183 protein-coding genes, 5 pseudogenes and 1 other annotated feature (1 of these 189 only partly in view) are annotated in these 230,686 nt (G+C 36.0%); of the genes and pseudogenes, 154 read left to right on the top strand and 34 right to left on the bottom strand.

Annotation, left to right across the window (positions count from 1 at the left end):
* Positions 1 to 650 precede the first annotated feature (650 nt).
* From AC0L8O_RS17225 to AC0L8O_RS17100, 26 genes and pseudogenes are all read left to right on the top strand, one after another.
* Entirely contained in the window at positions 651 to 6,134 is a 5,484-nt protein-coding gene (locus AC0L8O_RS17225; RefSeq protein WP_473444044.1) for a GH32 C-terminal domain-containing protein, read from the top strand.
* Between the two features lie 374 nt (positions 6,135 to 6,508).
* Positions 6,509 to 7,492, top strand: a complete 984-nt coding sequence (locus AC0L8O_RS17220; RefSeq protein ID WP_473448981.1) for a LacI family DNA-binding transcriptional regulator — start codon at positions 6,509 to 6,511, stop codon at positions 7,490 to 7,492.
* Positions 7,493 to 7,961: 469 nt separating this feature from the next.
* Positions 7,962 to 8,900, top strand: a complete 939-nt coding sequence (locus AC0L8O_RS17215; protein WP_473444042.1) for an ABC transporter permease — start codon at positions 7,962 to 7,964, stop codon at positions 8,898 to 8,900.
* 15 nt (positions 8,901 to 8,915) lie between these two features.
* Positions 8,916 to 9,827 carry a carbohydrate ABC transporter permease gene (locus AC0L8O_RS17210; RefSeq protein ID WP_473444040.1) on the top strand — a complete coding sequence of 304 codons (912 nt, stop codon included), beginning with the start codon at positions 8,916 to 8,918 and terminating at the stop codon, positions 9,825 to 9,827.
* A 138-nt stretch (positions 9,828 to 9,965) separates the two neighbouring features.
* Positions 9,966 to 11,561 carry an ABC transporter substrate-binding protein gene (locus tag AC0L8O_RS17205; RefSeq protein ID WP_473448980.1) on the top strand — a complete coding sequence of 532 codons (1,596 nt, stop codon included), beginning with the start codon at positions 9,966 to 9,968 and terminating at the stop codon, positions 11,559 to 11,561.
* Positions 11,562 to 11,786: 225 nt separating this feature from the next.
* Positions 11,787 to 12,749, top strand: coding sequence for a PfkB family carbohydrate kinase (locus tag AC0L8O_RS17200; protein ID WP_473444039.1), 963 nt, complete (start codon positions 11,787 to 11,789; stop codon positions 12,747 to 12,749).
* 50 nt (positions 12,750 to 12,799) lie between these two features.
* Positions 12,800 to 14,299: a glycoside hydrolase family 32 protein gene (locus tag AC0L8O_RS17195; RefSeq protein ID WP_473444036.1), complete on the top strand. Its 1,500-nt coding sequence runs from the start codon at positions 12,800 to 12,802 to the stop codon at positions 14,297 to 14,299.
* 24 nt (positions 14,300 to 14,323) lie between these two features.
* The gene (locus AC0L8O_RS17190) at positions 14,324 to 14,932 is read left to right on the top strand and encodes a YesL family protein (protein ID WP_473444034.1); all 609 of its coding nucleotides are present in this window, start codon (positions 14,324 to 14,326) and stop codon (positions 14,930 to 14,932) included.
* Positions 14,933 to 15,700: 768 nt separating this feature from the next.
* Positions 15,701 to 17,035, top strand: a complete 1,335-nt coding sequence (locus AC0L8O_RS17185) for an ABC transporter substrate-binding protein (RefSeq protein ID WP_473448979.1) — start codon at positions 15,701 to 15,703, stop codon at positions 17,033 to 17,035.
* 102 nt (positions 17,036 to 17,137) lie between these two features.
* On the top strand, positions 17,138 to 18,028 hold the full coding sequence (locus AC0L8O_RS17180; RefSeq protein ID WP_473444032.1) for a carbohydrate ABC transporter permease: 891 nt from the start codon (positions 17,138 to 17,140) through the stop codon (positions 18,026 to 18,028).
* A 21-nt stretch (positions 18,029 to 18,049) separates the two neighbouring features.
* A complete protein-coding gene (locus AC0L8O_RS17175) occupies positions 18,050 to 18,937 on the top strand; it encodes a carbohydrate ABC transporter permease (RefSeq protein ID WP_473444030.1) in 888 nt (295 codons plus the stop codon).
* Positions 18,938 to 19,176: 239 nt separating this feature from the next.
* Positions 19,177 to 20,904, top strand: a complete 1,728-nt coding sequence (locus tag AC0L8O_RS17170; protein WP_473444028.1) for a sensor histidine kinase — start codon at positions 19,177 to 19,179, stop codon at positions 20,902 to 20,904.
* An 18-nt stretch (positions 20,905 to 20,922) separates the two neighbouring features.
* Complete coding sequence (locus AC0L8O_RS17165; RefSeq protein ID WP_473444026.1) at positions 20,923 to 22,461, top strand: response regulator; 1,539 nt, start codon at positions 20,923 to 20,925, stop codon at positions 22,459 to 22,461.
* Between the two features lie 445 nt (positions 22,462 to 22,906).
* The gene (locus AC0L8O_RS17160) at positions 22,907 to 24,010 is read left to right on the top strand and encodes a NosD domain-containing protein (RefSeq protein WP_473444025.1); all 1,104 of its coding nucleotides are present in this window, start codon (positions 22,907 to 22,909) and stop codon (positions 24,008 to 24,010) included.
* Positions 24,007 to 24,147, top strand: a complete 141-nt coding sequence (locus tag AC0L8O_RS17155; protein ID WP_473444023.1) for a hypothetical protein — start codon at positions 24,007 to 24,009, stop codon at positions 24,145 to 24,147. Before AC0L8O_RS17160 ends, AC0L8O_RS17155 begins: the two co-directional genes overlap by 4 nt.
* 188 nt (positions 24,148 to 24,335) lie before the next feature.
* Positions 24,336 to 24,521: a twin-arginine translocase TatA/TatE family subunit gene (locus AC0L8O_RS17150; RefSeq protein WP_473448978.1), complete on the top strand. Its 186-nt coding sequence runs from the start codon at positions 24,336 to 24,338 to the stop codon at positions 24,519 to 24,521.
* Between the two features lie 80 nt (positions 24,522 to 24,601).
* Entirely contained in the window at positions 24,602 to 25,333 is a 732-nt protein-coding gene (tatC, locus tag AC0L8O_RS17145) for a twin-arginine translocase subunit TatC (protein WP_473448976.1), read from the top strand.
* 468 nt (positions 25,334 to 25,801) lie between these two features.
* A complete protein-coding gene (gene bioW, locus AC0L8O_RS17140) occupies positions 25,802 to 26,596 on the top strand; it encodes a 6-carboxyhexanoate--CoA ligase (RefSeq protein ID WP_473444021.1) in 795 nt (264 codons plus the stop codon).
* Positions 26,568 to 27,908: an adenosylmethionine--8-amino-7-oxononanoate transaminase gene (gene bioA, locus AC0L8O_RS17135; protein WP_473444019.1), complete on the top strand. Its 1,341-nt coding sequence runs from the start codon at positions 26,568 to 26,570 to the stop codon at positions 27,906 to 27,908. Before bioW ends, bioA begins: the two co-directional genes overlap by 29 nt.
* On the top strand, positions 27,902 to 29,041 hold the full coding sequence (gene bioF, locus AC0L8O_RS17130) for an 8-amino-7-oxononanoate synthase (protein WP_473444017.1): 1,140 nt from the start codon (positions 27,902 to 27,904) through the stop codon (positions 29,039 to 29,041). Before bioA ends, bioF begins: the two co-directional genes overlap by 7 nt.
* Entirely contained in the window at positions 29,038 to 29,745 is a 708-nt protein-coding gene (gene bioD, locus AC0L8O_RS17125; protein ID WP_473444015.1) for a dethiobiotin synthase, read from the top strand. The genes bioF and bioD overlap by 4 nt, the downstream gene beginning before the upstream one ends.
* 48 nt (positions 29,746 to 29,793) lie before the next feature.
* The gene (locus tag AC0L8O_RS17120; RefSeq protein ID WP_473444013.1) at positions 29,794 to 31,011 is read left to right on the top strand and encodes a cytochrome P450; all 1,218 of its coding nucleotides are present in this window, start codon (positions 29,794 to 29,796) and stop codon (positions 31,009 to 31,011) included.
* A 522-nt stretch (positions 31,012 to 31,533) separates the two neighbouring features.
* Positions 31,534 to 31,896 (top strand): hypothetical protein, encoded by a 363-nt coding sequence (locus AC0L8O_RS17115; protein WP_473444011.1) that lies wholly within the window; start codon positions 31,534 to 31,536, stop codon positions 31,894 to 31,896.
* Positions 31,877 to 33,130 (top strand): spore germination protein, encoded by a 1,254-nt coding sequence (locus tag AC0L8O_RS17110; RefSeq protein ID WP_473444009.1) that lies wholly within the window; start codon positions 31,877 to 31,879, stop codon positions 33,128 to 33,130. Before AC0L8O_RS17115 ends, AC0L8O_RS17110 begins: the two co-directional genes overlap by 20 nt.
* A pseudogene (locus tag AC0L8O_RS17105) lies at positions 33,127 to 34,346 on the top strand (Ger(x)C family spore germination protein). Before AC0L8O_RS17110 ends, AC0L8O_RS17105 begins: the two are co-directional and overlap by 4 nt.
* A gap of 29 nt (positions 34,347 to 34,375) precedes the next feature.
* Positions 34,376 to 35,476 carry a GerAB/ArcD/ProY family transporter gene (locus tag AC0L8O_RS17100; protein WP_473444007.1) on the top strand — a complete coding sequence of 367 codons (1,101 nt, stop codon included), beginning with the start codon at positions 34,376 to 34,378 and terminating at the stop codon, positions 35,474 to 35,476.
* On the opposite strand, the gene AC0L8O_RS17095 is transcribed toward AC0L8O_RS17100, so the two are convergent.
* A complete protein-coding gene (locus AC0L8O_RS17095) occupies positions 35,473 to 35,700 on the bottom strand; it encodes a YczF family membrane protein (protein WP_473444005.1) in 228 nt (75 codons plus the stop codon). The genes AC0L8O_RS17100 and AC0L8O_RS17095 overlap by 4 nt on opposite strands.
* 152 nt (positions 35,701 to 35,852) lie before the next feature.
* Here AC0L8O_RS17095 and AC0L8O_RS17090 point away from each other — a divergent pair, with 152 nt between their 5' ends.
* The 10 genes and pseudogenes from AC0L8O_RS17090 to AC0L8O_RS17045 all read left to right on the top strand — a co-directional run bounded on the left by AC0L8O_RS17090 (position 35,853) and on the right by AC0L8O_RS17045 (position 44,749).
* Complete coding sequence (locus AC0L8O_RS17090; RefSeq protein ID WP_473444003.1) at positions 35,853 to 36,155, top strand: Dabb family protein; 303 nt, start codon at positions 35,853 to 35,855, stop codon at positions 36,153 to 36,155.
* Positions 36,156 to 36,556: 401 nt separating this feature from the next.
* Complete coding sequence (locus AC0L8O_RS17085) at positions 36,557 to 37,582, top strand: LacI family DNA-binding transcriptional regulator (protein WP_473444001.1); 1,026 nt, start codon at positions 36,557 to 36,559, stop codon at positions 37,580 to 37,582.
* Positions 37,583 to 37,909: 327 nt separating this feature from the next.
* Positions 37,910 to 39,229: an ABC transporter substrate-binding protein gene (locus AC0L8O_RS17080; RefSeq protein WP_473443999.1), complete on the top strand. Its 1,320-nt coding sequence runs from the start codon at positions 37,910 to 37,912 to the stop codon at positions 39,227 to 39,229.
* Positions 39,230 to 39,486: 257 nt separating this feature from the next.
* Positions 39,487 to 40,377 carry a carbohydrate ABC transporter permease gene (locus tag AC0L8O_RS17075; RefSeq protein ID WP_473448973.1) on the top strand — a complete coding sequence of 297 codons (891 nt, stop codon included), beginning with the start codon at positions 39,487 to 39,489 and terminating at the stop codon, positions 40,375 to 40,377.
* A 61-nt stretch (positions 40,378 to 40,438) separates the two neighbouring features.
* A complete protein-coding gene (locus AC0L8O_RS17070; RefSeq protein ID WP_473443997.1) occupies positions 40,439 to 41,317 on the top strand; it encodes a carbohydrate ABC transporter permease in 879 nt (292 codons plus the stop codon).
* A gap of 72 nt (positions 41,318 to 41,389) precedes the next feature.
* On the top strand, positions 41,390 to 41,863 hold the full coding sequence (locus AC0L8O_RS17065) for a VOC family protein (RefSeq protein WP_216772396.1): 474 nt from the start codon (positions 41,390 to 41,392) through the stop codon (positions 41,861 to 41,863).
* 11 nt (positions 41,864 to 41,874) lie between these two features.
* Positions 41,875 to 42,357: a VOC family protein gene (locus AC0L8O_RS17060; protein ID WP_473443994.1), complete on the top strand. Its 483-nt coding sequence runs from the start codon at positions 41,875 to 41,877 to the stop codon at positions 42,355 to 42,357.
* A gap of 14 nt (positions 42,358 to 42,371) precedes the next feature.
* A complete protein-coding gene (locus AC0L8O_RS17055; protein ID WP_473443992.1) occupies positions 42,372 to 43,073 on the top strand; it encodes an SDR family oxidoreductase in 702 nt (233 codons plus the stop codon).
* A 59-nt stretch (positions 43,074 to 43,132) separates the two neighbouring features.
* Entirely contained in the window at positions 43,133 to 43,780 is a 648-nt protein-coding gene (locus tag AC0L8O_RS17050; RefSeq protein WP_473443990.1) for a ThuA domain-containing protein, read from the top strand.
* Positions 43,781 to 43,910: 130 nt separating this feature from the next.
* Positions 43,911 to 44,749: pseudogene (locus AC0L8O_RS17045) on the top strand (aldo/keto reductase).
* A gap of 382 nt (positions 44,750 to 45,131) precedes the next feature.
* Here AC0L8O_RS17045 and AC0L8O_RS17040 read toward each other — a convergent pair.
* Together AC0L8O_RS17040 and AC0L8O_RS17035 are read right to left on the bottom strand one after the other, a co-directional pair.
* Positions 45,132 to 45,614: a hypothetical protein gene (locus AC0L8O_RS17040; RefSeq protein ID WP_473443988.1), complete on the bottom strand. Its 483-nt coding sequence runs from the start codon at positions 45,612 to 45,614 to the stop codon at positions 45,132 to 45,134.
* 93 nt (positions 45,615 to 45,707) lie between these two features.
* On the bottom strand, positions 45,708 to 46,439 hold the full coding sequence (locus AC0L8O_RS17035; protein WP_473443987.1) for a MurR/RpiR family transcriptional regulator: 732 nt from the start codon (positions 46,437 to 46,439) through the stop codon (positions 45,708 to 45,710).
* A 185-nt stretch (positions 46,440 to 46,624) separates the two neighbouring features.
* On the opposite strand from AC0L8O_RS17035, the gene AC0L8O_RS17030 reads away from it, so the two are divergent.
* Entirely contained in the window at positions 46,625 to 47,953 is a 1,329-nt protein-coding gene (locus AC0L8O_RS17030) for a 6-phospho-beta-glucosidase (protein ID WP_473443985.1), read from the top strand.
* Positions 47,954 to 48,103: 150 nt separating this feature from the next.
* Here AC0L8O_RS17030 and AC0L8O_RS17025 read toward each other — a convergent pair whose 3' ends face one another.
* Both AC0L8O_RS17025 and AC0L8O_RS17020 read right to left on the bottom strand, forming a co-directional pair.
* On the bottom strand, positions 48,104 to 49,297 hold the full coding sequence (locus AC0L8O_RS17025; RefSeq protein WP_473443984.1) for a sensor domain-containing diguanylate cyclase: 1,194 nt from the start codon (positions 49,295 to 49,297) through the stop codon (positions 48,104 to 48,106).
* Positions 49,298 to 49,299: 2 nt separating this feature from the next.
* On the bottom strand, positions 49,300 to 49,779 hold the full coding sequence (locus AC0L8O_RS17020) for a PAS domain S-box protein (RefSeq protein ID WP_473443982.1): 480 nt from the start codon (positions 49,777 to 49,779) through the stop codon (positions 49,300 to 49,302).
* A gap of 452 nt (positions 49,780 to 50,231) precedes the next feature.
* Between AC0L8O_RS17020 and AC0L8O_RS17015 the strand changes: the two genes are divergently transcribed.
* The 3 genes from AC0L8O_RS17015 (at position 50,232) to araA (ending at position 54,289) form a co-directional block, all read left to right on the top strand.
* Positions 50,232 to 51,830, top strand: coding sequence for a xylulokinase (locus AC0L8O_RS17015; RefSeq protein ID WP_473443980.1), 1,599 nt, complete (start codon positions 50,232 to 50,234; stop codon positions 51,828 to 51,830).
* Positions 51,831 to 52,054: 224 nt separating this feature from the next.
* A complete protein-coding gene (araD, locus tag AC0L8O_RS17010; RefSeq protein ID WP_026561033.1) occupies positions 52,055 to 52,747 on the top strand; it encodes an L-ribulose-5-phosphate 4-epimerase in 693 nt (230 codons plus the stop codon).
* A 54-nt stretch (positions 52,748 to 52,801) separates the two neighbouring features.
* Positions 52,802 to 54,289, top strand: a complete 1,488-nt coding sequence (gene araA, locus AC0L8O_RS17005; RefSeq protein ID WP_473443978.1) for an L-arabinose isomerase — start codon at positions 52,802 to 52,804, stop codon at positions 54,287 to 54,289.
* Between the two features lie 177 nt (positions 54,290 to 54,466).
* On the opposite strand, the gene AC0L8O_RS17000 is transcribed toward araA, so the two are convergent.
* From AC0L8O_RS17000 to AC0L8O_RS16990, 3 genes are all read right to left on the bottom strand, one after another.
* On the bottom strand, positions 54,467 to 56,023 hold the full coding sequence (locus tag AC0L8O_RS17000) for a response regulator transcription factor (RefSeq protein ID WP_473443976.1): 1,557 nt from the start codon (positions 56,021 to 56,023) through the stop codon (positions 54,467 to 54,469).
* A complete protein-coding gene (locus AC0L8O_RS16995; protein ID WP_473443974.1) occupies positions 56,020 to 57,762 on the bottom strand; it encodes a sensor histidine kinase in 1,743 nt (580 codons plus the stop codon). The genes AC0L8O_RS17000 and AC0L8O_RS16995 overlap by 4 nt, the downstream gene beginning before the upstream one ends.
* Before the next feature lie 73 nt (positions 57,763 to 57,835).
* Entirely contained in the window at positions 57,836 to 59,536 is a 1,701-nt protein-coding gene (locus AC0L8O_RS16990) for a methyl-accepting chemotaxis protein (protein ID WP_473443972.1), read from the bottom strand.
* A gap of 253 nt (positions 59,537 to 59,789) precedes the next feature.
* Between AC0L8O_RS16990 and AC0L8O_RS16985 the strand changes: the two genes are divergently transcribed.
* From AC0L8O_RS16985 to AC0L8O_RS16940, 10 genes are all read left to right on the top strand, one after another.
* Positions 59,790 to 60,812, top strand: a complete 1,023-nt coding sequence (locus tag AC0L8O_RS16985; protein ID WP_473443971.1) for an ABC transporter substrate-binding protein — start codon at positions 59,790 to 59,792, stop codon at positions 60,810 to 60,812.
* Positions 60,813 to 60,908: 96 nt separating this feature from the next.
* Positions 60,909 to 61,775, top strand: a complete 867-nt coding sequence (locus AC0L8O_RS16980; protein WP_473443969.1) for an ATP-binding cassette domain-containing protein — start codon at positions 60,909 to 60,911, stop codon at positions 61,773 to 61,775.
* Positions 61,736 to 62,077 carry an ATP-binding cassette domain-containing protein gene (locus tag AC0L8O_RS16975; RefSeq protein ID WP_473448971.1) on the top strand — a complete coding sequence of 114 codons (342 nt, stop codon included), beginning with the start codon at positions 61,736 to 61,738 and terminating at the stop codon, positions 62,075 to 62,077. Before AC0L8O_RS16980 ends, AC0L8O_RS16975 begins: the two co-directional genes overlap by 40 nt.
* Positions 62,050 to 62,424 carry an ATP-binding cassette domain-containing protein gene (locus tag AC0L8O_RS16970; RefSeq protein WP_473443967.1) on the top strand — a complete coding sequence of 125 codons (375 nt, stop codon included), beginning with the start codon at positions 62,050 to 62,052 and terminating at the stop codon, positions 62,422 to 62,424. The genes AC0L8O_RS16975 and AC0L8O_RS16970 overlap by 28 nt, the downstream gene beginning before the upstream one ends.
* Complete coding sequence (locus tag AC0L8O_RS16965) at positions 62,421 to 63,446, top strand: ABC transporter permease (protein ID WP_473443966.1); 1,026 nt, start codon at positions 62,421 to 62,423, stop codon at positions 63,444 to 63,446. The genes AC0L8O_RS16970 and AC0L8O_RS16965 overlap by 4 nt, the downstream gene beginning before the upstream one ends.
* Positions 63,443 to 64,438: a galactofuranose ABC transporter, permease protein YjfF gene (gene yjfF, locus AC0L8O_RS16960; protein ID WP_473443964.1), complete on the top strand. Its 996-nt coding sequence runs from the start codon at positions 63,443 to 63,445 to the stop codon at positions 64,436 to 64,438. Before AC0L8O_RS16965 ends, yjfF begins: the two co-directional genes overlap by 4 nt.
* 48 nt (positions 64,439 to 64,486) lie before the next feature.
* A complete protein-coding gene (locus AC0L8O_RS16955) occupies positions 64,487 to 70,591 on the top strand; it encodes an immunoglobulin-like domain-containing protein (protein WP_473443962.1) in 6,105 nt (2,034 codons plus the stop codon).
* 878 nt (positions 70,592 to 71,469) lie between these two features.
* Entirely contained in the window at positions 71,470 to 73,056 is a 1,587-nt protein-coding gene (locus tag AC0L8O_RS16950) for an extracellular solute-binding protein (protein WP_473443960.1), read from the top strand.
* A 149-nt stretch (positions 73,057 to 73,205) separates the two neighbouring features.
* Complete coding sequence (locus tag AC0L8O_RS16945) at positions 73,206 to 74,162, top strand: ABC transporter permease (RefSeq protein WP_473443958.1); 957 nt, start codon at positions 73,206 to 73,208, stop codon at positions 74,160 to 74,162.
* Positions 74,163 to 74,173: 11 nt separating this feature from the next.
* Positions 74,174 to 75,052, top strand: coding sequence for a carbohydrate ABC transporter permease (locus AC0L8O_RS16940; RefSeq protein WP_473443956.1), 879 nt, complete (start codon positions 74,174 to 74,176; stop codon positions 75,050 to 75,052).
* 57 nt (positions 75,053 to 75,109) lie between these two features.
* Here the strand turns inward: AC0L8O_RS16940 and AC0L8O_RS16935 are convergent, their stop codons facing one another.
* Positions 75,110 to 77,347 (bottom strand): alpha-galactosidase, encoded by a 2,238-nt coding sequence (locus AC0L8O_RS16935; protein WP_473443954.1) that lies wholly within the window; start codon positions 77,345 to 77,347, stop codon positions 75,110 to 75,112.
* A gap of 467 nt (positions 77,348 to 77,814) precedes the next feature.
* Here AC0L8O_RS16935 and AC0L8O_RS16930 point away from each other — a divergent pair, with 467 nt between their 5' ends.
* Positions 77,815 to 78,822: a LacI family DNA-binding transcriptional regulator gene (locus AC0L8O_RS16930; protein WP_473443952.1), complete on the top strand. Its 1,008-nt coding sequence runs from the start codon at positions 77,815 to 77,817 to the stop codon at positions 78,820 to 78,822.
* A gap of 235 nt (positions 78,823 to 79,057) precedes the next feature.
* Positions 79,058 to 81,523: a beta-mannosidase gene (locus AC0L8O_RS16925; protein WP_473443950.1), complete on the top strand. Its 2,466-nt coding sequence runs from the start codon at positions 79,058 to 79,060 to the stop codon at positions 81,521 to 81,523.
* 176 nt (positions 81,524 to 81,699) lie between these two features.
* Here the strand turns inward: AC0L8O_RS16925 and melA are convergent, their stop codons facing one another.
* Positions 81,700 to 83,028, bottom strand: coding sequence for an alpha-galactosidase (melA, locus tag AC0L8O_RS16920; protein WP_473443948.1), 1,329 nt, complete (start codon positions 83,026 to 83,028; stop codon positions 81,700 to 81,702).
* A gap of 177 nt (positions 83,029 to 83,205) precedes the next feature.
* Here melA and AC0L8O_RS16915 point away from each other — a divergent pair, with 177 nt between their 5' ends.
* From AC0L8O_RS16915 to AC0L8O_RS16845, 15 genes are all read left to right on the top strand, one after another.
* The gene (locus tag AC0L8O_RS16915) at positions 83,206 to 84,144 is read left to right on the top strand and encodes an AraC family transcriptional regulator (protein WP_473443946.1); all 939 of its coding nucleotides are present in this window, start codon (positions 83,206 to 83,208) and stop codon (positions 84,142 to 84,144) included.
* Positions 84,145 to 84,349: 205 nt separating this feature from the next.
* Positions 84,350 to 86,653, top strand: coding sequence for a helix-turn-helix domain-containing protein (locus tag AC0L8O_RS16910; RefSeq protein ID WP_473443944.1), 2,304 nt, complete (start codon positions 84,350 to 84,352; stop codon positions 86,651 to 86,653).
* Positions 86,654 to 87,227: 574 nt separating this feature from the next.
* A complete protein-coding gene (gene ltrA, locus AC0L8O_RS16905; protein ID WP_175638313.1) occupies positions 87,228 to 88,502 on the top strand; it encodes a group II intron reverse transcriptase/maturase in 1,275 nt (424 codons plus the stop codon).
* Between the two features lie 547 nt (positions 88,503 to 89,049).
* A complete protein-coding gene (locus AC0L8O_RS16900; protein ID WP_473443942.1) occupies positions 89,050 to 90,021 on the top strand; it encodes an ABC transporter permease in 972 nt (323 codons plus the stop codon).
* A 16-nt stretch (positions 90,022 to 90,037) separates the two neighbouring features.
* On the top strand, positions 90,038 to 90,934 hold the full coding sequence (locus tag AC0L8O_RS16895) for a carbohydrate ABC transporter permease (RefSeq protein ID WP_473443940.1): 897 nt from the start codon (positions 90,038 to 90,040) through the stop codon (positions 90,932 to 90,934).
* Positions 90,935 to 91,048: 114 nt separating this feature from the next.
* Positions 91,049 to 92,677, top strand: coding sequence for an ABC transporter substrate-binding protein (locus AC0L8O_RS16890; RefSeq protein ID WP_026559754.1), 1,629 nt, complete (start codon positions 91,049 to 91,051; stop codon positions 92,675 to 92,677).
* A gap of 191 nt (positions 92,678 to 92,868) precedes the next feature.
* Positions 92,869 to 93,798 carry an aldo/keto reductase gene (locus tag AC0L8O_RS16885; protein ID WP_473443938.1) on the top strand — a complete coding sequence of 310 codons (930 nt, stop codon included), beginning with the start codon at positions 92,869 to 92,871 and terminating at the stop codon, positions 93,796 to 93,798.
* Positions 93,799 to 93,831: 33 nt separating this feature from the next.
* Positions 93,832 to 94,848, top strand: a complete 1,017-nt coding sequence (locus tag AC0L8O_RS16880; RefSeq protein WP_026559756.1) for a zinc-binding alcohol dehydrogenase family protein — start codon at positions 93,832 to 93,834, stop codon at positions 94,846 to 94,848.
* 28 nt (positions 94,849 to 94,876) lie between these two features.
* Positions 94,877 to 95,707: an amidohydrolase family protein gene (locus AC0L8O_RS16875; RefSeq protein ID WP_473448970.1), complete on the top strand. Its 831-nt coding sequence runs from the start codon at positions 94,877 to 94,879 to the stop codon at positions 95,705 to 95,707.
* A gap of 29 nt (positions 95,708 to 95,736) precedes the next feature.
* Positions 95,737 to 98,034 carry a glycoside hydrolase family 95 protein gene (locus AC0L8O_RS16870; RefSeq protein ID WP_473448967.1) on the top strand — a complete coding sequence of 766 codons (2,298 nt, stop codon included), beginning with the start codon at positions 95,737 to 95,739 and terminating at the stop codon, positions 98,032 to 98,034.
* A 157-nt stretch (positions 98,035 to 98,191) separates the two neighbouring features.
* The gene (locus tag AC0L8O_RS16865) at positions 98,192 to 100,624 is read left to right on the top strand and encodes a glycoside hydrolase family 31 protein (RefSeq protein WP_034332122.1); all 2,433 of its coding nucleotides are present in this window, start codon (positions 98,192 to 98,194) and stop codon (positions 100,622 to 100,624) included.
* Positions 100,625 to 100,694: 70 nt separating this feature from the next.
* The gene (locus tag AC0L8O_RS16860; RefSeq protein ID WP_473443935.1) at positions 100,695 to 102,575 is read left to right on the top strand and encodes a beta-L-arabinofuranosidase domain-containing protein; all 1,881 of its coding nucleotides are present in this window, start codon (positions 100,695 to 100,697) and stop codon (positions 102,573 to 102,575) included.
* 104 nt (positions 102,576 to 102,679) lie between these two features.
* Positions 102,680 to 103,111: an L-fucose mutarotase gene (fucU, locus tag AC0L8O_RS16855; protein ID WP_026559759.1), complete on the top strand. Its 432-nt coding sequence runs from the start codon at positions 102,680 to 102,682 to the stop codon at positions 103,109 to 103,111.
* A gap of 30 nt (positions 103,112 to 103,141) precedes the next feature.
* Positions 103,142 to 103,828: an alpha-L-fucosidase gene (locus AC0L8O_RS16850; protein ID WP_473443933.1), complete on the top strand. Its 687-nt coding sequence runs from the start codon at positions 103,142 to 103,144 to the stop codon at positions 103,826 to 103,828.
* Entirely contained in the window at positions 103,807 to 104,619 is an 813-nt protein-coding gene (locus AC0L8O_RS16845; RefSeq protein ID WP_473443931.1) for an alpha-L-fucosidase, read from the top strand. The genes AC0L8O_RS16850 and AC0L8O_RS16845 overlap by 22 nt, the downstream gene beginning before the upstream one ends.
* Before the next feature lie 164 nt (positions 104,620 to 104,783).
* On the opposite strand, the gene AC0L8O_RS16840 is transcribed toward AC0L8O_RS16845, so the two are convergent.
* Positions 104,784 to 105,602 carry a helix-turn-helix domain-containing protein gene (locus tag AC0L8O_RS16840; RefSeq protein ID WP_051475460.1) on the bottom strand — a complete coding sequence of 273 codons (819 nt, stop codon included), beginning with the start codon at positions 105,600 to 105,602 and terminating at the stop codon, positions 104,784 to 104,786.
* A 181-nt stretch (positions 105,603 to 105,783) separates the two neighbouring features.
* Here AC0L8O_RS16840 and AC0L8O_RS16835 point away from each other — a divergent pair, with 181 nt between their 5' ends.
* From AC0L8O_RS16835 to AC0L8O_RS16825, 3 genes are read left to right on the top strand one after another with little or no spacing between them, the layout of a single operon-like run.
* Positions 105,784 to 106,176 (top strand): phytanoyl-CoA dioxygenase family protein, encoded by a 393-nt coding sequence (locus AC0L8O_RS16835; RefSeq protein WP_473443929.1) that lies wholly within the window; start codon positions 105,784 to 105,786, stop codon positions 106,174 to 106,176.
* The gene (locus tag AC0L8O_RS16830) at positions 106,173 to 106,604 is read left to right on the top strand and encodes a phytanoyl-CoA dioxygenase family protein (protein WP_473443927.1); all 432 of its coding nucleotides are present in this window, start codon (positions 106,173 to 106,175) and stop codon (positions 106,602 to 106,604) included. The genes AC0L8O_RS16835 and AC0L8O_RS16830 overlap by 4 nt, the downstream gene beginning before the upstream one ends.
* Before the next feature lie 46 nt (positions 106,605 to 106,650).
* Positions 106,651 to 107,505: a sugar phosphate isomerase/epimerase family protein gene (locus tag AC0L8O_RS16825; protein WP_473443925.1), complete on the top strand. Its 855-nt coding sequence runs from the start codon at positions 106,651 to 106,653 to the stop codon at positions 107,503 to 107,505.
* Positions 107,506 to 107,652: 147 nt separating this feature from the next.
* On the opposite strand, the gene AC0L8O_RS16820 is transcribed toward AC0L8O_RS16825, so the two are convergent.
* On the bottom strand, positions 107,653 to 108,417 hold the full coding sequence (locus AC0L8O_RS16820; RefSeq protein WP_026559762.1) for an IclR family transcriptional regulator: 765 nt from the start codon (positions 108,415 to 108,417) through the stop codon (positions 107,653 to 107,655).
* Positions 108,418 to 108,786: 369 nt separating this feature from the next.
* Between AC0L8O_RS16820 and AC0L8O_RS16815 the strand changes: the two genes are divergently transcribed.
* The 13 genes from AC0L8O_RS16815 to AC0L8O_RS16755 all read left to right on the top strand — a co-directional run bounded on the left by AC0L8O_RS16815 (position 108,787) and on the right by AC0L8O_RS16755 (position 128,097).
* Complete coding sequence (locus tag AC0L8O_RS16815) at positions 108,787 to 110,769, top strand: YjhG/YagF family D-xylonate dehydratase (RefSeq protein WP_026559763.1); 1,983 nt, start codon at positions 108,787 to 108,789, stop codon at positions 110,767 to 110,769.
* 137 nt (positions 110,770 to 110,906) lie between these two features.
* Positions 110,907 to 112,526 (top strand): glycoside hydrolase family 43 protein, encoded by a 1,620-nt coding sequence (locus AC0L8O_RS16810; protein ID WP_051475462.1) that lies wholly within the window; start codon positions 110,907 to 110,909, stop codon positions 112,524 to 112,526.
* A 425-nt stretch (positions 112,527 to 112,951) separates the two neighbouring features.
* Positions 112,952 to 113,593: a YesL family protein gene (locus tag AC0L8O_RS16805; protein ID WP_026559764.1), complete on the top strand. Its 642-nt coding sequence runs from the start codon at positions 112,952 to 112,954 to the stop codon at positions 113,591 to 113,593.
* An 89-nt stretch (positions 113,594 to 113,682) separates the two neighbouring features.
* Positions 113,683 to 115,230: a response regulator gene (locus tag AC0L8O_RS16800; RefSeq protein ID WP_034332126.1), complete on the top strand. Its 1,548-nt coding sequence runs from the start codon at positions 113,683 to 113,685 to the stop codon at positions 115,228 to 115,230.
* A gap of 26 nt (positions 115,231 to 115,256) precedes the next feature.
* The gene (locus AC0L8O_RS16795; protein WP_026559766.1) at positions 115,257 to 117,008 is read left to right on the top strand and encodes a sensor histidine kinase; all 1,752 of its coding nucleotides are present in this window, start codon (positions 115,257 to 115,259) and stop codon (positions 117,006 to 117,008) included.
* A 425-nt stretch (positions 117,009 to 117,433) separates the two neighbouring features.
* Positions 117,434 to 119,080: an extracellular solute-binding protein gene (locus tag AC0L8O_RS16790; protein ID WP_026559767.1), complete on the top strand. Its 1,647-nt coding sequence runs from the start codon at positions 117,434 to 117,436 to the stop codon at positions 119,078 to 119,080.
* Between the two features lie 93 nt (positions 119,081 to 119,173).
* Complete coding sequence (locus AC0L8O_RS16785) at positions 119,174 to 120,148, top strand: ABC transporter permease (protein ID WP_026559768.1); 975 nt, start codon at positions 119,174 to 119,176, stop codon at positions 120,146 to 120,148.
* Between the two features lie 14 nt (positions 120,149 to 120,162).
* Entirely contained in the window at positions 120,163 to 121,077 is a 915-nt protein-coding gene (locus tag AC0L8O_RS16780) for a carbohydrate ABC transporter permease (protein WP_026559769.1), read from the top strand.
* 61 nt (positions 121,078 to 121,138) lie between these two features.
* A complete protein-coding gene (locus tag AC0L8O_RS16775) occupies positions 121,139 to 122,149 on the top strand; it encodes an endo-1,4-beta-xylanase (RefSeq protein ID WP_026559770.1) in 1,011 nt (336 codons plus the stop codon).
* Between the two features lie 35 nt (positions 122,150 to 122,184).
* The gene (locus AC0L8O_RS16770) at positions 122,185 to 123,762 is read left to right on the top strand and encodes a glycoside hydrolase family 43 protein (RefSeq protein WP_232230115.1); all 1,578 of its coding nucleotides are present in this window, start codon (positions 122,185 to 122,187) and stop codon (positions 123,760 to 123,762) included.
* A 42-nt stretch (positions 123,763 to 123,804) separates the two neighbouring features.
* The gene (locus AC0L8O_RS16765; protein ID WP_473443919.1) at positions 123,805 to 125,388 is read left to right on the top strand and encodes a glycoside hydrolase family 43 protein; all 1,584 of its coding nucleotides are present in this window, start codon (positions 123,805 to 123,807) and stop codon (positions 125,386 to 125,388) included.
* Between the two features lie 58 nt (positions 125,389 to 125,446).
* On the top strand, positions 125,447 to 126,586 hold the full coding sequence (locus tag AC0L8O_RS16760) for a family 8 glycosyl hydrolase (RefSeq protein WP_473443917.1): 1,140 nt from the start codon (positions 125,447 to 125,449) through the stop codon (positions 126,584 to 126,586).
* A 419-nt stretch (positions 126,587 to 127,005) separates the two neighbouring features.
* Entirely contained in the window at positions 127,006 to 128,097 is a 1,092-nt protein-coding gene (locus AC0L8O_RS16755) for an NAD(P)-dependent alcohol dehydrogenase (RefSeq protein ID WP_026559773.1), read from the top strand.
* A gap of 265 nt (positions 128,098 to 128,362) precedes the next feature.
* Here the strand turns inward: AC0L8O_RS16755 and AC0L8O_RS16750 are convergent, their stop codons facing one another.
* The 3 genes from AC0L8O_RS16750 to AC0L8O_RS16740 all read right to left on the bottom strand — a co-directional run bounded on the left by AC0L8O_RS16750 (position 128,363) and on the right by AC0L8O_RS16740 (position 130,986).
* Positions 128,363 to 129,280, bottom strand: a complete 918-nt coding sequence (locus tag AC0L8O_RS16750; RefSeq protein ID WP_473443915.1) for an aldo/keto reductase — start codon at positions 129,278 to 129,280, stop codon at positions 128,363 to 128,365.
* 402 nt (positions 129,281 to 129,682) lie between these two features.
* On the bottom strand, positions 129,683 to 129,904 hold the full coding sequence (locus tag AC0L8O_RS16745) for a hypothetical protein (RefSeq protein ID WP_026559775.1): 222 nt from the start codon (positions 129,902 to 129,904) through the stop codon (positions 129,683 to 129,685).
* Positions 129,905 to 130,173: 269 nt separating this feature from the next.
* Positions 130,174 to 130,986 (bottom strand): magnesium transporter CorA family protein, encoded by an 813-nt coding sequence (locus AC0L8O_RS16740; protein ID WP_473443913.1) that lies wholly within the window; start codon positions 130,984 to 130,986, stop codon positions 130,174 to 130,176.
* 189 nt (positions 130,987 to 131,175) lie between these two features.
* Here AC0L8O_RS16740 and AC0L8O_RS16735 point away from each other — a divergent pair.
* A pseudogene (locus AC0L8O_RS16735) lies at positions 131,176 to 131,442 on the top strand (KGG domain-containing protein); the annotation flags it as partial.
* 107 nt (positions 131,443 to 131,549) lie between these two features.
* Here the strand turns inward: AC0L8O_RS16735 and AC0L8O_RS16730 are convergent.
* From AC0L8O_RS16730 to AC0L8O_RS16715, 4 genes are all read right to left on the bottom strand, one after another.
* The gene (locus tag AC0L8O_RS16730) at positions 131,550 to 132,008 is read right to left on the bottom strand and encodes a hypothetical protein (RefSeq protein ID WP_026559778.1); all 459 of its coding nucleotides are present in this window, start codon (positions 132,006 to 132,008) and stop codon (positions 131,550 to 131,552) included.
* Positions 132,009 to 132,360: 352 nt separating this feature from the next.
* Entirely contained in the window at positions 132,361 to 132,795 is a 435-nt protein-coding gene (locus AC0L8O_RS16725; RefSeq protein ID WP_473443911.1) for a hypothetical protein, read from the bottom strand.
* A 265-nt stretch (positions 132,796 to 133,060) separates the two neighbouring features.
* Positions 133,061 to 133,930, bottom strand: a complete 870-nt coding sequence (locus tag AC0L8O_RS16720; RefSeq protein WP_473443909.1) for a formate/nitrite transporter family protein — start codon at positions 133,928 to 133,930, stop codon at positions 133,061 to 133,063.
* An 88-nt stretch (positions 133,931 to 134,018) separates the two neighbouring features.
* The gene (locus AC0L8O_RS16715) at positions 134,019 to 134,507 is read right to left on the bottom strand and encodes a site-2 protease family protein (protein ID WP_026559780.1); all 489 of its coding nucleotides are present in this window, start codon (positions 134,505 to 134,507) and stop codon (positions 134,019 to 134,021) included.
* Between the two features lie 224 nt (positions 134,508 to 134,731).
* Between AC0L8O_RS16715 and AC0L8O_RS16710 the strand changes: the two genes are divergently transcribed.
* Both AC0L8O_RS16710 and AC0L8O_RS16705 read left to right on the top strand, forming a co-directional pair.
* Entirely contained in the window at positions 134,732 to 134,899 is a 168-nt protein-coding gene (locus AC0L8O_RS16710) for a hypothetical protein (protein ID WP_198025697.1), read from the top strand.
* Positions 134,900 to 135,241: 342 nt separating this feature from the next.
* Positions 135,242 to 135,556, top strand: coding sequence for a hypothetical protein (locus AC0L8O_RS16705; RefSeq protein WP_368658811.1), 315 nt, complete (start codon positions 135,242 to 135,244; stop codon positions 135,554 to 135,556).
* 43 nt (positions 135,557 to 135,599) lie between these two features.
* Here the strand turns inward: AC0L8O_RS16705 and AC0L8O_RS16700 are convergent, their stop codons facing one another.
* Positions 135,600 to 136,898 carry a Glu/Leu/Phe/Val family dehydrogenase gene (locus AC0L8O_RS16700; RefSeq protein WP_473448963.1) on the bottom strand — a complete coding sequence of 433 codons (1,299 nt, stop codon included), beginning with the start codon at positions 136,896 to 136,898 and terminating at the stop codon, positions 135,600 to 135,602.
* A 568-nt stretch (positions 136,899 to 137,466) separates the two neighbouring features.
* Between AC0L8O_RS16700 and AC0L8O_RS16695 the strand changes: the two genes are divergently transcribed.
* Positions 137,467 to 137,721, top strand: coding sequence for a GlsB/YeaQ/YmgE family stress response membrane protein (locus tag AC0L8O_RS16695; protein ID WP_026559782.1), 255 nt, complete (start codon positions 137,467 to 137,469; stop codon positions 137,719 to 137,721).
* 65 nt (positions 137,722 to 137,786) lie between these two features.
* Positions 137,787 to 138,554 carry a YqcI/YcgG family protein gene (locus tag AC0L8O_RS16690; protein ID WP_473443906.1) on the top strand — a complete coding sequence of 256 codons (768 nt, stop codon included), beginning with the start codon at positions 137,787 to 137,789 and terminating at the stop codon, positions 138,552 to 138,554.
* A gap of 96 nt (positions 138,555 to 138,650) precedes the next feature.
* Here AC0L8O_RS16690 and AC0L8O_RS16685 read toward each other — a convergent pair whose 3' ends face one another.
* The gene (locus AC0L8O_RS16685) at positions 138,651 to 138,854 is read right to left on the bottom strand and encodes a hypothetical protein (protein ID WP_026559784.1); all 204 of its coding nucleotides are present in this window, start codon (positions 138,852 to 138,854) and stop codon (positions 138,651 to 138,653) included.
* Between the two features lie 224 nt (positions 138,855 to 139,078).
* Here AC0L8O_RS16685 and AC0L8O_RS16680 point away from each other — a divergent pair, with 224 nt between their 5' ends.
* Together AC0L8O_RS16680 and AC0L8O_RS16675 are read left to right on the top strand one after the other, a co-directional pair.
* Positions 139,079 to 140,311, top strand: a complete 1,233-nt coding sequence (locus AC0L8O_RS16680; protein ID WP_473443904.1) for a glycoside hydrolase family 43 protein — start codon at positions 139,079 to 139,081, stop codon at positions 140,309 to 140,311.
* Between the two features lie 201 nt (positions 140,312 to 140,512).
* Complete coding sequence (locus AC0L8O_RS16675) at positions 140,513 to 141,373, top strand: EamA family transporter (RefSeq protein ID WP_473443902.1); 861 nt, start codon at positions 140,513 to 140,515, stop codon at positions 141,371 to 141,373.
* A 68-nt stretch (positions 141,374 to 141,441) separates the two neighbouring features.
* On the opposite strand, the gene AC0L8O_RS16670 is transcribed toward AC0L8O_RS16675, so the two are convergent.
* On the bottom strand, positions 141,442 to 142,314 hold the full coding sequence (locus AC0L8O_RS16670) for a YitT family protein (RefSeq protein WP_473443900.1): 873 nt from the start codon (positions 142,312 to 142,314) through the stop codon (positions 141,442 to 141,444).
* Between the two features lie 237 nt (positions 142,315 to 142,551).
* Between AC0L8O_RS16670 and AC0L8O_RS16665 the strand changes: the two genes are divergently transcribed.
* The 3 genes from AC0L8O_RS16665 (at position 142,552) to AC0L8O_RS16655 (ending at position 143,927) form a co-directional block, all read left to right on the top strand.
* The gene (locus AC0L8O_RS16665) at positions 142,552 to 142,884 is read left to right on the top strand and encodes a hypothetical protein (protein ID WP_473443898.1); all 333 of its coding nucleotides are present in this window, start codon (positions 142,552 to 142,554) and stop codon (positions 142,882 to 142,884) included.
* A 39-nt stretch (positions 142,885 to 142,923) separates the two neighbouring features.
* Complete coding sequence (locus tag AC0L8O_RS16660) at positions 142,924 to 143,076, top strand: hypothetical protein (RefSeq protein ID WP_473443896.1); 153 nt, start codon at positions 142,924 to 142,926, stop codon at positions 143,074 to 143,076.
* A gap of 296 nt (positions 143,077 to 143,372) precedes the next feature.
* Positions 143,373 to 143,927, top strand: coding sequence for a tyrosine-type recombinase/integrase (locus tag AC0L8O_RS16655; RefSeq protein ID WP_473443894.1), 555 nt, complete (start codon positions 143,373 to 143,375; stop codon positions 143,925 to 143,927).
* 100 nt (positions 143,928 to 144,027) lie between these two features.
* On the opposite strand, the gene AC0L8O_RS16650 is transcribed toward AC0L8O_RS16655, so the two are convergent.
* Positions 144,028 to 144,726 carry a universal stress protein gene (locus AC0L8O_RS16650; RefSeq protein ID WP_473443892.1) on the bottom strand — a complete coding sequence of 233 codons (699 nt, stop codon included), beginning with the start codon at positions 144,724 to 144,726 and terminating at the stop codon, positions 144,028 to 144,030.
* Between the two features lie 210 nt (positions 144,727 to 144,936).
* On the opposite strand from AC0L8O_RS16650, the gene AC0L8O_RS16645 reads away from it, so the two are divergent.
* The 7 genes from AC0L8O_RS16645 to AC0L8O_RS16615 are packed head-to-tail and all read left to right on the top strand — an operon-like array spanning position 144,937 to position 150,733.
* Complete coding sequence (locus AC0L8O_RS16645) at positions 144,937 to 147,339, top strand: Na+/H+ antiporter subunit A (RefSeq protein ID WP_473443890.1); 2,403 nt, start codon at positions 144,937 to 144,939, stop codon at positions 147,337 to 147,339.
* On the top strand, positions 147,339 to 147,773 hold the full coding sequence (locus tag AC0L8O_RS16640) for a Na(+)/H(+) antiporter subunit B (RefSeq protein WP_473443888.1): 435 nt from the start codon (positions 147,339 to 147,341) through the stop codon (positions 147,771 to 147,773). The genes AC0L8O_RS16645 and AC0L8O_RS16640 overlap by 1 nt, the downstream gene beginning before the upstream one ends.
* A 1-nt stretch (position 147,774) precedes the next feature.
* Positions 147,775 to 148,113, top strand: coding sequence for a Na(+)/H(+) antiporter subunit C (locus AC0L8O_RS16635; RefSeq protein ID WP_078435021.1), 339 nt, complete (start codon positions 147,775 to 147,777; stop codon positions 148,111 to 148,113).
* Entirely contained in the window at positions 148,106 to 149,596 is a 1,491-nt protein-coding gene (locus AC0L8O_RS16630; RefSeq protein WP_473443886.1) for a Na+/H+ antiporter subunit D, read from the top strand. Before AC0L8O_RS16635 ends, AC0L8O_RS16630 begins: the two co-directional genes overlap by 8 nt.
* A gap of 39 nt (positions 149,597 to 149,635) precedes the next feature.
* Entirely contained in the window at positions 149,636 to 150,115 is a 480-nt protein-coding gene (locus tag AC0L8O_RS16625) for a Na+/H+ antiporter subunit E (protein WP_473443884.1), read from the top strand.
* Positions 150,112 to 150,396 (top strand): Na(+)/H(+) antiporter subunit F1, encoded by a 285-nt coding sequence (locus tag AC0L8O_RS16620; RefSeq protein ID WP_026559796.1) that lies wholly within the window; start codon positions 150,112 to 150,114, stop codon positions 150,394 to 150,396. The genes AC0L8O_RS16625 and AC0L8O_RS16620 overlap by 4 nt, the downstream gene beginning before the upstream one ends.
* A complete protein-coding gene (locus AC0L8O_RS16615; protein ID WP_226527165.1) occupies positions 150,374 to 150,733 on the top strand; it encodes a Na+/H+ antiporter subunit G in 360 nt (119 codons plus the stop codon). Before AC0L8O_RS16620 ends, AC0L8O_RS16615 begins: the two co-directional genes overlap by 23 nt.
* An 80-nt stretch (positions 150,734 to 150,813) precedes the next feature.
* Here AC0L8O_RS16615 and AC0L8O_RS16610 read toward each other — a convergent pair whose 3' ends face one another.
* Positions 150,814 to 151,113 (bottom strand): MTH1187 family thiamine-binding protein, encoded by a 300-nt coding sequence (locus AC0L8O_RS16610; RefSeq protein WP_473443881.1) that lies wholly within the window; start codon positions 151,111 to 151,113, stop codon positions 150,814 to 150,816.
* 28 nt (positions 151,114 to 151,141) lie between these two features.
* Positions 151,142 to 151,573, bottom strand: a complete 432-nt coding sequence (locus tag AC0L8O_RS16605; RefSeq protein ID WP_473443880.1) for a CBS domain-containing protein — start codon at positions 151,571 to 151,573, stop codon at positions 151,142 to 151,144.
* A 272-nt stretch (positions 151,574 to 151,845) separates the two neighbouring features.
* On the opposite strand from AC0L8O_RS16605, the gene AC0L8O_RS16600 reads away from it, so the two are divergent.
* Both AC0L8O_RS16600 and AC0L8O_RS16595 read left to right on the top strand, forming a co-directional pair.
* Positions 151,846 to 153,507, top strand: a complete 1,662-nt coding sequence (locus tag AC0L8O_RS16600) for a mechanosensitive ion channel (protein ID WP_473443878.1) — start codon at positions 151,846 to 151,848, stop codon at positions 153,505 to 153,507.
* A 341-nt stretch (positions 153,508 to 153,848) separates the two neighbouring features.
* Positions 153,849 to 155,387, top strand: a complete 1,539-nt coding sequence (locus AC0L8O_RS16595) for a BCCT family transporter (protein ID WP_473443876.1) — start codon at positions 153,849 to 153,851, stop codon at positions 155,385 to 155,387.
* Positions 155,388 to 155,449: 62 nt separating this feature from the next.
* Here AC0L8O_RS16595 and map read toward each other — a convergent pair whose 3' ends face one another.
* Positions 155,450 to 156,193: a type I methionyl aminopeptidase gene (gene map, locus AC0L8O_RS16590; protein WP_473443874.1), complete on the bottom strand. Its 744-nt coding sequence runs from the start codon at positions 156,191 to 156,193 to the stop codon at positions 155,450 to 155,452.
* Between the two features lie 604 nt (positions 156,194 to 156,797).
* Here map and sdaAB point away from each other — a divergent pair.
* The 12 genes and pseudogenes from sdaAB to AC0L8O_RS16530 all read left to right on the top strand — a co-directional run bounded on the left by sdaAB (position 156,798) and on the right by AC0L8O_RS16530 (position 174,029).
* Entirely contained in the window at positions 156,798 to 157,463 is a 666-nt protein-coding gene (gene sdaAB / locus AC0L8O_RS16585; protein ID WP_026559814.1) for an L-serine ammonia-lyase, iron-sulfur-dependent subunit beta, read from the top strand.
* Between the two features lie 22 nt (positions 157,464 to 157,485).
* Entirely contained in the window at positions 157,486 to 158,352 is an 867-nt protein-coding gene (gene sdaAA / locus AC0L8O_RS16580) for an L-serine ammonia-lyase, iron-sulfur-dependent, subunit alpha (protein ID WP_473443872.1), read from the top strand.
* A 215-nt stretch (positions 158,353 to 158,567) separates the two neighbouring features.
* Positions 158,568 to 159,491 carry a 1,4-dihydroxy-2-naphthoate polyprenyltransferase gene (locus AC0L8O_RS16575; protein WP_473443870.1) on the top strand — a complete coding sequence of 308 codons (924 nt, stop codon included), beginning with the start codon at positions 158,568 to 158,570 and terminating at the stop codon, positions 159,489 to 159,491.
* Positions 159,492 to 159,675: 184 nt separating this feature from the next.
* Positions 159,676 to 160,749, top strand: coding sequence for a GntR family transcriptional regulator (locus AC0L8O_RS16570; RefSeq protein WP_473448961.1), 1,074 nt, complete (start codon positions 159,676 to 159,678; stop codon positions 160,747 to 160,749).
* A gap of 468 nt (positions 160,750 to 161,217) precedes the next feature.
* Positions 161,218 to 162,974: pseudogene (locus AC0L8O_RS16565) on the top strand (glycoside hydrolase family 2 protein).
* 26 nt (positions 162,975 to 163,000) lie between these two features.
* Positions 163,001 to 164,797, top strand: a complete 1,797-nt coding sequence (locus AC0L8O_RS16560) for a glycoside hydrolase family 2 protein (protein ID WP_473443868.1) — start codon at positions 163,001 to 163,003, stop codon at positions 164,795 to 164,797.
* A gap of 323 nt (positions 164,798 to 165,120) precedes the next feature.
* The gene (locus tag AC0L8O_RS16555; protein ID WP_264144658.1) at positions 165,121 to 166,377 is read left to right on the top strand and encodes an extracellular solute-binding protein; all 1,257 of its coding nucleotides are present in this window, start codon (positions 165,121 to 165,123) and stop codon (positions 166,375 to 166,377) included.
* 101 nt (positions 166,378 to 166,478) lie between these two features.
* Positions 166,479 to 167,411, top strand: a complete 933-nt coding sequence (locus AC0L8O_RS16550; protein ID WP_473448958.1) for a carbohydrate ABC transporter permease — start codon at positions 166,479 to 166,481, stop codon at positions 167,409 to 167,411.
* A gap of 3 nt (positions 167,412 to 167,414) precedes the next feature.
* A complete protein-coding gene (locus AC0L8O_RS16545; protein WP_473443866.1) occupies positions 167,415 to 168,260 on the top strand; it encodes a carbohydrate ABC transporter permease in 846 nt (281 codons plus the stop codon).
* A gap of 21 nt (positions 168,261 to 168,281) precedes the next feature.
* Positions 168,282 to 168,701, top strand: coding sequence for a hypothetical protein (locus AC0L8O_RS16540; protein WP_473443865.1), 420 nt, complete (start codon positions 168,282 to 168,284; stop codon positions 168,699 to 168,701).
* A gap of 142 nt (positions 168,702 to 168,843) precedes the next feature.
* A complete protein-coding gene (locus AC0L8O_RS16535; protein WP_473443863.1) occupies positions 168,844 to 172,947 on the top strand; it encodes a carbohydrate-binding protein in 4,104 nt (1,367 codons plus the stop codon).
* Between the two features lie 83 nt (positions 172,948 to 173,030).
* Positions 173,031 to 174,029 (top strand): glycoside hydrolase family 43 protein, encoded by a 999-nt coding sequence (locus AC0L8O_RS16530; RefSeq protein WP_473443861.1) that lies wholly within the window; start codon positions 173,031 to 173,033, stop codon positions 174,027 to 174,029.
* 73 nt (positions 174,030 to 174,102) lie between these two features.
* Here the strand turns inward: AC0L8O_RS16530 and AC0L8O_RS16525 are convergent, their stop codons facing one another.
* Both AC0L8O_RS16525 and AC0L8O_RS16520 read right to left on the bottom strand, forming a co-directional pair.
* On the bottom strand, positions 174,103 to 174,933 hold the full coding sequence (locus AC0L8O_RS16525; protein ID WP_473443859.1) for a MerR family transcriptional regulator: 831 nt from the start codon (positions 174,931 to 174,933) through the stop codon (positions 174,103 to 174,105).
* 16 nt (positions 174,934 to 174,949) lie between these two features.
* On the bottom strand, positions 174,950 to 176,143 hold the full coding sequence (locus AC0L8O_RS16520) for an MFS transporter (protein WP_473443857.1): 1,194 nt from the start codon (positions 176,141 to 176,143) through the stop codon (positions 174,950 to 174,952).
* Between the two features lie 420 nt (positions 176,144 to 176,563).
* Here AC0L8O_RS16520 and sda point away from each other — a divergent pair, with 420 nt between their 5' ends.
* Positions 176,564 to 176,701 (top strand): sporulation histidine kinase inhibitor Sda, encoded by a 138-nt coding sequence (sda, locus tag AC0L8O_RS16515; protein ID WP_473443855.1) that lies wholly within the window; start codon positions 176,564 to 176,566, stop codon positions 176,699 to 176,701.
* Between the two features lie 112 nt (positions 176,702 to 176,813).
* On the opposite strand, the gene AC0L8O_RS16510 is transcribed toward sda, so the two are convergent.
* Entirely contained in the window at positions 176,814 to 177,689 is an 876-nt protein-coding gene (locus AC0L8O_RS16510; protein WP_473443854.1) for a LysR family transcriptional regulator, read from the bottom strand.
* Positions 177,690 to 177,828: 139 nt separating this feature from the next.
* Here AC0L8O_RS16510 and AC0L8O_RS16505 point away from each other — a divergent pair, with 139 nt between their 5' ends.
* The 32 genes from AC0L8O_RS16505 (at position 177,829) to AC0L8O_RS16350 (ending at position 217,647) form a co-directional block, all read left to right on the top strand.
* Positions 177,829 to 178,959: an acetyl-CoA C-acetyltransferase gene (locus AC0L8O_RS16505; protein WP_473443852.1), complete on the top strand. Its 1,131-nt coding sequence runs from the start codon at positions 177,829 to 177,831 to the stop codon at positions 178,957 to 178,959.
* A 73-nt stretch (positions 178,960 to 179,032) separates the two neighbouring features.
* Entirely contained in the window at positions 179,033 to 179,722 is a 690-nt protein-coding gene (locus tag AC0L8O_RS16500; protein ID WP_473443850.1) for a CoA transferase subunit A, read from the top strand.
* Positions 179,723 to 179,740: 18 nt separating this feature from the next.
* A complete protein-coding gene (locus AC0L8O_RS16495; protein WP_473443848.1) occupies positions 179,741 to 180,400 on the top strand; it encodes a 3-oxoacid CoA-transferase subunit B in 660 nt (219 codons plus the stop codon).
* Positions 180,401 to 181,130: 730 nt separating this feature from the next.
* Positions 181,131 to 182,000 (top strand): ABC transporter permease, encoded by an 870-nt coding sequence (locus AC0L8O_RS16490; protein WP_372496259.1) that lies wholly within the window; start codon positions 181,131 to 181,133, stop codon positions 181,998 to 182,000.
* A gap of 57 nt (positions 182,001 to 182,057) precedes the next feature.
* Positions 182,058 to 182,918, top strand: coding sequence for a carbohydrate ABC transporter permease (locus AC0L8O_RS16485; RefSeq protein WP_368659509.1), 861 nt, complete (start codon positions 182,058 to 182,060; stop codon positions 182,916 to 182,918).
* A gap of 69 nt (positions 182,919 to 182,987) precedes the next feature.
* On the top strand, positions 182,988 to 184,565 hold the full coding sequence (locus tag AC0L8O_RS16480) for an extracellular solute-binding protein (RefSeq protein ID WP_473443846.1): 1,578 nt from the start codon (positions 182,988 to 182,990) through the stop codon (positions 184,563 to 184,565).
* 100 nt (positions 184,566 to 184,665) lie between these two features.
* Complete coding sequence (locus tag AC0L8O_RS16475; protein ID WP_473443844.1) at positions 184,666 to 186,414, top strand: glycoside hydrolase family 2 TIM barrel-domain containing protein; 1,749 nt, start codon at positions 184,666 to 184,668, stop codon at positions 186,412 to 186,414.
* The gene (locus tag AC0L8O_RS16470) at positions 186,402 to 187,034 is read left to right on the top strand and encodes a DUF4982 domain-containing protein (RefSeq protein WP_473443842.1); all 633 of its coding nucleotides are present in this window, start codon (positions 186,402 to 186,404) and stop codon (positions 187,032 to 187,034) included. The genes AC0L8O_RS16475 and AC0L8O_RS16470 overlap by 13 nt, the downstream gene beginning before the upstream one ends.
* A 28-nt stretch (positions 187,035 to 187,062) precedes the next feature.
* Positions 187,063 to 188,064, top strand: a complete 1,002-nt coding sequence (locus tag AC0L8O_RS16465; RefSeq protein ID WP_473443840.1) for a glycoside hydrolase family 43 protein — start codon at positions 187,063 to 187,065, stop codon at positions 188,062 to 188,064.
* Positions 188,065 to 188,119: 55 nt separating this feature from the next.
* Entirely contained in the window at positions 188,120 to 189,736 is a 1,617-nt protein-coding gene (locus AC0L8O_RS16460; protein WP_473443838.1) for a glycoside hydrolase, read from the top strand.
* Between the two features lie 177 nt (positions 189,737 to 189,913).
* Positions 189,914 to 190,693, top strand: coding sequence for an SDR family oxidoreductase (locus tag AC0L8O_RS16455; protein WP_473443836.1), 780 nt, complete (start codon positions 189,914 to 189,916; stop codon positions 190,691 to 190,693).
* Between the two features lie 478 nt (positions 190,694 to 191,171).
* The gene (lacZ, locus tag AC0L8O_RS16450; protein ID WP_473443834.1) at positions 191,172 to 194,231 is read left to right on the top strand and encodes a beta-galactosidase, LacZ type; all 3,060 of its coding nucleotides are present in this window, start codon (positions 191,172 to 191,174) and stop codon (positions 194,229 to 194,231) included.
* A 56-nt stretch (positions 194,232 to 194,287) separates the two neighbouring features.
* Positions 194,288 to 195,181, top strand: coding sequence for a family 43 glycosylhydrolase (locus AC0L8O_RS16445; RefSeq protein ID WP_473443832.1), 894 nt, complete (start codon positions 194,288 to 194,290; stop codon positions 195,179 to 195,181).
* A 100-nt stretch (positions 195,182 to 195,281) separates the two neighbouring features.
* Positions 195,282 to 196,316: a LacI family DNA-binding transcriptional regulator gene (locus tag AC0L8O_RS16440; RefSeq protein WP_473443830.1), complete on the top strand. Its 1,035-nt coding sequence runs from the start codon at positions 195,282 to 195,284 to the stop codon at positions 196,314 to 196,316.
* Between the two features lie 264 nt (positions 196,317 to 196,580).
* Positions 196,581 to 197,009, top strand: coding sequence for a DUF5392 family protein (locus AC0L8O_RS16435; protein WP_473443828.1), 429 nt, complete (start codon positions 196,581 to 196,583; stop codon positions 197,007 to 197,009).
* A 505-nt stretch (positions 197,010 to 197,514) separates the two neighbouring features.
* On the top strand, positions 197,515 to 198,354 hold the full coding sequence (locus AC0L8O_RS16430) for an AraC family transcriptional regulator (protein ID WP_473443826.1): 840 nt from the start codon (positions 197,515 to 197,517) through the stop codon (positions 198,352 to 198,354).
* Positions 198,355 to 198,368: 14 nt separating this feature from the next.
* Positions 198,369 to 199,121: a sugar phosphate isomerase/epimerase family protein gene (locus tag AC0L8O_RS16425; RefSeq protein ID WP_473443824.1), complete on the top strand. Its 753-nt coding sequence runs from the start codon at positions 198,369 to 198,371 to the stop codon at positions 199,119 to 199,121.
* Between the two features lie 25 nt (positions 199,122 to 199,146).
* Positions 199,147 to 200,310, top strand: coding sequence for a Gfo/Idh/MocA family protein (locus AC0L8O_RS16420; RefSeq protein WP_473443822.1), 1,164 nt, complete (start codon positions 199,147 to 199,149; stop codon positions 200,308 to 200,310).
* Positions 200,311 to 200,326: 16 nt separating this feature from the next.
* Positions 200,327 to 201,418, top strand: a complete 1,092-nt coding sequence (locus AC0L8O_RS16415) for a Gfo/Idh/MocA family protein (protein ID WP_473443820.1) — start codon at positions 200,327 to 200,329, stop codon at positions 201,416 to 201,418.
* A 121-nt stretch (positions 201,419 to 201,539) separates the two neighbouring features.
* On the top strand, positions 201,540 to 202,052 hold the full coding sequence (locus AC0L8O_RS16410) for a MarR family transcriptional regulator (protein ID WP_473448956.1): 513 nt from the start codon (positions 201,540 to 201,542) through the stop codon (positions 202,050 to 202,052).
* A 4-nt stretch (positions 202,053 to 202,056) separates the two neighbouring features.
* Positions 202,057 to 202,279: a binding site (T-box leader), on the top strand.
* A gap of 47 nt (positions 202,280 to 202,326) precedes the next feature.
* Positions 202,327 to 203,565, top strand: a complete 1,239-nt coding sequence (tyrS, locus tag AC0L8O_RS16405) for a tyrosine--tRNA ligase (RefSeq protein WP_473443818.1) — start codon at positions 202,327 to 202,329, stop codon at positions 203,563 to 203,565.
* Positions 203,566 to 204,221: 656 nt separating this feature from the next.
* Positions 204,222 to 205,403 (top strand): MFS transporter, encoded by a 1,182-nt coding sequence (locus AC0L8O_RS16400; RefSeq protein ID WP_473443816.1) that lies wholly within the window; start codon positions 204,222 to 204,224, stop codon positions 205,401 to 205,403.
* Between the two features lie 506 nt (positions 205,404 to 205,909).
* The gene (locus AC0L8O_RS16395) at positions 205,910 to 207,202 is read left to right on the top strand and encodes an ABC transporter substrate-binding protein (RefSeq protein WP_473443814.1); all 1,293 of its coding nucleotides are present in this window, start codon (positions 205,910 to 205,912) and stop codon (positions 207,200 to 207,202) included.
* A gap of 108 nt (positions 207,203 to 207,310) precedes the next feature.
* On the top strand, positions 207,311 to 208,261 hold the full coding sequence (locus AC0L8O_RS16390) for a carbohydrate ABC transporter permease (protein ID WP_473443813.1): 951 nt from the start codon (positions 207,311 to 207,313) through the stop codon (positions 208,259 to 208,261).
* Positions 208,262 to 208,275: 14 nt separating this feature from the next.
* Entirely contained in the window at positions 208,276 to 209,115 is an 840-nt protein-coding gene (locus AC0L8O_RS16385; protein WP_473443811.1) for a carbohydrate ABC transporter permease, read from the top strand.
* Between the two features lie 183 nt (positions 209,116 to 209,298).
* Entirely contained in the window at positions 209,299 to 209,985 is a 687-nt protein-coding gene (locus AC0L8O_RS16380) for an ABC transporter ATP-binding protein (protein ID WP_473443809.1), read from the top strand.
* On the top strand, positions 209,972 to 211,003 hold the full coding sequence (locus AC0L8O_RS16375; protein ID WP_473443807.1) for an efflux RND transporter periplasmic adaptor subunit: 1,032 nt from the start codon (positions 209,972 to 209,974) through the stop codon (positions 211,001 to 211,003). Before AC0L8O_RS16380 ends, AC0L8O_RS16375 begins: the two co-directional genes overlap by 14 nt.
* Positions 211,004 to 211,017: 14 nt before the next feature.
* Positions 211,018 to 213,852: an ABC transporter permease gene (locus AC0L8O_RS16370; RefSeq protein WP_473443805.1), complete on the top strand. Its 2,835-nt coding sequence runs from the start codon at positions 211,018 to 211,020 to the stop codon at positions 213,850 to 213,852.
* 1 nt (position 213,853) lies between these two features.
* Positions 213,854 to 214,726, top strand: coding sequence for an ABC transporter ATP-binding protein (locus AC0L8O_RS16365; RefSeq protein WP_473443803.1), 873 nt, complete (start codon positions 213,854 to 213,856; stop codon positions 214,724 to 214,726).
* 234 nt (positions 214,727 to 214,960) lie between these two features.
* Positions 214,961 to 215,557, top strand: a complete 597-nt coding sequence (locus tag AC0L8O_RS16360) for a YesL family protein (RefSeq protein ID WP_473443801.1) — start codon at positions 214,961 to 214,963, stop codon at positions 215,555 to 215,557.
* A 459-nt stretch (positions 215,558 to 216,016) separates the two neighbouring features.
* On the top strand, positions 216,017 to 217,303 hold the full coding sequence (locus tag AC0L8O_RS16355; protein ID WP_473448954.1) for a Gfo/Idh/MocA family oxidoreductase: 1,287 nt from the start codon (positions 216,017 to 216,019) through the stop codon (positions 217,301 to 217,303).
* A gap of 194 nt (positions 217,304 to 217,497) precedes the next feature.
* The gene (locus tag AC0L8O_RS16350) at positions 217,498 to 217,647 is read left to right on the top strand and encodes a hypothetical protein (RefSeq protein WP_198025700.1); all 150 of its coding nucleotides are present in this window, start codon (positions 217,498 to 217,500) and stop codon (positions 217,645 to 217,647) included.
* A 30-nt stretch (positions 217,648 to 217,677) separates the two neighbouring features.
* Here AC0L8O_RS16350 and AC0L8O_RS16345 read toward each other — a convergent pair whose 3' ends face one another.
* On the bottom strand, positions 217,678 to 217,914 hold the full coding sequence (locus tag AC0L8O_RS16345) for a CPBP family glutamic-type intramembrane protease (protein WP_473443799.1): 237 nt from the start codon (positions 217,912 to 217,914) through the stop codon (positions 217,678 to 217,680).
* The gene (locus AC0L8O_RS16340) at positions 217,911 to 218,159 is read right to left on the bottom strand and encodes a hypothetical protein (RefSeq protein ID WP_473443797.1); all 249 of its coding nucleotides are present in this window, start codon (positions 218,157 to 218,159) and stop codon (positions 217,911 to 217,913) included. Before AC0L8O_RS16340 ends, AC0L8O_RS16345 begins: the two co-directional genes overlap by 4 nt.
* Before the next feature lie 512 nt (positions 218,160 to 218,671).
* On the opposite strand from AC0L8O_RS16340, the pseudogene glpK reads away from it, so the two are divergent.
* Together glpK and AC0L8O_RS16330 are read left to right on the top strand one after the other, a co-directional pair.
* A pseudogene (gene glpK, locus AC0L8O_RS16335) lies at positions 218,672 to 220,160 on the top strand (glycerol kinase GlpK).
* 159 nt (positions 220,161 to 220,319) lie between these two features.
* Positions 220,320 to 221,999: a glycerol-3-phosphate dehydrogenase/oxidase gene (locus AC0L8O_RS16330; protein ID WP_473443795.1), complete on the top strand. Its 1,680-nt coding sequence runs from the start codon at positions 220,320 to 220,322 to the stop codon at positions 221,997 to 221,999.
* A 70-nt stretch (positions 222,000 to 222,069) separates the two neighbouring features.
* Here the strand turns inward: AC0L8O_RS16330 and AC0L8O_RS16325 are convergent, their stop codons facing one another.
* Both AC0L8O_RS16325 and AC0L8O_RS16320 read right to left on the bottom strand, forming a co-directional pair.
* Positions 222,070 to 222,606 carry a LacI family DNA-binding transcriptional regulator gene (locus AC0L8O_RS16325; RefSeq protein WP_473443793.1) on the bottom strand — a complete coding sequence of 179 codons (537 nt, stop codon included), beginning with the start codon at positions 222,604 to 222,606 and terminating at the stop codon, positions 222,070 to 222,072.
* Positions 222,607 to 222,652: 46 nt separating this feature from the next.
* Positions 222,653 to 223,069, bottom strand: a complete 417-nt coding sequence (locus tag AC0L8O_RS16320) for a LacI family DNA-binding transcriptional regulator (RefSeq protein ID WP_473443791.1) — start codon at positions 223,067 to 223,069, stop codon at positions 222,653 to 222,655.
* A gap of 375 nt (positions 223,070 to 223,444) precedes the next feature.
* On the opposite strand from AC0L8O_RS16320, the gene AC0L8O_RS16315 reads away from it, so the two are divergent.
* From AC0L8O_RS16315 to AC0L8O_RS16300, 4 genes are all read left to right on the top strand, one after another.
* Positions 223,445 to 224,476, top strand: coding sequence for a TRAP transporter substrate-binding protein (locus AC0L8O_RS16315; protein WP_473443789.1), 1,032 nt, complete (start codon positions 223,445 to 223,447; stop codon positions 224,474 to 224,476).
* Between the two features lie 93 nt (positions 224,477 to 224,569).
* Positions 224,570 to 225,049, top strand: coding sequence for a TRAP transporter small permease (locus tag AC0L8O_RS16310; RefSeq protein ID WP_251682243.1), 480 nt, complete (start codon positions 224,570 to 224,572; stop codon positions 225,047 to 225,049).
* A 48-nt stretch (positions 225,050 to 225,097) separates the two neighbouring features.
* The gene (locus AC0L8O_RS16305; protein WP_026559882.1) at positions 225,098 to 226,393 is read left to right on the top strand and encodes a TRAP transporter large permease; all 1,296 of its coding nucleotides are present in this window, start codon (positions 225,098 to 225,100) and stop codon (positions 226,391 to 226,393) included.
* Between the two features lie 71 nt (positions 226,394 to 226,464).
* Positions 226,465 to 228,864: a glycoside hydrolase family 31 protein gene (locus AC0L8O_RS16300; protein ID WP_473443787.1), complete on the top strand. Its 2,400-nt coding sequence runs from the start codon at positions 226,465 to 226,467 to the stop codon at positions 228,862 to 228,864.
* Between the two features lie 389 nt (positions 228,865 to 229,253).
* Here AC0L8O_RS16300 and AC0L8O_RS16295 read toward each other — a convergent pair whose 3' ends face one another.
* On the bottom strand, positions 229,254 to 229,457 hold the full coding sequence (locus AC0L8O_RS16295; protein WP_473443785.1) for a hypothetical protein: 204 nt from the start codon (positions 229,455 to 229,457) through the stop codon (positions 229,254 to 229,256).
* Between the two features lie 346 nt (positions 229,458 to 229,803).
* On the opposite strand from AC0L8O_RS16295, the gene gndA reads away from it, so the two are divergent.
* On the top strand, positions 229,804 to 230,686 hold the 5' portion of the coding sequence (gene gndA, locus AC0L8O_RS16290; protein ID WP_473443783.1) for an NADP-dependent phosphogluconate dehydrogenase. 530 nt of this gene lie beyond the right edge of the window; 883 of the gene's 1,413 nt are visible here — the first part of the coding sequence; it begins with the start codon at positions 229,804 to 229,806; its stop codon lies beyond the right edge, outside the window.

Below are 230,686 nucleotides of genomic sequence, written 5' to 3'. Positions count from 1 at the left end.
TTTTTGTAGTTTTGTCCAAAGTTTCAATTGCAAGTCGGACACTTGATTTATTTTGTTTGTCATTTGTTTTTCGGGGTGCTTCCGAGTGATGGAAGTGCCTCTACTTAAAGTGTTTCCTAAACAAGGGAATGTCTCTTTAGGAAGATTACAAAAAATGTCTTCTTTTTAAGTTTAAAAATCCCTTCAATATCTTCGTAACAACAAGCCAGCTTTACTTCTTTTAACGAAGTAAATGAATGATAGGAAAGTTGCAAGTTATATTATATGAGAAGATGAAATTTTCTAAATACTTATGTCAAGCGGTTGACCTACTAATAAGGATGACATATAATTCTCTTGTAAGGATACCCAAAGTGGTTTATTAAGAAAGATATTCAAAATGATAAGAATCAAAATATTGACTATTGTGGTATTCACATTTTTTTTGAATGGATATGTCAGCCGGTTGATATATAAAGGAATATTCCTACCTATAAGAAAGAGTAACATTAATGAATGTTATAAATTTCAGTTAAAGTAAACAAATGTAAAACGAGTATTTGTAAGCGATACCATAAAGGGGGTGGTGAGAAAAGTTTTATTTAAGATTTTTTCTTAGAGCTTTAATGATCAAGTATATGGAACGCAAATTTATAAGAAAGGGTGATAATGTGAATCAAAGAATTAATAAGTCTTTTATCCATGTATTTATTACTTTGATCCTAATGATTCAATTGTTCATCTCATCATTAGGAACGGTAAACGCCGCATCTCTTCCAGTGGTTAATGACGAGAGTTACCGTCCTGGTTATCATTTTACTCCTATGAAAAATTGGATGAATGATCCCAATGGAATGGTCTATTATAACGGTGAATATCACTTGTTTTATCAGCATAACCCTACTGATAAAGTGTGGGGACCTATGTATTGGGGCCATGCGATTAGCAAGGACTTAGTAAACTGGGAGCATTATCCTATTGCGATTTATCCTGATGAAAATGGGTTTGCTTGGTCAGGTAGCGCTGTTGTTGATGAGAATAACACATCAGGTTTAGGAACAGATGAAAATCCCCCGATGGTTGCTCTTTATACGAGTGAAAATGGTGGTGATAATCAACATGTAAGTGCTACATATAGTCTTGACAATGGTCGGACATGGACAACATATGAACAAAATCCAATTATAAAAATGCCAAATGAATTGAAAGCAAGTAATGATGGTTCAGGTGTTTTCAGAGATCCAAAGGTGTTTTGGCATGAGCAAAGTAACCAATGGATCTTTGTTATTACTAGTGGAAAAAGGGTGGATTTCTACTCATCTAGCAATCTTCTAGAGTGGAAAAAAGTAGGGGAATTCTCTGATCCTAAAGCAGCTGAGATTGGAAGTTGGGAATGTCCTGATTTATTTGAGTTGCCATTATATGATGGTAACGGAAATAAAATAGGCTCAAAATGGGTTTTAACTCTAAGTATTAACCCAACACCAACTGGTGGAACGGGAATGCACTATTATGTAGGTGACTTTAATGGCGGTACTTTTACTCCAGATAAAAAGATGGATGAATTATTGTGGGCAGATTATGGGGCTGATTTTTATGCTGGTGTAACATGGAGCGATACGGTTAACTCCCCTAATGATAGTCAAAAAGTTTGGTTGGGATGGATGAATAATCCAGCTCAATATGCAGGGGAAATTCCAACTTCGTCTTGGAGAGGAGCTATGTCAATACCACGAGAGCTTTCTTTAGTTGAGATGGATGGCGGGATACGATTGAAACAAGAACCAGTAGAAGAATTAAACCAGTTAAGAGATACTTCAAATATGGTGGAAATAAAAAATCAAAAAATCTCAGCTGATAATGTTTTAAAAGATCTTGAAGCTGAAATGTTTGAGATTGAGGCAGAATTCAACCTTACGGATGCCACTGCAACTGATTTAGGGTTTCTAGTTCGGAAAGGGGAAAGCGAAGAAACAAACATCTCGTACAATATCAAAGATAAAAAACTTACTGTAGATCGATCAAAATCAGGTGAAACAGATTTTGATGAAAACTTTCCTACCATACAACATACTGATTTAAATGTTTTGAACGGAATTTTAACGATTAAGTTATTAGTAGACCGCTCATCTGTTGAGGTATTTGCAGAGGAAGGAACGGCTGTTTTTACAAATCAAATTTTCCCAAATGATTCAAGTAGAAAGATAGAGTTATATTCAAAGGGTGGGGAAGTTACACTGAATTCATTGTCCTTTTACCCTTTAAAAGAGGCAACATTTACAAAAAATCAAGAAGATTTTGATAAGAATAGCCTCCCAAATACGATCGAAAACCCCAATTTTGAAACAGGAGATTTAACAGGCTGGACTGTTACTGGCTCAGCATTTAGATCACCTGTCACAGATGTAACTAATTTCTGGGGAGGGCCTTTTGAACATGAAGGCACGTTTCATGCATGGGGGTTTCAGGGAGCAACGACTGATGATAAGTCAGATTTAAGAGCTGGAATCATGAAATCATCCACCTTTATTCTGGATGGAAACGGACAGATTGATTTTTTAGTCGGTGGAGGACAGGACATTAATAACTTATATGTAGCACTTGTTAAGGCTTCTACTGGAGAAGAGTTAATGAAAGCAACTGGAGCTAATACAGAAAAATATCGCCGAGTGAAGTGGGATGCATCGGAATATCTTGGTGAAGCTCTTTATATCAAAGTTGTTGATCACCACTCTGGGGGATTTGGACATATTAACGTCGATGATTTTCATGTTTTAAATGAAGAAGTAATCATCGGAAATACCTTAAAAAACCCCGGTTTTGAAACAGGAGATTTAACAGGGTGGACTGCTACTGGAAATGCATTTGAAGGTACTGTTTCAAGTCAAGAAACATATTGGGACACAGCAGTTCCTTTTGAGCATCAAGGAAACTACCATCTATGGGGCTTTCAAGGAGTACCACCTGAAGAAGCTGATAGGAGAACCGGAACATTAACGTCAAACACTTTTAAATTAGCTGGCAATGGAGAAGTTTCTTTCCTCTTAGGTGGAGGAGATGAGATGGATGGGACGAAAAAGTATGATTTATATGTGGCACTGGTTCGTGCTTCTGATGGAAAAGAGTTATTTAAAGCAACTGGACCTGAATCAGAAACATACAAGCGTATGACGTGGGACGCAAAGGAATACTTGGGTGAAAATGTGTATATTAAAATAGTTGATCAACATACAGGAGGGTTTGGACATATTAATGTCGATGATTTTCAAGTGAGAAATGGAGGTATGATCCACCATTGGACGTTCAATCAAAGTGAAGGGAATACAGTAAAGGATGAAGTTTCAGGTAAGAATCAAAAAGTTGAATATGTTTTTTCAGATGCTAAATATAAACCTTCCTCTGATCCATTATGGAGAAAAGGTGTAGAAAAAAACGGGCTTCTTTTTGATGGATATTCTACCTATATTAAACAGGCGGCGCCCCAATCTATACAGCCTAGTGATGCGATGACAATCGAAGCCTGGGTTGCACCTCGTTCTTATGAATGGGGGGATCTTGGACAATTATCTGCTATTGTTAATCAGCAAAATAAAGCTCAAGGTGAAGGGTATATTTTAGGGATGGGGAGACATGGAAAATGGTCTTTTCAAGCTGGTTTAAATGGAGAATGGAAAGAGGTATGGGCGGAAGAAGATAAAGTACTGGAAAAAGATAAGTGGTCATATATTGTTGCAACTTTTGATCAGGAAGCAAAAAAAATGAAGATCTTTTTAAACGGGGAGTTAGCAGGTGAGGTTGCTACACCTAAAAATGCAACAATAACAGCCTCTGACAAGGATCTATTAATTGGAAAGCACAACACAGCTGCCATATTGGGACCATTTACTGCTAATATGTTTAACGGAATGATAGATGAGTTAAAAATCCACAACAAAGCGTTAACTGCCGAAGAAGTAAAAAACAACTATGATCAAATAATTGACAATCAAAAGAATCATCAATTACCAAGACCTGATTTATCTTTTGATCGAAGTGTATATGATGGAGATCGTTATCGACCTCAATACCATTTTCTTTCTCCAGGTCATTGGATGAATGAGCCACATGCACCTTTTGAGTATAATGGAAAATATCATATTTTCTATCAGCATAACCCGCAGGGACCATATTGGCACCAAATTCATTGGGGTCACGCAGTTAGTGAAGATATGGTTCATTGGGAGGATGCTCCTGTCGCTTTGGCTCCATCAGGGGTATCACCAGACGGAGTATGGTCAGGCTCTGCACACTTCGATAAAAATGGAGATCCTGCATTGTTTTTCACAGCTGGAGATGATAGTAAAACACCAAATCAAATGACTGGCCTGGCAACACCAACAGATGTAACGGATCCGATGTTAGAGGATTGGAAGATGCTGTCTAATCCTGTTACTATTCAAGCTCCTGATTTACCAGCGGAGGAAGGAAAGGTCATGTTCGGCCAATTCCGTGATCCGTTTGTATGGAAAGATGGAGATACATGGTATCAAATTGTTGGTTCTGGTATTGAAAATATTGGTGGAACCGCATTACTCTATACATCAAAGGATATGAAAAATTGGAAATACGAAGGACCATTCTTTGTAGGGGATTCAAAAGCATACCCTAAGACAGGCGATGTGTGGGAATTACCGGTACTGCTACCACTTGGAGAAGATGAAAATGGAGATCAAAAATATGCCTTTTTCATTAATCCTTGGTTTAAGAATTATAGTGAACATAATGTGAAGTATGTATTCCATTGGGTTGGTTCATGGGATAAAGAAAACAACAAATTTATTCCGGATCATGAGGAACCTAAGCTATTTGACTATGGTGTACATTTTACTGGTCCAAGTGGAATGATCGATGAAAGCGGGCGCTCTATATTATTTAGTATTGCACAAGATCGTAGAACAGAACAGCAGCACTATGACGCTGGATGGGCTCATAATGCAGGCTTACCTTTAGAATTGTCTTTATTAAAAAATGGAGAGCTTGGTATCGAACCGATTAAAGAATTAGAGAGCTTACGTGGAGAAAAGGTAATTAAAATGAAAAATAAATCCCTAAAAAAAGCGAATAAGTTACTAGCGGATGTCAAGGGTGATATGTTAGAAATAGTTCTTGAGATCAAAGGGAAATCAAATGAAAAGTATGGGATAAAGGTACGTCAATCGGATGATTCTTCTGAAGAAGTCAGCCTATATTTCGATGAAGCAACTGAAAAATTTGGAGTAGATGCAACAAAAATGAGTTTAGATCCTGATATTGAAAAAACAAGTAGTGAAGGTGACCTTACACTCGATGGAGAAAATCTAAAGCTTCATATCTACTTAGACAGATCGATGATTGAAGCCTATGCCAATGGGAAAAAGAGTATAACAACTAGAGCATATCCTACGAGAGCTGATTCTCTGGGCATTGAGCTATGGAGCGAAAGTGGAAAAGCGAAGGTTGTGTCTATGGAAGTATTTGAAATGGGTTCAGCCTATAGTAATAAAGTTGAACCGGCTTATTATGAGGAGGAAGCTCCAGAAGAAGAAATACCACATAGTGAGCTATTAAATCATGATTTTCAATCTGGTGACTTAACTGGCTGGACAGTTTTAGAAGGAAATGCCTTCACAGACGACCATGTTACGAATAAAAATGATTGGGGCTGGGGAGGTCCATTCGGACAGGCGACAACATCAATAGACCCGAGTCGATATCATCTATGGGGCTTTCATCCGGATCATGGAGGAGATGAGGCGACAGGTGTGATCAAATCTGAAAACTTTATTTTGGGGGGAGATGGTCAGATTGACTTTTTAACCTCTGGAGGAGCCGATGACAAGCTTTTATACATTGCACTTGTTGACGCAGAAACAAATGATATTTTAATGAAAGCTACTGGTCATAATGGTGAATCTTATCGTCGTGTCTTTTGGGATGCATCGGAATATATAGGGAAAGATTTATATATTCAAGTGGTTGATAAACACACAGGTGGATGGGGCCATATAAATCTAGATGACGTGAATGTTCCAGTTCATAAGGAAGTAGCGTCGGAAGAAGGAAGTACCAAACCAGATAAAGTACGAGAAAAACCTGGTTCAGGAGAGGATAAAAACCAAGGAAAGAAGAAGCATTAGAACAGACACCTAATGTCTACGAGAGGGATTCTGCAGAAGACAAAATGAAATGGATAAAGCATCCATTCAAATCCTCTCTTAACTGATAGGAGCAGTTTTTCTAGTTTGCGGTAGGGGATATTAATCAAAAAAATAATAGTAATGAACCCATACCTTTCTGATTACCAGAAAGGTATTTTTTTTCATGGACAATAATAAGAGGTTACTAAGTGGACGATTAAATTAAATGTGTTTTATATTTACAAGTTTCTATATGTAAAAAAATTGGTACCTTCTCATAAGTAATTATGGTAAGATTATGATCGATAATCTTGACATTCTTTAATAAATATTAGGATAATACTCTTATCGAATTTTGGAAGGGGGAAGAGATGGTGAAACCAAAAATTGAAGACGTTGCCAAGCTTGCTGGTGTTTCACCAACAACGGTTTCTAGAGTATTAAATAATCGTGGATACATTAGTGAAAAAACAAGGAAAAAAGTCCATGATTCGATGGAACAATTAAATTACTATCCTAATGAAATAGCTCGTTCACTGTTTATCAAGAAAACGTACTTAATAGGGTTGATATTTCCAAGTACTGGTAATCCGTTTTATGGACAGCTTATTTTTCATTTAGAAAATATTTGTTCTTCATTGGGGTATAAGGTATTACTCTGTAATAGTCAAAACCGTGAAGATAAGGAAAGAAACTATCTGAAAATGCTGCAAATGAATCAAGTTGATGGAATCATAGCTGGCGCTCACAATAGAGGAATTGAAGAATACGAAATACCAAAGTTGCCTGTAGTTGGTATCGATCGTTATTTATCAAGTAAAACCCCAGTGGTATCTAGTGACAACTATGAAGGGGGAAAACTAGCTACTCAATTATTAATTGATAAAGGATGTAAACAAATCATCCACATTAATGGACCGCAATATTTAGAGACTCCTGCTAATTTAAGAAGAAACGCATATGAAGATGTTATGAGAGCTAATAATCTAAAGCCTCTTACATATGAATTCCCTCTTAAATCAACAGATGAAATTGTCATAAATATTGTAAAACAAATATTAGATGACCATCCTCAAGTTGATGCTATCTTTGCAAGTGATGATTTGATCGCCTCTAAGGTCTTAAGAGAGGCTAGAAAAAGAAACATTACTATTCCACAAGATTTAAAAGTAATTGGATATGATGGTACCGAAACGACAAGAATGCTGCTGCCTGAATTAAGCACAGTTGAACAACCTATTAAGGAAATAGCTGAAAGGGCTGTAGAAATTATCATTAAACAGATTAATGGTGAAGAAGAAGATATTCAATTAGAAAACATTTTACCGGTCAAATTAATTGATAGTGAAACGACATAAAAAGAATAATCTTGATGGAGTGGAAAAATTTAATGAATTATATGTCATGCGGTTGACATACCGAGGCGGATGGCATATAATTCTTATTGTAAGGGGTTTCTAAAAGGTTTTAAATCTTTGGAAACTGTGAATTTAATAGATTTGAATGACAACCTTTTGAAGCTGAAAAAATTTTTTGAACAATATGTCATGCGGTTGACATACTGAGTGAGATTACTATTGATTTTCTCTGAAATGGTTAAAATACTATGCGGGAATTAAACGATTCAAATAATAACATGATAAAGAAGATTTTTTTGACCTGAAATGTCATGCGGTTGACATAAACGGATTTATCCATGTTATTAATAATGACTAGTTTTTGATAATAGCGATACCATTCTGAAGTCCGTAAGCTATCAAACTAGCTTGTATACTAGCTGAAATTTATTTCTGAAAGTGAGGAAAAGATATGCACACAGAGGTTAGGATGTCAACAAAAGTAGAACACCCTACACAAAGCATAAAAAAGGCAAAAGTAAAAAAACTATTAAACAATTACCAACTCTATTTATTTTTATTACCTGCATTAATTTATTTTATTATCTTTCACTACTTCCCAATGTATGGAGTCATTATAGCCTTCAAAAATTTCATAGCAACACAAGGCATTATGGGAAGTCCATGGGTAGGTTTTAAGCATTTTGAGAGGTTTTTTGAATCATTTCAATTCTGGAGTTTAATAAAGAATACACTTGGACTTAGTGTTTTACATTTAATCATTGGATTTCCGTTACCAATTATTCTTGCATTAATGATGAACCAAATAAGACATGAGAAATACAAACGTTTCGTTCAAACGGTGGTATATGCCCCACATTTTATTTCAGTCGTCGTATTAGCAGGTATGATTTATGTTTTTTTCTCAAACAATGGACTTATTAATAATTTCATCATGATGTTTGGTGGAGAATCTATTTCGTTTATGGCAAAGCCGGAGTGGTTTAAACCATTATATATCGGATCTGGAGTTTGGCAGGAAACAGGATGGGCAGCAATCATCTATCTAGCAGCTCTTGCAGGAGTTAGCCCTGAGCTTCATGAAGCAGCAGTAATGGATGGGGCGAGTAAGTGGCATCGAATTTTACATGTTGATATCCCAGCTATCATGCCTACTGCAGTCATATTGCTTATCTTATCGGTAGGAAATATTATGAATATTGGTTTTGAAAAGGCTTACCTGTTACAAACACCATTAAATCAGCCTTCAGCAGAAATTATTCCGACCTACGTTTATAAAATGGGTTTACAACAGGCTCAATATAGTTTTGCAGCAGCAGTAGGGTTATTCAATGCCGTTATTAATTTAGTATTATTGGTGGCCGTTAACAAATTTGCCAAGAAATTATCAGGTCAAGGTCTATGGTAACTAGGAGGGTGAAGAATGATGGGTTTACTTGCAATGAATAAGACAACTAGAAGATCTAAAGAAGATAAAATTTTTGATTTAATTAATATTTTCCTAGTCGCGATAATGGTTATATTAGTCGTCTATCCTCTTTACTTTATCGTGATTGCGTCGATTAGTAACCCCAATATGATCTATGAGGGGAAAGTATGGCTACTGCCAAAAGATATTACCTTTGAAGGGTATCAAAGAATCTTCAGTGATAGCAAGATTTGGTTAGGTTATAAAAATTCGATTATTTATACGTTTGTAGGAACTCTTGTAAATGTTTCATGTACATTGATGGCTGCTTACGCTCTATCACGTAGAGATTTATATGGAAGAAACCTAATTATGTTTTTATTCCTCTTTACGATGTTTTTCTCCGGGGGATTAATTCCGACTTATTTAGTTGTTAAGAATTTAGGATTACTGAATACGATGTGGGCATTAATTTTACCGAAGGCTGTTGCAGTATGGAATGTCATCGTTGCAAGAACCTTTTTCCAAACATCTATACCGAATGAGTTATTAGAGGCGGCAAAGATAGACGGCTGTTCGGATGCAAAATTCTTTTGGAAGATTGTCCTGCCACTTTCCAAACCAATTGTGGCAGTAATGGTGTTATTTTATGCGGTTGGACACTGGAACTCATACTTTGATGCATTAATTTATTTGAACAACGAGGACTTGTATCCTCTTCAATTGATTTTACGTAATATCTTAATTCAAAATGAAGCTTCCACTCAAATGATGAGTGACATTGATTCACTAGCTGCAAAACAAAGAGTCTCAGAACTTATTAAATATGGTGTGATTATTGTAGCTTCTATTCCACTTTTAGTCTTATACCCATTTGTACAGAAGTACTTTGTTAAGGGCGTTATGATTGGTGGAATTAAAGGTTGATAAATTTTGACATGTTGCTTTAAAGGAGGTGGGGATTCCGGTTTATACTCGCTAAAGCATTAGATTTAAAACATTGAGGGGGAAAACGTAATGATTAGATCAATAAAAAGAAAGATGGAAAGAAACAAGAAAAAGAAAATGTCTATAGTCCTAGCTCTTGGGTTAAGTGCATCGCTTGCCTTAACAGGTTGTTCAAGTAGTGAGTCAGGAAAAGAATCAAAGGAATCCGCGGTAGCATTTAATGAGTCAGGTCTGCCAATTGTAGAGGAAGAAGTGACATTAAATTTTGTTTCACCAAAACAACCTCTAGCACCTGATTATTCAGAAATGGTCATCTTTGACAGACTGCAAGAAGCGACGAACGTGAGTATAAAATGGAACAATATCCCTGGTGATGGATATCAAGAAAAGAAAAATTTATTACTGGCAAGTGGTGATCTACCAGATGCGTTTTATGCATCAGGCTTTACAGATCAAGATCTCATGCAGCATGGGCAAAGTGGTACGATTATCTCTTTAGAAGATTTGATTGATAAATATGCACCTAATTTAAAGAAATTATTTGAAGAAAGACCAGAACTTAAACAAATTGTGACTGCGCCGGATGGGCATATTTACTCTTTACCCCGCGCAGAAGAGATGGATCTGGTAGGGATGCCAAATATCATGTTTATTAATCAAACATGGTTAGACAAACTTGGTCTGGAAATGCCAACTACATTGGAAGAATATCATGATGTGCTAAAAGCCTTCAAAGAAAAAGATCCCAATGGGAATGGAAAACAAGATGAAATTGGTTTAACCTTCTGGTTTAACGGTTGGTGTGGTAACGAAGGAGATTTAATCGGGTTATTCGGTTTACCAGATGCTCCTTTTGAGGCTGATCACCGAATTGTTCGTGATGGAAAAGTCATTTATGCAGCAACACAACCTGAGTTTAAAGAGGCAATTGCATACTATCATCAATGGGTAAAAGAAGGACTAATTGATCCAGAGGTTGTTACTCAAGATACAGCCCAATTATTTGCAAAAGGTAAAACAGAAGATCCGACACTTGGTTCATTCATTTGGTGGGAAGATACAGAAGTAGTTGGGACAGACCGTGTGGATGATTATGCAATTTTACCACCTCTTAAAGGGAAAGACGGTGAAATTATTGTAGGACGTTCCAACTATTCTGAATATGGTAGAGATGCATTTGTTATTACATCTGCTAATAATAATCCGGAAATTACAATGCGTTGGGTTGACCGGTTATATGAGCCAAAAATGTCAGCACAAATTAACTGGGGACCAATCGGTGAAATCTATGAAGAGGATCAAAATGGTATGTTAGTCAACAAAGAATTACCTGAAGGTGTTGCAATGGGTGAATTGCGTCAAAAAGTTGCACCAGGTGGACCATTTGTTGTCTTAAAAGAACATTTTGGAACAGTAGTAGACATGGAGCCAAGAGCAAAAGAACGTTTAGATATTCTTGATAAATACTACAAACCACATATGGTTGAAGAAAACTATCCACAAATCTTCTTTAGTGCCGAAGAGCTTGAAAAAATTAATACAATTGAACCGGAAATCAAAGAATTTGTGAAACAGAAGGAAGCTCAATGGTTAATAGAAGGTGGAATAGAAGAAGAGTGGGATGAGTATATCGAGCAATTAGAAGCAATGGGATTAAATGAATTAATGGAAGTATACCAATCAGGGTTAGATCGTTTTAACAAAGAATTATAATGAATCCCACTCTTAACGGGCAGTAGAATCATATCACAAGCTTTGAGTTTACAAAAAGGGGAGGTGTGGAGGATAACTGCCCGTAAAGGTCCGATTGGTTCAACTAACCATCAGTGGGGGATGAAGAAAACCTCCACTGATGGAAGTCTTACCTTATCCTTTTTCGAAGGCCAGATGTTGTTTTTATCTGGCCTTTCTATTTAAAACGAGAAATAGGTGATAGATGTGAATAGAGTAACAGCTTTAGGAGAATTATTAATTGATTTTACACCATCCGGATATTCAGAGAAAGGGCATGTGTTATTTGAAACAAATCCTGGTGGAGCACCAGCAAATGTTTTGGTGGCACTCTCAAAATTTAATGTTCAAACATCGTTTATCGGTAAAGTTGGGAAAGACCAATTTGGCCATTTGCTAAAAAGTGGCTTAGAGCAATATAAAATTGATACAACAAATCTATTAGTTTCAGATCATGTAAATACAACGCTAGCTTTTGTTCATTTGGATCCTACAGGAGATCGTTCCTTTCATTTTTATCGCGAAAAAGGTGCAGATATTATGCTAACGGAAGAAGATATTAATGAAGAATTGATCCAATATTCACAAATCTTTCATTTTGGCTCATTATCGTTGACCCATGAACCTGCTGCAACTGCTACTTTTAAAGCATTAGAATATGCAAAAAAACATCATGTGATGATTTCATATGATCCAAACCTACGTATTCCTTTATGGGATTCACTAGACCGTGCAAAAGAAATGATTCTAAAAGGATTAAAATATGCTGATATTGTTAAGCTGTCCGAGGAAGAACTCGTCTTTTTGACTGGATATGAAGAGTTGGAAAAAGGTACGGAAATGATTCAAACTCAATACGGGTGTTCTGTTGTGTTTGTCACTTTAGGTTCAGAAGGCTGCTTTTATAGATCGAAGACTCATAGTGGAAAAACATCAGGATTTCATGTCGAAGTTGTGGATACAACTGGTGCGGGAGATGCCTTTGTAGGCGGTGCTTTATCTAAAATACTAGAGTTGAATAAACATGTAAACGTGTTAAACCAAACTGAATTAATTGAGATATCCACGTTTGCTAATGCAGTAGGTGCACTGGCGACAACTGAAAAAGGTGGGATTCCTAGTATGCCATCAAAAGAACAAGTAGAAAAAATGTTGCTTACTAAATGTTAATGATTATTAGATAAAATTTTTTGACGTTTGAGAAAGGAAGTACAAAATATATGAACAACACGGAGATTAAACAACAATATTACACAGAGAAATATCGACCGCAATTTCACTTTTCACCAGAAGCTCATTGGATGAATGATCCTAACGGGATGGTTTATTTTGAAGGTGAATATCATCTGTTTTATCAATATCACCCAAAGGGAACAACGTGGGGACCGATGCACTGGGGACATGCTATTAGCACAGATCTTGTCCATTGGGAACACTTGCCGATCGCATTAAAACCAGATGAGCATGGGATGATATTTTCTGGAAGTGCAGTCGTGGATTGGAATGATACAAGCGGCTTCTTTAATGGTCAGCCTGGTTTAGTGGCAATGTTTACACAGGCTGATACTTACCCAGACACTGAACGTCCGAGACAAAGGCAAAGTATCGCTTATAGTAATGACAATGGACGAACATGGGTGACATATGAAGAAAACCCTGTCATTTCAGATGAAAGCATTACGGATTTTAGAGACCCAAAAGTATTCTGGCATAAAGAAACAAATAAATGGGTGATGATATTAGCTTCAGGTCAGACTGTTAGACTATATACATCGAAAAATCTAAAAGATTGGGAGTTTGCAAGTGAATTTGGAGACGGTTATGGCTCACATGAAGGAGTATGGGAGTGCCCGGACTTGTTTGAATTACCTGTAGATGAGGATTCTAATCAGAAAAAGTGGGTCTTGTTTTTGAGTATCGGGGATGACCCAAGCTATGAAGAAGGATCAAGGACACAATATTTTATTGGTGAGTTTGATGGGGAAACATTTACAACTGACCATACACCGGAAACGACACTTTGGATTGACAAAGGAAGAGATAATTACGCTGGAGTAAGCTGGTCGGATATTCCCAATGAAGATGGAAGAAGAATTTATCTCGGCTGGATGAGTAACTGGCGATATGCAAATGTCACACCAACTAAAGAATGGCGAAGTGCGATGACGATTCCAAGAGTCCTTTCATTAAAAACAATGAAGGAAGGAGTTCGATTAGTTCAAGAGCCAGTTCAAGAATTACAAAACATTCGTGAAAACTCGATACACATAACGAATCAAACAATCGTGCCAAGCGAGAATATCATTTCTAATGTAAAAGGAAACACTCTTGAAATTATTGCAGAATTTGAGATCGGTACAGCTGTTGAATTTGGATTTAAAGTGTGTAAGTCAAATCAAGAGGAAACGGTCATCGGATATGACGTTATTCAACAACGATTGTTTATTGATCGCACGAATTCTGGAAAATCAGATTTTAATGAGTCCTTTGTTGGAAAACATGAGGGAGACTTAGCTCCTTATCATAACCAAAAAGTGAAGTTACACTTATTTGTAGATTGGTCATCTGTTGAAGTGTTTGGAAACAATGGAGAATTAGTGCTGACAGATTTAATATTTCCAGATCAGAATAGCAAGGATCTCGAACTGTATACAGTTGGTGGGGATGTAAAAGTAAAGACATTAGAGATTCATACGCTAAAATCCATTTGGGGAAAATAAACGAAAGATTATGGGGGATAAAGGATGAATGACTTGAATAATCGACTATTAAACACAATAAATACAATCGTGGATTACTTTCTATTAAATGTATTGTGGGTAATTGCCTCAATCCCCCTAGTTACCATTTTCCCAGCAACTGCAGCAATGTTTGGTGTTGTCCGTAAGAGACAGTTACAGAAAGAAACGAATGGGGTTTGTAAAAGTTTTTATTTGCAGTTTAAAGATCATTTTAAACAAAGTATTCTATTATCTATCGTTTGGGCTATCTTTGGAGCTTTCTTATATGTAGATTACAGGATTATCAGTCCAGAAAGCTCCATCTTTCAATTTATCCTATATATATTGCTAATCATTGGCCTTATTTTATTTGCTTCTATAACGATTTACCTTTTTCCAATCATGGTACATTTTGAGTTGAATTGGAAGAATGTCGTCAGAAATGCCTTTTTCTTTTCACTCAGCAACCCTATTTTAACGATTCTATTCATAATACTTATTGGAATTGGCGGCGCTCTATTGTATGCTTTTCCAGTTTCAATTTTTATAGTAGGGAGTTTTCTAGCATCTATTGTTTATAATTTATGTCAACATATGTTTAATCAAGTGATGGTTAAAAATGGTGCAAACTAAACTTATTAAATAAGGCTGTTTACGCATACTTGTTATTCTTGATGCAGGTAAAGGTTAAAAACTAGCCCGTTCCATTGCGCTACAGTCACTCCATGCGCCGGGGAGGAAGCTGAGCCTCCTCAGCTGCGCCTGCGGGGTCTCAGCCTTTCCTCACTTCCCGCAGGAGTCGAGTGTCTTCCGCTCCATTCCACTATAGAGTTAAAATAGTGTTTTAAAAGCCACAATCTTTGCGAAAACAGCCTTAAATTGCAGGTATGTCCTCTAGTGTTATGTGAAGTGTTTTTTTATAAAACGTGTTAAAAAGTTCTGAGGTCAAAAGCCACTCTTGAAATGAAGATAGACATCTTTTAATCAAAAGTGGCTTTTGCTTATTCTGGGTTAAACGGACACTTCATCCTTTCAAAACGCAAGTCTCAAGCCCTACGTTCAAATCAAAAAGTACACAAATTATAATTGATGTCTTGCAAACCTTTAAACAAAGTTCTAAATATTTATTACCTTTTCCAAAGATATTAGAATTTTCATATTTGACGTTAAATTCTAGAATATAAGTAGAGATAATCAGTGAGGTGATAAGAAAAAAGATGTTACAATAACTTTTCGGAATTAAATGTAAACGCATCCACAAAACACACTTTAAAATGGAGGTTATGCCACACAAACCACTTCAACAGCTTCCTAACGTAAAAGATCGCCTTCCAAAAAGATGGCTTGAACATGAGTTATGGGATAAATAATTCAATAAAGGGGGAAAAGGAAGTGTTCTTAATGAAGAGAAAAGGGTTTATTAGTGGGATCTTATCCGTTTTCATGCTTTCTATTTTATTGTACGGTTGCTCGGGTGAAGAGACATCCGTAGAGGAAGGAAAGAGTAAGGACAAATCACTTACTGTTCTTGTAGAAGGTGGCAGTCCTGCATTTACCGTAGCAAAAGAAACAGCTGAGGAATTTAAAGAAAAAACGGGCTACGAGGTAAAGATTGAGTCTGTTCCATATACAGGAGTATATGACAAATTAAAGGCAGAAGTTGCTTCACAGGCTGGTGCCTTTGATGTAGCTACGATTGATATCTTATGGTTCCCTGCTTTGGCCTCTGGTTTGCTGCCTCTTGATGATCTGATCACGGAAGAGGTTGAAGGAGATTTATTCCAAGGGTTAGTAGAAGGTGGTAGTTATCAAGATAACGTGTATGGACTACCCGTCTGGACAAATGCAAAAAATGTTATTTACCGTAAAGATTTATTTGAAGACAAGCAAAACAAAGCAGATTTTAAAAAACAATATGGGTATGAGCTGGCTCCTCCTAAAACATGGGAACAATACAAGGAAATCGCAAAATTCTTTACACGAGATACAGATCATGATGGACAAATCGATATATATGGAACAACCGTATTTGGTGCAAACAATGGTGATACCGTAGCTAGCTGGCTAGATCATGCTGCACAAGCTGGAACAGACTCGTTGGTTATTGATGAAAATAGAGAGATTATCGTGAATACAGAACCATATGTTGAATCGCTGCAGTTATTAACAGATATGTTGAACAAAGACAAATCTGTTCCACCCGGTGCTATGGAAATCTCCTCTGCAGAAACCGCTGAGCTGTTCTGGAGTGGAAAGTCAGCCATGATGATAGCTTGGGGGCACTTCTATGTTCCATCGAATGATCCAAAGCAATCAGATGTAGCAGGGAAAGTGGGGAGTGCTCCTATGATTGCTGGAGAAGCTGGGATTGGTGCAGTTCCGGGACCTTGGTATCAAGTAATCCCAAGCTCTTCGAAAAAGCAAGAAATTGCTAAAACGTATTTAGAGTTCATTTATGAAAAGAACTCATTATTTATGGATTCGCTTGGTGTAGCTGCCAGAAAATCTGTTTTTGAAGAATATAGTGCAAAAGAGGGCTATGAGCATTTAGAGTCTTTAATGACAACATTAAACGCAAAACAAACACAAAACCGACCTGAAATTAAGGAGTGGCAGCAAATCGAAAGTGAAGCCTTGATTCCTGCGGTAGCATATGCACTTTCAGGTGAAAAAACACCTCAAGAAGCACTTGATTGGGCAGCAGAAGTAATTAAAGGGATTATCCCACCACAATAAGGTGTAAAAATAAGAGATCTCTTTTGAACAATAGATTGATAGAGAGATCTCAATTTTAAGATTAAGATTCGCTTATGAGTTTACTTGAAAGGAGGCAGTTCAATGAAAGTAAGAAATGGTGCACTTTCAACGATGTTTTTTATGCCAGCTGCATTATTTATGCTTGTGTTTTTGGTTTTCCCGATTCTTCTCCTTCTCAGGGACAGCTTCTTTCATATCGATTTAATGGATCCTGCAGCGAGAGAATTTGTGGGTCTGGCTAATTATATAGACTCTCTTTCGTCAAAACGATTCTTAGCATCTTTATGGAATACTGTCATCTATATTGTGACCGCTGTTGGGGTCGAATTTTTAATCGGACTTACGTTAGCTTTACTTTTAAGTAATGCATTTAAAGGAAGTCAATTCCTCAGAACAATTTTGCTTACTCCATTAATGCTCGCACCGTTAGTTTCAGGTTTGATATGGAAATTTATGCTGAATGATCAGTTCGGGATTGTTAATTGGACACTTTACAAAATAGGGATCATCTCAGATCCTCATCAAATTCTATGGCTGTCTGATTCTCGGTTTTCTCTTTTATCAACAATTATTGCAGATATTTGGTTAACGACGCCCTTCATTATGCTTGTGCTATTAGCCGGGATACAAGGTATTTCTAAGAGCTTATATGAATCTGCAGATATTGATGGAGCAAATAAATGGCACAAGTTTCGATATATCACGATCCCTTGTTTAATTCCTGTCGCCTCGGTTGCGTTGTTAATTCGAATCATTGATGCTGCAAGAACCTTTGATATTGTATGGGTTTTAACACAAGGAGGACCTGGTTTTTCTTCAGAGTTATTAAGTACGTATATGTATAAGACTTTAACACGTTATGGTCAAGTTGGACATTCGAGTGCGATGGCGGTCATTTTTATTATCATCCTGTTAGTGTTAAGCTCCTTCTTTATAGCGAAAATATGGTCACCTCGAAAAAAGAATGCCTAGTGAAAGGAGAGGGGAATAGTTATGACGGAATTACCTATAAGTAAAACAGACTTAGCGAAGCGTACGCCTTTAAATCTTCTGAAATGGAAGAGAAAGATATGGCTTCTATTTGTAATCGCATTAACTTGCTTACTAGCGATGTTGTTTCTTGGCCCGTATGTGTATCTGCTTTTAACTTCATTAAAACCTTCAGCTGAAGCAGTTAGTGCACCACCTACATTATGGCCCTCAACATTCTCAATTGAAAACTACCGAAATATGTTCGATTACTTACCTGTCGGAAGATATTTTGCTAATAGTTTAGTCACAGCTGGGGTTAGCACAATTATTAGTGTGTTATTAGGTTCAATGGCAGCTTATGGCATTTCAAGGTTTACTTCTGTTACAGGAAAATATTTTTTGCTGTTTACTTTAGTGGTCAGAATGGTTCCAATGATAAGTATTGCGATTCCTATGTATATGATAGTAAAGGACATGGGTCTCATTGATACTCAATTGGCCTTAATTTTAGTTTATACAAGTGTGAATGTCCCTTTTGCGATTTGGCTTATGATCGGATTCTTTGATTCTGTTCCAAAAGAGTTTGATGAAGCAGCCCGTATCGATGGATGTGGCTGGCTTGGTGCATTTATACGGGTCATTCTTCCTGTTTCTTTACCAGGTTTAGCAACAACTGCGATTTTTACATTTATGTTAGCGTGGAATGATTTTTTGTTTTCCCTTTTAATGACGAGCACTCAAGCAAAAACGGCCACAGTTGGTATTTCAGAATTTTTGACTGCCTATAATCTTGATTTGGGTCCAATGACTGCTGCAGCTGTTTCGTTTAGTTTTCCGGTCATGATCTTTTCTTTATTCGTCCAACGTTATATTGTGAGTGGTATGACTTTAGGGGCTGTTAAGGAGTAAATCTTGTAAAATGATGGGCTGTTTATTAAATGAAAGTAAAAGGCATAAAGAACGAAGGTACAAATAAAAATGTGCTGAAAAATTAGGATTCTCAAGAAAAAAGAAGAGTAGAAGGTTATAAAAATTTAATCATATGAGTGTGCGAGGTTAGATATTTAAAAATATATCTAAATCCAGAGAAAAATGAAAACGTTATCTATTCTGTTGCTAACTTTTTATTAAATGGAGAATGAAGAACCATGTTAAAATTACTGAAATTAACCGACTCACCTATTAAACAAAAAATTATCCTTCTTGCATTATTCTCTACATTAATCCCATTGCTTGTTATTGGTCCTTTTACGTTTATTCTATTTAATAAAGCCATTGAAAACAAAGTCTCATCAACAATTACAAACTTTTTAACGATTGCCGATTGGAATATTGATACGTTTATTACGGAAATTGAAGATATATCGAATAGTATCTTTTTATCAAATGATATTCACGGATATTTAACCATGAACAAAGTTGGACCGAGACTTTTTAGACTTGAGACAGCATCCAGGAATACATTAAATAACATCACAGTTGTCAATAAGCCGTTTATTAACTCTATTTATATTGGAAATGAACATCATGGTTTATTAAAAGTTAATCGTGGTGAAAGCCTACAAAATGGTAATGCATATCAACTAATAAAGGAATCTAGTTTTTATAATAAACTATTAAATAGCCCTTGGAAGGGACAATGGTTTAATGGTCAACAAATGAGACTAGTTACAGCAGATGAACAACCGTTAATTTACGGAAGAATGATAAAAAATCTAGGCACAGAGGAATCAATGGGCGTTCTACTTATTAGCATTGATTCACAAATTTTTAATAAGATGTTTGATGAGGTAAAGACGAAAGGGAATATCCTCATTCTTGACGGTAATCACATCATATATTCAAGGAATTCAATGCAAATCTCTTCTATACAATTGGCGAATATTATTGATCGTTCCGAAAACCAAGGTACTATTATTAAGTATATAAATGGCACAAAAAATCTATTAAACTACCATACAAATGAGAAAACTGGATGGAAGGTCGTTAGTATTATTCCATATAACAGTGTTGTTCAAGAAGTAAATAAAATAAGGATCATCACGATTTCATTACTAGTTATTGGATTAATTATTTCCATTATTTTTGCATTCACATTATCAAAAAAAATAACGAAACAGCTAGGATTGCTGCGCTTGGTAACAGAAAAAATGGAAAAGAGAGAAATCATTTCAGGAGTCGATTTTAATAAAGAAGATGAAATAGGGAAGATTGGAGACCGTTTTGTTGAAATTTATAATCGAAATATTGACTTAACATTTAAACTATATGAATCAAAAATTAAAGAAAAAGAAGCTGAGCTTATGGCATTACAAAGCCATATCAACCCTCATTTTTTATACAATACGTTAAATACAATTTACTGGATGGCGATAAAAATAAGAGCAAAGCCGATTGCTAAGATTGCCATCAGTTTGTCGAAAATCTTTAAGTTAACATTAAATGATGGTAGCCATGTGACAACTGTTCAAAATGAAATAGATCAAGTGAAGAGTTATTTAGACATTCAAAACATTCGCTTCGATCATAAAATTACTTATCATATTGACGTTGAACCTTCCATACTTGAACGAAAAATGATAAAACTACTACTTCAGCCAATTATAGAAAATGCTGTCTATCACGGCTTAGAACAATTAGGCAAAGGAACAATCACGATTAAAGGCTATCAAGAAAGCTATTATCTACTCTTTGAAATCAGTGATAATGGCAAGGGATTTGACAGTAAAACATTTGATTATAACAAGGTGGGTTACGCATTAAAAAATATAAATGAAAGGTTGAAGCTTCAGTATGGTGAGGGATTTGGATTAGAAATCAATAGTGAAAGTGGAAAGGGTACAACTGTGTATCTAAAGGTAGGTCTCGAGGATTAAAAAAGGTAGGTGAAACAGATGTATAAGCTTCTAATAGTTGATGATGAGAAGATTGTGGTTGAAGGCTTAACATATGCAACTAATTGGAAGGATTATGAGATTGAAATTGTGGGATCCGCCTCAAATGGAAAAGAAGCCTTACAAAAAATTATTGATTTAAAACCAGATATTGTTTTGCAGGACATAAGAATTCCCGAAATGAATGGCTTAAATTTAATCAATGAAGTGAAAAAGCTTGAACTCGACACTGTCTTTATCATTATTAGTGGCTATCCTGAATTTAATTATGCAAAAAGGGCGATAGAGCTTGAAGCACTTGACTATCTAGTCAAACCGATTGAAGTGGATGAAATTATTGCTTCAATTGAAAAAGCCATTTGTAAAATAAAAAAGCTGAAGGAGGAAAAGCTCTACGATAAGCGACAAAAGCGATATGAAGAGGCATTGGTAGAGAAGCAATTTCTTGAAATTATGTTAGGCAATCAAAGCGTTATACCAGAAGTGACAAACGATTTTAAACAGTTTTGTTGTGTCATCTTTGAAAAAAGAAATGGTGAATTAAATGAACATCACTATGATGAGGAAATCAATTCTCTACGATTCACCATTGATCAAGCACTAACTGAAAAAGGAATAAAATGCTTCCTGTATCATATTGATCAATCCTTAGCTATTTTGATGTCTCTCTCTGATTCATATAGGATGACATCCTTTTTAGAAGATGTATTTCACGTTATACCAGAGCAAATGAAAGCCAATGTGTCAGTAGGAATAAGCCATTCATATTCCAATCTAGTAAACATCAATCAGTCATATAAAGAGGCGGAGGAGTCTGCCAAGATTGGTATCTATTCCAATCAACAGATCACGTATTACAGTGAAATAGAGACGTTAAATACAACAATTGATTCCAATATCATTTCAGAAATCGAACAATACTTTTCATTAAAACACTCAAATGATTTTTTTGAAATGGATAAACTGATTGATCAAGTAATTGATTATGCTAAACAAACAAGACTTCCACCTAAAAAATCTTTTTATTTATGTTCTAAACTAGTGAATCATTTGCTTGAGTATGTGGAGAAGGAATTTGAACTTAATCATATTATGGATGAACGATATGAGGTCTACGAACAATTAAACACACTCAATTCTTTAGATGAATTAAGTGAGTGGTTAAGAAGGTTAGTATATTCAATTAAATCTAAAGTAGATGCTCATAAAGTTTCTTATAATGAAAAACTTATCTTAGATATAAAAGATTACCTAAATGTTAACTATCGGGAGCCTATTGTTTTAGAAGACTTAGGTAAGCATTTTTATAAGAACCCTTCCTATTTATGTAGCTTATTCTCAAAGTCTGTTGGGAAAACAATCTTTGAATATATTACTTCAACAAGAATCAATCATGCAAAAAAACTGCTAAGAACATCTAGTTGTAAGGTGGCAGACGTAGCATTCCAGGTAGGATATGAAAATCAAAAATACTTTTACCAAGTGTTCAAAAAAATGTGGGAATTACACCAAGTCAGTATCGATCAAAGTACCTTGTGAAATGAGCTAAAATGGAAGCGAATTATACTTAGAGATGGAATATCAAGCTAATTGACTCTAAAATTCCATCCAAATCATATACACTATTAGGTTAAATTTTTGAAAAATCAAAATATTTAAGGGAAATCACTCATAATAGAACGTCTTGAGGGGGTGGTCATTGATGTTTTTGTAAGCGTTAACAATTTTAATCTTCACTATTTGTCTGGCTATGAAATCGTTTATATGAATTAAATTCCGGTAATGTTAAAAGTTTTATGAAAGTTAAATAAGTATCAAGAACTTACTACAATTTAAGTGGTGATCCAACGCAATCGCTCCGTAATGGTTTAACAGAAGGAAAGGGAGGTAACTTTTTTGCTGAAAAGGCCCTCTATCAAGTATTTTATAGCTTATTACTAAATAAAAGTTTTAAAAATACGTAAATTCCTTAGGGGGAAATAATATGGAAACAAATAAATCTATTAAACAATCCAATTTAATAAAACGACGGAGCTTTATATTAGGATTATTTGTTTGGGTATTAACATTTTTAGGAGGTTTTCCTTTTAAGTCAATAGCAAAGGCTTCCAACGAAACAAGCTATTCTCAAGCTATGGTACTTGACCCAGTAAATTATGGAGCACGGTTAAATGACCCCAATTTTGACAACGCACCAATTATTAATGATCTTATTAATGATATGCCTCCATCTGGAGGAGTGATTGAATTACCAGCAGGTGAAATGTGGATTCATTCTCCAATTAAAATTAATCGCTCTTATGTGACAATCAGAGGTGTTAATGCAGGCACACGTTCGAATATCGACCCCGAAGAACAAACAGGTCCAACTCATCCAGGCGGAGGAAGTAAACTTGTATTAGGTAATAACTGTCAAACAGCCATCATTTCTGAAAGACGTGTTGGGGCACCACGAGTATCTTCGATTCAACTTGAAAGCTTTTTGATTCAAGGTCGTGGAACAGATAAAGGTCAAATTGCTGTTAATATCGACCATGATAATGATGCAGTTCGAATTATTGGTGTTTCAACAATCAACGTAGATACTGGTTTACGATTTAATGGAGCTGACGCATGCACAGTAAGTGGATGTTGGATTTCAGAAGTACGTAATGGTCTTGTTTCGGTCGGAGCTTCTCAGCAATTATTGGTTGCCAATAACTACTTTGGAGCACAACCGTTAGGAAAAAGTGTATTTTTAGAAAATCCTAATTGGGCAAATATTGTAGGCAACAACATTTATCCTGATGGACATATTTGTTTAGAAGCTATAGGAGCCAATGATTGTACATTTACAGGGAATAATATCCAAAGCTATTACACTGGTGCTGTTGTTATAAAAGGGAATGGAAATTTATTTTCTGGAAAAGTGCAAGCGCTAAGAGATGGTGCAGGTAACTGGAAAAGTGATCCTATTGGGCGTGATGGTCTTTATGGACTGATTCATGTTAATGGAAATGATAATCATATCACTGCGTCAACGATCAATTCTGCTCAACCAGAAAATAACACTCGTATCCTAATTATGGGGGGAATGGAAACTGGGTGACTAATACCAAGATTTATGGTATTTCTTCAAATCGAAAAGTTGTAGTCAATGGTTCATGTGTGGATACACGTATAGTTCATTCTGCATCATCGTTAGAGGTAGATAAAGCTAGTTCAAATACAACGATCGTTTGGTAATTTATTGCCTTGCTATTACTCTATCTGGGATACGGCAACGATTCGTCCGAGTATTTCAACCGTAATGAAATTAATCAAAGATTAAAAAAATCGTTAAGAATATGGATTTAAACGACTTTTTGCTGAAGCTATTCTAAAAATGATGATAAGCTTCTATAAAATTATTAAAAAAAGTAGGAGGGGAAATGATGCTTCAAAATATTGGAGTACCAGGATTAATACTAATTTTAACCATCGCCCTTATTATTTTCGGACCTTCTAAGTTACCGGAGATAGGAAGAGCATTTGGTTCAACATTAAGAGAATTTAAAAAGTCTACCAAAGATCTTGTAACAGATGACTCAAATTCAGAAACATCTGATAAGAAAGAATAACTAACCAAATAATAATAGGAGATGTAGGTTCTGTCTTACATCTTCCTTTTCATGGAGTGATTAGGTTGGAAGATCAAAACATGCGGTTCGTTCAACACTTTGAGGAATTACGTAAACGCATTATGATCACTTTAGTTGCTTTTCTTCTGTCTTTAATTCTAGCATTTATATATGTCCAAGATATTTATCATGTGTTAGTTAAAGATTTGCCATTTAAGCTGGCTCTATTAGGTCCAAGTGATATCTTAGTCGTTTATTTAATGATTGCAAGCGTTGTTGCTATTGCAGCTATTATACCAGTTGCTGCGCACCAAGTTTGGTTGTATGTACGTCCAGCGTTAACACCCAAAGAACGCAGAGTTACCATTGCTTATATTCCAGGACTATTTATGCTATTCATATTAGGAATTAGTTTTGGTTACTTTATTCTATTTCCTCTTGTACTAAATTTTTTAATGTCGCTATCTAATGATATGTTTACTACTTTCTTTACAACGGAGAAATATTTCAAATTTTTGCTTCATATGACTTTGCCTTTTGGATTTCTGTTTGAACTTCCCGTTGTCATTATGTTTTTGACAAGTTTAGGAATTATCAATCCATACCGTTTGCAAAAAATTAGGAAATATGCTTACTTTCTGTTAATTTTTGTTTCAATTTCGATTACGCCTCCAGACTTTCTTTCAGATATCCTGGTGGTTATACCTTTATTATTATTATATGAAATTAGTATCAGCTTATCTAAATTAGTTTATAAAAGACAGCAAAGGACTAAAGAAGAAAATAATGAGGTATACAAAGAATCTGTTTAATATATATAAAAGCTGATTCCTTAAAATAAGGTGAGGAATTAGCTTTTAGATGTCTTTAAGTTTGCTTAACAGACTAAATTCGTGTGCCCCTCGAACAGCAACAAGAAAAACACAGCAAGCTGCTAAAAGAAAATGAATATCGAATAAAGTTACAATAGAAGATTTTACACGGAAAAATAGAGAACGGTGAATTTGAGTCCCTCAAAATTCACCGTTCTCATTTTTTAAAGCTAATTATATCCCCAATCTCTTTTTTGTCCAGGTTTCCATTCAATATAAAGTCGTACTTCCATTCAAAAAACAGCTAGATGTTTGATAAGTCCTTTTACCTAATGTTACACATCATATTGACAGAATGTATAATCAACTTTACTATTTTTATTGTTAACTAATAAATATATTTGGTTAACATATCGGTTTTTCTGCGGGACCACGCTGTTGAACAAATGAAAGAAAGAGGATGAAAAGATGCAAGAGAATAATTTTTATAGTGTAAGAATGAGGGCATCAAAGGGAGGATCGCATGAACATGGGGGAAAGCATATATCTGGCGGTGAGTTGCTTTCAATTAATAGCGATCTTCCAAATGCAGTGAATGTTTTGTTGCAAAAGGGGCTTACCCATTCAAGAGGAAAACCCGATTTTATGCAAATACAGTTTGAATTATTAAATGAGCAGATAAAACGATTAAAGCCGTTAAACGTTAAAACAAATGTAGTGGAAACAGTAGAAAATGGAAGAGAACTAGCTTGTTTCCTTTTGGAAAAGGCTGGTATCCCGAAAAAAATCATCGACAAAGCATTAGGGCAGCTAACGAATTGTTTCGGCTTCAGAGGGGCAATGGTAATCGATATTTATTCAGGTAAGCGAATTGATGAGAGAAATGCTAAAGGTGTACGTGTTTCAAGAATGGATTGGATGGATCATAACTTTAAAAAATGGGCTGCCCGCTATCAATTTCCGCAGGATACGAGATTAAAAGAGGCACTGGTACTTGCATCAAAGGTAAGTGAGCACCATGCTACTGTCGCGGAATTATGCTGGTCAGATGATCCTGATTATATAACAGGGTATGTTGCAAGTAAAAAAATGGGCTATCAACGAATCACAAAGTTAAAAGAATACGGTGATGAACAGGGCTGTCGAATATTTTTTGTTGATAAATTAGAAGATGTAAACTCCTACATAAATTATTTAGAAAAACAGCCGGTTTTTATTGAATGGGAGGAAGAGAATGACACAAAAATTGATAGAAAAAAGTAAAAAATATCTCTGGCTGCCTTTCACTCAAATGAAGGATTATGATGAGCACCCATTGATTATCGAGAGTGGAAATGGAATTAAAGTAAAAGACATTTATGGAAAGGAATATTATGATGGATTCTCTTCAGTTTGGCTTAATGTACATGGCCATCGTAAGAAAGAATTAGATGAAGCGATAAAGAAACAGCTTGAAAAAATTGCGCATTCCACATTATTAGGTATGACAAATGTTCCTGCAACAGAACTTGCTGAAAAGCTAATTGAACTAACTCCTGAGAAATTGACACGAGTTTTTTATTCAGATAGCGGTGCAGAAGCAATGGAAATTGCGCTGAAAATGGCTTTTCAATATTGGAAAAACATAGGGAAGCCTGAGAAGAAAAAATTTATCTCGATGCAAAATGGATATCATGGCGATACGATTGGTGCTGTAAGTATAGGTTCAATCTCACTTTTCCATGATGTATATGGTGCTTTAATGTTTGAGAGTTTGAAGGCACCTATTCCTTACGTATATCGCTCTGAAAGCGGCGATCCTTCACAGTGCCGCGATGAATGCTTACATACACTTGAACAGCTGCTGATTGAAAAGCATCAAGAAATAGCCGCGCTTTCCATTGAATCGATGGTACAGGGAGCAGCCGGGATGATCATCATGCCAAAAGGTTTTTTAGCCGGTGTTCGTAAACTTTGTACAAAATATGATGTTCTGATGATTGTGGATGAAGTTGCCACAGGCTTTGGCCGTACAGGGAAAATGTTTGCCTGTGAACATGAACATGTACAACCGGATTTAATGGCAGCTGGAAAGGGAATCACAGGTGGGTATTTGCCAATCGCGGTCACATTTACAACAGAGAAAATTTACAATGCATTTTATGATGACTATAAAAAGCTCAAAACCTTTTTTCATGGTCATTCCTATACGGGAAATCAGCTTGGCTGTGCAGTAGCACTGGAAAATTTACGTTTGTTTGAAGCGGAAAATATCGTTGAACAGGTATCAAAAAAATCAAAGGATCTCCATATTCTCCTTAAAGGGCTGGATTCACACCCTCATGTTGGAGAGATCAGACAGCTGGGGTTTATGTGTGGATTAGAACTTGTTCAATCTAAAGAAACAAAAAAACCTTTTCCTGCAGAAAAACGCATGGGATATCACGTTTCATTAAAAATGAGAGAGCTTGGCATGCTCACGAGACCACTAGGTGATGTGGTCGTATTTATGCCACCGCTTGCCAGTTCAAGCAGTGAGCTTGAAGCAATGGTCACGATTATGAAAAATGCAATAAATGAGATAACCACATGCTAAACGATGAGAGATGGTTAAATAAGCGGTTAGACAAAATGAAAGAGGCTGGATTGACTCGGCATTTACGAAAAATAAATAATCAAAGCGTCTTCTCTTCAAATGATTATTTAGGATTGGCGAAAGATACACGGTTGATTTCGGCAGCAAAAAGGACACTTGATGACTGGGGAGTTGGAAGTAGTGGATCAAGACTAACAACAGGTAATTGTGAGTGGCATGAAAAACTTGAACGACGTATTGCTGAATTCAAGCAAACGGAAGCAGCTCTTTTATTTTCAAGCGGTTATTTAGCTAATATCGGTGTTCTGTCATCACTGCCTGAAAAAGGGGACGTCCTTATAAGCGACCAATTAAATCATGCCAGTATTATTGATGGCTGCCGCCTATCAAAAGCTGACACCGTTATCTATAAACATGTCGATCTCGATAATCTTGAAGAAAAGTTGAAAGAAACAGCATCTTACAAGCGTCGATTTATTGTAACAGATGGAGTATTTAGTATGGACGGTCGTATTGCACCTTTGGATAAAATCATGGCACTTGCAAAAAGCTATCATGCTTGTGTGATTGTTGACGATGCTCATGGTACAGGGGTTTTAGGAGAAAACGGCAGGGGGACAAGCGAGTATTTCGGGGTAATGCCTGATGTGGTCATTGGAACATTAAGCAAAGCAATTGGATCAGAAGGAGGTTTTGTCGCCGGTTCTAAAACGTTAATTGACTTTCTTGTCAATCACGCCCGAACGTTTATTTTTCAAACCGCGATACCTCCTGCTAATTGTGCGGCTTCTTATACTGCTTTGGGAATCATTGAGCAAAGCAAAGAAAAGCGCCAACAGCTGAGATCGCATGTCTTACAAATGAAGAAAGAACTTAAAGAAATGGGCTTTTCAGTAAAGGGAGCTGATACACCCATTATCCCAGTTATTGTTGGCGATACACAAAAAACTGCGATATTTGCAGAAAAGCTGCAGGAAAAAGGAATATTTGCACCTGCTATCCGTCCACCCACTGTAGCAATTGGAGAAAGTCGTATTCGCTTAACAGTCACCACAGAACATTGCACGAATGAAATTAATTATTTGCTGGAGACATTTAATTTAGTAGGAAAAGAGTTGAATATGATTAAGTGAAGGGTTTCTTTGTTACAGGAACAGATACAGGAGTTGGAAAAACCGTTATAGCATGTGGAATAGCTGCTGCATTTATTGAGAGCGGGATGGATGTTGGTGTTTTTAAGCCATTATTAAGCGGGATCTCCCGTTCACATCCGCAAAGTGATACAAGTTTGCTGTTGCAAATGTCACAATCCTCTCTATCCCATAAGGAGATTACTCCATTTGAATTTGCTCAGCCGCTTGCCCCATCTGTTGCAGGAAGGCTTGAAGGAAAAACGGTAGGGCTTGAAGAGGTGGTAAATCATTGGGAAGGGATAAAAGGAAAACACGAATATTTCATCGTAGAAGGTGCTGGCGGTATTGCAGTTCCGCTAGGTGATCGTTTTTTAGTTAGTCATTTAATAAAGGCCTTGCAGCTGCCAATTGTGATAGTAGCACGACCGAATCTTGGGACGATCAACCATACGTTTCTTACAGTTCAATATGCAAAAAGCATGGGGATTGAGGTTGCTGGTATTGTAATTAATGGCCTCAGCGATCAATCAGATCTTGCGGAAAAAACAAACCCGAATGTGATAGCAGATGTATGCAATGTACCTATTCTAGGTATCACACCAAAATTAAATGAGATCACAAAGGAAGGCATACTAAAAATGGTACTGGAAAATATAGATATGTCATTACTTAGCAATTGGTTAAGACTGAAGCAACAGAGGTGAAATTTGATAGATACATAGAAAAAAGTGGAGAGGGTGCAGATAGAGAACATGTTAAATCAAAAGCAAGCGGAAGGTTTTGCCATTCCATTTTCCCTAACTTCTACTGAATTTTTAAGTAAACCCTATCCATTTTACGATAAGCTGCGTTCCGTACACCCAATATGCCGGGGGAGTTTATTTAAAAATCCGGGCTGGTATGTAACCGGATATGATGAGGTACTTATGATTCTTAAGGATTCCAGATTTAAAAATCGGATCCCCCTGCCTCAATCCACAAAAAAATATGAGCAGTTGAAAAACATACAGAATGATATGGTGCTTTTTAAGAATCAACCTGACCATATGCGGTTAAGAAGGTTGATTAGCAATGGGTTTACATCTAATGCTGTGGAGTATTTTCGACCTTATATAAGAGAAGCGGTTCTTGATTTACTTGATAGCATTAAAAAAAGGAAAAGAGTGGACCTTGTTTCAGAGTATGCTTTTCCATTGGCAAGCCTCATTATCGCCAAAATACTCGGAGTACCAGCAGAAGAACGAAATCAATTTAAAGAACTAGCTGCAAGCTTAATTCATACAGTTGATTTTACCCGTTCAAGAGAAGGGTTACGAACTGGAAATGATTCAATGATCAAGGCATCAGCCTATTTTAATAAGCTTATAGAAATGCGAGTGCTTAATCCAAAAGATGACCTCATCAGCCTATTAAGTAAGGAGACAACAGACGGGGGCAAGTTAACTAGCGAGGAACTACTTTCAACATGTATTTTACTTGTCATTGCCGGCCATGAAACGACAGTAAACCTTATTTGTAATTCCATTCTCACCTTATTACAACATCCTGAACAACTAATAAAGTTAAAGGAGGAACCCGAGCTTATTAAAGTGGCTGTTGAGGAATTTTTGCGTTATGAGAGCCCAACCCAGCTGACTGCACGAATGGCATCCGAAGATATTGAACTTGAGCAAACAACGATTAAGAAAGGGGAGCATGTCTATCTATTTTTAGGTGCTGCTAATCGTGATCCGAATAAATTCAATCATGCGCATCTGCTTGATATCACGCGCAACCCAAATCCTCATCTTGCTTTTGGCTATGGCCCTCACTTTTGTCTAGGTGCTTCATTAGCACGTATTGAAGCACATGTTGCCATTCAGGAACTTTTGCAACAACTGCCTAACTTCCGACTAGCTTTTAGTGATTGGCAATGGAGAAAATTAATTGGATTTAGGTCACTGAAAGAACTGTATGTTGTCTTTGATTAGTTTGTAACTTGCAGTCGTGCATAAGACATCATATATAGCTTTGATCTGACAAAAACCAGCTAATAACTGGTTATTATTAGCTGGTTTGTATTTACCCAGATTACCTTTAACTAACAATTCTAGGGCCTGAATCCCAATGCTTTATTATCGGGATTCAGGTCCAATTTGAATTGTTTAACCATATTTATTCCAATCCCATTTTGACAGGGGTTCGGGAGGCAAATCCCTCTCGGATCAAAAGAGTGAGAAGATTCATTTCCTTAATAGGTGAAAGATTGAAGCTATATTGTTCTCATATTGTACAGCAGTGGATTTAACAAGGTTCATAAAAAAAATTCTTTCACAGTGCATTTCAGCAAAACCTTTCCTTATTTGCTAATTCTAAAACTGTTTGGTTTTCCTTTTTGTCCAAATTTTTTTGACTTTTACCTTTAACTATTCAAGGAAAAAGATGCATGAATGATATAAAAATGGAAACTCTAAAAACTAATTACTGTAGTTGAAAAATTTGGAGTGTAATGAATGAATACATGGGGCCGTATGTTCAAGAAGAAAACACAAAATGTATTTAATGATGAAACAGATTCTTCCTCGATTGAATACGATCTCAGTCCTTCTTTAGAGGATAATATTGAAAAAGTTAGAGAAGCATTGGGTCATAGTGGTGATTTAATTCTAAGGGAATTTGAAATGGGCAAACCTCTCATCCATAAGGTAGCAACAATTTACTTGAATGGATTAACGGATAAAGACCTAATGGGAAATTTAGTGATTGAAAAGCTGATGGCTGACATTCATGTTGTTGAAAATAAAGAGGGGGATTGGGCCCCCGGATCTGATAGGTGCATATGTAAAAGATCATCTTTTGACAGCAACACATGTTGAAGTCGCAATCGATTTAAAAAAGCTTTTATCTCTACTTTTAAGTGGTCAAACAATCGTTCTTATTGATGGATGGAATCAGGCTTTTGCCTGTGCTTCACAAGGTGGAGAAATTAGGTCAATACAAGAGCCAACGACAGAAAGTTCAGTGCGAGGACCTAAAGAAAGTTTTACAGAGTCGTTAATTACAAATACCTCTTTGATTCGCCGTCGAATAAAAAGCCCAAATGTTTGGCTTGAAACAAGGAAACTTGGAAAGATCACACAAACTGATATAGGTGTTATGTATATAAACGGAATTGCAAATGAAAAACTTATTAATGAAGTAAGGGAACGTTTAGACAAGATCGATGTAGATGAGATTCAAGGTTCAAATACCATTGAGGAATGGATTGCTGATGATATCTTTACTCCTTGGCCAACCATCATGACTACTGAACGACCTGATGTTGTTTCGGGTAATTTGTTAGAGGGACGGATCGCTATTTTTGTAGATGGAACACCTATACCTTTAATTGTTCCGGCTACATGGAATCAATTTTTTCAAACAGCTGAAGATTATTATTTACGTTGGAATATTAGTGTTTTTTTGAGATTCATTCGGATTATTTCTTTTCTAATAACGCTTTTAGGACCATCTCTATTTATTGCATTTATTTCTTTTCATCCAGAACTAATTCCAACACCTCTACTTATTAATCTTGCTGCGCAGCGTCAGGCAATTCCATTTCCGGTCATTATTGAGGCGTTATTAATGGAATTTACATTTGAAGTATTGCGGGAAGCAGGGGTCCGGATGCCGCGACCTGTTGGTCAGGCGGTATCAATCGTAGGTGCATTAGTATTAGGGGAAGCGGCCGTTTCTGCGGGAATTGTTTCTAGTGCAATGGTAATTGTGGTAGCGGCAACAGCTATTGCAAGTTTTACAATTCCTCATTATTCAATGACAGATGCTGTTCGCTTGCTGCGCTTTATTATGATGATTTTGGCCAGTACGTATGGACTTTACGGTATTGGGTTAGGAGTCATATTATTGGTTAGTCATACAGTAAGCCTGCGATCATTTGGTATACCATATTTAGCTCCCTTTGCTCCCCTTGTTGTTGCGGACCAAAAAGATGCCATTTTACGGCTGCCAAAACCATTTATGAAAAAACGTCCCCGTCTCGTTAGTCAGAAGAAAACAAATAGAATAGATTCTAAAAAAGGTGAACCATTAGGTGAAGGAAATGAATGATCATGAAAAATTTTTTACTGCACAAGTCATATAAAATATTTCTATGTATTTTATCCATTCTCTTCATATCAGGATGTTGGGACAGTAATGAATTACAGGATTTTAGTATTATTTCAGGTATTGGGATTGATAAGGGAGGGGACGATCCTGAAAACAGATTTCGAACAACGGTACAAATTATTAATCCTAGTATCGTCTCAGGTGGACAACAAGCTGGTAGTGTACAATCTTCACCAGTTACTACATATTCAGAGACAGGCAGTACATTAAAGGAAGCCTTAAGAAAGATTTCAAATGAGGCACCTGCAGAACTTTTTTTCCTCATATTCAAATTATGTTAATTGGTGAGGAACTGGCAAAAGAGGGAATTGATGAGCTGTTTGATGTGGTTGAACGTGATCCGAAATTCCGGGTACTTTTTCCAGTGTTAATTGTAAAAGGCCACACAGCAGAGGATGCTTTAAAAGTCTCTACTTCATTAAGACCTATACCTTCAGCAAAAATTGAAGGGAGTTTACAATCCTCAAAAGAAATATGGGGAGAGTATCCAAGTACTCGTGCTGATCAGGCGATTATGAAATTAGGAGAAGGAAGTGCAGCCATTACAGGGATCGAGATTAATGGAGATGTAGAAAAGGGGAATCAAACAGCAAATATGCAGGAGATTTCCCAGAGTACGAAGTTAGAAATAAAAGGACTTGCAATAATCAGAGACGGTAAACTGGAAAAATGGCTGGAAGGAGACCCTGCCCGTGGTGTGGTGTGGGTTAATAATGAAATGGTAGAGACAGTGATGAACCTTGATTGCCCTGAAAAAAAAGATGCTATAGCAATTGATATTGGACGTGCAGAATCAATTATAAAGGCTAAAGTCAAAAAAGATAAACCAGTAATTACTATTAGAATAAATGCAGAAGGGTCTGTATCAGAAACGCACTGTTCGATGGAGCTTGATAAGGATGAGACTATTAAAGAGTTAGAAAAGCAGTTGAGAAATGAAATTGAAGAAGAGGTGCAGGCAGCAATAAAAACCCTACAAGAGGAAAAAAGTGATGTCTTCGGATTGGGGGAATATATCAATATTGAGGAAAAAAACTATTGGAAAAAAATAAAAGATAAATGGGAAGAGGAAATATTTCCGGAATCAAAAGTTAACATAGAAGTTCATGCAACAATTCGACGGACTGGAATGAAAGTAAAGTCGTATATTAAATAGATGAATGAACGAGAAAGGGGTTGCTGGAGATGGAAAAAGCCAAGGTTAACGGAATTCAACTATTTGCCATGATGTTTATGTTTAACCTAGGGACAGCAGTGGTCGTAAGTTATGGTATAGAAGCGAAAAAAGATGCTTGGCTTGCCATCCTTTTGGGAATGTCACTGGGAGTAGGATTATTTTTTATTTACTATCGGCTATTTTGTCATTATCCAAAACTACCTATTACTGGGTATGCAAGGAAAATACTAGGTAATTATTTAGGATGGATTGTCGGATTATTTTATGTCCTTTATTTTTTGCAAATTGCAACTCGACAGGTTCGTGACTTTAGTGAATTGCTTGTTTCATCCACCATGACTGAAACACCACTCTTAGCAATCCAAATCTCATTTGTTCTCGTCATTTGTTATGTTCTCTACCAAGGAGTTGAAGTGTTAGCAAGAACAGCGGAAGTATTTATTATCATTTTGTTTTTGTTAGGGATGGCCGGGAATTTCTTTATCCTTGTTTCTGGGGATTTTGAGTTGCATAATTTAAGGCCCTTTCTAGAGAATGGATGGAAGCCGATTCTATCAACTGCTGTTTTAGAATCAGTTCATTTTCCATTTGGGGAAATGGTTGTTTTTACTATGCTGCTCCCTTATCTAAATAAATCTGGTTCAGTTAAAAAAGTCTGGATGTCTGCCTTATTGTTAAGTGGACTTACTTTAAGTTGGACCGCAAGTTTAAATATCGCAGTTCTAGGTGTTGATGTCATGGAACGAACCACATTTCCAACACTAGCGACAATAGGAAAGGTCAATCTGCTTGAATTTATTCAAAGACTCGATGCGATTGTTGTGTTTACGATGTTAATTACTGTATTTTTTAAAGGATCGCTTTTTATGTACGGAGCAGTTATTGGAATTGTCGACTTATTTAAGTTGAAAAATCATCAGCAGATTTTGTTACCGGTAGGTGGAATCATTATCTTTTCTGCTATGACAATAGCGACTAACTTTTCCGGATATATGGCAGAAGGGAAAGAGGGGCTACGCCCGCTTGTTTTTCCAATAATTTTATATTTTCCAGCATTATTGTTAATAGTATCAATGATTCGCAATCATTTAAAACAAAAAATGAATTAAGCTTTTTGTTGATTTTTATTTTTCAGATACTGGAAGATTTGATTGCCAATAATAATGAAGACCAGAAATAATAACATGACATATTCCCCAGCTCCAATAATATTAAATGTTTTTAGTAGGGTAGTTAATGCTTCGAACAGCGTATCACCTCCTATAAGATCAATAGCAACATTTGTTAGAATTGTTAAGAAAAATACTAAGATCACTACACTAAATACCTTCAATACAATCCCTCCTATGTTTCATATTTTTCATATTATTTGTTACAGTTATAGTATTTATCCTGTTTAAGATGCTTGGCTTTACCCTGTTAATGAGCAATAATGTAAAGAAATGATGAAATTTTTAGCGAATTTACATCGAAAGGATGAGAAACATGTATGAACACATGGTATTTTTTAAATTTAATGATTTTTTAACACCAGAGAAAGAAGAGGAATTACTTGGAAGACTTAATCATTTTAAAGAAAAGATTCCTGGCATTAAAGAATTAACGGCAGGATTTAACGTTACAGAGGAAGTGGAAAATATAAAGGGGTTTACTTTAGGGCTGCGAGTGACTTTTGAAAATAAGGATGCTCTGGACAATTATGGGCCTCATCCAGTTCATCAAGAGTTTGTGGGATCATTAGAAGGAGTTATTGAAGACGTGGTTGTTGTTGACTATCCTATTGCGTAAAAAGAAGGGTTTTATACAGATGAGAGTCATATTGACTTGCCTGGTAAACCGTATTTTAAGGATAACTTGGTTTTTATCATAAATAGACAATGAATGAAGGAGGATGATTTAAGAATATTTTCAAGTTAAATTAGATGAGTCTTGTCTCTCTATAGACCTTTATTATATGTATTTTTCCTTTTCTAATGATATTAAAAATAAAGCTATAGCTTTTTCTGATTAATGAATGTAAAAAACATAAGGATAAAGAACCTGTTTTAGAAACCCTATTGAAAGCGTGTTTAGAGAATATTCAAAAAAATGAAATTATCGATTGACACGCCCATTACATGGGGGTAGAATAAAATCAATCAATAAACGCGTGTTCACGGAAGAGGGAAGAGACATTGAAGAGGAATAAAGTGAATAGCACACAAATTGCGAAACTTGCTGGTGTGTCTAGAAGCACAGTGAGTAGAGTAATTAATAATTACCCTAGTGTCCCACCGGAAACCAGGGAAAAGGTAATGAAAGTCATTAAAGAGTATAACTACTTTCCAGATATGTCCGCGCAAGTTCTTGCGGGTAAAAATATGAGAAATATAGGATTATTTATCATTGATAAGGGGAGTGTTTCAAAAGACCCAACAAGCAATATGCTTATTGCTAGTGTGATAGAAGCTGCGTCATCCCATGATTATTACGTAGTTACGAATATTATTCAAGACTGTAAATCTCCCAAAAATATCGAACGGGTGAAAACAGTTTTTTATCAAAATAGGATTGATGCTGGTATTTTTTTAGGTGCTGATAATCATGAACCATTCATCGAGGAACTGATTGCAGAAGGTTTTATCATAGGGATTTTCGATCAAGATTTACCTGGGCGTGATGAGCCGAATCGGATTGTTTATAGTTTTGACAATGAAGAGGGTGCCATGAAGGCAGTAGATTACTTAGTTAGTTTGAATCACAGGAAAATTGGAATTATGAATGGTAATTTAAGAAGACATTCAGGTTCTGCGAGATATGAGGGATATCTTAAAGCTATGAAAAAGCATGGTTTACCTATTAGAAAGGAATGGATTATTCAATCGGATTTTAGCAGAGTAAATGGCTATCAAGCAATGTATAACTATTTAAATACTAATCCTGAATTACCAACAGCCTTTTTTACTGCAAATGATAGTATCGCCTTTGGTGCCATTGAAGCTCTAACAGAAAAACAAATTCATGTTCCTTCTGACATTTCAATTGTTGGTACAGATGACCATGTGTTAAGTAAATTACATCATCCACCATTAACAACATTTAAAACAGATTTAAACAGAATGATGGAAGGCTTAACGCTTGATGTAATAAATACGATTGAACAAACGAATCAAAAGGGGATTAAAGTGACAATGGGTTCTGAGTTGATTGTAAGAGAATCATGTCTTTCTCTTTAATCTCTTTTCTTTTTATACTATCGAAAGATATAAGTTTTATGGATGATAGTATAAGAAAAACTGAGGCTTTCGCCAATTGGACTTGGCGACAAGCCAAGTTTTTCTAATTTTGAATGTTTAAAATGTATGCGTTTACCCGAAGTGTAGTTAAGACTTTTATATTTATTATAAATGAACTATAGCCGAAAATAAACACGCGTTCACAAAACGAACGTTTCATCACTTTAAAGGGGGTGTTCAGCAAAAAGAAGTTCACAAAAATAACAATGAGATCACTTTTTGCTTAATCTTGGGGAAATTTTTCATTTAATTTAGGGGGTAAAAAAAGTGAAGAAAATTGTCTCAATGAGTTTGGCTTCGTTCCTTGTTTTTGTTTTAATCTTATCAGGTTGTTCGAGTTCTGATTCCTCTTCATCATCAACATCTAATGGAAACTCCAAAGAATTTACATACTGGTATCCATGGGGTGGGGATTCTGAAAAATGGGATAAAGATAGAATTGCAGATTATGAAAAAGAGAAAGGAACAAAAGTAAATGCGGTATACGTTCCTGATGGTATTACAAATGGTAAACTTTTATCTGCAATTTCGGGTGGAAACCCGCCAGATCTAGTACTGGGGGATGGAAATGACTATCAGCTTGCTTATAGCTTGGCAGCACAGGGTGCTTTAGAACCTCTAGATGAATATTTAGAAGCCGCGGGATTTGATGAGAATAGTGTTCTTGATGGTTTTAAAGATGTAATGAAACTGCCTGATGGAAAAACGTATATTCTTCCGCAGGATTCCAATGTTAACTTGCTCTACTATAATGTCGATATGTTTGAAGCAGCTGGACTAGATCCGGAAAATCCTCCAAAGACGATTGAAGAACTAGATAAAGCTGCCGAAGCCTTAACGAAATTAAAGGATGATGGAAGCTTTGAAACGATAGGATTTATTCCTTGGATTGATGCTGGGGAGGATCCTTATACATGGCCATGGGCTTTTGGTGCAAATATGTATGACACAGAATCTAAAAAAGTGACATTGAATGAGCAACCTATGGTTGACGCATTTAAATGGATGGATACTTATGCTAAGAAGTATGACCCAGAAAAAATTAAGTCCTTTACTTCAGGATTTGGCGGAGCCTTTTCTCCAGATCACCCATTTATGACCGGAAAAGTAGCAATGACAGTGAGTGGAAACTGGTTTGCGAATGCACTAAAGATCTACTCTCCAGATACTAACTATAAAGTAGCGGCGATTCCTGCACCACCAGGTGGAAGAAAAGATTCAACTGTATTCGGAACTAACGTCTTTTTCATACCAAAAGGAGCTAAAAATCCACAAGCAGCTATTAACTTTGCATTATATGGAAACCAAGACAAAGTTTTAGCTGATAACATTAACATTTGGAGATCCATTTCCATCTGGAAAGAAAAATCAGATGCCATTGAGTGGGATAATGACCCAGTTTATGAAACCGTGTTAAAAGTTGCTGCTTCACCAGATTCAGGTCACCCTGCACTAACTTCAGTATCAAGTGAAATGGGTGATGAGTTAACAAGTATACGTGATGGTGTTATTTATAATCATGAAGATCCAGCAGAGCTTCTTCAAAAAGCCCAGGAGAAATTACAAGAAACACATGATAAAAAATAAAGTAATTGGGGGTTTTTCCCATCCCTCAATGATTAATAGCGAGACTTATCACGCTCATAGCGCCACGTCCTGTGGCTGAGCCTGACTTGGACGTCCTGTCCTTCGTCGGATCTTTACGGGCAGTGATAAGGCGTATCTTTATAGCTTTAAGGTATAGGTGTTACTGCCCGTTAAGAATGGGATAAAGAAGAGTATCCGGATTTTTCTAAAAGGAAAATCCGGGGTTTTTAAAAAAAGTAAGGAGGGAGATTTTGAAGATGACACTCCCAGCGGCAGAAGCAAAGGTTCATCCTAATCAAAGGCAAGCAACAACACTGACAAAGGTGAATAAAAGATTAAATAAGTTCGTTGTCTACGTCATTTTGATACTATTTTCTTTAGCTTTTATTGTGCCATTTCTTTGGCTCATATCGGGCTCATTAAAAAGCAGTACAGAACTATTTGCTGACCCACCAATTTGGATTCCGGAAGTTTTAAATTGGTCGAATTATAAAGAAGCTTTCTCCGCATTTCCATTCTTTTTATATTTAAAGAATACACTCATCATTGTCCTTTTTACATGTATTGGAGCAGTTCTTTCTAATTCTCTCATTGCCTATGGTTTTTCAAGAATTGATTGGAAATATCGTGATGGCATTTTCATCATTGTTTTAGCAACCTTGATGCTACCTTTTCAAGTGATCATGATACCTTTATTCCTTTTATTCAAAGATATTGGCTGGATTGGAACTTACTATCCTTTAATTGTTCCACACTTTTTCGGTAACGCTTTCTTTATTTTCTTATTAAGACAGTTTTTCAAAGGCATTCCGAAAGAATTATCGGAAGCAGCAAAAATGGATGGAGCAAATGAATTTATTGTTTTCTGGAAAGTTATTTTACCGTTATCTAAACCGATTTTAGCTACAGTCGTGATCTTTCAGTTTATAGAAGCATGGAGAGACTTTCTAGGGCCATTGATTTTCTTAAGTGACAATAGTCTATACACACTTTCGTTAGGTGTTCAGCAAATCATGTCACAAAATGATCCTAGATGGGGCTTACTGATGGCGATCGGTGTGGCGATGACACTACCAATCATTATCATATTCTTCTTCCTACAACGATATTTCATTGAAGGAATCACTTTTACTGGGTCAAAAGGGTAAAATCATTCCTTCACTCTATTAAAATAGGAGCAACTTTCTAAAAAACAGGGGTGCTAATTTTATGAACACACAAAGAAGAAATTTGAGAAATGGTCTGCTTTTCATTTCTCCGTGGATTATCGGTTTTCTCTTTTTTACAGCCTATCCCATGTTTAGTTCACTCTACTATTCTATGACAGAGTATAACTTAATTTCTGATCCAATCTTTGTAGGATTGGAAAACTATAAGCAGCTTCTCTTTAAAGATGATTTGTTTTTAACCGTCCTAGGAAACACCATGTATATGATCTTTGTCGGATTATCGATCACTACAGTTGTGACCATCTTTATTGCGATTCTATTAAATACAAAAAATATCAAAGGGATTTCTTTTTTTAGGGTTGTTTTCTTCATTCCAACACTAGTTCCATTTGTTGTTCTAGCTATTTTGTGGATTTGGGTATTACAACCTGATTCAGGTGTTGTCAACTCTCTTCTTGGCATTTTTGGAATCGAAGGACCTGGGTGGTTTTCAAGTCCAACATGGGCAAAACCAGGATTTATTATCATGTCGATTTGGATGTCTGGAAATATGATCTTAATCTATTTAGCGGCTTTAGGTGATATCCCGAAATCCTTGTATGAAGCTGCATCCATTGACGGAGCAAATGTTTTTCAAAAAGTTTTTCATATTACGCTACCAGGGTTACGACCAGCAATTCTTTTTAATTCCATTACAGGAATGATCGCGGTTTTTCAATCCTTTGCAGAAGCCTTTATCATCACCGATGGAGGACCGGACAATTCCACGTTGTTCTATTCTTTGTATCTCTATCGAAATGCGTTTCAGTACTTTAATATGGGATATGCTTCAGCACAAGCGTGGATTCTATTAATTATTGCTTTAATCATGACAATGACCTTTTTCAAACTATCGAAAAAATGGGGATTTGAAGATTAAATGAAAAAATAGGAATGACAATGGATTATCCATTGTAAATATATATGATGTTAAAAAAGGAGAGAAATAAAAATGTCAAATCAAACTCAATCTCAAAATGGTGTATTAGGTACAAAGGTAATCGCTCAAATTGGAATCTTAGTTCATGATATAGAAACGGTGTCACAAGCTTATGCTGATTTCTTTGGAGTAGAAAAACCACAGTGGAACTGGACTGACTCTGTCGATAAAGCTCAAACAGAATTCGAGGGAGCATCTTCTGAAGCTCGCTCAAAATTAGCATTTTTCGATATGGGTTCACTTCAATTAGAATTAATTGAGCCTGATCAACATCCTAGTACTTGGAGAAATCACCTAAATGAACATGGTGAAGGCCCGCATCATATTGCTTTTATTATCAATGGAATGAAAGAAAAAGTGTCGATCATGGAATCGAAAAATATGCCTTTAGTACAAAAAGGGGAATATACTGGTGGACGCTATGCGTATATGGATACATTCAAAGATTTAAAGATTATGCTAGAGCTTCTTGAAAATGATAAATAGGGGGAAGCGTCATGAATAAAATTGAAAACAATAATCTTATCAAAATAGGTTTAGTCGTTGAAGATATTCATGTTGCGGCGAAAAATTTTTCGGAATTATTTGGTGTAGAAGCGCCTGAGGTTATTCTTCCGCCAGAAGATTATACACCAGATCCAACAGGTGAGACTTACACGGTTTTCCGTGGAGAACATGTTCCTGCCCGAGTAAAAATAGCGAACCTTCAAATGGGACCTGTCACAATAGAGCTGTTAGAACCACTTGACGAGGAAAGTCCATATACAGAGTTTAAACAAAAGCATGGGCAAGGTGTACAGTTTATTACGTTTACTGTGAATGGGTTTGAAGAACATATTAACTTTGTTGAAGAAAAAGGAATTCCTTTAGTACATAAAGGAGAGTATGGAGTTGGTCGATATTGCTTTTTCGACGCAGTTCCTCAACTAGGAGTCATGTTAGGACTTCAAGAATTAGGACGTAAACCAGTCAAAAACTAGATAAGGAGGATTCTATGAATTTATTCATCACAGGTGCTAACCGAGGTCTTGGTCTTGCTTTAACGACTGAGGCAGTCAAAAGAGGACATACTGTTTTTGCAGGTATCAGAAACACAGTAAAACAAACAGATCAGTTAAAACAACTAAGCTCTCTTTTTCCTAATCAGATACACGTTTTATCATTAGATATTGCGGAAGAAGCAACCTGTCAAGCGGCATCGGAAATGTTAAAAGCAGAAAACATCGTGCTTGATGTAATCATAAATAATGCTGCTATTTTAGATGAGCGTTCAAAAACAATTGAAGAAATCAATATGGAAAAGGTGGAGCAATCCTTTAACATAAACCTTTTTGGACCGATGCGTGTGGTTAAACACTTTTTACCTCTACTGTCCAAAGGACCAGATGCATCTATCATTAATATCTCATCTGAGGCCGGAAGCTTCCAAAATGCATATGGCGGTGATTATCCTTACGCTCTTTCTAAAGCCGCGTTAAACATGTTTTCACAGCAGCTTAAGAAATATCTAGCTAAAGACGAAGTTTCAGTTTATGCAATTCATCCAGGATGGATCAAAACCGATATGGGTGGGGAGAAAGCTCCTGGAACACCTGGGGAATCAGCTCGTGGAATTTTGGATATTATCGAGAAAAAACAGAAAGTTGATAAAAACGCTTCATTTATAAACTTTAAGGGAGAACCAATGCCCCAATAAGAACCGGACCCTCAAACTTATTGTTTGGGGGTCAAAATTTAAAAGAAGGAGTGATAAATGTGAAAAGAATCGTTGTTGTTTTAGGTGATTACTATCATCCAAAGGAATGGATCAATGCATCCTTAGATCACGCTTTAGGTTTATTAAATGAAAACGAAAAAGTTGAATGTGTGGAAGTTCAAACAAATCAGTTAAGCGAAGAATTGGCGAAAAAACCAGATGCTGTCATTTTATTTAAAGAAGATCGTATCAATCCTACCGATGAAAAGGTTGATACGTGGATGAATGAGGAGATTGGGGAAGCAATTTTCCGGTATGTTGATCAAGGTGGTGGTTGGCTAGGCTGGCATTCTGGTCTTGCTTCATATGATATTAATAGTAGCTATACGAAACTATTAAAAGGTCATTTTGAATACCATCCTGTTCAACATTCACAAGTGAAATATACGAGTGTACAAGGAAACGATGTGTTTGGTCCAGTTTCATTTGACCTTTTAGATGAGCATTATTTTGTCAAAGTAAAGGAAGAGGAAACGAATGTCTTTTTGAAATCAGAGTCAGAGGATGGGCATTCGATTGCAGGATGGTATCATCATTATGGCAAAGGTAAGGTATGCTGTCTTACCCCGGCACATAATAAAGAAGGTCTGCTAAATGAGAATTTTACTCAACTTCTTGCGAGAACGATTGAATGGGTAAGTCGTTAAGTTGTTAGTAGATGGAGTTAAGAGGCTATTACATTTTAGATTGTTCTAATTATTTGAAAAATAGGAAGACCACCTATATACTAAGTTTATAGGATAAACAAACTCAAATTGATTAAAGGAGTGGTGACCCATGATCGATTCTTTAATAAGCACAACAACATTACATAATGGTGTTGAAATGCCATGGATTGGCTTAGGTGTTTTTAAGGTGCAAGATGGTGAGGAAGTTGTTCGTTCAGTAAAATCTGCTCTAGAGGCAGGATATCGAAGCATAGATACAGCAGCCATCTATAAAAATGAAGAGGGCGTAGGCAGAGCCATTGCTGAATCAAATGTTCCTAGGGAAGAGTTATTTATCACAACTAAACTATGGAACGCTGACCAAGGGTATGATACGACATTAAAGGCTTTTGATGAAAGTTTGGAAAAGTTAGGTTTAGATTATTTAGATCTATATTTAATTCACTGGCCGCTGCCATCCCGTGGGAAGTATGTAGACACATGGAAGGCACTTGAAAAGCTCTATAAAGATGGTCGAGTACGTGCCATTGGCGTCAGTAATTTTAAAATTCACCATCTAGAAGAAATCATCACAAATTGTGAAATTGTCCCAATGGTCAATCAAGTTGAATACCACCCAAGATTTAATCAAAGGGAACTTCACGAGTATTGCAAAAAAATAAAATTCAGCTTGAGGCCTGGTCTCCGTTAATGCAGGGTGGTCTACTTGAGGATCCCGTTTTAGTGGAAATCGCTGAGAAATATAATAAATCGACAGCTCAAGTTATTATTCGTTGGGATTTGCAAACAGAAGTCATCACTATTCCAAAGTCGACAAAACCGCATCGAATCGCTGAAAACGCAGATATATTTGACTTTGAACTTTCACAAGAAGACATGGAAAAAATCAACGACTTGAATCAGGATAAACGTATGTTTGCCGATCCAGATGAGTTTGAAAAGGTGTAGGAAAACTAGGCATTTAAATCAAGAAACAAACTTTTAGCACTCTTGTACTTTGTGATCAATTGTTGGTTATAAGGAAATATTCCTGATTATATAAGTCCAACTATTTTTAATAGAATATAAGAAGAAAAGGGTGGTTAAAAGCCATCCTTTTTTCATATTAAATAGTTTTGTCTTACGTTTTTTAATTAGAGACAGTATTTTAGTAGCTTCTACTCGACTAATAAAACAATCCAATAAAAAGTCGGTTCCTAATGTAAGGGAATCAATTTTTAAAAAGCTGGAATATTCTTTTATTTGTAAATATGTGTTTTTGATGACCTTAATTACGCAATAATAATATCCAATATTTATGTAGGCATTAAACTTCCAACACCGACATTGGTTATTCTTCATTTTTTATTATTTTTAAGTGAAGTGGTAAAAGGAAAGCAAAGGCAGAAATAAAAACTACGAAAGAAATTACCATACTCCATCCAGTGTACTTCATGTATCCAAAGTAGACCATTCCAACTTCAATCAAAAATGAAATAACCGAGAAAAGGATAGATAACTTCCATTTGTTTTCTTTTGTATAGTAATTTAAAAACAATATGGCAAGAGAAGTTGGTATAAATGTATACGAGAGTATATCTCCAATTCCACCTTTATTAGGATCACCTAAATCTATAAGATCCAATGCTCTGGCAATTGTGGCATCGCTAATCCAAGTAGCAAGGCCTACTATACCAAACGTAATATATATTTCTCTCCAAGAAATATTTTTCTTAGGAAGTAATAAAACTAATAATACTAATATAATACTTATTGTTACGGGAAACCAAAGACCTTCTGCTCCTAAGTCTAAATTATGTAGAAATTTATCCATTTGCAAGCTCCTCTTTGGTGCAACTTTGCTAATTATTGTTTCTTAGTAAAAGGGGTTTTATACCATGTGTCATATTCATATTATTATTCAGACTCAATCCAACTTCCTACTCTTCTCATACACCCTTCTAGCAAGTTCCTCTAAGATAAAAATAACTGGAATCTGAGTTGTAATATTCGCAGATTCAAAAAATTCTTCGGTCACATAATAAGACACATTTTTATCAGAAATTTTAGCGATTGTAGACTGTGCATTGTTTGTAACACTAAGAATTTTACTGTTCTTTTCTTTTAATTTATGAATATGAGATAGGGTAAACTCATTTTCTCCGGAGACGGACAATGCAATCGTCATGCTGTTATTCAAATTGGCATGAATAGGTGTATACCAATCTTTTAAATATGTAGAAAAAGTACCTAAGCTCGAGAAATATCTAGCACCATATTCAGCAAGTGTACCTGAACTGCCGATTCCGATAAAATATACATGACTAGCTTTAGAGATGGTGTCTGCAGCATCCTCCAGCTTAGCGATGAACTTCTCATTTTGAGTGCGCTCAAAAAACTCCCCCAACACATACTGACCGCTTTTGATCGAGATATCACTTTTTTCATCCATTGACAGCTTAAGTTTCACTTTAAATTCAGAAAAGCCTTCGCAATTTATTTTCCGGCAAAAACGCATGATTGTAGAGGTGGAAACATGAGCTTCATCAGCAAGATCTCGTATACGCATATATATCACTTTTTCTTTATTTTGCATAACGTATTTGTAAATCAGCATCTCAAGTTCATTGAAAGTGGCAATTTCCTCATTTGTAAACAAATGCATCTCTCCTTCATGTAAACTTTCTTTTGTCATTATACTTCATAAGAGAAACGCAGTGTTACTTTTAGGAAACAAATTCCTTTAGGAGAAAAACAAATCTAGCGCTTTCAAAACTATATCGTCTACTCTTTATCATCTCTATAATAGGTCTTGTAAATTCGTTATTTTAGGAGGAATGTTCCATGAGTAAAGGAATTAAGATCGCAACTATTGGCGGAGGTTCAAGTTACACTCCTGAATTAGTAGAAGGTTTTATTAAAAGATATGATGAGTTGCCTGTAAGGGAATTATGGTTGGTTGATATAGAAGCAGGGAAGGAAAAGTTAGAAATTGTAGGGAACCTTGCAAAACGAATGATTGAAAAGGCAGGTCTCCCGATCGAGGTTCATTTAACATTAGATAGAAAAGAGGCATTAAAAGGTGCCGACTTTGTAACAACTCAATTTCGTGTAGGATTACTGGATGCACGTGCGAAAGATGAAAGAATTCCTTTGAGTCATGGAGTGTTAGGTCAAGAGACAAATGGACCTGGTGGACTCTTTAAGGGATTGCGTACAATTCCGGTTATTTTGGACATTGTAAAAGATATGAAAGAACTATGTCCTGATGCTTGGTTGATCAATTTTACAAACCCTGCAGGCATGGTGACGGAAGCTGTTCTTCGCTATTCGGATCATAAAAAAATAGTAGGGTTATGTAATGTTCCGATCGGTATAGAGATGGGAGTAGCAAAGCTATTAGATGTTGACCATTCTCGTATCCGGATTGATTTTGCCGGTTTAAATCATATGGTATATGGATTGGATGTGTATTTGGACGGTGTAAGTGTGAAGGAGAAAGTAATCGAATTGTTATCAAATCCAGAGAACAGCAGCTTTGTTAAAAACATAGAAGGACAAGGATGGGAGCCGGAATTTATCCGTGCATTAAATGCCCTCACTTGTCCATATCACCTTTACTATTATAAGAGTGATGAAATGTTGGAAAAAGAGATGAAAAATTTTAAAGAAGGCACAACAAGAGCGGAAGTGGTGAAGAAATTAGAAGATGAATTGTTTGAGCTTTACAAAGATCCTAATTTATCCATCAAGCCACCTCAGTTGGAAGAACGCGGCGGAGCGTATTACAGTGATGCAGCTGTTCGGTTAATTTCTTCTATTTATAACGATAAACGTGATATTCAGCCTGTTAACACTATTAATAATGGAGCAATCGCCAGTATTCCTTATGGATCTGCAGTGGAAGTAAGCTGTGTCATCACGAAGGAAGGTCCAAAACCAATCATTAATGGAGATTTACCAGTAGCGGTTAGAGGGCTAGTACAACAAATTAAATCATTTGAACGTGTAGCAGCAGAGGCAGCAGTAACAGGAAACTATGATACAGCGATATTAGCGATGACAATAAATCCATTAGTACCATCTGATAAAGTGGGGAAACAGATTTTGGATGAAATGATGGAAGCACATAAGGATTATTTACCACAGTTTTTTGAAACAGTAGAAGTATAATGTAATTGTTTACTATATGTTTATATAGAATACACTTACATTTTTGGATATCATTTAATTCTTTATTAGACAGGCACTATCCCATGGAAAAGTGCCTGTCTTTTTATTTAAATCTCTGTAGAAAAAGGTTAAAAAGAATGATTAATATGATCAAGAAAGTATGGAATACCGATTCCTGCCATTTCTCTTTGCATCATACAATGCTTTATCTGCTGCAATGATTAGATCTTCAGGTTTGTTCGTTTGCTTAGGTATGATCGTTGAAATTCCTATGCTTAGTGTAAGGATATCTTTAACTTTTGATCCCTCATGGATAATATTTGCGCACCTTATTGCTTCTTGGATAGTGTTAGCCATTATGATTGCTTGATCAATTGTACAACCTGGAAGAAGGATAGCGAATTCTTCTCCACCGTAACGGGCTAATAAGTCATATAGATTTTTCGGTGTATTTTTTAGGATGCTTCCTACTTGTTTAAGACAGTTATCGCCGGCCTGGTGTCCATATAAATCATTAAACTGCTTAAAATAGTCAATATCTAGAAGCAGTAAAGATATTGATTCTGAATGATACATTCGATTATTCCACTCTCTATTTAATTCTTCATCAAAGCAACGACGGTTAGCAATTCCAGTCAGCCCGTCCAGTAGTGAAAGCTCTTTCAGAATTTGGTTGGCTTTTTGAAGTTTCCGCTCTGCTTCCTTTTCATTTGTAACGTCACGGAATATCCATAGATACCCATCAAAATGTGCATCTTCTATCAAAGGGATGGCATCCCGTTCAATTATTCGTCCATTTTTTAAATGAATTTCCTCTGAAAGACGGCTTTGACGTTTATTGATAATATCTTTCTTTTCAAGGTTATAAATTTGATCATTTGGAGCTATGTGATTTCCTTCATCCACATATGATTCAGGTGCCTTGTTGTTTTGAGGAAATAGCTTTAAGTAGGCATCATTAAACAGGGAAACATCCCCCTTTTCATTCTCAACCTTGACTCCATAGGGGAGAGAAGCAATGAGTGTTTTAAGTTTTATAGATGTCTGTCGTAATTCTTCCTCTGCCTTTTTCCTCACGGTAATATCCCGACTGACGGAAATCACCTGGATTTCATCACTGGGTCCTTTTATTGGTGTACATTTCATTTCTAAATCAAGCCAATGTCCATCCCTGTGTAAGCATCGATACTCGATCTCAATGCTTTCCCACGATTCAACCATCTTGTGAAAGGTGTGGAAGACTCTCTCCCAATCATCCTGATGAATATGCTTAATCGGATAACTGCCTATATATTCATCAAGTTCCAAGCCTAAAATTGATGTATGTGAAGGGGATGCGTACAAGATTAATCCGTCTTGAGCAAGTACGGCACAACCATGTCTGTCATTTTTTCAGAGATTAATTGATAATTTCGCATGTCTCTTTTATAAGTGTCGATATTGTTTTTTCGAGAAGTTAAACAGGTGATAGTTCCTGAAAAGGATTCTGCCTTCTTTTTCTCGTTTAGGTTAACCCTTAAAAATAAGTGAGCATCTTCTACTTGACCTAGCTTAGTGATTAACTTAAATTCTTTATGAACCCCATCGGTTTTTCCCGTGATTAAAGAGTAGAATTGCTCATTAATCATAGTTCGATCTTCCTCCATAACATATGTTAAAAAAGATGTCCCTACGGTTTCGTTAACTGTGTATGTCATTAAATTCGACCATTCATAATTTAATGAAACGAAGTTCTTTTCTAGATCCAAATGAAAAATAACAGCATTTTTTACTTCAATAAGTTCTTGATATTTTTTATTGTTCGTCTCAAATATCATTTTTTCCATGTCCTTTTTGAGACCCCCTACTAATAGAACATGCGGTTCCTACTTTTTAGTCATAATAAAGGTATTATATCATTTTGTCATTGGAACTCTAACTGGAACAATCTACCGGTATTTTGTGATGATTTTGTCATTTGATTACGGAAAGTAATCTATGTTAAATGCGCTTTCTATGAAAAATGTTTGGGAATTAATCTAAATATAATCCTGTGGTCCAACATGTAAGATACATTCAAATCATTGTTGATTGTACGTACCAATTATAGTATTATAAACTTATAATTTCATATATATACGCACAAGGTTTTGAGTTGTTGACAGTTAAACTTAGTAACTTGAAAACTTCTTTAGTAAAGAATAGAAATGACAATACGTTTTTTAACATTTATTAAGTGTTGTGTAAGCGGTTACTGCAGTTTGTTTATAAAAACGATAATGTATTGGAGGAATTTTGAATGAGTCTTAATGTGAAAAGCGCAATTCAAAGCGGTAAGACAGTACTTGGTATTGAACTTGGATCAACTCGAATTAAAGCAGTTTTAATCGGCGAAGATAATACACCAATCGCATCCGGAAGCCATGAATGGGAAAATAGTTATGTAAATAATCTGTGGACATATAGTATAGAGGAAGTTTGGAAGGGTGTTCAAGACAGCTTTCAAAAGATGGCTAATGATGTAAAGCAACAGTATGGCATCACTTTACAAACGGTTGGTGCTATTGGATTTAGTGCGATGATGCATGGGTATATGGCTTTTGACAAAAATGAAAAGCTTTTAGTCCCATTCCGTACATGGCGTAACAATATAACCGGAGATGCTTCGAAGGAATTAACAGAACTGTTTAACTATCAAATTCCTCAAAGATGGAGTATTGCTCACTTATATCAAGCGATTTTAAATCAGGAAGAACATATTGGTGATGTTTCCTTTTTGACAACATTAGCAGGTTTCGTTCACTGGAAGTTGACAGGACAGAAGGTGTTGGGTGTTGGTGAAGCTTCCGGTGTCTTTCCGATTGACCTACAAACAAAGAATTATAATCAAACCATGATCAATCAGTTCAATGAATTGGTTGCTCACAAGAAATTATCTTGGAAACTGGAAGACATTTTGCCTCATGTTTTAATAGCGGGGGAAAATGCTGGCGTATTAACAGAAGAAGGGGCCAAGCTTCTCGATGTTACTGGAGAACTGCAAGCAGGTATTCCGCTTTGTCCTCCTGAAGGTGATGCAGGAACAGGCATGGTTGCCACAAACAGTATAGCGAAACGTACTGGTAATGTTTCTGCCGGAACATCTGCTTTTGCCATGGTTGTACTCGAAAAAGATTTGTCCAAAGTACATCCTGAAATTGATCTTGTCACAACACCTACAGGTAATTTGGTAGCGATGGCTCACTCCAACAACTGTTCTTCGGACTTAAATGCATGGATCGGAATATTTGAAGAATTTTTAGGTGCAATGGGTATTGAAGGTGACAAGAACAAAATATATGAAACGTTATTTAAACAAGCCCTTCAAGGAGATCAGGATGGAGGTGGCCTATTATCATATGGTTATCTTTCAGGTGAGCATATGACTCATTTTGAAGAAGGCCGTCCATTGTTTGTTCGTTCTTCAGGAAGTCGTTTCAATCTAGCTAATTTCATGCGTGTGCAATTATTTACAGCATTCGGCGCGATGAAAATAGGTATGGATATTCTATTAAATGAAGAAAACGTAAAATTGGATGAAGTATTAGGTCATGGCGGACTATTCAAGACCGAAGGTGTTGGTCAAAGTGTCTTGGCAGCTGCTTTTAATGTTCCTGTGTCTGTTATGGAAACGGCAGGAGAGGGCGGTGCTTGGGGAATGGCCCTACTTGGATCTTATATGATAAACAAAAAGGAACAGGAATCTTTGGAAGAGTTTTTAAATGACAAAGTATTTGTTGATCAATCAGTGAAGACAGTGTCTCCAGATCCGAAAGATGTAGAAGGCTTTGAGCAATTTATGGAACGGTATAAAAACGGTCTTGTTATTGAAAGAGCAGCAGTTGAAAATCTTCGGTAAGTTATGAGTAAATTTGCCAACTCGACAGGAACAGTTTTTCTTGTCGAGTGCTTCCAAAAAAGGATTCGTTGTCTACACATGTTTTAAAGGATAGATTGAATTTATAATGCATCACTTATTTAAATTCTTGTTGATTGTACGTACAAATTACGATATGATTTAAATATGAGTTTAAGTTTATGCGTACAAGATGAAAAATGCTTGAAAGGAGTGCTAACCAGATCATGTTAGAAAGTTTGAAGAAGCAAGTGTTGGAAGCAAATTTAGCTTTACCGAAGTACGGGTTGGTAACGTTTACATGGGGAAATGTAAGCGGTTATGACCGAGAGGAAGGACTAGTCGTAATCAAGCCTAGCGGCGTTGCATATGACAAGTTGACAGTCGAAGATTTAGTTGTACTTGATTTAGAGGGGAATATTGTCGAAGGTAATTTAAACCCATCATCTGATACCCCAACACATCTGGTTCTTTACCGAAACTTTCCCGGAATTGGGGGAATTGTTCATACCCATTCCCCGTGGGCAACAAGCTGGGCTCAAGCGGGTAAACCTATTCATGCATTAGGGACAACGCAAGCGGATTATTTTTACGGTACTGTACCTTGCACGAGAAGAATGACAGAAGAAGAGATTCAAGGTGAGTACGAATTGGAAACAGGGAATGTGATTGTTGAAACATTTAAAGACATAGATCCATCACAGATTCCTAGTGTACTAGTTCATAGTCATGCCCCATTCAATTGGGGAAAAGACCCAAGTGAAGCAGTCCATAACGCTGTTGTCTTGGAAGAAGTGGCAAAAATGAATTTCCACACATACCAAATTAACCCGGAAATCCCGCCTATGGATCAGACATTATTAGATAAACACTACTTAAGAAAACACGGTGCAAATGCATATTACGGACAGAAAAAATAAGCTAACTAACTAAACAATAAATCTAACAATCTATATAAATTAGGAGGAATTCACATGTTAAAAACAAGACCTTATGAATTTTGGTTTGTTACAGGTAGTCAAAACTTATACGGAGAAGAACCATTACGCCAAGTGGCCAACAACTCGCAGGAAGTTGTAGACGGGTTAAATAAAGAAGGAGATCTTCCTTTTAATATCGTATTCAAGTCTGTTGTTAAGACAGCAGAGGAAATTAGAAATCTGGCATTTGAAGCAAATACAAATGAAAATTGTGCAGGGATTATTACATGGATGCACACATTCTCACCAGCTAAAATGTGGATCGCAGGACTAACGGCACTACAAAAACCATTACTTCACCTTCATACCCAACATAACCGTGATATTCCATGGAGCGATATTGACATGGACTTTATGAACTTGAACCAAGCAGCTCACGGTGACAGAGAGTACGGATTTATCGGAACTCGTATGGATGTGTCAAGAAAAGTAATTGTTGGACATTGGCAAAGCAAAGATGTTACATCAAAACTAGGTAGCTGGATGAAAACGGCTGTTGGAGTTACAGAAGGTCCAAATATTCGAGTTGCTCGCTTCGGAGATAATATGAGAAACGTTGCCGTAACAGACGGAGATAAAGTTGAAGCACAAATTAAGTTTGGCTGGACAGTAGACTATTACGGTATTGGTGATCTTGTTGAAGAAATGAAAAAAGTAACAGATGATCAGTTAGATGAACTTTATAAAGAGTATAGTGAATTATACGAGCTTCCAACAGAAGCGAGTGAGCCAGGAGCAGTTAGAGACTCAATTCTTGAGCAAGGACGTATTGAGTTAGGATTAAAAGCATTCTTGTCTAAAGGGAATTACAGCGCATTCACGACAAATTTTGAAGATTTACATGGCATGAAACAACTTCCGGGACTAGCTTCTCAACGTTTAATGGCAGAAGGATATGGATTTGCAGGTGAAGGTGACTGGAGAACAGCTGCATTATTACGATTAATGAAAATTATTTCCGGTAATAAAGGAACTTCCTTCATGGAAGATTATACGTACCACTTAGAGCCTGGCAACGAAATGATTCTTGGCTCACATATGCTTGAAATCTGTCCGACAGTCTCTGCGACAAAACCTAAAATTGTTGTAAATCCTTTAGGTATCGGTGGAAAAGAGGATCCAGCACGTCTAGTATTCGATGGTAAAGGTGGAGATGCAGTAAATGCTTCACTTATCGAATTAGGTGGAAGATATCGTCTAGTCATCAATGAAGTGAAAGCTGAACAACCTACTATTGAGACACCAAATTTACCGGTAGCAAAAGTATTGTGGAAGCCTCAGCCCTCTTTAAGTGAAGCAACAGAAGCTTGGATCTATGCTGGCGGAGCACATCATACAGTATTCTCTTTTGAAGTAACAACTGAACAATTATATGATTTTGCTGATATGGCAAAAATCGAAGTGGTTGTCATCGACAAAGATACAAATGTGAGACAATTCCGTAATGAATTAAAGTGGAATGAAGCTATTTGGAGAAGATAAGATCATGGAGCAGAGGTTTAAGGAAATTAGACCTCTGCTTTTCTTTTTATCTTATAAAAATGTTTAATTAATCAAAGGTAATTGGAAAGATATATTAACAATCCTTCAAATTTTGTGAGAAAAATAGAAATATTACGTACTACTCTAAATAAGGATCGGAATTGTTAATTCCAAAGCCTAAACCAAAAAATCCTGTCTTTGATGTTTAAATTGCTTTGTTGTTAATCCGGTTATTTTTTTGAAGGTCTTGCAAAAATAATGTGAATCACTATATCCAACTTGATCGGCAATTTCATAGGTTTTATTGTTTGTTGACTTTAATAGATTTTTTGCCATATCAATACGGGTGTTTGTCAAATATTCAATTAATGTTTTACCTGTTTCCTGACTAAACAAATGACTCAAATAGGAGGCACTTACATTTACGGCATCAGCAACTGTTTGTAACGATAATTGTGAGTCGGGAAAATTTTTATTAATATAATCCATAGCCATTTGAACAGATGATGAGTATTTGCTTGTTAAACAATCTCTGGTTGATAAAACGAGGTGCAGCATTTCCTCTATAAAGGCTAGAACCTCATTATAGTTCCTAATCCAGCTTGCTTTCACTTCTAATTGATTAATCTCCTGCATAACTTCAAGACGGTCCATTTCTCCTTCCTTTAAATAATGTGAAATCGTTATGGTGAAATCCATTAAAAAATAATACGTTGTAAAAGGTGAACGAATATTTCCCATTGACAGATAAGATGAATAGGTACGAGCAAAACTAGAAATATCGCATAGAAGTCCATATTTTAAAAAGTCAATTAAGTCTCTGCGGTTAAAATGTTGGAGCTCTTTCTTTGATTCAATATCTATTTCAGTTCCCTTAGAACTGTATTTATGAATAATACTTGAATAGCTTTTTTCTTCATCAGCTTCCGAAAACGAAACAGAAATCCCTTTGATACGACTTTCTACTCTTCCGATACCAAAGATTAATGGTTTCTTTGGATGTAGATCTTCATGAGCAAGGAGGAGACGTTTTCGAATTACTTCTGCTTCATATTCAAGTGCCTGTTTTGATTCGCCTTTCATAATATAAATCGTTTCCTTCAATTTTCTGCTGAATCGCAAACAATCATATTCCTCTTCGATCCAGTTAATAAAGTCTGATTCAATTGTACATTCAATAATAACAACATAATAATAGCTTGAGATTAGATTAATATTTAATTGTGTCGCCTCTTTTATAGCTCTTGAAGAGGTATATGAGCCTTCACAAATTTCATATAAAAATTTATTTCTAGTAGCAGATTTATTTTGAGAAATTTGATTTTCCAGGTCATTTATTCTTTTATTTTTCAGTTCCTCTTCATCTATTTTTGAAGAGACCTTTTTTAAAATAGTAAGTAAATCTAGAGAACTTACAGGTTTTAAGCAATACTCCGCAACTTGAATACGCATTGCTTCCCTAGCATATTCAAATTCATCATGACCACTTAGAATAATGATTTTTATTGAAGGCATTTTTTCACGAAGAATACGACTGAGTTCCAGTCCATCCATAAAAGGCATTTTAATGTCAGTAATGACAATATCAGGTTGGTGTTTTTCAATCAATGGAAGGGCCATTTCGCCATCTGAAGCATCGCCGCAATAGATAAACCCTTCTAGTTTCCAATCAATACTTTTCCCGATCCCCGCGCGGATAGCCATTTCATCATCTACTAAAAATACTTTTTTCATCTGTTTCTCCCTTCTGCAGGTATGATCAAACTGACACGTGTACCTGACCCATACCAGCTATTAATTGTAAGACCAAAAGGTTCTCCATAGTGTAAATGTATTCGTTGATGAACATTTACCATACCAAAGCCACCTTGTTCTTTTTCAAATGGGACACCTTGAGATAATTGAGATCGAATTTCTTCTAATTTGTCTTCTTTCATTCCAATACCATTATCTATTACATCAATTGAAATAGATCCTTCAGGTGTGAAATCACCTTTAATTCGTACAAACCCCTTGCCACGTTTATTTTTTATTCCATGATAAATTGCATTTTCAACAATAGGCTGAAGTGTTAATTTAATGATTTCGTATTCTAAAATATCTTCATTCAAGTGAAATGTTACATCTAAGATATCTTGGTATCTCATTTTTTGAATCGTAAGATAATTCCGGATGTGATTAATCTCATCTTCGAGAGGAATCACATCCTTTCCTTTACTTAAAGAAATTCTAAAAAAATGGGATAATGCCTTTGTAATTTCAATGACTTGACCCGTTTTTCTTGCTTCCGCCATCCATATAATGGTTTCAAGTGAATTATATAGAAAGTGAGGATTAATTTGGGCCTGCATCGTACGTAATTCTGCTTTTTTTAACTGTTTCTGCTCATTTACACTTTTTGTTAATAGGTCCTTTATTTTTATGAGCATACTATTAAAATTTTCACCTAGTTCTGAAATTTCATCTGTCCCTTTATTTTCAAATTTCACTTCCAAATCTCCCTGGGAAGCTTGTTTCATCTTTCTCTTTAATAAGCGAAGCGGAAGAATCAGTCTTGAAGTAATAAAGATATATAATCCAATTGTAAAAATTAAAATTGAGCCAACTGTTAAGACAATGAGACTCCTTATTTCAGTTGCTTCTTTCGTTATTTCTGTTAATGGTGTAGATCTAATAAATTTCCATCCGGTTAATTCAGATGTATCATAAACAAAAAATGTGGACCCTTTCGTAAAATAACCAGAGCTGTTTTCTTCTATTGATTTTCGATCTGAGAGTGGTGAAGTCTTTGCAAATTGTGGATACGAGAATAAAATAGTTCCAGACTCAGATTGAATTTGAACGGTGCTTGAGTTACTTAAGGAAGCATCGTGAAGGATATCCTTAAAAATAGAAGCTTTAATGACAATATCTATAAAACCAATAACTTCTTCGGACGAATCGGATACGATCGTACTTGTCATGGAAAGTGCTGGATTACTATTTTTATAGATCGGCTCAATCAACGTTTTCGTAGGTTCATCAAGTAGTGTCACAAATGGAGGTTTAGTGAGTGTTTGATGATCTAATTGGTGAACTCCTCGATCTTCGCTAACAGCTTTTCCATCAAGACCAATAATTTTAATATTCATGATACTATCACTATATTGATAACTTTCTCTGTAAAGCTTTATCATTCCTAAAATGCTTTTTGATTCCTCAGCTGTATTTTGTTTGTCTATTAGAAAATGGACAGTGCTGTCCTTTTTCCCAATTTCAGTAAATCTTTTGATGTCTTGAATCACCTCATCATATTCACTGCGTAATTGTGTTAGTTGGATTTGAGCTAATGAATATGACTTTTGTGAAAAAATATCGTACGATTTCATATATGAAATCATCCCAACAAGAATAAGAGGGATGACCGTTAAAAAAAGGAACATCAATAGAAGTTTTGCACGTAAACTTGATACGATCCATTTGATATATTTCATTTCTAATCAACCTGCCAGTAGTATGATAAGTAGAGTTGTATAATGTCGACAACATGCTATAAGTTTGCGGGTCTTATATTTTGAATTGCCTTATGTTATCTTTCATTTCTTGAATTCGTTCAACAAGTTTATAGGATGAATCAGAAACTTCCTCAAGAGTCGTTAGCTGTTCTTCTCCCATAGAAGCAATACCGGCTAATTCTGCATTTGTTATTTGAGAGCTTTGCTCAATGTCTGATATCATTTGACGAACAGAAAGCATTTGATCAAACGCCTCCTTCATGTCTTGCTTTATACTTTCAATTTCAACTTGCTGTTTATTTCTAATCGAAAGAATCGTTTTAAAGCCACTCTGTACTTCCTCAGTTATGATTTTACTGGCTTGAATATTTTTTAGTGTTTCAGAGTTTTGCTTTCTGATTGAAGATGATCGTCTTGAAATTTCGTTTGTTTTGTCATCAGTTTGCTGTGAAACTCTATCTGTTTCATCAGAAATTTTTTTTATTCGAGTAAATGTGTTTGATACATGTTGATTTTCTGAAAGATTTGGCATCTCATTTAGTAGAGAAAGGTACAGTAAATTAAATTCCTGGGAAACAAGTTTAATGAATCGAATATTTTCATTCACTTCTCCTGACAATCTCTGAAGTTCTTCTGATTCTGTATTCATGTAATCAATCATTTTACTCATATTTCCAAGTTGTTGATGAAATGTTATAAGTTCACTACTTATTTTATTTGTAATATGTAAGGTTTCATTTGATTGAAGGTTGATTTTATTTGATTTTCCTAGTATTTCGTTATATTTATAAAGCAGATGTTCAAATGTTGAGACTGAGTTTTGGATGAGTTGATCTTGTGTGTGAAGATTGGTTGATATTTTTTGTGTGGCTTCGGCAACTTCTTCTCCTGCCAGTCGGTTCTCCAGAATACTTTGGTGAATATCCTTTGAGGTTAACACGACTAAATCATTTGTTCTTCTCACACTTAAGATAATATCCTTTAAATTATGAAACATACGATTATACGAGCGGCATAGTTCTCCGATTTCATTTTTATAAGGATATGTTATTGCTCCTATTGTTAAATTTCCTTCAGCAATTTCATTTGTTTTTTGTCCTAAATGACGTATAGGCCTTACAAAGCTTCCGGATATATAGATTGCAAAGAATAATGAGATCATAATGACGGAAATAAATGCACAAATATAAATAGTGATATCTCGTTTTAGGTTAATGGATATGATATTTTGTGATTCCCCTTTTACCAAAAGGGTTTTTTGTAAGAGTGACTGAACCTTTTCATCAATGAGGTCTGTTAGAATTGTAATATATTCATAGGTGATATTTCGTGTATCTGCAGGTGCATTTTCTTGTATTTGTTCTCCGAGTTTATCAATATATTCAGTCGTAGTCGTTAATGTCTGGCGAACCTCTGAAATTTCCTTGGTAAATTGGCTATTCTTATCATCCTGTTCAATTTTATCTAAGTTATGGTACATATTGTTAAGGTGATCATATTGAGTACCATTTTCGAACAGTACTTTTCCGTATGCAATATCCCTTATCTCCTCATCCAGCATCTGCTTGAGTGAACCATTTATTGAATTTGTTAATTTAATGGTTTCCATCATCGCGTTATACTGCCGAACATATCCAAGGAAAAGATAGATTTGTACACAGTTAATTGTTGCAAGCAATAACAGAATGACCAAAAAAACAAAGATTATTCTTTTTCGTAATGAAAGATCAGATAATTTTGGATGCGCTTTCAATTAACTTCCTCCCCTTCTAGAAATATTCTACTATAGAAAGAGTTAAAAGTAGATGAAAAGATTTTACACATTTTTAAAAGAATTTACAATTTTATAAACAAAAGCAATTTGTAAACTAAATGATTTGCAATTTTTTCGAAAGTTATTCCATTCACTGCTAGTGTGTAAACGCTTTATAATAAGGTTATTCCAATAAAGGAATGTTGCTTGGTTATAAAACAATCTGAATGAGAAAGAAGAGGGGGAGAAGCAAATGATAAAAAAACGTTTAAAAAGAAAAACAGTATTTTTCCTCATGATGTCGCTCATGCTTTTACTAGCTGCATGTAGTTCATCAGGAACAGGGGGGAAAACAGAATCTGGTGGTGCTGGTTCAGGAGATTCTAAATCTAATGAAAAGTTAGTCATCGGTTTTTCGCAAGTAGGAGCTGAGAGTGAGTGGAGAACGGCTAATACAAAGTCTATGCAGGATGCCATAAAAGCCGCAGGTCATGAGTTAAAGTTTTCAGATGCTCAGCAAAAACAAGAAAATCAAATTAAAGCCATTCGTTCTTTTATCGCTCAAAAGGTAGATGCAATTGTCTTTTCACCGGTTGTTGAAACAGGATTTGAAACGGTATTACAGGAAGCAAAAGATGCAGGGATTCCCGTATTTCTCGCAGACCGTTCTGTAGATATTGAAGATGATTCACTTTGGGTAACATTCTTAGGCTCTGACTTTGTTGAAGAAGGAAGAAAAGCTGCAAACTGGCTAGTCGAAGAAACAAAGGATATGGACGGTGATGTGAATATTGTTGAGCTTCAAGGTACAGTAGGTTCAGCTCCAGCGATCGACCGTAAAGAAGGATTTGAAGAGGTAATGAAAGATCATCCAAATCTAAAAATCATCAAATCTCAAACAGGTGACTTCACACGTGCTAAAGGTAAAGAAGTTATGGAAGCGTTCTTAAAATCTGATGGGGAAAACATCGATGTTTTATATGCTCATAATGATGATATGGCCATCGGTGCGATTCAAGCAATTGAAGAGTATGGCTTGACGCCAGGCGAAGACATTAAAATCATCGGCGTGGATGCAGTAAGAGGAGCATTTGAGGCAATGGCAGCAGGCAAAATGAACGTCACAATTGAATGTAATCCATTGTTTGGACCGCAAATGGTCGATTTAATTGAAGCACATCTTGCTGGAGAAAAAATTGAAAAGCGTGTAGCTGTCGAGGAAAGCATGTATACAATGGATCAAGCAGAAGAGTTGTTACCAACACGTGAATATTAATTAAGAGAATAACAAACATATAGCCACTAGATTAGTAGTATATCTTGGTATTACTGACTAGTGGCTTTTAAAATAAACAGTTTGGGAGGGAAATGCGTGAAAAAGACTCCGGTCCTTATCATGGAAGGAATAACAAAGGAGTTTCCGGGAGTAAAAGCTTTATCTAATGTGCAGTTAACACTTTACCCAGGTGAGGTTCATGCACTTATGGGTGAGAATGGTGCAGGAAAATCGACTTTAATTAAAGTGTTAACAGGGGTGTATACGTTTGATAAAGGGACAATCACTCTGGAGGAAACTCCCATAAAAGTATCTAATCCACTTGAAGCACAAACCCTTGGGATCAGTACAGTTTACCAAGAAGTGAATTTATGTACGAATCTCTCTGTCGTAGAAAATATCTTTATTGGTCGGGAAATAATGAAAAGAGGTCGTCTTGATTGGAAGGAGATGAATAGGCAAGCAAAAGTGTTGTTGCAAACAAGATTAAACTTAGATATCGATGTAACAAAGCTGCTTTCTTCCTATTCGGTTGCGATTCAACAAATGATAGCAATTGCACGATCACTTTTAGTCTCTGCGAAGGTCCTGATTTTGGATGAACCAACATCAAGCCTTGATCAAAATGAAGTTAATCAATTATTTAATGTTATTCGGAAATTAAAACAAGAGGGTTTAGCTATTGTGTTTGTCAGTCACTTCCTTGACCAAATTTATGAAATAACAGATCGATTAACCGTTTTACGGAATGGCCAATGGATCGGTGAATATATGACAAATGAAATTGAGAGACTTGAATTAGTTTCAAAAATGATTGGAAAAGACCTAAACGAGCTTAAGAGCAATGATCAAGCAAGAGCCAATCATTCGAATGAAAAGAAAAAGCTCTTTTTGAAGGAAAAGAAGTATCGAAGAAAGGGAAAATTTCTCCTTTTGATATTGACATCCATGAAGGAGAAATAGTAGGTCTTGCTGGACTTCTTGGTTCAGGAAGAACAGAGTTGGCAAGGCTATTGTTTGGAGCAGATAAAGCAGATACAGGTGAATTTAAGATAAACGGAAGCAAAGCCAACCTTACATCCCCGAAACAAGCTATTTCAAAGGGAATCGCTTTTTGTTCTGAAAACCGCAAAACAGAAGGGATTATTGCAGACCTCACAATAAGAGAAAATATGATTCTCGCGATGCAAGGAATACAAGGTTGGTTTAGGTATATTCCCAAAAAAAGCAGATTGAAATGGCAGATGAATATATCAAATTACTGAACATCAATCCACCAAATCCCGAGCAGTTAATCAAAAATTTAAGCGGTGGGAACCAACAAAAAGTCCTGCTTGCTAGATGGCTAATTACGAATCCTAATCTATTAATCTTAGATGAGCCAACAAGAGGTATTGATGTAGGAGCTAAAGCAGAAATTCAAAAGCTTATGGTGTCACTTAGTAAAGAAGGGATGTCCATTTTATTTGTCTCATCTGAAATAGAAGAGGTATTACGAACTTGTCGAAAAATTGCGGTTCTACGAGATCATAAAAAAGTTTCAGAAATAGAAAATAATCAACAAATTACACAAAAAGATATTATGAAAGCAATGGCTGGAGGTGTGACATGATGAAATCAAAATTATTTTGGCCAATTGTCGTTTTACTCATCATCTTGTTCATCAATCTGTTCTTTGATAAAAGCTTCTTTTCAATTGAAGTGAGGAACGGCTATTTAACAGGTAGTTTAATAGATATTCTTAATAGAGGAGCACCACTGTTATTAGTTTCGATTGGCATGACTCTAGTTATTGCAACAAAAGGAGTTGATCTAGGGGTTGGTTCAGTTATTGCGATGGCTGGTGCAGTTGGTGCCATGACCGTAAGTGGGGCAAAGGGCGGTAGTTTACTCCCTTTATTTACTGCAATTGGATTGGTTATTGGAATCTCTATTTTAACGGGATTATGGAATGGTGTGCTTGTTTCGCGGATCGGTGTTCAACCAATTGTTGCCACATTAATACTGATGGTGGCTGGACGAGGTATAGCCCAATTAATTACTGATGGGCAAATCATGACAGTCTATTATGATCCATACACCTTTATCGGTGGCGGATATTGGCTTATGCTTCCTTTTTCCATTTTTATCGTAGCAGCAGTGCTGATTATTGCGTCTCTAATAACTAGAAAAACCGCTTTAGGATTATTTATTGAATCGGTTGGAACGAATCCTGAAGCTAGTAGGCTATCAGGTATTAATTCTAAAAATATCTTATTAATGGTTTATGTTTTTTCTGGACTTTGTGCAGGGATTGGTGGTCTAATTCTAAGCTCAAATGTAGCGAGTGCAGATGGTAATAATGCCGGGTTATGGTATGAGCTTGATGCCATATTAGCGGTCGTAATTGGTGGTACATCACTGAATGGCGGAAGATTTTACTTAATGGGGACAGTGATAGGTGCCCTTATCATTCAAAGTTTAACGACAACCATTTACTCAATTGGAATTGCACCAGAAATAAACCTTGTCGTAAAAGCAGTTGTTGTCTTAATTGTTTGCTTATTACAATCTCCTGAGTTTAGAAAAAAAGTATTCAGTGTTTTCTCAATGAAAAAGGCAAAAGTAAAAAGTGAGGGGGTGTCGGTATCATGACGAAAAGGTTACAAATCGATTCTAAACATCTCCCCTTAACAGCAACAATTCTGTTATTTATTATGATGTTTATATTCGGCTCGTTCAGATATACTGGATTTTTTTCTACACAAGTTTTTCTGAATTTGTTTATTGATAACGCATTCTTGATTGTTGTTGCAGTAGGGATGACATTCGTGATTTTATCAGGAGGAATTGATCTTTCAGTCGGTTCGATCATCGCGTTAACAAGCATGGTGGCAGCAAGCCTGACAATGAATGCTCAACTTTCTCCAGTTCTTGTGATTCCGATCAGTTTACTTGTTGGAACATTCCTTGGCTTCTGTATGGGCTGCCTGATACATTTCTTTAACTTACAGCCGTTTATCGTAACACTTGCAGGGATGTTCCTGGCAAGAGGCTTATGCTATCTCATTAGTGTTGAATCGATCACGATCAACCATGAATTTTTTAATTTTATGGCTAGTACCCGAATCTCAGTAGGTGGAGGAAATTTTATTTCCATTAGTGTCATCATCGCGATGTTAGTGGTGATTGCCGCTATTTTTGTTGCTCATTACTCGAAATTTGGGCGTAATGTGTATGCCTTAGGTGGAAGTGAGCAATCTGCCTTATTAATGGGATTACCTGTCGGGAAAACAAAAATTTTAATATATACAGTTAGTGGATTTTGCTCATCACTTGCCGGGTTAATTTTCACTTTCTATATGTTATCAGGTTATGGACTGCATGCAAATGGTTTAGAGCTTGATACAATTGCAGCTGTTGTTATTGGTGGTACCTTACTTACAGGGGGTGCCGGGTATGTAGCTGGCAGTGTTGTAGGTGTCCTTATTTTAGGAATTATTCAAACAGTTATTGTCTTTGAAGGAACTTTAAGTTCTTGGTGGACAAAAATTGCCATTGGAGCATTGTTATTATTATTTATCGTATTACAACGGGTGATCGTTGCCAGAAGCAAAGCGGGTCAAACAACAATATCCTCCCATTAAAAGGAACATTGTGATGCGATGGAGAAATAAATATCGAGGAGTGAAAAAATGAAAAACAGAAAAAAGCTCTCGATCTGTTTATTAACAATTATGATGTTTAATCTTCTTTCAGGATTAATACCGCAATCATTATTTGCAGAAGAGCAAAGCTCAGCAACTCCTGAACTGATTCTTCATTATGATATGAAATCGAGTAGTAAAAATGGTGATCAACTGACATTGAATGATGTATCAGGAAATGAAGTGGCATTTGACGGAGCATTTAAAAATCCGGAAAATGGACAATTGGTTAAAAATGATGAAGTTGGATATGTTTCCTTTAATGGGGGTAGTTCTACGTCAAAAAGCGGATATATTGAGATCCCAAAAAGTGAAGATGGTTCAGATTTATTAACAGGTTTACAAGAAGTCACGATTTCCACTCTTGTGAATTGGACGAATGACGGTGCTAATCGTTGGATTTTTGGATTAGGGGCAGTCACAGATAATGCTGAAAACGGCAATAAATATTTCTTTGTTACGCCAAGACATGGCTCAGGAGATGTAGCTGCAACAGGGGTTTCTAAAGCCGGATGGAGAAATGAATCACTTGTAAAGGCAACATCGACTATGAGAACAGGTGAATGGGAAGTCGCTACCGTCGTTTTCTCGGAAAAATCCGATACAATGACATTATTCGTAAATGGAAAAAAGGTAGCTTCAGGCTCAGCAGGTGGAAAGAAACTGGCAGAGGTTATCGATCCTTCAGCTAGCTTCTCAGGCTTTATTGGAAAATCTATCTTTAAAAATGATCCATTTTTTAAAGGGATGATAGGAGACTTTCGTGTATATAATAGTGCACTCTCTGATGCACAGGTAGCGGATTTATATACAGAAACATCAAGTAAAATTGATAAAATCAATCAACTAGTTATCAATGATGCAACAGAATCTATGGATATTATTGATTATATAGATAGTGGTGATCAAGTAGATAGAATAACAACTAATATCGCACTTCCGACAAAAGGCAAGCATGGGGTAGATGTTACTTGGAGCTCAAGTAACACTGAAGTCATTGCAAATAACGGGAAAGTTACTCGTCCTGGTAAAACAGAAACAGATGTAGAAGTGGAGTTAACAGCAACCATCTCCTATGAAGGAGCTGAAAATGTGAAAAAGTTTGTTGTAACCGTTTTAAAAGAGTATTCTGATGATCAAGTAGTAGACCTAGACGCAGCAAACTTAGCACTTACTAACACTGATAAAGTAAAAGGGAATTTAACTTTACCGGTATCAGGCCTAGAAGGAAGCACGATTACTTGGGAATCATCAAACCCGCAAATTGTGAAAGGCTCAGCTGAGGCAGCTGATCATAATAAAATGCTAGGCTGGGTAACAAGACCTGAGGTTGATTCAGAAGTGACATTAACAGCAACAATCTCTAAAGGGAACGCTAAAACAACAAAAGCTTTTAAACTTAATGTAATAAAAGACCCTGGAAACTTAACATATGATGCCTATTTCTTCTCATATTTCACTGGAGAATATGAAGGTGGAGAGGAAATTTCTTTCGCAACAGCAGAAGATCCATTAAAGTGGCGTTCATTAAATAATGGACAATCGATCATTCAATCAACGATGGGTGAAAAGGGGCTTAGAGATCCATTTGTCATTCGTTCTCCTGAGGGAGATAAATTTTATATGTTGGCAACTGACTTGAAAATGGGTGAAAGTACGAACTTTGACCAAGCCCAAATCACCGGAAGTCATTCCCTCATGATTTGGGAATCAGATGATCTTGTTAATTGGAGTGAACAGCGAATGGTAGAGGTGGCTCCTAAAACGGGTGGAAACACGTGGGCACCTGAAGCTATTTATGATGAGAAATCTGGTGAATACGTTGTATTCTGGGCTTCTTCAATGAAAAACGAAGAAACATATGGGAACTATCCAAATGGAAGACCAGCAGGACAGTACAATGTCATGTATTACGCAACAACAAGAGACTTTCATACATTCTCTGAACCCAAAGTATTTATTGATGAAGGTTTCCCTACGATTGACACCAGCTTTATCGAAAATGATGGGACATTTTATCGATTTACAAAATCTGAAGTCAATTACAGAGTGTATTATGAGAAAGCAACAGATCTTTTCAATGACAAAGATGGAATCAAAGAAAATGGATTCCAATATGATGTGATCCCTGGAACAAAAGATGGGAACAGAGGCCTAATCGGTCATCAAGGGAACAACGAAGGACAAACCATTTTTAAAGACATCCATGAAGATAAATGGTATATGTTCTTAGATTCTTGGCCATATCATGTTCGTTGGTCAACGGACTTGGAAGATGGTACACAATTTGTGGACAATTTGCTTCCTGATTCAGAATACGCTCTTCCACCTGGTCCGCGACATGGAACCGTTATTCCAATCACGAATGAGGAATACAATGCCCTACAAAATAAATACGGTATGCCTGGACCTGAGAAATCTGATGACCCGGTTGTACATTATACATTTGATAAAGAAGATATGGATGGAACAACCGCTAAAGATGTTTCCAATAATGGGTTTGATGCAAAATTAGTTGGTGGATCTAAGATTGATTCAACTGACACAGTTGGGAAATCTTCTGGAGCAGTAGAATTAGATGGAAGTACAGGATATGTTGAACTTCCGCAAAATGTCATTAAAGATCTTAATCTAGAAAGTATGACAATGTCTACTTGGGTAAAAGTTGAAGGTGATCAAGAGAATCAACGAATTTTTGACTTTTCTTCTAATACAGGAAGAGTTGCAAACCGTAATACAATGTATTTGAGTACACAAGGTGATACAGGTAACTTGGAATTTGCTATTGTCACTCCTTTCACCGAAAAGTTTGCCGATCAAAATTCCCTTTTAGGAAGCTCATATAAATATGCTGTGAGAGCGCCGATGCTTTCTGCTAGTTCATGGCATCATGTAGCGATGACAATTGAAGGATTTGATGCTGTTTTATATGTGGATGGTAAAGAAGTTTCACGAAGCACAACATATAATGTAGAGCCTAGAATGTTATTAGAAACAACAATGAACTACCTAGGTAAGTCAAGCAATAACAATCACAGTCTCTTTAATGGGAAGTTTGATGACTTTAAAATTTACAACAGAGCTCTTAACGCAGAAGAAATTACTAGTTTAGCAGATGAAGAGGTTTCAACACCACCTGAAGAGGAGCCAGAAGAAGCGAAGTTAATTCTTGACTACGATATGAGTAAAGTGGAAGACACGAAAGTATTAGATCAAACAGGTACTTTTAATGGTAAACTTATCAACCCTCAAAACGCTGAAGTGATTAAAGGGGAAGAAGCTGGGGTTATCAATTTTAAAGGCGGCTCTACAAGCTCTTATATTGAAATGCCCCAAGGTGTGTTAAATGGGTTAGAAAGTGTAACCATTTCATCTTTAGTGAATTGGGATGGGAAGAACGAAGCTGAATGGTTATTTGCTTTAGGTCAGGATAGCAATAAATATCTATTTGCAACACCAAAACGAAATTCAGGCGATCGTTCTGCTCGAGTCGGAATTGCAACAGCAAGCTGGAGTAATGAAGCGGCAGCAAATGCGACAACTGGTTCATTAACGTCACATGAATGGAAACTGGTTACAGCTGTTATGTCAGGCAAAGATAAGACGTTAAAATTGTATGTTGACGGTGTTGAAGTTGCATCAGGTTCAACAAATGGATACACTTTAGCACAGATCAATAATGCGAACGGAAGAAGTGGATTCATTGGTCGCTCATTCTATTCGTCTGATCCATATTTTGGAGGAATGATTGCAGACTTTGAAATCTATAACGAAGCCTTAACAGCTGCAGAAGTTAGTGAATTAAAAGAAAAAGCAGATGAAAAAATTGCTAAAATGGAGGGTTTACTTCTCCAAAATGCGATCAAACAATTAGATTACTCAACAATTATTAATAAGAATGAAAACAAAGACAACATTACATCAGATTTAGTATTCCCTAAAACAGGAGCAAATGGAACTTCGATTACTTGGGAATCAAAAAATCAAGAGATCATTACGAATGAAGGAAAAGTTTCCAGACCTTCATATGAAGATGGAGACAAAACAGTTAAGATTGTAGCGACGATTACAGATGGTATAAATGAGGCGACAAAAGAGTTATCTGTTACTGTAGTAAAGAAACCACACGATTCTGTCGCAGTACAAACAGACGCAGAAGCATTAAAGGTTCATAACATTCGTGATGTTCGCGGAAATCTTACATTACCGACATCTGGAGAGAATGGCTCAAAGATTACTTGGAAATCAAGTGATTCAAAGATGATTACAGCAACTGGAGAAGTAAAACGCCCGGCACATGGTGAAGGAAATAAAAATGTGAAATTAACGGCAACGATCACATTAAATAAGGAAACAATTACAAAAGCATTTTTAGCAAATGTGAAAGAAATGCCGCAAAAACAAGCCTATGAAGGTTACGTTTTTAGTTACTTTACAGGCGAAGGCTACACAAATGGTGAACAAATTTATTTCGCTTTAAGTGAAGGCAATAATCCACTTAAATGGAATGAGTTAAACAATGGAGCACCAGCCATCACATCTAAATTAGGAGAAAAGGGACTTAGAGATCCGTTTATCATTCGTTCTCCTGAAGGTGATAAATTCTATTTAATTGCAACAGATCTAAAAGTCAATGGAGATTGGAATTGGGACCGTGCTCAAAGATCAGGTAGTCGATCGATCATGGTTTGGGAATCGACAGATTTGATTAATTGGTCTGAGCAAAGAATGGTTGAAGTAGCACCACCAGAGGCAGGAAATACATGGGCACCTGAAATCTTTTACGATGATACAACAGGAGAGTACGTCGTTTTCTGGGCATCAAAACTCTATGATAATGCCGATCATAGTGGCTCAACTTATAATAAAATGATGTACAGTAAAACAAGAGATTTCCATACATTTACTGAACCTGAAGTGTATATTGATCTTGGTTATTCAGTTATTGATACAACAATGATCAAACACGATGATAAAATTTACCGATTATCAAAAGATGAAAGAGACAATACGTCATCTTCACCAAACGGTAAGTTTATCTTCCAAGAGGCAGGAAACTCAGTCCTTGATCCTAACTACGAGCTTATTAAAGAAGGAATTGGTAAAGGCTCAATCGGTCAAGGTGAAGGTCCAACGATCTTTAAATCAAATACAGAAGAAAAATGGTATATGTTTATTGATGAGTTCGGCGGTAGAGGATATGTTCCTTTTGAAACAACGGATCTGCAGTCCGGCGAATGGAAAGTATCTGATAACTACGATTTACCAGCACGCCCACGTCATGGAACAGTACTTCCAGTAACCAAAGCGGAACATGAAGCCTTACTAAAAACAGTTCCGGCAGTTAACGTTCCAAGTGCTGAACAACATCCAACAAGTGTAACACTTGATCAGGAAGCAGTCACGTTGTCAGAAGGTAAAACAGGAACACTGCATGCAACAGTTACACCTAATGATGCTGTCAATAAAGCGGTTGTATGGTCTAGTAATAATGAAGAAGTTGCAACCGTTGACGAAAATGGAAAAGTTACGGCTAAAAAAGAAGGGAAAGCAAAAATCACTGTAACAACAGTTGATGGTGGTTTAATGGCGGTGAGTGAAGTAACTGTCGAGAAGCCAAAGGATACAACACCACCAGTAATTGAATTTAACGGTTACCAAGAAACATATACCGTTGATTCAAATATTAAGATTACTTGTACCATCACCGATGATTTGTCTGGTATCGCTTCAAAAGAATGTGAAAATATTGAGGGACCAGCTTATGAATTTGAGCTAGGAATCAATAAATTTACGGCTACAGCGACAGACAAAGCAGGCAATACGGCAAAAGCAGAGATCGAATTTACAGTGACTGTTGATTTTGATAGTTTAGGTCGCTTAACAGAGGCGATGGTAACCAAAGAAGGAATAGCTGACGCCCTAGTGAAAAAGCTTCAATCTGCGAAAGCTTCAAAAGCAAAAGGCAATCAACAGGCAATGAATGGTCAACTTAACGCTTATCAAAATCAATTAAAGGCTCAAACAGGAAAATCAATTTCTATAGAAAATTCAAAGATATTGATTGATCTATTAAAGAAATTGAAAGGTTAATATACGAATAAAAAACTAGCTTCTTAGTCTCAGGACAGGAGGCTGGTTTTTATTTTTAGACTCTTTACGATAAGATTGTTGTATTTTTCTATGATCTTTAAACAAGCATTTGGATCTGTTTCTAAGATGATACCCGTGAAAAGGGGGACAAACCGTCTGATTACGCTACAAATCAATTTAAGTGGAGCTATTAGGTTTATTTATGATACTGGAGGTTTATTCGTAATCTTTCTTAAAAGAAAAAGATAAAAGAGGCTCAATGAGTTGGCTGGTAAGAGTAAAACTTATATTGAGTCTTTTTTATGTGAGGTTGGAATAAGTGTTTAAAAAAGTTCAAAAAAATTATCAGATGTAATATTTTGTTAACATATTAAGTTATCGATTATCATAAATAAACTTTGTGTAAAGTAATAGAACTTCTTAAAATATGTTTTCTTTAATTATTTTGTAAATATAATAAAATGTAAGGTTAATTTTAGAATATTCAAAATATTGATAAAAATTGTATTGACGTTATATATCAACGAACTTAAAATGAAGAAGTAATGAATAAGCACATGCTAAATTCTAAATTCAAAGGAGAAAGGAGAGAAAGATTTTAACTATTTTTATATAGTGTATTTCATAAAAAACAGAGTTTATTTATTTACTTAATAAAGTAAACGTACGTATTTTGGTTTGAAATTAATGTGTATGCTAGTTAATTACTTAATTAATAGAGGTATAGATTAAAAGGATTCAAATAAATTTCATATTAATTAATTAGGTATTTGTAAGCGTATACATAAGTGATCGTTTACTTGTTAAGAACTGAAACTTAGATTTGGGACTTAGGGTATGGGAATTTTACACATTTAACATTAAAGGGGGACAATCAATTGAAAAAAGGTTTGTTATCAGGTATAGCGATTTCTCTAACTCTTTCGTCATTATTAATGGCATGTTCGAATGAAGAAGCTAGTAAAGATACGAAAAAAAGCGACGGAACAGGAACATTAGATGTAAGTTTAGCTTTAATGGGTGGGCCTAAAACCCCGAATGCCTGGACTGAAACAGCTCTTGAGGAAGATCTTACGGGTCACCTGGGAAGAGAAGTAAATATAGAAAATATCTTTCTGCCTGGTTGGGAGGAAGCAAAGACAAAAATCAACCTGCTTATGAGTGATACGAGTCAAATGCCTGATGTAATGTGGCACTGGGATATGAATAAAGAATTCCAAAGTTGGGCAAAAGCTGGAGCTGTACAAGATCTAACGCCATATTTGCAGGAAAATGGAAAAAATATAATTAATTATTATTCGAAAGAAACAATGTTTTACCATTGGGATCCAAGTGGAAAGATCTTTAGAATTCCAGGGGATGTATCTGAGCCGGGGACAATGACAACAATTATTCGAAAAGATTGGTTAGAAAAACTAGGTCTTGAAGTTCCGACAACGGTTGATGAATATATCGAAGTATTAAAGGCGTTCACTCATGATGATCCAGATGGAAATGGTAAGGATGATACATATGGTATTTCGGGAGAGAATCTTTACCGTGCATTTGCACCATTCTTCCTTGCTTATGGTGTAGATCCTGATCAGTTTATGATTACAGAAGATGGTACGGTGAAATATGGTTCAACACTTCCGGAAGTAAGAGAAGTATTACAGATTTTACAGGACTTATATAAAGAGGGTGTTATTGACCCGCGTATGTTATCACCAATTGAGCAAGCAAAAGTAGACGAAATTATGGCTAACGGTAAGATCGGTTCAATTTATCGTTGGGTAGCATTTTTTAATCCTGACTTTAATCATCATATGTCATTTAAAGCAATCAATCCCGATGGTGAGTATATGCCGATTGAGCCGATTAAAGGACCAGATGGTTTTGCTTCAGATTTACCGGCAGATGAAATTGGCTGGTCTTTCCTATCCGTCACGGCTGCAGCTGAAGAGCCTGGTGAAGTGGTAAAGGTTATTGATCGTATTGCATCGCCTGAAACCTATAAGCTCGTAACGTATGGCAAGGAAGGTGAACACTATGAGATGAAGGATGGACAATATAAAAGTTTGGTGAACCCGGATGAAATGAATAAATTGGGTCTAGGAAACTACAATTGGTATGTTCAAAGAAAAGATGAAGCAAATATTCAAAATACACCAGAAGTTATTGAATTATTCAATAAGAGAGCCGAAACATCTATGCCGATTAGAGAAAAAACGGTCTTCTTTAAAGCGATCTCCCGTCCTGCCTGGACTGAGTATGGAACAGATATTAATACGTTGAGAGATGAAACATTCTGGGGCATTATATCCGGTAATTTAGAAATTAGTGCGTTTGATGAATTTGTTAAAAAGTATCCTGAACTTGGTGGTAACGAGGTAGATGAGGAGGCGAACACGCTTTACAAAGAGCAGGAGAAGGAATTTGAAGAATTCAGCAAATGGTATGACGAAAACATAGAGCCGTATAAATAAAGCTTTTGTTAAATCTCTTCGTTTTAAGAAGTTAACTGAATCTAGTAAAGTTCTCTGAAGGCTGGCTCAAAAATTGATTTGAGTCAGCTATCCATCTTGTTAGTTATCGAGAGTGGATGGTTGTAAGGGACAGGATCGGAGTGAAAAACGTGGAACTTCAAAAAGAACAACTATTGAGTACCGGGGTTAAAATAAAAACCAAAAGAAGTATTTGGAAAGACTTTAGTCGGGATCGGTATCTATATCTTCTGCTTCTTCCGGGGTTAATTTATTTATTTGTATTTAAGTATTTACCGATGTATGGGATTGTTATTGCGTTTAAGGATTATAACATTATAACAGGAATTATGAATAGCCCGTGGGTTGGATTAGAACAATTTGAAAGATTGTTTCGAACACCTGATTTTTCACAAATTTTCTTCAATACGTTAATTATAAGCGGATTAAAGCTTTTGGTAGGATTTCCTGCTCCGATTATTTTAGCGCTATTATTAAATGAATTAAGACATATGGCTTTTAAACGGTTCACACAATCTATTATTTATTTACCTCATTTTGTTTCCTGGGTTATTTTTGCCGGTATTATTATGACTTTCCTTAATCCTGTTGATGGATTATTTAATCATATTATTAAAGGCTTTGGCGGAGAACCGATTAGTTTCCTAACAAGCAAAGAGCATTTTCGTTCAATTTTGGTTATTTCAGACGTGTATAAAGAAATGGGATGGGGGACCATTATTTATTTAGCGGCCATGACAGGTGTTAATCCCGATCTGTATGAAGCATCCCGCATGGACGGTGCAAATAAATTTAAGCAGATGTGGCATGTTACCCTTCCATCGATTCGTCCAGTTATTTTAATTATGCTTATCCTAAGTCTCGGTAATATTCTTGAAGCAGGTTTCCTGCAAATTTATCTTCTATATAGTCCTCTCGTATATGATGTGGCTGATGTAATCGACACATATGTTTACCGAAGAGGTATTCAAGAAGCGAATTACAGTTTAGCTACTGCTGCAGGTTTGTTTAAATCACTTATTGCATTAGTGTTGATTGTGACAGCGAATAAAATTGTTAAAAAATCTGGTCAAGAAGGACTGTGGTAGGAGGAATATTAATGGTAGGAATAACAAAAGGAGAAAGGGTTTTCCTAATTTTTAATTATCTTTTTATGTCATTGCTCGTTATCATCATGATCTTTCCTTTTTGGTATTTAATTATGGGATCATTAAGTGATGCGAAGTTAGCGGCAGGAGGAGGGTTATTTTTATTACCTGAAGGATTCTCGCTTGATTCATACACAGCGATCTTGCAAAATAGTTCCTTTTTGAGTGGATTTAAGACAACGGTTATTACAACATTAGCAGGTACATTTTTAGGAACCTTTTTCACAGCGACAACAGCGTATGCCATTTCAAAAAAGAGATTACGAGGAGCCAAACTCTTTTCATTTTTGATTTTATTTACCATGTTATTCAACGGAGGTTTAATTCCTAATTACTTACTAATAAAAGAATTAGGGATGATGAACACGCTATGGGCTTTAATTTTACCTAATGCGATTAGTGCATTCAATATCTTTGTAATGACGAGCTTTTTTAGAGGTATTCCAGATACATTAGAAGAAGCCGCTAAAATAGATGGTGCAAATGATTTAACGATCTTTTTCCGAATTGTGTTACCTCTATCTAAACCGGTTTTAGCTACTATCGGTTTGTTCATTGCTGTGTTCTATTGGAATGAATTCTTTTCAACTGTTCTTTATATAACGGATAAAGAAAAATGGCAGCTGCAAGCAGTTCTGAGGGATTTAATCAGTAATACATCACAAGTACTTCAAAGCTCAGGGACAACGATCGGATTCCAGAAAAATATTTCGGAGTCTACAGTTCGTATGGCAGCAATCATTGTTTCAACAGTGCCAATTCTTATTGTTTATCCATTCTTACAAAAGCATTTTGCTAAAGGGGCTATGATTGGGTCTATTAAAGGGTGATAAGAAGGTAAAAAAAGTACGTGTTTCGACACGTACTTTTTTGTTTTTTTACCTATTCTATTGATTAGTAGCTTCCTTAATCACAAACAACTTAGAATAGTAATCATGCGGATGTTCCCGTGACCAGTACTCTGATGCACGATCTGTATAGTTCCCTGCTAAGATAATACCGATGTTCATTAATTCATCACCATAATGTGTGGTAGTACTATTATTTATCGTATATAACTTGTCAGGGTCCAAACCTTTTATTTTTATTCGGTTATAGGAATCATTTGGTTTGGCAAGGACTTTATAGTACCCAGCAATTGCCTCTTTTTGATCTTGCGACACAACTATCCATGATGTCTCATTAGAAGTGAATGGATTTGAGATTCTGTAGAACGTTCCATTGTGTATCAACTCTCTATATTCTTTGAAAAATGATACCTGTTGCTTTACTTTTTCTTTTTCATCGTCAGATAATTTCGTTACATCCAATTCATATCCGAACGTGCCGAAGTAAGCTACATTTGCTCTGGTGTCAATTGGTGTCATGCGGCCAACTTGGTGATTTGGAACGGCAGAAACATGGCTTCCGATTGAACTTAGTGGATATACCATAGATGCGCCATATTGGATTTTGAGTCGTTCCACTGCATCTGTGTCGTCACTTGTCCAGGTTTGAGGTGCGTAGTAAAGCATACCGGGATCAAAACGAGCACCGCCGCCAGCACAAGATTCAAATAAAATATGAGGATATTTGTTTATTAATCTTTCGTATAAATCATAGACCCCTAAGATGTAGCGATGAAATACTTCACCCTGTTGATCTTTTTCTAAAACATGTGAATAAGCCTCTGTGATAAATCGATTCATATCCCATTTTATATAGGAGATCTTTGATTTTCTAATGATGTTATCCATAAGTGAAAAGATATGATCGACAACTTCCTTTCGGGAGAAATCAAGGACAAATTGATTTCTTCCATGTGACGCACGACGATTCGGAGTTGAAAGGATCCAGTCAGGATGTTCTTCAAACAATTTTGTTCCCTTACTGACCATTTCCGGTTCAAACCAAAGACCAAATTTCATTCCTAAGTCTTCTATTTTTTCAGATAGTCCATGGATTCCGTTTGGAAGTTTTTCTTCATACTCAAACCAATCCCCTAATGAGCTGGTATCATCATCACGTTTCCCGAACCAACCATCATCCAGTACAAATAATTCAATTCCCAAATCATTTGCTGATTCAACAATAGATAAAATTTTGTCTTCATTAAAATTAAAATAAGTTGCTTCCCAGTTATTAATTAAAATTGGACGAGTTCTATCACGCCAATAGCCTCGTGCCAACCTTTTTCGGTAAAGGTGATGGAAAGTTTGACTCATCTCATTTAATCCGTTGTTTGAGTAAACCATTACACATTCTGGCGTTTGGAAGGATTCATTAGGGCTTAATTTCCACTTGAATTGGAAAGGGTTAATGCCCATCATAACACGTGTGACATTGTAGGTGTCGACCTCAACCTGTCCAAGGAAGTTTCCACTGTAAACCAAGCTAAATCCAAAAGCTTCGCCTGAATGTTCGGTTGCATCCAATCTTTTTAAAGCGAGAAATGGGTTATGTATATGACTGCTTGCTCCTCTTGCGCTGGAAATAGATTGGATACCTTTAGCTAGCTTCCTTGTCTCCATTTGTGTTTCTCTAGCCCAGGCGCCATAAAGGTGAATCATTTCGTATTGATCGTCCGGAAAATCTACACTGGCACTCATTGCTTGATCGAGAAAAATTGGGACAAATCCTTCATTTAAAAACTTTGCATTTCTTGTTACAACATTACGGTCTGCGTATATCGTGTAGCTTAAGATAAGTTTCGTTTTCAGCACGGTATCATATAACAAAATTTCAAGCGTTTCTGCTTCATTCTGTTCTTCAATATATGTGGCTGGTAATCCCTCTAATGCAGGTTTGCCTTTTATCACTTGGAAACTATCATACTGGAAGTTTGTAATATGGGCATTGGCCTGATCTGTAATAGAGTGTGCCGGGTAACGAAAGTCAGTAGTCCCATAGCTTGGATATTCTTGTTTAATATGTTCCAAAGAAGACGTATGGTCACCTTCGAACATGTTGCTTGACGGTCTAACTTCACGTTCAATGAGATGGTAAAAGCTATTTCGGTGTTTCACTCGGTTTCCGAAATATACATGTTCTAGTTGATGGCTTTTCTCTAAAACTCTAAAAATATAACTAACATTTTCGTTAAATAAGTGAAACTCTTTTGACTCGTTATTTACTTTAATTGGCATAAAAGGTCACCTCGTTTATTTAGCTACTCTTATAACTTAAGTTTATTAAGTTATAAGAAGGTTATCGTTAATTTATATTTATTGTATCACTTCCTTAATAGAAAAAAATATGTTTTTAAAAGAAAAACTTTGATATATAAGGATCATTAGGGCGTAATTGTTTATTTTGCTTCCACTTTATTAATAGAAAACGTATAAAAAGAAAACGGTATACACTTTTGGGTAATGGGGTTTATGCTAATTTTGTTAACTAAAAATTAGATTTAATATTAGGTAATAACCTTTTAGAACATTAGATGTATGTACCAATGTAAAGATTTGATTATGAAAAATCTGAAATTATTTGAAGTTGCTAGCAAATCATACTATTATTTACTTACATGTTATTCAATATTTACGTATATACAAATGTGTAATATGTAAGGATAATAAAAATAAAGAATATTTAATCGAAAGGGGGAAGATGAATGAAAAATAATGTGACAATGAGAGATATAGCTGACAAGCTTGGCGTAAGTAGTGTAACGGTATCGAAAGCGCTTAATGATAAAGAAGGTGTTGGTGAAGAGTTAAAACTAAAGATAAAGGCTCTTGCTGAACAGATGGGATATAGATATAATGCTATGGCAAAATCGATGAAGGAAGGTTTGTCGTATAACATTGGAGTTATTATTCCTGAACGATTTGCCGGAACTGGACAATCTTCATTTTATTTAAATGTATATAAAAGTATTACGAAAATTTTAGAGAACCAGGGGTATTACGGCATTTTGAATATTTTGAGTCATAGTGATGAAAAACAACTAAATCTTCCCAGAATTTATAACGAAAATAAGGTCGATGGTTTCATTATACTAGGGCAAATTAGTAAAGCTTATATTCAAAAAATACAGGAGATTGATATACCGAAAGTGTTCCTCGATTTCTATGATGAACATGCCGACATTGACTCGGTTACCACTGATAACTTTTATGCAGCATATGAGTTGACAAATTATCTTTTTCATAATGGCCATCAAGAGATTGCATATGTCGGAAATCTGTATTCAACTAGCAGTATCCAAGATCGCTTTTTAGGATATTATAAGTCCCTTCTTGAACATGGAAGACAGCTAAATCAAGAATATATTATTAATGACCGGGATGAAGAGGGTACATACATAGATATTAAATTACCAGAGACTCTGCCAACTGCGTTTGTATGTAATTGTGATCAAGTAGCCCACAACTTGGTTCAGAAACTTAATAAAGAAGGTCATAAAGTACCGGAAGACTGTTCTGTTGTAAGTTTTGATAATGATATATATGCTACAATTACTGACCCTGCCCTGACAACAGTTGAAGTTGATATTGAACAAATGGCTACTAACTCTGTGAATTTTGTTCTTGAGAAATTAAAAGACAAAAATAAAACATTTGGTCGTGTACTTGTAAAAGGGAAAATAATATATAGAAATTCTGTTAAGAAACTTTAAAAACAAGGTGTAATGTATACCTTGTTTTTCTTTTAAAGATAATTATCTAAAATTGAAGATATTCCCTAACAAAGTATATGTTAGGACGTTTAAGTTACAAATTATTAAGAAATGTTTCAAGGTAATTAAATTAATAATAATTGACAAGAAAGCGCTATCAAACTAAAATTAATTATAAGCTATACGGTAACTTAAAAATAAAGTTATAAAATATAAATAAAATGGGGTTGGGTAAATGGAAAAAGTCTGTTTGAATGGTGCATGGGAAATGAAGAGCACGGATGGAGCAACATGTTTGGAAGCATCAGTACCGGGATCTGTTATGAATGATCTTTTAATGCATGGTGAAATTGATGATCCTTTCTACCGGGATAATGAACGATTTGCCTATGATATTTCTTCTAAAGACTATGTATATATTCGTAAATTTTTTGTTGAAGATAATCTACTACACTACAAAAATCTTGTTTTGAGATTTGATGGACTGGATTCAATTTCGGAGATAAAACTTAATGGAAAAAGCATTGCAAAGACAAACAATATGCATCGTATATATGAGTTCGATGTTAAATCATTTTTAGTTGCTGGTAAAAATGTTTTGGAAGTGACTCTCTTCTCACCAATACAATACATCTCAGCTAAACAAAAGGAAGAAAAGCTATGGGGTGTGGTAGATGCAATAGAAGGCTATCCGCATATTCGTAAAGGACACAGTATGTTTGGCTGGGATTGGGGGCCGAAAATTCCAGATATGGGGATTTGGAGAGATGTGTCACTTCTAGCCTGGGATACGGGCCGTATAGATGATGTTTATGTCACTCAAAAACATGAAGAAAATGAAGTAGAAGTAAATGTGCGAGTTAAAGTGGAAACAAGTGATTCGGATGATCAAGTGAATCTTATGGTGAAGATGGCAAATCCTTCAGGTGGAGAAGAGACATTCTGTATTAAACATATCTTAAAGGAAGAAGTCATCACGTTCAATGTCATGGATCCGCAATTATGGTGGCCGAATAATTATGGTCAGCAACCATTATATAAAATAGAGGTTATAACGTCTAATGAAGCTGGTGTCATAGATCAAAAAGTACTTACTATCGGACTTCGGACAATAAAGGTTAAACATGAACCAGATCAATGGGGTAAATCTTTTGAATTTGAAGTGAATGGTTTATCCATTTTCGCAATGGGAGCAAATTATATACCTGAAGACAGCTTACTTGCACGTAATTCTATGGAACGTACAGAACAGCTTATTAATGATTGTGTGGAAGCGAATTTTAATATGATTCGTGTATGGGGAGGGGGAACTTATCCTGAGGATTATTTCTTTGACTTATGTGATCAAAAGGGAATAATTGTTTGGCAGGATTTCATGTTTGCATGTAGTGTGTATGATTTGAATGAAGAATTTCGAACAAATGTAGAACAAGAGGTCATCGATAATGTGAAGCGAATTAGGCACCATGCCAGTTTAGGTATTTGGTGTGGAAATAATGAAGTAGAGGAAGCATGGGTTTACTGGGGAGATATGCCTGCCGAGGATTATAAGCACAAAGCTGATTATATCAAATTATTCGAATTTATTATACCGGAGATGGTAAAAGAAATTGATCCGCAAACATTCTACTGGTCATCATCTCCCTCTTCAGGTGGCGGGTTTAATGAACCTAGAAATCCAAACGAAGGAGATATGCATTATTGGGAAGTATGGCATGGACTAAAACCTTTTTCAGAGTATGAAAAGTTTCATTTCCGTTTTTGCTCTGAATTTGGTTTTCAATCTTTTCCTTCTATGAAGACAATCAATACTTTTACAGAGCCGGAAGACCTTAATATTTTTTCTCATGTAATGGAAAATCATCAAAAAAACGGTGCTGCAAATGGGAAGATCTTATTTTATCTATCAGAAAATTTTCTATATCCAAAGGATTTTGATTCTTTACTGTATGCTTCACAGCTTCTACAGGCAGAGGCGATAAAGTACGGTGTTGAACATTGGCGGAGAAACCGCGGTCGTTGTATGGGATCTCTGTATTGGCAGTTAAACGACTGCTGGCCTGTTGCATCATGGTCAAGCTTGGATTATTTTGGACGATGGAAAGCCCTTCATTATTTCGCGAAGAACTTTTATGCTCCTGTATTAATGTCATTAAGAGAAGATGGCTCAGACGTTGAGATTCATTTGACGAATGATACATTAGCCTCAATTGATACAAGCATTGAATGGACATTACGAAAAAATACGTCTGAAATAATCACTCAAGGAACTGTTCAGTCGGTTGCTAAGAGTTTGTCGGTACAGGAATGTGAAAGACTACCATTGGGGGAATATGTATCAGAAGAAAATAAAAGATATACTTATCTGGAATGCAAATTATTTGTAAAAGGAGAACAAGTGGCAGTAAAAACCTTATTGTTCACGAAACCTAAACATTTTAGCTTCTTAAATCCTGAGCTAACATGTGAGGTAACTGAAACGACTGATACGTTTGAAGTTGAGATATCTTCTCAAGCATTTGCAAAGTATATAGAATTAGATTTACATAAAGCAGATTGTAAATTTAACGATAATTATTTTGATTTATCTGCAGGTGATGTAAGAACAATTACGGTTAAAAAAGAGAGTCTTAGTGAAAAACTTAGTCTAAACTCATTTAAAGATCAGGTAAAACTGAGAAGCGTTTATGACATTGCATAAGTAGGAAAGGGCCGCACATATATATTTTTAATCAAGGATCTTCTGAAGAAGTAAGACTTGGTTCGAGTTATCAAAATAGGAAGCTTCAATCCCTTGATAGAGAAAGAGATTGAAGCTTTTCTTGTTTTTAATCTGTTTTAGCTAGTCATGTGAAAACCACCATGATCTCAATAATATTAAAATGAATTACTATATTGTTTGCTGCTTTCAAATGTTGGAATCCAGTCACCATGTGCTTCAATTAACTCATCACACATTGCAACGATCTTATCGATGGATAATTCAGCAGCTGTATGTGGATCCAGCATTGCAGCTTGATAAATATGTTCTCTTTTCTTTGTAACGGCTGCTTCGATTGTTAAAAGTTGTGTATTAATATTGGTTCGGTTCAGTGCTGCCAATTGTTCTGGTAGATCTCCAACATAGCATGGATTAATACCACTGCGGTCAGCAACGCAAGGGACTTCGACAACAGCGTTTTCAGGTAAATTACTAATTAAACGGCCCTTATTTAAGACATTCCCACCAAATTTAAAGGGAATGTTTGTTTCGATCGCTTCAATGATGCGTGAACCATATTCATGTGAGCGAGTGTGAGTCAGTTGAGCGTTGTTGACTACTTCATCACGCATTTTATTCCAACCTTCAATTTGCGCAATGCAGCGTCTTGGGTATTCATCAAGAGGGATGTTGAATTTTTCAATTAATTCAGGCTCATTTTGTTTAATGAAATACGGATGATATTCTGCATTATGCTCGGAAGATTCTGTAACATAGTAGCCGAATTTATCCATTAACTCAAAGCGTACCATATCATGATGTTTGGTTTTTTGTTTTTCTTTTGCACGTCTTTTAATTTCAGGATATAAATCCTGACCATTACGTTTAATTTCAAGTAACCATGCCATATGGTTTATACCGGCAATTTTTTCTTCAATTCCTTCATGATCCATTTCTAATGATTTTAGCAGATGTTCACTACAAATTTGTACGCTATGGCATAGGCCAATTGTCTTCACATTTGTGAAACGGAGCATGGCTCCAGTTAAAGCTGCCATCGGGTTTGTATAATTTAAAAATAAGGCATCGGGACAAACTTCTTCGATATCCCTAGCGAAATCCATCATAACTGGAATAGTACGTAACGATCGGAAAATCCCACCTATTCCAACTGTATCTGCAATTGTTTGACGAAGACCATATTTTTTAGGAATTTCAAAATCAATGACAGTGCTTGGTTTGTATCCCCCTACTTGGATAGCATTAATGATATACTTAGCTCCCCGCAAGGCTTCTTTTCGATCAGAATACGCTTTTACTATGATATTCGCTTTTAAACTATGTTTTAAATTATTTAACATATTTTCTGAGTCTTTTAATCTCTGCTCGTCAATATCGAATAGTGCAAATTCAAAGCCTGATAATGCTGGAACAAACATACAATCACCTAGAACATTCTTTGCAAAAATTGTACTTCCTGCTCCTAGAAAGGTTATTTTAGACATTAAGAAATCCTCCTAAAAGATGAGGTAAGGAATGTCCCCTAGTAAAACCATGGCTAAAATTGCCTTAAATGAATAAGGGATCCTTACTTCAACTATTTATTATTTGTAGCTATAATAATGATAAAACGGTTACATACTTACCTCAATGGTAAGTTAGTGCGATTGGAGGGTAAAATATTGTCTATTTCATTCAAAGAAACTAAACCCAATTATGGGGTTTACGGATTTCGTTTTTACGACACACTTCCAAATGATGTTGCAAATTTAAGAGTAGTTGGTAAGGAAGAAATAAAGCAAGGTGATACCTATAATTGGCATGGGTTAAAACGAAAAGATATTGGCACATATGTGTTTCAATACACACTTTCCGGATTCGGAATGATTGAAATAAATGGAGGACGTTATTCGGTAAAACCAGGAGAAGCGTTTATTGTTGAGGTGCCCAGTAATCATCGCTACTATTTTCCTCAAGAAAGTGACAAATGGGAATTTATTTTTTTAACACTAGAGGGAAATGAAGCTTCTAAATGTTGGGGGAAAATTGTAGTGGAAAATGGTTCCATCTTAAAAGTTCCTCCTGATTCCAAATTAATTGAACTATTATTCGAAATCTATCAAAATACGAAAGAACAAAAAATGACAGATGCTTATTACGCCTCTTCAAAAGCCTATGAATTTATTATGGAAGTGTACCGTTATGCAAGAAATATTGAAGTAGTTGAGAATTTTTCCACTCAAATTACCAAGGCACTTTCATTTATCCAATCTAATTACCATGAACCAATTACTCTTGATGACATAGCAGATGCCGCAGGATATTCAAGATTTTACTTTATTAAACAATTTAAACGTAAACTCAAAATGCCACCTATGCAGTATCTAATGAAGATTCGAATACAAAAAGCAGTGGAGCTATTAAGATCAACAAACTCTAGTGTTTCTGATATTGCATGTAAGGTGGGTTTTTCAAATGCCAATTACTTCAACAAAGTATTTAGAAAAACAATCGGTGTTTCAGCTGGAGCTTTTCGGGAGAATAAGGATATTATCGGAATTGATCATTTAGTTATAGATAATGCTGCTCCTTGTAATTTGAAAACGGGGAATAACGAATAAAAGTGATAAATACGTAAGAGGATAAATAAAATTTTCTATTTATTCCGTCTTGATAAAGGAAAGAAATAGTCTTTAAATATTATTTTTATAAATAGAAAACGTGATAAGATGAGAGTGTTCTAGCTTTTACAGAGAAGTGGGAGGTTGATTACTCTTGTCTGCCTGTAAATGAAAGCGTTATCTTAGAGGAGAGGGGGCTTTGTTCTTGAAAACGAAAATACCAAAAATTTTTAGAAGATTCTTACTTTCATATGTTATTATTCTTTTATTTCCACTTATTACCGGATTCATATCGTACCAAGTATCAATTGATGTCGCAAAGACCAGTTCTATTGAGACGAGCAAAATAATTTTAAACAAAAGTAAGGATATTTTAGAGAGCAGGATCATGGAGATTGAAAGGTTTACAAGACAGATTGCTCTAGAGGATTTCAATCAACATTTAACGGCAAGAACAGAGCCTAATGCAATTGATATTTACAGCTTAAGAGAAACCTCACGTTTTGTTTCAAAATATACTCATTCGAACGATTTTTTAGAGGATTTTTATATCTATTTAAAAAATTATGACGCTGTATTAAAAGAGGGTGCCGTTTTTTTTAGAGTTGACCACTTCTATGAAACTTACCATTATAATGATCTCTCCTTCGCTCAATGGAAAAAAACGATTTTGCATGGGAATTATCAAGGAGAAATACTGCCACTTCGCTCATATACGAGTAACAATAAGGAGCTTTCTGTCATTACATATCTTCAATCTCTTCCTTTTAATAGTTTAAATCAACCATTAGGTACAGCAGTTTTGACTATTGACCAGCGGAAAATAAATATACTATTAGAAGGAATATCTAAGCAGTATGGAGGCTGGGCCTTTATCACTGATAAAGAAGGAAATCCTATTACAATAATGGGAATTAAGGAAAACCAGGCTAAGGAAATTGTTAAAAAGTATACAAAAGATACAGACTCAATTAACAAAGTAATAGAAAATGAAACAATGCTATTATCTATACAGTCTGATCTTAATGGATGGAATTATGTTGCAGGGATACCTAAAGAAGGATTAATGGAAAAAGCGGAGGCTATCAAACATATAACCATGGTTGTTACAGTAAGCACGCTGATTATTGGGATGTTGCTCTGTTTATTTCTTGCTTATCGTGATAGTTCACCAATTCATAACTTAATAGATGTGGTTAGAGAGCAAATTGGTCCGGATGCTACCAAACATAATAATGAGTTTGACTTTTTACACGGTAATATCTCGAATTTAATCTCTAATAATAAATTATTAAAAAGAGAAATAACGAACCATAAAGATATATTGAAGGATTCCTTTATAAAGAGTTTATTAAGCGGAGAATTTTACGATCAGGAAGGAATGATTGAAAGGGCGGCACAGTTAAATGTACTCTTTAGAGGAGAGTTTGGATATGTATGTATTTTAAGAATAAATGGTTATGGTGATATGGAGAATAAAGAAATTCATAATGAGTTAAGTGCATCCCGTTTCCTTATTAAACGAACGATTAAAGAGCTTGAGCCATCCATTGTTATGACGGATTTACATATAGATAAGATTGTAATGATTATAACTTGTCATAGTGAAAATAAAGTGAATGTCACTGATGAAATATTACATCTCTTACACGAACTGAGTTCATCGGTAGCTAATTCTTATCGTATCTCATTATCAGCCTATGTAGGGAAATCATTTCACAATTTTAAGGAAATAAATCGTTCTTATTACGAGGCGAAGCAGGCACTAGACTCCACCTTCTCTGAAATAAGTAAGAGTGAGATACTTTGGTATCAAGATATAGCTAGAGAAACAAGCATGTACTATTATCCAATGGATCTTGAACTTCGACTGATAAATGCGATGAAAACAGGGGAAGCATACGATATCAAACAAATCATGACACAAATATTTCAAGAGAATTTTAGTAATAGAGAGCTATCACCTAAGATTGTGGAGCAATTATTGGAAGAAATAAAATCTACGCTGATAAAGGGTTGTTACGCGGCTACTTCTCAAGGAGCCGGGGATTCGATCAAATTGGTGAACAGAGTTTTTCAAGTTCATCTAAACCTTGGACTAAATCATGTTTGGAAAGAATTTGAATTGATAGCTGATGAATACTGTAGCTTGGTTAATAAAAGGAAAAAGGAATCAAATGATCAGGCTATTAAGTTAATTATTGAGTTTTTAGAAGATCATTATCATGATCCAGACTTATCATTATATCGAATATCGGAAAAGGTAGGTTTTCCTGAAAAATTTGTTTCCCAGCTTTTCAAAGAAAAGCTTGGAGAATATGTATCAGATTATATTGGAAAAATTCGCATTAATAAGGCTTCTGAGTTACTCCTTGAGACTGATATGACAATCGAAGAGATATCAAGTGAAGTAGGCTATAATTCTGCCCATTCATTTCGAAGAGCCTTCAAGAGGGTCTTACATGTCACACCGAAAGCTTATAGACAAGCAGCTCTTGAAGCAAAATGAAAAGGGTTCAACACTACATTTAAATAAGTTTAAATTCACTTTGAACAAATAGATCACTTCTATTTGTTTTTTTGGTGTGCCAGGCATGGCAACTATCTAGGTGGTGAAAGTCCACTGTGGGGGTACACATCGACCAACCACTAAGGAAGCGCAAGGTACTTATCGTGAGATAAGGGCTGGAGGAAGCGTGGAATAAAATCTTGGCTCGACGAACAGAAATCTGATACTAAGGCTTTACAAAGGGATAAGACTCCCAAACAAGTTAAAGTCCAAAAGATGTGCGTAACTTTGTAAAGTAGATCAGGCGAGTAAAAGAGGAAAGATGGTTGTCTTACCCTGGGAGATCTTGCGGATGTACAAAGGGTACAGTCGAAAAAGGTTAGCCGCAAGAAGTCAGCAGAAGCCATAGTAGTGAAGTAATTTCATGAAGGGCTGAACAATTTATAGTGTTTCAACACCACGAATGCGTAAGTGACATACTCCGAATGTGTTAATGGTGAAAGTATGAGCGTACCTCAAAGGATAACCAAAATGGAGCTATCACTTACTACGTGAGAGGAAAGGAGAAACGAGTGTGGAACTTTTAGAACAAATTCTAAGTAATCAAAATATGAATGAAGCCTACTTGCGTGTATATAAAAACAAAGGTGCTAGTGGGGTCGATGGAATAACGGTCAATGAACTGAAACAATATCTGAGAGAGAACAAGGATGAGCTACGTCAGCGCATCAGAACAAGAAAGTACCAACCACAAGTTGCCTTAAGAGTGGAGATCCCAAAAGAAAATGGTAAGATGCGCAAATTGGGAATACCAACAGTAGTGGATAGGGTAGTTCAACAAGCCATTCATCAAGTTCTCAGTCCAATATTTGAAAAGCAATTCAGTGAATTCAGTTATGGCTTTAGACCAAAAAGAAGTTGTGAGATGGCAATTATTAAAAGCTTGGAATTTCTAAATGATGGATACGATTGGATTGTGGATATTGACCTTGAAAGATTTTTCGATACAGTTCATCACGATAAACTCATGCGGATCATCTCTAATACAATAGATGATGGAGATGTCATTTCCCTAATAAGGAAATATCTTGTCAGTGGAGTTATGGTGAATGGGAAATATGAAGAAACACCAGTTGGAACTCCGCAAGGAGGAAACCTAAGCCCACTGCTTAGTAATATTATGTTGAACGAACTTGATAAGGAGCTAGAAAGTAGAGGACTCCAATTCGTGAGATACGCTGATGATGCCCTAATCTTCGTGAAGAGTGAGAAAGCAGCGAATAGAGTGATGGAATCAATTGTGAGATTTATAGAAAATAAATTAGGGTTAATAGTCAACGGAGAAAAGAGTAAAATCTCCCGTCCAAAAGATTTGAAATTCTTAGGATTTGGATATTATTACGATTTTAAGAATGAGAAATACCAAGTAAAACCCCATTCAACGTCAATACAAAAATTTCAAAGGAAGCTTCGAAAATTAACAAAGCGAAATTGGAGTGTTTCGCTAGACTACCGAACCTTAAAACTAAAACAAGTCATACTTGGGTGGGTAAACTACTTTAGAATCTCGAATATGAAAAAAGCAATGACTGAGATAGATAAGAAGCTTCGCTCCAGAATTAGAGTCATCATATGGAAGCAATGGAAGGTATCGAAGAAACGAATCAAATCGCTTATCCAATTAGGAATCCCTGAGGGAGAGGCGAAGGGATTAACCTTCTGTCGAAGAGGTTATCGATACATCGGTTTATCGAAAGTTGTTCAAAGAGCAATCTCAAACAAAAGACTAAAGCAGAGGGGTCTTCCCTCTGCTTTAGATCATTATCTAAAAGTACACACTGTAATATAAATTGAACCGCCGTATACGGAACCGTACGTACGGTGGTGTGAGAGGGGCGAAAATAATTAGATTATTTTCCCTCTACTCGATTTTTTCTTCAAGGTTGGTGTTGTCTTGCACATTTAAAGGTGGACTAGATCACTGAAAAATTGAAAAAGAATAATCAGTGACGTATATGTGCTTTAAAACTTGATTTAATCGTATGAAATATGTAGTACACACTAGATGTACCGATAGAAATCATTTGTACCTTGACGTTTTTATGGATTATTTAAGCAATTTTTCAAGTAGTTTGTGTGATGTTACTTGATTTAGAAAAAAGGGATGTGAATGATTTATGAGAAGGTAAGAAAAGTCTATTATTTTGAAGTGTCATATAGCTTCGAGAGTTTTTTGAAGATGTTTTTTATGTATGCATTATGGTCAATTTATCCTTGATTGTCCTAGTGATATTCAATTGTACCTATGAAGTAGATCACGCTCATGTTACATTCGTATCAACTTAATAGTTCTCAACTATTGGTAGCGTTTACAAAATAGGATTGGAGTGGTTGAATTGAAAGTCGAGATAGCAAATAAGACTTCACCTAACTCGGATGCATTACAGGTTAAGTCAACAATTTTGGCTAAAGCCAAAAAGTCAATAAAGAGGCATTGGCAACTTTATCTACTTGTTATTCCACCAGTTTTATATTTTTTAATTTTCAAGTATATCCCAATGCTAAATTCAGTCATTGCCTTTAAAGATTATAGTGTAGTGAAAGGAATATGGGGAAGTGAATGGGTTGGATTTAAGCACTTTGAGATGTTTTTTAACAATCCACAATTTTGGGTGCTAATAAAAAATACGTTCTATCTTAGTTTATATTCGTTAGCAGTAGGGTTTCCTATTCCGATCATATTGGCTCTATGTTTAAATGAAATTAAAAATGGAGTATTTAAAAAGACAGTTCAATTAGTCACATATGCACCATATTTCATTTCAACTGTTATCATTGTTTCCATGTTAACATTAATGTTTTCTCCTAGGCTTGGAATTATAAACCAATTATTTACGCTATTAAATCTTGAATCAATAGATTTTCTTGGTATGCCTGGCATGTTTAGAGACATCTATGTTTGGTCGGATGTATGGCAGCATGCAGGTTATTCCGCCATTATTTATTTGGCAGCGCTCTCAGGTGTTGATCCATCCCAATATGAAGCTGCAAGGGTTGATGGAGCGACAAGACTTCAAAAAATCATCTATATTGATATACCGAGCATTATGCCTGTTGCAACGATTATTCTCATTCTCAGTGTGGGGAACATTATGGCACTAGGGTTTGAAAAAGTCTTTTTATTACAAAACCCTCTTAATTTATCAACATCTGAAGTTATTTCAACATATGTGTATAAAATTGGTTTATTAAATGCCAACTTTAGCTTTGCAACAGCCGTTGGTCTGTTCAATTCAGTGATTAATTTAATCTTACTTGTGGTTGTAAATGCAACTTCAAAGAAAATTTCTAAAAATGGTTTGTGGTAATAAAGGGGGGAAGATCATGTTTGGTCGTAAAAACAAAATAAAGGAATCTGTTGCTGATCGAATTTTTCTAACAGGAGTTTACCTTTTTCTATCCATTTTATTAGTGGTTGTTCTTTATCCACTTATTTATATTGTTAGTGCATCCATAAGCAGTCCTCAAGCCGTTTCATCTGGGAAGGTTTGGTTATGGCCGGTTGACCTGTCTTTTAAAGGATATGAAGTTTTATTTAGTAATGCCCAAATCTTAACCGGCTATATGAATTCACTATTTTATACGGTGTTTGGTACTTTAATTAGTGTGACATTGACGGTGTTGATCGCCTATCCTCTTTCGAGAAGGACATTCTTTGGTCGAAATTTTCTCATGTTTTTCATTGTATTCACAATGCTATTTTATGGCGGGTTGATTCCAACTTATCTTGTTGTGCAATCGTTAGGGATGGTTGATACAAGATGGGCGCTCTTGATTCCTAATGCAATTGCTGTTTGGCAGGTTATTATTGCACGGACATTTTTTCAAACGTCCATACCGGATGAATTAGTAGAAGCAAGTGAGATGGATGGATGTAGTGATTTACGTTTCCTTTGGTCTGTTGTTCTACCATTGGCCAAGCCCATTATAGCCGTTCTTGTTTTAATGTATGCAGTAGGCCAGTGGAACGCATACTTTGACGCCTTAATTTATTTAAAGAGTCCAGATCTACATCCTCTCCAGTTGGTACTTAGAAATATTATTATCTTGAATACAGGTACAGGTGGGATAGACGCATCTGAAATGATGGAAAGACAGCAGCTGGCTGATTTAATGAAATACTCCCTAATTGTTGCTGCGAGTTTACCTGTTATGCTCATTTATCCATTTGTTCAACGTCACTTTGTTAAAGGGATGATGATTGGCTCAGTTAAAGGCTAATGCATGTGAATTGTTCATGTTGAAAGGGGGGATGTGGAGTAAATATTGTATTAGAATTATGTTCAATTACTTATTTGATATTTCATTCAATTTAATGAAAAGGGGAAAGTTACAATGAAAAAGACGATGCTTTATTTTTTATCATTATTGCTTATTCTAAGTCTTTCTTTAGTTGGTTGTAGTTCAAATGAAAAAACAGAAGTGTCTCAGCAAGATGGTGGTCCTCTTAAGATTAAGGTTTTTGGACCACAAAATGCTGAAACAGATTTAGAAACAAACTCCTTCACTAAATTTGCTGAAGAGAAATTTAATATTGATTTAGAGTGGCAAGTAACTACTTATGATGCAACTTCTGCAAGTGAAGTAAGAAATATAGCACTAGCGAGTGGTGATTACCCTGAAGTCTTTTTCTTAGTTCCTTGGGTTGATCAATTTTCTCAAACAGACTTATTACGTTATGGAAAACAAGGTGTTGTACTGCCTTTAAATGATTTAATAGATAAGTATGCTCCAAATATAAAAGAGGTGATAGAAAATCACCCTTATTATGCATCAATGATAACAGCTCCTGACGGAAATATATATGGATTGCCGCATTTAAATGAGTGTTTTCATTGCTCATATGGAAACAAACTTTGGATCAATACGGACTGGCTTGAAACGTTAAAGTTAGATATGCCAACAACAACTGAAGAATTTAAAGATGTCTTAACAGCATTTAAAACTCAAGATCCAAACGGAAATGGAAAACAGGATGAAGTGCCAATGAGTGGTTCTCCAGCACTAATTGAATCGTCTATTATTCCATATTTAATGAATGGCTTTATTTATGATGATTCTAGATCAAGATTGCTTTTGGAAAATGGAAAAGTTGATTTAGCAGCAAATAAAGATGAATGGAAAGAAGGCTTAGCCTATATAAAATCCTTATATGAAGAGGGATTAATTGATAAGGGTGCCTTTTCACAGAATATTGAAGCACACCAAAAATTAGGGAATAATGCAGAAATTCAAATTGTTGGAGCATCAACAGCGATGCACCCTGGAATGTTTGTAACAGATGAAGAATATTCTAAAGATTACGATGCATTGGCTCCACTTAAAGGGCCAAATTCCGAATACTCGACTTATAACTTTCCTAGTTCTCCTGGAGGTGCCTTTGTTATAACAAATAAGGCGAGTGAAGAAGCACAGATTGCTGCTATTAAGCTAGTAGACTATATGTTTACAGAGGAAGGGCTAATTCGCAGTTTCTATGGTGAAAAGGATGTAAGCTGGAGGGAACCTAAAGAGGGAGAAGTAGCGATTGAGGAAAGTGCTGAACCTATCCTTGCACAAATTCAGCTTGAAGAAGGTGAAGAACCACGAAATGATAATTGGACATCAATGGTGCAATTTTATCATTCAAGAGAACATAGAGATGGGCTAGTCCAAGCAACTGATATTTATACATCTGAAGGGTATGAGCGCAGATTGCAGGAAGCAACACATTTATATGAAGGGAAAGAGCCTTCTGAGGTTTTCCCACATTGGGCCATTTGGATTGACCCGGCTGTAGCAGATGAAGCTGCGATGATTCAGACAAATATTGTGGATTATATTGAGCAGAATTCGCTTCAGTTTATAACAGGCACAAAAGATTTAGAGAAAGAATGGGATTCATATGTGAAAGGATTTGAACAATTAAATCTAAAACGTTACCTGGAAATTATGCAAGAAGCTTATGACACTTCCAGTTTATAGAAGTTCCGATTTATTTAACTGAACAATTGAATAAAAAGCCGATGAAGGTCTCTTCATCGGTTCTAATTTTTTATGATTATTTATAAAAAATATTTTGAGGTATACAAATAGAAGATATTCAATGATGTGTGATACATAGGTAAGTCCTTTGTATCAGTACAATGTGAAAATTAACTTTTTGGGAGGGTCATATGAAATATAGAAAACTTGGAAAGACAGGGCTGGACGTTCCTGTTCTTAGTTATGGTGCTTCGTCTTTAGGTTCTGTGTTTAGAAATATTGATGAGGATGAGGGAATAAAAACGGTTCATACAGCAGTAGAATTTGGAATGAATTTAATTGATGTTTCACCCTATTATGGGTTAACGAAGGCAGAAACTGTACTTGGAAAAGCATTGAAGGATATTCCGAGAGAGAAGTTCATTCTTTCTACAAAAGCAGGAAGATATGGAGAGCATGAGTTTGATTTTTCTAAGACTAGAATAATGACAAGTGTAGAAGAAAGCTTAAAAAGATTATCAACCGATTATGTAGATATTTTACTTTTGCATGACATCGAATTTGCTTCTTATGAACAGATCATAGAGGAGTCAATCCCTGCGCTTAAACAACTAAAAAAAGAAGGGAAAATTCGATTTTTTGGTGTTTCGGGTTTACCGTTAGCCATATTTGAAAAAGTACTTAACGAAACTGATCTTGATGTTATTCTTTCCTATTGTAATTATTCATTAAATGACAATTCTTTATTAGATATACTTCCTCTTTTAGAAAAAAATCAGGTCGGCTTGATGAATGCATCCCCACTATCCATGGGACTACTTAGCAATCGATCGGTACCGGAATGGCATCCGGCATCACAAGAAATAAAAGATGTATGTAGCAAAGCAGCTCAATTTTGTAAACAACATGGTATAGACATTTCAAAGCTTGCTATTCAATACTCGGTAGCCAATGAAAAAGTACCAACAACTTTAGTGAGTACAGCAAGTGTTGAAAATGTTAAAAAGAATATTGAATGGGCAAATAATCCAATTGATACAGAGTTTCTAAAAGAGGTTCAAGCTATTCTTGAACCGATCCATAATAAGACATGGTCTAGTGGAAGAAGTGAGGATTGGTAATCCTTATTACAGTCCATTCTGGGAGGAAATAAAATGAAAGCTATTGTTTGTGAAAATCCAAACGACCTAAAGATGATCGAAATGGCAAAGCCTACTTTAAAAAGAGGAGAGGCTTTGGTAGCTATTAAGCGGATTGGAATATGTGGCACTGATATTCATGCATATAAAGGAAATCAGCCATTTTTCACATATCCCCGAATTTTAGGTCATGAGTTGTCAGGGATTATTGAAGATGTTGAAAAAAATGATAGTGATTTAAAAAAGGGTGATCATGTTGCGGTTATCCCATATAGGCATTGCGGAAAATGTGTTGCATGTACAGCAGGGAAAACGAATTGCTGTACAGATTTAAATGTTATCGGTGTTCATATAGATGGAGGAATGTGTGAAACATTATCAGTACCGGTGTCACACTTGATAAAGATAGATGGAATTTCACTTGATGAAGCTGCAATGTTAGAGCCAATGTCGATCGGTGCCCATGCTGTCAGGCGATCATTTTTAAAAGAAGGTGACAATGTCTTAGTTATCGGCGCGGGTCCAATAGGTCTTGGAGTTATGGCTTTTGCTAAATATAGAGGAGCTCGTGTCATCGCAATGGATATAAATGAAGAACGGCTTGCTTTTTGCCAAAACTGGGCGAATGTCGATGAAACAGTATGCGTAACAAATGAACCACTCCAAAAAATCCAAGACATGACAAATGGGAATCTACCAAATATTGTATTTGATGCAACAGGAAACATCCAATCTATGAATCAGTCATTTCAATACTCAGCACATGGAGGAACAATCGTGTTTGTTGGATTGGCAAAGGGTGACATCATGTTTTATGACCCTGACTTTCATAAGAAAGAGCTAACATTAATGGGAAGTCGGAATGCAACAAAGGAAGATTTTCAAGAAGTAATCGAAGCTGTAAAATCATCAAGCATGATTTTGAAGGACTTAATTACACATCGTTGTTCATTTAATGAAATAGCGCAAGAATTCGAGCATTTGCTAGCTCCTGATGCAAAAGTAATAAAGGCAGTAATTGAGTATGAATAATCGGAATAAGTGAGGGATCTTTTGATTGATGAAAATTGACGCACATCACCATTTTTGGCGCTATAATAACAAGGAATTTGGCTGGATAGATGACGATATGTCTGAATTAAAAAGAGACTTTTTACCTGAAGATTTGAAGACACGTTTAACATCTATTCAATTTGATGGCACGATCGTTGTTCAAGCTAGACAAAGCTTAGAAGAGACAAGGTGGCTTTTAGAATTAGCTCAAAAATATGATTTTATCAAAGGTGTTGTAGGGTGGGTGGACCTATGTTCTCCTGATGTAACAAAACAAATTAAGCAATTTGCTAACAATCCGTATTTTAAAGGCGTTCGTCATGTGATCCATGATGAAGCTGATGATCAATTTATGCTGAGCGAAGAATTTCAACGAGGCATCAGTGTGCTTAAGGATTTTAGCTTAACATATGATCTTTTACTTTTTCCAAAGCATATTCCTTATGCTCTCCAACTTGTAGAAAAATTTCCGGAACAGTTATTTGTTTTAGATCATATCGGCAAACCAGATATAAAAAATAAAGAGATTTCATTTTGGAAAGAACATCTTACAAAACTTGCAGAATACAAAAATGTTTATGTGAAAGTATCTGGAATGGTGACAGAGGCAGATTGGAAGAATTGGAGAAAAGAGGATTTTAAAGCCTATCTTGATAGTGTATTTAACGCATTTGGTCCGGAAAGAGTCATGATAGGGTCTGATTGGCCGGTATGTACAGTAAGCGAATCCTATGAAGCAGTTATGGGAATTGTATTAGATTATGTGAAACAATACGCTTCTGGTTACGAGAATCAAATATTAGGTGAAAACTGTTCTCGATTTTATTCATTAAAATAAAAAGGGGGAAACTAGTTTTGAAAAATAATATGATTTTATTTAATAAGCCTGCAAAAACATGGAATGAGGCATTGCCTATTGGGAATGGTCGGTTAGGTGCCATGATATTTGGCAAAACTTCAGTAGAACAAATTCAGTTAAATGAAGAGTCAATTTGGTATGGAGGATTCAGAGATAGAAACAATCCCGATGCATTGGAAAACCTTCCGAAAATTAGATCATTACTTAAGGAAGGAAGATTAAGTGAAGCTGAAAAATTAGCAAAATATGCTCTATCAGGAACACCTGAAACCCAAAGGCATTATATGACCCTAGGTGATCTATTTTTAAATGTTGGTCATGAAGGTGTTGAAGAATATACAAGGAAGCTTGATATAGAAAATGCGATTTCATCTGTTGATTATTCCATGAATGAAACAAGATTTAATAGAGAAATATTCTCAAGCTTCCCAGATCAAGTAACAGTTATACGTTTGACAGCAAGTGAAAAAGGATCGATTTCATTTACTGCTAGACTTTCAAGAGAACAAAACCGCTATGTTGAGAGTTTATCCTCAAAAAGAAATAACAGCATCGTTATGAAAGGGAATTGTGGTGGGAACGGTGGTTCTGATTTTTCTGTTGTTTTATCTGCCTTTGCAGAGGGAGGAACGGTAGAAACGATAGGGGAGCACTTAATTGTAAGCAAGGCTGATACAGTCTTATTATTTTTAGCAGCAGAAACGACCTTTCGTCATGCTGATCCAGAAGAAGAATGCTTTAAAAAGATTGATCAAGCAGCAAGTAAATCTTACGAACAATTGAGGAAACGTCATATAGAGGATTATTCAGCTTATTTTAAACGAATGGAGTTTTCTTTGAATGACGAATCAAATGAAGAAGTTCTCCAATTACCAATAGATGAAAGGCTCAACCGAGTCAAAAATGGTTTAGAAGATCATAAGTTAATCGAGTTATATTTTCAGTTCGGGCGTTATTTACTCATTTCTAGTAGTAGGCCAGGTACACTCCCGGCAAATTTACAGGGAATTTGGAATGACCAAATGAGGCCCCCTTGGGATAGTAAATTTACGATAAATATTAATGCACAAATGAACTATTGGCCAGCTGAAGTTTGTAATCTATCAGAATGTCATGAACCATTATTTGACTTAATTGAACGAATGCGTGTAAATGGTAGACATACAGCAAAGGTCATGTATGGATGCAAAGGATTTGTAGCACACCATAATACAGACATTTGGGGGGATACGGCTCCACAGGATATTTACCCTCCATCAACCTACTGGCAAACGGGAGCAGCATGGCTTTGCCTCCATTTATGGGAACATTATCAATTTACATATGACAAAGATTTTCTTAATAAAAGTTATGAGACTATGAAAGAATCAGCAGAATTCTTTTTAGAATTTTTAGTAGAAACGGATGAAGGATATCTGGTTACAAGCCCATCTGTTTCACCGGAAAACACCTATATTCTTCCTAATGGTCAAAAAGGAACATTGTGTATAGGACCATCTATGGACAGCCAGATCCTGAATGAATTATTTCTCGCATGTATAGAGGCAAGTGAAATTCTTGAGAAGGACGAAGGATTTAGAGAACAGTTAGCTGATGTTTTAAAGCGCTTACCAGAAACGAAAATAGGTAAGTATGGGCAAATCCAGGAATGGATGGAGGATTATGAGGAGGCAGAACCAGGTCACCGACATATATCACATCTATTTGCCCTCCATCCTGGGAAACAAATTACCGTTTCTGAAACCCCAGAGCTGGCACGTGCAGCCAGAACAACTCTAGAAAGAAGGCTTGCAAATGGTGGGGGGCATACGGGATGGAGTCGTGCTTGGATTATTAACATGTGGGCAAGGCTTTGGGACGGAGAGCTTGCCTATACAAATATCGTAGAAATGCTGAAACACTCGACCCTTCCGAACCTTTTAGACAACCATCCACCTTTTCAAATCGACGGGAATTTTGGAGGTACTGCCGGAATTGCTGAAATGCTCTTACAAAGCCATGCTGGAACACTACAGTTCCTACCTGCACTCCCTGAAAAGTGGAACAAAGGCTTTGTTAAGGGAATAAAAGCGCGAGGTGGATTTGAAGTAGATTTATATTGGGAGAATGGTTCAGTTGAAAAGGCTGTTATTCATTCTTTTAGTGGAAATGAATGCAACCTAAACTTGACAGGGGCATATACGATAACTGATACAAATGGTGAAAATGTTAATGGATTACATGAAGCTGACGGATGCATTTGTTTTTCTACGGAAAGAGAGGGTACTTATACTCTGCAAGTCAAAAAAGTAAGTAGCTTGTGTTAAGAAAGTAATGAAAGCGGAAACAGAGTTCCAAAGATATGGGTAGGAATTTACTTCCATTATGAAACAAAAAAGTGAACCTGGGTTCTTATATTCCCGGGTTTCAAATTTTTTCTCTATTATTATGTGAAAGAAAAATTGATTAAGGAAGGTATGTATTATGCAAGTAGTGAACTACAAGGGTAATGAAGATCATTTACTAATTGAAACTACAAATGGAATGATAAAAATCACTCCCTATACGAATTCCATTATTCGTATCCGTTATACAGTAGAGAAAGAGATTGGTAGAAAAGAAAGCCTCATCGTTGAAACAAATGCACAGGAATCCGTTCTATTTTCAGTACATGAAGCAGACAATGTTATCAAGTTTTCAACAAGCGATGTACAAATTGAAATCAATAAACAAACATGTGCTTTTACTTATACCGATTCGTCAGGTCAGGTTTTAACAAAAGAACCGGAACGTGGTGGAAAAACACTTGTCCCTATTGAAGTGGTTAAATCTGTTTTTGACGAAAATACAGAGATCGAGAATTCACAAAATGTTGATGGAGCTCGTGCTAGAGCCCTTTCAGAAAAACATATTATTGATCGAACCGCTTATCATACCAAACTCGAATTTGAATGGGCAGATGATGAAGCAATCTATGGTCTAGGTTCCCACGAGGAAGGTATTTTAAATTTAAGAGGCACTCATCAATATCTATATCAGCAAAACATGAAAGCAGTGGTACCTGTTTTGGTCTCTACTAAAGGGTACGGAATCCTTGTAGACAGCTATTCATTGATGACTTTCCGTGATGATATTCACGGTTCATATATATGGACAGATATCGATAGCGAAATGGATTTTTACTTTATTTATGGGCCTCAGTTTGATGAAATTGTAAAAGGATATCGCCATCTCACAGGAAAAGCACCTCTATTACCGAAATGGGCTTTTGGTTATGTGCAGTCTAAAGAGCGGTACAAATCACAAGAAGAGTTAATTTCGACGGTACAAGAGTACAGAAAACGCCAAATTCCTCTTGATACAATTGTGCTTGATTGGATGTCATGGACCGGAGAGCTTTGGGGGCAAAAATCCTTTGACCCTGAACGTTTTCCAAATCCAACAAAAATGATGGAAGATATCCATGAGTTGAATGCAAAACTGATGGTTTCTATTTGGCCAATTATGAATAATGATGGGCCAAATCATGTGGAAATGAAGCATAAAGGGTATCTTCTTGGGAATCAAGCAACATATGATGCATTTCGTCAAGAAGCACGTGATCTGTATTGGAAACAGGCAAATGATGGATTGTTTTCACATGGCATTGATGCATGGTGGTGTGATTGTACAGAACCCTTTGAGGCAGATTGGGGAGGGAAAATAAAACCTGAACCTGAAGAACGACTTCGGATCAATACGGAAGAATCAAAAAAATATTTGGATCCTGGTTTTATTAATGCCTATTCGCTTCTTCATTCGAAGGGTATCTATGAAGGACAACGTAGTACAACGGAAACGAAGCGGGTTGTTAACTTAACTAGGTCCGCTTTTGCTGGACAGCATAAGTATGGAACGATTACTTGGTCTGGAGATATTGCAGCCAATTGGGAAACATTGCGAAATCAGATTGCCGATGGATTAAATTTCTGTGTGACAGGGAATCCCTACTGGACAGTGGATATCGGTGCTTTTTTTGTTGCGAAGAAGGATCAATGGTTTTGGAATGGAGATTATCAAGAAGGCTGTGAAGACTTAGGATATCGTGAGCTTTATGTGAGATGGTTGCAATATGGCACATTTTTACCAATGTTCCGAAGCCATGGGACAGATACACCGAGAGAGGTATGGAGATTTGGTGAACCTGGTACAGTGTTCTATGACACGATTGTAAAATTTATTAAGCTGCGTTATCGCTTGTTACCTTATATTTATTCGATAGCTGGCTGGGTCACTCATCAGGATTACACAATGATGCGAACGTTAGCATTTGACTTTATCCATGATTCGAAAACCTATGACATTAAAGACCAATATATGTTTGGACCTGCTTTCTTAGTAAATCCTGTTACAAATCCAATGTACTACAAAAGTGGATCGATTGAAATTCAAAATGCAACAATGAAACGCAATATATATTTACCTTCCGGAACAGATTGGTATGACTTCTGGACAGATCAACGAATGTCTGGCGGTCAACAAATTGAGGCAGGTGCTGAGCTTGAAACAATGCCTTTGTATGTCCGTGCCGGATCTATTGTACCAATAGGTTCCGATATTCAATATAGTTCCGAGGAGTTAAAAGAACCCTTAGAATTAAAAGTTTATAAAGGGCAAGATGGAAGTTTTATGCTGTATGAAGATGAGGGGGACAATTATAACTATGAGCAAGGCGAATGTTCAACCATACCCATACATTGGGAAGAAGACGAAAATCGCTTAGTCATAGATAGACGTTGTGGTTCTTATCGAGGGATGAAAAGCTCTAGAGAATTGTTGATCACACTAGTTAACGGTAAAGAGGACAGATCCGTCCCGGCATATTCTCAACAAAAAGTTGTTTACAGTGGGGAGCCAATGTACATTCGCTTTAGTTAATTTATCGTAGTAACTACATCTTCGGTGAATTCAATAAATATAGTAATTGTTAAAGATGTTGGGGTGATAGATGATGGTAGAAAAATTAAAAGAGTTTCAACAAGGATCAATAAAGTTAATGGATAGCCCTTTTTTGGATCGTTTTAATTTGAATGCTTCATATCTAAAAAGTTTAACAACGGAAAACTTACTACGAAATTTTTATCTTCAAGCAGGTTTATGGAGTTACAGTGGAAGCGCTAGTACTTCTTTTGATAGTGCCGATGAAGAAAAAGGACCAGAAACCTGGCATTGGGGTTGGGAGTCACCAACATGTGAGCTGCGCGGTCACTTCTTAGGACATTGGCTTTCAGCTTCAGCTTATATTTATGGACAAACGGGTGATCAAGAGCTTAGAGCGAAAACGTTATTTATCGTTCAGGAGCTTGCAAGATGTCAGCAAGCAAACGGTGGAGAATGGGTCGCGGCAATTCCGGAGAGTTATATGGATAGGATATTGGAAGGGCGACAAGTATGGGCGCCGCATTATACGATCCATAAAATATTTATGGGATTACATGATGTGTATAAAATAATGGAAATAGATGAGGCCTTACACATATCAGACTGTTTCTCAAAATGGTTTTATAATTGGAGTAAGATTTTCACAAGAGAAAAGCTGGATATGATTTTAGATTATGAAACAGGAGGAATGCTTGAAGCATGGGTGGATTTATATGATCTTACTGGTAAGCCTGAACATTTAGAATTAATCAAACGGTATGATCGCCCAAGGTTTTTTGATGCTCTTCTTGAAGGTAAGGATGTTCTTACAAATAAACATGCAAACACGCAAGTAGCGGAAATATTAGGAGCTGCTCGTGCCTGGGAGGTCACTGGAGAAATACGCTGGCGTAACATTGTTGAGGCTTTTTGGGAGGAGGCAGTGGAAAAGAGGGGAACATATTGTACAGGTGGAGTTTCATGCGGTGAAGTATGGACACCCCCTCAAAACCTAACTGCAAGATTAGGCTTAGCACAGGAACATTGCGTTATTTACAATATGATGAGACTTTCCCAATTTTTGTTCCGTTGGACCGGAGACGTAAAGTATGCTGACTTCTGGGAAAAGAATTTATTGAATGGAATCATGTCGCAACAGAACAAGAAAACGGGGATGGTTTCATATTTTTTAGATATGGGACCTGGAAGCAAGAAGAATTGGGGAAGTCCAACGAAGCATTTTTGGTGTTGTCACGGAACACTAGTTCAAGCGCAAGCATCTTATGATCAATGTATTTTTCATAGGAAAGTTAATGGTATAACGGTCAGCCAATTTATTCCTTCACGAACTAGTTTTAAGTATGGGGAAACAAATGTAAAACTAGAATTACATAATAGTACTCAAGATGGAGCGGGTCCTATTCGAACTTTTCATAAAAGTGGGCTTGAGCAAATTCAATTTGTACATGTACCGCAAATTCCAAGTGATCGACCTAATCGCTATTTGCATGTAATTTATATAGAGTGCGATACACAAGTTGAATTTGAGATGAAAATTCGTATTCCTTGGTGGGTGAAAGGGGAACCCATTGTGAAAATGAATGGGGAAGAAGTTGAGTATATGATCGAATCTTCATTTATTCTTTTGAAACAAATATGGAAACATGATCAGGTAACACTGGAATTTCCAAAACAACTTTCTGCCTCTTCACTACCAGGTTCACAAAATATGGTAGCGTTAATGGATGGACCACTTGTTTTAGCAGGTCTAGTTGAAGAGGAGAGGGAAATTGTAGGAGATTATAATAATCCAGATACTTTCTTAACTTCTCATAACGAAAGACACCATAGTTTTTGGAATGATGGGACATATAAAACTCAACATCAGTCCATAAACTTTAAATTTATTCCGTTAGTAGATGTGACAGATGAAAGATATACACTTTATTTTCCAATTCGAACATCGTAATCTCATGGATTGAGGAAGGGAAGAATTCAGTCTGAAAAATGGTGTTCCAGCCTGCTGTGAAGTCTTTAGAAAAATAAAACTGATAGATTAGGAGTATATGAAACATGTTAAAAGGGATACCAAAAATCATTTCACCTGAGCTATTAAAAATATTAATGGAAATGGGACATGGAGATGAAATCGTACTTGCTGATGGAAACTTCCCTTCAGCAAGTCATAATAGTAAAGTGATCCGCTATGATGGGAATAGAACAACAGAGTTATTAGAATCGATTTTAGAGTTATTTCCAATTGATACATATACGAAACATCCCATTACCCTAATGGAAGTTGTTGAGGGAGATCCTGTTAAAACACCAATTTGGGATGAGTATAAAACGATCATAGCCAAACAAATGTCAATAGACATTCCCTTTGAATACGTAGAGAGATTTTCTTTTTACGAAAGAGCAAAAAATGCCTTTGCCATAATTGCAACTGGTGAAAGAGCCCTTTATGCAAACATTATTCTCAAAAAAGGTGTTATTTCCGAATAAGTTTTACTTACCGTTAAAGGAGGAAAGACGATGGCCGATGAAAAATATACAAATTATTTAAATGAAATTGATCGAGTAGTGAAAGGGGGGAAATTTGATGACAATTGGGATTCACTTTCACAGTACGAGTTAGCAAAGTGGTATCGTGATGCAAAATTCGGCATTTTTATTCACTGGGGAGTCTATTCAGTTCCCGCTTTTGGAAGTGAATGGTACTCAAGAAATATGTATATTCAAGGGTCAAAAGAATTTGAACATCATGTAAAAACTTATGGCCATCATAAGGAATTTGGCTATAAAGATTTTATCCCGCTATTTAAAGCAGAATGCTTTGATCCAGAGGAATGGGCAGACCTTTTTAAGGAAGCCGGAGCCCGGTACGTTATGCCTGTTGCAGAACATCACGATGGGTTTCAAATGTATAAGAGTGAATATTCTCATTTCAATGCATCGGAAATGGGGCCTAAACGAGATATCCTGGGGGAATTAGGTCATGCATTAGAAAAAAGAGACATTTCACATGTGCTTCCTCCCATAGAATTGAACATTGTTTTTTTATGGGCCATGGTAAAGAATTCGATAGTGACATTAAAGAACCACTTTCGAGGGGAGATTTTTATTGGGCGGCTATGCCGGAACCTAATCATCAAGACTTATTTAGTCCTTCCCCATCAAAGGAATTTCTTGAGGATTGGTTGGTACGTACTTGTGAAATAGTTGATCGTTATCGTCCTAAAATCATGTATTTTGATTGGTGGATACAGCACCATTCAGTAAAACCATATCTTAAAAAATTCGCTGCATTTTATTATAATCGTGCTGATGAATGGGGCATGGAGGTTGCTATTAACTATAAACATGATGCCTTTATGTTTGGAAGTGCAGTAGTAGATATAGAAAGAGGACAGTTTTCAGAACAGAAGCCTTATTTTTGGCAAACAGATACGTCTGTAGCCAAAAACTCATGGTGCTATACCGAAAATAATGATTATAAATCTGCCAATGAGATTATATGTGACCTTGTTGATATCGTGAGTAAAAATGGTAGTTTATTATTGAATATTGGACCAAAAGCAGATGGAACGATACCTGATGAAGATAAATCTATATTGCTCGAGATTGGAAATTGGCTAAAAGTGAATGGTGAAGCTATTTATGATAGTAAAGTGTGGAGGAAGTCTGGTGAGGGACCTACAGAAATTCAAGAGGGACAGTTTACAGATAGTAAATCTAAAGAATTCACTTCAGAAGATATACGGTTTACTGTAAAGGGCTCATGTCTTTATGCAACAGTAATGAAGTATCCGGAGGATGGAAAAGTAAATATCCAATCTCTTGCAGAAAAAGACGCATCAAAGCTACCTCATTTTCATGGGATAATTAAAGACATTTCTATTTTGGGATTTGATGAAAAACCAAGTTGGAATCGGAATGAAGAAGGTCTGGAAATTACTACAGATCACGTTAGTAGTGATAAGCCTGTTGTATTCAAACTATTGATTGATTAGTTTTAGCCTTGTAATGAGTGAAAGTATGATGTACTGGGGAATTAGACTTATTTTTTGAAGGATTACACTCCTAAATTAACTTTATAGGCAAATAGTATTTGAAAAAATTCCATCATCCTCTGACTAATGGGACCATTAATTTGGCTCCGTTAGTCGGAGGATTTTTAATTTAAAGATTGAAGCCTTATCTTTTTATACTCTCTTGGTGAAACACCATAACGCTTACGAAAATGTATAGCAAAATAGTTATAGTTTTGATATCCAACCTCATAGGCAATCTCGGATGCAGATCGATCAGTATGTTCGAGCAGGAGGGCAGCTTGATTTAGCCTCATTTGTTTCAATGTATCAAGAATTGAATGTCCGACATTTTCTTTAAATAAATGAGACAGTCTTGAAGGAGATAAGTTTACACTTTTGGCTAATTTATTAATGCTAATAGAATCCTTCATTTGTTTGGAAAGTATATGTAGAACCTCTTCAATACGTGAATCCAACGTTTGCTCATGTCTTTGAGCAATTAATAATAGAACTTCTTTTAGAGAAAGTTCACATAACTCATACCAATACTTCTGCCTCTCTCGATAATCTTGAATCAGCTTTTCAAAGGATTGCTTGATCCTATTGCGAATATATTCGTTTTCTATTGTAAGATTTACAAGGCCTTTATCTGATAGATAATGGGTTTCAAACAGTTCAGGAGAAAAGTGGGCCCAGAAAAAATGCCATGTTTTCCCCCTGCTTGTTCCATATTGGTGGGGAACCATTGGCTTTAATAATGTCACATCCCCTTGACTGCATATTATCTGTTCATCCGCTGTCTTAAAGTAACCTTCCCCATCAAGAGTAAATGTAATCAACCAATCGCCCATTCCGGATTGCCTTTTCGTTTGATACGTGTCCTTAACGAGAAAATGACCGGCAATGAATACATGGGATTCAGGGTAAGCAACATAATCAGATGGTAAATCTATATCCGCCATGCATATTCCTCCTTGGGATTTATGTAAACCCTTTTATCCTTTCAATATATCACACTGGTTCTTTTAAAGAATAGCAGGATTGTTATAGTTTTTAGTTGTTTTATTACTTCAACAAGAATGAAAAAAAATTTACACTTGTTTATAAAGAAACACATTTATGATGATAAAGGAGATGGGAGTAGTGGCAACAAAGTTAAAGGCGATTACACCTGAACAAAGAGAACAGTTCGAACAAGCTGGATATTTAATTGTGAAAGAAGTATTTACGAAAGAAGAAATGAAAGAGCTTGATGAAAATTTTATGGAAATGAGTAATGATGTCATTCCTGGTTGTTTTGAGCCTGATCTGGATCAATCATTAATAGATGGTGAAGAAGATCCGCTAAAACGGTATCCCAGAATGATGCATCCACACCGAGTTAATGATGTTGCAATGAGATATATGTTACATCCAAAGGTAATGAAGATACTAAATGATTTATTTGGCGAAGCGGCGTTGGCCGCTCAAAGTATGTTTTACTTTAAACCCCTCGAGCGCGTGGGCAGGCTCTCCATCAGGATAACTTTTATTTGAAAGTAGAACCAGGGACTTGTATTGCAGCATGGACTGCGGTTGAGCGTGCTGATCAAGAAAATGGTACATTACTCGTCGTGCCGAAAACGAATAACGATGATATTTATTGTCCCGAAAAAGCGGATGCGAAGGAATCTTTTACCACTCACTATGTAAAAGTTCCAAAAGGCTTAAAAGCTGAACCAGCTATATTAGATGCAGGAGATGTTTTGTTTTTTAATGGAAATTTGATTCACGGTTCCTATCGTAATAAAACGAAGGATAGATTTAGAAAATCATTTATTTGCCATTATGCGGGAGAGTCAACGACAAAGATTGGAAGTTTTTATAGCCCATTATTTCGAGAGAATGGAAGTAAGGTAGAACCGGATACAAATCAGGATTCAGGTCCATGTGGAGAGGTATTTGATGCTGAATACCCTCATTAAGTGATGATGATAGAACAATAGAAATGAAAAGAATGGAGATGAAAAGGTGAAAATCGATATCCAACAGTCTTGGTGGGCTATGAATGGACTAGGAAATGGTCGAAGAGAATGGACGATAGAGGAAAAGTTTGAAAAAATCGCTGAAGCAGGCTTTACGGGTATCATGGGTGAGCTTCCAAAAGAAAATGAAAAGGTAAAGTGGAGACGCTTACTTGATGAATATCAATTTAGCTTCGGAATCCATTCCTTTCCATCCAAAAGGGAAGATCTTCAACAGTTACTAGTAGAAGCAAAAGAATTTGGAGTCCAATACGTGAATTCCCAGGTAATGGATGATTTTATTATTGGTGAAGAAGCAGTTCAGTTATTAAAAAATCTTGTAGACGAGGCAAAAAAGGCAAATATCCCATATTTTGTGGAAACTCATCGGGGGAGGATTACCCAGGATTTAATTCGAACAGTGAACTATGTAAATGAAATTCCAGATCTACGTTTAACAATCGATTTATCACATTATGTAGTGGCTGGAGAAGGGTGTCATTCTGCTAAAGCAGAAGAATGTTTTGATAGATTATTAAAAAGAACATCCTCCATTCATGCACGTGTATCAAATGGGCATCAAATACAAATAGACATTGGAGCAGATGGCAGCCATCCAATTACGGAACGATTTGTTCAATGGTGGGAGAAAGGAATGTCATACTGGTTGCAGGAAGCAAAACAAGGTGATGTTCTTCCGCTTGTCTGTGAGCTTGGACCTCCTGATTATTCAATTACAAAACTATCATCTACTAATCCGAAAGAAATATCAGATCGTTGGGAGCAGGCGATTGTATTTAAGCGTATCTTGGAAGGAGCATGGGAAAGGGTAGTTCAAAGCCGCTTATCCGGTACAAAGTAAGCTTCTTACGTATGATCAGCTTGTATACAAAGGTAACTAAGTGATAGGAAGTATCTACCTCGAAGTTGTAACATTAAAGGCCAATTTGGAATTGAGGCGAAGAACGCCACCTATTCCAAATTGGCTTATTTGTCGCTAAATACGTACTTAATCAGGTAATCCATATCTTACATGGTCAGATAACTCATGGCCTACTTTTTTAAGTAGAATAATAAACTCTTCAAGCTTCTGATCATTCACACTAGACACTAAGGTTGAAATACTAACCGCAGCAAGTACCTGATTATTATGATTTTTGATAGGGACTGCTATACAACGGACTCCTATTTCGTTTTCTTGGTTATCTACTGCATATCCAAGTTGACGTACCTTTTTTAGCTCTTCCAAAAGATTCAGTTCATTTGTAATTGTTTTTGTTGTAGACGAAGTGTATTCATAGTCCTGTAACAATTGAGTAATCATTTCTGGCTTTTGGAGTGACAAGAGTACTTTTCCAATCGCTGTAGAGTGAAGAGGGATTCTCCGGCCTATTCGGGAATAGCGGATCACTGATTTTTCTCCTTCTTCTTTATCGATGTAAACCCCTGCGTTTCCATCCAATATACCGAGATGAGTAGTTTGACCTGTGCGTTTCGAAAGATCAATAAGGTAACTTTTCGCAATCTTTCTAATATCAATTGTGCTTATAACTAAATTCCCTCTCTCGACAAGTTTTAATCCAAGCCTGTACTTGCCGTTTTCAGGATTTTGATCGATATATCCGGACTCCTGAAGTGTTTTTAATAAGGAGTGGACAGTACTTTTATGGAGACCCATTCTTTCACTTATATCCGTAATTTTAAGTTCATTTGTATGTTCATTAAATAGATCTAAAATCTTAAGAGAACGTTGGACAGATTGGATAATAGGCATATTTTTCTTTTTAACCTCTTATTTAAAAGTTTAAGTAGTGTTCGAAAAAACACAAACACTTCTTATTGTAATTTTACAGTAATATAATCATTATGAAATTGCAATCAAGAACTGAATTCTTTTCATAAAGTAGAGGAGAAATGAAGTAGATAATTTAGCCAATTAATCCCAATGTAAGTGTTTACTTTTTGGGGGTTTATGCTATAATCAACACAAGAAATTTATATAATAGCATTGTGTTTTATAATATAAAACAAATTTGGTTAAAAGAGAGATGATCATGAACAATTCAAAAAGTTTATAGGAGTTCATTCCTCCGTTATCCACAATTTTTGATGAAAATAATCAACTTAATCTGGAGTGATTAATATGTCATTACATTCGATCTTTGGTGAAGAACAACAGTCTCTTTATGAAGTGAAAACACATGCTAAAGGACCAATCGGTGCTCTTCCTCTTACCGCACAGATGCTTGAAGATTCCCCTAGTGGAGATCTATTCGGACTTACTCAAAATGTTGGTATGGGTTGGGAACCTAAGGATCTTCTTGGAAAACAAGTTTTGATTCTAGGTACGAAAGGCGGCATCCGGGATTATGATGGAAGTCCAATCGCTTTAGGATATCACACAGGACATTGGGAAGTAGATTTATTAATGATAGAAGCTGCAAAAGAAATTCGAGAACGAAATGGTGTCCCTTTTGCAGGATTTGTTAGCGATCCTTGTGATGGTCGTTCACAAGGTACGTTAGGGATGTTTGATTCCTTTCCTTTTAGAAATGATGCAGCGATTGTATACCGCCGTCTAATAAGGTCACTTCCAACTCGGCGTGCAGTGATTGGGGTGGCTACCTGTGATAAAGGGTTACCAGCAATGATGATTGCCCTTGCTGGAATGCATGATTTACCAACTGTAATTGTTCCTGGAGGTGTAACGCTTCCACCAACAGTTGGTGAAGATGCAGGGAAAATACAAACGATTGGTGCGAGATTTGCAAACAAAGAAATCAGTTTGAAGGAAGCTGCTGAACTTGGTTGTGTCGCATGTGCAACACCAGGTGGTGGGTGTCAGTTCCTGGGTACAGCCGCTACTGCACAGGTCGTTGCCGAGGCATTGGGTTTAGCCATTACTCATTCAGCTCTTGCTCCATCTGGTCAGCCGATTTGGGCAGAAATGGCAAGACAGTCTGCACGTGCAATATTAGAAATGGAGAAAAATAAAACAACGACAAAGGATATTATTACGGATAAAGCGATTGAAAATGCAATGGTCGTCCATGCGGCATTTGGAGGATCAACAAATCTCTTACTTCATATTCCGGCTATTGCCCATGCGGCAAAATGTAAGATTCCTACTGTAGAAGATTGGGTTAGAATTAACAAGAAAACTCCGCGTTTGGTAAGCGTACTTCCAAATGGACCGGATAATCATCCAACCGTAAGAGTATTTTTAGCAGGTGGAGTTCCGGAGGTTATGCTTCATTTACGAAAATTAGGGCTTTTACATGAAGATGTTTTAACTGTTACAGGAAATACCCTTGGGGAGAATCTAGACTGGTGGGAGCAATCAGAACGACGTGCTCAGATAAGAAAGCGTTTAATTGATGCGGATGGGATTCACCCTGATGAAGTGATTATGAATCCGATAAAAGCGAGAGAAAGAGGTTTAACTTCTACAGTAACATTCCCTACAGGAAATATTGCACCGGAAGGTTCTGTCATCAAGTCAACATCTATCGATCCTAGTAGAGTAGGAGAAGACGGGGTATACCGTCATACTGGAGTAGCGAAGATTTTCACGTCAGAAAAATCAGCTATAAAAGCCATTAAAACAGGTGGAATTGTAGCAGGAGATATAATGGTGGTTATGGGGGGAGGCCCTTCAGGAACAGGAATGGAAGAAACATATCAGTTAACATCAGCATTGAAGTATCTACCTTTTGGTAAATATGTGTCACTCATTACAGATGCTCGTTTTTCCGGAGTTTCAACAGGTGCATGTATTGGTCATGTTGGCCCAGAGGCATTGGGGGGCGGTCCTATTGGGAAATTACGAGATGGAGATATGATTGAGATCATAGTTGATTGTTATGCATTGACAGGTTCTGTTAACTTTGTCGGAACGAAAGATGCAAGGATTTCAATAGAAGAAGCAACAAAAATATTAACGATACGTGAGCCGCATCCTGACCTTAAACCACACCAGGATCTTCCTGATGACACTAGACTGTGGGCTGCATTACAGGCAGTAAGTGGAGGTACATGGCGTGGAAGTGTATATGATACAGATCGAATTATTGAGGTATTAGAAGCTGGTATGAAAGCAATGGAAAAGGAAAAAGAACAAGTTTAACTATAAGTGTAGTTTAATGAGAATAATATTTTGATATATATATAGGATATTTCCTTTTAACCTATTATGACTTTTGTTAAAGGAAAGAGTCACTCTATATGGTTTATAAGTCTTTAAAATAGGAAAGGAAGAGATTTATGAATAAAATAGTAAACCCCGTATTGCGAGGATATCATCCGGATCCCTGCATAATAAGAGTTGAAGATGATTATTATATTGCAGTTTCTACATTTGAATGGTTTCCCGGAGTTCAAATTTACCACTCAAAGGATATGGTGAACTGGAGACTCCTTACTTATCCATTAACGCGCACTAGTCAATTGAATATGATAGGAAATGTTAATTCAGGTGGAGTTTGGGCTCCTGCATTAAGTTATTCTGATGGACTATTTTATTTAATATATACGGATGTAAAAAGTAGAATGGGAGCTTTTAAAGACACCCATAATTATATGATAACGGCTGAAAATATTGAAGGACCATGGTCTGAGCCAATATATTTAAACAGTAGCGGATTTGACCCTTCCTTATTCCATGAAGAGGATGGAACAAAATGGTTGGTGAATATGATTTGGGATCATCGTAAAGGGAAGAATTCTTTTGCAGGAATCGTCATGCAGGAATATTCTGTTGAAGAAAAAAGATTAGTAGGTCCTGTTAAAAATATTTTTAAGGGTACTAGTATTGGATTAACAGAGGCTCCGCATATCTATAAAAGAAATGGTTACTACTATTTAGTTACCGCAGAAGGTGGTACTTGGTACACCCATTCAGTAACTGTTGCTAGATCGAAGTCTTTACACGGTCCATATGAAGTAGACCCTATGAATCCTATTCTTACATCAAATCAAAATGATATGAGCCAATTACAAAAAGCAGGACATGCTAGTTTTGTAGAAACACAGAATGGAGAATGGTATATGGCTCATTTGTGTGGACGTCCTGTTGTTGATAAAAAGTGTATCTTAGGTCGTGAAACAGCGATACAAAAATGTTATTGGACGGAGGATAATTGGATTCGTGTGGAAGGTGGTCCACATCCAAAGATTGAAGTAGAAGCACCTGATTTAGAACATCATCCATTTGAAATAGAAAATAACTATGATGATTTTCAGGAGACTTCTTTGAAAAAATATTGGAATTCTCTCAGAAGAGATTTCAATAAAGATTGGATTTCTTTAGAGGAACGAAAAGGATATTTAACAATTAAAGGTGGAGAATCCATGCAATCTACTCACCACCAAAGTCTATTAGCTCGAAGATTGGAAAGTTTTCAGGTGGAAGTTGAAACAGAAATAGAATTCAATCCGGATCAATTTCAACAAATGGCAGGTCTTATCATTTATTATGATACTGAAGATTATGTATATCTCCGTATAACGCATCACGAGGAGCTTGGAAAATGTATAGGAATTATTGAATCAAAACATGGGAAATACGATGAGCTGTTAGAGAAGGATGTTCCACTAAATTCATTGGAAGGAACAAAATTAAAAGCAAAAATTGATAAACAGTGGCTGCAGTTTTACTATAAGGAAGTTACTGGAGAGTGGCAAGAAATCGGGCCAAAAGTAGATATAAGTCATCTTTCAGATGACGATGCAGATTATATTCGTTTTACAGGAACATTTATTGGTATGTGTGTACAAGATTTAAGTGGACAACGAAAAGCAGGGTACTTTAAATATTTTGATTATATGAATTTAAACCTTTCTGAGAACAATGGAAAAGATTATTTCGCAGTTTCAAAAAACTGATCGTTTAAATTAAATCGTTACTCAATTAAAAGAAAAAACTCCTATTAAAGATGTATTGCTCGTTTATTTCTTCCAGCAAAATCTTTCGTATAGGAGTTTTTGGGCTTGTGTAAGTCGATTTGAGAGAATAGAACAGTAGAAACAGTTGGAAATGATTGCAAATAAGTTGAGCTGATCTAAGTTTTTCAAAGTAAAATCTATAGTTTATAGGGTAATGGATAAAAGTTGAAAAAGGTATAATGTAAGTGCTTACAGTAATTGGATATTAGGTTGACCTAACTCCGAAATAAGATTAAATCTATTTGTCAAAGGAAATTTATATGCATTCTGAAAAGTAAGAAGGTTGATTTTGAGCTATCAGCCTTCTTATTTTCCATATAATCAGTTATTTATGGACTGATCATAAAGATGAAGGGAGTAAGGTAATGGGGAAAGTTCTCAATATAACAAAGTTTTATCTTCTGTTAGAATGGGTCATGTGGTTGGCATACATTAATTTGTTGTGGATCGGCAGTGCACTGATTGGGTTGATCGTATTTGGTATTTTCCCGGCAACAGTTGCAATGTTTACGGTTATTCGTCACTTGCTCCTAAAGGATACTACTGGTAAACAAATTTTAAAGACTTTTGCTCTAACTTATAAGAGAGAGTTCTTCAAGTCTAATGTCATCGGACTTATTTTCACAGCAATTGGTTATTTGTTATATCTTGATTTTTTATATATTCAAAATATGACTGGAACAACATATTATATGTTTCAAATAGGGTTGATTTTTATTAGTATCATCTATTTTATCTCTTTATTATATATTGTACCTGTTTATGTACATTATGATTTAAAATTCCATCAATATTTTAGACATGCTCTTTTAATTGGTATCCTTAGCCCTATCACGACTATGCTTATTGTAATAGGATTAACGATCCTTTATTTTCTGCTAGTTAAAATACCGGGATTAATCCCTTTAATAACAACCAGCACATTAGCTTTCATTATAATGGGTTGTGCATTAAACGGATTTCGTAGGTTAGAAGATAAGCAGCAATCAGCTAAGTCAACATTGTGAGTCTATTTGACTTCTAGTATGGTAAAATGAAAGCGTTATAAGTGTATGTGGTATATGCCGAAGGGCTCATAAGATTGGAGGAAATTGCTATGGCTTACAAAGTATTCTTAGTAGATGATGATCGATTTGTTCGCAAAGGATTAATTAATCTCATTGATTGGGAAAGCTGTGGCTTTAAAGTTTGTGCAGAAGCTGATAATGGAGAAGATGCCTTAGAGTACATCCAGTTGAATGATCCCGATCTGGTCATTACTGATATCAAGATGCCGGTGTTAGACGGCCTCGAGTTGATAAAGCAGACAGTAGAGTCAAAGAAATCTCCTCCAAACTTTATAATTATTACGGGATATAGTGATTTTAAATATGCTCAAAGGGCTGTTAAATATAGTGTCCATGATTTTATTTTAAAACCAGTTGATAAAGATGAGATTGAAGAGACACTTAAAAAGGTTGCAGAGAAGCATACGAAGAAGTTACAGGTAGACCGAAATAGAAATAATATTCTTGCTACCACCGCATTTAATGAATTATTAACTGGAGAATTAGAAGAAGATCACCGTCATGATTGTATGAAAAAGTTAAATATTAATCAAACAACAGGAATGGCGTATATGATTATTGAGGTAAATAATGTTATGGTAAATGCAGCTAAAATACGTGAAGTCATAAATAAAACGATTCATGGTGAAGACCTCCATTCTCCTACTTTATTTCGTGAACATGGCAATAATCGTATTGGCATACTAGTCAAAAGTGAGGAGATTCAGCAATTTAATGGGAACATTGTCCAATTTTCAGAAATAATAAAGACTGAGTTAATGAGCAGTTTGAATACGGATGTTTCTATATATGTCGGGAAAATTGTAAATGATCCCGATGAAATCAAGGAGACCTATGAAACAGCAGTAAAGACTTTACAATTCAAGTACTTGGAACCTTTAGAAAACCCCATTAATTATGGCAAAACAAAGGTGTCTGCTGTGAACTATATAGAGCTTGATCATGGTTTATACCATACACTCATGGAGCATATAGAAGAAAATCAAATTTCAAAAATAAAAAATTCAATCGATAAAATGTTTGAGCAATTTCAGGAAAAAGCGTTTGCGAAAGATGCAGTAAGAACGTCCATTAATCGGGTAGTTCATGAAGTAGTTAAAACGATCCAGTCGATGGATGGGGATGAAAAAAATATCCCCTCCCTTCAAACCATGATAAATTGGGACAACCTGCCTCGTACTTTACAAAAAATAAAAGAAATATTTTTAGAATTTATATTAGAAGCCGCAATACTTTTAAATCAATTGAATAAAGATTCTGGAAAATTAAATATACGTAGAATAAAAAAATATGTTGATACACATTACAGAGAAGACCTTACATTAAAGAGTATAGCTAATCAATTTTTTATGAACCCGGTCTATATGGGACAGTTATTTAAAAAAACGTATGGATTATACTTTAAAGATTATCTTTTACAAGTCCGTATCAGTGAAGCAAAGAAAAAGCTAAGACAAACGGATATGCGAATTTATCAGGTAGCTGAAAATGTGGGGTTTTCCAATTCAGATTATTTTGTCACTCAATTTGAAAAAACCACTGGTATGACACCAACTCAATATCGAAAAAAATTATAGCGAAAAATGACCGAGATGGAGTTACCATGAGGATATATAAGTTTAATAATCTAAATTTAAGAAACAAACTGCTCATCATATATATTTGTACTGTATTTATTCCAATTACTTTAACCCATATCGCGTATTATCATGTTACGACCACTAATGTTAGAACACAGAAAATGAATGATATGTCTCTTTCTGTGAAACAGATAGCGAATGATTTCCAAACATCTATAGATGATGCTGTCGGAATTTCCTCTATGATTTACACGGACTATGAACTATACAATCTTTTAGAAACGAAGTATAACTCATCGATAGATTTTATCCATGCTTATCACGATTTTTTTGGGGATATTAGTAAAGAAGTGTCACTTTATCCATCTGTTCATTCTATTAAACTTTACACAGATAATGATACTGTCATATATGCAGGTGGGATCAGTAAAATTGACACACTTGTTAAAGGTTCCACTTGGTATAAAGAATCAGAATTAATAAGAAGCTCCTACCCAGTTTTAATAAGAAGCGTTGGAGATTCAGGAAAACATGATATGTTTAGTTTAATAAGGGAAATGGATTATTTTGTTTCTAAGAATTCTACGCAAAAAATACTAGAGATAAATCTAGAAGCAGGATTAATGCATCGTATTTTTCATGATGTTACGTTTCCGGGAGAATTATATTTATTGAATGAAGAGGGTACTATCGAATATACGACAAATTCAAAGATTGATTGGTCTGAAAGCAAATATCCGTATAAGTCTGTTTCATTGCCTGATGATAAAGTTGTTTTTGAAGAGTCATATAATCTTCCTTATTTGAATAATTGGAAAGTGGTTGCTGTAACTCAAGAACATGTTTTACTTGAGGATATTAAAGGGTCACGGAATTTTATCCTTTATTTAGCACTTATTAATTTAGTTTTTCCATCTCTTTTTATCATTTATATAACAAGCTCCCTTCATTTACGAATCTTACGTATTTTAAGACATATGAGAAAGGTAGAAGATCAAAACTTTGAACTGATAGAAGGAGTAGATGATCAGGACGAAATTGGTGAACTTACACATGCGTTTAACAGGATGGCTTCTAAAATTAAGAGACTGATAAATGAAGTGTATGTCGCAGATATCCAAAAAAAGGACTTAGAATTACAACGAAAACAGGCACAATTAAGTGCCTTGCAAAGTCAAATTAATCCGCACTTTCTATTTAATGTTTTAGAAACTATTCGTATGAGAAGCATATTAAAAAAAGAAGATGAAACAGCAAAAATCATAGAAAACATTGCTAAAATGCTGAGAAAATCATTTATTTGGGGAAAAGATTGGGTTACAGTAGATGAAGAAATTTATTTAATTAAAAGTTTCCTAGAAATACAGCATTACCGATTCGATGATAAAATGCAATACCATATTGATATAGACCCGGAAGCTGCTAAGTGCCTTATCCCAAACATGTCACTCATCCCATTTGTAGAAAATGCCAGTATTCATGGTATTGAACCGATAAAAGGAAAAGGGATGATCATCATTTCAATCAAGCGTAATGATGATAAATTAGTATGTGAGATAAATGATAATGGGCAGGGAATGGAGACGGAAGAATATGACCAGGTCATGCAATCATTAGATGAGGTTGCAAACATTGGTGAACATGTTGGAATAAAAAATGTTTACTATCGTTTAAAATTACATTACTCTAATCAGTTTGAATTTAACATAATAAGCACAAAAGGTGTAGGAACAACAGTAAAAATTATTCTACCATTTTTTGAATACAAAACTTAATTTTTACTTTTTTTAGACATTAATAGAAAAACCATAACCAATGTGTGTCGAATTCTTTTTCGGTGTATATTGGTTTTTTATATTAATGACTGTTTTTGCAAAGGTTGTTACTTTTGAAACCTACTATTTTACTCTATAGTGGAAATGGAGCGGAAGACACTCGACTCCTGCGGGAAGTGAGGAGAGTCTGAGACCCCACAGGCGAAGCCGAAGAGGCTCAGATTCCTCCCTGACGCATGGAGTGTCTGAAGCGCAATGGTACGAACTATTTTCACTCGAAAACAACCATTTCAAAACATCACTAAAGTTTACAAAGTAAAAACTATACTTTGTCAGGTCACTTATAAATAGTGTCTAAGTTATAATGAAAGTGCTTACAACATTGATGTGAAGCAATAAGTAATCATTAAAAAGGGGGAGTTAAAGTGGTGAAAAGAAAGTCTCTAGTTTTGTTTTTAAGTCTTATGCTAGTGCTGTCCGTCGTAACGGCATGTACAAACAAAGAAAGTGCTGGACAAGAAGAAGGAGAAGTTTTTACTTACAAATTCTTTAATGCATCTTCAACTGGTAAAGACGTTAACACAGCTGATACCAAAATTGGAAAGATGTTTGAAGAAGCAACCGGAGTTAACTTTGATATTGAACATATCGTTGGAGATAGTAACCAAAAGATAGGGACAATGATAGCTAGTGGAGAATACCCGGAGTTACTGAATGCTCAAAACGCGACAAATGATGTTATTGATGCAGGAGGATTTGTACCACTTAATGATCTTATTGAGGAGCATGCTCCAAACCTTAGAAAATTGTATGATCCAATTTGGGAAAAAATGAAACTAGAGGATGGAAACATTTATATTCTTCCATCTGGTGTATCAAATGGATATATTAAGCCTCCAAATGTTGGACAAAGTGCATTTTGGATTAAACGTGAAGCATTAAAAGAACAAGGTTATCCGCATCCAAAAACGATAGATGAGTTTTTTGAAATTGTTGAAACATATGCTAAAGCACATCCTAAAACAGATGGTGCTGATACCATTCCTTATACATTATTACAATATGATTGGCATGTAGGACAACTTTTTGACCCTCCGGCCTTCTTATCAGGTGAACAGGAAGGAATAATGGTTGATGATGAAACATTGGAAGTATCTGTTCATCATAATCAGGATATTACAAAGAGATGGCTCAAAATATTAAATGAAGTAAATGCTAAAGGACTATTTGATAGAGAAGCCTTTACACAAAACTTTGATGAGTATCTAGCTAAAATTTCTTCAGGACGTGTTGTTGGATGGTTTGGACCACGTTGGGAATCAGGTACAGCATTAGACACACTTGAGCTAGATGATGATCCTTATAATGATTATATGGGCTTCCCGATTGTTTTTGAAGAAGGAATCAAAGATCAATATTTAAATCCGGAATCTACTGTGACTTCTCCGGGAATGGGACTAACGTCAGGTACTTCTGAAGAAGACCAGGTAAGAATTATCAAGTTTTTAGATCACATGGCAAAGGTTGATTCTCAAAAGTTAATTACATGGGGAATTGAAGGAGAAACGTATGAAGTAAATGAAGAAGGTCGTTATTATCGAACTCAGGAACAAATTGATTTAGTGAACAAAGAAGAATTTAGAGATGAATTTGGATTTAAAGCACTAGGTTGGTACTGGCCAATCATGAGCGGAACATTTGATGATGGTAACTCTGTTGATCCGGCTGTACAACCTGAGGTTGCCCAACTTGCTTATGATGAAGTGGACAAAGAGTTCTTAGAAGCCTATAACATTGAAACATTTACGGATTTATTCACTGAGCCTGATCCGGCACCATGGTTCCCGTTCTGGGATGCAGTGATCGAAACCGGTTCTGAAGCACAGTTATATGACCAACAGTCCCGTGATCTTATCAAACGGTCATACCCTGATATCATACTTGCAGATCCGTCTGACTTTGATGCGGAGTGGGATAAATTTAAGGGAGAATTTGATAAATTACCGTATGAAGCTTATGAAGATGTAATAGAAGCATCAGTTAAAAAGGAAGCTGAACTAATGGGCAAGTAGATAAGAATCTTAATGAAAAGGCTGAATGATCTATAGAGAGAAGTTCAGCCTTCTTCATTGTTCAATGATCAATTAGGAAGGGGAGGTCTTATAATGCAGGCACAAACAAAAGTAAAATCACATACGTCTCCAATTGTGCAACTAAATCAAGAAAAGGGAATGAAATCATTTATTAAAAAATGTCGGAGTCAAAAGGCATTATTATTAATGACATTGCCTTTTGTCATTTGGGTATTCATTTTTAAATATTTCCCTGTTTGGGGATGGTCAATGGCATTTCAGGATTTCAAACCAGCTCGATCTTTTTCAGAACAAGAATGGGTAGGGTTCAAACATTTCATTTTTCTATTTACTGATGATCGATTCTTAGGTGTTCTTAGAAACACATTGGCACAAAGTATTATTAATTTAGTTTTAGGATTTGTTACAGCAATTGGGTTAGCTCTATTAATCAATGAATTAACGAATTTAAAATTTAAAAAAGTTGTTCAGACTATTAGTTATTTACCTCACTTCCTCTCTTGGGTTGTAGCAGCAGCACTTGTTTCCTCTGTCTTGTCTATTGATGGAATCGTTAACGAAATATTGATGGGACTGAATATCATTGACAAGGAAATTCTTTGGCTAGGGAAAGGTGAATATTTCTGGGGGATTTTAGGTGCCTCAGAGGTATGGAAAAATGTAGGGTGGAATACGATCATTTATTTAGCCGCCATATCAATGATTGACCAAGAACAATATGAAGCAGCAAAAATTGATGGGGCTTCCCGTTTACAAAGAATTAGATATATTACCCTTCCAGGAATGAAGCAAGTCATTGTCATTCTTTTAATTATGAATATTGGGTATATCATTGAGGCAGGATTTGAAGCTCAATATCTATTAGGTAATGGTCAAAACATAGAGTTCTCAGAAAATATTGATGTATTTGTTATTAACTATGGTATTTCAATGTTCAATTTTTCATTGGCAACAGCAGCGGGAGTGTTTAAAACAGTTATAAGCTTGATATTCTTAATGGCAGCTAACTCATTCTCGAAAAAAATGGGCCAAGGCGGTTTATATTAAGGAGGGTGATAAAAATGTTAAGAGTTAGAAAAAGAAATAGTTTAATGAGAACGAGAGAAGATGTAGTCTTTGATACGTTTAATATCATGTTCATGATTTTACTTAGTGTCATTATGCTGTATCCTTTTATAAACCAAATTGCCCTTTCGTTGAATGCTGCAACAGATTCTGTGAAAGGTGGAATCTATTTATGGCCAAGAGAATTTACTTGGCGAAACTATGAATATGTTTTCAGTCAAGCATCGATTATACAGGCCATTTTCGTTTCTGTTGCTAGAACAGTTGTTGGTACAGGGGTTGGATTATTATGTACAGCTATGGTGGCCTATGCGATCGCTCAGGAAAAATTTGTTTTTAAAAAGTCTGTAACCATCATATTTATTATGACGATGTATTTTAATGGAGGGTTAATTCCAGGTTACCTTTTAATGAGGGATTTGCATTTAATCGGAACTTTTTGGGTGTATATTTTACCGGGATTAATAAGTGCATTCAATCTTATCATTATGCGCTCATTTATAGAAGGTCTTCCTAAGAGTCTTTTTGAACAAGCGCGAATTGACGGTGCAGGGGACTTTAGAGTGTTCTTTCAAATTGTGTTGCCTCTATCCTTACCGGTTTTAGCTACGGTAGCATTATTTGTTGCTGTGGGCCAGTGGAATCAATGGTTTGACGTATTTTTGTATAACTCAAGTAACGAGAATTTAACGACCTTGCAATATGAGTTAATGAAGATCCTTCAAAACACGGCAACTTCAAATGGAGATTGGAATACTGCTCAAGCAAGTGGTGAGCGTGCTGTCCAAGCTGTTACCCCTAAGTCTATTCAAGCTACTATGACCATTGTAGCAAGTCTCCCTATTATTTGTGTGTACCCGTTTTTACAAAAATACTTTGTTAAGGGTATGACATTAGGGGCTGTTAAGTAAATCCTATCATGTTTCCGGAATAACAAATTGGTTTTCTACTATATTTGAAGGAGCGATTCGGATGACAACATCTAAAGGTCAAATTGAAATCCCATCTCTTCATAAAGAATATGAAGATTACTTTCTTATGGGAGCAGCCGTAAATCCCTTAACGATTAAGTACCAAAAAGATTTGATTATTAAACATTTTAATAGTCTTACGGCAGAAAACGAAATGAAGTTTGAAAGCTTGCAAGCGGAAGAGGGAACTTTTACGTTTGATCAAGCAGATCAGCTTCTATCGTTTGCCAATGAATATGGGAAAAAAGTAAGGGGACATACTCTAGTTTGGCACAATCAAACACCTGATTGGGTCTTTACGAATAAAAATGGAAATCCTATTGATAGATACACCCTTTTAGAACGAATGAAAACCCATATTTCTACCGTAATGGAAAGATACAAAGGGCAAATCTATAGTTGGGATGTTGTAAACGAAGCTGTATCTGATTCTGGAGATAACTTGTTAAGAGATTCGAAATGGAAAGACATTGTTGGGGAGGATTTTATCGATAAAGCCTTTGAATATGCCCATCTGGCAGACCCTAATGCATTGTTGTTTTATAACGATTATAATGAGTCAAATCCGGAAAAAAGAGAAAAAATATATTCGTTGACAAAGGGATTAGTGGAAAGAGGAGTGCCAATTCATGGAATTGGTTTACAGGCACATTGGAATTTATATAGTCCTACTTTGGATCATATTAGAACTGCTATAGAGCGATATGCTTCTTTAGGATTACAGATTCATATTACAGAAATGGATGTTTCTGTATTTGGTTCTGATGATAAACGAACAGATGTAAAAGTCCCTACAGAAGAAATGATAGCTAAACAGACCGATCGCTACAACAGTTTTTTTGAACTATTACGAGAGTATTCTGACGTGATCACATCCGTTACCTTTTGGGGAGCAGCGGATGATTATACATGGCTCGACAATTTTCCAGTGCGTGGAAGAAAGAATTGGCCATTATTATTTAATGAACATCATCAACCAAAGGAATCTTTTTGGAAGGTGATTAATAGATAAGAGGTAAAAAGTATAGGTCGAGGGGATGTGTTATTGTGTGTAAAGAAAATCATTCTAATGGAACAATACCAACTCAACAAGAAGAGCGGATTTTTAAGAATCCGATTATCTGGACAGATATACCTGACCCAGATGTTATCAGGGTAAATGATGTTTACTATATGACAAGCACGACTATGTATTATAACCCCGGTGTTCCGATTATGAAATCCTATGACCTATTAAACTGGGAAATTGTGAATTATGTATACGATATCCTGGCAGATAATGAAGAACAAATACTTAGTAGTGGGAAAAACGAATATGGCAAAGGTTCCTGGGCAAGCAGCATCCGTTATCATCATAACACCTTTTATGTAACATTTGGTTCCTTGGCAACAGGTAAAACATATATCTATCAAACAAATGATATTGAAAAAGGTCCTTGGACATCTTCCGTACTAGATGAATACTATCATGATATGTCTTTATTATTTGATGATGATGGGCATGTGTATATGGTTTATGGTAATCATGATATCAAAGTGATTGAACTTACCGCTGATGCTACAGCTATCAAAGAAGGAGGACTTAATAAAGTAATCATTCCTCAGGCGAGTCTTGTTGCGAGTCCAAAGGAGGAAGTTGGTTTACCCGCAGAAGGAGCACATATACAAAAAATAAATGGAATGTACTATGTCTTTACTATTACATGGCCAAAAAATAGAAATCGAACTCAACTAGTACACCGTTCAGAAAAGATAGATGGAGAATATGAAGGAAGAGTTGCTTTTAACCATAAAGGGATTGCCCAGGGTGGGATCATCGACACGATAAATGGAGAATGGTATGGCTTATTGTTTCAAGATAGTGGTGCACTTGGACGGATACCATATCTTATCCCTATTACATGGGAAAATCAATGGCCAATTTTCGGAGAACAAGATAGCAGTTTGAAAAAAATGATGAGTCGAGATGGACGCGTGAGTGGTAAACAATATGTGGTGGATTCAGATGAATTCGACCTGACAACATCTTCATCAAAAGGTTTTTCTGATGGAGACTGCCATAAGCTTTTAAAAGTAGTATGGCAGTGGAATCACAATCCCGATCATCGCTTTTGGTCACTCACAGACCGCCCTGGTTTTTTGCGACTTACCACAGGAAACACATGCAAAAATATAGAAGAAGCAAGGAATACACTTACACAACGAACAATGGGTCCTGAATGTTCAGCGAAGGTAGCGTTGGAAATAACCAATATGAAGGATGGAGATCTTGCCGGTTTTGCTGCCTTTCAAAAAGACTATGGGTTTGTTGGTGTGCGGAAATCAGGAGATACTTGCTTTATTGTTATGATCAATAATAGTTTAGGAGATGGGAAAGAAATAGAAAGTATTCCCGTCAACCAGGATAGAGTGCATTTTAAAATTTATGTAGATTACCGGGATCAAGTAGATAAAGCTTATTTTTACTATAGTCTTGATGGGGAGAAGTGGAATTCTATAGGTAACATCCTTCAAATGAAATATAAATTAGATCATTTTGTAGGCTATCGTTTTGCTTTATTTAATTATGCAACAAAATTACCTGGTGGTTTTGTAGACTTTGATTATTTTAGGTTAGATGAATAGGTCTACTTAACTCTTAATTCTAAGAGAAGGAGATGTGAAGAAATGAAGTATCTAAATCCGGTTATATCTGGATTTTATCCAGATCCAAGTATCGTAAAAGTAGGAGATGATGATTTTTACTTAGTAACAAGCTCCTTTGAATATTTTCCTGCAATACCGATTTTTCATAGTAATGATCTTCTTAATTGGAAACAAATCGGTAGTGTGTTAACGAGAGACAGTCAGGTTAATTTAAGAAATAGTAGAAGTTCCGGTGGTTTATATGCACCTACGTTACGATATCATGATGGAACATTTTATATGATTTCGACTGATGTATCAGGTACTGGTAATTTTTATGTCACAGCAACTGATCCAAAAGGTCCTTGGTCAGATCCAATTAAAATTCCATATGGAAATATTGATCCTTCCTTAATGTTTGATGATGATGGAAAAGTCTATGTAACCGTTCAAAATGGAGCTGGATACGAGTCTCATATTATTCAATATGAAATCGATATTCATACAGGCAAGGCCTTAACTTCTCCAATTGTTATATCTCATGGTGATGGAGGACAATGGACCGAAGCCCCGCACCTATATAAAATAAGAGGAATCTATTATTTACTCTGTGCATGCGGAGGCACAGGCGAAGACCACAGGGCGATCATATCTAAAAGCAGCAAACCTTATGGACCTTTTGAAATGTTAAACAAGCCTATCTTAACACATAATCAAATGAATGATCATCCAATACAAAACATTGGGCATGCCGACTTTGTTGAAGATCAAAATGGGAACTGGTGGGCTGTGTTTTTAGGAACACGACCTGTGAATCAAAAATATACAATTATGGGGAGAGAAACGTTTTTAGCACCTATAACTTGGACTGAAGATGGCTGGCCAATGATTGATAATAATGAAGGTAGTGTATCAGGTGTTATGGAAACAACGAAGCTTTCCGGAGAATCTACTCTTAAGGAGAATTTTTTAGATCATGATGATTTTGAACAAGATGTATTAGATTTGACATGGTTTTATCTTAGAGCAAAAAGTGAGGAAAACTATTCCTTATCTGAACGAAAAAGTTGGTTGTCATTGATTGGTGGACCTGATCATTTGAGTGATGAAAAAGGAGTTCCTACATTTATTTGTAAACCACAAAAACATAGTAAAATGGAATTTAGTACATTGCTAGAGTTTGATCCAAAAAATAATGGTGAAGAAGCCGGCTTGTCAGTTCGATTAAATGAAAAAGCACATTATGAGATAGCTGTTAAACAATTAAATGGAGAAAAAGTAGTTGTTGCATTAAAAACGATTCAAGGACATACAGAAGAAATTGCACGTTGTATGATTCGAAACTCAACAGTTCAATTAAAGATAAAATCAGATAATCAAGATTATCATTTTCAATATGCAGAAGAAGGGGAAGAGTGGAAGAACCTTGGAAAATCTCCACTGGCCCACTTATCCAAAGAGGAAAATGGAGGATTTGGAGGTGTATTTACCGGTGTCTGTCTTGGAGTGTATGCAACAGGGAATGGAAAAGAAAGTAGAACACCTGCATTCTTTGATTGGGTTCACTATAAAGGGGAAAATGAAATAACTAGTTTAATAGATCGTAAACTTGAAATAAAGGGATAAAATTTCTAAAAAACTTTGTTTGTATAATAACCAAACAATAGGTGGGAGGAAATGATAGATGAACACGGCAATTCTATATAACAGAACATATAGAAATGTTTTTCGAGAATATGGATATTCTGACGAATTGATTAATGAAAGAGTACAGGATACATGGAATAAACTTTTTTCAGAGCAGCATTCTGAAACTCAAATTTATTATCAAGTTGGAAATGATGAAGGATACATGCTTGACACGGGAAATTTGGATGTCCGTACAGAAGGTATGTCATACGGAATGATGATGGCCGTCCAAATGGATCAAAAAGATATATTTGACCGTCTTTGGAAGTGGACATATCGAAATATGTATATGTCAGAAGGAGAGAATGCAGGATATTTTGCTTGGTCTTGTCATACAGATGGTTCAAAGCGCTCTCATGGACCGGCACCAGATGGAGAGGAATATTTTGCCTTGGCCTTATTTTTTGCTTCACATCGTTGGGGTGACAGCGACGGAATCTTTAACTATGGACAACAAGCAAGGGATTTACTAAGAACCTGTCTTCATAAGGGAGAAGATGGAGAAGGTTTTCCGATGTGGAACCCTGAGAATAAATTGATAAAGTTTGTTCCGAATGTTGAATTTTCTGATCCTTCCTATCATTTACCACATTTTTATGAGTTGTTTTCATTATGGGCATTTCCAGAAGATCGACAGTTCTGGAAAGATGCTGCTATTGCAAGTAGACAGTATCTAAAAATTGCCTGTCATCCTGTTACAGGCTTAGCTCCTGAGTATGCATATTATGATGGAACACCAAATAATGAAAATGGTTATGGACATTTTTTCAGTGATTCTTACCGAGTAGCTTGCAACATTGGATTGGATTATGAATGGTTTAAAGATGAACAAACTCCGATAGAAATAAATGAAAGAATTCAGCAGTTTTTTGCCGATAAAGAGCCTGCAGATTATCGACGATACAAAATTTCCGGGGAATCCTTTGAGGAAAAATCACTTCATCCTGTGGGGCTTCTAGCGTCTAATGCTATGGCATCACTATCTACAACAGGTCCTAATGCAAGGAAATGTGTAGAATTATTTTGGAATACACCAGTGCGTACTGGGAATCGTCGTTATTATGACAATTGTTTATACTTTTTTAGTTTATTAGCCTTGAGCGGAAATTTTAAAATATGGGTGCCTGAAGAGTGATGATCTATTGTATTTTTTAATGTTTTTACATAGTTAAAATTCATATTCTAGTGAGAAGCTTCAGTTCCTTTGTAGGTAAGGAATTGAAGCTTTTTTTATCGCTAATAGTTGCATTATGAAAAAGTTAGTGGACATAGTGATTCATTTTCTAAAGCTGTGGAACTTCAAAAAAGGAATTACTTATAATTTAAAAAGAAAAGTCATTCAAAAAATATTTATACATATCATTCTAAGGCTATAGCTAAGCTGAAATGATCATTGAATAGTTTTATTTTATAAGGGACAAAATTACTTTAAATAAATAATAAGAAGGATTCTTTATTAAATAAAAAATTCTCAGCAACATGTGGATGTTAAGATGCTTTGAATTTAGGCAGAAATCAATCTAGGCAAATTATGAAATATGGAGTTGACATCATATGAAAATTAAAGCAGCTGTTACACATGGTAAGGGAGAAAATTTTAAAATTGAAGAAGTGGAATTAGCTGAACCAAAAGCAAATGAGGTCTTAATTAAAATCGTTGCTTCTGGGGTATGCCATACAGATGCAGTAGCACGTGACCTTGGACTTACACCATATCCAGTAGTATTAGGACATGAAGGGTCTGGAATTGTTGAAAAAGTAGGAGATGGAGTTAAAACGATTCAAGAGGGAGATCATGTTGTTTTATCATTTGCTTCTTGTGGTCATTGTGAAAACTGTTTGACAGGTCATCCAACTGTGTGTACTGAGTTTAATGACTTAAATTTTGGTGGCAAAATGGAAGATGACACACATCGATTACAACAACAGGGTCAAGAACTTTCAACATTCTTTGGTCAATCTTCTTTTGGTACATATGCAGTTGCAAATGAAAGAAATGTTGTCAAGGTAGACAAGGATGTTGACTTAGCCTTATTAGGTCCATTAGGTTGTGGAATCCAAACAGGTAGTGGAACAGTATTAAATAGACTTAAACCCGAATTTGGAACATCCATTGCTATTTATGGTACTGGGGCAGTTGGATTGAGTGCGGTTATGGCAGCTAAGATAACGGGCTGTAAAAATATTATTGCTATTGATATCCATGACAGTCGTTTAGAGGTTGCAAAAGAATTGGGGGCAACACATGTAATTAATAGTAAAAACGCTGACGTAGTTGAATCAATTAAACAAATTACAAATGGCGGTGCCCATTATGGTCTTGAGACTACAGGTGTACCAGTAGTTGTCCGCCAAGGTCTTCGAGCACTTCGACCACTTGGTCAATTAGCGATTGTAGGTGTAACTCCTGAGATGAATATTAATGTTCATGAAGAGATTATGGCAGAAGGAAAAACAATGGTTGGAGTTATAGAAGGAGATGCTGTACCACAATTATTTATTCCTGAATTAGTTGAATACTACAAAAACGGAATGTTTCCATTTGACAAATTAGTGAAATTTTATGATTTTAATGAGTTAAACGAAGCATTTGAAGATTCTAAGAAAGGTTTAGCCATCAAACCAATTGTGAAAATAGGTAAGTAAGATTTCACCTAAATTGTTGCGACGAGTATTTTCGTGAGTACAGATAAGAAAGAAGAATGTTTAAACAAGCCACCCATTAATGAAAATTAAGGGTGCTTTGTTTGTTTTTGCGTAGGAAACTATAAAATTCTTTGTACTGTGGATAAGTCTAGGCATCCAACTCTAGGGTCTAGCCATTTAGAAAATGAAGGCAAAGAACACCTTCATTTCTAAATCGTCTTATTTGCCCGAGGTTGATCAAGGCGCTTGCGCTATTGTTTTAGATTTAAGGCAAAACATTGCCTGCTGCTCGAAAAATTTCATACCATTCTTCGCGCGAAAGATGAATTTCACTTGCCTTACAGCAATCTTTTAATCTGTTTATGTTCATCGTACCGATGACTGGTTGCATATTTGCTGGATGGCGTAATAACCAACCAATTGCAATAGTCGTATTGCTAACTTCATATTTGTCAGCAATTTCATTAATCTTTTGATTCAATTCCGGGAATTTGTCGTTTCCAAGGAATACGCCTTCAAAGAATCCATATTGAAAAGGAGACCAAGGCTGAATCGTGATATCGTTTAGTCTGCAGTAATCTAGAATGCTGCCATCTCTATTAATTGCAGAATTATTCTCCATGTTCACATTAAAACCATTTGAGATCATGTTTGCGTTCGTAATACTTAATTGAAGCTGATTTGCCACAATCGGTTGTTTAACTGATTTTTTTAGAAGTTCAATTTGCATAGGGTTTTGGTTGGAAACACCGAAATTACGTACTTTACCTGAACTTTCAAGTGTATCAAAAGCCTCTGCTACTTCTTCTGGCTCTACTAATGTATCTGGACGGTGTAAAAGAAGAACATCTAGATAATCGGTATTCAATCGTTTTAGAATGCCGTCCACAGATTCTAAAATATGTTCTTTTGAAAAATCGAACATTCCTTTTCGTATACCACATTTTGATTGTAGAATGATTTTCTCACGAATATCATCATTCATATGAATCGCATCTGCAAAGATTTCTTCACACTCTCCACCGCCGTATATATCAGCATGATCGAAGAAGTTAGCACCTAATTCCAGTGCAGTTTGAACAAAGTGCTCTGCTTCGTTTTTTTCAAGTGAATTAATCCGCATACATCCGACAGCGACGACTGGTACTTCTAATATGCTGTTTCCGAGTTTAATCGTTTTCATTAATATAATTCTCCTTATTTTGTAATTGGCCCTTTATTGAGAGTCAGCTACATATTGTGATCAGGGAGTCTTAATAAATTTCATCTTTGCCCCTATATTTATTTTAATAAAATAGGAGACTGATTTACAGTACTGAAATTTTTTTTAGATACTTACTCTAACTTTACTTACTATAAAAAATTTCTTTCATTTAAATGGTGCATTGTATCCTGATCTTATGTAATTGGGAAAATTAGTTCTCCGTTTACCATTAAGTGAAGGTATCCAAAAGGACAAACTTTCTTGCCATAAATCAATAAGGAGCTGGTCAGAATATTAAGTACCATCTGACCAGCTCCCAAATGTTTTTACTTTATCGAGCTATTATTCACGCTAATGAATTTATTATTTTGCTCCTTTTTACTAGTAACGAACATAGTCATGTTTGTCCCTTTCTAAAGAGAAATACTCAAAGCACTGGGGGCATTGATGATAATCATCATGATTTATCAACTGTAATACTTGTTCATCACTATTAGATTCCTCTAAGTGTTTATGTAAAATCTTATGATGGTTACAGCCATCGGTAATGAAAGCTGTCCGATGTACAATTAATTTGGAATGATCTATGAAATATTTTGACATAGATGAAACTCCTTTTTTTATCGGCTTAAATAAGATTTTAGCATAATGATATTACATATAGATTACAATAAAATGGCAAATATGTTAAAAGGATACATCCGGGATATCGAAATACAACATGAAACGAATTTCACTTGAAAAACGATCCTTTTTTTCTGCCTTTTAAAAGGTCACCAGTCCAGCCTTTCATTTTTAAGTAACCGTAAAGTGCTAGAGTTGAAACAATGATAAGTACAAAGGAGAGTAAATAGCCATATTTCCATTCGAGCTCAGTGCATATTCTTGAAATTCATCCCCCATAATGCCCCTAAAGCCATTACCGGAGTAAAGATTGTTGTCATAACGGTTAATGTTTTCATAATTTCATTCCCTCGATGGGAAGAAATGACTTCTTCTAAATTAATTATTGAATCAATTTCAGTTTCATATTCGTTAATTAGAACCAGTGCTCTATCAATCCGTTTGCCCGTTCGATTGAAAATAATTTTATCATTTATTCCTTCATCAAAATAGATTTCCTCTATTCCCATTTTCAGTTCCTTCAATGGAATGGATAGATTTTTCCAGAGCAGAAGTTCATGTCTGCGCATATATATTTTATCGAGAATGCTTGTTTTATTTTTCTTACTCACATTCCAAATTAGTTCGTTTAACTTCTCTTCGAATAGATCAATACCGTATAACATTTCATTCATAAGTTCTCCAAGAATGGTTAAAAATCCATCAACAGCGTTTTCGGTCTTTTCTATTTGTCCAAATAATAATTCCTGGCTTATATGTTTAAGTGAGGATAGGTCAAGGTTAACGGTAATCAATTGATCATTTGTCATAAAAAAATGACAGATTTTATGATCTAATTCATCCTCAAAGTTTTGTTCGTAAATCAGCGAACCTTTTACAACTTTTTTTCCATTTTCTAATATAACTGTTCTTAAGCAATTTGTTTTATCTTCCTGTATGTGATCAAGCCATTCCTTATTAAAGGGACAGTACTCTTTATGTATAACATGTTTTATTTTTTCAATCTCGTTTTTCTCAAATTGATGCCATTTCCAGTTATCAGGACCAATAGTTGTTAGCATAATATCACCTTACTTAAAGTTATTATCTAGTAAATTCCCCATTATAGAATGTACAAAACTAGTTATAAAGTTGTGAAGTAGATTTCTAGACTTTATTTAATAATAGAGGTTTACTTTCCTATCAAAGCGGTTATAGTTCACTAAGTCCGAAAGGACAACATATTTTACTTATTCGAGGAGGAATTGAAAATGGCTAAAAACGATGATAAAAAAATGACGGTAGAAGAAGCTGGTAGAAAAGGTGGAGAAGCCACTTCAAAGAATCACGATAAGGAATTTTATCAAGAGATTGGCCGAAAAGGCGGAGAAGCTACTTCAGAGAACCATGATAAAGAGTTCTATCAAGAAATTGGTAAAAAAGGCGGAGAAGCTACTTCTGAAAACCACGATAAAGAGTTTTACCAAGAGATTGGTGAAAAAGGTGGAGAAGCACGCAGTAAACAACGAGAAAATGATTAATTTTATTTAATGGTATCAAATAAAACAAAGAGAACTCAGAATAGAAGCCTATACAATCTTATAGGCTTCTATTTTGAGTTCCGATGTATACAATCAATCTTGAATTAAACTGCGTAATATTTGTTCATTTCGCTATAATAATATTCTAAAGAATGGTGTTTTATATAATTGAAAAAAGGGGCCGGAATATTTGGTACTAGTCTTTTTGCCTTTTTCCACGCTTGAAACTCAATAAGGAAGTCTATTTGTCTTCTTTGTAGCGGCTCCTTTGTTTTCTCATGCAATTCAATCAAAGCTAAAAGAGATTGATCAGTTGCGTGTCCGAATTCATGAGCAAGAATGACAGCAGTGTAATCGAGGAATACATTTTTGCCGGGGAATAATAACTCGCACTGTTTTTTTATTTCATCTACATATAATGTAATGGCATGCTCTTGCAGGTTGTACTTCCCGCCAATATTTCGATTCAAAGGACATCTATCTTCTATTTTAACTGTTACGAAACGGTCAGACAATTTTAACAGTTCATCAACAATAAACTTAATTTTATTTTGTTCTGTCACTTTATTTTCCCTCATTTAGTTCGTTTAGTTAAGTATATGTAATCCATATATTAATTATGATTTTTCCCATCTCCAAGACTTATGATAGGTGTGTGTTATTCAAGTGGTTTAGGAATATTTAATTGTAACTTATAGAATTCATTATATATACGTAATTGGGAAAAAAACAGAAAAACTTATATGAACGTTACTATGAGGTTTTCATTTTCTGAATGAAAAAAGCTCGTAGACCTACCTGAATATCAGGCATTGTCTACAAGCAGAAATTGAATTCTATAGCAGTTAATTAATAATCTTTATCATGCCAACTTATGTAATACCATACTTTCTAAAAGGTTTTTCTATAAATGGTTTACCATATCCAGCTAAACCATTTATTTTTGTTATCATCAACCCAACTATAATCCTTCTTATCATACCACCCGTGTTTATCGTCCCAACCATAATCATGTCCGTCATTTCGGTCTTTATCCTTCCAGCAGTACCAATCTTTCCATATATCTATGGATTCTATACAACGGTTGTTTTTCCCTTTTTTACAGCCATCCCAATGACCCCAATTATGCTTATCCTTATTCGGGCCTTTCCACTCATCATCCCAATCATCTTTATCATTACCCCAAGAGTACTTTTCGCCAGTTCCATTAAAGAAACTAAAAATGGATTCAAAAAAGTTTTGATCCGTGTATGTATTTCCATAAGTTGCAAATGCTGAGGTAGGAATAGCTAAAGCACTAACAAGCAAGAAAATGATCACTACATTTTTGACCATACCACATTTCATCATTTCACCTCCATATGCATTCAAAAATAAGCATATATATCTATTAATATATGTTCTTATTATAGCACAAATGTAATCTTTATAACGAAAACAAGTGGACTCTCTAAGAAAAATTTATCATTGGAAATGACAATAAAGGGGAGTTAATACCTAATCACACGCTTTAATTTGGTGTGGGAAGCTAATTCATGTAGTTAGTCACGTAAGATCTATATGCTGAAAGATTAAACAAATAAACCTCTCAGCAAAGGAGAGGTTTTGAATTGATTTATTTATTTTCGTATTCCTCTTCAAGTACTTCTTCATCAATATCTTCTTTAAAAGCAAACGATAATAAAAGTGAAACTAATATCCCTCCGCCAATTAAATTTCCTATAGAGGCGGGGATAATATTAAAAAATATTAATTGAAACCAATTATACTCAAAGCCTTCTAACAAAGTAATGCTGAAATATCCCATATTGGCTACCGCGTGTTGGAAATTACCAGCTTCAAAAATAATGACAGGAAGGAAAATACCCAATATTTTTCCTGATACATCTCTTGCAGCTGTCCCTAAAACCGCAGCAATCCCAATTAACCAGTTAGCTAGAATACCTGAAAAAAGAACTTGGAACCATCCCCATGTTCCGCGCTCAGTGAATTGCATTTTTTTCTCCATAAAAACGAGAAGACCTTCATAAAATTCTTTATCCAATGAACCTGAAAGATTAAGTAAAAAGCCGACAAAAAGAGCGCCAAGGAAATTCCCAATATAACAAACCAGCCAGAACTGTAATACCTTTTTGCTTAGAGAGTAATGACTATGCAATATGTAACTTGGCAGTAAAACATTAATTTCTGTAAAAAGAATGGATCCTGATAAAAAAATCATAGCATATCCAATGGCAAAACCAATACCTGATAAAAGATGAAAATAACCTGCTTTCTCAATATTACTGGACAGTAAAACGGAAGCGAGGGCACCGAATGAAATAAATGCTCCTGCCATAATTGAAAGAATAAATTGTGCACGTCTTGTCATTTGTAGTGAATCTTTTCCTTTTAAAATAAAGGACTCGATAATTTGTTCAGGAAAATAATATTGTCTGTTAGGGTACTGACTTTCTTGTTGTTTGTTTTGTTTTTTATTTTTCATAGCAACCACCAATGTTTTTTCTAAACAGTTTCCCTAAATAAGAAACGCTAAACATGGTTGAATACGATTGAATCTTTACATTTTAATGTTAATTAATAGGATCTTTTTCTAAGGGTTTATTAAAAATGATGTTTAAGACGGCTTTGCCGTCACTTGGACAACCATTTACGAATTGGGCCGGAAATAGAGAAAAAAACACATAATAAACAGAAAAGTAAACAAATTGATAGAGTATAAGACTAGGTTTAAGGGTCCCTTGAAGAATTAAACCATTAACAAGAAAAATGGCTGATATGTTAAAGATAGAACCACCTAGAAATATTAGCACCTTTTTGACTTTTCCATTTTTTTTATGATGTAATTCCTTATATTCACACCAACCATCAACAAAATAGACCTTACGGATACAAAAGGGACCTACCTTGCAAAGTGTTTTTCCTGTACCTATATGAATATCTACATGACATCCTAATAGCTTTGCGAAAAATAAATGACCGCTCTGATGAATGATGGTAACGACAGGTAGTACTAAGAAAAGGGAAAGAAAGAATTTTCCCATGTCTTCAAATCCGAACATGAATACTCCCCCAATATGATTAACGTTTTCTTAATCTGTCTCATACCCGTCCACCTTTTTATAAAACATAAATGCAAACCCATTCATAGAAAAAATAGTCTATCGTTTCAGTAGATTAAATGAATAGGTACATATGATTAAGAGATTTAAATTTCTTTTTTATGTTTGAATGCATTTCAAGAAGGGTAAAACCTACCTAACATACTTAGAAGGAGGAATTAATAATGGATAATAGTTGGAAGAAAAAATTAATTGTTGGTGGTATGGCTGCTATTTTAACTTTAGGAGGCCTTGCTGGATGTGCTGATGGAGTTGATCAAGATAATGGTCCTAGTGATGGAGAACAAAAGGATGATGTAGATAACGAAAATAAGAATCCAGAAACAGAATAAGTATGGAAGTCCATTGAAGGGACAAAATCAGGGAATATAGTATGTTGCAAATCATGCAGTTCTGTAAAACTGGTTTTGTCCCTTTTGGTGTGAATGAAAGACAACTGGCAGTGGTACTTAGTTGTTATTGTCCTTCTTAGAGGTGATGGAAGACAACAGACAGTGGTACTTATTTTGTTTTGTCCTTCATAGTGGTGATGGAAGACAACTTGCAGTAGAACATAGTCGGTTTTGTCTTTTATTAAAACGATCAATAACAGAGCGTTTTGAGATGCCCAAGTTTCACATCAAATTGTTACTAACCATATGCCTAATAAAAAAAGTTGTCAAGGAGCGATTAAAATGTCAGAAAAATACTATGTATCCGTTGAAGTCGGGGATATTCAAGATTCCCCATTTGATGATCACTTTCATTATTATGAAATAGAGGCATCGAAGCAGCAACTGGAGGAAATTGAGAGTATCTTACAAGAGATCAAAATGACGGAATATGACCCAAAGCCAATTCTCACATCACTAAATGAAGAAAATGGTATAGAAGCACGAGAAGAGCAGCATCGTTTACTTACAAAGCTATATGAAAAAATTTATCATCTGGGAACAGTTGAAACAAAACAGGATATACGGTCCTTGAAAATATTAAACCAGCTTCATTAATATGAAGCTGGTTGTCTTATGGAGTTTAAATAAATTTATTCTCTTAACAATCAATCGGCATTTTCCAATTTTTAATCCACCCGCGGGCCTTCATGGCTTCTGCTAGTCTTCCAACTCCTACCAGATAGGCTGATTCTCGCATACTAACCTTTTTCTCTTCTTTCATCATATATACACTTTCAAATGCATGAACTAATTTCTCTTCGAGTTTTTCATTAATTTCATCTTCTTTCCAAAAATAGTTCATTGAATTTTGAACCCATTCAAAATAGGAAACGGTTACACCACCGGCGTTACATAATATATCCGGAATGACAAATATCCCTTTTTCCTCCATTACATGATTTCCTTCCGGTGTAGTTGGTCCATTAGCAGCTTCAGCTACGATCTTTGCTTTAATAGTAGGGGCGGTTTTACTTGTAATTTGGTTCTCTAATGCTGCCGGTACGAGAATATCACAATCCAGTGAAAACAGTTCCTTATTTGTAATATTCATACTATCTTTAAAACCTTTTACTGTTCCATTTTCATTAACATAGTCTATTAAGTTCATAACATCTAAACCATTTGGTGAATAAGCTCCACCTTTTGCATCCGTAATAGCGATCACTTTTACTCCATGTTGATGTAATAGTTTTGCAGTAATGGAACCAACATTTCCAAAACCTTGAATGACTGCGGTTAGGTTGTCAAGTTTGAGATTCAAACGTTTAGCTGCCTCAATAATAGAAATGACGACCCCGCGCCCGGTTGCTTCAATTCGTCCGGCTGACCCACCTATCACAATTGGTTTCCCTGTTATAAAGCCGGGAACACTACGTCCTGATAACCGATCAAATTCGTCCAGCATCCATCCCATGATTTGTTGATTTGTATTGACATCAGGAGCAGGGACATCTTTTGCAGGTCCAATAATAGGCTCTAATTCCCTGATATATCCTCGACTTAATTCCTCAAGCTCACGATTTGATAGTTCATGCGGATCGACAATAATTCCTCCTTTTCCACCTCCAAATGGTAAACCGATCAAGGCAGATTTTAAAGACATCCACATGGATAAGGCGATTACTTCATCCTCGGTAACGTTTTGATGGAATCGAACTCCGCCTTTTGTAGGGCCCAGTATATCAATATGTTGGGAACGAATACCGGTATAGCTTACATATTCACCATTATCTTTACGAATTGGAATCGAAACTTTCATTACTCTGGTCGGTTTTTTTAAAATCTCATAAACTCCTTTTGGTAGTTGTAATGATTCTGTTGCTCGTTCAATTAAACGTTTTGCGATTTCATACGGATTTGTAATATCGACACCGTTTTGTTGTTCTTTGGATGGCATTTCCGATCTGATTTCTGCAACAGGATCATTCCTAGTTCCTTCTTGAGATTCTTCATTTGTCGTCTTTGGTTTTTCTTCCATGATAAAATCCTTCGTGGGGTTCGGTTTACTTCCCATCATTAACTCCATCCTTTCCATTAATTTGTTTTATTTCTTTAATTAAATCCTAACCTCATTTTTTCTTAAAGATTATTTACCCTTAAACTTTAGATACTAAAACTAGTAAAGGAAAATAGAATAGTTGAAAATGAGTGAAAGTAGTTATTTTGAAAAAATAGGTTTATTACTTAAAAAAGTTGGTTATTGTTTTTATACGTCTAATAAAGGACAACATTTTAACTAGTATATTTCTTCAAAGGAGGAATGAAAGTGACTAAAAAGAATGTTAGGAAACTGATAGGAGAAGAAAGCAGGTCGTAAAGGTGGGGGAAAGGGTTAATTTTTAAAAAGAGAAAATAAATGAGTAACAAGTTTTTCTGAAAAAATATGCAAATGAAAGTTTATCAATTCGGACAATGGGTATCTACTAGTAAACACATTTTAAAAAATAAAAAAGGAGAGATGAAAAATGGGATTTCTTTGGGCATTAATTATAGGTGGAATTATTGGTTGGTTAGCAGGTCTAATTGCAGGAAGAGATATTCCAGGAGGGATTATTGGTAACATCATTGCCGGATTTATTGGAGCATGGCTCGGGTCTCTTTTATTGGGACAATGGGGTCCGGAAGCAGGAGGCTTCTATATTATTCCAGCTTTAATCGGAGCGATTGTTCTGGTATTTGTTGTTAGTTTTGTTATGAAGAGTATGCGAAAACATGCTTAATCTGAATAATCAATGAAAGAGGCTGCTTATATGCAGTCTCTTTGTTTAAAAATAGAAAGTTGTTTATGAATAAACTAATTATAGAAGGTGATGAAATGCAAACAAAAAAGAAGAGTTTATTGTTAACAAAGGAAGACATGGTAAACGATCAAATTGTTCCAGATTGGGTACTCAAAGAATATCAGACATTTCACTCAACAGTTACAGATCCTACTTTTCCGTGTTATTTTGGGATGAGTGCTGAGAATAAAGGGGAACTTCGTTACTCATACATTACACATGATAATTGGTCACAATTACCTGATACAATTAATAGCTTCATAGAATTATTTCAAGCACCTAAGCTTGTTCGGCATGGATTATTTCTTTTCGTAGAGCCGGAGGAGACGGAAAAATCAATTTCATATTACCGGAATTACTTTTGGAAAATCTTGCAATATCTACATAAACATGATGAAAGAGAGTGGCCGAAGGATATTCCGTACGATCCGGACCATCATTTATGGGCATTTTCGTTTGCGAATGAACCATTTTTTGTATTTGGAAATGCACCTGCGTACAAACAACGAAAAACAAGAAACTTAGGAAACAGCCTCATTTTAGGTTTTCAGCCACGCCGTATTTTTGAAGGGTTAGAAGGAACGTCCAAAGGAGGAGCGATGTCCAGAGAGAAAGTGAGAGAACGTGTGGAAAAATGGGATCAGCTTCCGAAACATCCAAACATAAGTCATTATGGTGATCCTGATCACAGGGAATGGAAACAATACTTTATTGGTGATGATGCAAAACCAATGACAGGAAAATGTCCATTCCACGAAGCTGCTAAAAATTAAAGAAAGGACGCCTTTTTCATTAAGAGGCGTCCTTATTTAAATGAAACAAAATAGAAAATAGCAGTGGGATTAGGATTACCACTGCTATTTTCTATTTTAGGGTTTATATTTTTTTTCGCTGGAAGATTGATCTTTTGTATCATGCTTGTCTCGTTCTTCTCTTTTTTCCTCTTTTATATCTTCTAGAGGTAGATCATCAATTGGCATCACAAGTTGATCAACTTCCTGCTGACTTTCCCTATCTTTTTTAAATCTATCAGGGTTATTCTTTTTCTTTTGCTGCACTTTTTCCCGGTCCATTAAATATCCTCCTTATAGTATAAAATGTTAAAAGGTGGTTACTATTTTATACCCTGACAATTATCGAGGTAAACAAACAGTTACATCTCCATGAAAACTCTACTGATATTTATAAGGTATAATCTAAAATCTATATTGATTCACAGCTAGCTATGTGACATTTTATATGTAGCTTTTAAATACATTTGTAAAAGTGTTAGTTACTTAATGGGGAGGAATGTTCAATGGGAGATACAAGATTATCGGATAAGGAAATGATTGAATCAATAAAAAAAGAATTGGATATTCCACATGCGGATGACATTAGGGGGAATATTTCTTTACCGTTATCTATTAAAGGAGCAACAATAACCTGGGAAACGAGTAGACCGGATATCGTAAATGTGAAAAACGAAAAGGTTGAGGGGTATGATGATATTCCTGCAGGTATTGTATCCAGACCTGAAACAGATACACCAGTACAATTATCTGCATCTATAACTGTTGGAGAGCTAAATGAAAATAAGCAAATTTCGCTTAAAGTGATGGCAAAACCAGGAGAAATGAGTTTTCATGCTTATTTAATGGTTCATTTTACAGGTGAGCATGAAAAAGGAGAACAGATTTACTTTGCATGCAGCACAGATGGCTTGAACTGGAGTGATTTGAATAGTGGAAAACCAATTTTACTCTCCGATATAGGTGAACATGGAGTGCGAGACCCTTTTATCTTGCGATCAGCGGAAGGAGATAAATTTTTCATTATCGCTACAGATTTACGGATTGCAAATGGAAGAGGTTGGGATGCAGCACAAACTGCAGGAAGCACATCTATTATTGTTTGGGAATCAAATGATTTAGTAAACTGGTCAGATCCTAGGATGATTGAAGTGGCTCCGCAAAATGCAGGAGACGCGTGGGCTCCTGAGGCAATATATGATGAAAAAACAGGGGAATATATTGTATTTTGGGCTTCAAGAGTCTTGGTTGAAGGTGAATTTGGAACCCATAATATTTACTATGCAAAGACAAGGGATTTCTATACTTTTACAAAACCAAAGCTGTTTATTGAACGTCCAGATGATACCCATATTATTGATACAACGATTATTAGAGATAACAAAATGTATTATCGATATTCAGGAGATGGACAAATCACAATAGAAAATAGTGAGCAAATACTAGGTTTGTGGAGAAAGATTGGAACCTTAGAAGCTTCAACCGGATTAACTGGAAAAGATATTGAAGGTCCATTGATTTTTAAATTTCATGAGAAAAAAGAATGGTGTTTATTGGTTGATCAATATTCGACAGGGAAGGGATATCTACCATTACTCACTAGAGATCTTTCAAGTTGTGAGTTTGAAAAGGTAAAAACGACTTACTCTTTGGGCTCTACTAAAAAAAGACATGGGTCTGTTTTATCATTAACAAAAGAAGAATACGAAACTGTTAGGACTAAGTGGGGGACAGACTGAACAAAATATGTAGAGCTCCTATGAAAAAATATGGAACCTACATTGTACTATTTGAATATATCGATTAAAATTTATCGTAATAATTAGTTCTAGAAACTCCCATATTGTATGAGATCTTATTTTTCTAAAGATGACAGAATTAATTGTTGTAACAGATTTAATACTCTTATAGGAGAAATTTAAGAGTAAAGAAGGGGTAATATGAGTGTCACGCTGGCATTACTTGCAGCTTTTTTTGCTGCAATAACAGGAATTCTGGCTAAAATCGGAATGGAGAATGTGAATTCTAATTTAGCAACAGCTATCCGTACAATTATTGTATTAATCATGGCTTTTATCATTGTTTTAATCACAGATCAGCTTCATTCCATCACCATGATTTCAACAAAAGCATTACTATTTATCCTGTTATCAGGGGTAGCAACAGGGATCTCATGGTTGTTTTTTTTCAGAGCGCTAGCGATGGGGGATGCTTCCAAGGTAATACCAATCGATAAATCAAGTGTTGTATTAACAATTATATTATCAATTGTGTTTTTGGGAGAGCAAGCTGTCCCGCATATTATGGTTGGAGGAGCATTGATTGCTGTTGGTACTTTTGTGTTGATTGGGAAAAACGAAGAAAAGAAACGTTTTACCGGTTCTCAAATTTATATTGTGTATGCCATATTAGGGGCTGTATTCGCAGCGTTAACGGCAATATTAGCAAAAATCGGAATTGAAGATGTGGATTCAAATGTTGCTACTTTTTTAAGAACAATCGTTATTTTACTTTTTTCATGGGCAATCGTGTTTTTAAAAGGAAATCAGAAAGAAATGAAAGCAATCTCCTCAAAAGGATATCTCTTTTTAATCCTATCAGGTGTGGCGACAGGTTTATCATGGCTTTGCTATTTTGCTGCATTAGCTATTGGAAAGGTTTCAGTGGTAGCGCCTATTGATAAAGCTAGTGTTGTTATCACGATGATTCTAAGTTTTGTGATTTTAAAGGAGAAAGTAACAAAAAACAAGGTTATTGGCGGGATAATTATTACAATTGGGACAGGTTTCTTAATTTTTTAGACCAAAAAGGCGCAACTTATAAAATTGCGCCTTTTCAAGTTTACATATTTTATCCCATATAGGCAGGGTTAATGAATATTATGTTTTCTAAAATTACCACCCTTAACTTCAGCAACATCATAAACGGTAACAAAGGCACTTCCATCGATTTCATTTATAATTTCTTTAAGTTTGGTTTCTTCCAAGCGGTTGATGACACATGTGATCTCTTTAAATTTTTCATTAGAAAAGCCGCCGTAAGCTTCTTTATATGTAGCACTTCTGCCTAAACGATCGCGAATTGTCTCGATCATTATTTCAGGTTTTGTTGTAATAATTTGGAATGTTTTAGAGCCGCTTAATCCTACTTCAACAATATGAATGACTTTAGAAGCAATAAAATAAGCGATCGCCGAGAGGATAGCTCCTTGAAGACCAAATACGGTTGATACGAAAATGAATACAAAGATGTTTAAGAATAGGATGAGATCACTTGTCCCAAATGGTAATTTTCGAGATAGTAGGACGGCAAGCATATCAATCCCATCTAATGCGCCACCATTACGCAGTGCTAATCCCATTCCAAAACCGAGGATAATCCCACCTACAACAGTAACTAACAGTGTATCTCCTTCAATAATTGCAGGAATATGGTGCATGAACACTGTCCCTAAAGCAAGTGAAGCTATTCCAAGAATCGATAATATTGTGAAGGTCTTACCAATTTGTTTATATCCAAGCCAGATAAATGGTATGTTTATGCCGGCAATCAAAACTCCTAAAGGTATGTTAAATAGTTTTGATCCGACGATACTTAGTCCTGTTACCCCGCCATCAGAAACATTGTTTGGAATTAATACTGTTTCCAGTCCATATGCAGCGATTATCCCGCCGATAATGACCATTAATCCTTGTAAAATCTTTCTTAATTTAAACGGTTTATGTTTTTCACTTACATTCATAAAATTCCTCTTTTCAAAATTTTTTCCTATTTAAGTCTACCATAAAATATTTTTTTCATTATTCTTTCTACATTGAGATTAATCCAGTTGTGAGAGTTAGGCTTCCTGTAGTCTGTACTTAGAAGAGAATACTTATAATATCGGTTGCTAAATGACTTATCGACCGGTATATGTAATGATGATATAATACGTTCGATAAGCTCATTAAAAAATTGTAAGAGGGAAGAGGAGGAGTAAGTGAAAATGATCATAAAATGTATACGGATCGCCATCATGATTGTGCTGCTTATTTCTCCTATTTTCAATATAGAAAATCAAAAATTTGATTTAAATATAGAAGATACATCAATCACTCCTTTTACTATTCATAATGATATAAAAGTCGCTTTACCTTCAGTGCCTAAATTAGTAAATGAAAAGCATAAACCTTCATTTGTTCTTCACATACACATTTTTCCTATTTTCGAATATCTCATTATTGAAAATTGCTGTGATTATTTTGTTGAAACAATACCACAAAAAATGAGTTTTCTATATGAGGTCAAATACCACTCTAATTTTTTCGCTTAAGCTCCTTCCATCTCAGATAAATCTATGAGGAGGAGAAAGATGAAGGAATTATTAAAAGTGATAGAGTGGAAACCGATTATTATCTTTACAGTTTTATCACTGCTTATCATATTAGCTGGAGTATATTATGCAAATCATTATTTAACAGGAGTTAATTATCCGACATTTTTAAGGTTTTTGAAACATATCTAATTAGCTAACGATTAAAATGCCTTCATTTAGTGTGAGGGCATTTTTTATTTGTTTCTATAAAGTATTAAGGAGTACCTCTTTCATGTTCTATATAAAATTGATGTTACATAATTTTGTAATAGTGAAGGATAAGTAACGTTAATGGAAATCCTCATTTGACATTGATTTTATAAGGCTGGGCATAATAATTGAACATGCCGGCAGACTGAAAATTGATTATGAAGCAATCAAGATTATTGTAATGTTACATAATTTTTGATAGGATATAGTTATGTAACATAAGGGGGAACTTTCCTGTGGAATATGTCGATCCGATCAAAGACATTGAACAAATAAATGCGATAAAAGAGAAATTAAAAAAACAATCACAAAGAGACCTTTTGCTTTTTGTATTTGGTATTAATACAGGGGTGAGAATCAGTGATTTACTTGCTTTGAAGGTAAGGGATGTTTTTGATGGTGAAAAGGTTAAAGAATTCCTTTATATCGAAGAAGATGATGTAATAGGATACTTTATAAATAATGCAGTGAAATATGAAATAGAAAATTACTTTGCCCAACATGACTTTAAAATGGAAGATTATTTATTTAAGTCAAAAAAGGATCTTAAACCAATTACTCGTCAGCAGGCATATCGTATTATTAACAATGCAGCTAAGGAGGTAGGAGTTAACGGCAAAGTGGGAACACATACACTTAGAAAGACTTTTGGCTACCATGCTTACCGGAAGGGAATAGCTATTTCCATTTTGATGTCGATTTATCATCATCATTCTTCTGCAGAAACACTGCGATATATAGGAATCGATAAAGATGAAAAACAAGTTATTAAAGTGGATGTGAATTTATAAAGCTGGTTTTGTAAGTTCATGTGTTTGTGTTACCTCAAAATAAGTAAACAAAAAAACCTCCGCTTAAAACAAAGCAGAGGCTAAAAATATAGATGTAGAGTTAAGTGTTTTCGTCAGGATTTTCACTATAGGTTTCTAGTGTCCGGGAAACATTTGTGAAATCTTCAATTACATCGTCAGTAACTCGGACTTGTAAGGTTTCTTTGCTTTTCATAAACTTAAAGATTCCATTATTAAAGTCGGTTCCATGTTCTTTAAAGAAGATTCCTTCATATTCAATATCTTTTGTGTGGGTAAAGGATAAACGGTATTTTTCGTTTTCCTTCACTAGATAAGCTCTAACCCCTTTTTCAAATTGCCCCTCTTCATCTTTAAGTGCACGTGAAACAGAAATGATATGAAGGTCTGTGAATGGGATATCACGTAATAAGGAATTGATGACAGAACCTTTGGCTATTTGTTCCCACCTGCTTTGGGCAGTTTGTCCAAGAATAATTTGAGTAATGTTTTTCTCCCTTGCCACATCAGCAATGACTTTTGAAACTGGACGTTTTTCATTGTCTTTTATAATGAATTCATCAGCATTATGAAGTTTAGCTAAGTGTTTCCATCTTTCTATATAAAGAGATTTCTCAGCATCCAAATCATCAAAAGGTTTTGGATCAATCGTTAAAATATAAAGTGGGCAATCAAGCATATTTGCAATTTTGCAACCACGTTGGATGAGACGTTCTCCATTTGGTCCATAATAAACGCACACGAGAATACTTTCATCCATGCGACCTTTTACTTTTTTCATTTTAAAGTCCACCTCGTATGTGTATTTAATAGGATAATTTACCACTATTTAAGTCAGACTATGTATGAATATAGCATCTTGTACAATCATCAGTCAAACTAATTTTTTTAGAAAATATAACTTGCCTATATTTATAAAAATTTCATTGAGAATAACTATGATAAAACCTATTAATCTTTGTAAATAAACTTGCCAAAGGAGGGGATCAATTTGTCGGTGTTATATATCATGATTTTGATTCCATTTATATTTGCTTTTTTCGTTCCCTTTTTATATAAACGATTTTCCCCGAAGATTCACACTGGTTGGTTTGTATTGTTTGTACCTCTTATTATTTTTATTTATTTGTTAAGGTATATTCCTGTTGTCGCCAAGGGAGAAGTCATATTGAAAACAGTACCTTGGCTGCCTTCTGCAAATATTAATTATACAACATATATAGATGGACTAAGTCTTATTTTTGGACTACTCATAGCAGGAGTAGGTACCCTGGTTATTCTTTACTCCATCTATTATTTATCAGCTGAACGTGAATCACTTCATAATTTCTATGTTTATCTCATGTTATTCATGGGAGCAATGTTTGGTGTTGTTTTCTCTGATAACATACTAGTTTTATACGTTTTCTGGGAATTAACAAGTATCTCTTCATTTTTATTAATTGCTTACTGGTATCAGCGTAAAGGATCACGCTATGGAGCTCTTAAGTCAATGCTCATTACCATATTTGGCGGGCTTGCTATGCTTGCAGGTTTTATCCTTTTATCGATTATGGCTGATACGTACAGCATTCGTGAAATGATGACACAGCTTTCTGCAGTAAAGGAACATGCCTTTTTTATTCCCGCGATGATCCTCATTCTTTTGGGTGCATTTACAAAATCTGCTCAATTTCCGTTCAGTATATGGCTACCTGATGCAATGGAAGCACCTACACCAATTAGTGCGTATTTGCATTCAGCGACAATGGTTAAAGCGGGAATTTATCTTGTTGCACGTTTCACTCCTATATTTGGCGGAAGTGCTGAATGGTTTTGGATCGTTTCAAGCATTGGATTAATTACATTATTATATGGTTCGTTAAATGCGGTAAAACAGACGGATCTTAAAGCGTTGCTAGCATATTCCACTATCAGTCAATTAGGGTTGATTATGAGTCTTTTCGGCCTTGGATCTGTTTCATTATATGATGGATTTGGAGATGAGTCTGCTATCTATGCAGGGGCTATCCTTACAGCCATTTTCCACTTAATTAATCATTCTACATTTAAAGGGAGTCTGTTTATGGTTGTGGGAATTATTGACCACGAAACAGGGACACGTGACATTCGGAAATTAGGCGGATTAATTCATATTATGCCTATTTCATTTTCATTAACACTGATTGGAAGCTTTGCGATGGCAGGATTACCTCCGTTTAATGGATTTTTAAGTAAAGAAATGTTTTTCACAAGTGTGTTACAAGCAAAAGAGATGAGCGGTTTTAATATGGAAACCCTCGGATGGATGATTCCTGCTATTGCATGGATTGCGAGTGTTTTTACATTTATTTACTGCATGATTCTTTTATTAAAGACATTTACTGGTGAATATAAGCCAGAAAAATTGGGGAAAAAAGCACATGAAGCACCACTTGGCATGTTACTATCACCAATTATTTTAGCTTCGCTTGTGATTGTCATTTTCTTTTTCCCCAATGTCCTTGCAAACTATCTGTTGAAACCTGCTTTACATGCTGTTTTACCGAATGTAGCGAAGAGCGGCGTATTTGAGGTGAAAATAAGTGCTTGGCATGGGTGGAACACAGAACTATTTATGACGATAGGTGTTGTATTAGTTGGAGCTGTTTTATATCTTCTCTTAAAGAAGTGGCAAAAAGTGTATGCAATATATCCTGAGGGTCTGAAGCTGAACAACTTGTATAATCTGGGAATTGAGAAATCTGAACAATCATCACGTCTTCTTACCGAAAAGTATATGACTGGATCAATCCGACAGTATTTGATTTATATTTTCCTATTTATGATCTTGATGCTGGGTGGTTCTCTTTTCTTTTTCAATGGAATCTCATTTGACTCTTCGAAAGATGCACCTGTCACACTGTTCGAGATGGGACTATTAGTGGCAATGTTACTAACTGCAGGTGCCGTACTTTTTGTGAAGTCGAGAATGACATCTTTAGTATTAATTGGTGTACTTGGCTTTCTAGTGTCGATGTTATTTGTCATCTTCCGTGCACCTGATTTAGCTCTTACCCAGTTGGTTGTAGAAACGATCACAACTGCACTATTTTTACTTTGTTTCTACCATTTACCGGAACTTGGAAAAAATATAGGAAGAGTAAGATTTAAATTAACAAATTTTATTGTATCGTTTGGTGTTGGTTTAACTGTTACGATTATGGCTCTGTCGGCAAATGGTACACGGTTGTTTGAACCTATTTCAACTTATTTCGAGGATTCCTACGAACTTGCAGGGGCAAAAAATATCGTTAATGCCATTCTGGTTGATTTTAGGGGCATTGATACGTTACTGGAAATTTCAGTCGTATGTATTGCAGGCTTGGGAGTATTCACTTTAATTAAACTACGATTAAAAGGGAGTGAAAAATAATGAAACATTCTACTAGCCCAAATGACGTTATTCTTCATTCTGTTACAAAGATTGCTGTCGTTATTATTCTCACTTTTTCCATTGATCTGTTCTTTGCTGGTCATCATAATCCCGGAGGAGGATTTATCGGGGGCCTTAGTATGGCTGCAGCACTGACTCTTTTATTTATTTCATTTGATATAGAAAGTGTTCAAGCGAATTTGCCTGTTGATTTTACAAAACTTGCTGCAGTAGGTGTATTAATTGCAGTATTTGTTGGAATAGGGGGAATGTTGTTTAGCCAACCATTCTTATTTCAAACATTTGACTATTTTAATCTTCCTATTTTCGGAGAAACTGAACTTGCAACTGCAGTGCTTTTTGATATAGGAGTTGCCTTGGCTGTTATTGGTACAGCTGTAACGATTATTATGACAATAAGTGAGGATCGATAAAATGGAGACATTACTATCAATCCTTGTTGGCCTATTTTTTATGATCGGTACTTATTTGATTTTGTCTAGGAATTTATTAAGAATCATCCTTGGCTCATCTATCATTAGCCATGGGATTAATCTGCTGATTCTTACGATGGGTGGCTTAAAAACAGGAGGACTGCCACTCATAGGTGAAAAAAATGTTACGTATACAGATGCTCTGCCGCAGGCATTGATTTTGACTGCAATTGTCATAAACTTTGCAGTTACAGCGCTTTTTTTAGTGTTAAGCTATCGGGCGAATAAAGTGTTAGGAACTGTTGATATAGATCAAATAAGGGGTAATGAACATGAATAATCTTATTATACTGCCGATCATCATACCTCTTATTGCAGGCATGATTTTGATTGTTTTTCGAAAAAACATCTTATTTCAAAGAATAGTAAGTGTTCTGGCAATTTTATTAATTAGTATCATTGCGTTAGTGATGATCAGACAAATAGAAGATATGGGCATTCAAACACTTCAATTGGGTGGCTGGGTAGCACCTTTTGGTGTTAGCATTGTGGCTGATATGTTTTCTGTATTATTACTATTGATTTCGAGCATTGTAGCATTATGTTGTTTGCTATTCGCTTTTAAAACAATCGGTAAAGACAGAGAAGAGTTTTACTTTTACCCATTAATATTGTTTCTTTTAACAGGAGTAAACGGCTCCTTTTTAACGGGAGATTTATTTAATCTGTATGTTTGTTTTGAAGTGATGCTGATTGCCTCATATGTCTTAATCTCATTAGGTGGTACAAAGCTTCAATTACGGGAGTCGCTAAAATATATATTAGTTAATATTGTATCTTCCTTCTTGTTTCTACTTGCGATTGCTTATTTGTATGCAATCACAGGAACATTAAATTTAGCACACCTTTCAACACGTATTGCAGAAGTAGGACAAGGAGGGCTGATTACTACTGTTGCGATTCTTTTCATTATTGTATTTAGTATGAAAGCAGCGCTATTTCTTTTCTTTTGGTTACCAGGTTCATATAGTGCTCCACCTACTGCAATTGCCGCGATATTTGCTGCATTACTTACAAAGGTCGGTATCTACTCACTATTTCGTATGTTTACGCTCGTCTTTTATCATGAGCCTCAAATTACTCATTTATTTATAGGGATATTAGGGGTTTTAACCATGATTTTGGGAGCAATTGGAGCAATAGCATATTGGGATATCAAGAAAATCTTAACCTATAATGTTATCACCGGTGTCGGTTTTATTATTACTGGCCTTGCTTCCTACACAGTAGAAGGGTTTAGAGGGTCCATTTACTACCTTATTCATGACATTATTATTAAAGCTCTTCTGTTTTTGATTGGGGGAACCATTATCTATTTGACCGGTACAAGTAAGCTTAAAGAGATAAGTGGCCTGATTCGGACACATCCTTACTTAGGTTGGATGTTCTTTATCACTTCCTTATCAGTAGCAGGCATTCCGCCTTTAAGCGGATTTATAGGGAAAGTATTTATAACACGGGGTACCTTTGAGGCAGGTTATTATTGGATTGGCGGTGTAGGACTATTTACTAGTCTAATGGTTCTGTATTCGGTGATGAAGATTTTTATGAATGGCTTTTGGGGAGAAGGATATCTAAGTAAGGAAATGGAAAAGGGAACAACAAAGGGGATCATGTTGCCAATAGGTATACTAACAATCCTGACCATACTATTAGGTGTCGGGGCGGAAGGAATATATAACTATATTAACCTTGCTGCCGAAGACCTGATGAATCCAACTGCATATATTGAGGCGGTATTTCAAGGGAAACAGATTCCTTAAAGTATCTAGTTCTTGAAATTATGAAAAGAGGTGGTTTGATTGCCTTTACAGGTACTAATCAACCTATTTATTGCATTCTTGTGGATGTTTCTCCAAGATGAATGGAGCTTTCTAGCCTTTTTTAGCGGCTATTTGGTAGGAATTATAGTCCTTTTCATCCTAAGACGGTTCTATAAACAAGAATTTTATTTGAGTAAATTGGGCTCCATTTTAAAACTGCTTTTGGTTTTCATAAGGGAATTGATCACATCGAGTATTTTTGTTGTAGGACATATAATAAGACCTAGAGTTAGCCTAACACCGGGAATTATTACAGTAGAAACGGATCTAAAAGGAGATTTAGAAGTAACCATATTTTCGTTGTTGCTTAATCTTACTCCGGGATCAGTCGTTATTGAAGTTTCACCAGACTCTAAAGTCTTTTATGTTCATGCCTTGGATCTACCAAAAGCAGGAGAATCTGTGAGAAAAGCGAGTAAAATCTTTGAAAAGGCAATTAAGGATGTGACAAGGAAATGACCGAAATCATTTTAAACATATCGCTATTCTTATTGGTTCTTTCTATTTTAGCGGCACTTTATCGAGTAATTAAAGGTCCATCAACTGCTGACAGAGTGCAAGCTTTAGATTCAATCAGTATAACGATTATTGCTGGTGTAGCCATTTATTCTGTTTTATTAGACAGTCATGCCATATTGGAGATCATCCTGTTAATTGGTATTTTATCATTTGTAGGTACCATTGCCTTTGCCAGATTTATTGAAAGAGGTGTTGTTATTGTTCGCAAACGAAACAAGTGAACTGATCCCGGCATTACTAATTTTGGTAGGAACGATCTTCACTTTTCTTAGTGCTGTAGGTTTAGTACGATTTCCGGATTTATATACACGTTCACATGCAGCTTCAAAAAGTTCAACACTCGGAGTTCTTTGTACATTATTGGGGACACTGTGTTATTTTTGGATATCTGAGGGGTATTTCAGTATTCGATTAATTTTGGGGATTTTCTTTGTGTTTCTTACAACCCCTGTTGCAGCACATCTGATGTGTAGAGCAGCATATCGATCAAATTTAAAACTAGCGGATGAAAGTATACAGGATGATTTAAAGGAAGTTTTTGAAAGAGAAAATGGATAATTGAGATTTTGGAAATTTATGATATGTAAAAACACCCCTCTACATCACAAAGTATGGGGTGTTCTGTTTGACTTATTTTCTTATTCTAAATCCTTTTTAACTGAATCGATCTGATGCTTCATATCCATTTGTTTATCTGTACGGTGATCGATGCTTATGTTTGTCACAATTCGGTCCGGACCTGAGGAAAATGCTACCTGATGCATGTCTCTGGCAATGTCCCATAGCTGATCAATTTCTCCTTCAATGACAGTTGAGGTTGGAGTCAGCTTATAGGTTAATCCTTTTTCTTCAATTTTCTTTACAACGCTGGTGACCTCTGAGCTGAAGCTGGTAGAATTCGTTCCAATGGGTATAATGCTTATTTCCAACAACGGCATTTATCTCTCTCCTTTCATCTTTTCTTAGTTAATTATTATAATTAGGTTCAGCAGGTATGGAAATGTCCTCAAGGGCTTTTCCGGCTTTTTTTGTTGATTCATTGTGGACTGCTATGTCTCCAAGCGATACCATTCCAACCAATTTCTCACCCTCGACAATAGGAAGACGGCGAATTTGATGCTGTGACATGATCTCTGCCGCTTGCTCAACTGACATATCCGGTGTTCCTTTTATAACATCTTCCGTCATAAGCTTTGAAATGGATGTCTCACCTGATAGATTATTTGCTATCCCTTTTATGACAATATCACGATCGGTTACGATTCCTACTAGTCTTTCATCTTCACAAATTGGAATAGAGCCTACTTCAAGCTCTTTCATTTTTAGAGCAATATCACTGCAAGAACTCTTCACTGTACAACTTTCAACATCGGTTGTCATGACTTCGGTAATATTCATTGCTATTCCTCCTTCATGATTTATTGGTCCTTCGTTTATTTGCATACCCTTCCTAATCTTTTGTAAACACAATAAATATGACGATTAAAAGTTGTTAATATCACTTATCTACTAAATAGATTGATTAACTGGCTGAACCCTAATATATTTTTTTGAAACTTAAATTTTAGATAATTTTATGCCTTTTTTTCTGTTTAACCACATGATTCATTGGGAATGTAACCTATGAAACAATCACATCTCATAATCGTATTTTTCAAAGGAGGCAGAACATGATAGATTACAACGGAGTAACAGATTCTTGGATGGCTTATTTAGGTAGATTACCAGATTTAGTACTTGCCCTACTTGTCCTTTTGATAGGGTGGATTGTGGCAACTATAATTGCAAAGGCGGTAAAGGCAGCCTTACATCGTACAGACTTTGATAACAAAATGGCGCGATGGATGAGACCGGATTCTGATAGAAACCGGGATGCATCAAAGCCTTTCAACTATTCTTCTGAAACTATTATTAGTAAGGTTGTATTTTGGATCATAATGGCTATTGCATTTGTTGTATTTTTAAATATGCTGAGTCTGCCATATGTTGCACAGCCAATTTCACAAGCATTGGGTGTAATCGCAGCGGCAATACCAAGTCTATTAAAAGCAGCTCTTATCGCAGTTGCAGCCTGGTTGATTGCATCAGGATTGTCAATTCTAGTTAAAAAAGCAGGAAATAGTCAACATGTTCAAGGATTTTTATCAAGATGGAAGCTAACAGGTGACAGAAATCAAGCGAATAATGCGGTACTCTCTGCTTCTAAAGCAGTCTTTTATTTAACCCTGCTGCTATTCTTACCTGCTGTTCTAGCAGCCCTCGGAATTGAAGCCATTTCAGAACCTCTTGAAGGCATGTTAAATGGATTCTTTGCTTTAATTCCTAAACTTATTGGTGCTGGGGTCATTCTGTTTATTGGATGGTTAGTAGCGAAAGTTGTAAAGGAAATTCTTGTGAAGTTTCTAAGCAGTATTGGAACAGATCGTCTTGCAGCTAAATTAGGTGCTGAAAAGGCACTTGATAACCATTCGATTTCTCAGTTAATAGGAACAATTGTATATGTATTTATTTTAATCCCGGTCGTCATTTCGGCACTTGAAACATTAGATATTGATGGTATTTCCGAACCGGCTGTTGGAATGCTTGGTCAAATTATGGACATGATTCCAAACATTATTATTGCCATTCTTCTCGTGGCAGCAGGTTTATGGGTCGGTAAATGGGTTAAGAAGGCTATCACTTCCTTGTTGGAGAGCGTTGGATTTAACAGCATTCTTTCTAAAATTGGACTAGGGTCACTGAGAAAGAGCACACAAACTTTAACCCTGTCTGAGCTAGTCGGATTAGCAGCACAGATTGTCGTTGTTCTGCTATTTACAATAGAAGCGTTGCAGATCGTTAATCTTGAAAGCTTGGTTTCTATCTTAACGGTTGTATTAGCATATATTCCGATGGTGTTAACGGCTGTTCTCATTCTTGGAATTGGATTTTATGCGGGAGATCTAGTCAAACGTATTGTGAAAAGCATGGTGAGACAAGAAACAGAAGGTAAGATGTTTGGTAATATTGCCAAATATACTATTATTACTCTAGCTTTCTTTATGGCACTTAATCAACTAGGGGTTGCAAGTACCATTGTAAATGCTGCATTCATCTTAATCCTAGGCGGATTCACCCTTGCATTTGGGTTGGCTTTCGGATTAGGTGGGAGAGAAGCGGCCAGTCGTACTCTAAATAAAGTAGGTAATAAAATGGAGCAAACTACGATTCAAAGTCCTGATCCGAAAGAATGGAAGAGACAACCAGAACAAACGAATATACCTACAAGCCATACAAATTTGTTTCAAAACAGAAATATGAACGATCATAACAATCCGAAACGAGATATCTAATATTTTTAAAAAACAAAGGGATGACAGTCTGCATGTATGGTCTGTTATTCCTTTGTTCTGTTACATATTAAAATTAAGAGAAGAAGGAAGGAAAAATTCAGGGGAGCGCACAGCGTGTTCTTGTGAATGATGATTAGAATTTTATTGCAATTTTATTAATATGCAAAAATTATGCGTGATAGTAGGCTTGCGAACCAATAAAAATCAAAATTTCACCCCTGAAATTGATTGAATATACAATGAGATGGAAATTAATAAAAATTCTTAACATCAAATATTTGCGATATAACTGAAGCTACGACATAATGAATAAATGAATCTTTCATTTGGGGTGAAAATTTGTGAACAAAGTTAGTTCAGTTTTTTGGTACGCACTTGCTATTTGTGTGGTATTAGTTGTTTGGGGAGCAGTTGCTCCAGAACATTTACAGACGTTGACAGCAAATCTAACGTCATACATATCAGAAGCATTTGGATGGTACTATTTATTACTTATCATGCTGTTGCTGGCATTCTGTATCTATTTAATGTTTTCCAGGTTTGGAAAAATTAAATTGGGTAAAGAAGATGATAAACCTGATTTTAGTACACCTACCTGGTTTGCGATGTTATTTAGTGCAGGTATGGGAATGGGGCTGGTATTTTGGACAACCGCAGAACCTATTTCTCATGCGTACAAAAGTACGCCGGGATTTGAACCGGGTTCCGACGAGGCGATTAAACAATCGCTCCAATATTCCTTCTTTCATTGGGGAGTTCACGCCTGGGCAGTATATGGCGTTGTCGCTCTGGTTTTAGCTTATTTCAAGTTCCGTAAAGGATATCCTGGATTAATAAGTGCAACACTAATACCTATATTTGGCGAAAAAAGTATGCGGACCATGCCGGGTAAGTTAATTGATACTCTGGCGATCTTTGCTACAGTTGTAGGTGTCGCTTCCACTCTTGGATTTGGTTCAGCGCAAATTAATGGTGGATTGTCTTACCTTTTTAATACGCCAAACAATTATGGGATGCAGTTATTAATTCTCGCCATTTCAACTATACTGTTTACCTTATCAGCATGGTCCGGAATTGGAAAAGGGATAAAATACCTAAGTAATATCAATATGGGTCTTGGATTTGCCCTTCTGTTGATTCTTTTCATTGTCGGACCCACACTCTATATATTGAATATGTTTACAACAACGCTAGGTGGTTATATTACAAATTTCTTTGATATGAGTTTCCGCCTGTCTCCATTAAATGAAGAAGGTCGTACTTGGATAGATAACTGGACCATTTTTTATTGGGCATGGTGGGTTTCATGGGCACCATTTGTCGGAATTTTTATCGCACGTGTATCAAAGGGACGGACTATTAAGGAATTTTTACTTGGTGTCTTAATTGTCCCGGCAATGGTTTGCTTTATCTTTTTTGCAGTATTCGGTGTTTCTGCACTGAATATCGAGCAAAACGGAATCGATGCTATTTCCAACTATTCACTTGAAACCACTACATTTGGAGTTCTCCAGCATTACCCGCTAGGAGATTTTATGGCATTGTTAACGATTGTTGTTATCGCAATCTTTTTTATCACTTCGGCCGATTCAGCCACATTCGTTCTAGGGATGTTGAGTACATGGGGATCAATAAATCCTGCTAATCCTGTTAAAATTACATGGGGTCTTGCCATGTCTGCGATGGCCGCTATTATTGTTTATTTTGGTGGTACACAGGGGCTTCAGAATATGCTGATCATTGCTGCCCTTCCATTTTCCGTCGTCATAATACTAATGGGTACCTCGTTTTATAAAGCAGTCAATAATGAAATAGAAAAAAAGAAAAAAGTAAAAGAATTGAAGAAAAAACAACAACCAAAAAGTCCGATAATAAGTTAATGGCATGAAAAAACCACCTTTTTATGATTGAAGGTGGTTTTCTGCCTAATTCTAAACAGCTATTATAATGTAATGACAATAGGTCCTTCTTTTGTAATAATAATTGTGTGTTCACACTGCGCTACAAAGCTGTTCTCTGTTACAAATGTCCATTCATCATCTTCATATTGAAACACTTCCTCTTCACGTGTTGAGATGAACGGTTCAAATGCAATAACCATTCCTTCTTTAAGAAGCTCGTCATCGGAAGGCTCGTAATAGTTATAAATATGGTGAGGGGCCTCGTGAATGGTGCGACCAATTCCATGTCCTGTAAGGTTCATAATCACTGTAAACCCGTTCTCCCTTGCAGTCGCTACTACTGCCTTACCAAGTCTGCTTTTCTTAGAACCAGGTTTAACCCTTTTTAACCCGGCTTCAAATGCCTCAACAGCAGTATGACATAATTTTGTTAATTCAGGTGCTCCGTTACCAACCACGAATGAAATGCCAGTGTCAGCAAAATAACCATTTTTAGAACCTGATACATCAATATTTACAAGATCACCATCTTCTATTACGCGACTACCAGGAATACCATGTGCCACTTCTTCATTAACACTTATACAAGTGTATCCAGGGAAATGATATTCTCCCTTTGGTGCAGAAATTGCCCCATATTCTTCAAATAAATTTCGTGCCATGTCATCAAGTTCTTTAGTTGTGATCCCCACTTTTGTTTTTTGAACTAATTCCTCTCGAATTGAGGCAACGATTTTTCCAATTTCTTTTAATCCATTAAAGTCTTCTTCAGTTTTTGCAATCATTTTTTTATTTCCATCCATTTCCTATAAGGTTATGTTTATTAGATTATCCTATTTAACGATGAAAATCCATTGATTACTATCTCAATTATTTAACAAGAAGTCAAAGATATTTTGTTACTAATCATAGTACTAACCTATGATAATATCCATGATGTTACTTTTAGCGGGTTATCGGATAATTACACTTGGAAGAAGTAGGAAGTTCGCTTGCTCACTCACGTCATAATTACCTATATTCTTAATTATAAAGCAACATTCGGATTACGTTATTTTGAGAATTCTCCGAATGCCAACGTAACCATCCACCATGTGAATTCCAGGTTATGAAATGCAAAAAGGGGTTAAGCTTTGCTTTGATTGAATTTTACAAATACTTAGTTCCTAATTTTCAACTAAAGTTTATTATGTTATGATACTTTTTGAGTTTGGAAGACTTTGATATTAAAATGAAGGAAATATTTAGTTTTTCTTTAAGTGTAAGCGTTTACAAAATAGTTTGAATATTTCAGTTTACAAGAAACCATCGGCATCGAAATGAATAAAATAGAAATAAAAATATAAACAACAAGTAAAAGAAGTAGCTACTAAAAAAGGTGGAATATAAATGAAGTTTAGATCTGCATTTGATATTATTGGTCCCATTATGATTGGCCCCTCCAGTTCCCATACAGCCGGTGCAGCTAGAATCGGCAGAGTGGCAAGAACATTGTTCGGAAGAAAACCGAAAAAGGCGGTTATATCTTTATATGGGTCCTTCGCGAAAACATATAAAGGCCATGGAACAGATGTTGCGATTGTTGGTGGTCTACTTGATTTTGACACGTTTGATGAACGGATTCCACAAGCTTTACAAATAGCTCAAAAAGCAGGGATTGAAATAGAATTTATTGTTGAAAATCTCGTGACTGATCATCCAAATACAGTGAGAATTAATCTGTATGATGATAAAAATCATCAAATGGAAATCGTTGGTGTATCAATTGGTGGAGGGTCCATTGAAATTACGGAATTAAATTCATTTCAACTTAAATTGTCAGGAGAATGTCCTGCCGTTTTAGTTGTGCACCAAGATAAATTTGGAGCCATATCCAGTGTTGCAAACATTCTGGCAAAATATGAATTAAATATTGGACATATGGAAGTGTCACGGAAAGAAAAAGGTAATATGGCAATGATGGTGATAGAAGTTGATCAAAAAATCGAGGATGAGGTATTAAAAGAAATAGAAAAATTGCCAAACATTATTCAAACAATACGAATGGTAGAATAGATGGGGCTAAGGAGGTTTATTAATGTTTAGGAACGTAGCCGAACTTTTAGAACTGGCAGAAAGCAAACAAGTGAAAACAGCAGAGATTATGATCCAGCAGGAAATTGAGGTTTCGGGTCTTACAAGAGAAGAAATTATCGAAAAAATGGACAAAAACTTAACGGTCATGGAACAAGCGATTGAACGGGGGCTTAAAGGAGTAAAATCTTTTTCTGGACTAACAGGTGGAGATGCTGTATTGTTGCAAAATTATATAAAAAGCGGAAAAACGCTAACTGGTAATCTATTGTTAGATGCAGTGAGTAAGGCAGTTGCGACAAACGAGGTTAATGCCGCAATGGGAACAATTTGTGCAACTCCAACTGCGGGTTCCGCTGGAGTTGTTCCAGGGACACTATTTGCAGTAAAAGAAAAATTAAACCCGACACGTATGGAAATGATCGAATTCTTATTTACAGCTGCAGCTTTTGGCTTTGTTGTCGCAAATAATGCCTCAATTTCAGGAGCAGCTGGCGGGTGTCAAGCAGAGGTCGGATCTGCTAGTGGAATGGCAGCTGCTGCAATCGTTGAATTAGCAGGTGGCACACCAGCCCAAGCAGCTGAAGCGATGGCTATTACGTTAAAAAATATGCTTGGTTTAGTTTGTGACCCTGTTGCAGGATTAGTTGAAGTACCATGTGTAAAACGTAACGCAATGGGTGCTTCTAACGCACTGACAGCAGCAGATATGGCATTAGCTGGAATTAAAAGTAAAATCCCATGTGATGAAGTCATCAATGCGATGTATCTGATTGGCCAAAGAATGCCGCTAGCACATAAAGAAACAGCAGAAGGCGGCCTAGCTGCGACTCCTACAGGAAAAAGATTAGCAAAAGAAATATTTGGTTAATAACATCTGTCAAGTTAAGTGATGTTATAATTGAATTTATTAACCTTTAGCGTTTTCTCTCCTTAAAATACATTTCAATGTGGAGAGAATTTTTTTGTCCTGGAAGTTGTTTCATAGGAGGCTTTGTATAGAAGGACAATAACGATTATGATATAACTAGAAAGTAGGTAGTTTTCTAACCTAATAATGTCACTATCTGGTTTGAAAGGATTGAAATGATGGATCAACAAACACTGGGTAAAGAAAATAAAAGTATGGGAAAACTGTTATGGCAACTAACCCGGCCTCATACGTTAACAGCATCCTTTATACCTGTTTTAATAGGAACTGTATCAGCGATGTTTTATATGAAGGTTGATATTATACTATTTATCGCTATGTTATGTGCATGTCTTTTTCTTCAAATTGCTACAAATTTATTCAATGAATATTATGATTTTAAACGAGGATTGGATACAGAAGATTCGGTAGGGATTGGTGGCGCGATTGTACGTCATGGTATGAAACCAAAAACCGTATTACAGCTTGCTTTGGGATTATATAGCTTGGCACTACTGTTAGGGATCTATATTTGTGCAAGCAGCAGTTGGTGGTTGGCAGTGATTGGAATTATTGGTATGGCAATTGGGTACCTTTATACAGGAGGACCTTTTCCAATCGCGTATACACCCTTTGGTGAACTATTTGCAGGTCTATGCATGGGCTCTTTATTTGTATTAATTTCATTTTTTATTCAAACCAACACAATAAATTTGCAAATTACCCTACTTTCTATTCCTATTGCTATACTTGTTGGAGCTATTAATCTATCTAATAATATACGTGATATTGAAGAAGATACAAAAGGCGGAAGGAAGACTTTAGCTATTTTAATGGGGCACAGAAAAGCGGTCTATTTTCTGGCGCTGTTATTTACTATTTCCTATATATGGATTGCTGGATTAGTGATAGTAGGTAATACAAGTCCTTGGCTTTTCCTTGTTTTATTAAGTGTACCGAAGCCAATTCAAGCGGTTAAAGGGTTCTTGGATAATGAGATTCCGATGAATACGGGTATAGCCATGAAAGCGACTGCGCAAACGAATACGATCTTTGGCTTTCTTCTTTTTATTGGTCTGTTTATTAGCTATTATTTGTAAAAAATCATCTTAATAATCAAGTTTCAGGTATAAGCCAGTTTAGAGGAAGGGGATAAACACCTTCTGTTCTAAATTGGCTTTTACATTTCAGAAAACTGCAACCGGTTGGATTAGAAATAAGATATAGCATTTTATATTAAGTATAGTATAATTAGTATTAATAATATACTAAGGGTGAGTTAAAATAAAAAATGAACCACTATACCAACAAATAAAAAATAGAATCAAAGAGCAAATCCAATCCGGTAAGCTGCGAGTAGGTGACAGAGTACCATCTGAAAAAGAATTAACGGAAGAATATCATGTGAGCCAAATTACAACAAAAAATGCTTTAGCAGGACTCGCGGAAGAGGGAATTGTAGAAAGAATAAAAGGGAAAGGGACGTTTGTTTGTGAAAGTAGTCTCACAAGCTCAACTAGTAGATCGAAAAAATCAAAAGGATTAATAGGATTTATTCTTCCTAGTATGAAAACGAAGATTGAGCAAGAGTTTGTTAATTATATTGAAAAATATGTTTCGAAAAATGGCTATCATCTAATTATAAAGATCACGCGAGAATCTCAGTTTGAGGAAGCTGATGCAATTGAAATGTTCAGAAAGCTTGATGTAAAAGGAATGATCATTTTTCCTACAGAAAAGGAAACCTACAATGAAGCGGTACTCAGGCTATCGCTGGATAAATTCCCTCTGGTCTTAATTGATAGATATATGGAGAATATATTGACTTATAGTGTAACCTCTGAAAATGAATCTGGAACCTATGAGGCGATCTCTTATTTATTGGAAAAAGGGCATACAAACATTAGTCTTGTTTCACCAATTATTACGAATACCGTTACTGCTGAAAGAGCTAAAGGCTTTGAACATGCTTTTTTAAATAAGGGAACGACTATTAATAAAAATCAATGGCTTACTTTAAACTTTAATGATATTTCACCTGGTAAAACACCTACACTTATCAAAGAATTTCTTTTAAGTAAATCTGAAATAACAGCGGTATTTACGATGAATGCTGAACTAGCTTTATATACTCATGAAGCTATTAAATCAATTAAAAAAGAAGTATCCCGAGATATTGAATTGTTATCATTTGACCCATCGGGAATATCTGGGGTTTCCTTTATACAACAGAATATTGCTGAATGTAGTAAGAAAACAGTGAACTTGCTTTTAGAGCAACTTGAAGGTCATTACAATCCCAAAAGAATATACGTTCCTGTTGATCTAAAAATTGTAAAAGATGAAAAAAGTATTTGAAGGTTAACAAACAATATTCAAGATTAAACCGTACATAGTTGGCACTTTTTAAACAAATATAATGTACGGTTTTTTTGTGATTCCTCATGGATTCCTTTTTTTGCTTTCCCGTCCTCAATAACCACCCTGGATGCTCCATTTCACAAGTTTTTGGTACCATTACGGAATGTTCATAATATGAGAATACTTTGGTTAGTTTATAAACTAAGTATATTTTATACTAAATTTAGTATGTAATATCTAGATTTATTATATTAACATCTTATTGAAAGCGCTTAAATTATTGTTGTTTATAAAAATGTTGTTTTAAGTGATTGCAATTTTCAAGGAAAAAATATTTAGTATATAAAAGTATATTTTATATTAAATTTAGTATATAAGTTATACTCATTATGTAATAATATTTGTGTAAGCACTTTCAGTGTGCTGAGTGTATAAACAAGATTTTGGTTAAAGGAGTTTTATAGAATGATAAATAAAAGCATTCCTAGAGAGGAATATCCTAGGCCTCAATTTGAAAGAGCAGAATGGTTGAACTTAAATGGTGAATGGAATTTTAAATTTGATAAAGAAAACAATGGTGAAAAAGAGAAGTGGTACAAGAAATTCGACGCCGAAAAAAAATCATTGTTCCATTTACATATGAAACAAAAGCCAGTGGAATCGAAGAGGAAGAATTTTGTCCACATATTTGGTATCAGAAGAAAATAACAATTCCTTCTGAATACGAGGGCAAGGAAATCGTCCTTCATTTCCAGGCAGCAGATTACAAGACAAAGCTATGGGTGAATGGGAGGTTTGTTGGTGAACGAAAAGGTGGGCAAATCGCTTTCTCTTTCAATATAACAGACTACTTAGAAGAAACTAAAGAACTGGACATTGTCGTAAAAAACGAGGATAGCCAAAGCTGCTTTCAACCACGTGGAAAACAGAGATGGTTGGATCAGAGTTATGAATGCTGGTATGTTCAAACAACAGGCATTTGGCAAACGGTATGGCTTGAGTTCTTAAATGATACACATATTCATGCAGTAAAAATAACCCCTGATATAGATTCTGAATCAGTTGAATTTGTCTATGAAGTAGGAGGTAACATTGATTCTTCTTATGTGTTGAAAACGTCTATTTCCTTTAAGGGTTTACCTATAAAGACCTTTGATCAAGTAGTTAGCCGTCCAAACCTAACAATAAAAACAAATATTGCAAGTGAGTTCCATCATTGGAGAGTTGCTCATTGGAGTCCACAGTCTCCTAACTTATACGATGTTACATTTACACTACTTAAAAATGGTGAAGTCATAGATCTTGTAAAAACGTATTTTGGCATGAGAAAGATTTCAATAGAGAACGGAAATGTGATGCTTAATAATATTCCAATCTATCAAAAGCTCATTTTAGATCAAGGTTATTGGGAGGAATCCCATTTAACACCACCTTCCGAAGAAGCCATACTTGAGGATATTGATAAAACTTTCGCGATGGGCTTTAACGGAGTAAGAAAACATATGAAGGTGGAAGATCAACGATATCTTTATTGGGCAGATAAAAAAGGACTACTTGTTTGGTCTGAAATGGCTGCAACATATGAGTTTTCAGATGAGGCTGTTCAAAACTTTACTGAGGAGTGGATGGAGGTTGTCAAGCAACACTATAATCACCCAAGTATTATTGTATGGACACCGTTTAATGAGTCATGGGGTGTGAAAAATATTTTTACAGACCGTAAGCAACAAAAATTCACAGAGGGGATTTATCATCTTACAAAAGCAATCGACAGTATGAGGCCGGTGATTGTAAACGATGGATGGGAGCACACAGTATCAGACATCATTACATTGCACGATTATGTGGAATATGGAGATGAATTTTTAAATCGATATAAAGATAAAGAAAAGGTAGTGAATAATGAAATAGCTTTCAATAAACATAAGCATGCCATGGCACAAGGTTATGAGTATAAAGGGCAACCAATCATCATCAGTGAGTACGGTGGTATTGCCTTCAACTCGGAAAAAGGTTGGGGTTATGGAAATCAAGTGAAGAATGAAGAAGATTTTCTAAAACGCTATGAATCTATCACACAAGGAATTAAAGATACTCCATATATTAGCGGGTTTTGTTATACACAAATTACAGATGTTCAGCAAGAAATTAATGGACTTCTAAATGAAGATCGAACACCAAAAGTAGACATGAACAAAATTAAAGAGATTAACAGTAAATAATTTTAACACAGATAAAGGAGAAGCTTATGACATTTCGACAAGAATATCCCCGCCCACAATTAGTAAGAGGGGACTGGCTTAATCTAAACGGTGAATGGGATTTTGAATTTGATGATCAAAATATTGGACTGGAGGAAAAATGGTTTAAAGAGAGTGCGGAATACAAGCGAAAAATAAATGTACCATTTGCTTATCAAACAAAGTTGAGTGGAATAAATGATTCTACCTTCCATGATTGGGTGTGGTATCGTCGAGAATTTACCATTCCTGATTCAATGAATGGAAAGCAAATTATCCTGCATTTTGGTGCTGTTGACTATCGTGCAATGGTTTTTATTAATGGAAATTTGGTAGGTTCCCATGAGGGTGGCCACACCTCCTTTTCATTTGATATAACCAACTATTTACAGGATGGAAACCAAACACTTGTTGTAAGAGTTGAAGATCCTTCTATAGATGAAACCATTCCAAGAGGAAAGCAATATTGGATTGAGAAATCTGCTGCTATATGGTACACACGGACTACCGGAATATGGCAGACGGTATGGATAGAAGCAGTGAATATAACTCATATAAAAAAATTGAGATTCACTCCGGATATCGACAAAGGTGATATTACAATCGATTTTGAGGTGGCAGGTAATTATATAAATAAAAAGGTGGATATCGATATCACCTTTAAAGATGAAGTGATTGCAAATGAAACAATACAAATACATGAAAGTTTTGTAAAAAGGTCGATTAATCTCTACAATCGAAAAATATTTCGAACGGGTTTTCATCATGTTGGGTGGAACTGGTCACCAGAAAATCCGAATTTATTTGATGTCAAAATTCGTGTGAAAGAACAAGAGCAAGTGCTGGATACTATCTCTTCTTACTTTGGAATGAGGAAAATTCATACTGAAAATGGCATGGTATATCTAAACAATAGACCATATTATCAAAAATTAGTACTTGATCAGGGGTATTGGCCGGAAGGTTTATTAACTGCACCAACTGATGAGGATTTAAAGAAAGATATAGTACTAACAAAAGAAATGGGATTTAATGGCTGCAGAAAGCACCAAAAGGTAGAGGATCCCCGCTTTCTTTATTGGGCAGATAAATTAGGCTTCCTGGTTTGGGGAGAATGTGCCGCTTCACCTTCTTATAGTGAGGATGCTGTTGCGCGTCTAACAAATGAGTGGATTGAAATCATCGAACGAGATTACAACCATCCTTGTATTGTCACATGGGTTCCTATTAATGAAAGTTGGGGCGTTCCTTCTATTTGTAATAATGACCAGCAAATACACCATTCGGCAGCGATGTATCATTTAATCCATTCACTTGATACAACGAGATTGGTCATTTCAAATGATGGGTGGGAATTAACAAAAACAGATATTTGTGCTATTCATAATTACAACCATGGACAAAAGGATGAAGTGGAAAAGTACAATGAGTTTATGAATTCATTACGAACTACTGAAAATCTACTTCTCTCAAGACCGGCCGGACGAGAGATCTATACGAAAGGTTATCATCACAGTGGTGAGCCAATTCTTTTAACTGAATTCGGTGGAATTGGATATAAAGTTGGCGATGATAGTGGCTGGGGTTATACGTCGGTTACAAATGAGGAAGATTTTCTGGCGGATTATGAACGAGTCATGAAAGCGGTGTATGAATCCAGTGCCTTGCATGGATATTGCTATACACAGTTAACAGATGTTGAACAGGAGATTAATGGCTTATTAACATATGATCGAAAACCAAAGTGTGATTTACAACTGCTTAAAAAGATAAATGATATGTGGCATGTCCCGATTGTAAGGTAACTAACCTATTCGAATCAAAAATGAATGATGTGAAAGATCCCTTGACTGAAATTGGTCTAATTTCAGTCAAGAGATTTAAATAAAAGGTAAGCAAGTATAAAGTTTTATACTTAGTGTTGGTGTCCAGCTCCAGCGCCTAGCCCCGAAGCATAGGACGTGCAAGTGCAGTCAAGCGACAGGACGTCGCGTTTTTGACTGCCTCGGGATCATAAGCCACTCAGGAATTGAAGACAAACAGCGTCTTCTATTCCTGAGCGTCTTATGCCTGCCTTAGGCTATCAAGGCGTTTGCGCTTTTCTTAACAAAAATCAGGGGGGAAATATATGAAGAAAAAAGCGGTATTAATGTTTACGATACTTTTTGTGTTTGCCATGGCTTTATCAGGTTGTAGCGGTTCATCCAGTAGTTCAGGATCATCTAAAAATGAGATTTTATTTTGGAATCCGTTTACAGGTCCGGATGGCGAAAATATGAAACAAATCGTTGATGAGTATAATAAGACAAATCCGGAATTCAAGGTTAAAAATTTATCTATTACTGAGGGCGATATGTATACAAAAATCCCGACGGTAGTAAATTCCGGAAAAGGGATTCCTGATTTAACTATTGTACATGCAGAGAGAATTAAACAATTTGTTGATAATGATATGTTAACACCATACGATGATTTATTGGGTGATTATCCTGAGATTAAAGCAGAAAACTATGTTCCCGCAGGATGGAATATTGGAGATATTAATGGCAGTAGATATAGTGTTCCATTAGATGTTCACAGCTTTGTTATGTATTACAATAAAGAATTACTTGAAAAATATGCACCAAATGCACTTGATGATAACGTTATTACATTTGATGAAATCCGAGCGGCTGGAGAACTATCTAAAAAAGACGGTATTACTGGTTTCGGCTTAACTTGGACTCGACCGATCTTTTTATCTATTTACAATCAACTAGGTGGAGATATTACTAGTGATGGAGAAACACCAACTCTTAATACGCCGGAAGCGAAAGAAGCGTTGGAATTAATTAAGGGGTTAGTTGATGACAAAATTGCCAACAAAGATGGAGAAGATCCAGGTCAATTGTTTCAATCTGGTAAAGCAATCTTCTATCCTGAAGGTATTTGGATGCAAAACGGCTTAAATGAAGCGAAAAATTTAAATTGGGGCTTAACGAATTTCCCGCAAATTTCACCAGATAATATTGTAAACTGGACGTCTTCTCATCAATTCGTCATGTTTAAAGATGAAAATCGGTCTGAAGAGAAAACAAAAGGAATGATGGATTTCCTTGACTACGTCAGACAACATTCACTTCCGTGGGCAAAGGCGGGACAAAACCCTGCTGCATTAGAAACATTAGACGATTCTGAATACAAAGAAATGCCACAATCATTCTTAATAGAAGATCCTGAATTACAAAAAACATTAAAAATCTTTGATTATAAATATAATGGCTTTGTAGTTGAAGAGATTGATAAATTAGTTGGAGATGCGGCGTTTGGAAAATTGGATATTGATGAAGGACTGGAAAAAGCACAAAAAGCCATTGAAGATAAAATAGCAACAAATAAAAAATAATCGTTGCTAAAATTATTGAGAATGATTCAACCAAAGGGTTTGACCCTTTGGTTGAGTTGTCCTCTCTCTATTCGATAACGAAAGAATAGGAGCTTAAGATGATGATAAATACTGGAGAGAATAAGGAAGTAAAAATATCCTCAGTACTGGTAGGGAAATCAAATAAAAAAAGGTTAAATCTATCTCCTTATCTATATATTGGACCACATCTCATTCTGTTTGCTGTATTTTTTCTATTTCCTACTTTATATGGAGTTTATATTTCTTTTACCAATTGGGATCTAATTGGTGATCCTGAATTCGTAGGGCTGGCAAACTATACAGAAATTTTACTTAATCAGGATTCTACTTTCTACGAACAACTCCGTGTTGGTTTGGGAAATACATTTAAATTTGTCATTTTTACAGTCCCATTTTGTATTATCGTTCCATTGTTTTTAGCTGCTGGACTTAATACGAAACCAAAAGGAATAAAGTTTTTCCAAGCACTGTTTTATATGCCGTCTTTATTTTCTGTATCTGCAGTCATGATCATTTTTGCTATGCTATTTAGTGTTTCATTTGGACCAATCAACCATTATTTAAATGTTGATACGAACTGGTTATCTACCCAGCCGTACGCCTGGGTTACATTGGTTATCGTAACCGTTTGGTGGACAATTGGTGCAAATATGATTATCTATCAAGCTGCACTTAATGGTATTTCAAAAGATTTATATGAAGCCGCATCAATAGATGGCGCAAATAACGTTCAAAAATTCTTAAAGATTACACTACCAAGCATAAGAGCTCAAATACTATACACAGTTGTTATTACGACAATTGCACAATTTAATGTTTACGGGCAGCCGCTCATGTTAACAAAAGGTGGACCAACTAGCTCGACGACAGTTCTATTAATGTACATTCAAGAGAATGCATTCGGTTCTGGAATTTCCATTGCCGGAATTGGAGCAGCAATGGCTGTCATTTTAGGATTATGTATTATGGTTGTTTCTGCAATCCAATTTTTCTTTTTAAGACAACGTGATTAGGAGGTGCTTTCCTTGAAGAAAATATCTGTAACGAAAATGATTTCATTCATCTTTTTATTATTCATGGCGTTTATATGGCTTGTTCCATTACTTTACACATTTTTAACTACATTCAAAAATGAATCAGATATTCAATCAAATCCCTTTACAATCTTGCCAATTAATTGGGTGATTGGTAACTACCAGGATGTTCTGTTCGAAAACACTAGTGCACCTGTTGCAAAGTGGTTTATGAACTCGCTCATAATTTCGGTATCACAGACAGTATTAGTATTAGTAATAGTTTCATTAGCTGGGTATGGTTATTCTAGAATGAAATTTAAAGGGAGAGATGCCATCTTTATTTTTTTAATGGCAACGATGATGTTCCCTGCTGTTGTAAACCTTATCCCACTATATAAAATTATTGATACATTAGGATGGGTTAATAGCTATTTTGCAGCAATCGTTCCGGGGGCTGCCGGAGTATTTAATATCTTTCTAGTTAGACAATTTATGCTGGGAATTCCTAAGGACTTTGATGAATCTGCCAGAGTGGACGGTGCCTCTGAATTTCAAATCTTCACTAAGTTAATATTACCGTTAATAAGACCGGTTTTAACAGTTGTTGCGTTGTTTACATTTACAGGTTCCTGGAATGACTTCTTATGGCCGTCGATCGTGTTTAATGATATTGAAAAAATGCCAATTACTCCAGGGCTGCAATTGCTTCAGGGCATGTATGCACTTGATATAGCTCATGCTTTAACAGGGGCGCTAATTGCGATTGTTCCAACATTTATTCTCTATTTATTTACACAAAAATATTTTATGGAATCGCTTTCTTTATCGTCAGGTGTTAAAGGATAGGCACGAAAAGGAGGTTTCACAGTGAATAGAAAACTCGAGCGAAGATTAATCATAATTGGATCCATTTGGCAAATGACTACAGGACTCTTAACCATATTTGTCTATGCTTCATTTATCAAAAATGAAGGGTTGAACGCTTCCTTTGATACCTTTGCTAAACTGGAAGCAGCACAATCGATATTTGGAAGTTTGTATATATTTTCAGTCTCGTTTGGGATGCTATTTGTCTTATTAGGGTTGATAAACTTTATTTTAGCTAGGGGATTAAAGGATGATAAAGCAGAAACGAAAAAGCCGGTATGGTTTATTGTCATAGGCTTAGCCTCTTATTTTGTCATGGACATTTTAGCATCACTTTTGTTTTTATCTGGAGGAATCTTAGCTTTTGCCAAAAATAAATCAATAGTAAAGATGGAAAGCTATCATTTACAAAATCAATAATATAAAACCAAAGGAAAGACCAACTTCTCTTTCCTTTGGTTTTTACTTTGGCCTTTATTGAGTAATAGAGTATTAGCTAGTAGACTATGTACTTTTGAAAATCTAAACATTGGAGGAGATTTTCCTGAAAAAGATTATGACGATGGCAATATTGGTTAGCTTTATACTGTCTCTCCCATTATCAACCTATGCTTTCAGTAACCCTTTTAAACTACCGAATTCTTGGGAATGGGATACAGGAGTGTTTTATGGAGAAGGAGATCCTTATATTCTAAAACATAATGGTATTTATTATCTTTATGTCAGTACGGTTGATGATAAGAGTGGAGTAAAAGCGTGGAAGTCAGAAGATTTGGTGAATTGGGAGTACGGTGGATTAGTGACGGAGGAACCCACAACAAAGGCTGCCTATGCACCTGAGGTTGTCTATTGGAATGGAAGCTTTTATATGTACACATCACCTGGAGGTAATGGACATTATGTATATAAAAGTTCAAATCCATTAGGGCCTTTCAAAAAGCAAACAGAAAATCTCGGTATGGGAATTGATGGACATGTATTTATAGACGATGATGGAAAATGGTATTTCTACAGTACCGGTGACCAAAGAATTGATGCACGGCCAATGTCTGATCCATATACATTTGGACAAGTTTCACACACTGGTGCAGAAATGAATGGTTGGACAGAGGGGCCAACGATTATAAAAAGAAATAACAAATATTATATGACGTACACAGGAAATCACGTTTGGAATAAAGCTTACCGTGTAGATTATGCATCAAGCGATTCCCCGATTGCTGATTATGCACATAAGTTGGAACAAAACCCGATCTTACTAAATGCAGAAGGAGAAAATGCAGGTGTAGGACATAATTCTGTTGTTCGTGGACCGGATCTTGATTCTGATTATATGGTTTATCATAGTCATGCAAATCCAGGCCGCTATATGAACCTTGATCGAATTGCTTGGAATGGAGACAAGATGCTCGTTCTTGGTCCGACTACAGCCGAACAGCCTAACCCGGATTTACCTGATTTTAGTGAGAGGTTCCCCGATTCCTCACTGAATAAGAACTGGGAGAATAAAAATGGGGGAAGCTGGACCGTAAATTCAGACATGTCCGGCTGGCTACAGCAAACAAAAATGGGTAGTCCGGAAAAGTTTAAACAACTGACGAAGGTCGGGACTTCTTCAGACTACACCGCAGAATTTAATATGAAAACAATTAAGCGAGGATCCAGCAGTGATCCACGTTTTGGTGCTGTGTTCTCCTATAAGGATAAAAAAAACTATGGATTAGCTGTGTTAAATCCTAATAAAAATCAATTAGAAACGTTCTTCATCGTAAACGGGGTTGAACAAAAATGGGAAGCAACTGATTTACCTAACGGCTATGATTATACTAAACTTCATCAAATACGAATCGAAAAAGCTGCTTCAACCTTTAAGATCTTTGTAGATGGAATGCAAAAGCAAACACGCCATATAGAAAAACTGGATGGCGGAAAGATTGGATACATGACAAGTGATGTTCATGCTGCTTTCGGGTTTACCGCCTTTAGTAATAAAGTAAACGGAAGCTCTGTATTTGATGCATATAAACCTGTACCAGGAAGCATTGAAGCGGTGCACTATAATTCAGGAGGAGAAGGAAAAGGCTACCATGACACAACTACTGAGAATACTAGTGATAAATATAGAAAAGATGCGGTTGATTTTAAAGGGAATTCCGAAAGTGGATACTATGTAAGCTTGAATAAAAAAGGAGAATGGCTGAATTATAACTTAACTATTGCAGAAGAGGGTTCTTATAATTTAGATTTAAGAATCACTGACTCAAGTAAAGATGCACAAATAAAATTAGTATTAGACAATTCGACGGAATTGTCTCAAAGTATCAATATTCCTCATACAAATGAGTGGAAAACTCTTTCAATTGAGGGGATAAGATTACCAAAAGGAAAACATACGCTAAAAGTCATTGCAGAAAATGGAAGCTTTGATCTATCGACACTTGATTTTCATGATAGTAAGGAAGTGACAAAAATATCGTCAAACTTCAATGATGGAACAAGCGAGGGCTGGGAGGAAATAGAAGGGTTTTGGACAGTAAATACAAATAAACCAAGCGTATTTGATGCGTACAAACCAATACCGGGGTCAATTGGTGCTGCTTATTATATCACTGGCGGTGAAGGAATCGCTTATCATGAAACAACGGCGGAAAATATCGGCGGGGTATTAAGAGGAGATTCTGTAGATATACGTGATAACCCAAAAGGCGGTACTGCAGTAGGATGGAATCAAACTGGAGAATGGTTTAAATACAATGTATCCATTAAAGAATCGGGTTTATATAATCTTCAATTAAATGCGGCAACAACATTTCAATCAGCAAAAGTGAGAATTTGGCTTGATGATGAAATAGATTTAACGGGTGTGTTGGATGTTCCTAACACCGGAGATTGGAATAATTGGCAGCCTGTCATAAAAGAAGGCGTCACATTACCTGAGGGAGAACACACGTTAAAGGTTGAGATCGTCGAAGGAGAATTTGATTTCACGGGCATTGACTTTACATCATTTGATATCCATAAGCCAATCCCTGGTATTATTGAGGCGGAAGATTACAATCTTGGTGGCGAAGGTGTTGGATATCATGATAACACCTTAGAGAATAGTGGAGAACAATATCGAAAGGATTCTGTCGATATACGATCAAATCCGGAAGGTGGTTACGCTGTTACCTCCAATCAAACAGGAGAATGGCTAGCATATAACGTCGATATTGAAGAAGAAGGAAGCTATGGATTAGACATTCTTGCCTCCTCTGCTATATCGGGAGGGAAAGTAAGGCTTCTTTTAAATGATGAAATTGATCTAACGGGAGAAATTGATATACCTAATACAGGTGAATTAAATAAGTGGGAAAACATTTCACTACAGGGTATTTCTTTACCGGCTGGAAAGCATACTTTAAAGCTTGAAGTCCTAAATGGAGAATTTGATATTTCTAGATTATTATTTCATAGATTTGATCATCATAAGGAGCTTCCGGGAAAAATCATGGCAGCAGATTATATGACCGGTGGTGAAGGTGTGGGGTATCACGACAATTCTCCTGATAATATTGGTCGCAAATATAGGAGAGATGCAGTCGATATCCGGATTAATCCGGAAGGTGGATATAATGTAGGCTGGAACCAGGCTGGAGAATGGCTAAAGTATAATGTCGACATAAGCGAAGCGGATGAGTATGAACTAGACATTAGAGTGGCAACTAATTTGGAAGGAAGTCAAATAAGACTTTGGCTAGATGATACTACCGATTTAACAGGTGTTATAGATGTGCCGAAAACTGGAGGATGGGATAACTGGGAAAGTGTAATTAAAGAAAATGTTTCATTACCAGCTGGAAAGCATACGATCAAGGTGGAAATGGTAAAAGGAGAATTTGATTTTAGAAGTATCCAATTCTCTGTTGCTGATGGCCAAGAACCACCAGCTATTGAAGGTGAATATAGCACATCACCAGGGACCTTTGCGAAATCTGTCATAGGAGACAGTAGGTGGAAGGATTATACAGTTGAAGCGGATCTTACTATCGGAGCTGGAACAGGAGACGGTGGTTTACTTTTCAGAGTAAATAATCCGGCAAACGGTATTGAACTTGGACAAAATAATCCTAATTTTATGCAAGGTTATATAGCCTATATAAATAAGGAAGGAATTCATTTAGGGAAGTTTAATTATAACTGGGAATACTTAAAAGGTGCTGAACTAAATGAGCCATTGAATACATGGCATCATGTGAAGGTTGTTGCCAAAGGTACAAACATTAAGATTTATGTAGGAGATATGAATGTTCCCAAAATAGATTATACAGACAACAGCAGCACAGCATTTACTCAGGGAAAACTAGGACTGCGATCAAACTATAATCAGACAACGTTTGATAATTTTGTGGTAAAACCATTAGAAACGACCCATTCATCCATAAAAAACGATCTTGATAGAATGAAAGAATCTGGTGAGATTGTTCAAAGTACCTATAAAAAATTAACAAATAAATTAGATCAATCTAAGCATCATTTAGACAAAGGGAAAGTCGCTCAATCAATCAAGCATCTTCATGATTTTAGAGATTCTCTAGAAAAAGAAAATAAACTATCTGAAGTTATCAAACAAGAACTTGAAGGAGATGCTCTAAGACTTATAAGAAAAATAGAAGAAGAAAAGTAAGTGAAAATGGGTAGGTACAAGAAAATGAGGGTACCTACCCATTCATTTTGTATATGTCATGAACAATGAATGGGGGATACACGATGGAAAAAAATAAACAAAATCAAAGCGGAGTAGAATTAGGAGAAATGTTTATGAACCCTCTACTTGAGAGTGGACCTGATCCATATATATGTAAACATTTTGATGGAAACTACTATTTTACAGCTACGACTCGTACTCATATAGCCCTTTGGAAGAGTACAACGATTACAGGGATATCAACTGCTGAAAAGAAGATCATTTGGGAGCCTCCAGTAGAAGGGCCATACAGTAAAAATATTTGGGCTCCGGAAATCCACTTTATACATAATAAATGGTTTATCTATTTCACTGCTAATGACGGTGGTGGTGATGACACACGACGAATTTATGTATTAGAAAATTCTTTTGAAAATCCACTAGAGGGAGAATGGAACTTTAAAGGTGCTGTAAATACGGAACTTCCAGGACTGGATGGAACAGTCCTTCAACATCATCATCAACTTTATTTCCTCTATGCAGGTTATGGGTATTTTCCTGATTATGGATCAGCTTTATATATTGTAAAAATGAAAAATCCATGGACATTAGAAGGTGAAAATATTCTACTTTCTGCACCAACATCAGAGTGGGAGAAACAGGGTGGAATGGCAATTAATGAAGGACCTATTTTATTGAAAAGAAATGGGAAGCTATTTTTAATTTTTTCAGCAAGCGCTACATGGTCTGATGATTATTGTTTAGGAATGTTAACTGCTAATGAATCAGATGATGTAATGGACCCGGACTCTTGGGTTAAATATCCGGAACCTGTTTTTTCAAAGAATATAAAAAATCGAGTGTTTTCACCGGGACATAATAGCTTTACTCAATCTCCGGATGGAACTGAGGATTGGATTGTGTATCACGCATTTTCTTTTTCAGAGTCTGAAGGAGACCATAGGAATGGGAAGCTTCGTAATCCAAGGATCCAAAAATTTCATTGGAATCAAGATGGGACACCAAATTTTGGAATACCTTTACCTGCCTATACGCCGATCAAGCTCCCTTCAGGAGAATAAGTAATGGGAAATATTATAAACACCCTTCTAAAAAAGGGGTGTTTATAATATTTCGTAGAAAAACGCTGTTATACTAATCTTCTGCAATTTTTACCCTGAACTCACTTATATATTGGTGTTTATTATTTCGATAATAGACGGAAAAGAATTCATAGATATCACTTAACGGTTTGACTTCGTTTGTTTGTATATAATGAATTAGTTTTTTGAATGTAACAAAGTAATGGTCAAATGAAGTGGAATTTGAAACAATGCTTAAGTATTTACCTTTTGGTAAGGTTGCAAATTCAGTATCACTTTGAAGAGATGAAATATGTTTATTCGATAGTACAGGTGTAAACAAATAATCATAATTGATTTCTTCAACAGTATTGTAGGGTCTAAATGGAATAATGGAGCCATACCCTTTTTTTCTAAACCCCTCTGTAGATGGTCCATATTTTCTTAGGCTGCTAAATGACGAATTAAAGGTGTTAATGGGACCTAAACCCATTACTTTTGTTTGAATAACCTTTATTTCATCCTTTTCTAAAAGAACGATCTCATCAAATGGAGCTTCTTGTCTCTGTAATTCTTCTCTTACATTGGCGATAATTTCTTGTATTTCAAATAAATAATCAATTTTTTCTTCCACAATTCTTTCTTGATCCATTAAAAAGGAAACATAATCTTCATTATTTAAATCTTCCACCCTTTTGATCTGATTTAAGGGTGTTCCGATATAACTTAAAGATTTTATTAGATCTAAACGATATAATTGTAAATCACTATAATAACGATAATTTGACTTTGGATCTACATAGGCTGGTTTAAATAAATCAATATGATCATAGAAGCGGAGAGCTTTAATAGAAATATTCATTAATTTTGAGACCTCACCTATTGAATAAAGTTTATCCTCCATTAATAAATCCACCCCATCACTGTTCTGAACTGGTTAATTTGGCTGGTGAAGCTTTAGATAGTGTCTGTTGTTTCCAAGCAAGAGTTAACCCTGTGCCAATGGCTAAAAAAATCGTCGCAAAATAAAATGGATAATTTAAATTGATATCAAATAGTATACCTCCGATAATTGGACCAAAGACATTTCCAATACTCGTAAACATTGAATTCATACCACCTACAAAACCTTGTTCGTTTCCGGCTATTTTAGAAAGATAGGTGGTTACAGCAGGTCTCATTAAATCAAATCCTATAAAAACGATAATTGTCGTAAATAAAATCAAAAAGTATTGATTGACAATGGTGACGAATAAGACAAGAATCGCTGAAAATAAGAGGCTGTACCGAATTAAACGAATTTCACCAAACCATCTTGTAAGTCGATCAAATAAAGCTATTTGAGCAATTGCCCCAACAATAGCTCCCCCAGTAATCATAATGGCAATATCCTTTGGAGTAAATCCAAACTTATGATCAACAAATAGAGCAAATAAAGATTCAAAAGAGGATAAGCCAAATGCTGAAATTAAGATAATCATAAATGAAATGAAATATACAGGTGAAAAAATTCGGTTTAATCCGGCTTTTTGATCTGAATTTTCTTCATATTCCATATTTCGTTCGGGTTCTTTTAATGTAATCAAAGATAAAACGGCAGCAAAAATACCTAACATACCAGCAAAGAAAAACGGGACACGAGTTCCCATTTCTGCTAAAAAACCTCCAATTCCAGGGCCGATAATGAATCCTGTTGAAATGGCTGCAGACATGTAGCCAAGTGCTTTCGGTCGTGTTTCTAATGATGTAGTATCTGCAATAAAGGCGGTTACGGCTGGCATAATAAATGCTGCACTAACACCTCCAAGTATACGTGAAAGAAACAGGACACTCAGAGTATTTCCGACACCGAATAACAATTCTGAAATTCCAAATATAAATAAACCTATTACAATCATTCTTTTTCTGCCAAATTGGTCTACCCAACGGCCTGCTATCGGTGATACAACTAATTGTGCTACAGCAAATGCTGCAACCATATAGCCTACAATTGAGCCTGATAAATGTAACTCATTCATAATTGTAGGAGTAACAGGGATAACAAGTCCTATGCCTAAAAAGGCTATAAATAGATTCAGCAATAATATCGCTAAAGTAATGTTCTGTCTTGACATGCTTATCATCTCCATGAAAGATTTTTTGCAACTACAAGACGTTATTTTAAACTCTCCCTTAAGGGAAGAGTCAACTGTTTTGTTTATAAATAAGGCTGTTTTCGCATACTTTGTCGTTATTTAATATAGTTAAGGGTGAAAATTAGTTCGTTCCATTCCGCTTCAGACACTCCATGCGCCGGAGAGGAAGCTGAGCCTCCTCAGCTTCGCCTGCGGGGTCTCACCCTTTCTACTACTTCCCGCAGGAGTCGAGTGTCTTCAGCTCCATTTCACTATAGAGTTAAGAAATTTTTAAAAGGTAATAATATTTACAAAAAACCCTTATTTAATGTGGATTAATTTAGTGTCCAAGTTGTATCAGGTATTGTTGATTTAATAGCAGATAGAAGGAACAAGCATAATAATGGGGGAAGTACTAATATGTTAAAAGAATTAAGTAATGAGTTACTAATTAGTATATATAAAAAATCTGTTATCTTAAGCCAGGATACTAAAATAATTAAGGTTTTAAAGGAAGAAATACAAAAACGAAATCTATTACAACTAATAGACGGTTAATCTAGTTTTTTACTAATAGATTGTACAACAAGCTCGAATTCTTTGTATTGAAGGAATTCGAGCTTATTTATTTAAGCAGAAGATAATAATAATGGAATGGAGAAGATTCATGTTAAAATTCCTCTGAAACAAACTTCAAAAGAGTCCTGACAGCAAATGATTGATATCGGTCTTTTTTCGTAATAAATCCAAGCTCCCACATAGGTGGAGACAATAATGTAATCATCTTAATGTTGTGATGATCCATTTTTCTATAGATAGACCTCGGTAATAGCGTAATACCAAGCTCCGCTCCAACCAATTCTGTTATTAAATCCCACTGTGAGCTTTCATATGCAATATTTGGTTGAAAGCCTGCTTTTTGACATTCGTTAATAATTAATTTGTGTAAGGCAAATTCCCTATTGAAAAGAATAAAATGTTCTTCTGCTAATTGGTTGATGGTAACCTCTTTCGAATCTGTTAGTCGATGCTTTGTGCTTGTATAAAGCATGAATTCCTCTTTTATAAACGGAGTAATTTCAAACTTGTTATGATCTGTTGGAAACACAATGATCCCCACATCAACATGACCCTCATCTACTAAGTGTTCAATTCGTTTAGCACCGAGTTCAACTAATTCTAATTCTACCTCTGGATAGTGCTTATTGAATTTTTTCGCTATTGCGGGGAAAAAAAGCGTCCCAATTAATGGAGGTATGCCAATCTTAATTTTTCCTGTTGGCAAATTGATTAAATCATCTAAAAGGACAGATAGCTCATCAGTAGCTCCTAATATTTTAGAAGCTTGTTTGAAGACAATTTCTCCTGCATCAGTCAATTTTAATGAACGTGTTGACCGTTCAAATAGTTCTACTCTGAGCTCTGTTTCTAATTTTTTTATTGATTTACTTAAGGTTGGTTGTGAGATATAGGCACTTTCAGCTGCTTTAGTGAAGCTGCCGTATTGTGCTACTTCAGTAAAATATTTTAGATCCTTTAATTCCAAATTCATCACCTACTTATTCTGTTTTGGAATGAAAAATATAACTATTATTCATTTTACTCATAAATGAGAATGCTGTAAATTAATAAGTAAATATATGGTGGAAACTCCGAATAAACTGTTAATGGGGAGGAACTGGTTGATGGAAAATAATGAGGTTGTAATTGTAAGCGCTTTAAGAACGCCGATAGGTCAATTTGGAGGAAGCTTAAAAAATATTAGTGCCGTCCAATTAGGTTCACATGTAATTAAAGCGGTGATCGAAAAAGTTGGAATTAGTGGAGATCAAATTGATGAAGTCATCATGGGAAATGTTCTTCAAGCAGGTCTTGGGCAAAACCCGGCTAGGCAATCTGCTATACACGCAGGGCTTCCTGAACATGTTTCTGCTTTTACATTAAATAAAGTGTGTGGATCAGGATTGAAAGCCGTTCATTTAGCGACTCAAGCCATTTTAACAGGAGATGCTGAAATCGTTGTTGCCGGTGGAATGGAAAATATGAGTCAAGCACCTTATTTATCTATGAGAGCTAGAGAAGGGTTTCGAATGGGAGATCAGAAGCTCATTGATAGTATGATTCATGATGGATTGTGGTGTGCGTTTAATGATTATCATATGGGAATCACGGCTGAAAATATTTGTGACCAATATGAAGTCACACGACAGGAACAAGATGAATTTGCTGCATGGAGCCAAGAAAAAGCAGCAATAGCAATAAACGATGGGAAATTTGAAGATGAAATTGTAGCTGTTGAAATACCGCAGCGTAAAGGAGAGTCTATTTATTTTGATAAGGATGAATATGTAAAGGCGGGAACAACAGTAGAGAAATTAGGTAAGCTAAGGCCAGCTTTTAAAAAAGATGGACGCGTAACCGCAGGTAATGCTTCAGGAATTAATGATGGAGCAGCTGCTGTACTCATGATGAGTTTACGTAAAGCAAAAGAACTTGGGATCGAACCGTTAGCTAAAATTCGTGGGAACGCAAGTGCAGCCGTTGACCCAAGTTTAATGGGAATAGGGCCAGTGCCAGCTACGAAAAAAGCGTTAAATAAGCTTGGACTTACAATCAATGACATGGATTTAATCGAAGCAAATGAAGCTTTTGCAGCCCAAGCTTTAGCGGTTGGCAAGGAGCTTCAATTTTCGAATGATAAAGTAAATGTCAATGGTGGTGCCATTGCCCTGGGCCATCCGATTGGAGCAAGTGGTGCAAGAATCCTCACAACATTAATTCATGAATTAAAAGAAGAAACGGAAAATATGGTTTAGCGACGTTATGTATCGGTGGTGGTCAAGGAGTTTCAACCATAATCGAAAACTATGAAACAAGGGGTGTATGAGGATGAAAAAGATATTTACTAGTTTTGAAGAAGCCGTGCAAGACATTAAAGACGGAATGACGCTAATGGTTGGGGGATTTGGGCTGGTTGGAATACCAGAGAACCTTATTAAAGCTCTATGTGTGAAAAATGTAAAAGATTTAACAGTCATTTCAAACAATTGTGGAGTAGATGATTGGGGACTTGGACTTTTACTTCAAAATAAACAAATTAAAAAAATGATCTCATCTTATGTTGGTGAAAATAAAGAGTTTGAAAGACAAGTATTAAACGGTGAATTAGAGGTACAGTTGACACCACAAGGTTCTTTAGCAGAGAAAATACGCGCCGGTGGAGCGGGAATTCCTGCCTTTTATACCCCGGCTGGAGTAGGGACTCGTATTGCAGAAGGTCGGGAAATAAGAAAATTTAATGGAAAAGAATATTTACTTGAAGAATCCCTTACTGCCGATTTTAGTCTAATAAAAGCATGGAAAGCAGACAAGATGGGCAATGTTATTTATCGTAAAACAGCGCAAAACTTCAATCCTATTATGGCGGCAGCAGGGAAAAACACAATTGCAGAGGTAGAGGAAATTGTGGAAGTTGGAGAATTAGATCCAGATCACATCCATACCCCGAGTATTTATGTTCAAGGCTTAATCGTTGGGAAACATGAAAAGCGGATTGAACGACTTACGGTTCAAGCATAAAATAGAGGAGGGAAAAGGATGACGAAAAATGTCAGAGTACAAATCGCGCAAAGGGCTGAAAAGGAAATTCAAGATGGATTCTATGTGAATTTAGGCATTGGAATGCCTACAATGGTTGCGAACTATATTTCTGAAAATAAAAATGTGGTTTTGCAATCAGAAAATGGTCTATTGGGTATTGGACCTTATCCGTTGAGAGAAGAAGTAGATCCGGATTTAATTAACGCGGGAAAAGAAACAGTAACCGCAATAGAAGGAGCGAGCTTCTTTAGTAATGCAGAATCCTTTGCTATGATACGCGGAGGTCACATTGATTTAGCTATCCTAGGTGGCATGGAAGTTTCAGAAAAGGGTGATCTTGCTAACTGGATGATTCCGGGAAAAATGATAAAAGGAATGGGAGGGGCAATGGATTTAGTTCACGGTGCTAAAAAAATTATTGTGATCATGGAACACGTGAACAAGGCCGGAAACCCAAAGATTCTTAAGAAATGCTCGTTACCATTAACAGGCCAAAATGTGGTTGATCGAATAATAACAGATCGTGCGGTTATTGATGTTTCGAAGAATGGATTGGAATTGATTGAAGTAGCAAATGGGTATAGTGTTCAGGATGTGATTGAGTCTACAGAGCCTAAGTTGATCATTTCCGATCAAGTTGTGAATAGTTCATATTAGAAATTATATAGGGAAGGTGTAAATTTCCTGGCTTTTAAGATGGTAAAGCTTCAATTCTTATATTTATATATTGAATTTGAAGCTTTCTTTGTCATTTCTATAAATGTACGTAGAGCGGCAAAATAGGAAACAGAAGTTGAGATTATCCAAGAAAAGGCAATAAAATAAATTTCTAATTTTGAAAAAATGGTATTTACTTTTAATAGGAACGGAACTATAATGAATCTTAAGTAACCGCTTTCAAAAAAGGTGTTGAATAATTAAAGTGGCATAAGCATAAAGATATTATTGTTAAAAATGAAACCCGTTTCATTATTGATGCACAAACTAAGAAAATGTGATAACAATAATGTTGAGTTAGTATACGTTTTTATGAAACCCGTTTCATTTTAAATTGAGTGAAGTGATACATACATAGTGTAACTTCTCAAACAATAAAGGTTTTATGCACTTTTATGAAACCCGTTTCATTTCTAATGTATTCTTTACTTATTATCGCTGTCTACAATGCCTATTAGTTATTCATTAAACATATTGCTATTAGATTAGTACTCTTTCAATATTACCGGTCATTCTTTTGTAAGACGGTTGCTGCTTTGAAGTTAAGATCATGAGTATAGGGGGGATTTAGATGAAAACCGTTACTGTGCAATCACAGACACCTGTTGTTAAAACAAAAACGAAAGAGTCTCGATTTAAAAGAATATGGAAGAACCGAACTCTTCTTCTTATGTGTATGCCTGCCATTATCTTCTTTGCTATATTTGCTTATCTTCCAATGCCGGGACTTTATCTCGCTTTCGTCAATTATGATTATTCACTTGGTATTTTTAAAAGTGCTTTTGTAGGCTTGGAAAATTTTCGTTTCTTGGTTATGACAGGTGATTTATGGAAGTTAACCTTTAATACGATTGCTTATAATCTCGCCTTCATCATATTAGGTAATTTCCTGCAAATAGCTGTGGCCATCATGCTTAATGAATTAAGAAACAAATGGTTTAAAAAAATATCACAAACCATTATGTTTTTACCACATTTTATTTCCGCCGTTTTAGTTGGTCTTTTAGCCTATAACATACTCAGTTATGATTATGGTTTACTTAATTCATTTTTAGAATTGGTTGGCTTGGATCCTGTACAAACTTATTCGAATCCGGCGATTTGGCCTTATATCATCGTCATTACTTTCCTCTGGCAATCTACAGGTTATGGATCAATCGTCTATTTTGCTGCGATTATGGGTCTTGATAAATCCATCTTAGAAGCTGCAGAAATTGACGGGGCAAATGCTTTTCAACGTATTCGCTATATTATTATTCCTTGGCTGAAGCCTACTTTTATCATCTTGTTACTGTTTTCTTTAGGTGGAGTATTAAAAGGGAATTTCGGGTTGTTTTATAACCTAGTTGGTGCTAATAATACAATGCTTTATCCTACCACAGATATTATCGAAACCTATGTATTCCGAACATTAATGACGAATTTTAACTTTTCTTTAGGAAGTGCAGTAAGTTTATATCAATCAATTTTTGGATTCTTTATCGTTATTACAGCTAACTGGATTGTTAAAAAGGTTTCACCGGAAAACTCATTATTCTAAAGGAGGGATGTACTTGTGGAAAATACATATAGACGAAATGTGGATTTTTCTACGATCATGGTTCGTGTGATTGGATATGGTTGTATTGGGTTATTTGCTCTATGTTGTCTTTTACCCTTTGTCTTAATTTTATCGTCATCTTTCACTTCTGAGAAGGCGATTATGGAAAGTGGATTTGCATTATGGCCAAAAGAGTTTTCTACGTTTGCATATGAAATTGTTTTCCGAAATCCAAGGCTTATTATTGGATCTTATGTTGTAACAATGGGTATTACGATTGTTGGAACGGCTGTTGGTTTGTTTATTGTGGCCATGACTGGTTATGCCTTGCAACGTGCGGATTTCCTGTATCGTAATAAAATTTCGTTCTATATTTACTTTACAACCCTGTTTTCAGGTGGACTTGTTCCATTTTATCTATTGATTACTCAGTATTTGGATCTGAAAGATAATTATCTTGCCGTATTGCTCCCAGGATTGCTGAGTCCTTTTCTTATCATAATGATGAAGGCGTTTACAAAGTCGATTCCCCATGAGATTACAGAATCTGCAAAGATGGATGGTGCAGGTGATTTCACGATCTTTTTAAAATTAATTTTACCGATGTCTACGCCGGCCTTAGCGACAATTGGACTTTTTATTGCCTTAGGATATTGGAATGAATGGTATAATGCCATGCTTTTCCTTTCACCTAATATGGAATATCGGCCTCTTCAGTTGTTTCTTTATAACGTCATTACAAGTGCTGACTTTATAAGAAACTCTGCGGCAGCTTCTAATGTTGCACCACAAGAAATTCCTTTGGAATCTATGAAAATGGCAACAGCCGTTGTGGCTACCGGTCCTGTTATTCTGTTTTATCCGTTTGTACAAAGGTTTTTTATTCAAGGTATTACAATTGGTGCAGTTAAGGGCTAATGAATATGAGTAAGGATTTTTCCTTGTTTCATAGATTAAGAATGAAAAAGATAAAGGGGAGGAAATGAAATGTTGAAGATGAAAAAATTCTTCGTACTAGTCATGGTCATGCTGTTAACCTTTAGCCTTGTGGCATGTAATGGATCAAGCCAAGCAAACTCAGAAAACAAGAAACCAACTACAAAGGTTAATGAAAATGGGGAAATTGATACGTCAGAATTTGTCAATATTACAATGATGGCGTTGGGGGATAAACCAACAAACGGTCAATTAGAAAAAGTAATGGAGCAAGTAAATGCAAAATTAGAGGAAAAAGTAAATGCTCATCTTGAAATAAAATGGATTGAATGGGCTGACTATATGACAAAATATAATCTAACTCTAGCTTCAGGTGAGCCGGTTGATTTAATTATCACGGCTACTGACTGGTTAGATGCATGGGGTAATGCTCAAAAAGGTGCATTCATGGACATTACTGAACTTCTGCCAACTTATGCACCGAAAACATGGGAAGAAGTTTCTGATGAAAGCTGGGAGCAAACCAAGTACAATGGCAAAATTGTTATGATGCCAGAAGACTCTTTTACTCAATGGGTTAACCACGGATTTTTCTACCGCACAGATTGGGCTAAGGAGTTTGGAATTAATGAACCTATCAAAGATTTTGAAACATTAGGTAAGTACTTCCAAGGTATAGTCGATAATAAGCCGGGTGTGATTCCTTGGGATACACCGGGAACAAACGTTACAACAGCATGGGGATATACAACTTCCTATTCTGATCAGATTGAATTACCAATTGCTACAGGAGTATTTCCAATCTACTGGGGTAAATCAGCTGATGATCCGTATACCGTTGTTAGTCCGGTGTTTGAAGATCTTTTTGTAGATTATGCAAAAATGATGAAGGATTGGGCAGATAAAGGATATTGGCGTTCTGATGTATTAAATTATAAAGGTGATACTCGCGCATTATTCCAAGCTGGAAAAACTGGAGCTGATCAGCATCATACTGAAACATTCTCCACTTTGCGTCCGCAAATGGATGTGAAACAACCGGGATCTGAAATTGATATGTTTGCTTGGTCTGATACACGTAATAACTTAATCTCAATGTCTATTACTCATGGAGCTACGGCTGTTGGTGCACATAGCAAAAATCCGGAGCGTGCCCTTATGGTATATGACTTACTTCGCAATGATGAGGAAATTTACAAATTATTTAACTATGGTATTGAAGGAGTTCAATATGAAATCGTAGATGGCAAGCGTGTACGTCCTGAAGGATATGATGAGACAAAAGATTCATTTGCCTCTAATTTCTGGGGGGGGCGTGTAGATAAGTTCGAAATTCCTAGTTCTGACAGATGGGAAGGAATGCCTGAGATTTATGAAGAGTACGATAAAATTAAGAAGCCGTTCCCTTATGGACAATTTGTTTTTGATAGTACACCTGTAGAAGCTGAAATAGCTGCACTTTCACAAGTAACTGCACAAATGGTACCGGCAATTGCTTTTGGTAAAGCGGGTGATCCGGAAAAAGCTGTTGAAGATTTCCGTAAGAGATTAGAAGCAGCCGGTTATGAGAAGGTACAAAAGGAGATTCAAAAACAAATGGATGAATATAAAAAGCTTGTTGAAGGTTAAGTAGGAAAAAAGTGAAAAAAGGGCTATCAAGTATTCATGATAGCCCTTTATCTATCGATTTATTACTCTAACACAATTTTAAAAAGGAGTGGGGCTGATCATGGTTAATGTCATAACTGAACAATGGAATCCCGCTGTTAAAAGTAGAAAATTTAACTTTGATTGGAAATTTTTAAAAGGTGAAGACACTGATGTACATAAAATTCAGTTTGATGATTCAGATTGGCGTTCAGTAGATTTACCACATGATTGGAGCATAGAAGGTCCGTTTAAGAAAGAATATGCAAGTTCAACCGGGTATTTACCCGGAGGTATTGGTTGGTATCGAAAGAAATTCAGCGTTCCTGATCGCTTAAGAGGGAAAAGGATTATGATCCAGTTCGATGGGATTTATAAAAATAGCGAAGTTTGGATTAATGAACATTTTCTTGGGTTAAGACCTTATGGATACAGCTCATTTCAATATGATTTAACTCCTTTTATAAACTTCGACACACACGAAAATGTCATTGCTGTAAAGGTGGACCACTCAGATTTCGCGGATTCCCGTTGGTATCCGGGTTCTGGTATTTACCGAAACGTATTTATCAACTTGACTGATCATGTGTACATCAAGCCGTATGGTATATATATGACAACTCCGAATATTTCAACATCAGAAGCAGAAATTACCATTCAAACAAGTGTGAAAAATGAAACCAATCACAAAGGTGAAATCCAAATTGAACATCAAATAAAAGATGCTACTGGAAAAAAACTAATAGCTTGTTCTTCTATGGAAACCATTCAAGCAAATAGTGAACAAGACTATCATCATTCTATTATGTTGGAAAAGCCAAATCTTTGGTCACCTGAAAATCCGTATATATACAGTGTTGAAACGAAGGTGATAAAGAATAGTCAAGTGATTGATACTGAGACCACCCCTCTTGGAGTTCGATATTTTCACTTTGATGTGGACTCTGGGTTTTATCTAAATGGAGAAAATATCAAGATGAAAGGTGTATGTATCCATCATGATGCAGGGTGTCTTGGAGCAGCTGTACCTGATAAGGTTTGGCACAGGCGTTTGCAACGATTAAAAGAAGCTGGAGTAAATGCGATAAGAATGAGCCATAATCCGCCTGCACCAGAGTTATTGGATATGTGTGATAGGTATGGTTTTTTGGTTCAGGATGAGGCGTTCGATGAATGGGAATATCCCAAAAATAAATGGGTAGAGGGTTGGAATAAAGGCGAACCTTCACTTGACGGGTATGCATCAGACTTTACAGAATGGGCGGAGGCCGATTTAAGAGATATGGTAGTAAGGGATCGAAACCATCCGTCAATTGTTTTCTGGAGTATTGGAAATGAAATTGATTATCCTAATGATCCCTATTCGCATCCAGTACTTGAAGATCGCTATAAAGCGGAAAAGCCTGAAGCAAAGGGCATGGGTGATATTGCGAAAAGATTGGCAAATGTAGTAAAGCAATATGATCCAACAAGACCTGTAACAGCAGCACTGGCAAGTGTCATTATGTCCAATGAAACGGATTTCCCAGATGCACTTGATGTGGTTGGTTATAACTATCAGGAATTTCGTTATCATAAAGATCATGAAAAATACCCTAATCGAGTCATTTATGGAAGTGAAAACGGGAGACATCATAATGAGTGGAAGGCTGTAAAAAATAATGACTTCGTTTCAGGGCAATTTATTTGGACAGGAATTGACTATTTAGGAGAAGCCCGCGGATGGCCTGTTCGTCATGCAACACCGGGGATGCTTGATCTAGCAGGATTCAAGAAGCCGCTATTCTTTTTAAACAAAGTCAATGGTCTGAGAAAGATATGGTTTATGTAGGGGTAACGTCTATTAAAGAAGAACACCCTGATCAAATTCATTGGGACCATGAAGTAGTTGATGCTTGGAAAGGAATGGAAGGCGAACTTGTAAGGGTGGCATGTTGTACAAATTGCCCGGAAGTAGATCTACTTTTAAATGGGACATCACTTGGTATCAAAAAACAAAAAGACTTCGAAGGTGGATCGATCTATTGGGATATTCCATATGAGGAGGGGACGTTAAAAGCAGTAGGAAAAAGAAACGGTACCATTTGTTGTACCTATGAATTAACTACTGCTGGTATGCCTGCAAAGCTACACCTGCACTCTGATTCAACTACTCTTAAAGCTGACAAACAGGATATAGCACATGTAGAAGTAAATATCCTTGATGTAGATCATCTGCTTGTCTATGAGGCTAATAATCAAATAGACTGTGACATTGAAGGTCCTGGTGAAATTATTGGATTGGAATGCAGTAACCCAACAAGTCATCAAAATTATAAAGAAACCAACAGAAAGGCCTATCATGGGAAATTATTAATTTATGTTAGAGCCACTGACCAACCCGGTACAATTACATTAAAGGTATCCTCAGATGGTTTGGAAAGTTCCTCTGTCGTTATTGAGGTTAGGTGAAACAAATTTATTAACAGGAGATGCTTAAATGCCCTATAACATTGCTTCTGATACTTGCAATCCCAGGAATGGTCACCGTCTTGCAGATATTCCTGCACATGACCCATTTGTTTTATCACATAAAGAAACAAATACCTACTATTTATATACAACAGGAATTCCGGAATTAACAGATTTAGAAAGAAATGGAGTATTAGTTTACAAAAGTAAAGATCTAGTAGAGTGGGAGGGACCTTTTGTTATATTTGAGGTTCCTGACGGGACATGGGCACATCCTCAACATGGCACATGGGCACCGGAAGTTCACCAGTACAAGGGTAAATATTATTTATTTGTTACCCTCCATAATAGAGACAGTATATTAGCAGAACCACCAGAGGTTTGGAAAACGAATCATCTTCGAGGTACTGCTATTGCAGTATCAGATTCGCCGGAAGGTCCTTTCCGATTAATAAATAAGGATGGCCCTGTTCCACCAGCAAATTTTATGACATTAGACGGAACGCTGTATGAGGATGAGAATGGAAAACCGTGGATGGTATATTGTCATGAATGGATTCAGGTCATAGATGGTACGTTTGAAGCCATTCCATTAAAGCGGGATTTATCTGATGCCGAAGGTGAACCAATACATCTTTTTAAAGCTTCAGATGCTCCCTGGATAAATGCTGAACGAAAACCGGATGACAAGCCTCAAGTATATGTATCTGACGGGTGTCAACTATACCGGACAAAAGGCGGTCATCTCATCATGCTCTGGTCAAGTTATAACCAAGAAGGATATGTCCAGACAATTGCAAGATCTCAGTCAGGTAAACTGGAAGGACCTTGGGAACAGCTGGACCCATTAGTTAAAGGTGACAGCGGACACGGCATGCTGTTCAAGACCTTCGAAGACACCTGGATGCTCATTCTGCACCATCCCTTCAGCACCCCAGAATCCCGAGCAATAATCTATGAAGCAGAAGAAACCGAAGATCGTTTTAAAATAATTGGACCATGGGGACAGGTCCCTCGTCCCAAACAATGAAAGAGTTAGGAGACCATTCGTATTCTATCACTTTATCTAGTAATGGAGGTAAAATATGTTATTTAATAAAAAGGTAGTTTCAAGGTTTTGTCTATTATCCATATTTCTTTTAATGTTCACATTAATTCCAGCAAATCTTAAAGCAAAGGAAAACAATATGTCTACGAAAAAAAAGGAAAATACCCAAGAAATCACAATCAATGTAGAAAATAAATTCCAAGAAATTGATGGTTTCGGAGCATCCGGTGCTTGGTCCTTCGATAAAATCGGCTCTGAATGGTCTGAGGAAAATAAGAAGAAGGTTGCCGACTTGCTGTTTTCAACGGAAAAAGGAATTGGCTTATCCATGTGGCGTTTTAACATTGGCGCTGGGAGTGAAGAAACGGATAAGGAAATCATTACAGACCCGTGGAGAAGAGCAGAGAGTTTTAAAACAGGTGAAGATGAGCCGTATGATTGGTCCAAACAGGCTGGACAGCAATGGTTTCTTCATGCAGCAAAGGATAGAGGTGTCGAGGAATTTATTGCGTTTGTAAACAGTCCACCTGTATGGATGACGAAAAACGGTCACGCACAACCTGATCCTTCTGTAGGAAGTACGAATTTAAAAGAAGAATCAGTTGATGATTTCGCGGTATTCCTGGCAGATGTATTGGAACATTTTAAAGAAGAAAATGTACCATTTAACTATATTAGCCCTATTAATGAACCTACTTGGAACTGGGATTACGCTGGGCAGGAAGGTAACCGATATAACATAGAAGATATTAAAAAAGTCATATTGGCGTTACACTCGGAACTAGAAAAAAGAGGACTTGATACAGAAATTGACGCAACTGAAGCTGTAGAGTATACATCTCTGCTTGATGATGAGATGTATGGGGAATTTACTGGTAGTGATCGTGTATACAACAGCGGGAATGCCAATGGTAGTTATCCTGGAAAATACCGTGAATACATTAAAGAAATGTTAGGGGATCCCGAAATTAAAGATATCATTGGAAATAAAATTAGTGCACATGCATATTGGTCAGATCATTATTCAGGTGAAGACCGTCTCGTTCCATTAAGAAAATCTGTCCGGGAAAATCTAAATCAATACGGTCAAGATTTAAAATTCTGGATGTCGGAATATTGTATTTTGGGAAGTAATGGACCTGGAAGAGATTTAACAATGAAGACAGCACTTGATGTTGCAAGACTCATTCATTTTGACATGGTTGAAACGCAAGCCTCAGCATGGCAATGGTGGCTTGCTCTGTCAAATTATGATTATAAGGATGGGTTGATTTATACTGATTATTCTCAGCCTGGTGATGAGGAGTCAATCATTGAATCAAAATTACTTTGGGCAATGGGGAACTACAGCCGCTTTGTTCGACCAGGTGCGTACCGGGTTGATCTTCAAGGAGCAAATGATCAAGAGGAACTAATGGGTTCAGCATATTATCATGAAGAAGACGATCAACTATCTGCTGTGTTTGTTAATTACAGTACTGAAGAAAAGTCAGTAAAAGTGAATGTTGATCACCTTCCTGGAAAAAAGAAAGCGATCCAATTCAAACCATATGTTACATCTGAAAACAACGATTTAGAGGAAAAAAACCTAATCCCAGCTAAAAAAGCAGTTACCATTCCTCCACGATCAATTGTAACGTTAGTTGCTAAATAAGTAGAACAGCAAAGTCAATTGAGTGAAATACCGTTGAATCCTTATATCACGGTATTTCACTATGCCTTGTTATGGAAGGTCTATCTTAAAAATTTATATTTTTTCCTTTTCTTACATACTTAATACCAAAAATGGGTAAATTAATTTTAAAAATGTAAGAAAGGAAGGAGATATAATATGTCACTTCAAAACAAGGTTGCTCTCATTACGGGCGCAGGATCGGGAATTGGCCGTGCTGCGGCTTTACGTCTTGCAAAAGAAGGAGTAAAAATTGGACTTGTTGATTTAAAAGAGGAAAAGCTTAAACAAGTTAAACAGGATATTGAATCACAAGGCGGGGAAGCAATGATAACTGATACTGATGTATCAGATCCCAAAAGAGTTGAACAAAGTGTAAAAGAGATCTATGAAGAATGGAATCGATTAGATTATGTCTTTGCAAACGCAGGTATTAATGGGACAGTTGCACCGATTGAAGATCTATCCCCGGAGGAGTGGGATCAAACGATATCAACTAATTTAAAGAGTACTTTTTTAACGGTAAAGTACTCAATTCCTCATTTAAAAGTTAATGGAGGAAGTGTGGTAATAACAAGTTCAATTAACGGAAATCGTACGTTCAAAGGGTTTGGCATGTCAGCATATAGCTCTTCAAAAGCTGCTCAGGTGGCATTTGGTAAAATGGCCGCATTAGAACTTGCTAGATACCATATTCGAGTGAATATCATTTGCCCTGGGGCAATTGAAACAAATATCGGACAGAATACATTTCCTGAAAAAGAAAACTTAGAAAAGATAAAAATCCCGATTGAATATCCAGAAGGGGGTCAACCATTGGAGCATAAAGCCGGTGAACCTGAACAAGTTGCAGATTTGGTTCATTTTTTATTCTCTGATGCTTCAAACCATATAACAGGCACGAAAATATTTATTGATGGTGCAGAATCATTGTTATAAATGAAAGAGAAATAGAATTGAGTAAAAGTAAAAATAAAACTAATGAGAATCTTCATTAGTTTTATTTTTATATAGGGAAAACTTTCTACATCCTGATTAATTCTAAGAACATAGCAGAAATATCAGAAGGCGAGAATAAAATAATTGACACATATCTTTAAATAAAGGTAAAATGTGAGTATGGTATGAAAGTGCTTTCATTCAATCGTTTTCATCAAACTTCTTTTGATGAAATATTTGTTTGTTACCCCTAAAATGAAACCAGTTTCATTTTAATTTCTCCGAGAATTCTTCAGCTTTGGCTTTATTATGTAGTAGGAATAGGTGGTTAATAAAAAAATTCAAAAGAGAATGGCACCGGTTTCATCTAGTGGTTGTTGTTTGAAAAGATATAAGCCTATTATTCTCATAGTGAATTACTAAAAACAAATTATAATCGTAAATAGCAGTGTCTTAAAAAAGGAGTGTGGAGATATCCATGGCAACAACAAGTATGAACAAAAAAATGAATCCTAGCATTAGCTGGCTTACAGATCTTAATGTGTTTGCAGTAAATAGATTACCAGCACATTCAGATCACCTTTATTATGAAACTAAACAGGAGGCACAAGCTTCTTCTGCAATGAAATTAAGACATGATTTAAACGGAAGCTGGAAATTCCATTATTCTATAAATTCCAAAATGAGACCTGAACATTTTTATCAACAGGATTTCGATTGTATAGGATGGGATGATATTCAAGTACCTGGACATATTCAACTACAAGGATATGGACAGCCCCAATACGTGAATACGATGTATCCGTGGGACGGTCACAATGATATCCGTCCGCCTGAAATTCCGCAGGATCATAATCCGGTTGGAAGCTATGTAAAGTACTTTCATGTTCCGGAAAATATGCAAAATAGACCGGTTTATATTTCTTTTCAAGGTGTTGAATCAGCTTTTTATGTTTGGCTTAATGGTGAATTTGTAGGCTACAGTGAAGACTCATTTACTCCTTCTGAGTTTGATCTCACACCTTATTTAATGGAAGGGGAAAATAAACTAGCTGTTGAGGTTTATCAACGAAGTACTGGAAGCTGGCTTGAGGATCAGGATTTCTGGAGATTTTCTGGAATTTTTCGGGATGTATATCTTTACACTGTTCCTGAGATACATGTTTATGATTTACATGTTCGTGCAGAACTGGATTCTTCTTTTACGAAAGGAAAAGTTCAAGCTGATATTACGTTTTTATCTTCAGTACCTGAAGGGGCAACAATTATAGCGAAATTATGTGATAAAGAAAAGAATGTTGTGGCATCAACAAACTGTCAAACTAGTGGTAAGAATCCATCATTTCTAATGGAGCTCGATAAACCACATTTATGGAATGCAGAAAATCCATATTTATATAGATTATTTATAGAAATCTATAATGAGTCTGGTGCACTGGTAGAGGTTATTCCTCAAAAAGTAGGCTTCAGAAGATTTGAATTAGTAAATAATATTATGTGTATCAATGGTGAGCGTATTGTGTTCAAGGGTGTGAATCGACATGAGTTTAATTGCCGAAGCGGTCGAACCATCACAAAGGAAGATATGTTATGGGATATTAAGACACTAAAACAACATAATATTAACGCTGTTCGTACATCTCATTATCCAAATCAAAGCTATTGGTATGAACTGTGTGATGAATATGGTATCTATGTAATCGATGAAATGAATCTCGAAACACATGGGTCATGGCAAAAAATGGGTGCTGTTGAGCCTTCATGGAATATCCCGGGAAATAACCCAGAGTGGCAGGACATTGTGATGGATAGAGCCATCTCTATGTATGAAAGAGATAAAAATCATCCTTCCATTCTCATTTGGTCATGTGGGAATGAATCATATGCCGGAGAAGTTATTTTAACTGTTTCAAAATACTTTAAGTCTGTTGATCCAAGTCGTCTTGTCCACTATGAAGGAGTTTTTCATAATCGGGCATATAATGAGACAAGTGATATGGAAAGTCGTATGTATGCAAAACCGGAAGATATTGAGAAATATTTGAATGATGATCCTGAAAAGCCATATATAAGTTGTGAGTATATGCATGCTATGGGGAATTCTCTTGGCGGTATGTATAAGTATACTGACCTTGAAGAGAAATACCCAATGTATCAAGGAGGCTTTATCTGGGACTTTATTGATCAATCTTTAATAAAGAAAGATCGTTACGGTCAAGAATTTTTAGCATATGGTGGAGATTTTGGTGATCGTCCTTCAGACTATGGTTTCTGCACAAATGGAATTGTATATGCAAATCGAGAGCTGTCTCCCAAAATGCAGGAAGTGAAATTTTTATACCAAAATATCAAACTAATTCCAAATAGAAATGGTGTTGCAATTTATAATAATAATCTATTTATTGGTACAGAAGACTATGAATTAGAGTACAAGCTTTTACTGGAAGGGGAGGAAACTTTCAGAGGAGCAATTGATGTAGATGTTGCACCTCTTAGTAAGCAGCAAATTGAATTTGATTTACCAGAAGGTATCAAAGAGGCGGCCGGTGAGTATTGTATACAAACTTCAATGAAGTTAAAAAAGAATACCCTTTGGGCTGAGGCTGGATATGAAATTGCTTTTGGACAATTTATTTTCCATGAAGGCAGATCGATAAATGAAAAGATTGATCTACCAAAAGACAGCTTACGAGTTGTAAATGGAGATGTAAATATTGGTGTTCATGGCAAGGACTTTACGATCATGTTTTCCAAACAGGTTGGGAGCTTAACGTCTATTAAATATTCTGGGAAAGAAATGATTGAACAACCACCTTCACCTTTATTCTGGAGAGCGCAAACAGATAATGATAAAGGATATCAACAAAGCTTTCAATCCGGATGCTGGTTAACAGCCAGTATGGCAAGAAGATGTATTGGGGTTGAGCTTGAACATCAGCTTGACAGGGTTAAGGTAGAATTTACCTATAACTTCTCTATCTCTGCTGATATTGAGGTGAAAATTGCTTATATCGTATTTTCTGATGGAAGTGTAAGAGTAAAATCCGCTTATACTGGAGCTGAAAATCTTCCACAAATGCCGATATATGCTATTTCCTTTAAAGTATCTGCAGATTACGACCAGGTTGAAATGTATGCAATGGGTCCGGAAGAGAATTATTCAGACCGAGCTGAAGGAGCAAAACTTGGAATATATCAATCTCAAGTCATAAACAACACAGGTTATGTTGTTCCACAAGAGTCTGGTAACAGGACAGGAGTACGTTGGGCAAAATTAACAAACAACAATGGAAAAGGAATAAAAATTGCAGCCTCTACAGAGCCGTTAGAATGTACTTTCTCACCATATACTGCATTTGAACTTGAAAATGCTGCACATCATTATGAGCTTCCAAATGTTCACTATACAGTGGTAACAGTTGCCGGTAAGCAAATGGGTGTTGGCGGGGATGACAGCTGGGGGGCACCCGTACATGGCGAACATCTTATACAAGCAAACAAGGATATGGAGTTCGAGTTTAAGATAAGTAGAATATAGAAAGAGCCTAGGCTCTTTCTATTTTTCTACTATTGCTAAAAGAATGGAGGGGAAATATGGATATTATGACGCAAGCCCCTGTTATCAAGGGAGAGTGGGCAGATCCATTTATTTTAAAGGATGGCGAAGATTATTATTTATATCCCACCAAGGATAGTGATGGGTGGGTTTATGAAAAGTTTCACGTCTTTCATAGTAAGAATTTGATTGATTGGGATGGTCCTCATTTAGCCCTTGATTTGAATGATGTTTCATGGGCTAAAACAAAAGCATGGGCACCGGGAATTACGAAATACAATGGTAAATATTATATGTACTTTTCTGCAGAGGCACAAATTGGTGTCGCTGTTTCTGATTCTCCAATCGGTCCGTTTGTTGATATTCTTGGTCGACCGTTACTTTCAAAGGACGAATATGATTGTCAAAGTATTGATGCAGACTTATTTATTGATGATGATAACCAGCCATACCTGTTATGGGGTCAAGGGAAATGCTGGATTGTCCCTTTAGAGGATGACATGGTGACATTCAAAACAGAACCAATCTTGCTCTCGGATCAGCTATATGAAAATTGTAAAAAAGACCCAAGGGTATTTGATAGTGGTGTATATAATGAAGGACCTCATCTTCAGAAAGTGAACGGAAAGTATCTTCTAACATGGAGTAATTATGATACACGAGATCCAAGGTATCAAATTTGTTTTGCCACTAGTCAGCATATTTATGGTCCCTATGAGTATCCGGAAGATAATCGAGTGACACAGCCTTCAGATCAGTTTTTTGGCACCGGTCATGCTTCAATGACACACTATGAAAATGAGTGGTATTTGGTCTATCATAGATTAATTAACAAAGACCGAACACTCTTGCGGGAAACTTGTATAAGTAAAATAACATTTGAAGGTGAAAAGCCTGTTGTAAATGTTAATAAAACGATAAGTAGTTATTAGTATATAGTCGTTAGATTATCTTCAATTTGAAATTGATTGACAAGGAAAAATAAAGGGCTTATATTTGAAATGCAATCGGTTTCAAAAGTGGGGTAAAATAATGAATAAAAAAAATATTACAATTTATGATATTGCAAAAGAAGCGAATGTTTCACCAACAACTGTTTCAAGGGTATTAACGAATAATCCGCTTGTAAAGGAAAGTACCAGACAGAAGGTCCTTGCAAAAATGAAAGAACTGGATTTCTCACCTAATGAGGCAGCCAGAAGACTAACAAAGCCACAAGCAAATTTAATTGGGTTTATATTGCCAGATATAACAAACCCCTTCTTCTCGCAAATTTATATGGAAGTTGAGAAAAGAGCATTCCAAAAAGGGTATACAGTATTATTACGAAACTCAATGAGTAATAGTGAAGTTGAATCTACTTATCTACGTGAATTTACGGAAAGAAGAGCAGCTTGTATTGTCTTCATGGGAGGTCGTATTAATAAGACGAAGCCTTCAGAAGAAGAGATTCATGAAATGCAGGATGTGCTAAGTAAAGTTCCGATCATCATGATCAATGGTAAAATGAAGGGCGTTAAATCTGCCAATATTAGAACAAATGAAGAAGAAGGAATTCGATCAATTGTTGAGCATTTAGTTTCACTCGGACATAAGAAAATTGCTCTCCTAGGAGGAGTGAAAGGGATATCCTCTTCTGATAACAAACTTTCGAGTTTTAAGCGTGTATTAAAAGAATATAACTTAGAATTTAATGAAGAATGGCAAATTTATTCGGATTTTTCTGTTGATGCTGGACGAAAAGCGATGAAGAAGCTGTTAGAACAAGAGACATTGCCTAGTGCAATTATAGGTATTAATGATCTCATTATCTACGGAGCTTTCAAGGAATGCAGAGATCAACAAATTCCGATTGAAACATTCTCTTTTGTTGGGTTTGACGATATTTACCCATCTGACATCGTACATCCCAGCTTAACAACAGTTAATCATAATTATGAGGTACTAGTAAATGAAGTGATGAGAACGATTGATAGTATTATTAATGGAAAAGGGATTGGAAAAGGAAAAATTATCAATACTCAGCTCATTATTCGAGAGTCATCGAAAGAATCTTACTTGAGCTAAAATAGAGAAATGAAAGTTGATCAATACCTAAGAATGATATAAAATAAATATATAGTTCAATAGTTTAACTATCAACACATCCTTTTTTAAGGGGAGTAGCTTTTACAGCATAGTCGTCATTACGGAGTACAAAACTCTCGGCTTTGTTGGCAACAAAAATGTTGTTAGCGAGACCTTACCAATTTGGTATAGGTCTATTTGTATACATGAAACCGGCCTATACCAAGCGTATAGGCCAATTTCATTTTCAAAGGGAGGAATACAATGAAGATATTTACAAATATACCCCGATACGTAGAAAGAGAAATAGAAGAAATTCAAAAATTAACACTACCTATTATAAAGAAAACGAGAAAATATTCGTTTTTAGCTATTCTCATAATCCCAATCTCTATATTGAATTTACTTAGTTTGGTTTTTTTCACCCCTTGGAGCCAAGAAATGTTCATCTCTACCCTTATATTTGCGATCGTAGGGGCGCTGGGATTTGCTTTTCAAAAAGAAGTCAGATATTCCGCAAAGGAAATTCATAAAGTTAGCATTGCATATATGAAGGAAAGAGTAGAAAAAAGCAGAGTACTAGATCTTCATCGCCAACGTCATTATATTGAACTACTGAGTACACATCCTACTCGAACATTAAATACGTTCCAGCAATTTTTGGAAGAGGAAAATCGTCAAATCGGGTTGTAAATCCAAATTAAGCATCAGTTCCTAATAAGGGACTGATGTTCTTGTCCGTCTTTTTTTTATAGTTGATTCAAATACTAGGAACATTCAGCTCTGACATCTTAACCAACATAACCTCATAAATACTATCCTCTTTCTTAATTTCGCAATATCCACTATCGTAAATGTGGACGATTCTGTAAAGTTTTGATTCATAATAAACCACATCACCAACCTTCATTGTTAAGCCCTCTTTCTCTGCAAATGATTATCTTATAATTGACATTAATAACATTGGAAAACGTTTCCTAACAAGTAGAAAAATATGGATACTCATTCATTGCTGGAAAGTAAAAAGAGTGCAAAGTTTTTGTTTTATTTGAAGGGTTTCTATTGAAAACGTTTAACTAATAAATAGTACCAATAGACTCTCAGATAATTTTAAGGGAAAACAAGATAATATGAGACGATGAATGAACCGAATGATTTCACTATAATAAAGTTAGTTCCATTGGAGGTTTTGAATGAGATGCTGTCAGCAAGCTATCGACAAAAATGGAATGGGGAGTACAGCTTTTCTTATCATTCTCATCAGGATTATGAAATTTATTTTTTCCATGGTGGAGAATGCAGATATTTAATTCATAACCAAATTTATGATTTGGAGCCGGGTGACATTCTTGTCATGGATGGATTAACATTACACAAACCACATGTTAATCCAAAAAGGGAATATGTCCGGAGCGTGATTCAGTTTTCTCCTGTATGGATTAAAGGTCTTCTTACGGAAATGGGCAGTATGTATTTACTTGATACCTTTCAAACACTGCATAATTGTCTAATCCGGACAAATGAAAATGAGGAATCAAAGGAATTAGAGAGAGTTTTTGGCCGTCTGGCTACATTACGTAAAATAGCTAAAAAACCTACATTACAAGATGAGACTGAGATGAAAATACTATTACTTTATGCATTAAATATTGTACATAGGCTTGGCCAAATGAATTCGATTAAAATTCCTGATCAAAAAGAAGATAAAACCCTGCACGCTGAAAACATTGCAAACTATCTTCAACAGCATTATATGGGAAGGGTGACCTTACAGAGTGTTGCAGAGAATTTAAATTTAAGCAGATCTTATGTCTCAAAAGTTTTTAAAATGATGACAGGCTATACGGTGATGGAATTTGTGATGGAATGCAGACTTACACAAGCAAAGTATTTACTTGAAATGGAACCGCTTAAACCGATGAAGGATGTTGGGTATGAATCCGGATTTGAGAGCCCCACCCATTTTAGTCGTTATTTTCGCGAAAAAGTGGGTGTAACTGCAAAGGAATACCGGAAATTGCGATTAAATCATCAGTAAGGAAGTGGTGAGACATGTCTTATAAATTTGCAGCACAATTATATACATTACGTGAAGAGTTAAAAGAAGGAATCTATCCGTTATTTAAAGTCCTTAAGGAGATGGGCTGGGATGGTGTACAAATTTCTGCTTTGCCAAAGAATTATGATCAACAAGAAGTAGCCTTTGCTTTAAAAGAAAATAACTTGCAAGCGGCAGGAATGCATATATCATTAGATCGTTTAACAAATGACCTTGATGGTGTAATAAAAGAAGCGGAACTATATGAAACAAAAGATATTATCCTTCCATCTATTCCAAAAGAGTTACATCATGCAGAAGGATTTAAGGAAGTAAAGAGACGATTAAATCAAATCGCAAAGGAAGCACCTGAACAACGTATTTCCTATCATAATCATGCCTTTGAATTTGATATCGAAATTGAGGGTCAGGATGGACTTCATTACCTGCTTAATCCCGCAAACGATAACCATATCCTTGCAGAAATTGATGTGTATTGGGTAAAAAAGGCTGGTAAGGATCCTTTGGAATATCTTACTCCTTACGCAAATCGTATGCCAATTATCCATTTGAAAGATATGACAAATGATGTACGTCAAACTTTTGCAGAAGTAGGAACAGGTGTAATTGACTTTATCCCTATTTTGCAATGGGGTAAAGCGAATGGTATTGAATGGTATGCAGTTGAACAGGACATATGTGAACGTCCTCCATTAGAAAGCTTGGAAATGAGCTTAAGAAACTTACAGGAATTTGTGGAAAAATAAATGAAGAGGGTCTGAGGTGTAAGTGATGACATTAATTAAAGTAGGGATTATTGGCATTGGAAATATGGGTAGTTCACACGCAAAACTTTTAATAGACGGGAAAGTTGAAGGAGCAATTCTGAAAGCGGTATGTGATCCTAACCAAGAGCAGCTTAATGTGATTTCTCGCTACGCATCAGGTAATGTACAAACATATCTTGATGAGGATTCATTTTTAAATGAATCAGGTATAGATGCAATTCTTATCTCAACACCGCATTATGATCATCCAAACCTAGCGATCAAGGCATTCTCCAAAGGAAAGCATGTGCTTATTGAGAAACCAGCAGGTGTTTATACAAAAGATGTAGCAGAGATGAACAAAGCAGCAAAAGAGAGCGGAAAAGTCTATAGTATCATGTATAATCAACGGACAAATCCGATTTATCAAAAATTACGAAGCCTTATACAGTCCGGTGAACTGGGTGAGATAAAACGTACGAATTGGATTATCACAGATTGGTACCGCTCTCAAAGTTATTATGATTCAAGTGAATGGCGGGCAACCTGGCAAGGTGAGGGAGGCGGAGTATTATTAAATCAAGCTCCACATCAGCTGGATTTGTGGCAGTGGACAACAGGGCTTATGCCAAAGCGAGTGCACGCATTTTGCCATAATGGAAAATACCATGATATTGAAGTCGAAGATGATATTACGGCATACGTAGAATATGAAAATGGTGCAACAGGAGTATTCATTACATCAACAGGTGAAGCGCCTGGCACAAATCGTTTTGAAATTGTCGGTGACCGCGGAAAAATGGTGGTTGAAAATAATAACCTATCCTTCTATCGCCTAACTCAATCAGAACGTGAATTTAATGCGACATATAAAGGTGGATTTGGAAGTCCTGAATGCTGGAAAATTGATGTCCCAATAGAGGGGAATAGCACTGATCATCAAGGGATTATTCAAAATTGGATTGATTCAATTTCAAAAGGCACCCCATTATTGGCACCAGGTGAAGAGGGAATCAAAGGTCTTGAGATTTCAAATGCGATCTATTTATCTTCATGGTTAAACGAGCCTGTAGAATTGCCAATTGATGCGGATCTCTTTTATGAGAAGCTGCAAGAAAAAATAAACCAATCTACTTTCCAAAAAAAGAATGTAACAAAAATGACTTTAGATGTGTCAGGAACACATTAAGAGAGGAGAATCATAGATGTCAAAGGATGGTATGAACTATGCACCAAAAGGGAAACCAAATCCTGTCGTGGAAAAAGGAGAATTTCAATTTGCTGCAGCTTGTCTTGATCATGGTCATATTTATGGGATGTGCAATGGATTAGTGGAAGCAGGTGCCACATTAAAGTGGGTTTATGACTCTGATCCGGATAAAGTCGCTCAGTTTGTTAAGGTATTTCCAGAAGTAATGCCTGCTGAGTCGCTAGAGGAAATTTTATCTGATCCAGACATTATGCTTGTAGCAGGAGCGGCAATTCCTTCTAAACGCAGTGAACTTGGAATTAAAGTGATGAAAGCAGGAAAAGATTATTTCACAGATAAAACACCGTTCACTTCAATGAATCAATTAGAAGAAGCAAAGGAAGTAGTCGAGAAAACTGGACAGAAGTATATGGTCTATTACAGTGAGCGTCTTCATGTCGAAGGAGCGGTTTTCGCCGGGGAGCTAATTGAGAGTGGTGCTATCGGCCGTGTTATACAAGTTACCGGATTTGGTCCACATCGATTAAATGCAGCAAGCCGGCCAGATTGGTTTTTTAAGAAAGAGCAATATGGCGGAATCTTATGCGATATAGGCAGTCATCAGATTGAGCAATTTTTATTTTATGCCGGCTGTCAGGATGCAAAAGTTTTGCATAGCAAAATAGCCAACTATCATAATAGTGAATATCCTGAGCTGGATGATTATGGAGATGCCACACTGGTTGGAGATAATGGTGCTACGAATTATTTCCGTGTAGATTGGTTTACACCTGATGGATTAAGTACATGGGGAGATGGAAGAACTTTTATTATAGGAACTGAGGGGACAATTGAGATTCGCAAATACGTTGATCTTGCAAGAGAACAAAACGGTAATCATGTTTATTTAGTTAATAAAGACGGAGAACAACATTTCAATGTATCAGGTAAAGTTGGTTATCCGTTCTTCGGGCAATTAATTCTGGATTGTTTGAACAGAACAGAATCAGCGATGACACAGGCTCATGCGTTTAAAGCTGCTGAATTGTGCCTGCGTGCACAAGAGCAAGCCATTGTTGTATTAGAACATAAAGCTCACGTTAAATAAGCGGTAGGTCCCTCATACAAAGAGTATGTGGGATTTTTTTATTTGTGCTTGCAGAAATTATTATTTTTCGTTAAAATCGTTTCATAGCTAACGATTAAGTTCGGAAAGCAGGTGAGTTTTTATTCATATTTATAATAAAGATGGAGAATTATTACAAGATGAGGTCGATACAATCAGCTCTTTAACAAAGTTACCAATAGATTCTCTTAATTTGGAAGCTATTGCGGTTGTTACAAATATCTATAGAGTAGCACAAGGTTTGAAAAATAAAATGGAACAGGAAATACTATCAGAGTATGGACTTTCGTGGACTTCATTTTCAATACTTTATGATCTATGGATATGGGATTCTCTCGAAACGAAAAAACTTGCTGAATCAGCTGGCGTTTCAAAAGCAACAATAAGTAACATCACAAACACACTTGAGAGAAAAGAACTGTGTTATCGCAAAGTTGATGACAAAGACCGTAGAAAAACGTTTGTCTTGTTGACTGATAAAGGAAAGAACGTGATAGAGGAGCTGTATCCACGTTTCCATACAGGTGAAGTTAATATTGTTTGCAGTTTAAGTGTGTCAGAACAAGTATCAATGGCAAATTTACTAAGAAGAGTTGTTAGGAAAAATAAATTTTAATAAGGTAAAAGCGAAGATAGGAAAAGAAGTAGTCGTTATCTCACTGTTTTCAGAGAGTCGATGGTTGGTGTGAATCGATACATAGATAACACGAATTACATTCCTTGAGCTTTCTTTGTTGGCGTAAATAGCAGCAAAGAACGGTTGAACCGTTAACGATTGAGCGGAAGAATATGATTCTTCAACAAGGGTGGTACCGCGTGAAATAGTCAAACCACGTCCCTTTTTTAGGGATGTGGTTTTTTAGTTCTCAAAAATAGGAGGAGTCATAATAATGAGTGAAATGAAGTTAACAAAAGAACAATCATTAGAAGTAAAAAGGCAACTTGAACTATACAGTCAAGGTGTACAGGAAATGATCCCGACTGAGGAATTAGAAGCCAAAATAGCTAAGTCAATTGTTGAAAATCGGCCCTTAAAAATTAAATTAGGTTTAGACCCATCAGCCCCTGATGTTCATCTTGGTCATACGGTGGTTTTAAATAAAATGAGACAATTCCAAGAAAATGGACATATTATTCAGATCATTATCGGTGATTTTACAGGTAAAATTGGTGACCCAACAGGTAAATCTATCGCTAGAAAGCCGTTAACAGATGAAGAAGTAAAGCATAATGCCAAAACATACTTTGAGCAATTCGCGAAGGTTATCGATATGGAAAGAGTGGAATTGCACTACAATTCCAAGTGGTTGTCAAATTTAAATTTCGAAGATGTCATTCAATTAGCTGGAAAAATAACCGTAGCAAGACTTTTAGAAAGAGATGATTTTGAAAAGCGAATGGCTTTTAACAAGCCGATATCACTGCACGAATTCTTTTATCCTCTAATGCAAGGATATGATTCGGTTGTTTTAGAAAATGACATCGAATTAGGTGGAACAGATCAGCATTTTAATATTTTAATGGGAAGACATTTTCAAGAAAAGTTTGGGAAAGAAAAGCAAGTGGCCATTCTTATGCCATTGTTAGAGGGGCTTGATGGTGTTGAGAAGATGTCCAAATCTAAGAAAAATTACATTGGGATTGATGAAAGTCCACAAGAAATGTATGGAAAAGCAATGTCAATTCCGGATGAATTAATGAATAAATACTTTGGACTAATTACAGATTTTACACCAGATCAAATCAAAAAAATGAAAGAAAAGCTAGAACATGGTATTTTACATCCGAGAGACGCAAAAATGCTGCTTGCTAAAACAATTGTCCGAATGTACCACGGAAATGACGCGGCAGAAAATGCAGAAAGCCAATTTGTAACTGTATTTCAAAAAGGAACAATGCCAGAAGATATACCGGTTGTCATCTGGGAAGGTAATCAGGAAGTATCGATCATAGATTTACTTGTTGAATTAAAGCTGATGAATTCTAAAAGTGAAGCACGAAGAATGATCGGAAATAGGGGAGTTAAGCTCGATGGGAATAAAGTGGAGGATTCAACATTATCTGTAACGGTTAAAGACGGATTAATCATTCAAGTTGGTAAACGTAAATTTATTAAGATAAAGTATTGATGTAATGATTTTTCAATAGTTCATTGTCAAGCTACAGATGGCTTTACTAAGATATGACAATAAAAGAACCGTCAGAGATTTTCTGACGGCTCTTTTAAATGTCCAGAAAATAAAATTTTATATTAAGTGTTGGTGCCCAACTTCGGCATCTAGCCACTCAGACTGAACAGCGTGCTTTTTTATCTCTGCATCTCTTCTATTAGACCGAATGTTTGATGAACCTTATGAATAAAATATAGAAGAACAGCCTGCTGTACATCTAGAGGTTTTTCCATTTAAACTAAGGGACAAATTTAGTTTGCACTTATTCTTCCAGTATAAGTTCATTCTGTAAGAATATATCATGGCTCTTAGGTTAAAATATCTATGAGACTTGAAATCTGTTTTAATTGTGAATGAATAAAGAGTTTTTCAGTTTCTAGTTTCTTTACATAATTATCAATATTTAAATGTATTCCTAAAATCATGATTTTATGGTATTCTTGTCCAAAAGGTTATATCCTATTCATTTTAATTAGTACAATGTTTATTTAATTTTCTAAACATAAATAAATTACATGTCCTAACGCTTCATGCTCTGAATGGAATTTATTGCTTAATTGAGAAAGCGGTTTCTTATACTTGTAATTAAATAATATAAAAGGATTATAATGACGATGACACAAAAACCCCTTCTTCCACTACGTACATTTATGTTTTTTGTCAGTGCGATCGGCTCCATGGTTGTTAGTTTTTTACCAATTTATTTTCAGCATAAGGGATTTTCTAGTTCGCAAATCGGCTGGTTTTTAGCGATTGGTCCTTTAGTTGGGTTAATTGCTCAGCCACTATGGGGATATGCAAGTGATAAATACAAAACTGTTAAAAAGGTTTTATTTGTTTGTTTACTGGGCTTTGTTGCAAGTGTGATTTGGTTATTCAAAATTGACTCATTCTTATGGATTATCATAGCTGGTTCATTCTTTTTCTTCTTTTTCTCACCAGTGAACCCGTTAGCTGATAATCTGGCAAAAAGGCAATCTCAGCTGCATTCTGTAACATTCGGTTCAATAAGAATGTGGGGCTCAATTGGGTTTGCGCTTGTTGCGTTACTTAGCGGATATCTGCTTTCAATGTTCGGGATAGAATTTTTAGTGATCCCGATAACAATTTTAGCAATAATAACCTGCTTATTGTCATTGGTTTTATCTGATGTAAAAGCAGGAACAAAAAAAGTGAATTATAAGGATATTGGCTTGATTTTTAAGGATCCAACATTAGTTGCATTCTTTCTTTTGATTGCTCTTGTTATGCTGACACATCGAACAAATGATTCGTTTATTAGCTTATATTTGTTTGAAATAGGTGGTAATGAGATGTTAGTCGGCTGGATTTGGTTTATTGGCGTATCAAGTGAAGCGCTTCTTTTCTTCCTAAGTGCAAGATGGTTTCGCGCCTCTAATCCAATCATATACATTATTATTGCATCGGCTTTATTTTGTGTAAGATGGATCCTGACCGCACTCGTCAATGATCCATCCATGTTATTAATCGTTCAAGTCCTGCACGGAATTTGTTTTGCAATCGTTTTCCTTGGAGCGATTGAGTATTTATATAAAGTGATTCCAGAAGAACTTCAAGCAACTGGTCATATGGTGTTTGTTGGTATTTCGTTTGGAATCACTGGGATTATCGGTTCATCTCTTGGTGGAATCGTTTTTGAAATTTACGGTGGCTCGACTCTTTATTTCCTGTTAGCCTGTTCATCTTTACTCGGTATGATTGGTTTCATCTTTTTTTATAAAAAGGAGAAAAAGTTTCAAGTAAAACAGGTAAAAGGGATTGAAAGTATTAGATAAGAAAGATATTGGTATATCTGGGATATTTGTTGGTGTCATCACAGTGTAGTGGTGGCACCTTTTTGTTTTATGGATTTGAAGAGAATCCTCTCGAACCATTTGACAACTAGCAAATAATCATATGAGAAATCTTGAACAATAAGTGAATTATTTCGACTGTTAGTGGAATTGTAGCATTTAGCTATAAAGTCTGAATACTTCCTAAAACTTTTCAAATGAAAAAGTTTATTTTCATACGAAATTGGATGTACTAGTCAAAGTATTCATCGTAAAATTTCGGCAAAAAGTTATGTAAATTTACGTAATTTTCACTTAAGAGAAAATGAACACAAACCCTTATATTATGCACGAATTGAAAAGAATCGAATAGTGAATAAGTGGATAATTGTCGAATTATGTTAATGAAAGCCCTTTCATTAGTTATTTACAACGTCAATTTACCAGAATATAATGATACCAACCAGTAAGTTTATTGGTTAAACAAATGGGGAGTAGGGGGATGTTACATGTTTAAAAAGCCGGGAATACAAAGGTTCATTTTGGTATTTTTCAGTTTGATGCTTTTACTAGGTGTGACAGCATGTAGTAGTAACAAGACTTCTAGTGACGACGGTAAAGCAAGTGATGGTAAGGTTAAACTGACGATCTGGATATGGCCAGGAATGGGAATTGAAGATCAACTTAAACAATATGCAGAAGAAAACAATATCGAAATTGAAATTCAAAGTGCAGAGTTTGCTGATGTACATAGTAATTTAACAACTGCTTTAGCAGCTGGAAGCGGTGCACCTGATATTTCAGCAATCGAGGTAAAAGGTATTGATAAAATGAAAGCAACTCCAGATCATTTTTATAATTTACTAGATTTAGGTGCAGAAGATATCAAGGATGATTACTTAGATTGGAAATGGAAGCAAGCGCTTACGCCGGATGGGAAATCATTATTAGGTATCCCAACGGATATTGGCCCTCAAGCAATGGCGTACCGCACAGATATTTTTGCAGAAGCAGGTTTACCAACTGATCGGGAAGAAGTTGCCGAACTGATAAAAACATGGGATGACTTTATTAAAGTTGGAGAACAAATTAAAGAAAAAACAGGTAAAGCTTTAATTGACTCACCCAACGGTGCTTATTCTGTAATGGAAGGTCAAGGAGATGAAAAATACTATGATGCAGATGGAAATGTGATTGTAAAAGATAATCCACAAATCAAAAAAGCATATGATTTTGCATCACTTATTATTGACAAAGACTTAACAGCTGGCTTTGAACAATTTTCATCTGAATGGGGAACAGGCATGAATAATGGTGACTATGCTACAGTTCTTGCACCTGCATGGATGATGACTAACATGAGACAAAATGCTCCAGATGCTTCGGGTAAATGGGATATGACATTACTTCCAGAAGGTTCAGGTAACTGGGGTGGATCTTTCTTAACGATTCCGAAACAATCAAAGCATCCGGAAGAAGCGTATAAATTAATTAGTTGGTTACTGTCACCAGAGCAACAGTTAGTTACATTTAAGGAATCTGGAAATTTCCCTTCAACTCCAGGAATCTATGATTCTGAAGAAATTCAAAACTATACAAGTGAGTATTACAGCAATGCTCCTGTAGGAAAAATTTATGCTGAAGCTGCACAACAAGTTAAACCGATTGTAGAAGGCCCTGAATCAATCCAAATTGAAACGATTATTACTGATGCCATTACACGTGTGAAGGATGGGCAGGCGGAACCTGCTGATAGCTGGAAAAAAGCAATGGATCAGCTAGAACGTGAGCTTGCTAGATAATGTAAACGTTTATTTTGATGAGTGAATTGAAAGTGGAGGATGACTTAGACACCGGGGACTTTCTTAAAAAGCAAGTCATCCTCCGTTTAAAAAGGGGGAGATCATAAAGTGGCCTCAAATCTGGAAGTGAATAAGGACAGCGCAATTCAGACAACTACAAAAACAAGGAAAACATTGAAACAATCTACGAGAGATCACATCTCAGGATATTTATATATTTCTCCATTTTTTATCGTTTTTGGAATTTTTGGAGTATTTCCGATTATTTATACTGCCTATATCTCATTTCATAAATGGAATATTTTGGGGACTAGAGAATTTATTGGCTTCAAGAATTACCAGCTCCTATTTACAGATCCTCTATTTTGGAAAGCTCTAGGAAATACGTTTAGTATTTGGGTTATTTCAACTTTACCACAGTTATTTTTAGCGTTAGTCCTTGCATTTATTTTGAACTCAGCCTTTGTAAAAGGGCGCCAGTTTTTCCGATTAGCCATTTTTTTACCGAATATTACTTCAGTTGTTGCAGTAGCCATAATATTTGGAGCTATTTTTGGCGAGAAGTATGGAATTCTAAACTATATGTTATCGTTTGTAGGAATTGATCCGATTAACTGGACTGGTACTTATTTTGGAACTCATATTGCTATTGCCGCAATGGTTATGTGGAGATGGACAGGATATAATACCATTATCTATTTAGCTGCATTGCAAAGTATTCCTAAGGATTTGTATGAAGCGGCGACAATTGATGGAGCAAATAAAATTCAGCAATTCTTTCATATTACGATACCGATGATTCGTCCCATGGTTATTTTTACAGTGATTTTATCAACTATTGGAGGAATGCAGATTTTTGCAGAGCCGTTAATGTTCTCAGGAGCAGGTGGAGGAGCATTAGATCAAGGTTTAACGATGACACTTTACTTATATGAGGAAGCATTTGTAAGAAATTCATTTGGTTATTCATCTGCGATTGCTTGGGTGTTATTCCTAATCATCGTTCTATTTTCTCTAGTTAATCTATTTATAACAAATAGAATTAAATCTGCTGATTAAGGAAGTGAAGATATATGAAAGAAGTAGGAGTGAAGTGGTATCACCCTGGTAGAATCATAACATATATTATGTTAATCTTGATTACGTTTCTATCGATTTTTCCTTTTTATTGGATGTTTGTCATTGGGTCGAATCACACGTCAGCTGTTAATAAATTTCCACCTGCCATGATGCCAGGGGCTAGCTTTATTGAAAATGCTCAAAAGGTATTTGTTAACATTGATTTCTTTAAAGCGATAATGAATTCTGTTATTGCGTCAACTTCAATCACAATTGCTGTTTTATTTTTCTGCTCATTAGCAGGCTTTGCTTTTTCAAAATTAGAATTTAAAGGTAGAAATTGGTTGTTTGTTTTTGTTATAGCAACCATGATGGTCCCAACACAATTAGGGATCATTCCTTCTTACATGATCATGAGTAATTTAGGCTGGATCGACAGTTTAAATGCAATTATTGTACCAGCAATGGTAAATGCCTTCGGTGTTTTCTGGATGCGTCAGTATATTGGTGCGACCATTCCAAATGAACTTTTGGATGCTGGTAGAATTGATGGTTGTTCAAACTTTAAGCTGTATTGGAGAATTGTCCTACCGTCCGTTAGGCCAGCGGTTGCAACATTAGGCTTAATTACTTTCATGAATGTATGGAACGACTTCTTATGGCCATTAGTTGTTTTAAAAGATCGAAGCGTTCATACCATTCAAATTGCTTTACGTACATTAAATGGTGCATATTATCAGGATTTTGCGATGATTTTGGCCGGAACTTTTATGGCTACATTACCAATTCTCATCGTATTCTTAATGTTCAGTAAGCAATTTATCGCAGGTTTAACCGAGGGATCAGTCAAATAAGTGGAAAAGAGTCTTCGGCTCTTTTCCTCTTTCTTTTTTTAAGTTAGCTAAAGTAGGTTTTTAACGATTTGTTGATTTGAGAGAGCTCAATTGAAAAGGTAAAATAGTGCTAGTTTACTAGAAGATGTTATGAGAAAATAAGAATAAATAAAGCGTTTACATTTTAGGTGTAAACGATAGGGGATGGAAATAATCGAAGCAGTTATACAAATGAATGAAGTGGAAAAAGTTTATGGAAACGGGAATCGACAAGTACAAGTGTTAAAGGGGATTAATCTTTCAATAACCGAAAACCAAGTAATTGCCTTAAAAGGTAGATCTGGGTCAGGTAAAACAACTATTTTAAATTTAATTGGTGCCCTTGATCGACCTACAAACGGTGAAATCTACTTTCAAGGTCAGCCTTTAAGTCGGTTAAATGAAAAGCAGCAATCTGAATATCGAAGAACTAAGCTTGGGTTTATTTTTCAATCACATGGGCTAGTGCCTCTCATGACAGTTGAAGAAAATATAGAATTTGGGTTAAGAGTGGCAGAGGTTCCGAGAGAAGAGTGGGATACTAGGGTGAAAGATGCGATTGAATTAGTTGGTTTAACAAATCGAGCGAAGCACCGACCTTTCGAACTATCTGGGGGAGAGCAGCAACGTGTTGCTATTGCTCGGGCCATTTCCATTGAACCACCTCTCATTCTTGCTGATGAACCAACGGCAGAATTAAATAGCTCAATGGCTTTTCATATCGTTCAATCGTTTAAAAAGCTAGTTAAGATGAAAAGCATGACGATGATCATGACAACACATGATCCGGCTGTGATGGAAATGCTCGATAAAGTCTACACATTGGAGGATGGAAGAATTGAAACCAGTTAAACGCAATCGATTGTTTACATATCCTTTATTATCATTTGCCCTTGTTATTCCGTTATCTGCCTGTTCACTTCTTCCAAAGGAGGAACCCGTTCTCGCTCCTCCATTAGTAGAACCTGCAAAAATTGATTACGATACAGCTGATGTAAAGAAAGGAGAATTAGTGAAACATGTAAAAGGCCTTGCTACAGTAACTCCACTTGAAAATGAACCACTTTCCTTTACGCAATCAGGTGGTCGTTTAAAGAAGATCCATGTAAAAAAGGGGGATGCTGTTAAGAAAAACCAACTCATAGCAGAGCTGGATTCTGGAAGTCTTGACTTTGAGCTGGAGCTTGCTGAAATAGAATTAAAAAAAGCAGAGATTCGACTTAAGCAAGCAAAGGGACAAGGTGCTGATTCATATACGATTAATTTAGCAGAATTAGATGTCGATAGTCTAACCATCCAAATAGGAAAACTAAAAAGCGAGATTGAAAAAACAAAAATTCTTTCTCCACTAAGTGGAATAGTTACATTTATAGAAGAGAAAAAGGCAGGCGATATGATGGATGCATTTCAACCTGTGGTCCAGGTAGCTGATACATCAAAGCTTCAGCTAGTCTATACAGCTACAGGTGCTGATGAGTTAAATGAAACTAAGATTGGCATGGATGTAGAGGTATCGGCAAATGGAAAAACAATAAAAGGGAAAGTCGTTCAAACACCTTCAGAAGTTCCTCGTGAAAAACTAGAAGAAAATCCTGATTTGTATCAACGTAGTATTTTTATGACAGTAGATGAACTACCGAAAGAGATTAACGTAGGAGACTCGATTGATTTTGATATCATCACAGCTAAAGTGGATGATGTGTTAATCATTCCTAAAGGGGCTTTGCGAAATTTAGCTGGTCGTACGTATGTCCAAATATTAGAGGGAGATGCGAAGCGTGAAGTAGACATTGATTGTGGTCTTATTTCAGCAACGGAGGTTGAAGTTGTCAGCGGATTGGCTGAAGGGGACACCGTTATTTTGAAGTAAAGGGGGGTGACTAAGTGGCACTCATAAAAATTATCTTTCAAAAAATGAGGAATAATAAATGGCTGACTTGTAGTTTATTTCTTGGTTTATTTATCACAGTCTCGCTTGTTTCAAGTATACCCACCTATACCTCAAGTGTTCTTCATAAGTTATTAGTGAAAGAATTAGAGCAACACCAAATTGAAAAAAATCACTTTCCCGGGGAATTTTCCTTTATAACAACCTTTGAAAAAGATCAGAACTCTATAGAAGCAACGAAAAAGATTGGTCAAATCAATAATCAAATAATCAATAATACAAGTCTTCCGATTTTAGCGAATACAACCATATTAAGTACAGTTCCCTTTGATATTTTCGTTGAAAATAAAACAGAATCCAATAAGCATGGACGATTTGTTGGTTTAACAAGTGTTGAAAAGCATATTACGATCACAGATGGTCGCTTGCCTTCTAAAAATAGTGAGAATGGAATTATTGAAGTAATCGTTCCAGAAACCTCTTTACAAAAGAGGGGAATTGTTTTAAATACAACTTTAATTGCTGTTGAGGGTGATCTCGAATTAACAGTCAAGCCAGTGGGAACATTTCAAGCCAAAAACCAAAATGACCCGTATTGGTCGATTCCACCTGAACGATACACAGATGACTTTATTGTTCTGGAAGATACATACCAAGAGATGTTTTTTAAGGAAGAGCTTCTATCATCCGCAAGGTTTTTTTCTGCTTTTGATTATTATGCGATTATGAATGAGCATATCCCGTCTTTGCTTCAATTAAAGGATAAAGTGAAGGCAGACGTAAGTGAGGTTGTGGATACACCAGTGATTGTCCAGTTCCCAATATCAGATATTTTGTTTTCCTATGAAAAGAAAGAGAACCAATTAAAAACAATGTTATGGTCACTGCATGTTCCTGTCCTAGTGATGCTTGCTTTGTATCTTTTTATGGTATCAAGATTAATTGTGAACAGACAATTAACAGAGATCGCTGTTTTATCAAGCCGTGGTGCAACAAGGTTTCAAATCATGAAAATTTACTTAATTGAACTTGGCATTTTAGCAGGTCTTGCCTTTTTAATTGGTCCTTATTTTGGAATGTTGCTTTGTAAAATTTTAGGAGGGACGAATGGGTTTCTACAGTTTGTTCAAAGAGAAGCCTTGCCTATAAGTTTAGGATATGAATCTTTTCTATACGCTGGAGTAGCTGTGTTTGCTTCGGTTTTTATGGTTATGATACCAGTTTTCCAAGGATCCAATCAAAGCATTGTTCACCAAAAGCAAAATACAGCAAAACCAGTGGCGAAAACAAGGTGGTCATTACTTGTTCTCGGTATAGTGCTATTAGGTGTCTCTATTTATGGATTATTTGTATTTAATAATAGGCAACCAACAGTTAGTCAGGATTACTCAGTAGATCCAATTTTATTTTTTATTCCTGCTTTATTTGTTATAGGTCTAGGCTTGTTGCTTTTACATCTTTATCCATTAATGTTGGCTGGTGTGTATAAGATTGGGAAACGATATTGGAATTTATCCCTTTATAGTACATTTATCCAAGTGAGTCGATCGTTTAATCAATATCAATTTCTCATGTTGTTTTTAATGATGACAATTGGGATCGGAATTTTCAGTGCCAGTGCTGCCCGAACACTAAATGAAAATTTTGAGGAGCAAATTCGTTATGAAAACGGAGCAGATATGACGATTGATGTGAAATGGCCGAGTACGGAAGTGGCAACTAGTCCGGTATTTTCATCAGTACCTTCAGGAGAACAAGCGACAGAACAAGATGGGGAAGCGGTAAAAGAGAATGAAACGTCTGTTACAGAAACACAATTTGTCTACTCGGAACCTTCTTTTGAACCTTATTTAAATATGAAAGAAGTCGAGCATGCGGCAAAGGTATTAAAATTTGCTGGAGTAAAAGCTGAAGCGAAGGGTAAAGCTCTTTATTCTTTTGAAGTGATGGGAATTGAACCGAAGGAATTTGGGCAAACAGCTTGGTTTAGTCCTAGTCTTCTTCCGCATCATTGGTATGAATATTTGAATTTGCTATCACAAGAACAAAGCTCAGTCCTTATTTCTAGATCAGTTTCAAAAGCTCTAGGAGTAAAGGTAGGAGATTATATGAAGGTTGAGGGAGATTACACGAACTCAATGGAGGTTGTTGTGTACGGGATCATTGATTACTGGCCGAGCTTTTTACCTAAGAAAAAGGACGATGATGCTGAACCACCTGCTTTAATTGTCGCAAATTTACCTTATGTTCAAAATGCGATGGGCTTAAAACCATATGAGGTTTGGTTAAAAGTGAAACCAGATGTTTCAAGAGAAGCACTGTATCGGTCCCTTGATGATACAAACATGCCAATTATTAAGATGGATGATGTACAGCCAGAACTTATAAAGCTAAAAAATGGAGCATTTCTACTCGGTCTAAATGGAACTCTATCTTTAGGCTTCATTGTCTCAATTATTATAGCGTTTATCGGATTTTTATTATTTTGGATATTAACGATTAAATCACGTGTTCTACAATATGGTGTATTCCGTGCAATGGGAATTCCACTTAAGAAATTAATCGGCATTCTTTTGTTTGAACAAGTATTAACATCCGGATTCGCTTCTATCATTGGGATCATTGTTGGCGGAATAACAAGTGTTTTGTTTGTTCCGTTGTTTCACCTTTCAATGGAAAAACAGTTGCCATTTCAAGTGATATTCGATCCAAGTGATGAGAGAAAAATTTATCTTTTTGTCGCTTTGATGCTGTCAGTTGGGTTAATAATTTTAGTGCTGCTTGTAAAGAAAATCAAAATCTATCAAGCGATTAAGTTAGGTGAGGATTAACATGATACTGTGCAAAGATTTAATGAAAATATATAAAGTTGATGAAGAAAATGAAGTCATGGCGCTTCAAGGCCTAGATTTAGAGGTCAAAGAAGGCGAGCTTATGGGCATCATAGGCAGCAGTGGTAGTGGGAAATCAACTCTCTTAAATATGCTTGGTGGATTAGATCGCCCAACAGCTGGAAAGTGCCTTGTTGATGGGAAGGATCTATTAAGATTACAACCTAAAGAGCTTGTAAGCTATAAGCTTGAAACCGTTGGCTTTGTTTGGCAAAACAATGCAAGAAATATCATTCCATATTTAACTGCAATTGAAAATGTCGAACTACCCATGTTATTAAAAGGTCGACATAAACGAGAACGAGCAAAGGAATTGCTTGAATTAGTTGGAATGGGTCATCGTTATAAAAACAAGCTAACAATGCTTTCAGGAGGAGAGCAGCAGCGTGTTGCGATTGCCATAGCGCTTGCAAACGATCCTAAATTGTTATTGGCAGACGAACCAACAGGTAGTGTAGATGCCAAAACAGCAGATGTTGTCCTTGGTGTTCTTCGAGAACTGAATCGCTCTCTTAACAAAACGATCGTAATCGTATCTCATGATACAGAACTAACCAAGAAGCTCGATCGTGTTGTTGCGATAAGAGATGGTAAAACATCCAGTGAAATCTTGAGGAAAACGTATGTTGAAGAACAATATCAGGAGGCTGTTCAAGAAGAGGAAACTCATGAAGAATTAGCTGTAATTGATCGTGCAGGTAGAATTCAGATTCCGAGGGATTACTTAGAATCAATTAAACTAGGTGACTCGAATAAGCTGCGGGTTGAACTCGAGGACGGCCGAATCGTCCTGGTAAATCCGAAAAGTGGCTAATTGTTGTGGTCTGCAAAATAGAATGGGAATGTGCAAAAAAGCTAGGGTAGTTTGCAAGAAAGTGAGAAAAGTTGCAAAAAAATGTGTCAGCTCTGCAAAAAAACCTTCTGAAGTTGCAAAAATCATAGGTAAACAAGAGAAAGAAGGATGTCATGTCAGAAAAATAGTTTAAATTAGATGAAATTAAGTGGAGCTGACCTTAGAATCACAATTCCAACTAAATGGGGTGAAAGAATGAACTTTATGAACGGTAAGTTTTTTCGAGTTTTAGAGATTCTCACAAACTTCTTTTTGCTCAATCTCATCTGGTTGCTTACATGTTTACCTGTTGTAACGATTTTTCCTGCAACAGCAGCAATGTTTGCTGTTAGTCGACAATGGATTCTTCATCATGATGAATCTGTCTTTAAAGCATTCTTTAAACACTTCAAAGAAAACTTGAAACAAAGCTTTATGATCGGTTTACTTTGGGGATTTTTTGCACTTGTATTATATATGAATTTTGTTTTACTACTAGAGGTCGAGTCCATCAAATTTTTTCTATTTCCTTTCGTTATTTTATTTGCAGGGCTGATGCTGTTAACGACAGTTTTCTTGTTTCCGGTAATGGTTCACTATGACTTGCGAGTGTTTGATATTGTGAAGAACTCCTTTTTCTTAGCAATGGGGTTTCTCCCAAGAAGTTTACTAGGAATCGGTGTGATGATAGGAATTTTCCTTCTATTTATTTGGCAACCGATGACAATATTTATTAGCTTTAGTATTGGATGTTATTTTATTTTTCAAATTAGTAATAAGGTGTTTGAGATAAAACAAATCGTGGCTCCTTAAAGTTCTAAGCTTGTCTAAAAAATAATAAATGAATAGGGAAAAAGCTGGAAGGATGAAGGGTGAAAAAGATTCAAGTTGAGGGTTTAGAAAAAGAGTGTTTTCAAATCGTATGGGTTCTATGGAGGTTGACTAATAGCTCAGTTCAACAGAGCTATATCAAGAAATAACTGTGAAAAACCCAAATTAAAACTAGATATGGTGATACAGTGCCTGTTACTCCACTTAAACTTAATTGATTTAATAAGTGAACGCCACTCGTTGATCCCGTAAAATTTGTATGAAGCTCTAATTGGCCGATTAGAAGGTAAAACATTTGATTATGACACACACACACGTTAAGAAATGTGAATGAATTGTTATGAACTGATAACAATGTAAAAATTGAAAAACAAGAGCATGAAAATCTAGCAGAGGTAATAAAGTGAAATGACATATAAAATGAATAGATAAGGAGTTTTTATTGTGAAAAAATACGTGTTAGTAGGTACAGGTGGAAGAGCAGAGTTTTTTTACGGAGCCATTGTGCGAGACTTTAAGGAAACATGTCAGCTGGTAGCTTTTTGCGATTTGAATCAAACGAGAATGGATTATGCGAATCGTTTATTAGAAGAAAGATATGACCATTCACAAATAAACACATATTTACATACAGAATTCGAACTGATGATTGAAAAGGAAAAGCCGGATACTGTGGTTGTAACTTCCGTTGACCGTACCCACCATACGTACATTATAAAAGCATTGGAACTTGGGTGTGATGTAGTTACCGAAAAGCCAATGACGGTTGATGCGGAGAAATGTCGGGCCATTATTGATGCTGTACATCGTACTGGTAAGGAAGTTCGCGTAGCCTTCAATTACCGCTATGCTCCTCATAACACAAAGCTTAGAGAACTTATTATGAATGATGTGATTGGTCAAGTAAACTCAGTTAATTTTGAATGGGCATTGGATACACAGCATGGTGCAGACTACTTCCGTAGATGGCACCGTGATAAGCGGAATAGCGGAGGTCTGCTTGTACATAAATCCACTCACCATTTTGATTTGGTTAATTTTTGGTTGGGAACAACACCTGAAACTGTTTATGCAGCCGGCGGATTACGTTTTTATGGGCGAGAAAATGCCGAATCAAGAGGTATAACCCAATTTTACCAACGTGCACATGGAAGCAAGTTTGCTAAGGAAGACCCGTTCGCAATTGACTTGGAAGGAAATCAACATTTAAAGGCCATGTACTTGGATGCAGAAATTGAAGATGGCTATCAACGAGATCAAAGTGTATTCGGTGATGGAATAAATATCGAGGATACACTAGGTGTGATGGTAACGTACAAGAATAAAGCGATTCTCAATTATTCCTTAAATGCTTATCTACCATGGGAAGGATATATGGTGTCCTTCAATGGTACAAAAGGTAGAATTGAAGTCCGCATTCGTGAGCAGTCTTATATTAATTCTTGTGGAAGCAAGGATGAGGAAGGAAAGGTTCAAGAAAAATCGATTATGGTCATGCCTATGTTTGGTCAGCCTTATGAAGTAGACGTAGTTGAAGGAACAGGAGGACATGGAGGTGGAGACCCAGTTCTTCTTCAAGATATCTTCGGAACTCCTGTAAAAGACGAATTTAATCGTGCGGCTACCCATGTTGATGGTGCGATGTCGATTTTAACTGGAATTGCGGGAAATATCTCTCTAAGCACTGGTCAACCGGTGAAAGTTGATGAGTTAATAAAGCTAGACTGATGTGGGGTCAGTAAATAATAGAAGTAGATTGAAAGGGAGCCGGGAAAAAACGGCTCCCTTTCATTATTTTAATAAGTTATTTTAAAAAGCAAATAAATAAATTCTATATGATTAATTTCTAAAATTCACCATTCATAAATGTTGAATACCTGGAGATTCTATAATTAGTATGTCATAAATAAAAGGGGTGTATTATGAAAGATAAACAATTTCAGGATGATTTAGACCAATACAAAATGCCTGATGCAGTAAAACATGCTAAGAAGGGGACGTACAAGGTTGGATATGAAGCATCAACTGGTAACAAAACAAATCCGAATCATGATGTTGGGAAGAAAGTATAAAGTACAGAACACCGAGAGCTATCGGTGTTCTTACATGCTAGGTGGAATATAGAGATTTAAAAATACAAAAACAGATAGATTCCCGATATCAACTAGAAAATGAGAAAATAATGGCCATCGTAAGCTGTTCGTTTTATATCGTATTATTGACCAAAACAATCCCATAATAAAGAGGACGATTAACAATTGTAGTGATCGGTTGCCAATCGAAAATATTCTCCATAAAAAGAAATGACACAAAGAAAATAGAATGCTTGAGTATATCACAATAACCCATTGGGAAGTTTTTTCCCGGCATAATACATTTGTTCAAACCAAGGGTTAATGAGAGCAAACAACATCACAAGGGATGCTCCCAATGGATACTCTATAATTAATATGTAATTTGGGATAATGATTCCGGTAATAGGAAAAACTCCAATTAGAATTCCAATGATCAACCACTTCTTTTTAAATTGCGGTTTTTTAAACCAATCTTTAATAGTATCAATTGAGACAAACTTACCAATCATAATTCCTAGTAAACTCCAATATAATATAGCTGTTATCAGCCAAGAATATAAGGGGAAATATGAATTGCTAATGGTAACAATAAGGTGAATACTGACAATAATTATTATAGGACAAAGTAACACAAACCTTCTGCTAGGTTAAATATTTACAATCTCACAATTGCGTTTTCATAAAATTTACGTATTTTTAACATAAAAAAATAATTAGTTAATCATTTTAATAGTTTATGTTCGTGAATGTAAAATGTGATTGACATCGTTTCCATAATCGGGATATAATTTTATACAAGTTAATAAGTGTGACGGAGATTAGGAGATTCACAGACAAATGCCAAAAATAGGGTGTTTTCTGCCGAATCTTCTTTTTTTACTTTCAGTAAAGATAAGAATTTATAGATGAAGTATAAAAAGAACTAAGACTTTCGCCATAGGACTTGGCGATCAGCCATGTTTTTTTAATGAATTGTAACTCTGAAAGATAAATATTCACATAGATTGCAGGAGGATTATCGATGGAAACATACATCTTATCATTAGATCAAGGTACAACAAGCTCAAGGGCTATTATATTTAATAAAAAAGGTGAAATTGTTCATACGGCTCAAAAGGAATTCAAACAATATTTCCCGCAATCTGGTTGGGTTGAGCACAATGCAAATGAGATCTGGGGTTCAATTCTTGCTGTAATAGCTACTGCCTTATCAGAATCAAATATAAGAGCAGAACAAATAGAAGGAATTGGAATTACGAATCAGCGTGAAACAACGGTTGTGTGGGATAAAGAGACGGGAGCACCTGTATATCATGCGATTGTTTGGCAGTCAAGGCAAACAAGTGGAATTTGTGAAGAGCTTAAGCAGGGTGGCTATGAGCAGACAATTCGGAAAAAAACAGGGTTATTAATTGATCCTTATTTCTCCGGTACAAAGGTTAAGTGGATACTGGACAATGTAGAAGGGGCGAGAAGTAAAGCCGAAGAGGGTAAACTGTTGTTCGGTACAATTGACACTTGGCTCATTTGGAAGTTATCCGGTGGTAAAGCACATGTAACAGATTTTAGTAATGCTTCAAGAACGTTGATGTTTAATATTCATGAGTTAAAATGGGATGAAGAATTATTGGAAATACTAAATGTCCCATCCTCAATGCTGCCGGAGGTTCGGTCATCCTCTGAAATTTATGCACATACAGTTGGATATCATTTCTTTGGTGAAGAGGTTCCAATCGCAGGAGCGGCGGGAGATCAACAAGCTGCAATGTTTGGACAGGCTCTGCTTTGAAAAGGGGATGGGTAAAAGCACATATGGGACAGGCTGTTTTATGCTGATGAATACAGGTGAAAAAGCTGTTGAATCTGAGCATGGGTTATTAACTACTATCGCTTGGGGAATAAACGGCAAAGTCGAGTATGCACTTGAAGGTAGTATTTTTATTGCAGGTGCAGCTATTCAATGGCTAAAAGACGGTATGAGAATGTTAAATTCAGCAAGTGATAGTGAGAAATATGCAAGAAGAGTGGACTCAACTGAGGGTGTTTATGTGGTTCCGGCCTTTGTTGGCCTTGGTACACCATACTGGAACAGTGAAGTACGGGGATCTGTTTTTGGACTAACACGCGGAACAAGCAAAGAGCACTTTGTGAGGGCAACGATTGAATCACTGGCTTATCAAACGAAGGATGTATTATCTGTCATGGAAGTTGATTCAGGCATTGAATTAAAAACACTTCGGGTTGATGGAGGAGTTGTCAAAAATAACTTCCTATTAGAATTTCAAAGTGATTTGTTAAATGTTTTAGTAGAAAGACCAGTGATCAATGAAACAACAGCACTTGGCGCAGCATACCTTGCTGGATTGGCTGTCGGTTATTGGGAGAGCCAAAAAGAAATTGAATTACAGTGGGCTGTTGATCAACAATTCGAGCCAAATATGGCACAAGAAAAACGTGATGAGCTATACGATGGCTGGAAAAAGGCAGTTCAAGCGGCAATGGCATTTTAATAATAAATGTAAGTTAAGATACACAAATAGAAATAAATCTGCTATACTATAAACAAGTTAATAAACGGTATTGAGAAACGGAGAGACCACGACACATTATCTATTTTTGGATAATGTTGTTCGTGGTCTCTTTTTTACGTCCATAAGGAGGAAAAATAAATGTTATCTAACTTGAAAAGAAACGAAATTATTACTGAACTAACAGAGAAGTCTTTTGATATATTAGTTATCGGCGGCGGTATTACAGGGGCAGGAATTGCACTGGATGCAACAACTCGTGGAATGACGACAGCTTTAGTAGACATGCAGGACTTTGCTGCAGGTACATCCAGTCGTTCTACAAAGCTCGTACACGGAGGATTAAGATATTTAAAACAGCTGGACTTTAAAGTAGTAGCAGAAGTTGGGAAGGAAAGAGCGATTGTTTATGAAAATGGTCCACATGTAACAACACCAGAGTGGATGTTACTTCCTTTTTATGAAGGAGGAAATTTTGGTAAATTTATGACATCTATTGGGCTAAGAGTATATGACTTCCTGGCAGGAGTGAAAAAAAGTGAACGCAGAGTGATGTTTAATGTAGGAGAAACGCTAGAGAGAGAACCTTTGATTAAAAAAGAAGGGTTAAAGGGTGGCGGTTACTATGTTGAATATCGTACAGATGATGCAAGGCTCACGATTGAAGTTTTAAAAGCTGCAGTTAACAAAGGTACAAAAGCACTAAATTATGCAAAAGTTAAAGATTTTCTCTATGAAGCAGGCAAAGTAACAGGAGTCGTAGTTGAAGACCAGTTAACTGGTGAAATATATGAAATTCGAGCGAAAAAAGTGATTAATGCCACTGGACCATGGGTAGATGGTTTAAGGGAAAAAGACGGATCTAAAAAAGGAAAGGGTCTGATCTTATCAAAAGGTGTTCATATCGTCATCGATCAGTCCCGCTTTCCGTTAAAGCAAGCAATTTATTTTGATACAAAAGAAGACAAAAGAATGATATTCGCTATTCCTAGAAATGGAAAAACCTACGTAGGGACGACAGATACATTCTATCATGATGATCCTGTTTCACCGGAAATTACCCCGGAGGATGTTGATTACATTATTGATGCTATTAATTTTATGTTTCCTGGAGTTAAGGCAACAAGAAAGGATGTGGAATCTTCTTGGGCTGGGGTACGTCCTCTTATTCTGGAAGAAGGGAAGGACCCTTCAGAGATTTCACGTAAAGATGAGATTTGGGAATCTGAATCAGGCCTTATCACAATTGCCGGTGGGAAATTAACCGGTTATAGAAAAATGGCCGAAACGATTGTGAATGTTGTGGCTCAGAAATTTCAATCAGAAGAGGGAAGAACCTTTAAAGGGTGTCAAACTTTGAAGTTGCCGATTTCCGGAGGAGAAGTTGGAGGGTCGAAAAAATTTGAAAAATTTGTTCAAGATGCAGCAGCAAAAGGAGTAAATATTGGACTATCAAAAGAAGAGGCACTACATCTTGCGTCATTTTACGGTTCGAATGTTTCAGATGTCTTTGAATTACTTCATGAAAAGAAAGACGAAGCAAGTAAGTATGGACTTCCATTAGTTGTACTTGCGAAGTTGATTTATGCAATTGAATGTGAGATGGCAGCTACGCCAGTTGATTTTTATTTTAGAAGAACTGGAAACCTGTTATTTGATATTGATTCAGTTAGAAAGTGGAAAGCTGATGTTTGCCGATATATGAGTGATCGATTTGAGTGGACTGAAATCCAAAACAAGCGGTTCTCGGCTGAACTTGAAGTAGCAATTGAGGCTGCAACAGGACATGACTCCAGCAACACGGATGTTTCAAATTATTAATGAATGCTTGAAATGCTCGAAAAGGAAAAAAAGATGATTCCGGTTTTTCTTTCTGGAATCATCTTCTCTCTTATTGACCTAATTGAAATTTTCCAGCTCTGGCACAGGAAGTTCTTTCGTTAATTTTTGGTGTTAGTGTTTGACTAAGTGGAACTGTAGCTGGATCCTTAATATAGTTTAACAACGTTTGCACCATGTTCTGAGCAATTTCTTCAACAGGTACTCCAACGCTTGTTAATGGAACTTCCAAGTTTTCCATTTGCGGAATATTATCATAGCTTATAACAGACATATCCTTAGGGAGAATATAATTCGCTTGTCTTAAAGAACGAACTATCCCTGCACTGATGTCATAACTTGTTCCGATAATAGCTGTTGGCTGAAACGGTGAGCTTAAAAGGCGGTTTGTGGCCATGTAGCCATCATACCAATCAAGTCCGCCGGTATTGATTAAGTTATGACTATTTAATTTTAAACTAAATTTTTCCATTGCTTGCTGAAAACCGTAATATTTTTCTACTTGTCTTTCATCGATAAAAGAAAAGTCTCCGAGAAAAGCGATGTTTTCATGCCCAAGGTGATATAAGTATTCAACAGCTGTTTGCATGGCTTCTCTATAATTTACATCAATTACCGGGATAGACTTATTTTTATTAACACCATAAGTCACAACAAGGCATTGGAAAGGTTTTTGGCATTTCGAAGTTATCTCTATTAAAGATAATGACTCCATCTACTTGGAATCGTTTAAACATTTCTATTGATTCTTCTATTGAGTTAATTGATAGGATCATGGAATAGTTATGTTTACTAATTTCTTCGTTAATCTTTGTAATTAATGTAGAAGGGGCGACTCGTTCTAAGGTAGGCCAAATTAAGCCAATTACCCTAGATTGTTTTGAGACAAGACTTTGAGCTGCATAATTAGGTTCATAGCCCATCTCTTTTGCTAATTTAATAATTTTATCTTTTGTTTCCTGTTTGACAAGCGGGCTATTATTTAGTGCCTTTGATACGGTTGAGTAGCTAACACCAACTTGTTTTGCAATATCCTTTATTGTTATTGTCATGAGAATTCACCAACTATAGTTTTATTTTTATACTTAAATAACAACGTTTGCTAATGTTGTTAGTAATAATCGCGAATTTAAAATATATATTCATATTTTTACAGGTGTAAAGGGAATTGTCAAACGCTTTCAATGATATTTTCATAAATTTTTTGTCGAAAAACACTTGAAAAAAGGGTTTTCATCATGTAGCATAGGTAGTGTAATAACAACGTTGTTATATTTGTTTTGAAAGGAATGAAAACCCTTTATACCTTTAAAATGAAAACGTTTTTTAGTGGAAAAAGGACTTTCTTCTATAACAAATATTTTTTTGGAAGTAGTTGAAAAGGATTACAGACAGACATTAAACATGAAAGCTAGGGGGACATATCTATGAAAATGAAAAAAATATTTTCAATTGCTGCAACTAGTATTCTATCTTTATCATTATTAGCTGCATGTGGATCAAATAGTTCAGGAGGAAGTAACGCGGAAGGTGACGGTGCAAAATCAGTTTCATTACGATTAGCGCATAATCAACCAGAAGATCATCCTGTTCATACATCATTAGTGGAGTTTTCGAAACTATCTGAGGAAAATTCAGATGGAAGTGTTAAGGTTGAAATATTTCCAAATGGTCAACTTGGTCAAGAACGTGATGTGATTGAGCTTGTAAAGTCAGGAACACTTGACATGGCAAAGGTAAGTGCGAGTGCATTGGAAGCGTTTGATACTAACTATGCAATCTTTTCACTTCCATATATTTTTCAAAGTAGAGAACACTATCATGAAGTGATGGACAATAGTGAAGCTGTGCAAGAGATTTTTCAAGGTACTAAAGATCAAGGGTTTGTAGCTATTGGCTGGTATGATGGAGGTCAACGAAGTATCTATACAGCTGATAAAAAAGTTGAGTCACCTGCAGATATGAAAGGTATGAAAATTCGTGTACAAGAAAGTCCGACATCGATTTCTATGATCGAAGCAATGGGTGGAGCGCCAACTCCAATGTCATTTGGTGAAGTTTACACTTCTCTGCAACAAGGTGTAATTGATGGGGCAGAAAATAATGAAACGGCTCTAACAAACAACAAACATGGAGAAGTTGCCAAAGCCTACACATATACAGAACACCAATATGTACCTGATGTGTTAATTGTAAGCACTAACATGTGGGACAAGTTATCTGAAGATCAGCAAAAAGCAATTCAAGATGCGGCAAAAGCATCATCTGAAAGTCATAAAGATGTATGGCAAAAAGCAGTTGAAGATTCAATCAAGGCTTCAGAAGAAATGGGTGTAACATTCTACACAATTGATAAAAAAGCTTTCATTGATGCTGCAGCACCATTACATGAAACATACAAAGCAGAAAATGAAAACAATGCAAAATACTTTGATGATTTTCAAAGCTATCTTAAATAGGTAGTGAAGACAATAGGCCTCTTTAATTTCTGGTAAGTTTATTAACAGAAATAAGAGGCCTATCAAAATATTGAAAGAGAAGGTGACGATCTGATGAGAAAAATAGTGGATAAGGTGACAGCATTTTTAACATGCTCCTTAATGATCGTTATGGTTTTAGTGGCTTGTTGGCAAGTGTTTACTCGTTTTGTATTAAATTCTCCTAGTACAGTATCAGAGGAGTTTTTGCGATATTCTCTTATTTGGTTGACTATGGTTGGATCAGCTTATGCATACGGAAAAAAGAAACATTTAGCTGTTGTGTTTGTTGCCCGGAAAGTACCTGAGAAATATCAACTATACCTTAACTTGCTTGTTGAAGCGTTTGTGCTAGTTTTCATTGCGGTTATTCTTCTATTCGGTGGAACAAAAGCCTATCAAAATGCAGTTGGGCAAGTTTCTTCAGCATTGGGAATGCCGATGCAATATTTATATTTAAGTCTTATCGTGTCAGGTGTTCTATTTTTATTTTATTTAATCCTTCATATAAAGGATTACTTTACGAAAACAAATAACACAGTCGTAGGTGGATAGACCGTAACGACAACTTTTAGGTATAAAGGAAAAAAGGAGTGAGCATTCATGGCATTACAGGCGGGGCTTGTCTTAATTATTGTATTTTTACTCATGCTTGTTTTAAGTGTGCCTATTTCTGTAAGTATTGTCATTTCTTCAATGGCTGCAATTGTTTCGGTTTTGCCTTGGGACATGGCAATATTTACGGCATCACAAAAGATTGTAACAGGACTGGATAGTTTTACGTTGCTCGCTGTTCCCTTTTTTATTCTTTCTGGGATCTTAATGAATAATGGTGGAATTGCTGAGCGTCTCATCAACTTTGCAAAAGTGCTTGTTGGTAGAATGCCAGGATCTCTAGGTCATGCAAACGTGTTGGGGAACATGTTATTTGGATCACTTTCCGGTTCTTCTGTAGCAGCAGCGGCAGCAATCGGCGGTACAATTGGACCGCTACAAAAGAAAGAAGGCTATGACCCTAAATTCTCAGCTGCTGTAAATATTGCTTCTGCACCAACTGGCCTTATTATTCCTCCAAGTGGTGCATTGATTATCTACTCCCTAGTAAGTGGTGGAACTTCTGTAGCAGCTCTGTTTATTGCAGGCTATATTCCAGGGATTTTATGGGGATTAGCATGTATGGTTGTTGGTTTTATTATTGCGAAACGAAGAAATTACCCAGTATCAGAAAGAGTTTCTTTTAAAGTAGCGTTTAAAACATTTTTAGATGCCATTCCAAGTTTATTGTTAATAGTTATCGTTATAGGTGGAATCTTAGGCGGTATTTTCACTGCAACTGAAGCTGCAGCTGTAGCTGTTGCATATACATTTTTATTAGCGTTGATTTACCGTACAGTTAAGATTTCAGACATGCCGAGAATCATCATGGAAACAGTTGAAATTACAGCTGTTATTATGCTTCTTGTTGCAGCATCTTCAATTATGTCCTGGGTTATGGCATTTACCGGCATACCTACGGCTATAAGTGAAATTATTATGGGGATTTCTGATAACCCAATTATTGTTCTATTAATCATAAATATATTCTTGTTAATTATCGGGACATTCATGGATATTACTCCAGCGGTTCTAATTTTCACACCAATTTTCTTACCGATTGCAACGAGCTTTGGAATGGATCCGATTCATTTTGGAGTTATGTTAATCATGAACTTGAGTATTGGAAATATTACACCTCCTGTAGGAAGTGCGTTGTTCGTGGGGGCAAGTATTGCAAATTTAGATTTGGAAGATGTTATCAAACCACTTATACCATTCTATATTGTGATCATTATCGTCTTGCTTCTTGTTACGTATATACCGGAAATTAGTATGGTGTTACCAAGATTACTTGGCTATTAATGTTCTAGTTTAATCACTAATTGGACGAAACAAACTTAAATAACTGACAACATAAAGAAAAAGGTGAGACTATGTCATTAAGAGAAAAATATCAATTTCAATTTTTAGAAGAAAAGAATAATACGTTATCTTTTAGTTTAGAAAACTCTAATGTTCTAGCACGAATTATTGTTTTAGAACAGGATATGATACGAGTATTGATGACCAAAAGTGATCAGTTGGAAGTGAAACATACATGGCTTGTCGCTCCAGGCATGGATGATGTGCCTCTTAAGGGAAGAGATCGTCTGGATATATCACCATTTTCCTTACCGGAATATTCGTTTCGGAATGATGGAAGAGCCTTCATAGTTGAGACAGAATTGTTAAAGTTGGACATTGATTTAGATGGATTTAAAATTACATGGTTCTCCAAAGATAATGAAGGAAATGTAAAACAAATTGCTGCTGACCGTGCGACACAGGCCTATAATTTTGACGGTTCATTGGGAGAGGGGATTTTTCATTATCTCCAACGTACGAAAGATGAACAGTATTACGGACTAGGTGAAAAAAGCGGAGATATGGATCGATACGGTAAACGTTATAGAATGTTAAGTATTGATCCAATGGGTTATGATGCTCAACATACGGATCCATTGTATAAACATATTCCATTTTATATTACGAGAAGCAAGCAAACAGGTATTTCGTTTGGTATTTTCTACGATAATATGGCACAAAGCATCTTTGATATGGGTAATGAAATGGATAACTATCATGGTTGGTACCGCTACTATCAATCTATAGATGGGGATTTAGATTACTATATCATTTTAGGACCTGAAGTTAAGGATGTTGTGAAAAAGTATTCTTGGCTAACTGGTAAGACAATATTTGCTCCTAAGTGGAGTTTTGGATATTCAGGCTCGACAATGACTTATACGGATGCTCCAGATGCTCAGAAACAATTGAATAAGTTTATTGAAGAGTGTGAAGAGCATGACATTCTCTGTGATTCATTTCAGTTATCTTCAGGATATACATCAATAGAAGATAAGCGTTACGTATTCAATTGGAATACAGATAAGTTTCCGGATGCTAAAGGTTTTATTAATCACTACCATGAAAAAGGCGTTAAGCTTTGTGCGAATATTAAACCTGCTTTATTAAAGGATCACCCTCTTTTCAGTGAGTTGAATGAAAAAGAGATGTTTATAAAATCAGGTGATGGAAATACGGAAATGTCTCAATTCTGGGATGAAGTGGGCGCATACGTTGACTTTACCAACGAAGAGTCTGTTAAATGGTGGAAGCAAAAAGTAACAGAACAGCTGCTTGAATACGGAATCGATTCCACATGGAATGATAATAATGAATTCGAAATTTGGTCTAAAGATGCAAAATGTAATGGCTTTGGAGAGGGAATTAATTTTGAAGCTGTGCGCTCTTTGCAGCCGCTTCTTATGATGAAAGCTTCATACGAAGCACAAAAAGAATTCGCTCCAGACATTAGACCTTATTTAATTTCCAGATCAGGAAGCCCAGGTATGCAGCGTTACGTGCAAACGTGGTCTGGTGACAACTATACAAGCTGGAAGTCCCTAAAATACAATATCAAAATGGGACTTGGGTTAAGCATGTCAGGTATTTATAATATCGGACATGATATTGGCGGGTTCTCAGGGCCGGCTCCAGAACCGGAATTATTGGTTAGATGGGTACAAAACGGAATTTTCCATCCGCGTTTTACCATTCATTCATGGAATGACGATAAATCAGTTAATGTTCCTTGGATGTATGAAGAGACAACTGGTACGATAAGAGATTTAATCAAGTTTCGTCACAGAATAACGCCATACCTTTATACTGCTTTATACAATGCACATGAAAAGTATGAGCCAATCCTTCGTCCTACTTTTTATGAATTTGAATCAGATGTCAAAACGTTTGAGGAAAATGATGATTTCATGTTAGGTGAATCTATGCTTGTTGCTTCAGTTGTTGAAGAAGGACAAAGAGAAAGAGTTGTTTACCTGCCAACATATGAAGGGGGTTGGTATGACTATCATACATCGGTCTGGTATGAAGGCGGTCAAACTGTGACTCTCCCGGCACCATTGGAATACAATCCTTTGCTAATAAAAGGAGGAAGTATTATACCGATTAATGATACAGATTCTACTTTCTCAAATAAAGATAAGGATGAACGAGGATTCCTGTTATTCCCACACAAGCAATCAGGCAGTACTTCTTATGCTCTTTATGAGGATGATGGTGTCTCAGCTAACTACAAGGAAAATCATACGATCGTTAATGTTCAAATGGATGCAGATGCAGAAAAAATAGATGTAAGCTACAAAATTGATGGAGAATACAAGCTTCCATACGAAACTTTTAGCTTCTATTTACCTGAAAATGAAGAGCGTAAACTGTATGTAAATGGAGAAGAATTGAAAAAGGGAGCTAAAGGTTATACTGTAGCTTTATAATAAATTTTTTAAAACAACGGAACGTCTTAAATCCTTTTTATCGAGGATTTGGGACGTTTTTTATATGAATTCACAATAAATTAAGAAACAAACCGTACAAATTTAGTTTTTTCTTCTACTAAATAGTCATACCTCTTTATCGAGAGATGAAATAGTAAATGAAAACACCGTTTAAAATAACGGTGTCAGACTGTTGACAAACGCTCGCTTTCTTCGTTACTCACCTTGCTGCGGTGCTCATTCCCCAACACCGGTAACTCCGCTCCTCACAAGGCTTCGTGCCTCGAAAGCGAGCGTTAGCAATCAGTCTGAAGGGCTAGCAAATTTTACTTTGTCTACAAACTGACACCGTTAAAAATAACGTTGTAAAGGTTCATAATCTATATTATTTAACTTGGATCATTTTCATCTAAAGAGAGAGTCGTTACATTCGTATATTCTCCTTTAGAAATTTCCTCTGAGCTGGCATCTTGTTGCAACTCATCCTCAGTATTCATACCTTCTGCAATTGTTGGTTGTTCAGTTGAGCTTTTTGCTTTTTCATCTTTTGCACCCCTTTCAAAAGTATTTTTTCCAATAATTTCACGTGCCATCCATGGTTAGTAAGATTATCTTGTAAAAGTAATTGGTGTTAAGAATTATTAGTATGTAGATTCATATCCAGAATCACATTCCTAACAAGCAAATTTTAATGAACAATTCTCTAAAAAGAAATAATACATAAAAGGTCCAAAACAAGAAAGGAAACACACCTTCATGTGCTGAAATGTATCGATTTGTCTGTAATATTTTAATAAGGTTTATCTTCGTTATATTGACACAACAACATATTAAATGGTATCTTTCTATTATTAATTAGTTTACAAAACAAATTAATTTGAAGTTTTTATTTGAGTGGTAATTTTTCACCTGAGAATTTATTTAGAAAGGAAAAAAATAATGTCAAAACAACAAATTGGTGTAATCGGCTTAGCCGTAATGGGAAAAAATCTTGCGCTAAACATTGAAAGTAAAGGCTACTCAGTATCTGTTTTTAACCGTTCTTATGAAAAAACAGAGGAATTTTTAAAGAACGAAGCAGAAGGAAAGAATTTTGTAGGCTTGAAAACGATTGAAGAATTTGTTCAATCATTAGAAACACCACGTAAAATATTGTTAATGGTTAAGGCTGGTAGTGCAACTGACGCTACAATTGAATCCTTAAAGCCATATCTTGAAAAAGATGATATTTTAATAGATGGTGGAAATACGTTTTTCCAAGATACAATTAGACGTAATAAAGAATTGGAATCCACAGGTATTCACTTTATAGGAACAGGTGTATCAGGCGGCGAAGAAGGAGCACTTAAGGGACCTTCCATTATGCCTGGTGGTCAAAAGGAAGCCTATCAGCTTGTAGAGCCAATTTTAAAAGCGATTTCTGCAAAAGTGGATGAAGATGCATGTGTTACATACATCGGACCTAATGGAGCGGGTCATTATGTAAAGATGGTTCACAATGGAATCGAATATGGTGATATGCAATTAATTTGTGAAGCGTATTTCATTCTGAAAAATGTACTGGGATTAGGTGCTAAAGAGCTTCATGAGGTATTTTCTGAGTGGAATAAAGGAGAACTGGACAGTTATCTTATTGAGATTACAGCTGACATCTTTACTAAGATTGATGAAGAAACGGGTAAGCCTTTAGTAGATGTTATTCTTGATACAGCAGGTCAAAAAGGAACTGGGAAATGGACAAGTCAAAATGCTCTAGACTTAGGGACTCCGCTTCCGATCATTACAGAATCAGTATTTGCACGCTTTATATCTGCCATGAAAG

It is taken from the genome of Metabacillus sp. KJ11-3 (assembly GCF_055808295.1).
The sequence above is the reverse complement of the archived record's forward strand: the minus strand, read 5'-3'. Positions and strand labels throughout refer to the sequence as shown.

Coding starts and splice junctions, on each gene's coding strand:
- AC0L8O_RS16935 (WP_473443954.1), bottom strand. CDS start 77,347: ATGCCAATTAAAGTAAATAACGAGTCAAAAGAGTTTCACTTATTTAAC.
- AC0L8O_RS16525 (WP_473443859.1), bottom strand. CDS start 174,933: ATGGAGGATAAACTTTATTCAATAGGTGAGGTCTCAAAATTAATGAAT.
- AC0L8O_RS16385 (WP_473443811.1), top strand. CDS start 208,276: ATGAAAGAAGTAGGAGTGAAGTGGTATCACCCTGGTAGAATCATAACA.
- AC0L8O_RS16745 (WP_026559775.1), bottom strand. CDS start 129,904: ATGTCAAAATATTTCATAGATCATTCCAAATTAATTGTACATCGGACA.
- AC0L8O_RS16740 (WP_473443913.1), bottom strand. CDS start 130,986: ATGCTAACAACTATTGGTCCTGATAACTGGAAATGGCATCAATTTGAG.
- AC0L8O_RS16340 (WP_473443797.1), bottom strand. CDS start 218,159: ATGATTGGTAAGTTTGTCTCAATTGATACTATTAAAGATTGGTTTAAA.
- AC0L8O_RS16305 (WP_026559882.1), top strand. CDS start 225,098: ATGGCATTACAGGCGGGGCTTGTCTTAATTATTGTATTTTTACTCATG.
- AC0L8O_RS16690 (WP_473443906.1), top strand. CDS start 137,787: ATGAATAAACTAATTATAGAAGGTGATGAAATGCAAACAAAAAAGAAG.
- AC0L8O_RS16530 (WP_473443861.1), top strand. CDS start 173,031: ATGGAAAAAAATAAACAAAATCAAAGCGGAGTAGAATTAGGAGAAATG.
- AC0L8O_RS16325 (WP_473443793.1), bottom strand. CDS start 222,606: ATGCAAACAGCTGTTGAATACTTATATCACCTTGGGCATGAAAACATC.
- AC0L8O_RS16500 (WP_473443850.1), top strand. CDS start 179,033: ATGAAAAAGATATTTACTAGTTTTGAAGAAGCCGTGCAAGACATTAAA.
- araA (WP_473443978.1), top strand. CDS start 52,802: ATGTTAAAAACAAGACCTTATGAATTTTGGTTTGTTACAGGTAGTCAA.
- AC0L8O_RS16815 (WP_026559763.1), top strand. CDS start 108,787: ATGTCATTACATTCGATCTTTGGTGAAGAACAACAGTCTCTTTATGAA.
- tatC (WP_473448976.1), top strand. CDS start 24,602: ATGCGGTTCGTTCAACACTTTGAGGAATTACGTAAACGCATTATGATC.
- AC0L8O_RS16485 (WP_368659509.1), top strand. CDS start 182,058: ATGGTTCGTGTGATTGGATATGGTTGTATTGGGTTATTTGCTCTATGT.
- AC0L8O_RS17150 (WP_473448978.1), top strand. CDS start 24,336: ATGCTTCAAAATATTGGAGTACCAGGATTAATACTAATTTTAACCATC.
- AC0L8O_RS16760 (WP_473443917.1), top strand. CDS start 125,447: ATGAACACGGCAATTCTATATAACAGAACATATAGAAATGTTTTTCGA.
- AC0L8O_RS16700 (WP_473448963.1), bottom strand. CDS start 136,898: ATGCCATCCAAAGAACAACAAAACGGTGTCGATATTACAAATCCGTAT.
- AC0L8O_RS16810 (WP_051475462.1), top strand. CDS start 110,907: ATGAATAAAATAGTAAACCCCGTATTGCGAGGATATCATCCGGATCCC.
- AC0L8O_RS16940 (WP_473443956.1), top strand. CDS start 74,174: ATGGTAGGAATAACAAAAGGAGAAAGGGTTTTCCTAATTTTTAATTAT.
- AC0L8O_RS16725 (WP_473443911.1), bottom strand. CDS start 132,795: ATGATGAAATGTGGTATGGTCAAAAATGTAGTGATCATTTTCTTGCTT.
- AC0L8O_RS16555 (WP_264144658.1), top strand. CDS start 165,121: ATGAAGAAAAAAGCGGTATTAATGTTTACGATACTTTTTGTGTTTGCC.
- AC0L8O_RS16315 (WP_473443789.1), top strand. CDS start 223,445: ATGAAAATGAAAAAAATATTTTCAATTGCTGCAACTAGTATTCTATCT.
- AC0L8O_RS17195 (WP_473444036.1), top strand. CDS start 12,800: ATGAACAACACGGAGATTAAACAACAATATTACACAGAGAAATATCGA.
- AC0L8O_RS17065 (WP_216772396.1), top strand. CDS start 41,390: ATGTCAAATCAAACTCAATCTCAAAATGGTGTATTAGGTACAAAGGTA.
- AC0L8O_RS16930 (WP_473443952.1), top strand. CDS start 77,815: ATGAAAAATAATGTGACAATGAGAGATATAGCTGACAAGCTTGGCGTA.
- AC0L8O_RS17100 (WP_473444007.1), top strand. CDS start 34,376: ATGGAAAAAGCCAAGGTTAACGGAATTCAACTATTTGCCATGATGTTT.
- AC0L8O_RS16875 (WP_473448970.1), top strand. CDS start 94,877: ATGAAAATTGACGCACATCACCATTTTTGGCGCTATAATAACAAGGAA.
- AC0L8O_RS16695 (WP_026559782.1), top strand. CDS start 137,467: ATGGGATTTCTTTGGGCATTAATTATAGGTGGAATTATTGGTTGGTTA.
- AC0L8O_RS16895 (WP_473443940.1), top strand. CDS start 90,038: ATGTTTGGTCGTAAAAACAAAATAAAGGAATCTGTTGCTGATCGAATT.
- AC0L8O_RS16330 (WP_473443795.1), top strand. CDS start 220,320: ATGTTATCTAACTTGAAAAGAAACGAAATTATTACTGAACTAACAGAG.
- AC0L8O_RS16820 (WP_026559762.1), bottom strand. CDS start 108,417: ATGCCTATTATCCAATCTGTCCAACGTTCTCTTAAGATTTTAGATCTA.
- AC0L8O_RS16380 (WP_473443809.1), top strand. CDS start 209,299: ATGGAAATAATCGAAGCAGTTATACAAATGAATGAAGTGGAAAAAGTT.
- AC0L8O_RS16750 (WP_473443915.1), bottom strand. CDS start 129,280: ATGAAAACGATTAAACTCGGAAACAGCATATTAGAAGTACCAGTCGTC.
- AC0L8O_RS16860 (WP_473443935.1), top strand. CDS start 100,695: ATGATGGTAGAAAAATTAAAAGAGTTTCAACAAGGATCAATAAAGTTA.
- AC0L8O_RS16435 (WP_473443828.1), top strand. CDS start 196,581: ATGAAGATATTTACAAATATACCCCGATACGTAGAAAGAGAAATAGAA.
- AC0L8O_RS16720 (WP_473443909.1), bottom strand. CDS start 133,930: ATGAAAAATAAAAAACAAAACAAACAACAAGAAAGTCAGTACCCTAAC.
- AC0L8O_RS17090 (WP_473444003.1), top strand. CDS start 35,853: ATGTATGAACACATGGTATTTTTTAAATTTAATGATTTTTTAACACCA.
- AC0L8O_RS16395 (WP_473443814.1), top strand. CDS start 205,910: ATGTTTAAAAAGCCGGGAATACAAAGGTTCATTTTGGTATTTTTCAGT.
- AC0L8O_RS17070 (WP_473443997.1), top strand. CDS start 40,439: ATGAACACACAAAGAAGAAATTTGAGAAATGGTCTGCTTTTCATTTCT.
- AC0L8O_RS16350 (WP_198025700.1), top strand. CDS start 217,498: ATGAAAGATAAACAATTTCAGGATGATTTAGACCAATACAAAATGCCT.
- AC0L8O_RS16575 (WP_473443870.1), top strand. CDS start 158,568: ATGATGGATCAACAAACACTGGGTAAAGAAAATAAAAGTATGGGAAAA.
- AC0L8O_RS16415 (WP_473443820.1), top strand. CDS start 200,327: ATGTCAAAGGATGGTATGAACTATGCACCAAAAGGGAAACCAAATCCT.
- AC0L8O_RS16605 (WP_473443880.1), bottom strand. CDS start 151,573: ATGAATATTACCGAAGTCATGACAACCGATGTTGAAAGTTGTACAGTG.
- AC0L8O_RS16475 (WP_473443844.1), top strand. CDS start 184,666: ATGGTTAATGTCATAACTGAACAATGGAATCCCGCTGTTAAAAGTAGA.
- AC0L8O_RS16420 (WP_473443822.1), top strand. CDS start 199,147: ATGACATTAATTAAAGTAGGGATTATTGGCATTGGAAATATGGGTAGT.
- AC0L8O_RS17020 (WP_473443982.1), bottom strand. CDS start 49,779: ATGGAAAAAATGATATTTGAGACGAACAATAAAAAATATCAAGAACTT.
- AC0L8O_RS16360 (WP_473443801.1), top strand. CDS start 214,961: ATGAACTTTATGAACGGTAAGTTTTTTCGAGTTTTAGAGATTCTCACA.
- fucU (WP_026559759.1), top strand. CDS start 102,680: ATGTTAAAAGGGATACCAAAAATCATTTCACCTGAGCTATTAAAAATA.
- AC0L8O_RS16675 (WP_473443902.1), top strand. CDS start 140,513: ATGAGTGTCACGCTGGCATTACTTGCAGCTTTTTTTGCTGCAATAACA.
- AC0L8O_RS16320 (WP_473443791.1), bottom strand. CDS start 223,069: ATGACAATAACAATAAAGGATATTGCAAAACAAGTTGGTGTTAGCTAC.
- AC0L8O_RS16805 (WP_026559764.1), top strand. CDS start 112,952: ATGGGGAAAGTTCTCAATATAACAAAGTTTTATCTTCTGTTAGAATGG.
- AC0L8O_RS16455 (WP_473443836.1), top strand. CDS start 189,914: ATGTCACTTCAAAACAAGGTTGCTCTCATTACGGGCGCAGGATCGGGA.
- AC0L8O_RS16610 (WP_473443881.1), bottom strand. CDS start 151,113: ATGCCGTTGTTGGAAATAAGCATTATACCCATTGGAACGAATTCTACC.
- AC0L8O_RS16795 (WP_026559766.1), top strand. CDS start 115,257: ATGAGGATATATAAGTTTAATAATCTAAATTTAAGAAACAAACTGCTC.
- AC0L8O_RS16520 (WP_473443857.1), bottom strand. CDS start 176,143: ATGTCAAGACAGAACATTACTTTAGCGATATTATTGCTGAATCTATTT.
- AC0L8O_RS16425 (WP_473443824.1), top strand. CDS start 198,369: ATGTCTTATAAATTTGCAGCACAATTATATACATTACGTGAAGAGTTA.
- AC0L8O_RS16365 (WP_473443803.1), top strand. CDS start 213,854: ATGATACTGTGCAAAGATTTAATGAAAATATATAAAGTTGATGAAGAA.
- AC0L8O_RS16465 (WP_473443840.1), top strand. CDS start 187,063: ATGCCCTATAACATTGCTTCTGATACTTGCAATCCCAGGAATGGTCAC.
- AC0L8O_RS17000 (WP_473443976.1), bottom strand. CDS start 56,023: ATGAAAAAAGTATTTTTAGTAGATGATGAAATGGCTATCCGCGCGGGG.
- AC0L8O_RS16850 (WP_473443933.1), top strand. CDS start 103,142: ATGGCCGATGAAAAATATACAAATTATTTAAATGAAATTGATCGAGTA.
- sdaAA (WP_473443872.1), top strand. CDS start 157,486: ATGTTTAGGAACGTAGCCGAACTTTTAGAACTGGCAGAAAGCAAACAA.
- AC0L8O_RS17175 (WP_473444030.1), top strand. CDS start 18,050: ATGACGGAATTACCTATAAGTAAAACAGACTTAGCGAAGCGTACGCCT.
- AC0L8O_RS16495 (WP_473443848.1), top strand. CDS start 179,741: ATGACGAAAAATGTCAGAGTACAAATCGCGCAAAGGGCTGAAAAGGAA.
- AC0L8O_RS17115 (WP_473444011.1), top strand. CDS start 31,534: ATGAATACATGGGGCCGTATGTTCAAGAAGAAAACACAAAATGTATTT.
- AC0L8O_RS16840 (WP_051475460.1), bottom strand. CDS start 105,602: ATGGCGGATATAGATTTACCATCTGATTATGTTGCTTACCCTGAATCC.
- AC0L8O_RS16490 (WP_372496259.1), top strand. CDS start 181,131: ATGTGTATGCCTGCCATTATCTTCTTTGCTATATTTGCTTATCTTCCA.
- AC0L8O_RS16715 (WP_026559780.1), bottom strand. CDS start 134,507: ATGTTCGGATTTGAAGACATGGGAAAATTCTTTCTTTCCCTTTTCTTA.
- AC0L8O_RS16650 (WP_473443892.1), bottom strand. CDS start 144,726: ATGAAAAAAGTAAAAGGTCGCATGGATGAAAGTATTCTCGTGTGCGTT.
- AC0L8O_RS16445 (WP_473443832.1), top strand. CDS start 194,288: ATGGATATTATGACGCAAGCCCCTGTTATCAAGGGAGAGTGGGCAGAT.
- melA (WP_473443948.1), bottom strand. CDS start 83,028: ATGTCTAAAATAACCTTTCTAGGAGCAGGAAGTACAATTTTTGCAAAG.
- AC0L8O_RS17055 (WP_473443992.1), top strand. CDS start 42,372: ATGAATTTATTCATCACAGGTGCTAACCGAGGTCTTGGTCTTGCTTTA.
- map (WP_473443874.1), bottom strand. CDS start 156,193: ATGATTGCAAAAACTGAAGAAGACTTTAATGGATTAAAAGAAATTGGA.
- AC0L8O_RS17170 (WP_473444028.1), top strand. CDS start 19,177: ATGTTAAAATTACTGAAATTAACCGACTCACCTATTAAACAAAAAATT.
- AC0L8O_RS16880 (WP_026559756.1), top strand. CDS start 93,832: ATGAAAGCTATTGTTTGTGAAAATCCAAACGACCTAAAGATGATCGAA.
- AC0L8O_RS16785 (WP_026559768.1), top strand. CDS start 119,174: ATGCAGGCACAAACAAAAGTAAAATCACATACGTCTCCAATTGTGCAA.
- AC0L8O_RS17030 (WP_473443985.1), top strand. CDS start 46,625: ATGAGTAAAGGAATTAAGATCGCAACTATTGGCGGAGGTTCAAGTTAC.
- AC0L8O_RS16430 (WP_473443826.1), top strand. CDS start 197,515: ATGCTGTCAGCAAGCTATCGACAAAAATGGAATGGGGAGTACAGCTTT.
- AC0L8O_RS17120 (WP_473444013.1), top strand. CDS start 29,794: ATGTTAAATCAAAAGCAAGCGGAAGGTTTTGCCATTCCATTTTCCCTA.
- AC0L8O_RS17190 (WP_473444034.1), top strand. CDS start 14,324: ATGAATGACTTGAATAATCGACTATTAAACACAATAAATACAATCGTG.
- AC0L8O_RS16295 (WP_473443785.1), bottom strand. CDS start 229,457: ATGGCACGTGAAATTATTGGAAAAAATACTTTTGAAAGGGGTGCAAAA.
- AC0L8O_RS16535 (WP_473443863.1), top strand. CDS start 168,844: ATGGCAATATTGGTTAGCTTTATACTGTCTCTCCCATTATCAACCTAT.
- AC0L8O_RS16685 (WP_026559784.1), bottom strand. CDS start 138,854: ATGGACCGGGAAAAAGTGCAGCAAAAGAAAAAGAATAACCCTGATAGA.
- sda (WP_473443855.1), top strand. CDS start 176,564: ATGTTAAAAGAATTAAGTAATGAGTTACTAATTAGTATATATAAAAAA.
- AC0L8O_RS16965 (WP_473443966.1), top strand. CDS start 62,421: ATGATGAAATCAAAATTATTTTGGCCAATTGTCGTTTTACTCATCATC.
- AC0L8O_RS16925 (WP_473443950.1), top strand. CDS start 79,058: ATGGAAAAAGTCTGTTTGAATGGTGCATGGGAAATGAAGAGCACGGAT.
- AC0L8O_RS16400 (WP_473443816.1), top strand. CDS start 204,222: ATGACACAAAAACCCCTTCTTCCACTACGTACATTTATGTTTTTTGTC.
- AC0L8O_RS16765 (WP_473443919.1), top strand. CDS start 123,805: ATGAAGTATCTAAATCCGGTTATATCTGGATTTTATCCAGATCCAAGT.
- AC0L8O_RS16970 (WP_473443967.1), top strand. CDS start 62,050: ATGGCAGATGAATATATCAAATTACTGAACATCAATCCACCAAATCCC.
- yjfF (WP_473443964.1), top strand. CDS start 63,443: ATGACGAAAAGGTTACAAATCGATTCTAAACATCTCCCCTTAACAGCA.
- araD (WP_026561033.1), top strand. CDS start 52,055: ATGTTAGAAAGTTTGAAGAAGCAAGTGTTGGAAGCAAATTTAGCTTTA.
- AC0L8O_RS17210 (WP_473444040.1), top strand. CDS start 8,916: ATGATGGGTTTACTTGCAATGAATAAGACAACTAGAAGATCTAAAGAA.
- AC0L8O_RS16440 (WP_473443830.1), top strand. CDS start 195,282: ATGAATAAAAAAAATATTACAATTTATGATATTGCAAAAGAAGCGAAT.
- AC0L8O_RS17060 (WP_473443994.1), top strand. CDS start 41,875: ATGAATAAAATTGAAAACAATAATCTTATCAAAATAGGTTTAGTCGTT.
- AC0L8O_RS17205 (WP_473448980.1), top strand. CDS start 9,966: ATGTCTATAGTCCTAGCTCTTGGGTTAAGTGCATCGCTTGCCTTAACA.
- AC0L8O_RS16995 (WP_473443974.1), bottom strand. CDS start 57,762: ATGAAATATATCAAATGGATCGTATCAAGTTTACGTGCAAAACTTCTA.
- AC0L8O_RS17185 (WP_473448979.1), top strand. CDS start 15,701: ATGAAGAGAAAAGGGTTTATTAGTGGGATCTTATCCGTTTTCATGCTT.
- AC0L8O_RS16755 (WP_026559773.1), top strand. CDS start 127,006: ATGAAAATTAAAGCAGCTGTTACACATGGTAAGGGAGAAAATTTTAAA.
- AC0L8O_RS16710 (WP_198025697.1), top strand. CDS start 134,732: ATGGATAATAGTTGGAAGAAAAAATTAATTGTTGGTGGTATGGCTGCT.
- AC0L8O_RS16865 (WP_034332122.1), top strand. CDS start 98,192: ATGCAAGTAGTGAACTACAAGGGTAATGAAGATCATTTACTAATTGAA.
- AC0L8O_RS17215 (WP_473444042.1), top strand. CDS start 7,962: ATGTCAACAAAAGTAGAACACCCTACACAAAGCATAAAAAAGGCAAAA.
- AC0L8O_RS16470 (WP_473443842.1), top strand. CDS start 186,402: ATGGTTTATGTAGGGGTAACGTCTATTAAAGAAGAACACCCTGATCAA.
- AC0L8O_RS16310 (WP_251682243.1), top strand. CDS start 224,570: ATGAGAAAAATAGTGGATAAGGTGACAGCATTTTTAACATGCTCCTTA.
- AC0L8O_RS16460 (WP_473443838.1), top strand. CDS start 188,120: ATGTTATTTAATAAAAAGGTAGTTTCAAGGTTTTGTCTATTATCCATA.
- AC0L8O_RS16775 (WP_026559770.1), top strand. CDS start 121,139: ATGACAACATCTAAAGGTCAAATTGAAATCCCATCTCTTCATAAAGAA.
- AC0L8O_RS17160 (WP_473444025.1), top strand. CDS start 22,907: ATGGAAACAAATAAATCTATTAAACAATCCAATTTAATAAAACGACGG.
- AC0L8O_RS16300 (WP_473443787.1), top strand. CDS start 226,465: ATGTCATTAAGAGAAAAATATCAATTTCAATTTTTAGAAGAAAAGAAT.
- bioA (WP_473444019.1), top strand. CDS start 26,568: ATGACACAAAAATTGATAGAAAAAAGTAAAAAATATCTCTGGCTGCCT.
- AC0L8O_RS16800 (WP_034332126.1), top strand. CDS start 113,683: ATGGCTTACAAAGTATTCTTAGTAGATGATGATCGATTTGTTCGCAAA.
- AC0L8O_RS16480 (WP_473443846.1), top strand. CDS start 182,988: ATGTTGAAGATGAAAAAATTCTTCGTACTAGTCATGGTCATGCTGTTA.
- bioF (WP_473444017.1), top strand. CDS start 27,902: ATGCTAAACGATGAGAGATGGTTAAATAAGCGGTTAGACAAAATGAAA.
- AC0L8O_RS16985 (WP_473443971.1), top strand. CDS start 59,790: ATGATAAAAAAACGTTTAAAAAGAAAAACAGTATTTTTCCTCATGATG.
- AC0L8O_RS16560 (WP_473443868.1), top strand. CDS start 163,001: ATGACATTTCGACAAGAATATCCCCGCCCACAATTAGTAAGAGGGGAC.
- AC0L8O_RS16955 (WP_473443962.1), top strand. CDS start 64,487: ATGAAAAACAGAAAAAAGCTCTCGATCTGTTTATTAACAATTATGATG.
- AC0L8O_RS17165 (WP_473444026.1), top strand. CDS start 20,923: ATGTATAAGCTTCTAATAGTTGATGATGAGAAGATTGTGGTTGAAGGC.
- lacZ (WP_473443834.1), top strand. CDS start 191,172: ATGGCAACAACAAGTATGAACAAAAAAATGAATCCTAGCATTAGCTGG.
- bioW (WP_473444021.1), top strand. CDS start 25,802: ATGCAAGAGAATAATTTTTATAGTGTAAGAATGAGGGCATCAAAGGGA.
- AC0L8O_RS16635 (WP_078435021.1), top strand. CDS start 147,775: ATGGAGACATTACTATCAATCCTTGTTGGCCTATTTTTTATGATCGGT.
- tyrS (WP_473443818.1), top strand. CDS start 202,327: ATGAGTGAAATGAAGTTAACAAAAGAACAATCATTAGAAGTAAAAAGG.
- AC0L8O_RS16670 (WP_473443900.1), bottom strand. CDS start 142,314: ATGAATGTAAGTGAAAAACATAAACCGTTTAAATTAAGAAAGATTTTA.
- AC0L8O_RS16640 (WP_473443888.1), top strand. CDS start 147,339: ATGAAACATTCTACTAGCCCAAATGACGTTATTCTTCATTCTGTTACA.
- AC0L8O_RS16505 (WP_473443852.1), top strand. CDS start 177,829: ATGGAAAATAATGAGGTTGTAATTGTAAGCGCTTTAAGAACGCCGATA.
- AC0L8O_RS17040 (WP_473443988.1), bottom strand. CDS start 45,614: ATGGATAAATTTCTACATAATTTAGACTTAGGAGCAGAAGGTCTTTGG.
- AC0L8O_RS16885 (WP_473443938.1), top strand. CDS start 92,869: ATGAAATATAGAAAACTTGGAAAGACAGGGCTGGACGTTCCTGTTCTT.
- AC0L8O_RS16660 (WP_473443896.1), top strand. CDS start 142,924: ATGAAGGAATTATTAAAAGTGATAGAGTGGAAACCGATTATTATCTTT.
- sdaAB (WP_026559814.1), top strand. CDS start 156,798: ATGAAGTTTAGATCTGCATTTGATATTATTGGTCCCATTATGATTGGC.
- AC0L8O_RS17015 (WP_473443980.1), top strand. CDS start 50,232: ATGAGTCTTAATGTGAAAAGCGCAATTCAAAGCGGTAAGACAGTACTT.
- AC0L8O_RS16550 (WP_473448958.1), top strand. CDS start 166,479: ATGATAAATACTGGAGAGAATAAGGAAGTAAAAATATCCTCAGTACTG.
- AC0L8O_RS16890 (WP_026559754.1), top strand. CDS start 91,049: ATGAAAAAGACGATGCTTTATTTTTTATCATTATTGCTTATTCTAAGT.
- AC0L8O_RS16600 (WP_473443878.1), top strand. CDS start 151,846: ATGATAGATTACAACGGAGTAACAGATTCTTGGATGGCTTATTTAGGT.
- AC0L8O_RS16620 (WP_026559796.1), top strand. CDS start 150,112: ATGACCGAAATCATTTTAAACATATCGCTATTCTTATTGGTTCTTTCT.
- AC0L8O_RS17075 (WP_473448973.1), top strand. CDS start 39,487: ATGACACTCCCAGCGGCAGAAGCAAAGGTTCATCCTAATCAAAGGCAA.
- AC0L8O_RS17180 (WP_473444032.1), top strand. CDS start 17,138: ATGAAAGTAAGAAATGGTGCACTTTCAACGATGTTTTTTATGCCAGCT.
- AC0L8O_RS16705 (WP_368658811.1), top strand. CDS start 135,242: ATGTCAGAAAAATACTATGTATCCGTTGAAGTCGGGGATATTCAAGAT.
- AC0L8O_RS16630 (WP_473443886.1), top strand. CDS start 148,106: ATGAATAATCTTATTATACTGCCGATCATCATACCTCTTATTGCAGGC.
- AC0L8O_RS16870 (WP_473448967.1), top strand. CDS start 95,737: ATGATTTTATTTAATAAGCCTGCAAAAACATGGAATGAGGCATTGCCT.
- AC0L8O_RS16680 (WP_473443904.1), top strand. CDS start 139,079: ATGGGAGATACAAGATTATCGGATAAGGAAATGATTGAATCAATAAAA.
- AC0L8O_RS16780 (WP_026559769.1), top strand. CDS start 120,163: ATGTTAAGAGTTAGAAAAAGAAATAGTTTAATGAGAACGAGAGAAGAT.